Annotated in this window: 144 protein-coding genes, 2 tRNA genes, 4 pseudogenes and 1 riboswitch; of the genes and pseudogenes, 68 read left to right on the top strand and 82 right to left on the bottom strand. The window is 70.9% G+C overall.

Annotation, left to right across the window (positions count from 1 at the left end; translation table 11 throughout):
* Positions 1-313 (top strand): ATP-binding protein (locus ADL25_RS18765; RefSeq protein ID WP_199839175.1); only part of this gene is annotated, 313 nt, incomplete at its 5' end.
* A 344-nt stretch (positions 314-657) separates the two neighbouring features.
* Here the strand turns inward: ADL25_RS18765 and ADL25_RS18760 are convergent.
* The 5 genes from ADL25_RS18760 to ADL25_RS18745 form a co-directional block, all read right to left on the bottom strand.
* Entirely contained in the window at positions 658-1,377 is a 720-nt protein-coding gene (locus tag ADL25_RS18760; RefSeq protein ID WP_234380964.1) for a tyrosine-protein phosphatase, read from the bottom strand.
* Between the two features lie 213 nt (positions 1,378-1,590).
* Positions 1,591-1,749 (bottom strand): hypothetical protein, encoded by a 159-nt coding sequence (locus ADL25_RS50575; RefSeq protein WP_234380963.1) that lies wholly within the window; start codon positions 1,747-1,749, stop codon positions 1,591-1,593.
* Positions 1,750-1,929: 180 nt separating this feature from the next.
* On the bottom strand, positions 1,930-3,009 hold the full coding sequence (locus tag ADL25_RS18755; RefSeq protein WP_059128901.1) for a WxL protein peptidoglycan domain-containing protein: 1,080 nt from the start codon (positions 3,007-3,009) through the stop codon (positions 1,930-1,932).
* 75 nt (positions 3,010-3,084) lie between these two features.
* On the bottom strand, positions 3,085-5,058 hold the full coding sequence (locus ADL25_RS18750) for a purple acid phosphatase family protein (protein WP_059128900.1): 1,974 nt from the start codon (positions 5,056-5,058) through the stop codon (positions 3,085-3,087).
* Between the two features lie 127 nt (positions 5,059-5,185).
* Positions 5,186-6,391 (bottom strand): HupE/UreJ family protein, encoded by a 1,206-nt coding sequence (locus ADL25_RS18745; RefSeq protein ID WP_059128899.1) that lies wholly within the window; start codon positions 6,389-6,391, stop codon positions 5,186-5,188.
* 171 nt (positions 6,392-6,562) lie between these two features.
* On the opposite strand from ADL25_RS18745, the gene ADL25_RS18740 reads away from it, so the two are divergent.
* Positions 6,563-7,249 (top strand): hypothetical protein, encoded by a 687-nt coding sequence (locus ADL25_RS18740; protein WP_059128898.1) that lies wholly within the window; start codon positions 6,563-6,565, stop codon positions 7,247-7,249.
* A gap of 204 nt (positions 7,250-7,453) precedes the next feature.
* Here ADL25_RS18740 and ADL25_RS18735 read toward each other — a convergent pair whose 3' ends face one another.
* Positions 7,454-7,996: a L,D-transpeptidase gene (locus ADL25_RS18735; protein WP_059128897.1), complete on the bottom strand. Its 543-nt coding sequence runs from the start codon at positions 7,994-7,996 to the stop codon at positions 7,454-7,456.
* A gap of 179 nt (positions 7,997-8,175) precedes the next feature.
* Between ADL25_RS18735 and ADL25_RS18730 the strand changes: the two genes are divergently transcribed.
* Positions 8,176-8,412 carry a hypothetical protein gene (locus tag ADL25_RS18730; protein WP_059128896.1) on the top strand — a complete coding sequence of 79 codons (237 nt, stop codon included), beginning with the start codon at positions 8,176-8,178 and terminating at the stop codon, positions 8,410-8,412.
* Positions 8,409-8,630, top strand: coding sequence for a MarR family transcriptional regulator (locus ADL25_RS18725; RefSeq protein WP_234380962.1), 222 nt, complete (start codon positions 8,409-8,411; stop codon positions 8,628-8,630). Before ADL25_RS18730 ends, ADL25_RS18725 begins: the two co-directional genes overlap by 4 nt.
* A gap of 108 nt (positions 8,631-8,738) precedes the next feature.
* Here ADL25_RS18725 and ADL25_RS18720 read toward each other — a convergent pair whose 3' ends face one another.
* On the bottom strand, positions 8,739-9,440 hold the full coding sequence (locus ADL25_RS18720) for an MBL fold metallo-hydrolase (RefSeq protein WP_059128895.1): 702 nt from the start codon (positions 9,438-9,440) through the stop codon (positions 8,739-8,741).
* A 172-nt stretch (positions 9,441-9,612) separates the two neighbouring features.
* Between ADL25_RS18720 and ADL25_RS18715 the strand changes: the two genes are divergently transcribed.
* Entirely contained in the window at positions 9,613-10,122 is a 510-nt protein-coding gene (locus ADL25_RS18715) for a nuclear transport factor 2 family protein (protein WP_059128894.1), read from the top strand.
* A gap of 1 nt (position 10,123) precedes the next feature.
* Here the strand turns inward: ADL25_RS18715 and ADL25_RS18710 are convergent, their stop codons facing one another.
* Together ADL25_RS18710 and ADL25_RS18705 are read right to left on the bottom strand one after the other, a co-directional pair.
* Positions 10,124-10,504 carry a winged helix-turn-helix transcriptional regulator gene (locus ADL25_RS18710; RefSeq protein ID WP_234380961.1) on the bottom strand — a complete coding sequence of 127 codons (381 nt, stop codon included), beginning with the start codon at positions 10,502-10,504 and terminating at the stop codon, positions 10,124-10,126.
* Positions 10,501-11,127 (bottom strand): TetR/AcrR family transcriptional regulator, encoded by a 627-nt coding sequence (locus tag ADL25_RS18705; protein WP_059128893.1) that lies wholly within the window; start codon positions 11,125-11,127, stop codon positions 10,501-10,503. Before ADL25_RS18705 ends, ADL25_RS18710 begins: the two co-directional genes overlap by 4 nt.
* A 76-nt stretch (positions 11,128-11,203) precedes the next feature.
* Here ADL25_RS18705 and ADL25_RS18700 point away from each other — a divergent pair, with 76 nt between their 5' ends.
* Positions 11,204-11,524, top strand: a complete 321-nt coding sequence (locus tag ADL25_RS18700; protein ID WP_234380960.1) for an EthD domain-containing protein — start codon at positions 11,204-11,206, stop codon at positions 11,522-11,524.
* Positions 11,525-11,546: 22 nt separating this feature from the next.
* Here the strand turns inward: ADL25_RS18700 and ADL25_RS18695 are convergent, their stop codons facing one another.
* Both ADL25_RS18695 and ADL25_RS18690 read right to left on the bottom strand, forming a co-directional pair.
* The gene (locus ADL25_RS18695) at positions 11,547-12,476 is read right to left on the bottom strand and encodes an SDR family NAD(P)-dependent oxidoreductase (protein WP_059128891.1); all 930 of its coding nucleotides are present in this window, start codon (positions 12,474-12,476) and stop codon (positions 11,547-11,549) included.
* A gap of 47 nt (positions 12,477-12,523) precedes the next feature.
* The gene (locus tag ADL25_RS18690; protein WP_059128890.1) at positions 12,524-13,411 is read right to left on the bottom strand and encodes an SDR family NAD(P)-dependent oxidoreductase; all 888 of its coding nucleotides are present in this window, start codon (positions 13,409-13,411) and stop codon (positions 12,524-12,526) included.
* 72 nt (positions 13,412-13,483) lie between these two features.
* On the opposite strand from ADL25_RS18690, the gene ADL25_RS18685 reads away from it, so the two are divergent.
* Positions 13,484-14,416 carry a LysR family transcriptional regulator gene (locus tag ADL25_RS18685; RefSeq protein ID WP_059128889.1) on the top strand — a complete coding sequence of 311 codons (933 nt, stop codon included), beginning with the start codon at positions 13,484-13,486 and terminating at the stop codon, positions 14,414-14,416.
* 165 nt (positions 14,417-14,581) lie between these two features.
* Here the strand turns inward: ADL25_RS18685 and ADL25_RS18680 are convergent, their stop codons facing one another.
* The 3 genes from ADL25_RS18680 to ADL25_RS18670 form a co-directional block, all read right to left on the bottom strand.
* Positions 14,582-15,553, bottom strand: a complete 972-nt coding sequence (locus ADL25_RS18680) for an MBL fold metallo-hydrolase (RefSeq protein ID WP_059128888.1) — start codon at positions 15,551-15,553, stop codon at positions 14,582-14,584.
* On the bottom strand, positions 15,550-16,005 hold the full coding sequence (locus ADL25_RS18675; RefSeq protein ID WP_059128915.1) for a PaaI family thioesterase: 456 nt from the start codon (positions 16,003-16,005) through the stop codon (positions 15,550-15,552). The genes ADL25_RS18680 and ADL25_RS18675 overlap by 4 nt, the downstream gene beginning before the upstream one ends.
* A gap of 454 nt (positions 16,006-16,459) precedes the next feature.
* Entirely contained in the window at positions 16,460-17,425 is a 966-nt protein-coding gene (locus tag ADL25_RS18670) for a LysR family transcriptional regulator (protein WP_059128887.1), read from the bottom strand.
* Positions 17,426-17,558: 133 nt separating this feature from the next.
* Between ADL25_RS18670 and ADL25_RS18665 the strand changes: the two genes are divergently transcribed.
* Positions 17,559-18,803 (top strand): MFS transporter, encoded by a 1,245-nt coding sequence (locus ADL25_RS18665; protein ID WP_059128886.1) that lies wholly within the window; start codon positions 17,559-17,561, stop codon positions 18,801-18,803.
* Between the two features lie 105 nt (positions 18,804-18,908).
* On the opposite strand, the gene ADL25_RS18660 is transcribed toward ADL25_RS18665, so the two are convergent.
* The 4 genes from ADL25_RS18660 to budA all read right to left on the bottom strand — a co-directional run bounded on the left by ADL25_RS18660 (position 18,909) and on the right by budA (position 24,701).
* Positions 18,909-19,490, bottom strand: a complete 582-nt coding sequence (locus tag ADL25_RS18660; protein WP_059128885.1) for a hypothetical protein — start codon at positions 19,488-19,490, stop codon at positions 18,909-18,911.
* A 206-nt stretch (positions 19,491-19,696) separates the two neighbouring features.
* The gene (locus tag ADL25_RS18655) at positions 19,697-21,382 is read right to left on the bottom strand and encodes an alpha-keto acid decarboxylase family protein (RefSeq protein ID WP_059128884.1); all 1,686 of its coding nucleotides are present in this window, start codon (positions 21,380-21,382) and stop codon (positions 19,697-19,699) included.
* Positions 21,383-21,476: 94 nt separating this feature from the next.
* Positions 21,477-23,162 (bottom strand): acetolactate synthase AlsS, encoded by a 1,686-nt coding sequence (gene alsS / locus ADL25_RS18650; protein WP_059128883.1) that lies wholly within the window; start codon positions 23,160-23,162, stop codon positions 21,477-21,479.
* A gap of 141 nt (positions 23,163-23,303) precedes the next feature.
* Positions 23,304-24,701: an acetolactate decarboxylase gene (budA, locus tag ADL25_RS50570; protein WP_234380959.1), complete on the bottom strand. Its 1,398-nt coding sequence runs from the start codon at positions 24,699-24,701 to the stop codon at positions 23,304-23,306.
* 416 nt (positions 24,702-25,117) lie between these two features.
* Between budA and ADL25_RS18640 the strand changes: the two genes are divergently transcribed.
* On the top strand, positions 25,118-26,746 hold the full coding sequence (locus ADL25_RS18640) for an esterase-like activity of phytase family protein (protein ID WP_059128882.1): 1,629 nt from the start codon (positions 25,118-25,120) through the stop codon (positions 26,744-26,746).
* Between the two features lie 121 nt (positions 26,747-26,867).
* Here the strand turns inward: ADL25_RS18640 and ADL25_RS18635 are convergent, their stop codons facing one another.
* Positions 26,868-27,887, bottom strand: coding sequence for a Ku protein (locus tag ADL25_RS18635; protein ID WP_059128881.1), 1,020 nt, complete (start codon positions 27,885-27,887; stop codon positions 26,868-26,870).
* 51 nt (positions 27,888-27,938) lie between these two features.
* Here ADL25_RS18635 and ligD point away from each other — a divergent pair, with 51 nt between their 5' ends.
* Complete coding sequence (ligD, locus tag ADL25_RS18630; protein ID WP_059128880.1) at positions 27,939-28,820, top strand: non-homologous end-joining DNA ligase; 882 nt, start codon at positions 27,939-27,941, stop codon at positions 28,818-28,820.
* Between the two features lie 4 nt (positions 28,821-28,824).
* On the opposite strand, the gene ADL25_RS18625 is transcribed toward ligD, so the two are convergent.
* Positions 28,825-29,628, bottom strand: a complete 804-nt coding sequence (locus ADL25_RS18625; RefSeq protein ID WP_059128879.1) for a nuclease-related domain-containing protein — start codon at positions 29,626-29,628, stop codon at positions 28,825-28,827.
* A 97-nt stretch (positions 29,629-29,725) separates the two neighbouring features.
* Between ADL25_RS18625 and ADL25_RS18620 the strand changes: the two genes are divergently transcribed.
* From ADL25_RS18620 to ADL25_RS18595, 6 genes are read left to right on the top strand one after another with little or no spacing between them, the layout of a single operon-like run.
* Entirely contained in the window at positions 29,726-30,232 is a 507-nt protein-coding gene (locus tag ADL25_RS18620; RefSeq protein WP_079050447.1) for a protein-tyrosine phosphatase family protein, read from the top strand.
* Between the two features lie 60 nt (positions 30,233-30,292).
* Positions 30,293-31,006, top strand: coding sequence for a hypothetical protein (locus tag ADL25_RS18615; protein WP_059128877.1), 714 nt, complete (start codon positions 30,293-30,295; stop codon positions 31,004-31,006).
* Between the two features lie 8 nt (positions 31,007-31,014).
* Positions 31,015-32,295, top strand: a complete 1,281-nt coding sequence (locus ADL25_RS18610) for a sensor histidine kinase (protein WP_059128913.1) — start codon at positions 31,015-31,017, stop codon at positions 32,293-32,295.
* A gap of 46 nt (positions 32,296-32,341) precedes the next feature.
* Positions 32,342-33,721 (top strand): FtsW/RodA/SpoVE family cell cycle protein, encoded by a 1,380-nt coding sequence (locus ADL25_RS18605; RefSeq protein ID WP_059128876.1) that lies wholly within the window; start codon positions 32,342-32,344, stop codon positions 33,719-33,721.
* Positions 33,718-35,232, top strand: coding sequence for a peptidoglycan D,D-transpeptidase FtsI family protein (locus ADL25_RS18600; RefSeq protein WP_059128875.1), 1,515 nt, complete (start codon positions 33,718-33,720; stop codon positions 35,230-35,232). The genes ADL25_RS18605 and ADL25_RS18600 overlap by 4 nt, the downstream gene beginning before the upstream one ends.
* A 60-nt stretch (positions 35,233-35,292) precedes the next feature.
* On the top strand, positions 35,293-35,784 hold the full coding sequence (locus ADL25_RS18595; protein ID WP_059128874.1) for a DUF3291 domain-containing protein: 492 nt from the start codon (positions 35,293-35,295) through the stop codon (positions 35,782-35,784).
* A 26-nt stretch (positions 35,785-35,810) separates the two neighbouring features.
* On the opposite strand, the gene ADL25_RS18590 is transcribed toward ADL25_RS18595, so the two are convergent.
* Positions 35,811-36,923 carry a ferritin-like domain-containing protein gene (locus ADL25_RS18590; RefSeq protein WP_059128873.1) on the bottom strand — a complete coding sequence of 371 codons (1,113 nt, stop codon included), beginning with the start codon at positions 36,921-36,923 and terminating at the stop codon, positions 35,811-35,813.
* 136 nt (positions 36,924-37,059) lie between these two features.
* Here ADL25_RS18590 and ADL25_RS18585 point away from each other — a divergent pair, with 136 nt between their 5' ends.
* From ADL25_RS18585 to ADL25_RS18560, 7 genes and pseudogenes are all read left to right on the top strand, one after another.
* Entirely contained in the window at positions 37,060-37,989 is a 930-nt protein-coding gene (locus ADL25_RS18585; protein WP_059128872.1) for an AurF N-oxygenase family protein, read from the top strand.
* A gap of 103 nt (positions 37,990-38,092) precedes the next feature.
* Positions 38,093-38,239: pseudogene (locus ADL25_RS52200) on the top strand (TetR family transcriptional regulator); the annotation flags it as partial.
* Positions 38,219-38,777, top strand: a pseudogene (locus ADL25_RS18580) (TetR/AcrR family transcriptional regulator). The pseudogenes ADL25_RS52200 and ADL25_RS18580, both read left to right, overlap by 21 nt.
* Before the next feature lie 61 nt (positions 38,778-38,838).
* Positions 38,839-39,153, top strand: coding sequence for a hypothetical protein (locus ADL25_RS18575; RefSeq protein ID WP_059128871.1), 315 nt, complete (start codon positions 38,839-38,841; stop codon positions 39,151-39,153).
* 102 nt (positions 39,154-39,255) lie between these two features.
* Positions 39,256-40,107, top strand: a pseudogene (locus tag ADL25_RS18570) (hypothetical protein); the annotation flags it as partial.
* Positions 40,108-40,305: 198 nt separating this feature from the next.
* Positions 40,306-41,199 (top strand): hypothetical protein, encoded by an 894-nt coding sequence (locus ADL25_RS18565; protein ID WP_059128869.1) that lies wholly within the window; start codon positions 40,306-40,308, stop codon positions 41,197-41,199.
* Positions 41,200-41,220: 21 nt separating this feature from the next.
* Positions 41,221-41,670: a DUF4396 domain-containing protein gene (locus ADL25_RS18560; protein ID WP_267889259.1), complete on the top strand. Its 450-nt coding sequence runs from the start codon at positions 41,221-41,223 to the stop codon at positions 41,668-41,670.
* A gap of 278 nt (positions 41,671-41,948) precedes the next feature.
* Here ADL25_RS18560 and ADL25_RS18555 read toward each other — a convergent pair whose 3' ends face one another.
* The 5 genes from ADL25_RS18555 to ADL25_RS18535 are packed head-to-tail and all read right to left on the bottom strand — an operon-like array spanning position 41,949 to position 47,654.
* Entirely contained in the window at positions 41,949-43,184 is a 1,236-nt protein-coding gene (locus ADL25_RS18555; protein ID WP_059128867.1) for a styrene monooxygenase/indole monooxygenase family protein, read from the bottom strand.
* 13 nt (positions 43,185-43,197) lie between these two features.
* Positions 43,198-43,845, bottom strand: coding sequence for a GTP-binding protein (locus ADL25_RS18550; RefSeq protein WP_059128866.1), 648 nt, complete (start codon positions 43,843-43,845; stop codon positions 43,198-43,200).
* Positions 43,826-44,230, bottom strand: a complete 405-nt coding sequence (locus tag ADL25_RS18545; protein WP_059128865.1) for a DUF742 domain-containing protein — start codon at positions 44,228-44,230, stop codon at positions 43,826-43,828. The genes ADL25_RS18550 and ADL25_RS18545 overlap by 20 nt, the downstream gene beginning before the upstream one ends.
* Positions 44,227-44,730 carry a roadblock/LC7 domain-containing protein gene (locus ADL25_RS18540; protein WP_059128864.1) on the bottom strand — a complete coding sequence of 168 codons (504 nt, stop codon included), beginning with the start codon at positions 44,728-44,730 and terminating at the stop codon, positions 44,227-44,229. The genes ADL25_RS18545 and ADL25_RS18540 overlap by 4 nt, the downstream gene beginning before the upstream one ends.
* On the bottom strand, positions 44,727-47,654 hold the full coding sequence (locus ADL25_RS18535) for a nitrate- and nitrite sensing domain-containing protein (RefSeq protein ID WP_079050446.1): 2,928 nt from the start codon (positions 47,652-47,654) through the stop codon (positions 44,727-44,729). Before ADL25_RS18535 ends, ADL25_RS18540 begins: the two co-directional genes overlap by 4 nt.
* 359 nt (positions 47,655-48,013) lie before the next feature.
* On the opposite strand from ADL25_RS18535, the gene ADL25_RS18530 reads away from it, so the two are divergent.
* Positions 48,014-48,802: a protein phosphatase 2C domain-containing protein gene (locus tag ADL25_RS18530; RefSeq protein WP_059128863.1), complete on the top strand. Its 789-nt coding sequence runs from the start codon at positions 48,014-48,016 to the stop codon at positions 48,800-48,802.
* A gap of 18 nt (positions 48,803-48,820) precedes the next feature.
* Here ADL25_RS18530 and ADL25_RS18525 read toward each other — a convergent pair whose 3' ends face one another.
* Positions 48,821-49,327: a MarR family winged helix-turn-helix transcriptional regulator gene (locus ADL25_RS18525; protein WP_059128862.1), complete on the bottom strand. Its 507-nt coding sequence runs from the start codon at positions 49,325-49,327 to the stop codon at positions 48,821-48,823.
* Positions 49,328-49,605: 278 nt separating this feature from the next.
* On the opposite strand from ADL25_RS18525, the gene ADL25_RS18520 reads away from it, so the two are divergent.
* Positions 49,606-50,424: a lysozyme gene (locus ADL25_RS18520; protein WP_059128861.1), complete on the top strand. Its 819-nt coding sequence runs from the start codon at positions 49,606-49,608 to the stop codon at positions 50,422-50,424.
* 98 nt (positions 50,425-50,522) lie between these two features.
* Here ADL25_RS18520 and lon read toward each other — a convergent pair whose 3' ends face one another.
* Positions 50,523-52,940 (bottom strand): endopeptidase La, encoded by a 2,418-nt coding sequence (gene lon, locus ADL25_RS18515; protein ID WP_059128860.1) that lies wholly within the window; start codon positions 52,938-52,940, stop codon positions 50,523-50,525.
* A gap of 338 nt (positions 52,941-53,278) precedes the next feature.
* Here lon and ADL25_RS18510 point away from each other — a divergent pair, with 338 nt between their 5' ends.
* Positions 53,279-54,058, top strand: a complete 780-nt coding sequence (locus tag ADL25_RS18510) for a GNAT family N-acetyltransferase (RefSeq protein ID WP_416070677.1) — start codon at positions 53,279-53,281, stop codon at positions 54,056-54,058.
* On the opposite strand, the gene ADL25_RS18505 is transcribed toward ADL25_RS18510, so the two are convergent.
* Complete coding sequence (locus ADL25_RS18505; protein WP_079050445.1) at positions 54,031-54,867, bottom strand: rhomboid-like protein; 837 nt, start codon at positions 54,865-54,867, stop codon at positions 54,031-54,033. The genes ADL25_RS18510 and ADL25_RS18505 overlap by 28 nt on opposite strands.
* A gap of 261 nt (positions 54,868-55,128) precedes the next feature.
* Here ADL25_RS18505 and ADL25_RS18500 point away from each other — a divergent pair, with 261 nt between their 5' ends.
* The 4 genes from ADL25_RS18500 to ADL25_RS18485 all read left to right on the top strand — a co-directional run bounded on the left by ADL25_RS18500 (position 55,129) and on the right by ADL25_RS18485 (position 61,845).
* A complete protein-coding gene (locus ADL25_RS18500) occupies positions 55,129-55,812 on the top strand; it encodes a spermidine synthase (protein WP_059128911.1) in 684 nt (227 codons plus the stop codon).
* A 112-nt stretch (positions 55,813-55,924) separates the two neighbouring features.
* Positions 55,925-56,662 (top strand): response regulator transcription factor, encoded by a 738-nt coding sequence (locus ADL25_RS18495; RefSeq protein WP_059128858.1) that lies wholly within the window; start codon positions 55,925-55,927, stop codon positions 56,660-56,662.
* A complete protein-coding gene (locus ADL25_RS18490) occupies positions 56,659-57,765 on the top strand; it encodes a HAMP domain-containing sensor histidine kinase (protein WP_059128857.1) in 1,107 nt (368 codons plus the stop codon). The genes ADL25_RS18495 and ADL25_RS18490 overlap by 4 nt, the downstream gene beginning before the upstream one ends.
* Positions 57,766-58,047: 282 nt before the next feature.
* Positions 58,048-61,845: a multifunctional oxoglutarate decarboxylase/oxoglutarate dehydrogenase thiamine pyrophosphate-binding subunit/dihydrolipoyllysine-residue succinyltransferase subunit gene (locus tag ADL25_RS18485; RefSeq protein ID WP_059128856.1), complete on the top strand. Its 3,798-nt coding sequence runs from the start codon at positions 58,048-58,050 to the stop codon at positions 61,843-61,845.
* A gap of 185 nt (positions 61,846-62,030) precedes the next feature.
* Here the strand turns inward: ADL25_RS18485 and fxsT are convergent, their stop codons facing one another.
* From fxsT to ADL25_RS18445, 8 genes are all read right to left on the bottom strand, one after another.
* Entirely contained in the window at positions 62,031-65,003 is a 2,973-nt protein-coding gene (fxsT, locus tag ADL25_RS18480; RefSeq protein WP_059128855.1) for an FxSxx-COOH system tetratricopeptide repeat protein, read from the bottom strand.
* A gap of 153 nt (positions 65,004-65,156) precedes the next feature.
* Positions 65,157-66,671 carry an aKG-HExxH-type peptide beta-hydroxylase gene (locus ADL25_RS18475; protein WP_420711347.1) on the bottom strand — a complete coding sequence of 505 codons (1,515 nt, stop codon included), beginning with the start codon at positions 66,669-66,671 and terminating at the stop codon, positions 65,157-65,159.
* Positions 66,668-67,828 (bottom strand): FxsB family cyclophane-forming radical SAM/SPASM peptide maturase, encoded by a 1,161-nt coding sequence (locus tag ADL25_RS18470; RefSeq protein ID WP_059128854.1) that lies wholly within the window; start codon positions 67,826-67,828, stop codon positions 66,668-66,670. Before ADL25_RS18470 ends, ADL25_RS18475 begins: the two co-directional genes overlap by 4 nt.
* 218 nt (positions 67,829-68,046) lie before the next feature.
* Positions 68,047-68,256: an FxSxx-COOH cyclophane-containing RiPP peptide gene (gene fxsA, locus ADL25_RS18465; protein WP_059128853.1), complete on the bottom strand. Its 210-nt coding sequence runs from the start codon at positions 68,254-68,256 to the stop codon at positions 68,047-68,049.
* A gap of 26 nt (positions 68,257-68,282) precedes the next feature.
* Positions 68,283-71,663, bottom strand: a complete 3,381-nt coding sequence (locus ADL25_RS18460; RefSeq protein ID WP_059128852.1) for an SAV_2336 N-terminal domain-related protein — start codon at positions 71,661-71,663, stop codon at positions 68,283-68,285.
* Between the two features lie 5 nt (positions 71,664-71,668).
* Positions 71,669-72,697 carry an AAA family ATPase gene (locus tag ADL25_RS18455; protein ID WP_059128909.1) on the bottom strand — a complete coding sequence of 343 codons (1,029 nt, stop codon included), beginning with the start codon at positions 72,695-72,697 and terminating at the stop codon, positions 71,669-71,671.
* 108 nt (positions 72,698-72,805) lie between these two features.
* The gene (locus tag ADL25_RS18450) at positions 72,806-75,016 is read right to left on the bottom strand and encodes a trypsin-like peptidase domain-containing protein (RefSeq protein WP_059128851.1); all 2,211 of its coding nucleotides are present in this window, start codon (positions 75,014-75,016) and stop codon (positions 72,806-72,808) included.
* Positions 75,013-75,513 carry a CU044_2847 family protein gene (locus tag ADL25_RS18445; protein ID WP_059128850.1) on the bottom strand — a complete coding sequence of 167 codons (501 nt, stop codon included), beginning with the start codon at positions 75,511-75,513 and terminating at the stop codon, positions 75,013-75,015. The genes ADL25_RS18450 and ADL25_RS18445 overlap by 4 nt, the downstream gene beginning before the upstream one ends.
* A gap of 168 nt (positions 75,514-75,681) precedes the next feature.
* Here ADL25_RS18445 and ADL25_RS18440 point away from each other — a divergent pair, with 168 nt between their 5' ends.
* The 3 genes from ADL25_RS18440 (at position 75,682) to ADL25_RS18430 (ending at position 78,472) form a co-directional block, all read left to right on the top strand.
* A complete protein-coding gene (locus ADL25_RS18440) occupies positions 75,682-75,861 on the top strand; it encodes a DUF6104 family protein (RefSeq protein ID WP_059128849.1) in 180 nt (59 codons plus the stop codon).
* A gap of 651 nt (positions 75,862-76,512) precedes the next feature.
* Complete coding sequence (locus ADL25_RS18435) at positions 76,513-77,442, top strand: DUF4097 family beta strand repeat-containing protein (RefSeq protein ID WP_159044950.1); 930 nt, start codon at positions 76,513-76,515, stop codon at positions 77,440-77,442.
* A gap of 1 nt (position 77,443) precedes the next feature.
* A complete protein-coding gene (locus ADL25_RS18430) occupies positions 77,444-78,472 on the top strand; it encodes a PadR family transcriptional regulator (RefSeq protein WP_059128847.1) in 1,029 nt (342 codons plus the stop codon).
* Positions 78,473-78,562: 90 nt separating this feature from the next.
* On the opposite strand, the gene ADL25_RS18425 is transcribed toward ADL25_RS18430, so the two are convergent.
* The 4 genes from ADL25_RS18425 to ADL25_RS18410 all read right to left on the bottom strand — a co-directional run bounded on the left by ADL25_RS18425 (position 78,563) and on the right by ADL25_RS18410 (position 81,825).
* The gene (locus ADL25_RS18425; RefSeq protein ID WP_059128846.1) at positions 78,563-79,126 is read right to left on the bottom strand and encodes a Clp protease N-terminal domain-containing protein; all 564 of its coding nucleotides are present in this window, start codon (positions 79,124-79,126) and stop codon (positions 78,563-78,565) included.
* Positions 79,126-79,335, bottom strand: coding sequence for a helix-turn-helix domain-containing protein (locus tag ADL25_RS18420; RefSeq protein WP_010984411.1), 210 nt, complete (start codon positions 79,333-79,335; stop codon positions 79,126-79,128). Before ADL25_RS18420 ends, ADL25_RS18425 begins: the two co-directional genes overlap by 1 nt.
* Positions 79,336-79,477: 142 nt before the next feature.
* A complete protein-coding gene (locus tag ADL25_RS18415) occupies positions 79,478-80,443 on the bottom strand; it encodes a zinc-binding dehydrogenase (RefSeq protein WP_059128845.1) in 966 nt (321 codons plus the stop codon).
* A 158-nt stretch (positions 80,444-80,601) separates the two neighbouring features.
* Entirely contained in the window at positions 80,602-81,825 is a 1,224-nt protein-coding gene (locus tag ADL25_RS18410; RefSeq protein ID WP_059128844.1) for an NAD(P)-dependent malic enzyme, read from the bottom strand.
* A 538-nt stretch (positions 81,826-82,363) separates the two neighbouring features.
* Here ADL25_RS18410 and ADL25_RS18405 point away from each other — a divergent pair.
* Genes ADL25_RS18405 through ADL25_RS18395 form a run of 3 tightly spaced genes read left to right on the top strand, consistent with a single transcriptional unit; the run spans position 82,364 to position 85,082 of the window.
* Positions 82,364-83,326: an ABC transporter substrate-binding protein gene (locus ADL25_RS18405; protein ID WP_059128843.1), complete on the top strand. Its 963-nt coding sequence runs from the start codon at positions 82,364-82,366 to the stop codon at positions 83,324-83,326.
* 29 nt (positions 83,327-83,355) lie between these two features.
* Positions 83,356-84,285, top strand: a complete 930-nt coding sequence (locus tag ADL25_RS18400; RefSeq protein ID WP_059128842.1) for an amino acid ABC transporter permease — start codon at positions 83,356-83,358, stop codon at positions 84,283-84,285.
* Positions 84,282-85,082 (top strand): amino acid ABC transporter ATP-binding protein, encoded by an 801-nt coding sequence (locus tag ADL25_RS18395; RefSeq protein ID WP_059128841.1) that lies wholly within the window; start codon positions 84,282-84,284, stop codon positions 85,080-85,082. The genes ADL25_RS18400 and ADL25_RS18395 overlap by 4 nt, the downstream gene beginning before the upstream one ends.
* 159 nt (positions 85,083-85,241) lie before the next feature.
* Here the strand turns inward: ADL25_RS18395 and ADL25_RS18390 are convergent, their stop codons facing one another.
* The gene (locus ADL25_RS18390; RefSeq protein ID WP_059128840.1) at positions 85,242-86,006 is read right to left on the bottom strand and encodes a class I SAM-dependent methyltransferase; all 765 of its coding nucleotides are present in this window, start codon (positions 86,004-86,006) and stop codon (positions 85,242-85,244) included.
* 99 nt (positions 86,007-86,105) lie between these two features.
* On the opposite strand from ADL25_RS18390, the gene ADL25_RS18385 reads away from it, so the two are divergent.
* Positions 86,106-86,735, top strand: a complete 630-nt coding sequence (locus tag ADL25_RS18385; protein WP_059128839.1) for a CGNR zinc finger domain-containing protein — start codon at positions 86,106-86,108, stop codon at positions 86,733-86,735.
* Here ADL25_RS18385 and sodX read toward each other — a convergent pair.
* On the bottom strand, positions 86,639-87,073 hold the full coding sequence (gene sodX, locus ADL25_RS18380; protein WP_079050453.1) for a nickel-type superoxide dismutase maturation protease: 435 nt from the start codon (positions 87,071-87,073) through the stop codon (positions 86,639-86,641). The genes ADL25_RS18385 and sodX overlap by 97 nt on opposite strands.
* Positions 87,074-87,218: 145 nt before the next feature.
* Here sodX and sodN point away from each other — a divergent pair, with 145 nt between their 5' ends.
* The gene (sodN, locus tag ADL25_RS18375) at positions 87,219-87,614 is read left to right on the top strand and encodes a superoxide dismutase, Ni (protein WP_059128837.1); all 396 of its coding nucleotides are present in this window, start codon (positions 87,219-87,221) and stop codon (positions 87,612-87,614) included.
* A gap of 116 nt (positions 87,615-87,730) precedes the next feature.
* On the opposite strand, the gene ADL25_RS18370 is transcribed toward sodN, so the two are convergent.
* Positions 87,731-88,480: a nucleotidyltransferase domain-containing protein gene (locus ADL25_RS18370; protein WP_059128836.1), complete on the bottom strand. Its 750-nt coding sequence runs from the start codon at positions 88,478-88,480 to the stop codon at positions 87,731-87,733.
* Positions 88,481-88,602: 122 nt separating this feature from the next.
* Here ADL25_RS18370 and ADL25_RS18365 point away from each other — a divergent pair, with 122 nt between their 5' ends.
* Entirely contained in the window at positions 88,603-89,580 is a 978-nt protein-coding gene (locus tag ADL25_RS18365) for an ATP-binding cassette domain-containing protein (RefSeq protein ID WP_059128835.1), read from the top strand.
* On the top strand, positions 89,577-90,353 hold the full coding sequence (locus ADL25_RS18360; RefSeq protein ID WP_059128834.1) for an ABC transporter permease: 777 nt from the start codon (positions 89,577-89,579) through the stop codon (positions 90,351-90,353). Before ADL25_RS18365 ends, ADL25_RS18360 begins: the two co-directional genes overlap by 4 nt.
* Positions 90,354-90,371: 18 nt before the next feature.
* Here ADL25_RS18360 and ADL25_RS18355 read toward each other — a convergent pair whose 3' ends face one another.
* Positions 90,372-93,494 (bottom strand): ATP-binding protein, encoded by a 3,123-nt coding sequence (locus ADL25_RS18355; protein ID WP_059128833.1) that lies wholly within the window; start codon positions 93,492-93,494, stop codon positions 90,372-90,374.
* 109 nt (positions 93,495-93,603) lie between these two features.
* Here ADL25_RS18355 and ADL25_RS18350 point away from each other — a divergent pair, with 109 nt between their 5' ends.
* Positions 93,604-94,041: a helix-turn-helix transcriptional regulator gene (locus ADL25_RS18350; RefSeq protein ID WP_059128832.1), complete on the top strand. Its 438-nt coding sequence runs from the start codon at positions 93,604-93,606 to the stop codon at positions 94,039-94,041.
* 64 nt (positions 94,042-94,105) lie between these two features.
* Here ADL25_RS18350 and ADL25_RS18345 read toward each other — a convergent pair whose 3' ends face one another.
* From ADL25_RS18345 to ADL25_RS18325, 4 genes are all read right to left on the bottom strand, one after another.
* Positions 94,106-94,453 carry a DUF952 domain-containing protein gene (locus ADL25_RS18345; RefSeq protein WP_059128831.1) on the bottom strand — a complete coding sequence of 116 codons (348 nt, stop codon included), beginning with the start codon at positions 94,451-94,453 and terminating at the stop codon, positions 94,106-94,108.
* A 234-nt stretch (positions 94,454-94,687) separates the two neighbouring features.
* Positions 94,688-95,284: a GNAT family N-acetyltransferase gene (locus tag ADL25_RS18335; protein WP_059128829.1), complete on the bottom strand. Its 597-nt coding sequence runs from the start codon at positions 95,282-95,284 to the stop codon at positions 94,688-94,690.
* Between the two features lie 231 nt (positions 95,285-95,515).
* Positions 95,516-96,640, bottom strand: coding sequence for a family 2 encapsulin nanocompartment cargo protein polyprenyl transferase (locus ADL25_RS18330; RefSeq protein ID WP_059128828.1), 1,125 nt, complete (start codon positions 96,638-96,640; stop codon positions 95,516-95,518).
* A gap of 144 nt (positions 96,641-96,784) precedes the next feature.
* Positions 96,785-98,191 (bottom strand): family 2B encapsulin nanocompartment shell protein, encoded by a 1,407-nt coding sequence (locus tag ADL25_RS18325; RefSeq protein ID WP_059128827.1) that lies wholly within the window; start codon positions 98,189-98,191, stop codon positions 96,785-96,787.
* Positions 98,192-98,514: 323 nt separating this feature from the next.
* Between ADL25_RS18325 and ADL25_RS18320 the strand changes: the two genes are divergently transcribed.
* Positions 98,515-99,105, top strand: coding sequence for an N-acetylmuramoyl-L-alanine amidase (locus tag ADL25_RS18320; protein ID WP_402522495.1), 591 nt, complete (start codon positions 98,515-98,517; stop codon positions 99,103-99,105).
* A 57-nt stretch (positions 99,106-99,162) separates the two neighbouring features.
* Positions 99,163-100,086 carry a 1-aminocyclopropane-1-carboxylate deaminase/D-cysteine desulfhydrase gene (locus ADL25_RS18315; RefSeq protein WP_059128825.1) on the top strand — a complete coding sequence of 308 codons (924 nt, stop codon included), beginning with the start codon at positions 99,163-99,165 and terminating at the stop codon, positions 100,084-100,086.
* A gap of 98 nt (positions 100,087-100,184) precedes the next feature.
* Here the strand turns inward: ADL25_RS18315 and ADL25_RS18310 are convergent, their stop codons facing one another.
* Positions 100,185-101,780, bottom strand: coding sequence for a Na+/H+ antiporter (locus ADL25_RS18310; protein ID WP_059128824.1), 1,596 nt, complete (start codon positions 101,778-101,780; stop codon positions 100,185-100,187).
* 95 nt (positions 101,781-101,875) lie between these two features.
* Between ADL25_RS18310 and ADL25_RS18305 the strand changes: the two genes are divergently transcribed.
* The 3 genes from ADL25_RS18305 to ADL25_RS18295 all read left to right on the top strand — a co-directional run bounded on the left by ADL25_RS18305 (position 101,876) and on the right by ADL25_RS18295 (position 103,995).
* Positions 101,876-102,136 (top strand): UBP-type zinc finger domain-containing protein, encoded by a 261-nt coding sequence (locus ADL25_RS18305; protein WP_059128823.1) that lies wholly within the window; start codon positions 101,876-101,878, stop codon positions 102,134-102,136.
* Positions 102,137-102,409: 273 nt separating this feature from the next.
* Complete coding sequence (locus tag ADL25_RS18300; protein ID WP_059128822.1) at positions 102,410-102,823, top strand: anti-sigma regulatory factor; 414 nt, start codon at positions 102,410-102,412, stop codon at positions 102,821-102,823.
* Positions 102,820-103,995, top strand: a complete 1,176-nt coding sequence (locus ADL25_RS18295; protein WP_107116640.1) for an RNA polymerase sigma factor SigF — start codon at positions 102,820-102,822, stop codon at positions 103,993-103,995. The genes ADL25_RS18300 and ADL25_RS18295 overlap by 4 nt, the downstream gene beginning before the upstream one ends.
* 58 nt (positions 103,996-104,053) lie before the next feature.
* Here ADL25_RS18295 and ADL25_RS18290 read toward each other — a convergent pair whose 3' ends face one another.
* Positions 104,054-104,503: a hypothetical protein gene (locus ADL25_RS18290; protein ID WP_059128820.1), complete on the bottom strand. Its 450-nt coding sequence runs from the start codon at positions 104,501-104,503 to the stop codon at positions 104,054-104,056.
* A 137-nt stretch (positions 104,504-104,640) separates the two neighbouring features.
* On the opposite strand from ADL25_RS18290, the gene ADL25_RS18285 reads away from it, so the two are divergent.
* Both ADL25_RS18285 and ADL25_RS18280 read left to right on the top strand, forming a co-directional pair.
* A complete protein-coding gene (locus tag ADL25_RS18285) occupies positions 104,641-105,609 on the top strand; it encodes a diacylglycerol/lipid kinase family protein (protein WP_059128819.1) in 969 nt (322 codons plus the stop codon).
* A 318-nt stretch (positions 105,610-105,927) separates the two neighbouring features.
* A complete protein-coding gene (locus ADL25_RS18280; RefSeq protein ID WP_016639615.1) occupies positions 105,928-106,185 on the top strand; it encodes a WhiB family transcriptional regulator in 258 nt (85 codons plus the stop codon).
* A 181-nt stretch (positions 106,186-106,366) separates the two neighbouring features.
* Here the strand turns inward: ADL25_RS18280 and ADL25_RS18275 are convergent, their stop codons facing one another.
* The 3 genes from ADL25_RS18275 to ADL25_RS18265 all read right to left on the bottom strand — a co-directional run bounded on the left by ADL25_RS18275 (position 106,367) and on the right by ADL25_RS18265 (position 110,190).
* The gene (locus tag ADL25_RS18275) at positions 106,367-107,842 is read right to left on the bottom strand and encodes a sensor histidine kinase (RefSeq protein ID WP_181923156.1); all 1,476 of its coding nucleotides are present in this window, start codon (positions 107,840-107,842) and stop codon (positions 106,367-106,369) included.
* 399 nt (positions 107,843-108,241) lie between these two features.
* Positions 108,242-108,949, bottom strand: coding sequence for a TetR/AcrR family transcriptional regulator (locus ADL25_RS18270; RefSeq protein ID WP_079050443.1), 708 nt, complete (start codon positions 108,947-108,949; stop codon positions 108,242-108,244).
* A gap of 167 nt (positions 108,950-109,116) precedes the next feature.
* A complete protein-coding gene (locus tag ADL25_RS18265; protein ID WP_059128818.1) occupies positions 109,117-110,190 on the bottom strand; it encodes an SIS domain-containing protein in 1,074 nt (357 codons plus the stop codon).
* Between the two features lie 221 nt (positions 110,191-110,411).
* On the opposite strand from ADL25_RS18265, the gene nagB reads away from it, so the two are divergent.
* Positions 110,412-111,197, top strand: coding sequence for a glucosamine-6-phosphate deaminase (gene nagB / locus ADL25_RS18260; protein ID WP_059128906.1), 786 nt, complete (start codon positions 110,412-110,414; stop codon positions 111,195-111,197).
* Positions 111,198-111,265: 68 nt separating this feature from the next.
* On the opposite strand, the gene ADL25_RS18255 is transcribed toward nagB, so the two are convergent.
* From ADL25_RS18255 to ADL25_RS18240, 4 genes are all read right to left on the bottom strand, one after another.
* A complete protein-coding gene (locus ADL25_RS18255) occupies positions 111,266-112,759 on the bottom strand; it encodes a glycoside hydrolase family 3 protein (protein ID WP_059128817.1) in 1,494 nt (497 codons plus the stop codon).
* A gap of 10 nt (positions 112,760-112,769) precedes the next feature.
* The gene (locus ADL25_RS18250) at positions 112,770-113,618 is read right to left on the bottom strand and encodes a carbohydrate ABC transporter permease (protein ID WP_059128816.1); all 849 of its coding nucleotides are present in this window, start codon (positions 113,616-113,618) and stop codon (positions 112,770-112,772) included.
* Complete coding sequence (locus ADL25_RS18245; RefSeq protein ID WP_059128815.1) at positions 113,615-114,601, bottom strand: carbohydrate ABC transporter permease; 987 nt, start codon at positions 114,599-114,601, stop codon at positions 113,615-113,617. The genes ADL25_RS18250 and ADL25_RS18245 overlap by 4 nt, the downstream gene beginning before the upstream one ends.
* 158 nt (positions 114,602-114,759) lie before the next feature.
* Positions 114,760-116,046: an extracellular solute-binding protein gene (locus tag ADL25_RS18240; RefSeq protein ID WP_059128814.1), complete on the bottom strand. Its 1,287-nt coding sequence runs from the start codon at positions 116,044-116,046 to the stop codon at positions 114,760-114,762.
* A 446-nt stretch (positions 116,047-116,492) separates the two neighbouring features.
* Between ADL25_RS18240 and ADL25_RS18235 the strand changes: the two genes are divergently transcribed.
* The 6 genes from ADL25_RS18235 to ADL25_RS18210 all read left to right on the top strand — a co-directional run bounded on the left by ADL25_RS18235 (position 116,493) and on the right by ADL25_RS18210 (position 123,835).
* Positions 116,493-117,257: a GntR family transcriptional regulator gene (locus ADL25_RS18235; RefSeq protein WP_059128813.1), complete on the top strand. Its 765-nt coding sequence runs from the start codon at positions 116,493-116,495 to the stop codon at positions 117,255-117,257.
* Between the two features lie 317 nt (positions 117,258-117,574).
* Positions 117,575-117,841, top strand: coding sequence for a DUF3311 domain-containing protein (locus tag ADL25_RS18230; RefSeq protein WP_181923155.1), 267 nt, complete (start codon positions 117,575-117,577; stop codon positions 117,839-117,841).
* Entirely contained in the window at positions 117,838-119,466 is a 1,629-nt protein-coding gene (gene mctP, locus ADL25_RS18225) for a monocarboxylate uptake permease MctP (protein ID WP_059128811.1), read from the top strand. Before ADL25_RS18230 ends, mctP begins: the two co-directional genes overlap by 4 nt.
* Before the next feature lie 148 nt (positions 119,467-119,614).
* The gene (locus ADL25_RS18220; protein WP_059128810.1) at positions 119,615-120,121 is read left to right on the top strand and encodes a GNAT family N-acetyltransferase; all 507 of its coding nucleotides are present in this window, start codon (positions 119,615-119,617) and stop codon (positions 120,119-120,121) included.
* A gap of 77 nt (positions 120,122-120,198) precedes the next feature.
* Positions 120,199-120,292: riboswitch (cobalamin riboswitch) on the top strand.
* 145 nt (positions 120,293-120,437) lie between these two features.
* Positions 120,438-122,822 (top strand): ribonucleoside-diphosphate reductase subunit alpha, encoded by a 2,385-nt coding sequence (locus ADL25_RS18215; RefSeq protein ID WP_059128809.1) that lies wholly within the window; start codon positions 120,438-120,440, stop codon positions 122,820-122,822.
* On the top strand, positions 122,822-123,835 hold the full coding sequence (locus ADL25_RS18210; protein WP_059128808.1) for a ribonucleotide-diphosphate reductase subunit beta: 1,014 nt from the start codon (positions 122,822-122,824) through the stop codon (positions 123,833-123,835). Before ADL25_RS18215 ends, ADL25_RS18210 begins: the two co-directional genes overlap by 1 nt.
* Here the strand turns inward: ADL25_RS18210 and ADL25_RS46265 are convergent.
* Positions 123,748-123,999, bottom strand: coding sequence for a hypothetical protein (locus tag ADL25_RS46265; RefSeq protein WP_079050442.1), 252 nt, complete (start codon positions 123,997-123,999; stop codon positions 123,748-123,750). The two genes, ADL25_RS18210 and ADL25_RS46265, sit on opposite strands and share 88 nt — an antisense overlap.
* A gap of 93 nt (positions 124,000-124,092) precedes the next feature.
* Between ADL25_RS46265 and ADL25_RS18205 the strand changes: the two genes are divergently transcribed.
* Positions 124,093-125,058: a helix-turn-helix domain-containing protein gene (locus ADL25_RS18205; protein WP_059128807.1), complete on the top strand. Its 966-nt coding sequence runs from the start codon at positions 124,093-124,095 to the stop codon at positions 125,056-125,058.
* Positions 125,059-125,074: 16 nt separating this feature from the next.
* On the opposite strand, the gene ADL25_RS18200 is transcribed toward ADL25_RS18205, so the two are convergent.
* The 10 genes from ADL25_RS18200 to ADL25_RS18155 form a co-directional block, all read right to left on the bottom strand.
* Complete coding sequence (locus ADL25_RS18200) at positions 125,075-126,469, bottom strand: cytochrome P450 (RefSeq protein WP_059128806.1); 1,395 nt, start codon at positions 126,467-126,469, stop codon at positions 125,075-125,077.
* On the bottom strand, positions 126,466-127,551 hold the full coding sequence (gene cyc1 / locus ADL25_RS18195; protein WP_107116641.1) for an epi-isozizaene synthase: 1,086 nt from the start codon (positions 127,549-127,551) through the stop codon (positions 126,466-126,468). Before cyc1 ends, ADL25_RS18200 begins: the two co-directional genes overlap by 4 nt.
* A gap of 270 nt (positions 127,552-127,821) precedes the next feature.
* Positions 127,822-128,472 (bottom strand): peptide deformylase, encoded by a 651-nt coding sequence (gene def, locus ADL25_RS18190; protein ID WP_059128804.1) that lies wholly within the window; start codon positions 128,470-128,472, stop codon positions 127,822-127,824.
* 103 nt (positions 128,473-128,575) lie between these two features.
* Positions 128,576-129,556: a tetratricopeptide repeat protein gene (locus ADL25_RS18185; RefSeq protein ID WP_059128803.1), complete on the bottom strand. Its 981-nt coding sequence runs from the start codon at positions 129,554-129,556 to the stop codon at positions 128,576-128,578.
* A gap of 141 nt (positions 129,557-129,697) precedes the next feature.
* Entirely contained in the window at positions 129,698-130,942 is a 1,245-nt protein-coding gene (locus ADL25_RS18180) for an HD-GYP domain-containing protein (RefSeq protein WP_059128802.1), read from the bottom strand.
* Positions 130,939-132,324 (bottom strand): HD-GYP domain-containing protein, encoded by a 1,386-nt coding sequence (locus tag ADL25_RS18175; RefSeq protein ID WP_059128801.1) that lies wholly within the window; start codon positions 132,322-132,324, stop codon positions 130,939-130,941. The genes ADL25_RS18180 and ADL25_RS18175 overlap by 4 nt, the downstream gene beginning before the upstream one ends.
* Positions 132,325-132,515: 191 nt before the next feature.
* Positions 132,516-132,818, bottom strand: a complete 303-nt coding sequence (rsrA, locus tag ADL25_RS18170; protein ID WP_059128800.1) for a mycothiol system anti-sigma-R factor — start codon at positions 132,816-132,818, stop codon at positions 132,516-132,518.
* Positions 132,815-133,498, bottom strand: a complete 684-nt coding sequence (gene sigR, locus ADL25_RS18165; protein WP_059128799.1) for an RNA polymerase sigma factor SigR — start codon at positions 133,496-133,498, stop codon at positions 132,815-132,817. The genes rsrA and sigR overlap by 4 nt, the downstream gene beginning before the upstream one ends.
* Before the next feature lie 256 nt (positions 133,499-133,754).
* Positions 133,755-134,381 (bottom strand): alpha/beta family hydrolase, encoded by a 627-nt coding sequence (locus ADL25_RS18160; protein ID WP_059128905.1) that lies wholly within the window; start codon positions 134,379-134,381, stop codon positions 133,755-133,757.
* 10 nt (positions 134,382-134,391) lie between these two features.
* Positions 134,392-135,207, bottom strand: a complete 816-nt coding sequence (locus tag ADL25_RS18155) for an SOS response-associated peptidase (RefSeq protein WP_059128798.1) — start codon at positions 135,205-135,207, stop codon at positions 134,392-134,394.
* A 49-nt stretch (positions 135,208-135,256) separates the two neighbouring features.
* Here ADL25_RS18155 and ADL25_RS18150 point away from each other — a divergent pair, with 49 nt between their 5' ends.
* The 4 genes from ADL25_RS18150 (at position 135,257) to ADL25_RS18135 (ending at position 138,951) form a co-directional block, all read left to right on the top strand.
* On the top strand, positions 135,257-135,988 hold the full coding sequence (locus tag ADL25_RS18150; protein ID WP_059128797.1) for a M50 family metallopeptidase: 732 nt from the start codon (positions 135,257-135,259) through the stop codon (positions 135,986-135,988).
* Positions 135,989-136,140: 152 nt separating this feature from the next.
* Positions 136,141-137,457 carry a 3-phosphoshikimate 1-carboxyvinyltransferase gene (aroA, locus tag ADL25_RS18145; RefSeq protein WP_059128796.1) on the top strand — a complete coding sequence of 439 codons (1,317 nt, stop codon included), beginning with the start codon at positions 136,141-136,143 and terminating at the stop codon, positions 137,455-137,457.
* A gap of 17 nt (positions 137,458-137,474) precedes the next feature.
* Complete coding sequence (rsgA, locus tag ADL25_RS18140; RefSeq protein WP_059128795.1) at positions 137,475-138,521, top strand: ribosome small subunit-dependent GTPase A; 1,047 nt, start codon at positions 137,475-137,477, stop codon at positions 138,519-138,521.
* 106 nt (positions 138,522-138,627) lie between these two features.
* Positions 138,628-138,951 carry a DMT family transporter gene (locus ADL25_RS18135; RefSeq protein ID WP_059128794.1) on the top strand — a complete coding sequence of 108 codons (324 nt, stop codon included), beginning with the start codon at positions 138,628-138,630 and terminating at the stop codon, positions 138,949-138,951.
* A 112-nt stretch (positions 138,952-139,063) separates the two neighbouring features.
* Here the strand turns inward: ADL25_RS18135 and ADL25_RS18130 are convergent, their stop codons facing one another.
* Positions 139,064-139,669: a TetR/AcrR family transcriptional regulator gene (locus tag ADL25_RS18130; RefSeq protein WP_059128793.1), complete on the bottom strand. Its 606-nt coding sequence runs from the start codon at positions 139,667-139,669 to the stop codon at positions 139,064-139,066.
* A gap of 222 nt (positions 139,670-139,891) precedes the next feature.
* Here ADL25_RS18130 and hisN point away from each other — a divergent pair, with 222 nt between their 5' ends.
* Together hisN and ADL25_RS18120 are read left to right on the top strand one after the other, a co-directional pair.
* The gene (gene hisN, locus ADL25_RS18125; protein ID WP_059128904.1) at positions 139,892-140,692 is read left to right on the top strand and encodes a histidinol-phosphatase; all 801 of its coding nucleotides are present in this window, start codon (positions 139,892-139,894) and stop codon (positions 140,690-140,692) included.
* Between the two features lie 208 nt (positions 140,693-140,900).
* The gene (locus ADL25_RS18120; protein WP_059128792.1) at positions 140,901-141,302 is read left to right on the top strand and encodes a cyclic nucleotide-binding/CBS domain-containing protein; all 402 of its coding nucleotides are present in this window, start codon (positions 140,901-140,903) and stop codon (positions 141,300-141,302) included.
* Positions 141,303-141,377: 75 nt separating this feature from the next.
* Here ADL25_RS18120 and ADL25_RS18115 read toward each other — a convergent pair whose 3' ends face one another.
* Complete coding sequence (locus ADL25_RS18115) at positions 141,378-142,859, bottom strand: catalase (protein WP_059128903.1); 1,482 nt, start codon at positions 142,857-142,859, stop codon at positions 141,378-141,380.
* Between the two features lie 117 nt (positions 142,860-142,976).
* On the opposite strand from ADL25_RS18115, the gene ADL25_RS18110 reads away from it, so the two are divergent.
* A complete protein-coding gene (locus ADL25_RS18110) occupies positions 142,977-143,393 on the top strand; it encodes a Fur family transcriptional regulator (protein WP_059128791.1) in 417 nt (138 codons plus the stop codon).
* A gap of 155 nt (positions 143,394-143,548) precedes the next feature.
* Here the strand turns inward: ADL25_RS18110 and ADL25_RS18105 are convergent.
* From ADL25_RS18105 to ADL25_RS18090, 4 genes are all read right to left on the bottom strand, one after another.
* Positions 143,549-143,622 (bottom strand) — tRNA-Met (locus ADL25_RS18105).
* Positions 143,623-143,700: 78 nt separating this feature from the next.
* On the bottom strand, positions 143,701-145,506 hold the full coding sequence (locus ADL25_RS18100) for a TPR domain-containing protein (RefSeq protein ID WP_059128790.1): 1,806 nt from the start codon (positions 145,504-145,506) through the stop codon (positions 143,701-143,703).
* Between the two features lie 228 nt (positions 145,507-145,734).
* Positions 145,735-145,808, bottom strand: a tRNA-Met gene (locus tag ADL25_RS18095).
* A gap of 44 nt (positions 145,809-145,852) precedes the next feature.
* The gene (locus tag ADL25_RS18090) at positions 145,853-148,822 is read right to left on the bottom strand and encodes a UPF0182 family protein (RefSeq protein WP_079050439.1); all 2,970 of its coding nucleotides are present in this window, start codon (positions 148,820-148,822) and stop codon (positions 145,853-145,855) included.
* A 143-nt stretch (positions 148,823-148,965) separates the two neighbouring features.
* Here ADL25_RS18090 and ADL25_RS18085 point away from each other — a divergent pair, with 143 nt between their 5' ends.
* A complete protein-coding gene (locus tag ADL25_RS18085) occupies positions 148,966-149,508 on the top strand; it encodes a PPA1309 family protein (protein WP_059128789.1) in 543 nt (180 codons plus the stop codon).
* Between the two features lie 73 nt (positions 149,509-149,581).
* Here ADL25_RS18085 and ADL25_RS18080 read toward each other — a convergent pair whose 3' ends face one another.
* The 3 genes from ADL25_RS18080 to ADL25_RS18070 form a co-directional block, all read right to left on the bottom strand.
* Positions 149,582-150,679, bottom strand: a complete 1,098-nt coding sequence (locus ADL25_RS18080) for a PDZ domain-containing protein (RefSeq protein WP_059128788.1) — start codon at positions 150,677-150,679, stop codon at positions 149,582-149,584.
* A gap of 411 nt (positions 150,680-151,090) precedes the next feature.
* The gene (locus ADL25_RS18075) at positions 151,091-151,552 is read right to left on the bottom strand and encodes a molybdenum cofactor biosynthesis protein MoaE (RefSeq protein WP_059128787.1); all 462 of its coding nucleotides are present in this window, start codon (positions 151,550-151,552) and stop codon (positions 151,091-151,093) included.
* 195 nt (positions 151,553-151,747) lie between these two features.
* Complete coding sequence (locus ADL25_RS18070; protein WP_059128786.1) at positions 151,748-152,911, bottom strand: SDR family oxidoreductase; 1,164 nt, start codon at positions 152,909-152,911, stop codon at positions 151,748-151,750.
* A 191-nt stretch (positions 152,912-153,102) separates the two neighbouring features.
* On the opposite strand from ADL25_RS18070, the gene ADL25_RS18065 reads away from it, so the two are divergent.
* Together ADL25_RS18065 and ADL25_RS18060 are read left to right on the top strand one after the other, a co-directional pair.
* On the top strand, positions 153,103-154,545 hold the full coding sequence (locus ADL25_RS18065; RefSeq protein ID WP_059128785.1) for a zinc-dependent metalloprotease: 1,443 nt from the start codon (positions 153,103-153,105) through the stop codon (positions 154,543-154,545).
* Entirely contained in the window at positions 154,542-155,063 is a 522-nt protein-coding gene (locus ADL25_RS18060) for an NUDIX hydrolase (protein ID WP_059128784.1), read from the top strand. Before ADL25_RS18065 ends, ADL25_RS18060 begins: the two co-directional genes overlap by 4 nt.
* A 57-nt stretch (positions 155,064-155,120) precedes the next feature.
* On the opposite strand, the gene ADL25_RS18055 is transcribed toward ADL25_RS18060, so the two are convergent.
* From ADL25_RS18055 to ADL25_RS18040, 4 genes are all read right to left on the bottom strand, one after another.
* Positions 155,121-155,876 carry an AIM24 family protein gene (locus ADL25_RS18055; RefSeq protein ID WP_059128783.1) on the bottom strand — a complete coding sequence of 252 codons (756 nt, stop codon included), beginning with the start codon at positions 155,874-155,876 and terminating at the stop codon, positions 155,121-155,123.
* A 17-nt stretch (positions 155,877-155,893) separates the two neighbouring features.
* Positions 155,894-156,574 carry an AIM24 family protein gene (locus ADL25_RS18050; RefSeq protein WP_059128782.1) on the bottom strand — a complete coding sequence of 227 codons (681 nt, stop codon included), beginning with the start codon at positions 156,572-156,574 and terminating at the stop codon, positions 155,894-155,896.
* Between the two features lie 11 nt (positions 156,575-156,585).
* Positions 156,586-158,247, bottom strand: a complete 1,662-nt coding sequence (locus ADL25_RS18045; RefSeq protein WP_059128781.1) for a TerD family protein — start codon at positions 158,245-158,247, stop codon at positions 156,586-156,588.
* Between the two features lie 160 nt (positions 158,248-158,407).
* The gene (locus tag ADL25_RS18040; RefSeq protein WP_059128780.1) at positions 158,408-159,004 is read right to left on the bottom strand and encodes a M48 family metallopeptidase; all 597 of its coding nucleotides are present in this window, start codon (positions 159,002-159,004) and stop codon (positions 158,408-158,410) included.
* 212 nt (positions 159,005-159,216) lie between these two features.
* On the opposite strand from ADL25_RS18040, the pseudogene ADL25_RS18035 reads away from it, so the two are divergent.
* Both ADL25_RS18035 and ADL25_RS18030 read left to right on the top strand, forming a co-directional pair.
* Positions 159,217-160,441 (top strand): annotated as a pseudogene (locus ADL25_RS18035) (TOMM precursor leader peptide-binding protein).
* Positions 160,434-161,795, top strand: coding sequence for an ABC1 kinase family protein (locus ADL25_RS18030; RefSeq protein ID WP_059128779.1), 1,362 nt, complete (start codon positions 160,434-160,436; stop codon positions 161,793-161,795). The pseudogene ADL25_RS18035 and the gene ADL25_RS18030 overlap by 8 nt, the downstream one beginning before the upstream one ends.
* Positions 161,796-161,862 lie beyond the last annotated feature (67 nt).

Below are 161,862 nucleotides of genomic sequence, written 5' to 3'. Positions count from 1 at the left end.
CAACGCCATATGCCACGGCACCGGACCGATCGAACTCCGCCTCGTCCGCCACCGGGTCCTGACCTGCGAGGTGTCCGACACCGCCGCCTTCATCCCGCGTCAGCGTCGCGCACGCACCACGGACGAGAACGGCCGCGGCCTCTTCCTCGTCGCCAAGCTGTCGCGCAGGTGGGGCGCGCGATCGACATCGGGCGGCAAGGTCGTATGGGCCGAACAGGACCTCCCCCGTGCATCGGTCCCCGGTCGGCGCATGCCCGAGGCGAGCCCGCCGGCTTCCGCGGAGCGGAGGGCATGCCTTCGGCACGCCTCCTGACGGATGTCGCCCCCGCCGGCCGGCCCGTGGTCCCTGCCGGCATGGCGGCCCGTCCCATGGCATGTCGTCCGCGCGGCAGCGTCGTGTGCAGCCCGCACCCGTCGGTGGGGCACGTCCGGCGACGGCGGCCGAGAAGGCGCGCGTGCGCACCGCGACCGCCGTGTCGCAGATCCTCGGCCGGGGTCGGCCCCAAGTGGACCCGGGCGTGGCGCGGTTCGTCCGCGACGCCCGGATCCCGGGTGCGATGTCGGACGGACAAGGGCGGCCGTGCCCGGGACCGGCCGCCCCCTGGCGGAAAGCCGCGAAGGTCCGAGGTCCGCCCCTGTCCCGTGCCGGACGTGCGGTCAGACCAGCAGCTTCGCCCGCAGGGCGTCGATGGTGGCGTCGTCCGGCATCAGACCCTTGTGCAGATAGGTGTTGAAGTCGCCGTAGATGTAGTCGACCTCGGCGAAGGCAGCGCGCAGCCAGGACAGTTCCACGGCGTCCGGGTCGCCGGTGTAGGTGTTGCCGGCCAGGAAGTCCGCCTCCACGGTCGCCCGCGGCACACCTAGCAGGGTGAGAAGCACGGCGGTGGTCCAGCCGGTGCGGTCCTTGCCCGCGGTGCAGTGGTAGAGCGTCGCGCCCTGGTTCGCAACGACGGCGGTCAGGGTGTCGTGGAAGGCGTGGTCTGCGCCGACGAGGTTCACCATGAACGGGTGGCCGATGGACCGGCCCAGGTCGTCGGAGCCGCTGAACAGGCCCGCGGCGAGGGCGGCCGCGAGCGTCGCCGCGGCGTCCTTGTGGAACTTCAGGCCGTGGCTGAGGGAGACGACGTCGGCGACCTGGTAGGTGATGCCGGCGGGGATGCGGTCCGGCTCGTCGCCGCGCTCGACGCTGTTGCGCAGGTCGCTGTCGCGGGTGATGTGCTGGTCGAGCAGCACCTGCTGCTCCGCCGCGGTCAGTTGGCTGAGCTTGTTCGAGCGGTACACGACGCCCATGCGGACCCAGTGGCCGTCGGTGGTGCGGTAACCGCCCGCGTCACGGGCGTTGTCGGCGTCGGCGAGGCCGAGGGAGTGTTCGGCCACCGTCAGCGGGGCGCCGCCGTCGGGGGTGAGGCGGAAGTACCAGCGCGCTCCGGATGCCAGGGTCCCCGCGGGGACGGTGAGGCTTCCCGTGCCGGCGCCGCGACCGACCTCGACCCCGGAGGTGGCGTTCGGGTCGGTGGAGGCCGTGACGACGACCTGACCTGCGGGCGAGGACCAGGTCAGCGTGTAGGCGCCGGTCGCGGAACGGTGGGCCTACGCCGCGGTGAAGGGGACCGCCGAGGGTGCCAGGGCTCGGGCCGCCGACGGTGCCGTGGCGGGCGCCGCGAGGGCTGCGGGCGCCAGCGGCACCATGACGGTGCCGGCGAGCAGGGCCGTGACGAGGAGGGTGCCGGTACGCCGAGGAACGCGCATGGTGATGACTCCTGAGATACCGAGGGGCCAACGGGGCGTGTGCTGCGCTCATCCACCCATGCCCACTTGTCGTGAGCGAGACAACCGGGCCACTGCCGGGCGAAGTTCAGGACCTTGGGCACCGACGGCGGGTCGGCTCCGGGGGAACCCCGGCACGACGGGCCGCCGCCGGTGCGACGTTCAGCTCTTCTGTGCCGTCCGGCTGCCGAGGGCCTGTTCGACGGCGGTCCGTACGCGCTCGTCCTCCCGCAGCTTGCGGCGCTTGCGGTTGCGGCGGGTGAGGACGACGGCTGCGACGACCGCCGCGATCACCACGACGAGCAGCAGCAACAGCGTCCACGGCACGGCCCACCCGTGGGCAGCCGCCCGGACGGGCTCCAGTGAGGTGGTGGACCCCGAGGCGTCGGTGAGCCGGGGCGTGAGCGTGGCCGTGGCGGTCAGGCTGACTCCGGGTGTCACACCGTGGACGGGCACCGTCACCTTCCAGGTCTCGCCGGGCAGCAGCTCGGGGGACGGGGCGACACGGCCGGCCTCGGTCCGCAGCCCGCCGAAGGGGCCCTCGACGGACACCTGCTGGTGGGCGGACAGAATGGCGTTGCCGGTGTTGTGGATCGTGTAGGTGACGGTGGCGTCGCCCTTGGCGAACGGATCGAACGAGCCTTCGTACCCCACATGGAGGTTCTCGATCGCGAGGCGCGGGCTGAGCTTGCCGCTGACCCGCAGTTTGATGCGGATGCCGAGCCGCCGGTCCACGTTGACACCCTCGGCTTCGTCGGTCTGCCGCAGGGAGGTGAGAATGCCGCCCACGTAGTCGCCGGGCACGGCATGGTCCGGAACGGTGACCGTGAAGGGGATCTGGGCCGACTTGCCCGCCGGGATCACGACGCGGTCGCGGTCGGCGTGGACCCAGGCACCGATGCCGACGGACTTCTTGTCCTTGGTGAGCAGGTCGAGCCGGCCCGTGTCGGTGGTGAACCCGTCGGCGGCGTAGACCGCCAGACTGAGCGGGGTCTTGCTGTGATTGGCGACGACCATGGCGTCCTTGACGTCGCCACCGGGGTTGAGGTCGTAGGCGAAGCTGGACCGGTCGTCGCCGTACCCGTTCGCGGCCGTCCTGACCGTCCAGGTGACGTCGCCGTCCGCGGCGCGAGCGGGTCCGACGCTCAGGCCGGTGATCGCGCATGCGACGAGCAGGGCGAGGACGGCGGTGCGGACGAGGGAGACGACGGTGGTCTTCCGGCGTGGTGCGAGCGCGTACATCTGGGGGTTCTCCTGGCACGGGAGGCGGGGCAGGCCGACCCGAAGGGGCCTGCCCCGCCGGTGGAACGGGCTGGATCAGCTGCTCAGTGCGGTGATCGTCAGAGTGGCCCGGTAACCGCCCTTGGTGACGGTGTCCGGGATCTTCAGGTCCAGGTCGGCGCCGAGCTTGGCGGTGCCACGGGCGTGGCCCTGGTCCGCCGAACCGATGCCGCGCGAGATGGACAGACCCAGGCCGTGGTCGTCGTAGCCGGAGGCCACCGGGTCGCCGGCCTTGGCGCCCGCGCCACCGTCGAGGACGTACGGCGTCCAGCCGAGGTAGGAGCCCGAGAACGTCTTGTCGGCGTCACGGAAGTCGCTCACGTTGGCCGAGACCGACCACGGTGCGAGCGAACGGCGGGTGTCCGACACCAGGATCGGGTTGATCTTGCCGCCGGCCTCGAAGTGGTCGCCGTTCTTCTCCACCGCGGTGCCGAGGTCGACCAGGCCGTTGTAGCCGTCGATCGTCCAGCCGAACTCACCGGGAGCCGGGTTGGGGACGTTGACCTGGAGGTCCTGCTTGTCACCGTGGTACGGGTGCACCGTCACCTTGTCGACGACCGAGCCCACGGGCTGGTCGGCGGGGGTGTTGTTGCACCACGAGCCCTTCTCCACGGCCGCGTTCGGGGCCGCGCAGGTACCGCTGCGGAGGTTCTCGACGACGAGCTTGTCGTTCCGCACCTGGACCTTCACGTAGGAGCGGACGTGCTCCTGGTTCTGGACCGAGTTGTACCAGTAGTTCTTCGGGTTGAGCGGGTCGGCGCCGTTGCCGGCACCGCTCGTCCCGCTGTTGTCCGGCGTGGTGATGTCGTAGTACTTCGAGCCCGAGGACGAGTTGCCCGTCACGTAGAGGACACCGCCGGGACCGGGGTAGACATCGGCGGCGCCGGGCTGCTCGGCCGGGTTCGCCTTCTCGCCGTTCTTGATCAGGTAGCTGCGGGAGTAGCTGTGGTCGTGACCCTGGAGAACCAGGTCCACGCCGAGCTTGGAAAACGTTGTCGGGAAGTCGACACGACGCGTCTTGTTGTCGCTGTCCTTGGCGTGGTCGGCCGGCGAGTAGATCGCGTGGTGGTAGACGAGGACCTTCCACTTGGCCTCGTTGCCGTGCTTGTTGATGACGTCCGTGACGTAGTTGATGTGCGCCGCGTCGCCGCCGCCGTTGGCGGAGTTGTAGCTGTTGCTGTTCAGGTCGATGAACAGGACATCCTTGTAGATGTACCAGTAGTCACCGCCGGACTTGGTGCCCGCGGGGTTCCCGTTGTCGTAGTACGGGGCCGAGCGGTCGGTGTTCGGGGTGGTGAAGTGCTGCTCGTAGGCCTTGCCGCCGACGTCGTGGTTGCCGATGGTGGCGGCCCACGGGTACTGGCGCAGCTGGTCCGGAGCGAGGAAGGCGTTCCACTGGGACTCGGTGTTGGCCGTCTCGACCTGGTCACCACCCGACACCAGGAGCTCGGCGTTGGGGTTGGCCTTCAGCGAGACGTCGACCGTGTCCTGCCAGCCGGCCTGGTCCTTCGCCACGTCACCGGACGAGCCGATCTGCGGGTCGCCGTAGAACAGGAAGTCGTAGTCGCCTTCGAAGTCCTGCGTCTTGAAGGAGTACGCCGAGGACCAGTTGCCCTCGGTGCCGACACGGTAGGAGTAGGCCGTGTCCTCCTTCAGGCCGGTGATCGTCGCGTGGCGGTTGAAGCCGCCGCTGGTGGCGATGTTCGCTGCGCCGGAGGCGTCGAAGGTGGCGGCGGCGGCGGGGAACTCACCGTTGACCACCTGGGCGGTCGGCGCGACCTGGACGACCTGGGTGGTGTCCGCCGACGAGTACCAGGTCACGGTGCGCTGGGTCTCGTTGGCGCCCACCCCGAGGACGATGCCGCTGAGGGTGGCCGTGTCGGCGGCGCTGGCGGGAGCCGCCAGGGTGCCGCCCAGGGCTATGGCCAAGCCCAGGAATGCCGCTGCGGCCCCGGTGGCCGCGCGGTGCCGCGCAGGCCCGGAGGCCTGCGTGGAGGGTCTGGATCTCATCACTTTCGTTCCTTAAGAGGCACTGAAGTGCGTGATTGGAGGTCAAAAAGGTCTCTCGGGTCGGTAAACCAGATGTAAATGAGATCTTGGGGATTATTGAACTTCGAACGAGAGCTGCACTCTTGTCTCAGATCCCGAACACCCGTTGCGTGAACCACACGAGCCCCATCACCGCCACCCCCGCCGACAGCGCACCGGTCACCCAGAGGCCGGCCGTCGGCGCCCGGTGGCGCAGCACGGCCAGCAGCGGGAACACCAGGGCGATGATGGCCAGCTGCACGGCCTCGATGCCGACGTTGAACACCAGCAGCGACCACAGCAGGGTCCACGACCAGGCCGTCTCGATCCCCAACGCGCCCGCGAAGCCGAGGCCGTGGACCAGACCGAAGCAGAAGACGACACCGAGACGGGTCCAGCCCGCGCGGTCGAGGCTGAAGTGGCCGCCACCGGCCTCCAGGTCGGTGGCGTGACCCCCGCGCCGCCGGATCCGCCACAGGTGCCAGCCCGCGACCACGGCGATCGACAGCGCGATGACGGGCTCCACGACCCTGCCCGGCACATCGACCAGACCGAGGGCGGCGAGCAGGAACGTCACCGAGTGGGCGAGAGTGAAGCTCGTGGCCGCGAGCACGATCTCCCGCAGCCGGCGCGATCCCGCGATGAGCGCGAGCAGGAACAGGATGTGGTCGATGCCGGTCAGCAGATGCTCGGCGCCCAGACGGAAGAACTCCCAGAACCGCTCGTACCAGGGCTGTTCGAGGGAGAAGGCGGCATGGGCGGCGTCGAGCGCGGCGCTGCCCGAAAGGCCGTCCAGCTGATAGGTGGCGATCGTCTTGACGCCCTTGACGTAACCCTCGGAGTCCGGGAACAGCGCGCTGCGCACCTGACGTTCCCCGCCCCCCTGGGGACAGGCCCAGTCGAGTTGCAGAACGGCGTACGGCACCCCCTCTCGTCGGCCCATCGTGAAGCCGCCCACCTGCGTCGGTGTGCAGTTCTCGGCGCCCGAGACGACCGAGAAGCGCTCGGTCGCATACGCGACGGCCGACCGCGCACGTGAGTTGAGCGCCGCGGCCTGCCCCGCGGTGTCGCCGGACTCGAACGCGGCGTCGCCGGTCCGGAAGAGGGTGTCGTCCTTCTCGTAGTCGGCGGCGGAAACGACGAACAGGTCGTACTCGAGCTCCAGCTTCGTGCGTATGCGGTTGTCCTCGCCCTCGGTGACATGGACATACACCGTCGAGGTGAATCCGTGGGCGGACGCCGGCCCGGCCAGGCCCAGGAAGGTGATCACCGCGACGGCGATCCCGATGACGGCGCGACGGAAGTGTCGTGACATGTGGCTCCTTAGAGTTGCCAGGGCACCGTCCATGTCACGGGTGAACTCGGCTCGGCTCGTCGACGAACCGTACGAAAACAGGTTCGACGAAACGCCCTTTCGGGACGACTTGTGAGAGCGGGCATCGCAGGATGGGGACGCACCACTCACATCACTCGGAGGACGAACACCTTGCGCCCCCCGCTCAGGACTCTTGCCGCGCTCGTCGCGTCCGCCGCCCTGGTCACCGGATGCAGTTCCGCCGACGACTGGTCACGGCCGCACCCCGAGCCCACCGCCGTCGGCGCCCTCGGCGCCGGTTTCGTCGACGCCTCCTCCTCGCCCGTCCCGGAGTCGACGACCACACCCCGGCCGGGGTCGTGGACCGGCGTCCACCCGCCGAAGGGCTACCGGGTGGTCCTCCTCACGACGGGTGACGACCGGCCGACCAAGGCTCTGGTGAAAGCCGTCGAGGACTGGGCCGAAGCCGAGCACGTCGACCTCAGGACGGTGCGGGCCGAGCGCACCTCCGGCCTTCTTCCCGCCATCACCAAGGCCCTCGACATGGGCCCGGACCTCGTCGTCAGCGCGGGCAACGACCTCATCGACCCGCTCGCGACGGTCACCCCCAACCATCTGTCGCAACGGTTCCTCGTCGTCGGCGCGGAACTGGCCGAACCCACCTACAACGTCACGGCCGTCGACTGGTCGGGCGCCTCGTTCCGCGGTGAGGGCCTCGGCATGTCGTCCACCTACGACCCGGCCTCGTTCACCGCGGCGCGCTGTGCGGCCGCCATCAGGGCGGGTGTCGCGGCAGTCCTCCACGACCTGACCGGAATCGTGGTCTGGCTCGACGACGTGGGCACGCCCGGCGCCTGAGGGGACACCGCTGCCCATGGCGGGCGGATCGAACGGCCGGACCTCGACTCCGTTCGCCCGGGCGGGATCCCGGCCGATGCGGCCGGCCGCGGCCGCGAACCGGGGCCTGCGGCCGGGCCGGCACGCGTCGTGTACGCGGATCCCATGGCCGAGTGGATCAACGGCGGCACGGACCGGGGCGACCCGTCGCCTGTGGCCCGGGTGTCACGGACCGCTCGGGCCCTCGACGGCACCGCCCGTGTTCTTGACGATCACCGTGTCGCCGGCCCGGCTGAAATCGTAGAAGCGCCGGGCGTCCGGCGTGTTCAGGTGGATGCAGCCGTGGGAGATGTCGGCCCGTCCGACGGCGTGGTTCCAGGGTGCCGCGTGGACGTACACGCCGCCGCTGGTCAGTCGCACCGCCCAATGGACCGTGAGGTCGTAGTAGTTGGGGCTGGCCGGATCACATGTGATGTGCGCGCTGCACGAGGTCATCTCGACGACCGACTCCCTGCCCAGCACGTGGAACGTCCCGGACGGTGTGCGGAAGCCGGGCTTTCCGAAACTCACGGGGAAGGTCATCACCGTTCGGCCGCCCTCCCTGACGGTCATCCGGTGCGTCGCCGCGTCGATCGTCGTGACGCGGCCCGCGGAGGCCGCCCGGGCGGGACCGGCGACCAGCGTCAGGACGGCCACCAGTGCGCCGACCAGTGCGAGCAGTCCGGTGTCACGAAGGTGTGGGCGTGGGCTTTGGCGGTGGTGGGCCATTTCTGATCACCGTCGCTCTCCTGTGCGCAACAGAACACTCCGGCGCCCCTCGCATTCCGAGGCAACTTTGCCCTATATCTGATGGTTTCCGCCATCCGAGGAGCTCGACCACAGGTCAGCGCGAGAAGCCCGGAGCCGGCTCTCGCCCTAAAAATCGAACACGTGATTGAATTCAAGGCATGGCGCACAGGACGTTCCCACCCGAGTTGATGCAGACCCAGCGCGACTGGAACCGCACCTACGAAGCGCTCGCCCGGCGGCCTCGGCAGACCGCGGCCCTGCGCAGACGCCTGCGGGAACTCTCCGGCCGGCTCGCCGCCCATCCGTACTGGAACACCCGGGCCGGCCGATCACCGGCGGCCAAGGTGGAACTGCGCCTGCAGGTCCGGTCGCAGGAGGAAGCGGAATCCTCGTGAAGGACCACCTGACCGAGCGCCAGGAACGCATCCTGAAGTGCATCAGGGACTGGATCGCCGAGCATGGAGAGGCCCCCTCGGTGCGGGAGATCGGCCGGGCCGTGGGCCTGTCGAGCAAGTCCTCCGTGGCCTACCAGCTCGACAGGATGGAACAGCTCGGGGTCATCGACCGGAGTGTGCGCCGCGGCCGGGGGCGGGGGATCGCGTTGCCGCGCTAGCCGGCGCGGCGGGTGTCCGCGCGGTGGTCCGCGGGCGCGCCTCGGACCACCTGCGCGGACACCCGGACCGCGGCACCGACCGAACGCGGCAGGCCGTTCGGCCCTCGCTCAGGCGGCCGGCGGCCGCCACGGCGGGCTGTGGCTGTCGACGTACCAGTCGAAGCCCTCCGCCACCAGCGCGGTGATCTGCCCCATGTCGATCTCCTCGCCCGCGGGGCCGGGCTCACGCAGATGGAACGGCGGTGGATAGAAGCAGTCGCCGAGGAGCATCACCCCGGAGTCGGGGACGGCCACGACCGTGGAGTCCGGTGCGTGCCGGCCGCCCACGTGCCGGACCTCGATCCCGCCCGGGAGCACCAGCCGGTCGGCGAAGGTGCGGGTCGGAGGCCGCACGGCGAAGTCGGCCCAGCCGCTCATGGCCCGTGCGCGGGCCGTGAAGCTCGGCCCCAGCACGGGTTCGGCGGCCGTCTGCTCCTTCAGGTACGCATGACTCCACGGACGGCGCGCCTCGGCGGACAGCAGTGCCGCACCCGACTCATGACCGACGATCTCCTCCGCCTCCCAGGCGCAGGCGCCCCAGGTGTGGTCCCAGTGGTGGTGGGTGTACACCAGCCGGCGGGCGGCCGGCAGCCCCGCGTCCGCCATGGCCGCCTGCACCGATCGGGCGTGCGCCGGGCTCTGACCGGCATCGACCACCGTGCTGCCCGCGTCGTCGGCGATCACGGCCACACAGGGCTTGACCGCCTCGGGATCCGGATCGCCGGGGTGGATCCACACCCGGCCGGACAACCGGCTCAACGAAGTTGTCATCCCCGCAGTCTGTCAGCAGCCGTCGCCGCGGAACAGGCCGTCCACGGCGGCACGTCGGCCCCCTCCCGGGACACACGGACGAGCGGGACGCCGCTCCCCTGCAAACCCGCCAAGGGGCTTACTTTTTTGTAGGTACTTACTGACCCATGGGGCTGCGGCCTACGGTGACGTCATGACCGACAACACGGCCCACCCCCGCCCCGACCTGCCCTTCGATCAGCGTCTGCAGTACCTGGCCGACCGGGTCGAGATCCAGGACCTGATGGTGCGATACGCCCTCGGCCAGGATCTCCACCAGGCCGGGGACAACGGTGTCCTCGAGCAGTGGGACACCGTCTTCGCCCCCGAGGCCACCGTCGACTACTCGGCGGCCGGCGGTCCCCCCTTGAAGGACATCCACTACCGCGTGCTCGTGGACGTGATGCGCGGATCGGACGGGTCCATGAGCGGGCTGCTCAAGTGGCAGCACTTCCAGGGGGTTTCCGCGGTCGACGTGGACGGCGACACCGCCGTCGCACGCACCCAGCACCTGCACACCCACAAGGGCGGCCTCGACGGGCAGGGCTGGAACCTCATCGAGACGGGGTTCTTCGTCGACCGGCTCGTCCGGCGGCCGGAGGGATGGCGCATCGTCCACCGCACCCTGGAGATCATCTGGATGGACTCCTTCCCCACCGTCTGACTCAGCCGGACCGGTCGGGCCCGGGGACATCCCCCTCCGGCCGACCGTCCGCCCGGCACGTCTGCACCGTCCAGTCGTGCAGCGCCGCGAGCGCCGTGGCGAGAGCGTGTCCGGCCGCGGTCAGTTCGTACTCCACACGCGGCGGCACCTCGGGGTGGACGATGCGGCGCACGACGCCGTCGGCCTCCAGGGCGCGCAGTTGCTGGATGAGCATCTTCTGGGTCACCTGGGGGATGGCCCGTTCGAGGCCGGAGAAACGGCGTGGCTGGTGCACCGCGAGGTGGTGAATGATCAGTACTTTCCACCGGCCCCGGATGACGCCCATCGCATGCTCGACCCGGCCGATGGAGCAGTCCGGGCCAGGCGCGTCGGCGGAGTTCACGGCGCGGTCCCTCGCCGCCGAGGTGTGCCGTCGGTGTCGCGGGCGCCATCGGGACGTCCGGCCGTGAGCGCCGACATCAGCCGGCGGTTGGCCTCCTGCGCCGTCATGCCCCAGTCCCATTCGTCCTTGTGCAGACGCAGCGAGACGACGCCGTGCCAGACCGACCACAGCAGGAGGGCTGCGGGGAACGGGGCGTCCGGGTCGACCCTGCGGGCGAGTTCCACGATCCGCCGCTGCAGCCTGGGGCCGTGCTCCGCCCTGCCGGCCGGGAGTTCGTCGCCGCTCTCGAAGAGGAGCTGGTAGGCACCCGGGTGCCCGAGCGCCCACGCGATATAGGCGTCACCCGCGACCACCAGCGTGTCGGCACCTGCTCCTGCCGAGTCCAACGCCGTTTCGACGGCGTCGATCAGAGAGGTGTACTCGGCGTCGAGCACGGCGGACCGGAGGTCGGCTTCCGAGGGGAAGTGCCAGTAGACCGCCGACGGAGCGACCCCGCAGGCCTTCGCGATCGACCGCAGCGACGGTACGGCGACGGGCTGCGGCTGCGCGAGCACGGCCACCGCGGCGGCGACGAGCTCGGCCCGGAGGTCCCGATTGCCCTTGGTTTCGGCTGTAGTGCCCACCCGCCCATTGAACACCTGTTCATTGTAAAATCCAATGAACAGGTGTTCAGGAATGGGGACAGTGATGTTGACGCTCATGACCGTGATCCGTAAGCGGGCCGAGATCTCGACGGAGGACTTCCGGCACTTCATGGAACACGAGTACGGCCCGACCTATGCGGCCCTGCCCCAGGTGCGGGAGTACGTGCAGTACTACCTGTCGGACTCCGGTGGAGACGGAGCGGAGGAACCCATCGACGCCATCGTGCGGATCAGTTTCGATTCGGAGGCGGCGATGCGGGAGGCTCTCGCGACGGAGGAGTACCGCAGGGCCCACGGCCTGCGGCAGGCGTACCTGCGCGACACCTCGGCCGGCATCCACTCGACCGTGCTCGATCGGCAGGTGCGGCTGGTCTAGGAGAACGGCGCCGGGCGGGGCTTCAGTCGGCCTGGGCGAGCAGTTCCCGCGACAGAGCCCACAGGCGACGGCCGTTGTCCGGGTCGACGGCGTAGCGGGCGACGCCGTCGAGTGTGCCGGAGCGGCGGTCCACGACCTCGCTCTCGTTGCAGTCGGCGAAGTACCGGCCGCCGACTCCCTCGAGAAGGGGCGAGGTGGCGAGCAGGACGGAGGTGGCGGCGCCCTGTTCGACGGTCTTGATCAGATGGGCGGGGACCCGTCCGCTGCCGCGGCCGCCGGTGTGGCGCTGGAGGTTGGTGTGGACGGCCCCGGGCATCAGGGCGTTGGCGGTGATGTTGTCCGCGGCCCAGCGGCGGGTCGCCTCCACGGCGAAAAGGACGTTGGCGGTCTTGGACTGGCCGTAGGCGAGCCATGGATCGTAGCGGCGGAAGGCGAAGTCGACGTCGTCCCACACGATCGGTGACTGCTGGTGGCCGGTGGAACTGACGACGACGATGCGGGCGGAGCCGTCGGCGGCCAGCGCCTTGTGCAGGCCGGTGGCGAGGGCGAAGTGGCCCAGGTGGTTGGTGGCGAACTGCCACTCCCGGCCCTGTTCGGTGTACTGCTCGGGGCAGGCCATGACGCCGGCGTTGTTCACCAGGACGTGCAGTGGTCCCCGCCACGCGGCGGCGAAGGCCGCGACGGACGCCGGATCCGCCAGGTCCAGATGCGCGGCATGCACCTCCTGGTTGCCGGTCGTCGAGGTGATCTCCTTGGCGACCCGCTCGCCCGCCGTCGTGTCCCGCACGGCGAGGGTGACCTCCGCCCCCGTGCCGGCCAGGGCGCGAGCGGTCTCCGCCCCGATACCGGAGGAGGCGCCGGTCACCACGACCCGGCGTCCCGTGAGGTCGATCCCCTCCGCGACCTCGGCGGCCGTGCTGGAGAAACCGAACGGGGTGGTGATGGCACTCATACGTGAACTCCTTGCTGTGTGCGGAAACCTGCCTGACGACCCCGCGCTCAGGGTGTGACCAACCCGTCCTGCTCGACGAGGGGTGTGCCGTCGTGCCACGGCAGGGCCTTGCCGAAGCGGACCAACTCGCCGTACAGGGCGGGCTCGACGTGCTCGGCGAGGACGAGGTCCAGCACGGCGCGTGCGGCCTCGGAGGGGGACTGCGCCTGGCTGAAGTCGCTGAACCAGGGGCGCGAGGTGTCGGTGTCGACCATGCCCGGGCAGACCGAGGCGATCAGGATGCCGGCGGCCAGGTCGTGTTCGCGGCGAGCGGCGGCGACCGCGCGGACGGCGGCGACCTGGGCCACCTTGGAGGGCACGTTCAGCCAGACCGGCCAACCCGCCTCCACGGCGGTGCCGTTGTGGACGGCGCTGCGCCAGGACTCGACGGCGTACTCGACCTGGTCGAGATCGGCGCCGTCGAACAGCTGGTGCAACCGTGGATCGAGGTGCCCGAGGGTGCCGAGGCTGCTGGCCACGACGAGCAGTCGTCCGCCGGGGCGCAGGACGGGACCGAAGGAGCGCAGGATCGCGTGGGTGGCCGTGTTGGAGACGTCGATGAACTCGTCGGCCCGCTCAGCCTGTGATTCCCCGGGCAGCAGGCGGGCGACCGCGTTGGAGACGACGATGTCGACCCCGCCGTACCGCGCCCCCAGTTCGTCCGCGAGGCGGGCGACGGCATCGGCGTCGGTGACGTCGAGGATCCGGCCCTCCACGCGGGCGCGGGTGCCCGGGAGCCCGGTGACCTCGTCCGCGGCGTCCGCCACACGCCGTTCGTGGCGTCCGGTGAGCAGGACCAGGTCGTCCGGGTTCATCCGGGCGGCCAGCCCTTCGACGAGGGCGCGGCCGAGCCCCTGGTTGGCGCCGGTGACGAGGGCGATGCGTGAAGCGTTCATGCATGCCACGCTAGGAACGCCCGGGGCCATGAGTCCAACGAAAGTTACGCACGGTTGGTATGCGAGATCGTCATGGACTTCACCGATGTGTCGCTGACCGCGTTGCGGGTCTTCCGCGCGGTGGCCGAACAGGGGACCTTCACCGCGGCCGCGGCGACGCTCGGCTACACCCAGTCGGCGGTCTCCCGGCAGATGGCCGCGATCGAGCGGGCGGCGGGCTCGGAGCTGCTGGAGCGGCGGCGCGACGGGGTGCGGCTCACCGCGGCCGGCCGTGTGGTGCTGCGTCGTGCGACGATCGTGCTCGACGAGATCGAGGCCACCGCGCGGGAGTTGTCCGGCCTGCCCGGGCAGGCCGGGACGGTGCGGCTGGGCTGGTTCCCCAGCGCGGGTGCCGTCCTGCTGCCCCGGGCCTTGACCTCGCTCCGCGCGTCGGACCCCGGCCTGTGCGTCGCCGGACGGGAGGGCAGTACGCCCGCGCTGGTACGCGCCCTGCGGGCAGGCAGTCTGGACCTGGCCCTCCTCGCGTCGGCGCCGCCCTTCAGGCCGCCGGACACCGAGTCTCCCCCGCTCGCGCTGCAGACGCTCACCGAACGGGCGCTGTGCCTCGCCGTTCCCGCCGTCCACCCCCTTGCCCGCGGTGACTTCGTCGATGTGGCCGACCTGCGCGGACAGCGCTGGATCGCGGGCTCCTCCTCCGGCGAGGACCGGCTGATGGGTGTGTGGCCGGGTCTGGACGAGCGTCCCGAGATCGCCCACACCGCGCGCGACTGGCTGGCCAAGCTCCATCTGGTCGCCGCCGGCTTCGGGTTGACCACCGTGCCCGCGACCCTCGCCGCGGCCGCGCCACCCGGCGTCCGCATCCTCCCGGTCCGCGGCGGCCCCCAGGAACAGCGGCGACTGCTCCTGGCCCGACTCCCCCAGCCACCGACCGAGGCGGTCGTCCGGGTGGCGGCGGCCCTCCGCGCCGCGGCCCTCGACACCGGCACCGCCGCCGGTACCCGCTGACCGCACCGGGTACCGGCGCGCCCGCGGACGGCCCAGCGGTACGCGCCTGCCGGCGGATCGGTCCGGCTGGGCCCGGACCGGCGAGTGCTCGACGGTCGTCCCTTCGAACCACGGCACCACCGCCTCCGTCACCCCGGCGGCAAACGACTCAAAAAACCCCGCGGCTCAGTGCCGCGTCGGCGGCCAGTCGCGAGGGTGGGGTACGCGCAGCGACTCCGCCCGGACCGGCATGTGCTCGGCCGCGGCGTGCAGGCGGCCGTCCCGCAGCACGATGGCGCCACTGCGCAGCATCGCGTCGATCAGTTCGGCGGCCAGCGTCTGCGGCGTACGGCCCAGAAGCCGTGCGGCGTCGCGCAGCCAGGCCCGTGCGTGCAGATAGGTCTCGGCCCGGTCGGCCGGGATCCCGTCACGGATCATCAGGGCGAACGCGAAGATCCGCCTGGCGCCGTACCAGACCCCTCCCTCCGGGTCGTCCACGAACCGTTGGGCACTGCGCAGCGCGTTGGCGAACGCCGCATCGGGATCCGCCGGGACGGGTCCGTGCGAGGGAAGCACGACGCGAGGATCGAGGGCGGCGAGCCGCTTCAGGGAGTCGAGCGCGGTGGCCGCCGCTTCGGGGCCGTCGAGGGCGCGGCTCACCCAGCCGACGTCGTAGTCGGACAGCGCGTCCCCGACCACCAGCAGTCGCTCGTCCGGCTGCCACAGCGACAGATGCCCGGGGGTGTGTCCGGGGGTGCGGACGATCTCCCAGTCGGCGTCGCCGAGCCGGAGGATCCGTCCGTCGTCGAGCGGCATGTCGACCGTGTACGGGGCGACCGGCTGGTCGAGGTACTCGGCCGCACAGCAGCCCGGGTCCCTGCGGGCGACGGCCTCGGCCTCCGGGGCTCCGGCCGCGATCGCGGCGCCCATGTTCTGGAGGAGGGCGTTGCCGCCGACGTGGTCGGAGTGCCAATGGGTGTTCACGACCAGGTCGACGGAGCCGGTCCGTGCCTGCGCCCAGGCGGCCGTGTCCTCGGCGTGGCCGACGAACCCGCTGTCGACCAGGGCCGGTTGCCGCCCCTTCAGCAGAAGCAGATTGGCGTCGGGGAACGGGCGCTGCCACCGGATCACCCAGGACGGCAGTGGCTGCGGGGTCACTGCTCGACCCCGTTCACCCGGATCGGCGTCTGCTGCCCGTTGGCGACCGGTTTCCGGCCGCCGTCCCGCACGCCGAACACCTCGAGCCCGCACACCGTCAGGGTGCGTCCGGCCTTCAGGACGGTTCCGACCGCCTCGAGGTGGTCGCCCACGGCGGGCGCAAGGAGGTTGATCTTGTACTCGACGGTGAGCACCTCGGTGTTCTCGGGGAAGAGCGTGTAGGCCGCGTAACCGCCCGCGCTGTCCGCGATGGAACTGGTGGCGCCTGCATGGAAGTAGCCGTGCTGCTGGGTCACTTCGGGCCGGCTCGGGAGCACGATGTGCACGCGGCCCCGCGCGATGTGTGCAATCCGCGCACCGAGGTGGCTCATCAGCCCCTGCCGCTCGAAGCTGCCGCGGATCCGCGCCTCGGTCTCGGGGATCGCCTGCTCCTGCTGCGTCCGGTCTTCCACGCGACCTCCTTCGGCGTACTTCACGGCGTTCGTACGGCGGTGGACGGTTCCTCGGCCGGCCGGTCCTTCCACCGGCGGGAAACCGCCGACGGCGATCATCATGACACCGCGGACGCCGGGACCACCCGCCCTTGGAGAAGCGGGACTTCGGCACGGTGGATCGCAACACCGTGGGCTGCGGCGCGGGACGATCGGCGCGCATCGGGGCCGTACGGAGAGCCGCCCGGCCCGTCCCGAAGACGGCCGGGGACGCGAGAACCCCGAGGGCAGCGACTGCCGGCCGAGCCCGTGGAACACGGCACGGCGCAGGCATTTGGCCCCCGCGCGGCCCGCCGTCCCGGTAGCGGCGGGCCGGCGCCTCGGAAAGCGCGTCGCGGGGTATGCGGAACGTACGCCTCCGCGGACCGGAACGGAAGACCCCTGCGGTATCGGCCCGTCCCTTGAGACGGAGCACTCAGCCGGTGGCCGTCACCGCGCGGTCCGCATCCGGCCGCCTCGCCCAGGCCGGTGTCCAGGTCCCGGTGCCGGAATGGTCGAACCGCCCGGAGCCGAGGTGGGCGCGGAGCGCGGCGAGCGCCGGGTGCGGATTGTCCCGGTGCCACACCAGCGAATGCGGGTAGACCGGTGTCGGACCGTGCACGGCGATCCGCCGCAGGCCGTGGTCGGCGGGCCAGACGAGCCGTGTCCGCTCGCCGACGAAGGTCGCCAGCGACCGGGAGTCGGCGATGGTGTCCAGCAGGGGTTCGGTGCCGAAGTCCGGTCCGGTGATCTCGATGGTCAGCTCGAACTCGGCGGCGAGGGCGTCGTAGTAGGCCGCCCACTCGGTTCCGGGAACGATGCCGGGCATCCAGATCCGGTGTCCGGCGAGCTCGGCCGGGCCGACGGTACGGGCGGCGGCGAGTTCGTGGGCGGGGCCGGTGAGGAGCTGGACGGGCTCGTCGAAGGCCGGGACGGCCGCGATGTCGTCGGGGAGCCGCCGGCCGGGCATGGTCACGGCGCGGAACGACGCGTCGATCGTGCCGGACCGGATGGCGTCGACGGCCGCGTCGGCGTCGAAGAGGGTCACGACGTCGAGCTCGACCTCGGGGTGCGCGCGATGGAAGTCGCCCAGCACGGCGGCCGGGGCGAGCCGCCGGCCGATCACGTCGACGCGCAGCGCGCGGCGTCCGGGACGCACCGAGGCGACCGCCCGCTCCTCGGCCCGCAGGAGATCACGGGCATGGGGCAGGAACGCCTGTCCGTCGATGGTGAGCTGCGCTCCTCGCGCCGTACGGGTGAACAGCCGCACGCCGAGGATCTTCTCCAGCGTGGCGATGCGTTTGGAGACGGCCTGCTGGGTGATCGAAAGCTCGGCGGCGGCGTCCTGGAACCGCCCTGCGTCCGCGGCGGCCACAAAGGTGCGTACGGCGTCGAGATCCACGCGGCCACGGTATCGGCACAACGCATGGTTGTGCTTCCCTGGCTCTCCGGTTGTTTGATCAGGCGGCCTGCCGCTCGCTTTGATGCCGGTGGTCAGCGTGTGGTTGTCGGGATCGGCGAGAGGTGCGGTGGGAATGCCGGGTAGGCGGGCGCTGGGACGGCGGTTCGGTTGGCTGTGGGCGGCCTTCGCCGTCAGCTCCTACGGCACATGGCTCGGGTTCGGTGCGTTCCCCCTGATCGCGATCGTCGTACTGCACTCCGGGCCGACCCAGGTGGCGGTGCTCGCCGCCGCGGGTCGGGCGGTGGGGGCGGCGGTCGCGGTGCCGCTCGGACCGTGGGTGGAGTTCCGCCGCAAGCGGCCGGTCATGATCGCGATGGACCTGACCCGGTGTGCCGCGATGGTGAGCGTCCCCGTCGCGTTCGCGTTCGGTGTGCTCGGCTTCGCCCAACTGCTCGTCGTCTCCGTCGTCGTGGCCGCCGCCAACATCGCCTTCAACGCGGCAAGCGGCGCCTTTGTGAAAACGCTCGTGCCGCGGGAGGACCTGCTCGTCGCCAACGGCCGGTTCGAGTCCACGATGTGGACGGCGTCCATGGTCGGACCGCCGCTCGGCGGTGCGGCGATCGGGATCTTCGGCCCGATGACGACCGTGGTGGCCGATGCGGTCAGCTATCTGCTCTCGGCGCTGGGCATCCGCGCCATCGGCGGGACGGAACCACGCCCGGAGCGGACCGGTACACCCCGGTTGCGGGCCGGCGATCTGCTCGAAGGCTGGCGTCACATCCTGGCCCACCCCACACTCCGTCCGCTGCTCCTCAACGCGATCGCGGTCAACGGCCTGATCATGGCCTCCGAGCCGCTGCTCGCCGTACTGCTGCTGAGCCGTCTCGGGTTCGCGCCCTGGCAGTACGGTCTCGTGTTCGCGGCCCCGTGCGTCGGCGGCCTCATCGGCTCACGTCTGGCGCACCGGTTCGTGACGCGGTTCGGGCAGCACCAGGTGATCCGCACCGTCGGGGCGTTGCGGGCGTGCTGGCCCATCGGGTTGGTCTTCGTGCGGCCCGGTGTCCCCGGGATCGTGCTCATCATCGCCGTCCAGTTCGGACTGGTGACCTGCTGCGCCTTGTACAACACGGTGCTCGCCACCCACCGGCTCGAACACACCGCCCCCGACCGGGTCGCCCGCACCCTGTCCGCGTGGTCGGTCAGCACCAGCGCCTCCATCGCGGCCATGACCGCGATGTGGGGTCTGCTGGCCGCAGTCACCGGCCCCCGCACCGCGATCGCGATCGCGGGTGTCCTCCTCCTGGCCACTCCGCTGTTGCTCCCGCACCGCGAGAAGACCCCCGGGAACAGCAGGGAACAGGCCGCGAGCCTCACATGACGAGCCGGCACCTTCCCCGGCCGCGGTACTTCTCCCGGTCCGCCGGGATGTTCTGACGGTCCGCCCGTCACGCCCCTTGTGCCCCTGAATGTTCGCGGCGACCCGTCAGGACGGCGGATCCGGTGGACCGGCGGGCCGGATCGCCGCCGGGTCCCAGCGATACATCCGCTTGAACGCGACCCACGCCCCCCACTCGGGCTCGTACAACGAGGTCGTCACCAGGGCGACCGCCCGGTTGTGCGGCCCCCGGTAGATGCAGCGCAGCCGGCCGGGACGCCACAGCCCGCCGACGCGCACCTCGACCTCGCGGTGCGGCCAGTACGTCGTGTGATCACCCGTGAAGCAGTCGAGCATCTCCCCCGTGCCGATCGCATGCGCGTCGCCCTCGCGCGGCTGCGCCTCCGCCGTCGCGAGCACCTCCCTCGAGGTGTATTCGAGGCTCATCCGGTCCGGGTCCCACGCGACCCACACCATGGGGATCGACGGCGACGGCCAGTCGACGATCGTGAGGATCGCCCGGGTTCCGTCCGGCAGATCGCGGTACTGGATGACCTGGGTCCGCTGTCGCCGCCCCTCGCGGCCGAGCGTGAGCCAGAGGCCGGTGCGGTTGAACTCCACCTCCTCCCTCGCCGGCACACGGTCCGGTATCGGCAGCGGGACCTCTTCCGCATCACGCCATTCGCTCATGTGTTCGAAAATAGCGCCGAGTTGCGGTTCTGACGAGGCGGCTGCGCGAGATTCACCCGAAGGTGGCACCGTGCGGTCGCAGAGCCCTCCAGGTCCGGCGGCGGGCGGGCCCACGCCGAAGCGGCGGCGCCGCGCGGCGGCCGGACCGCCGTGTCCGTGAGCCTCTCACCAGGCGGAACGCGGTACAGCCGGCCGCCGGTCCACGGTCAGGAGACGGGCGCGTGGTGGTAGTCGGAGGTGGAGAACGCCTTGCCCAGCTGGACAAGGGACTCGGGGGCGTCCAGGCGCTCCATGAACGCCTCGACGAACACGAGCCGGTCGCGGTTGCCGCCCGCCGTTTCGAACGCGGCCGCGAGTTCCTCCTCGGTGGTCGCCTTGACGGTGACGGCCAGGCCCAGCGGGTCGAAGGCCTCGACCAGCCGGTCGTAGTGCCAGGTGGCGATGTTGTTGTAACCCGCGTTCGCGCCCAGGATGTGGCGCTCGACCGTGTAGCCGTCGTTGTTGATCAGGATGACGACGGGGTTGAGGCCATGGCGCAGCACCGTGGACAGTTCCTGCGCGGTCAGCTGGAAGGAGCCGTCGCCGATCAGCAGGATGTGACGGCGCTCGGGTGCGGCGAGCATGCACCCCAGCAGGGCCGGGAGCGTGTAGCCGATCGAGCCCCACAGGGGCTGCCCCACAAAGGTGCAGCCGTGCGGGAACGGCAGTTCCGCGCATCCGAAGTACGAGGTGCCCTGGTCGGCGATCACCACGTCACCCGGTTCGAGGAACTCCTGGAACTGCTCCCAGAAGCGCTCCTGGACGAGCCGGGATGAGCGTACGGGCTCGTGGGGGGCCGCTGCGCCGACGCACCGCCGGAACTGCGAGGTGATGTCGGAGGGTTTGCGGATGCCGGCGCCGGCGAGAGCCTGGATCGCGTCCTTCATGGACACATGGTCGTGCCGGACGGAGCCCACGGCCGCGGCCGTCGGATGGAGTGCGATCAGCCGGGAGGGGTCGATGTTCTGGGAGAACCCCCCGGTGACCGAGTCGGTGAACTGAGTGCCGACGGCCAGGAGGCAGGCCGCGTTCTCGATGGTCTCCCTGACGTAGGAGTCGCTGAGCTTCCCCGCGTACCCGCCGATGAACTGGTCGTGGTCCTCGGGGAAGACGCCCTTCGCGGAGCTGAGGCAGGCGACGGGGCAGCCGATGCCCTCGACCAGTCGGACCAGCTGCGGGGCGAGACGGTACCGGTCGGCCTCGGGGCCGAGCAGCACGGCCATCGAGTCCGCCGAGCGCAGCAGGTCCCGCGCCTGGTCGGTGAACCTCGCGAGCGTGCGGGGGTCGCTGGACGGCTCGGGGAGGACCAGCGGCTCGCCCGGTGCCTCGATCGTCTCGCACGCCACGTCCGAGGGCAGCATGATGTACACGGGACGTTTGAGCAGCCAGCACAGGCACAGCACCCGGTCGATCTCCGAAGCGGCGTTGTCGCGGGTCAGCGTCGCCTGGGCGACCGTGTACTCCTCGGCGCACCTCGCCGCGCGCCGGAAGTCGCCGTCGCCGGCCGTGTGATGGACCTTCTGCTTGTCCTCCACGACGAAGGTCGCCGGCGTCCCCACTATGGACACGACCGGCACGGACTCGGCGTACGCGCCGGCGACGCCGTTCAGGGCGCTCAGCTCCCCCACGCTGAACGTGGTGACCAGCGCCGCGATCCCGTTCAGCCGGCCGTAACCGTCCGCGGCGTAGGCGGCGTTGAGCTCGTTGCAGTTCCCGATCCATTCGATGCCGTCCATCGCCTCGAGCTGGTCGAGGAATTCCAGCTGATAGTCGCCGGGCACTCCGAAGACGTGCCCGACCCCGATCTCCCGCAGACGGCGCAGCAGGTGGTCGCCAACGGTGCAGGTGCCCATGTCATGGCCTTTCTCGTGCCGGGATCCGGGTCCGGGAGCCGCCGGTTCGCGGGACTCGCCTGCGGGGAGATCCGGTGGTGCGCGGCGCAGGCGCCTATTCGAGGACTCCCTCGTGGAGTTGGGCGAAGAGTTCGGTGTTCCGCGTGTAGTCCACGGGGACGTCGATGATCGTGATGCCCGGCTGGACCCGGGCTTCGCGCGACAGGGCCTCGCCGAGGACCTTGGCGAACTGCTCCTCGGTCTCGACGCGGTAGCCGTGGGCGCCGAAGGCTCCGGCGTACTGGGCGATGTCGTAGTCGCCGAGCTGTACTCCCGAGGTGCGCCCGTACTTCAGCTCCTCCTGGAAGCGGACCATGTCGTAGGTGTTGTCGCGCAGGATCACATGGGTGAAGTGCAGGCCGAGGCGGGTGGCCGTCTCCAGTTCCTGGGCACTGAACAGGAATCCCCCGTCGCCGGACACGGACACGACCTGCTTGCCTGGCCGTACCAGGCAGGCCGCCATGGCCCAGGGCAGGGCCACTCCGAGCGTCTGCTGGCCGTCCGAGAACAGCAGGTGCCGGGGCTCGTAGGCGCGAAAGTGCCGGGCCGTGTAGATGTAGTGCGAGCCGACGTCGCAGGTGACGGTGGCGTCGTCGTCGATCATGTCGCGAAGCGTGAGCAGGACCGACACCGGATTGAGGCCGGCACGCGTGTGGTTCGCCGTACGCGCGGTGTCGTCGGCATCCTTCAGGGCCCGCCGCTGCTCGGCGAGTTCACCGAGGACCTCGGGGTCGAGACGGAGCCCGGACAGCTGTCCGGCCAGGGCCCGGACGGTGGAGGCGACGTCACCCTGCAGCTCGATCGCCGGCTGGTAGTGGTTGTCGATGTTCGCGGGCACCACGTCGATGTGGACGACGGTGCGGGACGGGTCGGTGTTCCACAGCTTCGGGTCGTACTCGACGGCGTCGAAGCCGACGGTCACCAGGACGTCCGCGTGCGAGATGACGATGTCGCCCGGCTGGTTGCGGAACAGGCCGACCCGGCCGAGATAGTGCTCGTCCAGCGTCCGGGAGACGACGCCCGCGGCCTGGAACGTCTCCACCACCGGCAGGTCGGTGTCCTCGAGGAGGGTGCGCAGGGCGGCGCAGGCCTCCGGATCGGCGCCCCGTACGCCGGCGAGGATCACCGGCCGCCTGGCGTCACGGATGAGGCGGGCCGCCTGCTCGATGCCCTCCGCCGGTGCGGGCCCCAGGCGGGGTACGGGGCACGCCCTGGTGATGCCGGCCGAGATGGGCGTGGCCAGTACGTCGGAGGGCAGGATCACGGCCGCCGCCCCCCGGGGCTGGGTGAGGGCGGCACGCAGGGCGTTGGCCACCGCTTCCGGGACGTTGCCGGCGTCGTTCACCTCGCCGGTGTACTTGGTGAAGGCCTTGAGGGCGGCGGTGGCGTCCATGGACTGGTGGCTGCGCTTGAGGCGGTCCGCGCGGGGCACGGCCCCGCACAGCGCGACGACGGGGTCCTGCTCGGTGTTGGCGGTGAGAAGGCCGGTCGCGGTGTTGGACGTGCCCGGTCCTGAGGTGACGACGACGGCCCCCGGTGTTCCGGTGAGCCGTCCGACCGCCGCGGCCATGAAGACCGCGTTCTGTTCGTGGCGGCACACCACCAGTTGAGGGCCGCTGTCCACCAAGGCGTCGTAGATCGAGTCGATCTTCGCGCCGGGCACTCCGAAAACATGGCTGACGCCGTACGCCGACAGCACCTCGACCGCGCGCTGGGCGGCACGCGCTTCAGACTCGGACATGGAATGCAGCCTCTCGTTGTGGTGGCAGAGAGCTCCTCGGCCGTCGAAGTCCGGAGCCGGCCGCGCCCGTTGCCGAGCAACGGGGCCGGTGACGGACCCACCCGCTCGCCGGCCGCGGACAGCGGTTCCGCAGGCCGCCCCTCAGCCGCCCTCGGCCTGGCGGATCTGATCCGTCAGGTTGCCGGGGGTTAGATCGGAGCCGAGGAACTGCTGTGTCGTCGGCAGACTGAGGTGGAGTTCGGAGCGCTCGCCGAGCGCGACCGTGCCGTGCTCGACGCGGAAGTCCAGGCAGTGACCGCCGTGTTCATGGGATGCGTCGATGAAGTGCATGTGGTAGCCGGCCACCGAGATGCCCTGTTCGTAGTCGGGCGTGCGGTAGCCCGCCAAGGTCCCTTCCAGATCGGTGAAGTCGGTCTCCGCCTGCCCCTCGGCGGCCTCGGTCAGCGAGGGATACGGCGGCTCCTGCTTCCGCACCGTCCGGGCGCGGATCTCGCCGAAACGCCCGGTGATCCGGATCGCGTAGATCAGGTTGGGGCTGCGGACCAGGTCGTCGACAAGCGCGATCACCTCGGCACGGGTCATGGGCGCCGTGATCTCCTCGGTGATCTCCGGCGTGAACCACGTCATGGCCGCGAAGGGCGACAGATCACCCCTGTCGGCGGTCTCCACGGAACCGTCGGCGCGGAGGTGGTAGCAGACGCCGTCCAGGACGAGCATCTCGCCGTCGAGGTGGTTGAACGTGCCGAGCCCGAAGTCCCCGTGCTCGAGCAGTTGCCCCACGGAGACATCGCCGTCGTAGACGCCGTCCATCAACGCGCCCATGGTCGAACTCTGGTACACCTCACGCGCTCGCCCGGCGTCATGCCGTGCGCCGCTCCCGCCGCCCCGGTGCGCCAGGACCGTGCGGGCGAACTTCCGGAGGCGGTCCACGGGGGTCGCCTCGCTACCCATCGCTCGTGCCTCCCATCGCCCTGGGAAAAAGCCCTGGCCGCCCGGGGCGGACAAAGCCCGCTCCAGGGTGTCGACCCGCCGCTGCCGGTGCACTGGGCGTCGCACAACGTCACCACCGCCGCCCGGGGGTACAGGGCGCGGCGAACGTATCTCCCACAACATGCTGCCTGCATCCGGGCCGCACGCAACCGGAGGACCGCGCCCGGCCCGGCACTCGTCGGCGGCCTTGAACGACAGCTCGACGACGTACTCGGTGCCGGTCCCGCTCGCGCCGACCACCGGGACGACCTCGATCGCGGCGTCGTCGGAGGACTCCCACGCACCCGACCACACCTGCGAGGTGACGGGGCCGTGGGCTCGGGCGGCCCCGAGGGTGTCCGACCCCCATGTGCCGGGGAGCCAGTCGTCGAGCTTGCCGGGGATCTCGTCGAGCAGCCAGGTGCGTCCGGTATCGCCCTCGAAGGCCGAGCCCGACTTGTGGCGCAGGCGGACGTCCCGGCCCTGGGCGTCGAGGTCGGGCGCGTCGGTGTCGAAGTACTCGTAGGACCGCGCCTTGGACGAACCGCCGATACCGACGGCCGACTTCACGGCCGAGGTCGGGTTGCGGGACGAGTCGGGTGCCGCGGTGGTCAGCGACAGTGGCGGTGAGGGACGCGACCAGGGCGGTCGCCGGCGCGGTGAGCAGGCGGCGAGCCCGCAAGAAAGCGATGCTCATGTCAGGAACGTTCCTCGGACGGGTGAGCAACAGGTGGGTGGCCCGTGGGGAATCGTGTGAACCGGGAGCGTCGGCCAGGGGATTGCGATTCGCCTCCGGCACCACAGGCCCCCCGTTCCGTTCGAGGCCGCGTTCAGGGGCGCTTGACAAGCGCTGTGCCTGTTCGCCAACTTCCCGTCACTCGATCACCGGCTTTCGTCAAGTCCCGCTTGTCACAACGGACATGTAGCGGAAAGAGGCTCGCCAGTCGTGCGCCCGCAAGGAGACGCACGGACTAGGAGGGGAACTCATGTCTCGTCTGAGGATCGCGACCGCCGCAGCCACCGCTGTGGTGCTGTCGCTGGCCGGCAGCAGCCTGGCCACTGCCGCACCTACGGCTCACGGCGGTCGGGGTCCGGTACTCAAGGCACACTCCGACCGTTTCACCGCCCACGCAGGCCGGACGTTGACCGTCCGCGGCAAGGGCTTCCTGTCCAACGACAGCGGCAGGCCGGCCACGCTCGTCTCGCACACCAAGACCGCGCACGGTTCTCTGACGGTCCACCAGGACGGTTCGTTCGACTACACGCCGAACCCCGGCTTCAAGGGCACCGACGGCTTCGACTACACGGTCAGCGACGCCGTCAAGCTCTACCGGACGCATCTGCCGGCGCTCACCACGATCGACGGGGTGAAGATCTCGGGAGGGGCGTACGGTTCGTCGCTCTACCCCGTGCCCGGCTCGAAGGACGAGTTCTACGGGATCACCGACCGCGGCCCCAACGTCGACACCCCGGACGGCCACAAGGCGCTGCCCCTGCCGGACTTCCACCCGGCGATCGCCAGGATCCGCCTCGTCGGCGCCAAGGCGGAGGTCCTCAAGACGATCCCGCTGCGCGCCGCCGACGGCACCCTGTACAACGGGCATGTCAACACCCAGGCGAACACGGGTGAGTCGCTGATCGACCTGGCCGGGAACGCGCTGCCGGCCTCGCCGAACGGCTACGACCCCGAGGGCCTGGTCGCCCTGCCGGACGGCTCCTTCTGGGTGTCGGACGAGTACGGCCCGTTCATCACCCACTTCTCCCGCGACGGCCGGGCGCTCCAGCGTCTGTCCCCCTTCAACGGCTCGCTCCCGGCCGAACTGGCCAACCGGGTGCCGAACAAGGGCATGGAGGGGCTGGCGCTCACGCCGGACGGCAGCACGCTCGTCGGCATGATGCAGTCCGCGCTCCAGCAGCCCGACCTGCCGGCCGGCGTGAAGACCAAGAACGTCACCGTGCTGCGCATCGCGACGTACAACCTGCGCACCCACGCGACGCACGAGTACGTCTACCTGCTCGACGACCCCAAGGCGACCGGCGGCGCGGTCAGCGAGATCACCGCGCTCAGCAACACCACGTTCGTCGTGGACGAGCGGGACGGCAACATGGAGCCCGGCGCGTTCAAGAAGCTCTTCAAGATCGACATCAGCCGGGCGACCGACGTCGGCCCCTCCGCCAAGGTGCAGGGCGCCACGTACGACGGGGCCGAGGGCGGGCTGCTCATCGGCCCGAAGCACCAGACCATCGACGCCTACGTGGGCGAGGGCGACACCGCCACGGCCCAGGCCGCGCTGAAGACGGCGGGGGTCATCCCGGTCGCCAAGAGCCCGTACCTGGACCTGGGTGACCTGGTCACCCGCCTCGACCCGACCGGCGCGTTCTTCGGCCATGACAAGGTCGAGGGTGTCGCCACCACCGACCACGGCCGCACGCTGCTCATCAGCAACGACAGCGACTTCGGCATCGACGGCGTCACCACCGAGACGGCGCCCTACACCCTGCACTCCAAGATCCTCCCGAGCGGACAGCAGGACGACGGCGAGTACCTGGCCGTCGACACCACCAAGCTGCCCGCCGCGACCAGCACCGCGCGCGTCACCTTCACGGTGCGCTGACGGCGCCTCGCACCGACCCGCACCGAGTGCACGCCGGCGGGCTGTTGCCGCGGACCCATCCAGCGGTCCGCGGCGGCGGTCCGCCGGCACACGCGCGGGCTTTCGCCGACGAGCCACCTCCTCACGCGGTCCGCTTGCGCGCCGCGGTCTTCTTGGCCGCCGTCTTCCCGGCCCCGGCCTTCTTCGCCGCCGTCTCCCTCGCAGGCGTCTTTTTCGCGGCCGTCTTCTTGGCCGCGGTCTTCTTCGCCGCCGTAGTCTTCTTCGCCGCCGTCTTCTTCGCCGCCATCTTCTTCGCCGCCGTCTTCTTCGCCGTCTCCTCGGGCGACCCACCGCCCGGCAGACGTGTCACCTCCGCCGCTTCGCCCGTGCCCCGCGACTCCCTCGCCGCCCGCACGCTCTTCTCCAGGGCCGCCATCAGGTCCAGAACCTTGCCGCCCTCGGGCTCGGGTGCCTGCGGAAGCTCCTTGCCCTCCGCCTTCGCCGCGATCAGTTCCTCCAGCGCCTCGCGGTACTCGTCGTGCAGATCGTCCAGGTCCACGTCCCCCAGGGTGTCCATCAACGCGTCCGCCAGGTCCAGTTCCTTGTCCCGGACGGTCACGCTCGCGTCGGGCGCCACGCCGTCCGCCGCCCTGATCTCGTCCGGCCACAGCAGCGCGTGCATGCCGATCACATCGCCGACCACGCGCAGCATCCCGAGCCGCTCCCGCCCCCGCAGCGCGTATTTCGCGACGGCCACCTTCCCGCTGCGTCTCAGCGCCTCCCGCAGCAGCGCGTACGGCTTGGCGGCCGGGGCCCCGTTCACGGAGAGGTAGTACGCCGTGTCCAGCTGGAGCGGGTCGATGCGGTCCTCCGGCAGGAAGGCCAGGATCTCGATCGTCTTGCTGGTCGGCAGCGGAAGCTTCGCCAGGTCCTCGTCCGTGATCGGGATGACCGTGCCGTCCACGTCCTCGTAGCCCTTGCCGATCTCCGACGAGTCGACCTCGCGGTCCTCCAGCTCGCAGAACTTGCGGTAGCGGATCCGGCCGGCGTCCTCCAGATGGATCTGGCGGAAGGAGATCGAATGGCTCTCGGTGGCGTTCATCAGCTTGACGGGGATGCTGACCAGGCCGAAGGAGATGGTTCCGTTCCAGATCGATCGCACGCTCCGCCCCTTTTCTTCATGGATCAGGCGATTTCATGGGATTCTCATCGTATGACGCCGATCACTGAGGTGGAGGGGCGGCGGCTCGCGCTCAGCAACCTGGAGAAGGTGGTTCATCCGGCGACCGGATTCACCAAGGGCGAGCTGCTGCACTACTACGCGACCACCGCGGAGGCGCTGCTGCCGCACCTGCGCGATCGCCCCGTGTCGTTCCTGCGCTATCCGGACGGACCGGACGGTCAGGTCTTCTTCACCAAGAACGTGCCGCCCGGTACGCCCGACTGGGTCGTCACGGCCCAGGTGCCGCGCTCGGAGGGCCCGGCCCGCATGGTGCTGGTCCAGGACCTGCCCAGCCTGATGTGGGCGGCCAACCTGGTCACCGAGTTCCACACCCCCCAGTGGCGGATCGAGGCCCCCGACGAGGCGGACCGGCTGGTCTTCGACCTCGACCCCGGCCCACCCGCCACCGTCGTCGAGTGCTGTGAGGTCGCGCTGTGGCTGCGGGACAGGCTCTCGGCGGACGGGGTGGAGACCTGTGCGAAGACGTCCGGGTCGAAGGGGCTGCATCTGCTGGCGGCGGTGGCACCGACGCCGTCGCGGGCCACGACGGACTACGCCAAACAGCTCGCCGTGGCGGCGGAGAAGGCGATGCCCCGACTGGTCGTCCACCGCATGACCCGCAGCCTGCGGCCGGGGAAGGTGTTCGTGGACTGGAGCCAGAACGCGGCCCGCAAGACGACGGCGGCCCCCTACACCCTGCGCGCCCGGGCGGAGCCGACCGTGTCGGCGCCGGTGACCTGGCAGGAGGTCGCGGACTGCGCGTCCCCGGACAGCCTGGTCTTCCGGGCGCCGGACATCGCCCCCCGCCTCCAGGCGCACGGCGACCTGCTGGCCCCGCTCCTCGACTCCGCCGGCGCCGCCCGGCTGCCCTGACCGCTCACACCCTGGACCAGATGTGCCGGTCTCGCGCCATCGCGTGCAGCGCCTCCACATCCGCGGGCTTGAGCAGACCGCCGAGCCGGGCGATGCCGGGAAGGTCGGTGTCCGCGAGGATCCGGATCTCCCGCGGCGGAACGGTCGTCTCCAGACGGGCCGGCTCCACCAGGACCAGGACCGGACGGACCTCGGCGGTCAGCGCGTACGACGCCCGGGCCGCGTCGGCGCGCACCCGGCGCAGCAGCGGCCGCGCGTCCTGGCGGCCCACCGTCACCATCGGATCGGCGACGAGGACCCGCTGCCTGCGTGCGTCGAGCGAGCGCACCGCGAAGAGGCCGCCCGGGCCGATCACCAGATGGTGGATGCGGTCCCCGCCGGGCAGCGGTACCGAGTGCAGCGTGCGCCAGCCCCCGCCTTCCAGCAGGTCGAGGGCCTCACCGGTCCGCTGTTCGACCGCCAGCGCCCTGTGCCGTGGATCGGTGCGCAGCCGGTGCGCGGCCTTCGGGTCCCGGTCCAGGGCGATGAGCAGCGCCTCGCCGGGCCGGTTCGGCGCCAGGTCGTCGTCCGGGTGCAGGGTGAGCCGGGCCAGCTCCGCGGGGGTGGGGACGGGTGGTGGCCCCACCGCCACCGGACCGGTCAGGAACGGGCCGAGCGCGGTGAGCACGTCCTGCCGCAGATCCTCGCTGAGCAGGTTGACCCGGCCCGCCTCCCGGTCGTACCAGGCGACGCTCCTGCCGTCGGTGGCGCACACGTACAGGCGTTGCTGCCCCTGCCGCCAGGTCGGTATGACGCGCAGTCCACTCATGCACCATCACCCCTCGACCATGGGACCAGGCGGGGTGCTCCAGGGGCAAGAACCCGGTTACCTTTGTGAGCAGTTGGGGAGTCGTTGGGAGGCGCCGTTGCGGACCCTCGGAGAGCAGCCCGATGTTCCCGCTCCGGACAGCCCGTGGAGCGAGATCGTGCCCGGCCTGTGGATGGGCGGCCACGAGTTCACGGGGCGCTCCGGAGGGCTGGAACTCGCCGTCGTGCGCGACGAGTTCGACCTCGTGCTGACCCTCTTGCGGCTGCCGGGGCACGGCCCGGACGCGGGGGTCGAGCACCATGTGTGGCCGATACCGGACGGTCCGCTCGACGGGACCCAGATCGCCGGCGTGATGCGGCTCGCCCGGGCGGCCGACGACGCGCTGGAGGACGGCCGCCGGGTCCTCGTCCGCTGTTACCACGGGTACAACCGCTCGGGCCTGGTCGTCGCGCACACGCTGATCCGGGCCGGGCACCCCGCCGACGAGGCGATCCGCATGATCCGCGCCCGCCGCGGCCCTTGGGCCCTGCACAACCGGCTGTTCGTGGAGTATCTGCGGGCGGGACTGGACACGGTCCGCCTGCTGGAGGAACTCGCCGAGTGACCCGCCGTCCGGTCATAGAGTGAGCAACCGGCCAGCAGGTGACCAAAAGGACGTGCCCCCGTGTTCCCCAGCCGCCGTGTCCGCGCAGCCCTCGGTCTCGCCGCGACCGCCCTGCTCCTGGCAGGGTGCGGCGACGCCGGCACCCTGCGCTCGGCGGGACCGACCGCCACCGCCGTCGGACCGGTCGAGCTGTGGCCGCAGCTGCCGCCCGCCTCCACGCCGGCCCTCGACTACGGCGTGGCGGACACCGAGACCATGGACGGCGTCACCGTTCCGGGTGACGACGTCCACCGGGTGCCGCCACTGGACGTCTTCCGCGCCGAGGTCGCCGCCCACGCGGACGCGTACTCCGGACCGAGCGCGCTGTACGCACCGACCCGCAAGCAGCTCGCCGACTGCGGCAAGAAGGGTTCCAAGGGCCGCAGATGCCCGCTCCTCAACGCCTACTACCGCGATCTCACCGGGGACGGGCGGGACGACATGGTGCTCGGCGTCCGCTTCCCCGGCGATCAGCTGGCGGTACGCGTCTACACCGTCGCGCACCACCGGCTGGTCCAGGTCATGGGCACCTCGGACAGTGTGATCAGCGTGGAGCTCGCGGGCCGCGACGTGCTCATCCGCTCCCCCTCGACGCTGCCCGGGTACGAGTTCCGCACCGTGTGGACCTGGGACCCGCACCAGCACGCGATGCTGGCGAGCCGGGACGAGATCCTGCGGACGGGCGCCGCGCCGCCGCACCGGCGGGTGCCGCCGGTTCCGTCGAAGAGCGCGTGATGACCGCCATGTCCAGAGCCCTGGGCCGACTGCCCGACTGGACCGCCACCCTCACCTGGAAGGCGGCCGCGTTCATCGCCGTGATGTGCTGCGCTCTCGCCGCCCTGCTCGGCGTGCTCGTCCATGTCCAGGTCACCGACCGGACCGTCGGCGAGGCCCGGGGCCGGGCGCTCGACCGGCTGACCGAGGCGGCGCGGGCGTACGAGGCGGGCGACCGGCTGCCGCTCGGCGCGGGCGTCGGCCTTCCGGGGCTGCCGCCCCGGCTGCGGCACCTGGCGGCGGGCGGGCGCCGCGGCACCATGGTCGGCACCGGCGACACCCAGCCCACGATGTGGGCGGCGGGCCCGGCCGACGGCGGACGGGTGCTCGCCGTACAGGTCGACTACCGGCAGGGAGCGCGCATCATCGCCGCCCTCGACCGGGCGATCCTGTGGTCCTCGGCCCTGGCGATCAGCGTGACGCTGCTGGTCGGGGCCTTCGCGGTGACCCGGGTGACCCGGCGACTGCAGACCACCGCCCAGGTGGCCCGGCGGATCAGCGCGGGCGACCTGGACGCACGCGTGGACGACCCGCGCACGAAGGACCCGACGCGCCTGCAGGACGAGGTGGCCGCGGTGGCCGGCGCGCTGGACACGATGGCGGCCACACTGCACGGCAAGCTGCTGAGCGAGCAGCGGTTCACGGCGGACGTGGCGCACGAGCTGCGCACCCCGCTGACGGGGCTGCACGCGGCGGCCGAACTGCTGCCGCCGGGACGGCCGACCGAACTGGTGCGCGACCGGGTGGCCACACTGCGCACGCTCACCGAGGACCTGCTGGAGATCTCCCGCCTCGACACGAAGAGCGAGCGTCTCGACCTGGACACCGAGCATCTCGCGCCCCTGGCCGAACGGGTGGTGCGGGCCTCGGGGACCGGCACTCGGGTGCGGGTGGTGCGGGATGCGCGGGTCGAGACCGACCGGCGCCGCCTGGAGCGTGTGCTCGGCAATCTGGTGGCGAACGCGCACCGGCACGGGCGGGGCCCGGTGGTACTGACCGTCGACGGCCGGCGGGTCACCGTACGGGACCACGGGGACGGCTACCCCGAGTACCTCCTGGCCCACGGACCGCAGCGCTTCCGGACCGAGAGCGGCGGGAAGGGCCACGGTCTCGGGCTGACCATCGCGCTCGGGCAGGCGCGGGTGCTCGGCGCGGCACTGGAGTTCGCCAACGCGCCGGACGGCGGGGCGGTGGCCACGCTGAGACTTCCCGGGCCAAGGCCCCCAGGTGTACCGGAAAGGGCTGATTGAGACGACATAACAGGACATCACCGTTGCCGCTTGCTACGTTCCGCACATGATCGAGCCCGGAACGCCAGGACTGCCGGGGACGAGGACGGAGACGGACGACGCCCCCGCTCCCGCCCTGCGGCTGCCCCGGCGCCGCGGCGTCGAGTTCGCCCTGATCGTCCTCGCCGTTCTGATCTCCATGTACGGCTACTGCGCCGTCGGGCTCGCCACCCAGGGCACTGTCCCGCCCGGAGCCACACGCTACGGCGCCGGGCTCGGCGTGCTCGCCCTGCTCGCGCACTGCGCGGTGCGCCTGCGCGCCCCGTACGCCGACCCCCTGCTCCTGCCGATCGCCGTCCTGCTCAACGGCGTGGGTCTGGTCCTGATCTACCGCCTCGACCTGGAGACGCCGGGCGACCGGGCCGCCCCCACCCAGCTGTACTGGTCCACGGTCGGTGTGGCGCTCTTCATCGCGGTGGTGCTGCTGCTGCGGCACCACCGGGTGCTCCAGCGCTACACGTACGTCTGCGTGGTGGCCGCGCTGGCCCTGCTCACCCTGCCGATCTTCTTCCCCGCGGTGAACGGCGCCCGGATCTGGCTCAGGATCGCCGGGTTCTCCATCCAGCCGGGCGAGTTCGCGAAGGTGCTGCTCGCGGTCTTCTTCGCCGGGTACCTGGCCGCCAACCGGCATGCGCTCGCCTACACCGGCCGGCGGGTGTGGCGGCTGCAACTGCCGACCGGGCGGGTCCTGGGGCCGGTCGTGGCGATCTGGCTGCTGAGCGTCGGGGTGCTGGTACTGGAGCGCGACCTCGGCACCTCGCTGCTGTTCTTCGGACTGTTCGTGGTGCTGCTGTACGTCGCCACGGGCCGCACGGGCTGGATCGCCGTGGGCCTGCTGCTCGCGGTCGCCGGTGCGCTGGCCGTGGGCCGGCTGGAACCGCACGTGCATGCGCGGGTCGCGGACTGGCTGCACCCCTTCGCCTCGATCGACGCGGGCATCGGACCCAACCAGCTGGCCCAGTCCCTGTTCGCCTTCGCCGCCGGGGGCGCGCTCGGCACCGGTCTCGGCCTCGGCCATTCGATCCTCATCGGCTTCGCCGCCAAGTCGGACTTCATCCTGGCGACGGCGGGCGAGGAACTCGGCCTCGCGGGCCTGTCCGCCCTCTTCCTGCTCTACGCCCTGCTGGTGGAGCGCGGTTACCGGGCGGGCCTGGCGCTGCGCGACCCCTTCGGGCGGCTGCTCGCCATCGGGCTCGCGTCGATCGTCGCGCTCCAGGTGTTCGTGATCGCGGGCGGGGTGACGGGGCTGATCCCGCTCACCGGCATGGCGATGCCCTTCCTCGCCCAGGGCGGCTCGTCCGTCGTCACCAACTGGATCATCGTGGCGCTGCTCATCCGGATCAGCGACTCCGCTCGCAGCCAATACGACGGGACGGCCGTGCCATGAACCTGCCCCGGGGCCTCGACTCCGCACGGCCCGGCGGAACCCCCACCATCCAGCGGGCGGCCGCCCTGTGCGCGCTGCTCCTGGTCGCCCTGCTGGTGAACGCCACCCGGGTACAGATCTTCGAGGCCTCGCGCTACGACGACAACCCGGCCAACCGCCGGCAGATGATCGCCCGGTACGGCGCGCCGCGCGGCGACATCCTGGTCGACGGGCGCGCGGTGACCGGCTCCCGCGACGCGGGCGGGATGTTCCGCTACGAACGCACCTACACGGACGGTCCCCTGTTCGCACCCGTCACCGGCTTCGCCTCGCAGGTCTACGGGACGACCATGCTGGAGGACACCCAGGACGCGACTCTCGCGGGCACCGATCCCGATCTGGCGCCGTTCCCCCTGTGGAACGACGTCACCCGGACCCGCAGCTCCGGCGGCAATGTCGTCACCACCCTCAACGGGGCGGCGCAACGCGCGGCGTACCAGGCCCTCGGCGGGCGCAGCGGCGCCGTGGCCGCCATCGAGCCGTCGACCGGGCGGATCCTGGCACTGGTCTCGGCGCCGTCGTACGACCCCGGTGAGCTGTCCGGTTCGAGGGACTCCGTCGCACGGGCCTGGGAACGGCTGAACGCGGACGCGGGGAAGCCGATGCTCAACCGGGCGATCCGGCAGACGTATCCGCCCGGTTCGACGTTCAAGGTGGTGACGGCCGCGGCGGCACTGGACGCCGGGGTGGTGCGGGACCTCGACGAGTCGACGGACTCCCCGGACCCCTACCTCCTGCCCGGCACGACGACCCGGTTGACGAACGAGGCGCGGGGCTGCGAGGACGCGTCCCTGCGCTACGCCTTCGAGTGGTCGTGCAACACGGTGTTCGCCAAGCTGGGCTTCGAGGTCGGGCTGCGGAACATGACGCAGGCGGCGGAACGGTTCGGCTTCAACGACCAGAGGCTGAGGATCCCGTTCTCGGTGGCGCAGAGCACTTTCGAGCGGAAGCTGGACGGGCCGCAGCTGGCGCTGTCCTCGATCGGGCAGTTCGACACGCGGGCGACTCCGCTGCAGATGGCCATGATCGCGGGTGCGGTGGCGGGTGACGGTTCGGTGAGCGCGCCGTATCTGGTGGACAGGACGACGACGAAGTCGGGCGACACGGTCTCCGCCACCGAACCGCGCACCCTGCGCCGGGCGATGAGCCCGGCGACCGCGGCGGCGCTGCGCGAGATGATGGTGAACGCCGTGCAGGAGGGCACGGGCCAGAACGCGATGATCCCCGGCGCCACGGTGGGCGGCAAGACGGGCACGGCCCAGCACGGAGTCGGCAACTCGGGCACACCGTATGCCTGGTTCATCTCCTGGGCGCAGGCGGACGACGCGATGGAGCCGGGGGTGGCGGTCGCCGTGGTGGTGGAGGACGCCGCGGGTGAACGGGGGGAGATCAGCGGCGGCGGGGACGCGGCGCCGATCGCCCGGTCGGTGATGCAGGCGGTGCTGGAGTCGCAGCGGGGCATGGGACGTTGACCGGTCCGTCTGTCGAGACGGGGCTGTCGCACCCCTCGGGACCGACCTACCGTTCGGTCCATGACGGACACCGAGCAGCCCGCACCCGTGCACGAACTCGCCCAGGTGAACATCGCCCGTCTCAAGGCCCCCCTGGACTCACCGCAGTTGAAGGACTTCGTCGACGCCCTGGACCCCGTCAACGCGATGGCCGACGCCTCGGACGGCTTCGTCTGGCGCCTGCAGGAGGCGTCCGGGAACGCGACGGACGTGCCCGTCCTCGGCGACGAGTGGCTGATCGTCAACCTGTCGACCTGGCGCGACGCCGACGCACTGACCTCCTTCATGTACCGGGGTCGGCACCGGGAGTTGCTGTCCCGGCGCCGAGATTTCTTCGAACGCCTGCGGGAGGCGGTCACGACCCTGTGGTGGGTGCCGGCGGGCCACCGCCCGACGGTGGCGGAGGCGGAGGAACGCCTGCTGCACCTCCGCTCCCACGGGCCGACGGAGCATGCGTTCACTCTGCAGAGGCCGTTCCCGCCGGGGAAGGTGCGACCGGAGGCCGGCGGCTGACGGCGGCAGCGGGGCGTTCCCGGTGATCAGCCCGTGAGGCGCCGGCCCTCCTCGACAGCCTCCCGCACCTCCGTGACCCGTTCCCGCTCCTCCACCGCGAAACGCTCCGCGTCGAGCTTCTCGGCGATCTCCTCGTCCTGGGCCATCAGCAGGTCGAGATTGGAGTCGCCCATCTCGAAGACGCCCATGTCCACGTAGGCCTGCTGAAGGCGCTTGCCCCACAGACCGATGTCCTTGACGCAGGGCACGATGCGGCTGAAGAGCAACTGGCGGAACAGGCGCAGGAATTCGGAGTTCTCGCTGAACTCCTCCGCCTCCGCCTTCGGGATGCCGAAGTTCTCCAGCACCTCCACACCGCGCAACCGGTCGCGCATCAGGTAGCAGCCCTCGATGACGAACTCCTCGCGTTCGCGCAGTTCGGCGTCGGTGAGCTGCTTGTAGTAGTCGCGCAGGGCCATGCGGCCGAATGCCACGTGCCGGGCCTCGTCCTGCATGATGTACGCCAGGATCTGCTTCGGCAGCGGCTTGTCCGTGGTGTCGCGGATCATGCCGAAGGCCGCCAGCGCCAGGCCCTCGATGAGCACCTGCATACCCAGGTACGGCATGTCCCAGCGGCTGTCCCTGAGGGTGTCGCCGAGCAGGGACTGGAGGTTGTCGTTGATCGGGTAGACCATCCCGATCTTCTCGTGCAGGAAGCGGCCGTAGATCTCCGCGTGCCGCGCCTCGTCCATCGTCTGGGTCGCGGAGTAGAACTTCGCGTCCAGATCAGGGACGGACTCCACGATCCGCGCCGCGCAGACCATCGCGCCCTGCTCGCCGTGCAGGAACTGGCTGAACTGCCAGGAGGCGTAGTGCTTGCGCAGCTCGCCCTTGTCGCTGTCGGTCATCCTCGCCCAGTACGGCGTGCCGTAGAGGGTCACCGCCTCGTCAGGGGTGCCGAGCGGGTCGTACGGGTCGACCTCCAGATCCCAGTCGATCCGCTTCTGCCCGTCCCACTGCTTGTCCTTGCCCTTCTGGTACAGGGCGAGCAGCCGATCACGCCCCTCGTCGTACTCCCAGCTGAACCGCGCCGCACCGCTCGCGGGCACCTGCCAGAGGGTTTCTCCCGGTTCCTTGGCGTACAGCTCATGCGTCGACATACAGTTCACGCTCACACGTGGTAGACGCTCCGTCAACAAGTGGCGCACAGGGGATTGACGTCCTTGCTGACAAGCAGTCTCATAAGACGTGACCGCCGGTAACAGCGGCCCGTGCGACGAGGTGGTGGGGACAGCGATGACGACCGTGACCGAGGCCGAGGTGCTGCGCGACGCGCTCGGACTGCTCAAGGACCGGGAGCAGGTGGCCGAGCGATTGCTCGCCTCCTCCGCCAAGCACTCCTTCGATCCGGACAAGGAACTGGACTGGGACGCGCCCTTCGAGGCGGGCAAGTGGTTCTGGCCGCCGGAGCTGGTGTCGCTGTACGACACGCCGCTGTGGAAGCGGATGAGCGAGGAGCAGCGGATCCTGCTCTCCCAGCACGAGGCGGCCTCGCTCGCCTCGCTCGGCATCTGGTTCGAGCTCATCCTGATGCAGCTGCTGGTCCGGCACATCTACGACAAGGCGGCGACCAGTTCGCATGTGCGCTACGCGCTGACCGAGATCGAGGACGAGTGCCGGCACTCGAAGATGTTCGCCCGGCTGATCGCGCACGGCGGGACACCCTGGTACCCGGTGAGCCGGGTGCACCAGAACCTCGGCCGCCTCTTCAAGACGATCTCGACGACACCCGGTTCCTTCACGGCGACCCTCCTGGGCGAGGAGGTCCTCGACTGGATGCAGCGGCTGACCTTCCCCGACGAGCGGGTGCAGTCGTTGATCCGCGGGGTCACCCGCATCCACGTGGTCGAGGAGGCCCGGCACGTCCGGTACGCGCGCGAGGAACTGCGCCGCCAGATGCTGACCGCCCCGCGGTGGTCGCAGGAGTTCACCCGGATCACCTCCGGTGAGTTCGCACGCGTCTTCTCGGTGGCGTTCGTGAACCCCGAGGTCTACACGAACGTCGGCCTGGACAAGCAGGAGGCGGCCGCCCAGGTCAGGGCGAGCGGCCACCGGCGGGAGGTCATGCAGACGGGTGCGAAGAGGCTGACGGACTTCCTCGACGACATCGGCGTGCTGCGGGGCGTCGGGCGGCGGCTGTGGCGGTCCTCGGGGCTGCTGGCCTGAGGACGGACCCGTGGGGTTCCGGGGGCCGGCCGTGCAGGCCGCCCCGGCCGCGGGACGGGCTCGCCCCGCCGTTTTGTACGACAACGCGGTTACGCTGCCCCACATGACCTCCGAGGCCCCCACCCGCGCGTACCGTCGGCTCAGCGTCGAGGAGCGGCGAAGCCAGCTGCTCGGCGCCGCGCTGTCCCTGTTCGCGCAGCGCGCGCCCGAAGAGGTCTCACTGGACGACGTGGCCGAGGCGGCCGGGGTCTCGCGCCCGCTCGTGTACCGCTACTTCCCCGGCGGCAAGCAGCAGCTGTACGAGGCCGCGCTCCGCTCCGCGGCCGAGGAGCTCGAGCAGTGCTTCGCCGAGCCCCCGGAGGGACCGCTGACCCGGCGCCTCGGCCGCGCCCTCGACCGTTACCTCGCCTTCGTCGACCAGCACGACGCCGGGTTCAGCGCGCTGCTCCAGGGCGGCAGCGTGGTCGAGACGTCCCGCACCACCGCCATCGTCGACGGGGTACGGCGGGCCGCCGCCGAGCACATCCTCAGCCGTGCGGACGTGGATCACCGCAGTGGAGGCCGCCTCCCTGATCTGGCTCGACGAGGACAAGCAGCCACCGGTGGACGAACTGCGGGACTGGCTCGTGGAGCAGTTCGTGGCATGCCTGGTGGCCGGCGCCGGACGCGATCCGCAGACCGCCGCCGTGGTGCGCGGCGCACTGGCCCTGGAGAGTGCCGACGGACCGATCGGCGCCCTGCTCAGACGCGTTCTGTCCGTGGTCGGCGACGCTGGCCACCTGCTGTGACACGGCCTCCCGCGCCGGGACCCGCACCTGCGCCGGCCCGCCCGAAGAGGACACTGGTGTCGTGAAGAGCCAAGACACCCCGTTCGTGGGCGGCCCCCTGGACGGGCGCGTGCTGCCGGTCCTCCTCGGCCCGACGGGCCACCCGCCGAAGTGGTATCGCGTCCCGGTCCCGGACGCGGCCGGCGGCCCGCCGACCGTGCTCGTCTACCGGCGCGTGGAAGCGGGCCGGAGCAGCAGACTCGGCCTCCACCAGGGCTGGAAGTACGAGTACCGGCCCGAGGGCCGAAGCCGGGATGGCCTTCGGTGGCCGTGGTCCAAGCCGCGTCGGACGCCAGACGCCACGCCGGACGGTGGCCCGGACACCGCCGACGAGTGACCTCCCTGCGCCGAACCGACCACCCGGCGGGCGCCCGGGCTGCGGGCGCCCGATGCTGCCGGTGCGAGGTGGAAGGACCATCTCCGCAGCGGAGGTGATGAAATGTCAGGAAGGTTGCTGCGCCTGGCGTGTACGGCGGCGGTGACCGTCTCGGCCGTGCTCGCGCCCGCGCCCTCGGTGGCCGCTCCCGACCCCGGCACCACTCCGGCGGCGCAGCCGGGCCCCCGCCCGCTCTCCGAGCTGCTGACGGAACTTCAGAAGCACTACCGGGAGACCGAGCAGGCCACCGAGGTCTACAACGCCACGACCGAGAAGCTGAAAAAGCAGCAGGACGAGGTCGAGCGGCTGGACGGGGAACTCGCCAGGACCAGACTCGCCCTGCAGGCCAGTCGCGGCGAAGTCGGCCGTCTCGCCCGGCAGCAGTACCAGAGCAGCACGCACATCTCCGCGTACGTACGCCTGCTGCTCGCCCGCGATCCGCAGCACGCACTGGACGAGGGCCATGTGATCGGGCAGTTGGCGCGTGAGCGGGCCGAGAGCGTGCAGAGGCTGGTCGGCACCGAGCAGCAGGCCGACGCGCAGGCCCGTCGGGCACGCAAGGCCCTCGACGACCAGCTCACCCTCGCCGACCGGCAGAAGGAGGCGCGGGACGACGTCGAGCGGCAGCTGAGGGACGTCGAGAAACTGCTGTCCGCCCTCACCCCCGAAGAACTGGCCGCGCTGTCCGCGTTCGAGAAGAGCCAGACCGCCGCCGCGCAGGACACGTTCGTGTCCTCCGGGTCCCTCGGCGCGCCCGGAGTCGCCGCGATGCCGTAGGCGGCCGGTGGGGCCAACTGCCCCAGGTGCCGCTGAACCGGCTGCGGCCGGGGGATCCTGATGGTCTACTTCCCCGAAGCCACGCGTGTGGCCATGTACCTCGGCAACGGCAGGGTGGTGCGGGCACCGCGACCCGGCGCCGCGGACGGCTCCGACGCCGGCTGTTTCGCCGTGCCGGCGGCCGCCGCCGGGTAGCCCTCCTGGCCGCCGGGGCGCGGCGGCAGCGCCGGAGTGCGGCGCCTACGCACCCCGAACGACACGGCGGATCGGGGCGGCTGGCAGTATGCGGCGGCAGCGGCGCATCCAGTAAACGCCCTGCCGGCAGGGGGAGAAGACATGACGACGCACGCCACGGAGCGTCAGCACGACCAACGGCCCGGCTCCGGACAGACTCGGGGGCGCGGCATCGCATCGCGGGTGCTGCTGTTCTCGGTGACCGCGCTCGTCGCCTGTGCCACGGGGGTGGCCGGCACGCTGCTCTTCCAGAGGACCACCGCCCCGGACACCTCCGCCGTCGACGCCCAGGCCGCCGGACTCGCCGAGGACCTGCGCGGGGACCTGAACGCCGGCTTCTACTCGGGGGGCGGTACCTACGGGGGGCAGTTCACCGAGGGCACGCTCGTCGCCCAGGTCGAGACGCACGGCGGAGCGCTGCTGAGCGCCGGCACGGCGCAGGGCGGGCCCGGCGGCGCCGTCCACACGGCAGAGGTGATGTTGGGACTGTTCCCCCCGAGCTCGGGGACCGTCGCCGCGAACGCCTATCCGGTCCGCTGCTACCGCTACACCTTCGGTGTCGGCACGTACAGCGTGAAGCAGTCCGTCACGTCCTGCCCGGCCACGCGGACCGACGGCAGGCCCGGCAGCCTCGCGGCGCAGATGGGCGTGCTCCTCACCCGGCAGCCCACCGGCCCCAACGCGTACCGGCAGACGGCGACCTCGGGATATGCACACACCCCGCAGGGCGCCCTGGACTTCCTGAAGGACAAGCACCTGGTCGCGGCCGGGGACGCCGTCAACGTGGTGTCCGGCACGGCCGCCGGCGACGGCGTCCACGTCCTCGCCCTGCGGATCAACGGTGCCTGCCAGTACCTGCGCATGGACTCCTCACCCACGTCGGCCCGGCTGATACCCCTGTGGACGGCCCCGGCCGATGAACAGGAACCATGCACGGTGAAGCGGGCCGTCGCCGCCACGGGACTGTACGGAATCGATCCGGCGAAGGAGGGGTGACCTTCGGGCAAGGTTCCGTGGCTGACACACGACATGGCCGCCACGCACCCGACCGGCCCAAGGTTCTGGTTCGTGATGTCCATCGCCCTGTGCACGGGGTTCCTCGTCGCGCTGCCGATGAACTGGTGGCTGGTCGACCACGGTCTCAAACACGGCATGATGACGGTCCGGAGCGACACCGGCCCGGTCCCCCAGGTCGCGGCACTCGCCCTCGCCGGCGCCACGCTCGGCGGCCACCGGCAAGACCCGCCCGCGCTCGCTCGGCGAACTCCCATGCCCGGCCGCGGTGCGAACGGTTCCGCAGAACGAGCCCCCTACGACGGGGCCACGGCGCCGCCCACCGGCCGTGCGCACCACATGGAACCGCGGGTCGGCCGTGCCCGGCTCGCCGTGATGACCGTGGTCAGTTTTGCGATCTTCGGAGCGGGCTTCCTCATCGCGGGTCTGCTCGGAAACCTGACAATGCAGTAGTGACCGTCGGCGCTCCGGGTGCGACGGATCCAGACCCCGCCCGTCGGGGCGCCTCGCGGGCTGAGCGCGACCGCAGAGACCGCAGCCGACGGGAAGCACGCCAAGGCCACGGTGACAAGCCGAGCAGACCTCGGCGGCCTCCCCGCCCGTTCGCATCGAGGAACCGGCTCCGGTGGAACGCCGACGGCCCCGGCGACAGAGCCGGGGCCGTCTCCGGGCCGTCCGAGGGCGACCGGCGTGAACAACGACCGGCGGTCGAACCGCCGGTCACAAGCCCGTCAGGCTCCCGCGACCGAGGCCAGGTACGCCCCCGTCTTCTCCGGGTCGTAGAAGAAGTTCTCGAAGTCGGCCGGGTTGTTGAAGCCGTTCGCGAAGCGGTCGGCGACCGGCGGCAGGGTGCCCGCGGCGCCGATCAGGTTGAGGACGTGCTCCGGCGGCACGCCGAGCATCGCGTTGGTCCACTTGGTCACGTGCTGGGCCGTGTCCCAGTAGCGGTCGAAGGTCTGCTGCATCCAGGACTCGTCGAACTCCTTGTCCCCGTGCTCGAGGATGGAGGCGAGGTAGGCGGCGGCGCACTTGGACGCCGAGTTGGAGCCCTGGCCCGTGATGGGGTCGTTCGCCACGACGACGTCGGCCACGCCCAGGACCAGTCCGCCGCCGGGCAGCCGGCCGATCGGGTTGCGCACGGTGGGCGCGTAACGGCCCGAGAGCGTGCCGTTCGCGTCGGTCAGCTCCACCTTGGTGGCCCGCGCGTACTCCCACGGTGTGAAGCGTTCCATCAGCTCCAGGGTCAGGGACAGGTGCTCCGACGGGTCCTTGACGCCGTTGAAGACGTCCAGCGGGCCACCGGGAATGCCCTCCCAGAACAGGATGTCCGCACGGCCGGAGTTCGTCAGGGTCGGCATCACGAAGAGCTCGCCGACGCCCGGCACGAGGTTGCAGCGGACCGCGTCGTAGTCCGGGTGCTCCGGACGGGGGCCGAGACCGTGCACATACGCGACCGCGAGGGCCCGCTGCGGCTCGCTGTACGGCGAACGGGAGGCGTCACGGCCGAACATCGACACCAGCTCGCCCTTGCCGGCCGACACCAGCACCAGGTCGTAGGTGCGCGAGAAGTAGTCGAGGTCGGAGACCGCTGCGCCGTGGATGACCAGCTGACCGCCGCGCTGCGCGAAAATCTCCATCCAGCCGGCCATCTTCACACGCTGGTCGACGGACTGGGCGTACCCGTCGAGCCTGCCGACCCAGTCGATCACGCGCTGCGACTCCGGCCCGGCCACGGACACGCCGAGCCCCTCGATCTTCGGGGCCTGGTTCTCCCAGAAGTTCAGCTGGAGATCGCGCTCGTGCTGCAGAGCCGTGTGGAACATGCACTGCGTCGACATGACCCGGCCGGAGCGGATCTCGTCCGCGGTCCGGTTGGACATCAGGGTGACCTCGTACCCGTGCGACTGGAGGCCGAGGGCGAGCTGGAGTCCGGACTGGCCGGCTCCGACGACGAGTATCTTCCGCATGCGGGTGGTGCTCCTATCGGGGCTGCTCGGGGGTGACGTCGAGCGCGTGGCCGACGAGGGCCAGGAGGGTCTCGATCACCGAGATCCGGCGGCGCGCGTCCATGATCATGACAGGTATGCGTGCGGGGATCGTCAGCGCCTCACGGACGTCCTCCGGCTCGAACCGCTCGCTGCCGTCGAAATGGTTGACCGCCACCATGTAGGGCAGGCCGCTGCTCTCGAAGTAGTCCAGAGCCGGGAAGCAGTCGGCGAGCCGCCGGGTGTCCGCCAGGACCACCGCACCGATCGCACCGCGCACCAGGTCGTCCCACATGAACCAGAACCGCTGCTGGCCCGGCGTGCCGAAGAGGTAGAGCACCAGGTCGTCGTCGAGCGTGATGCGGCCGAAGTCCATCGCCACCGTGGTGGTGAGCTTCTCGGGCGTGTCGGTGAGGTCGTCGGTCTCCTCACTCGCCTCGGTCATCAGCGCCTCCGTCTGCAGAGGTGTGATCTCCGAGACGGTGCTCACCAGGGTGGTCTTGCCGACGCCGAAGCCGCCGGCCACCACGATCTTCGTGGCGATCGGAGCGCGGGTGCGGTCCGTCTGCCAGGCCTGCAGTTGCTCCTCGTCGTCGAGGAGCGGGGAGACGCCCGGGGAGGCGTCAGAGACGACGGAGTCCACTCAGCACCCTTTCCAGCAGAGCGCGGTCAGGCTGTCCGGGGCCGTGACCGGTTCCGTACACACGGATCTTTCCCTGGTCCGCGAGATCGCTGAGGAGCACGCGGACCACCCCCAGCGGCATCTTCAGCAGCGCCGCGATCTCCGCCACCGTACGCATGCGGCGGCAGAGTTCGACGATGGCCCGCATCTCGGGCATCACCCGGCTGGTCAGTGAACCATTGGTCAGTTCACGCCGTTCCTCCGGGGCGTCCAACGCGGCGACGAAGGTCTCGACGAGCAGGACGTGCCCGAAACGGGTGCGTCCGCCGGTCAGCGAATAGGGCCGCACCCGGGCCGGTTTGCGGTCGCCGCCGCGCACGGGAAGCTTCTTCGGTGTGCTGCTCATCGTGCGCTCCCTGCCGACTCGGCCTCGAAGGACTTGCGCAGCTCGCTGCGGAGTTCGGGGGTCAGGACGTGTCCGGCACGGCCCACGAAGAGCGCCATGTGGTAGGCCACCACGCTCATGTCGCAGTCCGCGGAGCCGTGCACGCCGAGCAGCGAACCGTCGCTGATCGACATGACGAACAGGCTGCCCTCGTCCATCGCGACCATCGTGTGCTTGACGCCGCCGAAGTCCATCAGCTTCGCGGCGCCGATGGTGAGGCTGCCGACGCCGGACACGACGGTGGCGAGGTCGGCCGAGGACCCCTTGGGGCCGCTGGGCCTGCCCTCCCGCGCCGTGCGGGCCTGCTCGTTCCGGCCGGGGTCGGAGGAGAGCAGGAGCAGTCCGTCGGAGGAGACCACCGCGACCGACAGCAGCCCCGGCACCTCCTCGACGAGGTTCGTCAGCAGCCAGTGCAGGTTGCGTGCCTCACTGCTCAGTCCGAAGGTACTGGGCGCGGTCAACTGCTTGCCTCCTCGACGGTGCCCCCCGATGCTTCTACGTCCTGTGCCGTGCCGGGTTCAGCCGTGTGCGTGGGCCGTTGCACCGGTTCCCTCGTCTCGCCGGTCCTCTCGGAGGCCTCCGCCTCGCTGTGGCGGTAGCCCTCCTTGGCGCCGCGGTGGAAACCGCCGAGCCTGCGGCGCAGCGCCTCGGCGTCCACACCGCCGGCCCGCTGCCGCGCGGCCGGTGCGGGGGCGGAGATCTTCGGGGTGCGCTTGGGAAGGCCCTTGGCCGTGACCCGCGTCGCCTCGGGATCGTCCTGCGGCTCCTGGGACTCCTGCGGTGCCGGAGCGTGCCGAGGCTCGCCCTCGTCGCCGGCGCGGGCATGGGCGTCGGGCCCTATGGCGTACGGGTCGGCCGAAGCCTGGGCCGGGATGCCTGCGGTGGGGCCGGACACCGGTTCGTCCCCCCTGGGCGAGGGGAGCAGCAGCTCCATCGTGGTCTCCGGGCCGGTCTCCGCGAACGGCTCGGGCGCGCTCGAGGCGGGCTTCCACGCGGGCTCGGCCTCCGGTACGGATCCGGCCTCCTGCGCGGGCTCCTCCGCCGCGCCGGCGCCGCGCCGCGGCAGCGCCTGCCGGTCCCGTGCGGGCTCCTGGGCGAGGGGGCTCTCCTCGCGCTCGCGCACGGCCTGTTCCGCCGCGGCGATCAGCGGGTCCTCGTCCCCTTCGGGATCCCGGACCGTCATCCGCGCACGGCTGCTGAGGACGTTCGAGTTGGCTTCGGCGTCGGCGCCGGGCAGGGACGTGTTGTGCGCGCCCGCCGTCGCGGGGCCCGCGACGGGCACCGCGGCCGCCGGGGCCGCGGCCAGCAGGGGCTTGGGCAGGACGACGACCGCCGCGACACCGCCCTGCTTCTGCTCGCGCAGCCGGACGCGGACGCCGTGCCGGTGGGCGAGGCGGGCCACCACGTACAGGCCGAGCCCGAGGCCGCCCTCCCCGCCCTCCTGGTCGTAGGCGTCGTCCGGCTCGAATTCGGCGAGCCGCTCGTTGAGCCGGCTCATCCGCTCGCCGCTCATGCCGATGCCCTCGTCCTGGACGGAGAGCATCACCTCGCCGCTCTCCAGGAGCCAGCCGGAGACCTCGACAGGGACGTCGGGCGGCGAGAACGAGGTGGCGTTCTCCAGGAGCTCGGCGACCAGGTGCGAGAGGTCGTCGGCGGCGAACCCCGCGATGTGCGCGTGCGGCGGGAGCGCGGCGATCCGGACCCGCTCGTAGCGCTCGATCTCGCTGACGGCGGCGCGCACGACGTCCACGAGCGGCACGGGCCCGGCGTGCTGCTGGACGTGCTCGGTGCCGGCCAGGACGAGGAGGTTCTCGCTGTGGCGCCGCATCACCGTGGCGAAGTGGTCGAGCTTGAAGAGCGTGGAGAGCCGCTCGGGGTCCTGCTCGCGCTCCTCCAGCCCCTCGATGACCGTGAGCTGCCGCTCGACCAGGCCGAGGGTGCGCAGGGCGAGATTGACGAAGGTGCCGTGGATGCTGTGCCGGACCTGCTCGAGGTGGGCGGAGGCCTCGGTGAGCTCGGTGCGCAGCTTGGAGCGTTCGTCGGCCATGCTCTGCCGCTGGCCGACCAGGTGCTTGCGGTCGGACTCCAGGGTGGTCAGACGCTCCTGGAGGGCGACGGCGTGCGCGTGCAGGGCGTTGACCGAGCGGACGACCTGGGCGAACTCGTCGTTGCGCCCGGTGAACTTCACCGGCTCCTCGGCGGCCGGGTCCGCGGCCACCCTGGCCGAGCCGATGCGCAGGACCGCCAGGGGCCGGGTGAGGCTGCGGGCCATGGCCGTGGCGATACCGACGGCTACGAGCATGAGCGCGCCGAGCAGCGCGATACGGATCTCCAGCACGGTGACGGCGTCGTCGCGCAGCTGGGCGAGGTCCTTGCTGCGGTTCTCGTACAGCGAGGACTCGACGCCGCGCATCAGGTCGACGCGGGCGGACAGGGCCGCCTCGACCTTCTTTGCGCTGAAACCGAGGTCGCCGTCGGAGAGGGTGGGCTGGTCGGTGAGCGCCTTGAGGTACTTCTCGGCGGAGGTGACCTCGGGGCCGGTGACCGTGGAGTCGTAGGAGTTCCGGGCCTTCTCGGTCCCGTTGTCGTGGAAGTCGGCGACGCCGGCGTCGGAGCGGACGGCGGCCTGCTGGGCGGCGGCCGTGAGGGCGTCCCGCTGCTTGGTGTCGGCGTCCGAGGAACTCGTCGTGGTGGTCGGCAGACCCGTGATCGGGTCGATGACCGTCTGGGTGGTGCGCGGGATGTTCAGGGCCGCGACCAGCAGGCCCCGGGCCGCGGCGGACTGCTGCACGGCGCTGTCGAGCCGGGCGAGTGCGTAGGCGCCGGAGCCCCCGTGGGACGACATCTTCTCGGCCAGCTGCTCGGCGAGGGCGTGCAGCTCCGTGATGGCCGCGGAGTACGCCTGGTGCGCGTCGAGCGCGCTGCTCTTCCCGACGAGCGCCGACCGCCGCACGGCGCCCACGTCGTCGAGGTCCTTGCGGAGCGCCACCGGAATGTCCGGGTCGGCCCGCAGATCCTCGATCTCCCGGTCGACCCGGGTGCTCTGCTGTTCCTCGGGCGCCCCGGACTTGGGCCGTCCGGCGGCCACCCACGTGGTGACCCCGTCGCGCTCGTCGGCCAGCGAATGGGCCAGCGTGAGGGCGTCCTGCGTCTGCTCGGCGAGCGTCACCAGATTCTGGGCGTCGTTGAGCCGGCCGGACGCGCCGATGACGCTGGGCGCCCCGGCCGCCGCGATCGCGGCGGCCACCACGGCCACCGCGACGATAAGCCGATTGCGCACATGGGCGGGACGGCCGCTGCCCGTGGAGTCGGACGAGGTGTCCCGTTCGGGGGTCGTCTGCCTGCCTGTGCGCCGAGGCCGCTTCTTCTGCACCGGTGCTCGCATTCCTGACTCGTTTACCCATGGGCTCGGGTGACGGCCCGTCAGCTGGGGCGTCGACCCGGTACGACGGCTTCCGACCCTCCCAGTGCCGGTGGACAGAGGTCCTGCTTCGCCTGACCCGCCACCCGAAGGAGTGAACATCGGCGACGAGTTGGCGGGCAAGTTCCTCGCGCCCCCGCAGAGGATCTCCCCGGCGGGCCGGTTGGACGTCGGCGGCTCACTTTGGCAATATTCGCCACCACGCTTCACCGGAGCCGATCATTCCATGCCAAACCAGGCGCCTGACCTGGTCGGTCGCACCGATTCGGCAACCGTTGCCAGCCCCCTGTGGACCTTGTGAAGGGCTCGTGCAGACTGGCCGAATGCGTACCGACCTCATTTCCGAGCCCGGCGATCCGGCCCGCTCCAACGAGGACTTCGCCGCACTCGCGCTACCGGCGTCCGGTCAGGGCGGTGCACTGGTCGTTCTCGACGGGGTCACCCCTCCACAGGGCGACGACGGCTGTCTCCATTCCGTCCCCTGGTTCTGCTCACGACTCGGCGGCGCACTGACCGAACTGTCCGTTTCCCGCCGGGATCTGACGCTGACCGAGATCCTTTCCCACGCGATCCGGCGCACCGCCGACTCCCACGCGGCCACCTGTGACCTTTCTCACCCGCGCACCCCTCAGGCAACCGTGGTCCTCGCCCGCTGGTCCGCGTCCGCGGTGGAGTATCTGGTCCTCTCCGACTCGGCACTTCTGGCCGAGACGACCGACGGCACGGTCACCGGCCTGCTGGACGACCGGCTGGCCCGGGTCCCGCGCGGCAGTCTGGCGACGGAGGCGATCGCGGACGCCACGGTCCGCAACAAGGAGGGGGGCTTCTTCACCGCGGCGGCGGACCCGTCGGTGGCGGCCCGCGCGGTCACCGGCGAACTGCCGCGCACGGCGGTGCGCGCCCTCACGGCCCTCACCGACGGCGCGACCCGCTGGACGGAGAAGTTCCGCCGGGGCGACTGGACCGATCTGCTGGCGCTGGTGCGCAGGGAGGGGGCGGCGGGACTCGTGGAGCGCGTACGGGCGCTGGAGGCCGGCGATCGCGAGGAGCGGGCGTATCTGGGCCGCAGCAAGACGCACGACGACGCGACGGTGGTGCACGTGGAGCTGTGAGGGACGCCGCCCCGCGGGCTACTTCTCCATGCTCCGGTTCAACTGGTTGAGCAGACGGGCCAGTTCCGCCACCTCGCGCCGGTCCCAGTGGGACAGCTCCCGCACGTACCGCGCACGGCGGGCGTCGCGCACGTTGCCGACACGGCTGCGTCCCTCCTCGGTGAGGTGGACCAGCCACGCCCGGCCGTCCGCCGGGTCCGGCTCACGGGCGACCAGGCCCAGTTCCTCCAGGGCCCGCAGCTGACGGGACATGGTGGCCTTGCCCACGCCGATATAGGCCGCGAGCTCCGTCGCGCGCTGCCGGCCGTACTCGTCCAGACGGACCAGGAGGCCGTACGCCGCGGGCTCGAGGTCCGGGTGCACCTCGCGGGCCATCTCGCCCTGGTTGGCCCGGGCCCGCCGCAGGAACACCGTGAGTTCGCGCTCCAGGGAGAGGAACTCCCGGTCCGCACCGGTGTGGTCCACACCGCTTCCCGACGCACCGGGTTCGACCGGACGTCCCTCACCGTTTCCGCGCTCGTGCACGTCAGCTCCCCTGCCCCGGTTTCCCGTTCCTGAAAGTTTCTGCCAAACGTCGCCATTGCCGCAGCTCCGTCAGTATTTCGCAGGCGTAGACCAACGGCGTCCTCCGCCCCCCTTCCCAGCCCGGCGCCCGCATGCGTAGCTTCCATACCAGATCCTTCCTGGCATGCCCACGCCACCGCCGACGGGCCGACGACGCCCCGCGGCCCCGCACTCCCCGGCACAGGGCATGCCCGAGCGCATCCCCCACCGAGCTCCACCGAGCCTTTCGGAGGCACGTCATGCTCGTGCACAGATCCGGATCGGTCCGACGCCCGCGCCGCCTGTTCGCGGCCGGACTCCTGCTCGCCGCGTTCTCCCTGATGTTCACCCAGCCGGCCGAGGCCGGCACACCCGCCCGTGGCACCGCGCACATGGGTATGGGCGTCCTGGCGCACGACGGCGGGGGCAGCGCCTCCCGCAGCGCCGCCGCCGCCCAGACCGAAGGCGTGGACGTCTCGGGCTACCAGGGCAATGTCGCCTGGTCGACGCTGTGGAGCAGCGGCGTCCGCTGGGCCTACACGAAGGCGACGGAAGGGACGTACTACACGAACCCCTACTTCGCCCAGCAGTACAACGGTTCGTACGGCGTCGGCATGATCCGCGGCGCCTACCACTTCGCCACCCCGGACACCACGAGCGGCGCCACCCAGGCCAACTACTTCGTCGACCACGGCGGCGGCTGGTCACGGGACGGCAGGACGCTGCCGGGCACGCTCGACATCGAGTGGAACCCGTACGGCGACGCCTGCTACGGCAAGTCGGCGAGCGCGATGGTCAGCTGGATCGCCGACTTCCTGAACACCTACAAGGCGCGCACCGGCCGGGACGCCGTCATCTACACGGCCACCAGCTGGTGGACGCAGTGCACCGGCAACTACGGCGGCTTCGCCGCCGCCAACCCGCTGTGGATCGCGCGGTACGCCTCCGCCCCGGGCACGCTCCCGGCCGGCTGGGGCTACTACACGATGTGGCAGTACACCTCGTCCGGCCCGACGGTCGGGGACCACGACAAGTTCAACGGGGCCCTGGACCGGGTGCAGGCGCTCGCCAACGGCTGAGTCCCCCACGGCACGGCGAAGGCCCGGACTCCCGCACGGGACCCGGGCCTTCGCGTCGTCCGATGGCGTCCGTCACGCCGCCACCGGAGTCCGCGGCGTCACGCCGCCACCGGCACCTCCGGCGCAGCGCCGTTGGTGGCCGGCGCGAGCGCCAGCTCCAGCACCTGGCGGACGTCGGTGACGGCATGGACGTCCAGCTTCTCCAGCACCTCGGCCGGGACGTCGTCCAGGTCGGGCTCGTTGCGCTTGGGGATGACGACGGTGCTCACCCCGGCCCGGTGCGCGGCGAGCAGCTTCTGCTTCACCCCGCCGATGGGCAGCACACGGCCGGTCAGCGAGACCTCGCCGGTCATCGCCACGTCCGTACGCACCAGGCGGCCGGACAGCAGCGAGGCCAGTGCGGTCGTCATCGTGACGCCCGCGCTCGGGCCGTCCTTGGGGACCGCGCCCGCCGGGAAGTGGATGTGCACACCCCGGTCCTTCAGATCGCCGACCGGCAGTTCCAGTTCGGCGCCGTGGGAGCGCAGGAAGCTCAGCGCGATCTGCGCCGACTCCTTCATCACGTCGCCGAGCTGACCGGTCAGGGTCAGGCCCGCCGCGCCCGTCTCCGGGTCGGCGAGCGACGCCTCCACGTACAGGACGTCTCCGCCGGCGCCGGTGACCGCGAGTCCGGTCGCCACACCGGGGACGGCCGTCCGCCGCTCGGCCGGGTCCTGGGCGGACTCGGGCACGTGGTGCGGACGCCCGATCAGGGCACGCAGGTCCTCGTCCCGGACGGTGAGCGGGAGTTCCGTCTCGTCCAGTTCGTGCCGGGCCGCGACCTTGCGCAGCAGTCGGGCGATCGAGCGCTCCAGGTTACGGACGCCCGCCTCCCTGGTGTACTCGCCGGCGAGCTTGCGCAGGGCGCCCTCGTCGAGCGTGACCTCGTCCTTGTGCAGACCCGCCCGCTCCAGCTGGCGCGGGAGCAGGTGGTCGCGGGCGATCACGACCTTCTCGTCCTCGGTGTAGCCGTCCAGGCGGACCAGCTCCATACGGTCGAGCAGGGCCTCCGGGATGGCTTCGAGGACATTCGCCGTCGCGAGGAACACCACGTCGGACAGGTCGAGTTCGACCTCGAGGTAGTGGTCGCGGAAGGTGTGGTTCTGCGCGGGGTCCAGGACCTCGAGCAGAGCGGCGGCCGGGTCGCCCCGGAAGTCCGAGCCCACCTTGTCGATCTCGTCGAGCAGGACGACCGGGTTCATCGAACCGGCCTCCTTGATGGCGCGCACGATGCGGCCCGGCAGGGCGCCCACATAGGTGCGCCGGTGACCGCGGATCTCCGCCTCGTCGCGCACGCCGCCGAGCGCGACCCGCACGAACTTGCGCCCCATGGCGTGCGCGACCGACTCGCCGAGGCTCGTCTTGCCCACACCGGGCGGACCGACGAGGGCGAGAACGGCGCCTCCGCGCCGTCCGCCGACGACTCCCAGACCCCGGTCGGCGCGCCGCTTGCGCACCGCCAGGTACTCGGTGATGCGCTCCTTCACGTCCTCCAGGCCCGCGTGCTCGGCGTCCAGGACGGTCTTTGCGCCGCGGATGTCGTACTCGTCCTCGGTGCGCTCGTTCCACGGCAGTTCGAGCACGGTGTCCAGCCAGGTCCGGATCCACGACCCCTCGGGCGACTGGTCGCTCGACCGCTCCAGCTTGTCGACCTCCTTCAGAGCGGCCTCACGGACCTTCTCCGGCAGGTCGGCGGCCTCGACACGGGCCCGGTAGTCGTCGGTCTCCTCGCCTTCCCCGGCCTCGCCGTTGAGTTCGCGCAGCTCCTTGCGCACGGCCTCCAGCTGGCGGCGCAGCAGGAACTCGCGCTGCTGCTTGTCGACGCCCTCCTGGACGTCCTTGGCGATGGACTCCGCGACATCCTGTTCGGCGAGGTGGTCGCGAAGTTGCTGTACGGCGAGCTTCAGCCGGGCGACCGGGTCGACGGTCTCCAGCAGCTCCACCTTCTGTTCGACGGTCAGGAAGGGCGAGTAGCCCGAGTTGTCGGCGAGCGCTGAGACGTCGTCGATCGCCTCGACACGGTCCACGACCTGCCAGGCGCCACGCTTCTTCAGCCAGGTCGTGGCAAGGGCCTTGTATTCCTTGATCAGTTCGGTCGCATGTCCCGGCAGCGGGTCGGGCGCGTTCTCGTCGATCCGCGTCCCCTCGACCCACAGCGCCCCGCCCGGGCCGGTGGTTCCGGCGCCGATCCTCACACGGCCGCGGCCGCGGATCAGTGCGCCCGGGTCACCGTCGGCCAGCCGGCCGACCTGCTCGACGGTGCCGAGCACACCGGTGTTCGCGTACGTCCCGTCGATGCGCGGCACCAGCAGGACCCTGGGCTTCCCGGGCTCGGACCGGGCAGCGGCCTGCGCGGCCTCCACGGCCGCGCGTACCTCGGAATCGCTCAGGTCCAGCGGAACCACCATCCCGGGCAGCACGACCTCACCGTCGAGCGGCAACACGGGCAGGGTGAGCGGTGTGGACGTCGAAGCCATGATCTCCCCTTCGGCAGTCAAGTTGAGCTATGCGGACTCAATGCTCGAGAGGATCCGATTGTTCCCCCGAAGGCGTTCGCTGTGAGCGATCGCGTCTGCCGACTCCGTGAACGGCACGTCGACGGGGGTGCGGCACACCGGCCACGGCCCCGGGCGTTCGCTGTCCGCGGCGGCGTCCCTCCGCTGCAACGCCCGGGGGGCGACAGGGCTTCCCGGCCCTCGGGGCCTCACACGACCGCCGCCGGGCCGCCCGGTCACCCGCGGACGTTCCCGAGACGGCAAGCAGTTGCCCCGGCACCCTCGGCCCGCCTTACGGCCTCCCCGTGACAGACACGGAGATGCTGCTCGCCGCGTACGACGACCAGATGCGCGGCGCCCCGCCCACCCCTGTGGTGGGTGTCGTCCACGAGCACGACGGACCGCTGCTGCGGATCGTCGGTCAGCATCGGGGCCTGGTCAGCGGGCCGCGCGACCTCGAGGTGCGCGGGGCGGAGCTGGACCGGCTGATCGCCCGGCAACGCGACTACTTCGCCGGGCGCGGCGAGGCGCTGGAGTGGAAGACGCGCGGGCACGACATCCCGGCCGACCTCGTCGACCGGCTGTGCGCCGCGGGGTTCGTGCCCGAGGACCGGGAGACGGTGCTCATCGGACGCACCGAGGAGATGGCCGCGCGGCAGCCCGCCCTCCCACGGGGCGTCGCAGTGCGGCGGGTCACAGCCGACACGGACATGCGGCGCATCGCCGCGATGAAGTCGGCCGTCTGGGGCGAGGACTGGAGCCGGCTCGCGGACGATCTGATCGGGCGGGTCGCGGCCGCCCCCGACGAGATCGCGATCCATGTGGCGGAGGCGGACGGGGAGGTCGTCTCGGCGGCCTGGCTCGTCTTCCGCCGCGGAACGGAGTTCGCCGGTCTGTGGGGCGGCTCGACGCTGGCCGACTGGCGGGGCAAGGGCATCTACCGTGCCCTCGTCGCGGTCCGCGCCCGCCTCGCCGCCGACCGGGGCGTGCGCTACCTCCATGTCGACGCTTCCGACGACAGCGCCCCCGTCCTGCTCCGTCTGGGCTTCCGTGCGGTGACCACCACGACGCCCTATGTGTGGACGCCGCCCGGATCCTGACCGCGCACGGCGGGGGCGGTGACCGTGCCCACCCGGCCGCCGCCTCGGAGGGACCGGCCCCGGGCCCTTCGGCGTACGGCCGGCCAGATCGCGATGCCGACGGCCAGCGCCAGCAGATGGCCCCAGTCGCTCAGCGGGTCCGCGAACGCGGCCAGATCGTGGAGCACCACCGCGCCGGACACGACGAGCACCGTCCACCGCGGCCACGGCCCGAGCAGTCCCGTCAGTGCGCCGAGGCTCGCGGCGACACCGAAGCTGATGCCGTAGTCGAGCCGGTGCAGGGAGCTGTCGGGCAGGCCACCCGCGAGCACCGTCAGACCGACCGGGATCTCGGTCGCGAGCGTGGCGAGCACATGGCCGATCAGAAAGACGGCCGCCGTGCACATTCCGCCGGTGCGCCGCTCCAGCGCCGTCAGCACCAGGAGGAAGACGAGCGCGTACGACGAGGTCAGCCCGCCCGCGATCCACAGCGCGCTCGCCACCAGCACCGGCACCGGCGCCCGCACCAGATGGGCGACGTCGGTGCTGGAGTGCTGATAAAGGGAGTGGACCAGCGACGGGTCGGCGTACTCGGCGAACAGCGACGTCCCCAGCAGGACGGCGGCGTATCCGAAGGTGAAGGGCGTGCCCGTCGGCGTCGGCAGGAGCAGCAGGGGGCGCGGGCCCGCCGTGGGATCGGCACTCGGCGCGGGCCAGGTCACGGCGCCGCGCGGCCGCGCCGTACGCTGGCGCGGCATGCCCTCCAGAAGCGGCGCACCCGTCCCCGGGGCCGTGGCCGGGACGTCAGCCGGCGAGACCGTGGGTTCCAAGGTGCGGGCTCCTTCCGTCGCACACCACCCTTGGCGCCCCACGGGCCGCTGTCCATGACCGACGCCGCACGCGACGCGATTCTCAGCGACTTCCCACGCGATTCGCACATCCGGGGCGAGCGCACAAACGGGCGTTCGACCGCTGCGGACGTGTCCGGCGCCCCCGCGGCGTCGCGGCGACCGGCCCGTCCGCCCTCTTCCGGCGTGCCGCTCCCCGAAAACCCGTCGTCCGCGCCGCCGCGGGTCACCAGAATGTGGCTCATGCATTCGTACGACACCCACGACACCCCGGAAGTCCTGGACCGGCGCGAGGGTCCGCACGGCGAGGTCGTGCTGCGGCGCCACGGCGAACTGCTGCAGATCATCGCCAACGGCTGCTTCCTCATGGACACCTCCGACGGGCGCTCGGAACGGCTGCTCGTCGACGCCGCGTACGGCGCGCTGGACGGCCGCCCCGGACCGCGTGTGCTGATCGGCGGACTCGGCGTCGGCTTCTCGCTCGCACACGCCGCGGCGGACCCGCGCTGGGGAGCGATCACCGTCGTCGAACGGGAGCGCGCCGTCATCGACTGGCATCTCGACGGCCCGCTGTCCGCGCTGACCGAGAAGGCGCTCGCCGATCCGCGCACCCGCATCGTCGAGGCCGACCTGCTTGCTTACGTCGATGAGACATCGGACACGTACGACGCCCTGTGCCTCGACATCGACAACGGCCCCGACTGGACGGTCACCGAGGACAATCACGGCCTGTACTCGGCCGCCGGACTGGCAGGCTGCGCACGGCTGTTGAGGCCCGGCGGGGTGCTCGCGGTATGGTCGGCGCAACCCTCTCCGGAATTTGAAGGATCCCTCTGGAATGCCGGGTTCCAGCGGGTGCGTACCGAAGAGGTCCGGGTTGCCCGGGGCGTTCCCGACGTCGTGCATATCGCTGTCAGACCTGGATAGCCGACCGGCGGTAACTCCCCGTACGCTGCATCCCTGACGCGGATCATTCAAGCGTCAAACGCAGTCATGGGATCACCCCACGGATTCCGGAAAGCAACCCCAGGGGCGGGCGATGGAGCAGACACACACCTCGCACAACGGCACGACGGCGAACCCGGGCGCTCAGCGCCGGGTTCTGGTGGTCGAGGACGACCCTACGATCGTCGACGCCATCGCCGCCCGCTTGCGCGCCGAGGGATTCCTCGTGCAAACCGCCGGCGACGGCCCGGCGGCGGTCGACACGGCCGAGGCATGGCAGCCCGACCTGCTGATCCTCGACATCATGCTGCCGGGCTTCGACGGCCTGGAGGTGTGCCGTCGAGTGCAGGCGCAGCGCCCGGTGCCGGTCCTGATGCTCACCGCGCGCGACGACGAGACGGACATGCTGGTCGGGCTCGGCGTCGGCGCCGACGACTACATGACCAAGCCGTTCTCGATGCGTGAGCTGGCGGCGCGCGTGCACGTCCTGCTGCGCAGGGTCGAGCGGGCCGCGCTGGCGGCCACCACACCGCGCAGCGGCATCCTGCGCCTCGGCGAACTGGAGATCGACCACGCTCAGCGGCGGGTCCGGGTGCGCAGCGAGGACGTCCACCTCACGCCGACCGAGTTCGACCTGCTCGTGTGCCTGGCGAACACGCCGCGCGCCGTGCTCTCGCGCGAGCAGCTGCTCGCCGAGGTGTGGGACTGGGCCGACGCGTCCGGCACCCGCACCGTGGACAGCCACATCAAGGCCCTGCGCCGGAAGATCGGCGCGGAGCGCATCCGTACCGTCCACGGTGTCGGCTACGCGCTGGAGACCCCCACGCCATGAGCGGCGGGCCGGCGTCACGAAGAGGCCCCGGGGAGCCCTGGGGCGGCGTACGTCCGTTCTCGATCAAGACCAAGCTGGGCGCGCTGGTCGTGATCTCGGTACTGATCACCACGGGTCTGTTGATGATCGCGGTGCGCACCGAGACCGAGCTGCGTTTCATCACGGTGTTCTCGATGATCGCCACACTTCTGATCACCCAGTTCGTGGCCCATTCGCTCACCGCTCCGCTGGACGAGATGAACACCGTGGCCCGGTCCATCTCGAACGGGGACTACACCCGCCGGGTGCGCGACACCCGCCGGGACGAGCTGGGCGACCTGGCCCACACGATCAACCTGATGGCCGACGAGCTGGAGGCCCAGGACCGTCAGCGCAAGGAACTCGTGGCGAATGTCTCGCACGAGCTGCGCACGCCCATCGCGGGTCTGCGCGCGGTCCTGGAGAACATCGTGGACGGCATATCGGCCGCCGATCCGGAGACGATGCGCACGGCGCTGAGGCAGACGGAGCGGCTCGGGCGCCTGGTGGAGACGCTGCTGGACCTCTCCCGTCTGGACAACGGCGTGGTCCCGCTGAAGAAGCGCCGCTTCGAGGTCTGGCCGTATCTGTCCGGCGTCCTCAAGGAGGCCCAGATGGTGTCCTCCGCGCGCGCGGGCATCGGCTCGGGCTCCGGCAGCCACACGAGGACGGACGTCCATCTGCACCTCGACGTCTCCCCGCCGGAGCTGACCGCGCACGCCGACCCGGAGCGCATCCACCAGGTCGTCGCCAACCTGATCGACAACGCGGTCAAGCACAGCCCGCCGCACGGCCGGGTCACGGTGAAGGCCCGGCGCGGACCGCAGCCCGAGTCGCTCGAGCTCGAGGTACTGGACGAAGGGCCCGGCATACCGCGGTCGGAGTGGCACCGGGTCTTCGAGCGCTTCAACCGCGGTGCGGTGAGCCGGCCGCACGGGCCGGGCAGCGACGGCGGCACGGGTTTGGGCCTCGCCATCGCGCGCTGGGCGGTGGATCTGCACGGCGGCCGGATCGGCGTGGCCGAATCCTCTCGGGGCTGCCGGATCCAGATCACCCTTCCGGGAGAGACCTCTTCCCCAAGTTGACGTAAAGTTCGACGCGGAGCGCCAAGATCCATGTCCGTCTCCGTTGATGGACACGTGTGATCAGGCACAGGCCCGCGCATGCCCCGCGCCGGGCCGGGGTCGTCGCACCCGCGTCTAACCGGAACCCCGCTTGTTTCCCGCCAATTGCAGCGCCGAAACACGCTTTCCGATGTGACTTACGCGACGATGAACCGGCTCGACCTGACCTTCACGGCCGGGGAGGCGTAGCCTTTATTCCCGCTGTCCAATCACCATGTGAAGCGGAAGAGGGCGGTTGCCGCCGTGTCGCCACAGTCCCCCAGTAACTCGAGCATCTCGACCGACGACCAAGCCGGGAAGAACCCCGCTGCTGCGTTCGGTCCCAACGAGTGGCTCGTCGACGAGATCTATCAGCAGTACCTCCAGGACCCGAATTCGGTAGACCGTGCCTGGTGGGACTTCTTCGCCGACTACAAGCCGGGGGCGGCCGCCTCCACGGCTACGGCGGGTACCGCGGCCGCGGGGGCCGCGGGCACCACCACGGCCACCCAGGCCGCGCCTGCCGCGCCGGCTGCCGCGCCGGCTGCGCCGCAGGCCCCGGCCGCTCCGGCCGCCGCGCCCGCGCAGCCGGCCGTCGCGCCCGCCCCGGCGAAGCCGGCGGCTCCCGCCGCCGCGAAGCCCGCCGCGGCGGCCGTCAAGCCGAAGAAGGACGAGCCTGTGGCGCAGGCGCCCGAGGGTCCCGAGCTGGTGACCCTGCGCGGCCCCTCCGCCGCCGTCGCGAAGAACATGAGCGCGTCGCTGGAGATGCCCACGGCCACGTCCGTGCGCGCGGTCCCGGTGAAGCTGCTCTTCGACAACCGCATCGTCATCAACAACCACCTCAAGCGCGCCCGGGGCGGGAAGATCTCCTTCACGCACCTGATCGGCTACGCGATGGTCCAGGCCATCAAGGCCATGCCGTCGATGAACTGGTCCTTCGCGGAGAAGGACGGCAAGCCGACCCTCGTCAAGCCGGAGCACGTCAACCTCGGCCTCGCCATCGACCTGGTCAAGCCGAACGGCGACCGCCAGCTCGTCGTCGCGGCGATCAAGAAGGCCGAGACCCTGAACTTCTTCGAGTTCTGGCAGGCCTACGAGGACATCGTCCGCCGCGCCCGCGACGGCAAGCTGACGATGGAGGACTTCTCCGGCGTCACGGTCTCGCTCACCAACCCCGGCGGCCTCGGCACGGTCCACTCCGTGCCGCGCCTGATGCCCGGCCAGTCGGTGATCATGGGTGTCGGCTCCATGGACTACCCGGCGGAATTCCAGGGCACCTCCCAGGACACCCTGAACAAGCTCGGCGTCTCCAAGGTCATGACGCTCACGTCGACCTACGACCACCGGGTGATCCAGGGCGCCGCCTCCGGCGAGTTCCTGCGCGTCGTCGCCAACCTGCTGCTCGGCGAGAACGGCTTCTTCGACGAGATCTTCGAGGCCCTGCGCATCCCCTACGAGCCGGTCCGCTGGCTCAAGGACATCGACGCCTCGCACGACGACGACGTCACCAAGGCCGCCCGCGTCTTCGAGCTGATCCACTCCTACCGGGTCCGCGGCCACGTCATGGCCGACACCGACCCGCTGGAGTACCGCCAGCGCAAGCACCCCGACCTGGACATCGTCGAGCACGGCCTCACCCTGTGGGACCTGGAGCGCGAGTTCGCCGTCGGCGGCTTCGCCGGCAAGTCGATGATGAAGCTGCGCGACATCCTCGGCGTGCTGCGCGACTCGTACTGCCGCACCACCGGCATCGAGTACATGCACATCCAGGACCCCAAGCAGCGCAAGTGGATCCAGGACCGTGTGGAGCGCCCGCACACCAAGCCGGAGCGCGAGGAGCAGCTGCGCATCCTGCGCCGCCTGAACGCGGCGGAGGCCTTCGAGACCTTCCTGCAGACCAAGTACGTCGGCCAGAAGCGCTTCTCCCTGGAGGGCGGCGAATCGGTCATCCCGCTGCTCGACGCGGTGATCGACAGCGCGGCCGAGTCCCGTCTGGACGAGGTCGTCATCGGCATGGCCCACCGCGGCCGCCTGAACGTCCTCGCGAACATCGTCGGCAAGTCCTACGCCCAGATCTTCCGCGAGTTCGAGGGCAACCTCGACCCGAAGTCGATGCACGGCTCCGGCGACGTGAAGTACCACCTGGGCGCCCAGGGCACCTTCACCGGCCTGGACGGCGAGCAGATCAAGGTCTCCCTCGCCGCCAACCCGTCCCACCTGGAGACGGTCGACCCGGTCATCGAGGGCATCACCCGGGCCAAGCAGGACATCATCAACAAGGGCGGCACGGACTTCACGGTCCTGCCGGTGGCCATCCACGGCGACGCGGCCTTCGCGGGCCAGGGCGTGGTGGCCGAGACCCTGAACATGTCGCAGCTGCGCGGCTACCGCACGGGCGGCACGGTCCACATCGTCATCAACAACCAGGTCGGCTTCACCGCGGCCCCCGAGTCCTCCCGCTCGTCCATGTACGCGACGGACGTGGCCCGCATGATCGAGGCCCCGATCTTCCACGTGAACGGCGACGACCCGGAGGCGGTCGTGCGCGTCGCGCGTCTGGCCTTCGAGTTCCGCCAGGCGTTCAACAAGGACGTGGTGATCGACCTCATCTGCTACCGCCGCCGCGGGCACAACGAGTCGGACAACCCGGCGTTCACCCAGCCGCTGATGTACGACCTGATCGACAAGAAGCGCTCGGTGCGCAAGCTGTACACCGAGTCGCTGATCGGCCGGGGCGACATCACGCTGGAAGAGGCCGAACAGGCGCTGCAGGACTACCAGGGGCAGCTCGAGAAGGTCTTCACCGAGGTCCGCGAGGCCACCTCGCAGCCGGCCGCGGCCCCGTCGCAGGAGCCGCAGGACGGCTTCCCGGTGCAGGTCGACACGGCCGTGTCCGCCGAGGTCGTCAAGCGCATCGCCGAGTCCCAGGTCAACATCCCCGATCACTTCACCGTCCACCCTCGTCTGCTGCCGCAGCTGCAGCGCCGGGCGGCCATGGTCGAGGACGGCACGATCGACTGGGGCATGGGCGAGACCCTGGCCATCGGCTCGCTGCTCCTCGAGGGCACGCCGGTCCGCCTCTCCGGCCAGGACTCCCGCCGCGGCACCTTCGGCCAGCGCCACGCGGTACTGATCGACCGCGCGACGGGCGAGGACTACACCCCGCTGCAGTACCTGTCGGAGGACCAGGCGCGCTACAACGTCTACGACTCCCTCCTGTCCGAGTACGCGGTCATGGGCTTCGAGTACGGCTACTCGCTCGCCCGCCCGAACGCGCTCGTGATGTGGGAGGCGCAGTTCGGCGACTTCGTCAACGGCGCCCAGAGCGTCGTCGACGAGTACATCTCGGCCGCGGAGCAGAAGTGGGGCCAGACGTCGGGCGTCACGCTCCTGCTCCCCCACGGCTACGAGGGCCAGGGCCCGGACCACTCCTCGGCCCGCCCGGAGCGGTTCCTGCAGCTCTGCGCTCAGAACAACATGACGGTCGCGATGCCGACCCTGCCCTCGAACTACTTCCACCTCCTGCGGTGGCAGGTGCACAACCCGCACCACAAGCCGCTGGTGGTCTTCACCCCGAAGTCGATGCTGCGCCTCAAGGCCGCCGCGTCGAAGGCGGAGGAGTTCACGTCGGGCCACTTCCGCCCGGTCATCGGCGACAGCTCGGTCGACCCGGCCGCGGTCCGCAAGGTCGTTTTCACCTCGGGCAAGGTCTACTACGACCTCGAGGCGGAGCGTCAGAAGCGCGGTGTGACGGACACGGCGATCATCCGCCTCGAGCGCCTGTACCCCCTGCCGGGTGCCGAGCTCCAGGCCGAGATCAAGAAGTACCCGAACACCGAGAAGTACCTGTGGGTCCAGGAGGAGCCGGCGAACCAGGGCGCCTGGCCGTTCATCGCCCTGAACCTCATCGACCACCTCGACCTGGCGGTCGGCGCGGACATCCCCGCCGGCGAGCGCCTGCGCCGCATCTCGCGCCCGCACAGCTCGTCCCCCGCCGTGGGCTCGGCCAAGCGCCACCAGGCCGAGCAGGAGCAGCTGGTACGCGAGGTCTTCGAGGCGTGAGCCACTGAGCACGCCTCGGACTGACGACAGGGCCCGGCCCCGGGATCACTCCCCGGGACCGGGCCCTTCGTCATACCGGACCGGTCGCGGGGTTCAGGTTGTCCGGGGCTCGAAGTCTCTGCGGGCCGAGAGGACCGGGCTCTTCCCCCGCACGCGGGATGCGCGCCGGGGAAGGCTCCGACCGGTCACACTGTCTGGGGTTCGAAATCCCAGAACGGGCGGTTGCGCCTACGGGCCGAGACCGTGTGGACGTGCTGCGGACCGAGCGTCGCCACAAAGTCCGACAACGCCTCCTGCTCCAGTTTCTCGGCCTGCTGACGGTCCCGCAGCGAACGGAGATCGGCGGCCTGGGCGATGCGGGCGGACAGTGTCAGCGGGTGTGTCCGGCCGAGCACCTCGGTGGCCAGGGCGGCGGTCGACTTGCTCAGTTCGGCGGCCGACTCCGGGTCCCCGACAAGACTGCGCAGGGCCGAGGCGTTGATGGCGCAACCAAGGGTCCAGGGGTGGCGCTCCCCCACGGCCGCGGTCATGTCCGTCAACGCCTGCTCGCCCAGGGCGTAGGCATGGTCCCGCTCGCCCACACTGCGCAGGATGAGAGCGTGGTTGACACGGGCTCCCGCGACAAAAGGATGGCCCTCGGCGAGCATCACCTCGTAGCGGGCGACCGTGGTCTCGCTGAGTTCGCGGGCCTGGTCGATGTCGCCGTGTTCGCGGATGAAGCAGCTCTGACTCGTGGCGTAGCGGAGCGTGTCCGGGTTCGTCTCGCCCAGCACCCGCTCCGACCGCTCCAGCACATCGGCGAAGAGCCTCCCCGCCGACTCGTGGTCCCCGCTGCGGTAGTGGCAGAAGGCGAGGTTGTGCCGGCCCTTCAACGTGTAGGGGTTGTTCGCGCCCAGCACCAGGACCAGCTCACGCACGTTTTTTGTCTGGACCGACTCGGCGTCCGCATAGCGACCCAGAAGACGCAGGTCGAGGGCGTAGGACGTCTCCGAATAGAGAGTCCACGGATGCCGGGCCCTCAGCAGCGCCCGCCGCGCCTCCATCGTCCGGCGGTCCACCTCCAGGGCCTCTTCGAAGCGGCCGAGCAGGACGAGCGTCGCAGCGACGTTGTTCTGAGCGTTGAGGGTGCGGGAGTCCTGCTCGCCCAGGAGCTCGCGATAGGCGGCCAGCAGCGATTGGGACAGTTCGAGTGCCTCGTCGTAGCGACCCAGGCCACGCAGGTCGGCGGCCAGGCCTCCGGCCGCCCGGAGGTGTTCCAGGTCCTGCGGCCCTCGTTCCTCCCTCAAATGCTCGACAGCGGCGCGCTCGATCGCCTCCGTACGCCCGTATTCACCGACGCTGCGCAGCAGGTTGGCGTAGTGGTAGGTCAGTTCCCAGATCCGCGGGTGCGTCTCTCCCAGCAGGGACCGCCAGGTCTCCAGGGCCCGCTCCCCGAGTTTGATGCCCGCCGCGTACTCGCCCGAGAAGAACATGTAGCGAAGGCAGTTGAACACCAGACGCTGAATGTTGGGATCGGTGCTGTTGAGCACGTCCGCGTACTTCAGATGCGGGACGATCTCCGCGTACACGGGCCACAGATCCGGGTCCGTCGGCCTGCGGGGATCCGCTGAAGCCAGTGCCTGGCGTACCACCTCGATGAACTCCTTGTGGTCCTCTGCTGGCATGTCCTTGCCGACGATCTGGTGCACCATGCGGTGCAGATACAACGACTCGCCGGAGGCCGCCGCGTCGTCGGAGGTCGTGTCGTGGGACTCCAGGCGGACCACAGAGTACTGGCGCAGTTGGTTGATCGCCTTGTTCCACAGGAGCGGGTCGTTGAGCAACCCGGCGACCTGCTCGGGCAGTTCGTCGTGCGGCATCTCCTTGAGGAGACGTACGGGGATGAAGCCGGGCGCGAAGAACGTGCACAGGCGGAGCAGGTCCACGGACTCCGGGACCGTCTCCCTCAGTTTGTTCAGCAGTATCGACCACGCCGTCTGGAAGGCGAGCGGGAAGTCGGCGGACACCTTGACCACGTCCTGGTCGATGCCGCCCTCCAGAAGGGCGATGTAGTCGTCGACCGACAGATCCGAGTCGTTGAGCCAGCCGGCCGTCTGGTCCAGCAGCAGCGGAAGGTCCTCCAGTGCCTCGGCGAGCTGGTCGGCCTCGGCATCACTGAGCCGCGGCGCGCGGCGGCGGATGAACGCCACGGACTCGTAGCGCTCGTACACGGGCACTTCCAGCAGCTTGCTGTTGTGCTCGGTCCACTCCGGGTTCCGTGAGGTGATCAGCACATGTCCCGGGCCGGTCGGCACGAGGTCCCAGATCTGGTCCGGTTCGTCCGCTCCGTCCAGGACCAGCAACCAGCGGGCGTACGGATCGCCTCGCCGCAACGAGTCGCGGACGGCCCGCAGACGCTCGCCGTACTCCTGGCCCGTGGCAAGGCCCAACTTCGGGGCCAGCTCGGCGAGATAGCGGCGGTAGCTGACCCTCTTCTCCGCGTTGACCCACCACACCACGTCGTACTCGGAGCCGAACCGGTACACGTACTCGGCGGCGAGCTGTGTCTTCCCCACGCCCGACATGCCGTGCAGGGCCACCACGCCCGCGCCGGCGTCGGCGCTCTGCAGGAGGTGGTAGGCGTCGTTGAGCAGCGACTCCCGGCCGGTGAAGCGCGTGTTGCGACGAGGGACACCGCCCCACACCTCGGGCATGGCCGCGGGGAAGCGCGGCCCGCGCCGGGTGCTGTTCGCGGATTCGGGCAGCGGATCGACAGGCAGGTCCAGACGCTCCAGCAGGCGGCGCTCAGCCTCGTCTGCACCTGTGTTGGTCAGGTCGGCGGCGGAGAGAACTGCGGTGGCCGTGGGCACCGGACTCGTGGTGACCGAGACAGCCGCGAAGCGGGAGGGATCAGGGGCCACGACGTTACGGAGGGCCGCGTTCCACTCTTCGTAGGTGCGTGGGCCCAGCTGGAAGTACCACTCGCTGACGACCATGAGGATGCGGCCCTCGGCGAGCTTCAGGTCGCGCAGGCAGTCCTCGAGGGGGACCTCGGCCGGGGAGTCCCAGCGCAGGTAGACGACCCGGAGACCGCGACGCTCGAGTCGGTCACCGATCCAGGCCGCCCAGGCCCGGTTGAACCCGGCGAAGCTGATCGTGACCGTACGAGCTCCAGACATGCAGCGGCCTCCCTGCGCGTCATCCCGAAAAATCCTAGAACCTAGGCGCCGTACTCCGATAGGCCGCTGGCTGCAACCGACAACGATCGCTTCGGTTCGTAGTGTGTCGCGCTGATCTTCGCGCAAGAGACCCTCGGACGGTCGGACCTTCACTCATTCAGTCGAGGAAAGCCCGGGACCGTGCCGCTGCACCCAGAGGTCGCGTGCGGCGCGGATGTACGCCTCCGCCCGGGCGACGAGGCGGTGCGGCGCCGGCTGATCGGTCATCCGTTCGTACGTCGCGACCATCCCGTCGACGAACCGCCGTCCCACGGAGGTGAGCTCGGACGTCGCCACGAGTGCCGGCAGAGCCGCTCCGACCTGCGCGTGATAGCGAGCGTGCAGAGTCCACGCCGCTTCGCCGTCGGCCGCGTTCGTGGCGGCCAGTGCGACGCGCTGATGGAAGTCGGCGAGGGCGAGATGCGAATAGGCGCCCTGCAACAGGCCGTCGAACGGCCGGGGGTCCGGCCGCCAAGGGGCGAAGTACCTCTCCTGCGGACCGGCCCGATGGAGTGTCGCCATGTCGCTCAAGGCCGCCAGCTTCGCGTGGTTCAACTCGTGCACCAGCGTGGCCGCGAACAACGCCGGCGTGTGCGGGGTGCTGCTGAGGAGGGCACCGAACGCCTCTCGCCTGGTGGCGCTGCAACTGCCGCTGCTCCGGTTGCCGGGGGCACCGCCGGGCGGGACGGCCAGCGGGACCAGGCACCGCAGCAGGGCGACCGCCTCGGCGAGGCGGCCCTCTCCTGCCGGCCGCAAGGCCTCGGCCGTCCCCGCCCAGGCCTGCACCCATCGCTTGCGCTCGGCCTCGTCCAGCGTCACCGGACCGCTCATCGTCTCGTGGCGCGGGCCGTCCCGTACGGTGCGGTACGGGTCGAGATCGTCCATGGGCATGGGCTCGGCGCCCTCCACCAGCCCCGGCAACGCATACGCGGGGGTCCACGCGGGTGACCCCGACCATGCGCCGACCCCCCTCTCGGGATACACCACGATGTCCGTGGCGTCGGGCTGACGCATGGTCAGGCGACCGTGTCCGCAGACGACGTCCACGACCGCCTCGCCGCTGGCCACCGTGTGCAGCTCCCCGAGCGAAGGCAGTGTGAGGACCCCGTCCTGGGCCGTCAGCCGGGCGGTGAAGGAGAGACCGGCGCGCGCCGCGGCCACGGCGGCGACGGCGCTGAAGTGGGCAAGGTCCTGCGCCAGTTCCCGGGCACGCTCCTGAGCCGAGGCTCCGTTCTCCGCGTTCAGGCCGCTCAGGCAGCGTTTGGCCCAGGGGCCCAGGAGCGGATACAGAAGCCGGTCCCGGGCCGGAGAGCGGCGGGGGCCGACCGGGTCGTGCGGACGGGTCGCCGGGCCCTGCGTGTGTTCCGCCCCGCTTGCGGCGGCCGTCCGCCCTCCCGCCGGACCCACCCGGTCCGACTCCACCAGCAGCGCCCAGTCCTCACGCACCCGCGCCCGCATAGCGGCCGGGCAGACCGCCTCGTCGGCGCCGTCCACGGCGTCGAGCACCGCACGCAGCACCAGCAGTCGCCGGGTGTCCTGGTCGCGTACCAGGTGTGCGAGCGTGTCGGGGCCGCCCTCGGTACGGCCTAGTTCCGCAAGGGCCTGGTCGGAGACCTCCGGAAGGATCACGGGGTGCTCCCTTCGCATGGGACGGCGGGGACGGGAGCCCGGGGTGCCGCTGCCGTGTCGAGGAGCCGCCCGGCCACATGGCGAATGAATCGCTGCAGGTCGGCGCAGTACACGGACGGGTTGACGAAGCCGTTGCCGGCTCGGTAGCGGTGGGCGTAGTGGCCGCCGCCGCAGACGGTGAGCAGGGGGCAGGCCCGGCACTGCGCCGCGAGTGCGGCCGCGCCCGCCTGCCGGGCCGCCACGCCGGGATGGCACAGGGCCTTCTCGAAATCGTGGCGGAAGACGTCCAGACCGGTTCGCGCTGCACCCTCGTACGCCGACTTCAGCGAGTCCACCTGCTCGATGGAGCCGTCCGTCTCCACCACCACCGCGTCGAACGGTGCGAGGCCGAGCGACTCCGTGGCGGCCGGCATCCCCAGCAGCAGTGCCAGGCACTCCTCGAAGAGCCGCACCCGCATCTCCCGCCGCCCGGCGCCCCACCAGCGGTCGAAGACGGTGCACAGCCAGTCCCCGTAGGGCGCGCCCGAGCCGTCCAGATGCGGCGGCGGGGTGGACCAGTTGCCGTGCGGCAGCAGCAGGTCCAGGGCCGGCGGGTGCAGGGTGAGCAGGGACTCGTACGTCTCCAGCGGGTCCAGTGCCGGGTCCACCACCGTGAGGATGCCGGCGTACGCCTGCGGGAACCGGTCCGCGACCAGACGCGCTCCGCGCGAGGCGGCGGGCCACGAGGGGTGCCCCGAGTGGTCGACGCGCGAAGCGTTGTGGGCCGCGAGGCCCCCGTCGAGGCTGATACCGATGCGGATGCCGCTCCGGGCCAGTGCGGCCGCCCGTCGCTCCGTCAGGAGGGTGGCGTTGGTCTGCACGACGGGGTGGACGGTGCAGCCGGCCGGGACGCGGCTTCGTACGAGGTCGGTGAAGCGGACCAGGGTCTCGGCACCCGCGAGCAGCGGTTCACCGCCGTGCAGGACCAGTGAGACCGCCGTCAGACCGTGGGCGCAGGCGTGCTCGGCGATGCGGTGCGCGGTGCGGTCCAGGACCTCGGGAGCCGCGGCGGCCGGGCGGTCGCGCCAGGTGCGGTCGGGTCCCTCGTACAGGTAGCAGTAGCGGCAGGCGAGATTGCAGCGGCCGTTGACCTTCACGATGAACTGCCGGAAGGGCACACGTGCCCGAAAAGTTCCGGCATCCGGCGACACACCAGCACCCCCATGCCGTACGGCTCTCACTCCGGGGGCACTTCCATGGCACGACCCCCTACCCGTGTGGGAGCACATGCCTGTACACGGGTTGGGACAAACGCCTTGCGATGGAATTCGACTGAAACTGGTGGGTCATGGCCGTATTCGACAAACGCTTCTGATGGCCGCCACGTCTCCGCCCCTTAGAACGCGCTGTTGAACCCCCACAGCATCTCGCTGGGCTGCGCCGCCCGCTCCCGCAGTTCGTCCAGCACCTCGGTCAGCACCGGATGGCGAAGCGTCCTCAGCTCGTCCAGGTCCAGCTCCAGCAGATCCGGCAGCGGCTCCGGCGTCTGCGCCGTCGGCTCTCCCGCCTCCGGCACCTCGGCTGCCGCCTCGTCCCTTGCCTCCATGGTCCGTCCCTCTCCGCTCGCCCCGCTCACTCCAACTCCGCCAAACGCTGGGCGGTCTGCCGTGCCGTCGGTTCGCCCGAACCCACGTGGTCCTCCGGCAGCCTCGACCACTCCGCCCGCGCGGCCCGGTACGCCTCACGGGCCGCGCGCGGACGAGCGGCCGCCTCGTAGGACATACCCCGCCAGTGGCGCGCCTGCGCCCCCAGTTCGACGGCCTCATGACGCCGGCGGTCCGTTTCCGCGTCCTCCTCCGCCGCCCTGGCCGCGTCCGAGGCAGCCCGGAACGCGTCGACGGCCTCGTCCAGACGCGAGGGACGCCCGAGGCTCTGGTACGCCTCGAACTGCACCTGCCCCGCCTCCAGCCAGCAGCGGGCGGCCAGCAGCGGATCGTCCGCCTCCGCCGCCGCGAGCCCGAAGAGGTGCTCGGCCTCCCGCAGATCGACCCGATCGCCTCGTGCCCGGTAGCGGAGCATCAGCGCCCGGCCCAGGAGCAGCAGGCGGTGCCCGAGGTGCGGACTGCCCGCCGGGGTCTCCGCGCGGCAGTCCCGCAGCACCCGGATCGCCCGGGACAACGGCTCCAGGGACCGGGAACCGGTCTCCAGCGCCGCTCGGCGCAGCAGGACCTCGCCCCACTCGGCGAGCACGTCGGCGTGCGTGGGCGCGTCCCGCGGCATGCGCTGGGCCGCCTGCGCGAAGTGGTCCGCGGCCCGGAGGAGTTCGCGCGGGTCTCCGGTCTCGGCGTAGCGGGCGTCCCTGATGCGTCCGCCGCGCACCAGGAGGGAGGCGCGCAGGCCCTGCTCCCGGGTGAGGCCCAGCGCCTCGTCGACGCGGGCCTGGGCGTCGTCCAGGTCGCCACCGGACCTGAGCAGTGCGTCCACCAGGTCGAGCAGGACGCGGACCCGGTCACGCGGGCTCCGCGCGGGCCCGCCGTCGGCCTCGGGGACGTTCTCCAGTGCGCTGCGCAGCGACTGCGCGCCCTGTTCGGCGTAGAGGCGGCCCTGCTCGGGATCGGCGGTTGCACCCGACAGGTGCAGCAGGATCCGGCCGTGGGCGAGCGGCAGTTCGGGCGGCCGTCGGCGGCGGTCGGGCCATGCGTCCGCGAACGCCTCGAGCATGCCCACCGCACCCTGCAGCAGTGCGCTGTCGCCACCGAGCCGCCACTGCGACTCCAGTCCCCCGACGCGCTCCAGGGTGAGCCTGAGGGCCTGCTTCTCGTCCAGCTCGGGCGCCGCGCAGGCCACGGCGTACTCCCGGTCCGCGCGGCGCAGGAGTTCGAGTGCGCCGTGCGGGTCCCCGCGGCGCCGGCGGTCGGTGGCGGCGGCCCGCAGCACCCGGGCGAGCACGGCCCGTTCACGCAGGGCACGGGGATGACTCACCGCTCGCTCCGCGGCCGTCTCCGCCTCGCGCAGCAGTTCGGCCCCGCCCAGCACTTCCCACAGCCGCAGCGTGCAGTGCGCGTACTCGGCCCACAGTTCGGGGTCGGTGCCGATGCTCGGCTCGTGCTCCGTGGCCCCTCTCAGCAGCTGCACGGCGTCGATGAGGTCCTGCACCATGCCCTCCCGGTCGAACTGCCCGACCAGTGCCCGGGCGCGGACGACGGCCGAGTGCGTCGGACGCTCCGCGGCCCGGCCCGGGCCGCCCCGCCTGCCGTAGAGGGCCAGATCGTTCGGCAGCGGCATGAAGCGCTCGAGGACACGGGCGGCCACCTCGGCGAAGGGCTGGGGCACGAGGGTCGCGCCGCCGTTGTCCCCGTTCTCCTCCGGGTAGGCGGTGTCGGCCGCGTAGGGGCGGCCCGTGCCGCCGTCGCCCAGTTGCGCGAGGGCGAGGGCCGGGAAGTTGGGGCCGCCCTTGCCGAAGCGCTGTTCGATGTACTCGGAGCAGTGCTTGAGCACCAGCATTGCCTCGTCCCGGCCGAGCGGCGACAGCAGCGACTCCTGCACTCCGGGCGCGAACTCGTACCACTGCACACCGTCGCCGCCGTAGTCCTCCTTGGCACGTGAGAGCAGCCCGCTGAGCAGGACCTCGGCCAGTTCGGACGGCCCGGAGTCGGGCAGCATGGTCCGCTGCACCAGCTGCATCACCGGCAGGCACAGCGGTGCCGCGGCGAGGTAGACGGCGAGCCGGCCCGCGGCCGGGGAGGCGGTGGAGCGGAAGCGGCTGACCAGTTCCAGAGCGGAGGGACGGCGGCCGGGGCGCGCCGCGGGTGCCGCCGGCTGATCGGCACGCACCCAGCCCACGGCCCCGGCGACCGGACCCGCGCCAGCCCCGGACAGCAGCCTCGCCCAGGCGCCGAGTGCCACCGGCTCGGGCGGCAGCACCGGCACCGGGAGGGCGCCCCGCCGGGCCTCGGGCGACAGGCCCCCGGGGGTGCGCACGCGCAGCGCGGTGGCGCCGCCCAGTGTCTCGCCGCGGGTCAACTCGCCGTAGGTGACGGGCAGCCGGGTGCGGTTCCACATGCGTTGCGGCAGCGGCTGGAGCACCGCGACCGGGGCCTGCCGGGACAGCTGGTGCAGCAGCCGGTGGGCGTGGCCGCTGCGCCACAGCGGACCCGCGCAGTCGCTGACCAGCAGCGTGATGCGGCGGCCCGTCGGATCGCTCAGCCGGTCGGCCGAGTGCAGCGGCGCGGCGTGCGGATCGGGACTGCGGCTCACCGCGGGCTCGCCGTCCGGACCCTCGTGCAGATGGCTGACCTGGATGTCCCAGAAGGCCCCCAGCCGGCTGAAGACCTGCTCCAGTTCGGCGAACATCCGGTCCCACACCCGCATCGACGACGAGGCGTCCATCACCAGCTGGAGTCGTGCGTCGGCCCGGGTCACCGCACGGAAGACCGGGAGCACCAGACCGCCGGCCCGGGCGCTCCGTTCCGCCGTGGCCGTCTCGTCGAGCACGGACCGCCGGGGCGGAGCGGCACTGCGGTAGCCCTGCAACGGGCGTAATGCGCGCTGGAGTTCGAGCGGGGCGGGAAACACGGGCGCCACGGGAACGCCCACGGGCAGCGCCGTGGCCCGCCCCCGCCCCCGTAAGCGCTCCCCGCCGTGCTGGGGAACCGTGTACAGCGCGACACGCCGGTCGCCCTCCGGCTCGTGCGGCAACGGCCCGGGAGGTGCCGGGTCCGCGGCGGGCGCGTCCGCGACCGGTGCCGCGCCCGGCTGCGGCTCGCTGCGCCCGGCCTCCTGCGGGCCGGAGCGGTCGGGCAGCGGGGACACCGCCTCATCGGACCCCGCCGGGCGCGTCCAGCGCGCCAGCCACAGGACGTCGCACAGTTGCTCGCCGTCGGGATCGAGACCCGCCTCCCTCAGTCCGGCCACGAGTTCGGCGATCGGATCGCGGGCGGGCGGGACGGGGTCCCCGGCGCCGGGGCCTTCGCCGGGGCGGACGGGACCGTGGCGCGCCGTCGCGTCGGGCATCGGCGTCACCTCGGCCGGTCGAGTCGCTGGATGAGCAGGTCGGCCAGGCGGTCACGGCTGGGCGGGGCGGCCGCGTCGGTGAGGTAGATCGCGTTCAGCAACTGGTCGGCCGCGACGAGTTCGCTGCGCGACCGCTCCAGGAAGTGGGTGATCAGATCGTCTCCCGCACGGGCCGCCTCGTCGCCGAGATGGGCCCGTACGAACGTCGCGAGCCTCTTGTGGTCGGGACGGCCGAGCTGCAGATGGATGCACCGGCGCATCAGCGGAGCCGGGAAGTCGCGCTCCCCGTTGCTGGTCAGGACCACGAAGGGGAACGCACGGCAGCGGACCCTTCCGTCACGCACCCGCACCTTGGTGCCGTCGGCGGTGAGCACCTCCGCCTCACCGCCGGGCAACCGGTCCGCGATGCGCTCCAGTTCGGGGATGGCGAACTCCCCCTCCTCCAGCACGTTCAGCAGGTCGTTGGGCAGATCGATGTCGCTCTTGTCCAGCTCGTCGATCAGCAGCACACGCGGCACGTCGGAGGGCAGCAGCGCGGTGCCGAGCGGTCCGAGACGGACATAGCTGCCGATACTCTCCACCGCCCCGGGCGAACCCGCCGCAGAACCGAAGCCTCCCTGCGCCGCGATCTGCACGTCCTGGAGCCGGGCGATGGCGTCGTAGTGGTAGAGGCCGTCCTGGAGCGTGGAGCGGCTGACGATGGACCAGCGCAGGACGTTGCCGAGGCCCAGTTCGTAGGCGACGGAGTGCGCCAGGGTGCTCTTGCCCGCCCCGGGGCTGCCGGTGACGAGCAGGGGGCGGCGCAGATACAGCGCCGCATTGATCATCTCCAGTTCCTCGGCTCCGGGCCGGTGCAGCTCGGCCAGGTGCCGGTACGCCCCGAGCCTGCGGTCCTCGGACCCGTCGCCGCCGTTCTCCGAAGCCGAATCGCGGCCCGTGAAGTCCCGCCACGGCGGAGGGGCGGGCAGCCTCTCGATCCCGTCGTGCGGTTCTCCGGCGCCCCGGTAGATGAGCCACTCACTGGATTCGGTCATGATCCGGTCCTCGTCGTCACTCGTCCACGGCAGCCGTCGAACCTGATTCACCGTATCGATCCGCAGGAGCCCTGGTAAGGGCGCGGTACGGCCTTCGGCGCGGTCGCTTCACGGTGCCTCCAGCAGGTCGTCGCTTCCCGGCAGCGGGCGGTGCGGATCGTCGTAGAGCAGCGCGATGCCGTCGGCCCAGTACGTCTCCGCACGGCCCGCACGGAGCCCCGCCCGCAACTCGTGCACCAGCTCCGGAAGCCGTTCCGCGCTGCCGGCGCCGGCCACCGTGTCACCCGCCCCTCGGTGGAACTCGCCGCACACGGCGTCCCGTTGGCCCCGCCAGCGTCGCCACAGCGCCACGCCGAAGCCGCCGTGCACGATGCGTGCGAGCGCCACCCCGTCGTCCTCGAAACGCTGGTCGCCGTAGCGGCACAAGATCGGCACCGCGCCGTGCGGCAGGCCCCGGAGCCGGCTCAGCGCCGGTACGGGTATCCGCAATCCGTCGTCGCAGTCCAGCAGTTCGGGCTGGGCGTCGTGCGCGTGGATCCACCGCCAGCGGGCCTCCCGCTCCCGGCGCTCCTCCTCGGCGTCGGCCGGATCCTTCTCGGGCGGCCCGTAGTCGTCGAGCAGCCGGTCGCGGTCGGCGCAGCGCACCACGACGGGTCGTTCGGCGCCGAGCGGCGCGTCCGCCGCCCTCAACTGCCAGGTGTCCACGGCCAGTCCGAGCAGCGTGCGGGGCAGCGCCACCTGGAGCACGGCGGGCCGACCGGGCTGGTCGCACTGGCGGAAGGCCTCCGCGAGCGGGGGCGCCAGGGGGCCCGGCAACGCGTCCAGCGACACCCGCTCCGCCTCGTCGAGGCGTACGACCTCGCCGTCGGGCCGGGCCACCGAGATCCGCCAGTCGCAGCGGTCCGGTTCCCAGCCCCGCTGGACGAGTTCGAGCAGAGCGCACGGGCGGGGCAGACGGCCGAAGGCGTGCGCCTCCTCCAGTCCTCCGCGCGACGGGTCGTGGTGCGAGGACAGGTCGGGCCCGTTCGGCGGGCCGCCCTGGGCCCCGGGCACGAGGTCCGGCGGATCGTGCCGGGGCCGGGGCTGGGGCAGCGGCGCGGGCCCGGAGGGGTGCCGCGGACGGAGGAGTTCGATGCGCCGCTGCGCCAGGCTGCGGCGGTATCGCAGGCCGAGCCCCTCGGAGCTCTGCCGCACCCACTCCCACAGGGCCTGCTCCGCCTCCCCCGTGCCGGGCGACTCGAAGGGACGGTCCGCGGCCATGACCTGCATCGCGTAGTCGAGAACGAGTTCCAGCCCGCCGTCCTGGCGAGCCCCCTCGTAAAGGGCGCCGAGGCCGTCGCGCCAGCCGCGCGGAGCCGGCTGGGGAATCGCGCCCGGCAGGTCGGGCAGGGACTCCAGGATGTCGAGCAGACTGCGGGTGCTGCTCGGGGGCGGCAGGTCCGCGAGCCGGCCCAGCAACTGGATCCGCTCGTCGGGGCTGAGCGCGCGCCCGGGCCGCGCCTGGAGCTCGCTCTGCACATCGGCCCAGGTGAGGTGGTCGGAGTCGGGGTGCCGCTGCCGGTCCCTGTGGTAGCGGTCGTGGGCGTGGAAGACGGCCTGGTAGAGATCGCCGTGCTCGCTCCGTATCCCGTCCCTGGGGACGGACAGCGCCCGTAACTGCTCGATGCCGGTGGACGTGCCGCCGCTTCCGCGGTCCGACCGCGACTTCAGGACGCCGATGACCTCGCCGCGTACCGGGTCGATGACCGGCCCGCCGGAGACACCCGGCGGAAGGTCGTTCTGGCCGAGCCGCATCTGCACGCCGGAGGACCACCCGCCCAAGGTGCCCTGCACCGACAGCGGGCCGTCCAGGACCTGGAGTCGACCGTCCATCACGGTCCATCCCGCGTAGAACACCCGGCCCTCGCCGTAGTACGCGGCGGGCCGCTCGGAGACATAGACGCAGTCGTGGTCGACCGGCTCGCGCAGCTGGACGAGCGCGAGGTCCGGGGCGGGCCAGTTGCCGCGCCGGGCGCCCTCCGCGTGCTCCGGGACCGTGGCCGCGACGGTCCCGGCGACCGCGGCGCCACCGCGTCCCGGACCCGTCTCATAGACCACGGTCACCTCCTCCCCCTCCCCGGCCCGTGCCACGTGCGCGCAGGTCAGCACCCAGTTCGGCGCGACGAAGAAGCCGCTGCCGAGGAACGTGCCCGGCTCCTCGATGGCATACCCGACCCCCGCGCGATGGATGCGCACAGTCGCGGCCATGACGAGTTCACGCAGCGCACGACGGGCCGCGTCGAGGCCGCTCGATGCGCCCCGGGCGTGCTCGTCCGTCATGCCCCGCCCCCCGCACCGGCGGCTGCGGAGCCGCCGTGCGCCCGGGCGCCGCCGGCCGCATCCGTGCGCGGGGCGGCGGCCGGGGAGGACAGTGCGTCACCCGGCGTGCCGGTCCCCGGACCGGAGGCGTCACCGGACGGATCGGCGGCCGGCGGCCCGCCCTGCCAGGTGAGGGTGACCGTGATGCCCGCCTTGGCCTCGCCGTCGGCCAGCAGTCCGACCACCTTGCCCGCCTTCGCGGTCAGCTCGATCCCGAACTCGACACTGACCTCGTCGGGCCGCACCGCGCGCAGGGGTCCTGCCAGCGAACGCGCCACGCTGGTCACGACGGAGTGCAGGCTCTCGACCTGCGCCTCCACGCGGTCGGCGAATCCCGTGTCCGTGTACGACAGCTCACCGGGCGGCACCGCGAGCTCCCCGGCCCCCGATATCCGGGCCCACACCGGCGTTCCGTCCGGCATCTCGATGCGCGCTATCCGCGTCGACTCGTCCGCCATGGCATCCCCCGTTCCCCCGGGCCCCCGTGATCCCGCCTGCCGGTGCGCAGGCTAGCGACACGGCGGTCGTCGCGCGAGAGCCCCGCTCGCCCCGCAGGGCCGCCGCACTCCCGCCTATCATTTTCTTGTCCTCTCCTACCCCTCTACCGAACCGACGGAGCACCACCGATGTACTTCACCGACCGCGGCATCGAAGAACTCGAGAAACGGCGCGGCGACGAAGAGATCACCTTCGAGTGGCTCGCCGAGCAGCTTCGTACGTTCGTCGATCTCAACCCCGACTTCGAGGTGCCGGTGGAACGACTGGCGACCTGGCTCGCACGCCTGGACGACGAGGACGACGAGTAGCGTCCGCCGAGCGGGACAGGGACCGATCTGTAACAGCGGTACCGCGGCCCGTTCAGAGGCCGACCCGGCCCGAGGCCGGCCCGTTCGGGGTTCGGCGGTCCCGGTTTCCGAGCCCGCCGTCCACCTGGATCCGGCGGGGCGTCACACGCGCCTTTCCTGCGCGACGACCTCGCCGATCGCCGACGTCACGCGGGTCTCCGGCTCGCTGCCGCTCGCGGTCGCGGGACCCACCGCCCCCGGACGCGCCGTCGCGGGCTTCGGAGACCCGAGGCCCCGCTGCCACGGGCCTGCTCATCGGCTTCCCGCCCGTCCTCGCCTCGTTCCCGCTCGGGTGGATCCCGCTGGATCCCGGACCTGTCCCGGTGGATGGGAGTGTCCGCCTTCGGAGGAGGGCCAGCCCCCCGGTGTGTGCCGCCCTCGGAGGTGCGCTCCCTCGGAGGAGGCCCGCCCACGGAGGAGGCCCGCCCCGGGAGGGGCGCACCACCCGAACACACGCCCGGTTCGGACCGTTTCGCCGGTTTCCCCCATGGATTCCCCAGAACGGGTGTCTTGACTTTCCCGGTCCGCGATATATCGTGAATGACACAAGACGCGATATGGCGTGTCGTTCGCCGCGTGCGCAGTGTCCGCACGGCCGAGGAGGTCAGCACCATGTCCGAGTGGTCCGTCGCCGAGCCGAGGAAGCTCACCTTCGACGCCCCCGTGACGGCACTCCATGTGCGCATCGTCAACGGAACGGTGAACGTGGTGGGCACCGACGAAGGTTCCGCGCGCCTGGAGGTCTCCGAGATCGAGGGCCCCCCGCTGACGGTGACACACAAGGACGGCGTCCTCACCGTGGCGTACGACGACCTTCCCTGGAAGGGCTTCCTCAAGTGGCTGGACTCCAAGGGCTGGCGCCGCAGTGCGGTGGTCTCCCTGACCGTTCCGGCGTCAACCCGCGTCGAAGTGGGCGTGGTCGGGGCCAACGCCATGGTCTCGGGAGTCGACGGCGGCACGGACGTCAAGGGGGTCACGGGCGACACGACACTCGTGGGTATGTCCGGACCGGTCCGCGCCTCGACGGTGTCGGGAAGCGTGGAGGCCCAGGGGGTCACCGGGGAGCTGCGACTGAACTCCGTCTCCGGCGACCTGACCGTCATCGAGGGCGCCTGCCCGCTCGTCAAGGCCGACTCCGTGAGCGGCTCGATCATCCTGGACCTCGACCCCACGAGCGGCCCCACCGACGCCCGCCTGACCAATGTCTCGGGAGAGATCGCCGTCCGGCTCCCCCATCCGGCGGACGCCGAGGTCGAGGCGAACACCGCGAGCGGCACGGTCTCCAACGCCTTCGAGGACCTGCGCGTGACCGGCCAGTGGGGCGCCAAGAAGATCACGGGCCGGCTCGGCGGGGGAAGCGGCCGCCTGAAGGCGACGACGGTCTCCGGCTCCATCGCCCTGCTCCGCCGCCCGCCCTCGACGGACGAGCCATGGAACGCCCCCGGCCCACGGGGCGCGGCCGCCGGCCGCGACACCGCCGCCCCGTCCGATCGTTCCCCCCAGGGCACGACCGGCGCACCGACCGAGCAGAAGGGGCTCTGACATGCCTCCCGTCTTCGCCCATGGACGACTGCGCCTCTATCTGCTGAAGCTCCTCGACGAGGCCCCGCGCCACGGATACGAGGTGATAAGGCTGCTGGAGGAGCGTTTCCAGGGGCTCTACGCACCCTCCGCCGGCACCGTCTATCCGCGGCTGGCCAAGCTGGAGGCCGAGGGGCTGGTCACACACACCACCGAGGGCGGCCGAAAGGTGTACGCCATCACGGACGCGGGCCGCGCCGAACTGGCCGACCGCAGCGATGAACTGGCCGACCTTGAGCTGGAGATCCGCGAGTCGGTCGCGGAGCTGGCCGCCGAGATCCGCGCCGACGTGCGGGGGGCCGCGGGCGATCTGCGCCGTGAGATGCGGGCCGCGGTCTCCGAAGCCCGGCGGGGCACCGGGGAGCACACAGGGGCGTACGGGGACGGCAGTCCCTCCGAGAAGGAGGCATGGCGCGCCGCCAAGGAGGAGATGCGCCGCGTCAAGCAGGAGTGGAAGGAACAGGCCCGGCGCGCCAAGGACGAGAGCCGGCGGGCCCGCGAGGACGCCCAGCAGGCCCGCCGTCAGGCCAGGGAGGCACAGGAGCGGGCGCGCGCCCAGGCACAGGAGGAAGTGCAGCGCATCGCCCGCCGGGTTCAGGAGCAGGTGCAGGACCACTTCACGCGCGGCGACTGGCCGACCGGCGTCCGGGAGGGGCTGACCGAACTGGCCAAGGAGTTCGGCGAGTTCGGCAAGGAGTACGGATTCGGACGACCGGGTGGGACATCGGACGCGCCGAAGACGGCGAGCCGGCCGGAGTACTCGAAGACCCCCGAGGACTTCCCCGGCACCTACGAACCCTCCTGGGCGCACGAGGACTTCACGGGCGATCCGGCCCGCGCCCTCGACCGTCTGCTGGACCGCTTCCGCGACGACATCCGTGACGCGGCCCGCGACAACGGAGTGACGGAGGAGCAGCTCCGCGACGCGCGCCGCCATCTGTCGACGGCGGCGGCCCACATAGGGGCGACGCTGCGGTCGCGGAAGAGCTGACGGCAGTAGGCGCGGCCGTCCGGCCGCGCCGACCGGCCGGGTCACCCGCCACGCGACACCTCCACGGGGCGGGTGCTGACGTCAAGGGGCTCACCCGGCCTTGGTCTCCCCCTTCCCCCACAGCACGCGCTCGACAGACTCATGCGTCACCCCGTGGTCGGCGAGGACCTCGGCGGGGACGCCGGGGCGAGCGGTGAGGGCGAGAAGCAGGTGCTCGTCACCGATGTGCCGGTCGTCGTGGGCGAGGGCGGTGCGCAGGGACATGGCCAGCAGGTCCTTGGCACCACGGGTGAACGGGCGCCGCCCGGACCGCCGTGCGCCACCCTGGCGACCCGCCGCCAGCACGCCCTCACCGTGCGCCTCCTCGATCCGGGAGACGATCTCCGCCACGTCGACACCCAGCCCGGCGAGGGCGTCCGTGTCGGCGCGGGACAGTCCGCCGCGGCGGCGCGCCTCGGCAAGGTCCCGTACCACTGCTTCACGCTGTCCGGTGAGTCCGAGGGCGGCCAGGGCGAACGCGGCCCGGCTGCCCTCACGATCGAGAAGGGCGAGCAGCACATGCGGCTCGTCGACCCGTTCCTCGCCCGCCCGTTCGGCGTGCTCGATCGCCCCGATCACCACCGCACGAGCGTCCTTGGTGAACCGCTCGAACATCACTGCCTCCCGTACTTCTTGTGCACGGCCTGCCTGCTGACTCCGAGTTCTGCGGCGATCTCCTGCCACGACCACCCCTGATTGCGCGCGCTGCGCACCTGCACCGCCTCCAACTGCTCGAGCAGCCTCCGCAGCGCGGACACGGCCCGCAGTCCGATCCGCGGATCGCGGTCACCCGCGCGCTCGGCGAGATCCGTTGCTTCGGTCATGGTGTCAACTTAGATTGACATCACCCTGCATGTCAACCCCGGTTGACATGCAGGGTGATGTGGCCTCGCCGCGGGGACCACACACGAACGGCGGGCCCGGAAGGATTCCGGACCCGCCGCGGACGGCAAAGGTGGGCGTCGGTCAGTTCGCGGCCAGCACGATCTTTCCGAACTGGTTGCCGGACTCCAGTCGTTCGAAGCCCTCGCGGGCCCGGTCCAGCGGAAGCACCTCGTCGATGACGGGACGCACCCCGGTGGCGGCACAGAAGGAGAGCAGGTCCTCCAGTTCGTCCTTGGAGCCCATGGTGGAGCCGACGACCTTCAACTCCAGGAAGAAGATGCGGGTGAGTTCCGCATGGGAGGGGCGGTCACCGCTGGTGGCACCCGAGATGACGACGGTGCCCCCGGGACGCAGGGACTTGATGGAGTGGGACCAGGTGGCGGCACCGACGGTCTCGATGACCGCGTCCACCCGCTGCGGCAGCCGCGCCCCGGACTCCAGCGCCTCCACGGCGCCCAGTTCCAGGGCCCGCTTGCGCTTGGCCTCGTCACGGCTGGTGGCGAACATCCGCAGACCGGCCGCCTTGCCCAGCACGATCGCGGCGGTGGCGACTCCTCCGCCGGCGCCCTGGACGAGGACGGAGTCGCCGGGGCGGACCCCCGCGTTGGTGAACAGCATGCGATAGGCCGTCAGCCACGCGGTGGGGAGGCAGGCGGCCTCCTCGAAGGAGAGCTCCTTGGGCTTCGGCAGCAGGTTCCAGGTGGGGACGGAGACCTGCTCGGCGAAGGTGCCCTGGTAGCGCTCGGTGAGGATCGAGCGGGGCTCGTCCGGGCCGACACCATGGCCCGTCTGGCCGATGACGGAGTGCAGGACGACCTCGTTTCCGTCCTCGTCCACACCGGCCGCGTCGCAGCCGAGGATCATCGGGAGCTTGTCCTCGGAGAGACCGACGCCCCGAAGAGACCAGAGGTCGTGGTGGTTGAGGGAGGCGGCCTTGACGTTCACGGTCGTCCAGCCGGGCGTGCGCCCGGGAGCCGGGCGCTCCCCCAACTCGAGGCCCGTGAGGGGGTGGTCGCGGTCGATGCGGGCGGCGTAGGCAGCGAACATGACCTTGACGATAGGCTCCGGGATGGGCCTACGGAACCGGGGCTCGCTGTGACGCGTGTCCCGCTCGGCAGGTGCCGGAAGCGGCCCGCAGAGAGGCCGGACCGGATGACCGTGCCCGCGGGTGGGCGGATCCTGGTGCACCCGCCCACCCCGTGGAGCTATCGGCGCGCGACTCCCTCGGCCCGCGCGGCGGCCGCGACCGCCGCCGTCACCGCCGGGGCCACGCGCTCGTCGAAGGGCGACGGGATCACGTAGTCGGCCGCCACGTCGTCACCGACGACCGCCGCCAGCGCCTCGGCCGCGGCGATCTTCATCCCCTCCGTGATGCGGGACGCCCGCACCTGGAGGGCCCCGGCGAAGATGCCGGGGAACGCCAGCACGTTGTTGATCTGGTTCGGGAAGTCGGACCGCCCCGTCGCCACGACGGACGCGTACTTGTGCGCCACGTCCGGATGCACCTCGGGGTTCGGGTTGGCCATCGCGAACACGAAGGCGCCCTCGGCCATCGAGGCCACGGCCTCCTCAGCCACCGTGCCGCCGGAGACGCCGATGAAGACGTCGGCGCCCTCGAGGGCCCGCTCCAGCGAACCGGTCAGTCCGGCCTTGTTCGTGAATCCGGCGAGCTCCCGCTTGACCGGGGTCAGATCGTCCCGGTCCGGGGACACCACGCCCTTGCGGTCGGCGACCGCCACATCCCCGATCCCCGCCTCGACCAGCATCTTCGCGATGGCCACACCGGCCGCGCCCGCGCCCGAGATGACGGCGCGCAGCTCGCCGACGGAGCGCCCGGTCAGTTTCGCCGCGTTCCGCAGGGCCGCGAGCGTCACCACGGCCGTGCCGTGCTGGTCGTCATGGAAGACCGGGATGTCCAGCCGCTCCTGGAGCTTGCGCTCGATCTCGAAGCAGCGCGGCGCCGAGATGTCCTCCAGGTTCACGCCCCCGAAGGAGGGCGCCAGCCGCGCGACGGTCTCGACGATCTCGTCCACGCCCGTGCAGTCGAGGGCGATCGGGACCGCGTCCACCCCGCCGAACTGCTTGAACAGGATCGCCTTGCCCTCCATCACGGGGAGGGAGGCCTCGGGGCCGATGTCGCCGAGACCGAGGACCGCCGTGCCGTCGGTCACCACGGCGACGACGGACGACTTCCATGTGTAGTCGTGGACCAGCTCCGGCTGCTCCGCGATGGCGGTGCACACCCGGGCCACGCCGGGCGTGTACGCGAGGGACAGGTCGTCCTTGTCGCGGACCGGGACGGTGGCCCGCACGGCCATCTTGCCCCCGCGGTGCAGCGCGAATGCCGGATCGAAGGACTCGTGGGGCTCGGCCCCGCCGTCCTGGTCCGTATTGCCGTCGCTGCGCGAATTGACGATCTCCGCTGCCACTGTGTCGTACCCCTTAGATGTTCATGGTGTGAGGGTGACCACTCCTGATTGAGGGGTGGGCGGGACCGCGTGCGACCCAGGTGAGCTGATGCGTACGGGTGCACACGCGACGAGCGCGCCGCACACGCGCCCTGAGCCCCGGATGAGGGGTGTAGTGAACCTTCTTACCGGACGCACGGTGTCCCGGACGAGTCCGTACCACCAAGGTCACACGCCGGTGAGATGACTCATGCCGGAATATGTGGACAAGTTCGTAAAACGCCTCCTCAAGATCGCACACGCAGAGGTGCGATCAACCTCAACCCGGGTCGCGCCGAAGATCTTCCGGTCGGAAGGAGGGATTCCCGGACGAGGTCCGGCCGTGATCGGCCGTTCGCGACGGTCTGGGGTTCACCCGTTATCCGATTTTGACATGGCGAGTCCCCTGAATACGCGAGACCGAATGGCAAGATGCCTCAATCACGCGAGGTCGCGACACCCAAAGGTGTGTGTTCTCGTCGACCCATCGGCACAACCCATCTCGCCGGAGGAAGCCACCATGACCGCAAGCTCGACCCGTCGTACGACCGCCACGCGCTCGCGGATAGCCGCGGTCGGCGCCCTCGCGGTCGCGGGCACCCTGCTGGTCGCCGGCTGCGGTGACCAGACGGACAAGAAGAGCGACAGCAGCTCCAGCGCAGGCACGTCCTCGGCGCCGCTCGCCGCCAAGCTCCCGAAGGACATCAAGGACGCGGGCGTCATCAAGGTGGGCTCCGACATCGCGTATCCGCCGGTCGAGTACATGGAGGGCGGCAAGGCCGTCGGCATCGACCCCGACATCGCGGACGCGCTCGGCAAGCAGCTGGGTGTGAAGTTCGAGTTCCAGAACGGCAAGTTCGCCCAGCTCATCGTGGGCCTGCAGGCCAAGCGGTTCAACGTGGTGATGTCCGCGATGAACGACACCAAGGACCGCCAGAACGGAATCGACTCGGACACCGGCAAGAAGGTCGGCAACGGCATCGACTTCGTCGACTACTTCACCGCGGGCACCTCGATCCTGGTCCAGAAGGGCAACCCGAAGGGCATCAAGTCCCTGGACGACCTCTGCGGCAAGGTCGTGGCCCTCCAGCAGGGCACCACGTCGGAGGGCATCGCCAAGGCGCAGAGCACGAAGTGTACGAAGGACGGCAAGCCGGCCATCAAGCTGCAGACCTTCGACACCGACCCCGAGGCGCTGCTCCGTCTCAAGCAGGGTGCGTCCGTCGCCGACCTGAACGACTTCCCCGTCGCGGCGTACAACGCGAAGACCTCCGGCGGCGGCAACGACTTCGAGGTCGTCGGCGAGCAGATCGAGGCCGGCCCCTACGGCATCGGCGTCAGCAAGGAGAGCACTCAGCTGCGCGACGCGCTCCAGGCGGCCATGGCCGCGATCATCAAGGACGGCGAGTACCAGAAGATCCTCGAGAAGTGGAACGTCACGGACGGTGCGGTGACCGAGGCAAAGATCAACGGCGGCTCCTGAGCGTCACGCAACACTGAAGGGCAGTCACCGTGACTGACACTGTCGACAAGACTCCGGCGCCGACGGTGCCGCCGGAGCAGATCAAGGCCATCCCGGTGCGCCACTACGGGCGCTGGGTGGCGGGTGCGGCGGTCATCGCCATCCTGGTGCTGATCGGGATCGCCTTCTCCAACGCCAAGATCAACTATGGCGTGATCCCGGACTACCTCACCGACGGGACGATCCTGTCCGGCGTGTGGCACACGCTGTACATCTCCGTGCTCGCCATGGTGCTGGGTCTCGTCCTGGGCGTGATCCTCGCGGTGATGCGGATGTCGTCGAACCCGGTCACCAGCACCGTGGCCTGGTTCTACGTGTGGTTCTTCCGCGGCACTCCGGTCCTGGTCCAGCTGCTGCTCTGGTACAACATCTCGCTCGTGTTCCCCATCCTCAACCTGGGGTTCTACAAGGACGAGATGAACCAGGTGATGACCCCGTTCCTGGCGGCCCTGCTGGGCCTCGGCCTGAACGAGGCCGCCTACATGTCCGAGATCGTGCGGGCCGGCATCCAGTCGGTCGACGAGGGGCAGACGGAGGCGTCGCACGCTCTGGGCATGACCCAGGGCAAGACGCTGCGGCGTGTGGTCCTCCCGCAGGCCATGCGGGTGATCGTGCCGCCGACGGGCAACGAGTTCATCAACATGCTGAAGACCTCGTCGCTGGCCTACGCGGTCCAGTTCAACGAGCTCATCAAACGGGCCCAGGACATCTCCAGTACCTCGCTCGCGGTCGTGGAGATGTTCTTCGTGGCCTCGATCTGGTACCTGATCCTCACCACGGTCTTCAGCATCGCCCAGTACTACATCGAACGCCGGTACGCCCGCGGTTCGTCGCGCAACCTGCCGCCGACACCGCTGCAGCGCCTGAGGAAGAACCTCCGCCTGTTCGGTTCGTTCCGCCGCCCGGAGGTGGCCCGATGAGCAGTCTCGGCAAGGACATCGCCCCGAGCACGACCGGCCACCCGATGGTCAGGGCCGAGGGGGTGCACAAGTCCTTCGGTCTTGCGCACATCCTCAAGGGCATCGACCTGGAGGTGAACCCGCGTGAGGTGTTCTGCCTGATCGGCCCGTCCGGCTCCGGCAAGTCCACTTTCCTGCGGTGCATCAACCACCTGGAGAAGATCAGCGCGGGCCGGCTGTACGTCGACAATGAACTGGTCGGCTACCGGCAGCGGGGCGACAAGCTCTACGAGCTCAAGGAGAGCGAGGTCGCCGCCCAGCGGCGGAACATCGGCATGGTGTTCCAGCGCTTCAACCTGTTCCCGCACATGACGGCGCTGGAGAACGTCATGGAAGCGCCGGTCCAGGTCAGGCGCGAGTCCAAGGCCGTGGCGCGGGAGCGCGCGGAGCGGCTGCTGGACCGGGTGGGCCTCGGGGACCGCAAGGGGCACTACCCCGCCCAGCTCTCCGGCGGCCAGCAGCAGCGCGTCGCCATCGCCCGCGCGCTGGCGATGGAGCCGAAGCTGATGCTCTTCGACGAGCCGACCTCGGCCCTCGACCCGGAGCTCGTCGGCGAGGTGCTCGACGTGATGCGGGACCTCGCCGAGGACGGCATGACGATGATCGTCGTCACGCACGAGATGGGCTTCGCCCGCGAGGTGGGCGACTCGCTGGTCTTCATGGACGACGGTGTGGTGGTCGAGGCGGGCCATCCCCGCGACGTGCTGACGAACCCGCAGCACGACCGGACCAAGTCCTTCCTGTCGAAGGTCCTGTAGAGCAACGGGAGTGGGCCCCCACGTCCTTGACGGACGTGGGGGCCCACCTCTGTTGCGCGGCGGTGACCGACGGGATCGGGCCAGTCGGCGGTCGGGGAACCGCCCGACCTCGCCGCCCGGTTGCGCGCTCGGCCCACCTCGGCGCGAGCCACGCCGGACCTACTTCAGCGCGAGCAGCAGGGTGTCCGACGGCGAGCGCCACACCGGGCGCGCCTCGGCGAAGCCCTTCTCCCGCAGCACGCGCGCGTGCCAGGCGGCGGAGGGCATCTCTCCGTCGGCGTGGGCGCCGTAGATCTCGAAGCGGCGCGCGGTCGGCGCGGCCAGGGCGGGGTCCTTCGCGGCCAGTTGCCACCACTCCGCCCAGTCGAGGGCTCCCTCCCGCATGGCCCGGTCCATGCGGGCGTGCCGCTGGGTCCGCTCGGCCGCGTTGATACGGGGGGTGGTGTCGTCGATCATGTGGTCGGCGTTCATGAAGACGCCGCCGTAGCGGACGAGTTCCGCCACCTGACCGTAGAGGGCCTCGAGGGGGCCGGTGCGCAGCCAGTGGAGGGCCGTGGCGGTGAGGACCGCGTCGTACGCACCGTGCGGCAGCAGCGTAGGCCAGGCGGGGTCCTTGAGGTCGGCCTCGACGAAGGTGACGCGGTCGTCCCCCTCGAAGGTGCCGCGGGCGATGGCGAGCAGCGCGGGGTCGAGGTCCACCCCGGTACTGGTGGCCCCGGGGAACCGGGCGAGCAGCCGGGCGGTGATGGTGCCCGTGCCGCACGCGAGGTCGAGCACACGGGGCTCGGTGCCGACGAACGCCTCCACCATGTCGAGCATGATCCGGAAGCGTTCCTCACGGTCGGGCATGTACCACTCCTGCTGGCGGTCCCAGCTCTGCTGCCAGGCCCGCCAGTCGGTCGCCGTCGTCCCCGTGTCCGCCATCGTCGCCCTCCACCACGTCCGCCACGTAATACCCTGGAAGCACGATCAGCTGTTACCCGACCGCCCCACGACCATAGAGCGCCTCCGTAAGGACTACAAGTGGAACTGGCCTATTACTCGGACTACGCCGTACGTCTCGTGAACAGCGAGGAGCCGGCCCGGGGCAAGGACTCGCTCACCTCGGTGGATGCCGTTCGCGACCTCTTCGGGGTCAACCAGTCGGCGGCCCGCCGCGCCACCGACGCGGACGTGACCCGGTTCCGCTCGGTCAGGGCCCGGCTCCGCGCGGTCTTCGAGGCGGCGGACTCCGGCGACGAGACACTCGCCGTGGACCTGCTGAACTCGCTGCTCCTGGAGTTCCCGGTGAGCCCGCAGATCTCCGGGCACGACTACCGGGACGACGACGGCCGCCCGCTGTGGCACATGCACCTCGCGGACCACCCGTCGAACGCCACCGCGGGCTATGCGGCGATCGCCGCGATGGGGCTCGCCTTCCACCTCACCGCGTACGGCGTGGACCGCCTGGGCCTGTGCGAGGCGGCCCCCTGCCGCAACGCGTACCTCGACACCTCGACGAACCGCTCCCGGCGATACTGCTCGGACCGCTGTGCCACGCGCGCGAACGTGGCCGCCTACCGCGCCCGGAAGCGCCTGGAGGCCGACCGGTCCGAGAGCACCGGGCGGGCCGCGGAGAGCGCCCAGCGCGCCAGCGCGAAGAGCGAGCGCTGACCCGCCTTGAGCGGCCGGTACCGCAGTCGCACCTTCCCGAGGACGAGTTCCTCGGGAACGGCGCCGTAGTCGGTGCTGTCCCCGCCCGCGTACGGATTGTCCCCGAGCACCCACCAGCCGCCCTCGCGAAGCTGTGCCGCGCGCTTGACGACCAGCAGGTCCTGCTGGAAGGGATGCCGCAGGACGATCACGTCACCCGGCCGGACGCGTGCTCCGTACTGGACGAGGAGCCGGTCCCCGTGATGCAGCGTGGGCACCATGGACGGTCCCGTCACCTCGGCCACCCCGAACGGCAGCAAGGTCCTCGTGCGCTCGATCTCCTGCGACAGCTCCGGCATCACCGGCACCTCCCCGGTCCGATCCTCCACCAGTCCCAGTCTGACCCCGGACTTTTGACGTAAGCCCACGGGGGCACTCGCGAAAAGCCGTCCCCTACGGAGTAATGTCCCACCTGAGAAGACGATCACGAGGAAGGACAGCTTCATGCTCTCCCGCCTGTTTGCCCCCACGGTCAAGGTCAGCGCCCACTGCGACCTGCCCTGTGGCGTCTACGACCCGGCCCAGGCTCGCATCGAGGCGGAGTCGGTGAAGGCCGTACAGGAAAAGATGGCCGCCAACGACGACCCGCACTTCCAGGCTCGCGCCACCGTCATCAAGGAGCAGCGCGCCGAGCTCGCCAAGCACCACGTTTCGGTGCTGTGGAGCGACTACTTCAAAGCCCCGCACTTCGAGAAGTACCCGGAGCTGCACCAGCTGGTCAACGACACCCTGAAGGCCCTCTCGGCCGCCAAGGCGTCGAAGGACCCGGCGACCGGCCAGAAGGCGCTGGACTACATCGCCCAGATCGACAAGATCTTCTGGGAGACCAAGAAGGCCTGATGACCGGTCCTTCTGACCGAAGACCGGCGGGCGGTGCACCCTCGCAGGTCCGCGGTGCGTTCGAGGGGCCCGGCCGATTCGTCGGCCGGGCCTTTCGCGTTCCCGTCGGGCCCGCCTCAGCCCCGCTTCTCCCCGCCGTGCCACGTCCGGTGGTACCCCTCCCGCAAGGGCCCGCCCACCAGAGCGAGGACCTCGTACGCCGCCGCCGTCAGGGGGGCCGGATCCGCGTGTTCGGCGACGGTGAGCCGGGCTTCGAGCAGGGCACCGCCCAGCACGGGATCGGCGGCCGTCAGACGGCGCGGGAGCCACTTCCCGCCACCGCTCCAGGCGCGGCGATGGCCCGCAAGCAGTCCGGCCGCAGTGCTCAGCACCTGCTCGGCGACGGCCAGTTGCTCATGGCGGTTGTCGAGATCCGCCAGATCGTCCAGCAGATCGGTGAGCCGGTAGCGCGCGTCGTCGCGTTCCTCTGCGGTCAGCGGATCGGGACCCGCCTCCAGCTGGGCGCACGCCTCGGCCCGCAGTGCGGCGGCGTGCCCGTGCGGATCGTGCAGCAGGACCGACTCCGCGTAGACGAACTGCATCGTCCCCCGACGGCTTGCCCGGTCCGCCGCGAAGATCTCCGCGAGGCCCGCACGGGTGTGGGCGAACACCTCCGCGAGACGCCCCTCGTGGCGGAGCGTCTCGCGGTGTGAGACGTCTCCGTCCGCGAGCAGCACGGCGATGTCGAGGTCGCTCGTCGCGCTCGCCCGGCCGCCGGCCGTCGAGCCACCGAGCACGGCGGCGACGGCCTGCGGCCGGCGCTCCAGGACCAGGCGGCGCGCCCCGTCGACGGCCGCCGTGAGCATGTGCGCAGGGTCGGGATCCATGGCCGCATCGTCCCAGGGTCCGGATCGCGTAGGCCCCCCGGATTCCTCACGGAACGGCCGTTCCCGGCCGGTGAAACCGCCGTGAAACCGCGCCGAAGGCGGCCGCCCGCACGCTCTGCTCCATGACCACGACACCACACGCGATCACCGCGACCGGACTACGGAAGGCCTACGGCGACCACGTCGTCCTCGACGGGCTCGAGCTGGCCGTCGCCGAGGGCACCGTCTACGCGCTGCTCGGCCCCAACGGCGCCGGCAAGACCACCACCGTGCAGATCCTGTCGACGCTCGTCGCCGCCGACGGCGGGCACATCACGGTCGGCGGCCACGACCCCGCCCGCGACCCCCGCGCGGTCCGGGCGCAGATCGGGGTCACGGGGCAGTTCGCGGCCGTCGACGCGAAGCTCACCGGCGAGGAGAACCTGATCCTCATGGCCGACCTGCACCACCTCGGCAGGCAGGAGGGGCGTCGCCGCACCGCCGGACTCCTCGAACAGTTCGGACTGACCGACGCGGCGAAAAAGCTGCCCGAGGCCTACTCCGGCGGAATGCGGCGGCGGCTCGATCTCGCCATGACCCTGGTCGGCGATCCCCGCATCATCTTTCTGGACGAGCCGACCACCGGCCTCGACCCGCGCAGCCGTCACGCCATGTGGCAGATCGTGCGGGAGTTGGTCGCCGACGGGGTCACCGTCTTCCTGACCACCCAGTACCTGGAGGAGGCCGACCAGCTCGCCGACCGCATCGGCGTCCTGGACGGCGGCCGGCTCGTCGCCGAGGGCACCGCCGAGGAGCTCAAGCGGCTCGTACCCGGCGGCCATGTGCGTCTGCGCTTCGCGGACCCGGCCGCGTACGAACGTGCCGCCCGCGCCCTGCACGGCACGGCCCTCGACGACGAAGGGCTCACCCTCCAGATCCCCGGCGACGGCAGCGCCCGGGAGCTGAAGTCCCTGCTCGACCGGCTTGAGGCCGAGGCGATCGAGGCGGAGAGCCTGAGCGTGCACACCCCCGACCTCGACGACGTCTTCTTCGCCCTCACGACCGAACGCTCGCACAACCCCGCGGCCGACGCCGCCGTCCGCAAGGAGGCCCTCCGGTGAGCACCCTCTCCTACGCCGTCGCCGACTCGGCGACCATGCTGCGCCGCAACCTCAGGCACGCCCTGCGCTACCCGTCCATGACGATCCCTGTCGTCGCGATCCCCGTCGTCATGCTGCTGCTGTTCGTCTACGTCTTCGGCAACGCGCTCGGCTCCGGCGTCGGCCCCGGTGCCGAGGGCCACTACGTCGACTACGTGGCGCCCGGCATCATCCTCATGGCCACCACCTACGGCTCGGTCTCGGTCGCGGTGTCCGTCTGCTCGGACATGACCGAGGGCATCGTCAACCGGTTCCGCACCCTGTCGATCTCCCGCGCGGCCGTACTGAACGGCCACGTGCTCGGAGGTGTCGTCCAGACCCTGTTCAGCGTCGTCCTGGTCGTCGGCGCCGCCCTGCTCACCGGGTTCCGGCCGAACGCCACGCCCCTGGAGTGGCTGGCCACCGCCGGTCTGCTGACCCTGGTCGTCCTGGCCCTGACCTGGCTGGCGGCCGACATGGGGCTGCGTGCCAGGACCGTGGAGGCGGCGAGCAACGCACCCACACCGCTCACCTTCCTGCCCTTCCTCGGCAGCGCGATCGTCCCGACGGACTCGATGCCGACGGCGGTGCGCTGGTTCGCCGAGTACCAGCCGTTCACCCCGGTCACCGAGACCCTGCGCGGCCTGCTGATGGGCACGGAGATCGGCAACAGCGCGCTGATCGCGGTCGCGTGGTGCCTCGGGCTCACCGTCCTCGGCTACATCCGGGCCCGGTCGGCCTACGACAAGGGGTGAGCAGGCTCGGCGGCGCGGTCACCCGGCGGTCTCGACGGCGTCGAGCAGTCTCAGCGCCTCGGTCCTCAACTCCTCGCGCCCGAGGGCGGCGTACGCGGACACGGCGTCCTCGTAGGCCGCCCCGTCGGCGTGTGCCAGGGCCTGCTTCACCCGCACCGAGGACATCGTCGGCTGGAAGGTGCGCAGCAGCCGGCAGCGTTCGGCGAGAGCGATCGACCGGGCGGCCTGCGCCGGGGCTCCGCGGTCGAGCTGCACATGGGCGAACGCGAGGAGCAGCACCCCGCAGATGGCGAGATGGGCGGCGTACGCGGGCCGGTCGACGGCCGGACCGGACAGCAGTCTGCGGAGTTTGGGCCGCAGTTCGCCGACGAGATGGGCCACGCGGTCGAGACGGCCGTGCTGGGCGTGGGCGACGACCGCGACGCCCAGGGCTTCCAGGGTCCATGCCTCGAGACCCGGCGGCTCGGTGTCCGGGAACGGCCGCTGGGCCACCGGGGACGGTTCGGCGGCCCGGCGCCACATGCGCAGCCCCGCCTCGGTCTCGCCGCGGGCGAGCAGGATCTCGGCCCGCACACCGCTTTGGAAGGTGGCCAGGCCATAGGTGTCGTCGGTGTCCGGGGACATCGACAACTGCAGCCAGTACTCGGCCTCGTCGACCTCGCCGAGCAGCAGCGACGCCATGACGAGCCCCCAGCGGATCCCGATCTCCTCGGGTCCGGGGCCGAGCAGCCGCTCCTGGAGGTGGAGCGCGACCCGCAGATGGTGCCGTGCCCGCTCGCCCTGCTCGAGCTTCAGGCTGAGCTCGCTGACCCGGGAGTGGGCGAGAAGCCGGACGACGAGCCGGCTCCCGTCCCCGACGGCTTCGAGCATCCGGTCGGCGGCGGCGAGAGCACCCTCGATGTCGCCCCGCGCCTCGAGTACGTAGCCGGTGACGGTCTCGGCGACCGCGGCCGCCTGCGGCGCGGTGTGCGAGCTCGTGCCGCGGTCCGGCACGAGCACGGCGGGCACGTCGGCGAGGACGGCGGCGACGGCGCGGGGGACGGTGTCCGGCGGAGCGGGCGGCAGACGGCGCAGTACGGTCACGAAGCGCAGCGCAGGGGTGCTCTCGCCCTGGAGCAGGAACAGGTCGGCGGCGAACAGCGCGGCGGCGGTCCGGGTGGCCTCCACCAGCGCGGGCCCGGGCCGGAAGTGGCTCAGCAGGTGGCCGGTCTCCTGGATGAGCGCGGCCACGCGGGTGTAGCGGGGCTCTATGTTCCACAGTCCGGCGAGCACCGCGGCGCACGCCACCACCGTGGGCGCGTCGGCCCGGGCGAGGGCGAGGCGCAGCGCGTGCAGCAGGTTGTCCTGTTCGGCGCGGACCGGGTCGAGGTCGAGGAAGGAGTCCGCATCGGACACGGACGTGTGACGCGCGAGGCCGAACTCCCTTGCCCAGGAAAGGAACTGCCGGGTCACCTGCTCCGCCTCGCCGGCCTCGGCGCGGCGGTCGGTGCTGAACTGCCGCACGGTCTCCAGCATGCGGAACCGAGCGCCTATCGGCGTGTCCACGACCTTGAGCAGCGACTGGTCGACGAGGTCCTCGAGCACCTCGGCCCCGCCCACGAGATGCTCCGCCGCCTCCGCCGTGAATCCGTCGGGGAAGACGGACAGGGCGCGCAGGGCCCGCTGCCCGGTCCCGTCGAGGAGGTGCCAGCTCCAGTCGACGACGGCGAGCAGCGTCCGGTGCCGTTCGGGCGCGTCCCGGGCGCCGCCGCGCAACAGGGCGAACCGGTCGTCGAGGCGGCGGACGATCTCGGGGACGGACAGGACGCGGACACGGGCCGCGGCCAGTTCGGCGGCGAGGGGCAGCCCGTCGAGGCGGCGGCACAGCTCCTCGACGGGGCCGGACGGGAGCTCGACGCCCGGCCGGGCCGCCCGCGCCCGCTGCCCGAACAGCTCGACCGTGGTCGCGAGGCTCAACTCGGGAAGCAGGTGGACCGCTTCGGAACTCAGGCCGAGCGGGGCGCGGCTGGTGGTGAGCACACGCAGGTCACGAGTGAGGGCGACGAGGCCGCGGACGAGTTCGGCGGCGCCGCGCACCACCTGTTCGCAGTTGTCGAGCACGAGCAGCGCGGGGCCGGCGCCGAGGGCGCCGGCGATGCCGCCGAGCAGGTCCGGATGCAGGACCTCCCCGACGCCCAGGGCCGCGGCGACCTCGGCGAGCACGTCCTCGTCCCGTGTGACGCCCGCGAGGGGCACGAAGTGCACCGCCTTCTGCTCGGCCTCACGCCCGACCGCCTGCGCGAGGCGGGTCTTGCCCAGACCGCCCGCACCGACGATCGAGACGACCCGCGAGGTGCGCAGCAGCCCGGACATGGCGGCGATGTCGTCGGCGCGGCCGAGCAACGGGTTCGGCTCGTGCGGGATGCCGCGGCGCACGCTCGGCGCCTCGTCGCGCAGCAACTCCTGGTGGACCGAGCGCAGAGCGGGGCCGGGATCGGTGCCGAGGTCGTCCCGCAGCGCCCGGCGGTAGCTGTCGTAGCGGGTCAGCGCGGCGGCCGGTCCTGCGCCGGCCGCCTCGCTGCGCAGCAGTTCGGCGAGGATCTCCTCGTCGCGCGGATGAGCGGATGCGAACGCGGTGAGGGGTTCGACCGCGTCGGCGTGCCGGCCGAGGCGGGCGAGGGCCAGAGCCCGCGTGCGGACCAGGGCGGTGTACGTCGTCGCACGCGCCGCCCGCAGAGCCGAGACCGGGTCGTCGGGTCCGTCGTCGCCGGGCGGGCCGTCCCAGTGGAGGAGCCCCGCCTCGGCGTGCGCGAGGGCGGCACCATGGTCGCCGTCGCGGGCGGCGCGGGCCGCCCGGGTGGCGGCGAGCAGCACGGCGGAGGTGTCGACGGCCTCGGCGTCCAGGGTGAGCCGGTAGCCCGTGGCGGTGGCGGCGATGACGTCGGCGCCGAGCTGCGAACGGGCCCGGGAGACGAGCACCTGCAGGGCCTTGGTCGGGTTCGCCGGCTGCTCGTCCGGCCACAGCCCGTCGACCAGCCGGGTCGAGCTGCATCCGGCGCGCGGCTCGTCGGCGAGCAGTGCGAGCAGCCCGCGCAACCGGGGCCCGCTGATCTCCCGGCCACGATGGGACACCCGCGCGAGGAAGGTCAGCTCGGTGGTCACCCGAGTAGGTTAGAACGTGCCCGGTGGATCTTGCCGGGCTCTTGACGCCGCCGGGTGCCGACGCGCGCGGAGCCCGGCCGGTGTCAGTGCCGCGTGCCATGCTGAGGCCGTGGACATCGACGACCTGGTCCGGCTACGACGGGCGCGCGATCGGATGGACCGTGAGTACGCGCAACCGCTGGACGTGGCCGCGCTCGCGCGCACCGCGCTGATGTCACCGGGGCACTTCCAGCGCAGCTTCCGCGCGGCCTACGGGGAGACCCCGTACGGCTACCTCATGACCCGGCGCATCGAGCGCGCCAAAGCGCTGCTGCGACGCGGCGATCTGACCGTCACGGAGGTCTGCCTCGCCGTGGGATGCACCTCGCTGGGATCGTTCAGCACGCGGTTCACGGAGCTGGTGGGCGAGTCGCCGAGCGCGTACCGGTCGCGGTCGCACGAGCAGCTCGCGGCGATACCGCCCTGTGTGGCCAAGGGGCTGACGCGTCCCCGCCGTAGCCGTCCGAGTGCGGCGCGGGACGTCGCCGCGGGCGCCGCTCCGGCATGACATCCCGGGCCTCTGCGCGACCCGATCGCCCGACGGCCGCACCACGCGCCGTCCACCGCCGCGCTCAGGCCTCCGTCGTCTCCCCGTTGCCCCAGGCCTCCACGTCCACCACTGCGGACACCGGAATCGGCCCGTACACATGCGGGAACTCCTCACCACCGGGTCGCATCGACTCGTAGCGCACGGGGGCGGTCAGACGCTGCGGATCGATGACGAGGAGGACCAGTTCGCCGGACGCGCCGTGCTCCCCGTAGAGCCGGTGCGCCACCTCCGGGACCTGGTGGCGCAGTGAGCAGTGGATGAAGCCCTCCTCCTGGAGGGTGCGGCCGCGGGTCGACATCTCATAGCTGCCGCTCGCGCGGGCGGCCTCCCACAAGGAGCGCTCGGTGAGGTGCAGAAGTGGTTCGTGCATGGCGCCGACCCTAGGCGACGCCCGGTACGACGCGTCGGCCGTCGGCGCCACGTACGCCGCGCACTGCGGGTTCCGGCAGGGGCCGGGGCGCCATACGGGGACAAACGCGCCGAGCGTCTTGTGCCGCCGTACCACCGTGGCGACGTGCTGCCCGCACGCGGGGCAGACCCTGTCCTCGCTGCCCATGTCCTCAGGGTAGGGCGGGCACCGCACATGCGCTCCCCGCGCTCCGGATCAGCGCGGATCGCGCCACATCGGCCACATCCGCAGGCCGTCCGGAAGGTCCAGGGTGGGCCCCTCGAAGGCGAACCCGAGCCGTTCGTACAGCCTGGTGCTGCGGACGCTGCTCGCCTCCAGATACGCCGGCAGCCCGTCGCGGTCGCAGCGGTCGAGGACGTGCTGGATGAGCGCGGTGCCCAGGCCCTCGCCCTGGCTTCCCGGTGCCACGCCGATCATCCACAGGTACTCGTGGCCGCGGTCCGCGGGATGCGACTCGGCCATGAGCCGCGCTATGAGTTCGACCCGCTCGTTCTCCGGGTCGACCGCCTCGCGCAACCGCACGGCGTCGTCCCCGTCCTCCTCACCGGAGTGGTCGCCGGCCGGGACGGACAGCCACAGCGCGCACGCCGTGCCGTCCTCCGTCACGTCGATGTGCCCCTCGGCGAGCACGATGTCGGTGAACGCGGCCATCAGCCTGTGGTGCGTCGTGCGCCGGTGCTCCTCGTCCGGAAAGACCCAGCTGCTGACCGGATCGTCCCGGAACGCCTCGTCCAGCAGCCGGACGACCAGTTCCCTGTCGTCCTGGCCCGCCGCCCGGATCGCCACGCCCATCTATCTGCCCCTCGCATCAACCGACGGTGAGCTTACGGGAGTTGAGGATATCGAGCGTCGTGGGGGCAATGCCGCCGAGGGCACGCCGACGGCGGGGAAGGGCACCGGGAAAGGGGATCGGGCCCCGCACGACATGGGGATGTGCGGGGCCCGCCCCGTCCGGAGCCACGGGTGCCGCGCGGGGTCAGGATCCGCGCGGCACCAGGGCTCCGGGGCCCTGCGGCCCGGCGGTCAGGCGCTGCGCCTGGTCACGAACTCGGCCAGCGCCAGCAGACCGCCCGCAGCCTCGGGATCGGGAATCGCACGGGACAGCTCGTGCATCGCCCGGCCCATCCGGTCGGCCGCCTGCTGTTGCGCCCAGTCACGGCCGCCCGCCTGCTCGACGGCGAGGACCGTGCGCTCCAATTCCCCCTCCCGGTAGGGCCCCCGGTACAGCTCGGCCAGGTCGGCCGCCGCCGGGGTGCCGGAGGCGAGCGCGGCGACCACGGGCAGCGACTTCTTGCGGGCCATGAGGTCCGCCCCGGCCGGCTTGCCGGTGCGGCCGGGGTCGCCCCAGATCCCGATCACGTCGTCGATGAGCTGGAAGGCGAGCCCCGCCTCCCGGCCGAAGGCGTCCAGCGCCTCGACGTCCTCGTCGTCCGCGCCGGCGTACAGTGCGCCGACCGCGCAGGCGCAGCCGAGCAGGGCGCCCGTCTTCGCCTCGGCCATGTCGAGCACCTCGCCGAGGGTGACCTCGTCGGGGTCGCTGCGCTCCATGGCCGTGTCGTCGTGCTGACCGGCGCAGAGCTCGACCACGCAGGCCGCGAGCCGGGCCGCCGCGGCCGCCGCCGCGGGATGCCGGTCCTCGGCCAGCATCCCCAGGGCCAGCGCCTGCAGTGCGTCCCCGGCGAGGATGGCGTCGGCGTCGCCGAACACCGTCCAGACGGTGGGGCGGTGTCTGCGGGTGGCGTCCCTGTCCATCACGTCGTCGTGCAGCAGCGTGAAGTTGTGGACGAGTTCGACGGCCGCGGCGGCCCCCACCGCCACGGCCTCGCGACCGCCGAGGGCGCGGACCGCGGTGAGCACGAGCGCGGGCCGTATCGCCTTGCCCGCATTGCCGTTGGCAGGTGTGCCGTCCGCGTGCTCCCAGCCGAAGTGGTAGCGCGCGATGCGCCGCATCGCACCGGGCAGCGAGTCGACGGCCCGGCGCAGCTCCGGGTCGACCACGTCGCGTGCGCGGTCCAGGATCGCCGTGGCCTCGTGCCCGTCGGACGGTGTCGCCCGGCGCGGGACCGGGCGGGACCGGCCCGGCGGGCCTGCCGGGCCGCGCCGTCCGAGGGTCGGGGTCTGCTTCGGTTCCGTCAGGAACTCACCCATGGAACCTCCCCGTGCGGACCTCAGCCATGGAACCGCCTCGTAGTGTCTGCGGACGTGACGCCTCCGCTGCCGCCCGGCCGGTGGTACCCCGAGGGTGTACCCGCCCTGACGGGCGGGGACACGGACTGCCGGGTGTGGGTGGCGTCACCTCCAACGGCCGATCTCGACGTTCTCCAGGACGCCCAGGGCGTCGGGAACGAGAACGGCGGCCGAGTAGTAGCCCGTCACCAGATAGCTGATGATCGCCTGCTCGTTGATGCCCATGAAACGCACCGACAGGCTCGGCTCGATCTCGTCGGGGATTCCCGACTGCCTGAGGCCGACCACACCTTGGTCCTCCTCACCGGTACGCATGGCGATGATCGAGGTCGTACGGGCGTCGCTCACCGGGATCTTGTTGCACGGGAAGATCGGCACCCCCCGCCAGGTGGGGATGCGGTTGCCCCCGAGGTCGACGGTCTCGGGCACGAGCCCGCGCTTGTTGAGCTCCCTGCCGAACGCGGAGATCGCGCGCGGGTGGGCGAGGAGCAGCTTGGTGCCGCGCCGCCTGCTGAGCAGCTCGTCCAGGTCGTCGGGGCCCGGCACGCCGTCGTGCGGCTGCAGCCGCTGGTCGTACTCGCAGTTGTGGAGCAGACCGAAGTCGCGGTTGTTGATCAGCTCGTGCTCCTGGCGCTCCTTGAGCGCCTCGACCGTGAGCCGCAACTGGTGCTCGGTCTGGTTCATGGGCTGGTTGTAGAGGTCGGCCACGCGGGTGTGGATACGCAGGACGGTCTGGGCGATGCTCAGTTCGTACTCGCGGGGCGCGGCCTCGTAGTCGACGAAGGTGTGCGGGATGTCCGGTTCGCCGCTGTGGCCCGCGGCGAGGTCGATCTCCTTCTCGCCGTATTTGTTGGTGCGCTGCTCGGGGATCGAACGCTGCTCCCGGAGGTGTTCGCGGAGCGATCCGGTGCGCTCGGCGATCTGCTCGACGTCCCGGCGCGGCAGCGCGAGCACCGTGCAGGCGGTGACCGCTCGAGCCGTGTACTCCCAGATGGCGTCAGGGTCGAGCAGTGCCTGCTCGCCGAAGTACGCGCCGTCGGCGAGCACCCCGAGCACCGCGTCGTCCCCGTAGGGTCCCGTACCGAGTTTCTCGACCCTGCCGTGCGCGAGGAGGAACACCTCGTCCGCCTGGCTGCCGAACTCGGCGAGCACGTCGCCCGGCGCGAACCTCCGCTGCTGGCACCGCCGGGCGAGTTCGCCGAGCACCTCCAGGTCCTCGTACTCGCGCAGCGCGGGCAGTTCGCCCAGCTCGGCCGGGATGACCGTGACCTGGTCGCCGGTCTTCACGAACGTCACGCGGCCGTCGCCCACCGAGTAGGCCAGACGGCGGTTCACACGGTACGCACCACCCTGTACGTCCACCCACGGCAGCATGCGCAGCAGCCACCGTGAGCTGATCTCCTGCATCTGTGGTGCGGACTTGGTGGTGGTGGCCAGGTTCCGCGCGGCCGTGGTGCCGAGACTCTGCTGCGGCTTGTTGCCCTCAGCGCGGACCTCTTCGCCTACCGACATAGAGAATGCCCCTCCCGATCATGCTGTGATCTGCGGGAACAAGCCTTCAGTACGGAGCGTGTCCGTGCCATTACCCAAAAGAGCGGGAATGGATCATCATCGGCCTGGGCACACGGGCGAGCCGCTGCCCGGCAGGGCCGCGCCGGTGCGGGACCGGGCGTGAACTCCCTGGTCGGGCGGCCCAGTCCCCGTCATTCCGGGTGCTGACCGGATCGGCTCGCACACCGTGCGAACGGCTGGCGCGAGCAGGGCCGCCGCCGGTACAAGCGGCTCCACGAGGCGGACGCGACCGGCGCCCGTCACGCAGCGCGAAGGAGGCGGCCGTGGCCCCACCCATGACCGCGGGCACGCTCCTCGACCGGCTCAGGGCGGCGGGCCTCACCGTCGTCGAGGTCGGCGACTGGGAGCACCACAACCGCAATCACCAAGGCCCTTGGGGCCCGGTCCACGGTGTCGTGATCCACCACACCGCGATCCCGGGCGCCGAACGGGCCGTGTCGGTCTGCCGCGACGGAAGGGCGGGGCTGCCGGGACCGCTGTGCCACGGTGTGATCACCAAGGACGGTGCGGTGCACCTGGTGGGCCACGGCCGCGCCAACCACGCCGGGCTCGGCGACGACGACGTGCTGCGCGCGGTCGTCGCCGAGAAGGTGCTGCCCCGGGTGAACGAGGCGAACACCGACGGCAACCGTCACTTCTACGGCTTCGAGTGCGAGAACCTCGGCGACGGCAAGGACCCCTGGCCCACGGCGCAGCTCGACGCGATCGAGAAGGCGGCCGCGGCGATCTGCCGCCACCACGGCTGGTCGGAGCGCTCGGTGATCGGCCATCTGGAGTGGCAGCCGGGCAAGGTCGATCCGAGGGGCTTTTCGATGACATGGCTCAGGGACCGGATCCGCGACCGCCTGAAATGACCCGGGCCGGCGCACACCGGGCGGCGCCGTCTGCTTCCGGTGTCCGACAATGGCCGGGTGACCAGCCCCGATGTGCCGCATCCCGAAGCGCTCGAGGCGGCGGGGCTGCGCCCGTCGCTGCCGTCGCCCCTGCAGGAGGTCGAGGACGAGCGCTTCGCGCGGCACGGTGTCCGCCTGCTGCTCAAGCGGGACGACCTGATCCACCCGGACCTCGTGGGCAACAAGTGGCGCAAACTCGCTCCGAACCTCAGGGCGGCGACCGGCCGGAACCTGCTCACCTTCGGCGGCGCCTACTCCAACCATCTGCGGGCGACGGCCGCCGCGGGCCGACTGCTGGGGACGGGCACCATCGGGGTGGTCCGCGGCCAGGAACTGGCCGACCGTCCATTGAATCCCTCCCTCGCCCGGTGCGCCGCCGACGGCATGCGGCTGCACTTCGTCGACAGATCGACGTACCGGCGCAAGGCGGAGCCGGAGGTCCTGGCGCACATCCTGCGGGAGACGGGTGCGCAGGACGCCTACGTGGTGCCGGAGGGCGGCAGCAATTCCCTCGCCGTCCACGGCTGCGCGGTCCTCGGCGAGGAACTGCGTGGCCGGGCCGACGTGGTCGCGGTCGCCTGCGGCACCGGCGGCACACTGGCCGGTCTGGCCGCGGGTCTCGCCCCCGGCCAGCGGGCCCTGGGGATACCGGTGCTCAAGGGCGACTTCCTGGCCACGGACGTGGAGGCTCTGCAGAGGAGCGCCTTCGGCGCCCGCCGCGGCACCTGGACCCTGGACACCCGCTTCCATTTCGGCGGGTACGCCCGCGTGCCCGGTGAACTCGAGGCCTTCGCCGACGACTTCGGGGCCCGCCACGGCCTGCCGGTGGAACGTCTCTATGTCGCCAAGCTGCTGTACGGACTTGCCGCCCTGACCGAGCGGGGCGCGTTCGCGCGCGGGACGACGCTGGCCGCCGTGATCACGGGCAGGCCCCTCCCGTAGGGCCCGTCGTTTGGATCATGCCGACCCGAGCGGCGCGGTCTCCCCCGGCCGACCTGATCCGAACGACAGCCCCTGGACGCGGTGGCCGGCGCACCGGCTCACGTGGTCTCCCGGTAGGCCGCCGCCTCCTCCAGGTCAAGCCGTCGCAGCAGCGTGCGGAGCATCTCGTCGTCGATGTAGCGGTGGTTGCGGAGCCGCACGAAGACCTCCCGCTCCGCCCCGATCATCTGACGGGACAGCCGGCGATAGGTGTCGTCGTGTGTCTCGCCGGTGACCGGGTTCACCGAACCGAGCCGCTCCCAGACCGCGTTGCGCCGGCGTTCCAGGACCATGCGCAGCCGGTCCGCGAGCGGCGGCGGCAGGGCGTTGCGCTCGTCGTCGAGAAGCGCCTCGAGGTGGGTCTCCGCCGCCCGGGAAGCCTGCGCCTGGGCATTGGCCTCCGCGAGGGTCTCCGCCTGCGCGTCACGCCCCGGCAGCCGCAGCAACCGGATCAGCGGGGGCAGGCTCAGCCCTTGCGCCACCAGCGTGCCGATCACCGTGGTGAAGGTCAGGAAGAGGATCAGATTGCGGAAGGGGAAGGCGCTGCCGTCGTGCATCGTCCGGGGGATCGAGAAGGCGATGGCGAGCGAGACCACGCCCCGCATCCCGGCCCAGCCGATGACGAACGACCCCTTCCACGTCTGGCCCTCCTCGCGCTCCCGGATACGTCTGAACAGTGCGCGCGGCACATGGGTCACCGGGTACACCCACACGAACCGCGACAGGACGACCACCAGGAACACGGCCAACGCGTACCAGGCCGCGCGCAGGCCCTCGTACGCGCCGAGTCCTCTCAGGACGACCGGCAGTTGCAGTCCGATGAGCGCGAACACCGCCGACTCCAGGACGAACGCGACCATCTTCCACACCGCCTCCTCCTGGAGCCGGGTCGCGAAGTCGACCTGCCAGTTGTGGTAGCCGAGGTAGAGGGCGACGACGACCACGGCGAGCACCCCGGACGCATGGACCCACTCCGCGGCGCCGTAGGCGACGAACGGGATCAGCAGGGAGAGGGTGTTCTGCAGCAGCGCCTCCTTCAGGTGGGTGCGCAGCCAGTGGATCGGCATCATCAGCAGGAGACCGACCGCCACACCGCCGAACGCCGCCACCAGGAACTCCCGCGTCCCGTCCGCCCAGGTCGCGCCCTCGCCGACCGCGGCAGCGAGGGCCACCTTGTACGCGGTGATCGCGGTGGCGTCGTTCACCAGCGACTCGCCCTGCAGGATCGTGGTGATCCGCGACGGCAGCCCCACCCGCCGCGCGACCGCCGTCGCCGCGACCGCGTCCGGCGGCGCGATCACGGCGCCCAGCACCAGTGCGGCGGTCAGCGGCATGCCCGGCACGATCAGGTACACCGCCCAGCCCACCGCGAGCGTCGCGAACAGCACGTAGCCGACGGACAGCAGCGCCACGGGCCGCATCTGCGCCCTCAGGTCCAGGTACGAGCTGTCGGTGGCCGCCGTGTACAGCAGCGGGGGAAGCACCAGAGGCAGCACGACCTCGGGGTCGAGGGTGTAACCGGGCACGCCCGGCAGGTACGAGACCGCGAGACCCGCCGCGACGAGCAACAGCGGCGCGGGCACCGGGGTGCGCCGCGCCAGTCCGGCCACGGTGGCGCTCCCCGCCACCAGCAACAGCAACGGCAACACGTTCATCGTCCTCGCCCGCCCTCGTCGTCCCCACGGTTTCCCGGCCCTGCCTGCCCGGATCTCCGCGCGGCTTCGCGCGGACCCGTCGTAACCTGGCCATCATGAAACAGTGCACGCACGCCAACGCGCTGCCGCACCCCGAGCCCGAGCCCCGGAGCGCGACATGCCTGGAGTGCCTCGCCGCCGGTACTCACCCGGTGCAGCTGCGGCTGTGCCTCGAGTGCGGGCACGTCGGCTGCTGCGACTCCTCGCCCCTGCGACATGCGACGTCGCACCACAACGAGAGCGGCCACCCCGTGATGCGCACCTTCGAGCCGGGCGAGGAGTGGCGCTGGTGCTTCGTCGACCATGTACTCGTCTGACCGGAGGATCCCTGCTCGTGTGACTCTGGATCAGGACGGTTCGGCGGTCTGACGTCTGGGTACGTCAAACCGGCGCACGCTCATCCCAATTGGGCCCGCAGACCTCTAGCCACTGTGCGTATTCATGTGTTTACTATGAGTGACAGCAGGGGTCGGGGTCCCGGGGACAGGAAAGCCGCCGGCGCGATAGCGTCACCGCTGAACCACATAGGGCGTTACCCCGAGGGGCGACCCTCGGCCCCCGAAAATGCTTGTACCACCTTGGAGGTGAGGGTGTCCCAGATCGCAGGCGACCCCGCGACCCAGGACTTCGTGGAAGTCCGGCTTCCGGCAGCGGGTGCCTACCTGTCGGTGCTGCGCACGGCCACGGCCGGTCTCGCGGCCCGTTTGGACTTCACCCTCGACGAGATCGAGGACCTGCGCATCGCCGTCGACGAGGCCTGCGCGATCCTGCTGCAGCAGGCCGTGCCGGGCTCGGTGCTCAGCTGCGTCTTCCGGCTCATCGACGACTCGCTCGAGGTGACCGTCTCGGCTCCCACGACGGACGGTCACGCCCCCTCGCGGGACACCTTCGCCTGGACCGTTCTGTCGGCCCTGGCCGGCAAGGTCTCCTCCGCGGTCGCCGAGGACAAGACCGTGTCCATCAGCCTCTACAAACAGCGCGGCGCGGGACCCGGGCCGGCGTGACGAACGGGGACGGGCCGGTGCGGGACGAAGAGCGCGGCACACAAGAGCTCTCCGCCGGGAACGACGGCGGCCCGAGCGGGTCGCGGCGTATGGCGGAAGGCGTGGACGGCATCCCCGAGCAGGCCCGTCCGCACCCGGAGGACGAGGCTTCGGCGCTCGCGGCGCCCCCGGCGGGTTCGGCCGCGGCGGACGAGGCCTTCCCCGTCCGGGGCGGCGGCCGACGGGGGAGCGGCGGTGCCACGCGGAGCACGTCGTCCGGAGTGAGCGGGGCCTCCCCTGCTCATGAAGGCCCCTCCGCTCGAGCCGAGTCGGGACCGGGGGAGGAGCCGACGGCCTGGGGAAGGGTGACGGGCGGGACGATGAGCGAGCACGAGCGAAACGCCGAGCAGAGTGTGCCGGGTGGCGCCCAGCACGACCCACAGGACCGCACCGGAGCGCGGGCCATGTTCGTCGAGCTGCGCAAGCTGAAGGAGGGCAGCGCCGAGTACGCGGAGCTGCGCAACCAGCTCGTCCGGATGCATCTGCCGCTCGTCGAGCACCTCGCACGCCGCTTCCGCAACCGGGGCGAGCCCCTGGACGACCTCACGCAGGTCGCGACGATCGGGCTGATCAAGTCGGTCGACCGCTTCGACCCGGACCGCGGAGTCGAGTTCTCCACCTACGCCACCCCGACGGTCGTCGGCGAGATCAAGCGCCACTTCCGTGACAAGGGATGGGCGGTGCGGGTCCCGAGGCGCCTGCAGGAACTGCGCCTGGCCCTGACGACGGCCACGGCCGAGCTCTCCCAGCAGCACGGCCGCTCCCCCACCGTGCACGAACTGGCCCAGAAGCTGGCCATCTCGGAGGAGGAGGTCCTGGAGGGCCTCGAGTCCGCCAACGCGTACTCGACGCTGTCTCTGGACGTCCCGGACACGGACGACGAGTCCCCCGCAGTCGCGGACACACTCGGCGCGGAGGACGAGGCACTGGAGGGTGTCGAGTACCGGGAGTCGCTGAAGCCGCTGCTCGAGGATCTTCCGCCGCGGGAGAAGCGCATCCTGCTGCTCCGCTTCTTCGGGAACATGACGCAGTCGCAGATCGCGCAGGAGGTCGGCATCTCGCAGATGCATGTCTCACGTCTGCTGGCCCGGACGCTGGCGCAGCTGCGGGAGAAGTTGCTGGTCGAGGAGTGACGTGGGGCGACCGGATTCCGGTCGCCCCACGTGCCCGAACCGGCCGGAGCCCGGCCGGCTACTTCGGGTTCTCCGCGTTCCCGGGTCCCCGGATGCCCAGCGCCCGCGTCGTCGCCGGGTTCACGAGGAGTACCAGTGCCGCGACAGCGACGACCGCGAGCGCGATGCCGCCCGGGATCGCCATGCTGTCGGCCTGGAGCAGGTTGTAGGCCACGGGCAGCGCCATGATCTGCGTGATGACGGCGGGTCCCCGGCTCCAGCTGCGCCGCAACAGCAGACCGCGCGCGGCCAGCAGGGGCAGCAGCGCGAGCACGATCAGGGTGACGCCGCCGGTGACGGCCTGCTCACGGTCGTCCGGCGAGCCCGTCAGGCCCAGCACGAGAATCCAGGCCCCGGCGACGACCAGGGCGAGCCCCTCCAGTCCCGCCAGCGCCGCCGCGGCGATCAGCCGCCCGGCCCGGGGCTCGGCTTCGGGGGTCTCACGGGTGGGGTTCTGCTCAGCGCTCACCCCTGAAGGGTATCGGCCGGGCGGACGCCCGCCGCCGGCCCCTTCGCCCCGACTGTGCCCAAGGCCACGGCCCTCCCTCTTACCGGATCCCTACCTCGGTCTGGGCCGAGTACCGCCCAGTAGGTACCCTGCAATCCATGCGTGCACTTCTCGTGGTCAATCCGGCAGCTACCACCACAAGTGCGCGCACTCGTGACGTTCTGATCCACGCGCTGGCGAGTGAGATGAAGCTCGAGGCGGTCACCACGGAGTACCGCGGACACGGGCGCGACCTCGGCCGCCTGGCCGCGGAGAGCGAGGACATCGAGCTCGTGGTCGCGCTCGGCGGCGACGGCACGGTCAACGAGGTCGTGAACGGGCTGCTGCACCACGGGCCCGACCCCGACCGGCTTCCGCTCCTCGCCGTGGTCCCCGGCGGCTCGACCAATGTCTTCGCCCGCGCCCTGGGTCTGCCCAACGACGCGGTGGAGGCCACCGGCGCCATCCTCGACGCCCTGCGCGAGAAGCGTGAGCGCACGGTCGGCCTCGGCCTCGCCGCCGGCACGCCGGGCACTGCGGACGAGGCGGTGCCCTCCCGCTGGTTCACCTTCAACGCCGGCCTCGGCTTCGACGCGGGCGTGGTCGGCCGGGTCGAGCAGCAGCGGGAGCGGGGCAAGCGTTCGACCCATGCGCTGTATCTACGCCAGATGGTGCGTCAGTTTCTGGACGAACCGAACCGCAGGCACGGAACGATCACTCTGGAGCGGGACGGGGAGGAGCCGGTCACCGATCTCGTCCTGTCCATAATCTGCAACACGGCGCCCTGGACGTTTCTCGGCAATCGTCCGGTGTACGCGTCGCCTAAGGCCTCGTTCGATACCGGGCTCGACGTGCTCGGCCTCAGCCGTGTGTCCACGGTGTCGGTTGCCCGATATGCGACCCAGTTGCTCACTTCGTCCCCCGAACAGGGGCCCCGCGGCAAGCATGTGGTCTCACTCCACGACCTGAGTGACTTCACCTTGCATTCGAAGGTCCCCCTGCCCCTTCAGATGGACGGCGACCACCTAGGACTGCGTACGAGCGTGACGTTCACAGGCGTACGCCGTGCACTGCGTGTGATTGTGTGAGCAGAAGGGGCTAAAGTCCTTTCACTCGAACGTTTAGGCCAGGATCCACCCCTTGGAAGTACGGCTGTGACCGAGTCGACACCAAGGAATCAAAAAAAACTTTCCGGAAGGGGTTGTATCCGCCGCTGAGGTTTGCGAGTCTCTACGTGGCGCTCGGGACGGCCCGCTTCATCGGCCCCACAGAGAGCCCGAACCCCTCCTCAATCCACAGGACCACGTCAGTGAGTCTGACGGTCGGCCCTTCACTTGTTGAGGGATTCGTGAAAGCGTTCACATTCACAAGCAATCTGCACGTAATACCACGGAGAGGTAGCAGCCATGGACTGGCGTCACAACGCCGTTTGCCGCGAGGAAGACCCCGAGCTCTTCTTCCCCATCGGCAACACCGGTCCTGCGCTGCTGCAGATCGAGGAAGCCAAGGCCGTCTGCCGTCGCTGCCCGGTTATGGAGCAGTGCCTGCAGTGGGCGCTCGAGTCCGGTCAGGACTCCGGCGTCTGGGGTGGTCTCAGCGAGGACGAGCGCCGCGCCATGAAGCGCCGCGCCGCCCGCAACCGGGCCCGTCAGGCCTCCGCCTGACGCACCCGCCCCGTACGAGCCTGGGCTTGGCGGCGCGTACAGCGAGTACGTATCTCCCGCCCCCGAGCCGCAGCGCGCAGTACCCACGATGCGCAGCAAATAGCTGACAACTGAGCTTTAGCCCCGGGCCACTTGTGGTCCGGGGCTCATTGCTGTCCGGTGCGGTTCAGCCGCGCCGCCCTCACTTCTGCGAGCGGACCGGGATGTCCAGGATCACCCGGGTCCCGCGCTCCGGGGCCGGGACCATGTCGAAGGTGCCGCCCAACTCGCCTTCCACCAGCGTCCGTACGATCTGCAGGCCGAGGTTGCCCGCCGTGTGCGGGTCGAAGCCCTCGGGCAGGCCGACCCCGTCGTCCTGGACGGTGACCAGCAGACGGGCCTCCTTCGTCGTGCCACCGCGGACCGCCGAGACCTCGACGGTGCCGGTGTCGCCCTGCCGGAAGCCGTGTTCGAGGGCGTTCTGCAAGACCTCGGTCAGCACCATGGAGAGCGGGGTCGCGACCTCCGCGTCCAGGATCCCGAAACGTCCGCTGCGCCGGCCGGTCACCGAGCCGGGCGAGATCTCGGCGACCATCGCGAGCACCCGGTCGGCGATCTCGTCGAACTCCACCCGCTCGTCCAGGTTCTGGGACAGCGTCTCATGCACGATCGCGATGGAGCCCACACGCCTGACGGCCTCCTCGAGCGCCTCGCGCCCCCGCGCGGACTCGATGCGGCGGGCCTGGAGACGGAGCAGGGCGGCAACCGTCTGGAGGTTGTTCTTCACCCGGTGGTGAATCTCCCGGATGGTCGCGTCCTTGGTCATCAACTCGCGTTCACGGCGCCGCAGTTCGGTGACGTCCCGGAGCAGGACCAGCGAACCTATACGCGTGCCCTTGGGCTTGAGCGGGATCGCGCGGAACTGGATCACCCCGTCGTGCGCCTCGATCTCGAACTCACGCGGCGCCCAGCCGCTGGCCACCTTGACGAGCGCCTCGTCCACGGGACCCCGGGTCGGGGCGAGTTCCGCGGTGGTCTTCCCGAGGTGATGGCCGACGAGGTCCGACGCGAGGCCCATGCGGTGGTAGGCCGACAGCGCGTTCGGGGATGCGTACTGGACGATTCCGTCGGCGTCCAGCCGGATCAGCCCGTCGCCGACACGGGGTGAGGCGTCCATGTCGACCTGCTGGTCCGGGAAGGGGAAGGAGCCCGCCGCGATCATCTGGGCGAGGTCGGAGGCGCTCTGGAGGTAGGTCAGCTCCAGGCGGCTCGGGGTCCGCACGGTCAGCAGATTGGTGTTGCGCGCGATGACGCCGAGGACCCGGCCCTCGCGCCGCACGGGGATGGACTCGACCCGGACCGGGACCTCCTCGCGCCACTCGGGATCCCCCTCGCGCACGATCCGGCCCTCGTCCAGGGCCGCGTCCAGCATGGGGCGGCGGCCGCGCGGGACGAGATGGCCGACCATGTCGTCCTGGTACGAGGTGGGGCCGGTGTTGGGACGCATCTGGGCGACCGAGACGTACCGCGTGCCGTCGCGGGTGGGCACCCACAGGACCAGATCGGCGAAGGAGAGATCGGAAAGCAGCTGCCACTCCGACACCAGCAGGTGCAGCCACTCCAGGTCGGAGGCGCTGAGGGCGGTGTGCTGGCGGACCAGCTCGTTCATGGAGGGCACGTGAGCGAGGGTACCTGGGGCGCCGGGCGGCGATCGAAACCGGCCGAACGGACGGTCGGTGGGCAGAGGCCCGAGAACGCCCCGGAAACACCCGCGGGCCGCGGCGCCTGGGAGGGACCCTCAACCCTCCCGGCACCGCAGCCCGGAGCAGCAACGGCCGTGGGGTGTGCGGTCCCGGTCGGCCGAAGGTCGAGGACCCGGAGCAGTCAGGGCAGAGAGCCCGGATCCTCGGTCCGCCTTCCTGTGCGGGGAAGACGGAGGTCTGTGTGTCTCGTCCGCTCGCCCGCGCGACGAGGGACTCACCGTGTCTGGACCTGGTGGACTAGACCACGTCCAGGACCATGGTGCTGTCTCGGAGGGCGTGTGTCCATGAGTTGGCGGATGTTTGTTGTTGTCTCTTTATCGGACATCCCCCGACGACTCACCGGCAGAGTAGCCGTCTTCGGCCCGCACCCGGGGCCAGTTCGCCATGGCCATGTCGGCGAGTGCTTCCAGTTCCCCCCGGCTCGCGCCGTCGCGCGCCTGCTGGGACATGCCCTGGATGATCGCGTGGGCGTACCGGGCGAGCGCGCGGGCATCGGCGCCGGAGTCCAGTTCACCGGCGGCGACACCGGCCCTCACCCGGCTCTCGAAGGCGGCGACGTCCTCGTTCCGCCGCACCCGGAGCAGTTCCTCGACCTCGCGGGTCGTGCAGTTGGTGGCGGCGTGGATGACGAGGCAGCCGTGCGGGTGCCCGGCGGCCGTGTAGAGATCGGCCGCCTCGCCGAGGATGCGCCGGAAAGCCCCGCGGACCGTCGGCTCCTCGGCGAGGGCGCGCTCCACGAAGGAGCCGTACCGGTCGCAGTAGACGCCGACCGCCTCCTCGAACAGCGAACGCTTGTCGCCGAACGCGGCGTACAGACTCGGTGCGCCGATCCCCATGACCTGCGTGAGGTCGGCCACGGAGGTGGCCTCGTAACCGCGCTCCCAGAACGCGAGCACGGCCTTCTCGAGCGCGGCTTCCCGGTCGAAGGAGCGGGGGCGGCCGCGCGGCCGCCCGACGGAGCGTCCCTGACCGGCGGCGGGAGCGGGCCCGGACCGCAGTTCCTTCTCCCGGCTGTTCCCCATGAACGCGGATTTTATAGCGGGTGCTAGAGAAAAGAACCCTCGCTACGGGGACCAAGGCACGGCATCGTGCCGCCCACCACGGCCGGGCCGCGGCCCCCGGAGACCGCGGCCCGGTGAATCCTCGAGGCCGGGGGCCGCGACGGCGTCCGCCGGCCCCTCGCGTCGCCTCAGTGTGTCTCCGTCACCTTGGCCAGGGCGCGCGGGGCGTCCGGGTCCTGGCCGCGCGCGATGGTGACCTCGTACGCCAGGAGCTGGAGCGGAATGATCTCCAGGATCGGCTGGACCTCCTCGGCCACTCCGCCGGTCGGCAGGACGAAGCCCGCCGAGGCCCGCTCGACCGCACCGGCGGGCCCGATGACGACGAGGTCGGCACCGCGGCCGCGCAGCCGGTCGAGCACCGGCCGGAGTGCGGCGCCGCCCTTGCCGTCCGTCACCACGGCGATGACCGGCGAGACGTTGTCGACCATGGCGAGCGGACCGTGCAGCAGGTCGGCGCCGGAGTAGGACAGGGCGGGGATGTAGCTGGTCTCCATCAGCTTCAGAGCGGCTTCCTTGGCGGTCGGATAGCCGTAGCCGCGCGAGGTGATGACCATGCGCTCGGCGAAGCGGTAACGGGAGGCGAGGGCGCGGACCTCGTCCTGGCGCGCGAGCAGTTGCTCGGCGAGGTCGGGCAGGGCCTTCGAGGCGGCCCCGTCACCGCCGCGCAGCCCCTCGACGAAGAGGTACAGGGCGAGCAGGGAGGCGGTGTAGGTCTTGGTCGCCGGGAGGGCCTTCTCCGGTCCGGCCATGATGTCGATGTGGTACTCGGACACGGCGGCCAGCGGTGAGCCGGGGTTGTTGGTCACGGCGAGCGTGAGGGCGCCGGCCTCACGGGCGGCCTTCGTCGAGGCGACCAGGTCCGGGGAGCCACCGGACTGGCTGACGGTGACGACGAGGACATCGGTGAGATCGGGGCGGGCGCCGTACGCGGTGGTCGTCGACATCGAGGTGAGACCACAGGGCAGGCCGAGGCGGATCTCCAGCAGGTACTTGGCGTAGAGCGCGGCGTTGTCGGAGGTGCCGCGGGCGGTGAGCAACACGAACCGGGGCCTGCGCGCGGCGATCTCCCGTGCCACCTCCTGGATGCGCGGTGCGCCCGTGTCCAGGATCCGGCGCAGCACGGCGGGCTGCTCGGCCATCTCCCGGGCCATGATCCGCCCGGGCGGATCGTCGCTGCGCGGGTTCACGGCGGGAGCGGTCATGGGGCCTCCTCTGGTGGTTCACCGGTACGGCGTGGCGCCGGCCGACTCCATTCCACTCCCCCGCCCCGCGTCCCGCGCATCCGGGGAGCGAACCGGACATGACGGGCACGGGAACCCCGCCGGCGCGGGCCGCTCCCCGGAGCGGGCGTCTGCTAGATTGGTCTATACCACATTTGCTCCTTCGGTTCCCGGCGAGCCCTCTGAAGATCGGCAGGCCCAGCGTGGAAGTTGTCATCGTCCCGGACGCCAAGGCGGGTGGCGAGCTCATCGCCGAGGCCATGGCGCAGCTGCTCCGGCGCAAGCCCGACGCCCTGCTCGGGGTGGCGACCGGCTCCACCCCGCTGCCCGTCTACGAGGCGCTGGCCGCCAAGGTGGCCACCGGCGGGGTGGACACGTCGCGGGCCCGGATCGCCCAGCTCGACGAATATGTGGGACTGCCGGCCGAGCACCCCGAGTCGTACCGCTCGGTGCTGCGACGCGAGGTGCTGGAGCCGCTCGGGATCGGCATGGACGCGTTCATGGGGCCGGACGGCACCGCCGAGGACGTGCAGGCGGCCTGCGAGGCGTACGACCGCGCGCTGGCCACGGCCGGCGGTGTGGACGTGCAGCTGCTCGGCATCGGGACCGACGGTCACATCGGGTTCAACGAACCGTGCTCCTCGCTCGCGTCGCGCACGCGGATCAAGACGCTGACCGAGCAGACCCGGATCGACAACGCACGCTTCTTCGACGGCGACATCGACCAGGTGCCGCACCACGTCATCACCCAGGGCATCGGCACCATCCTGGAGGCCCGGCACCTCGTGCTCCTCGCCACCGGAGAGGGCAAGGCCGACGCGGTCGCCGCCACGGTCGAGGGCCCGGTCGCGGCGATCTGCCCGGCCTCCGCGCTCCAGCTCCACCGCCACGCCACGGTCGTCGTGGACGAGGCAGCCGCCTCCAAGCTGAAGCTCGCCGGCTACTTCCGGCACACCTACGCCAACAAGCCCCAGTGGCAGGGCATCTAGGGCCGCACAGGGATTGCACGCAGGCGCCGGCCGCCCCTCGGGGACGGCCGGCGCCTGCGTCGTTCCGGCTAGACCCCCGCGATGACCTCCGCCGCCGCCCGGCCGCACACCCGCGCCGCGCCGTACGTGGCGATGTGCAGGGCGCCGCGTGGCGCGGCCTGGGGAACACCCATCTCGACCACGATCGTCCCGGGGCGCTGCGAGAGCAGCGTGTCGAGGGCACCGGCCATCCACGGGTGCCGGTGCTCGTCCCGGACCACGGCCACGATCCGCCGCGCCCCTGCGGCCTCCAGCGCGGCCCGCCCGGCTTCCTCCCCCGCGAAGCTGCCGGTCTCCGTGCCCGGGAGCAGCCGGGACAGTTCCGCCGCCACCCCCCACGGTGTCTCCGTGCCCACCGCGATGTTCGCAACCGGGGTGAGGGCGGCGACGAAGGGCGGCTCACCGAGCGGGGTGAAGGCCTCCGCGCCGGTGACCCTGAGTGCGCGCCGGGCCGCGACCAGGCCGATGCCGTCGTCGCCGGCCGCCCCCGCCGAGGCGTCCGCGGCCGCCGCCGACGCCGTCCACCGCGCCAGGTCCCGGACCCGTTCGGCCGCCTCGGCGAGCCGTTCCTCGGCCAGCTCGCCCTCGCGCACGGCCGTGACCAGCGCGTCCCGCAGACGGCGTACCGTCTCGTCGTCCGCGAGGCCACCGCCGACGCAGATGGCGTCCGCCCCGGCAGCGATGGCGAGGACGCTGCCGCGCTCGATGCCGTAGGTCGCGGCGATGGCCTGCATCTCCATACCGTCGGTGACGATCAGGCCGTCGTAGCCGAGTTCGCCGCGCAGCAGTTCGGTCAGGACACGCCGGGACAGCGTGGCCGGGCGGTCCGGGTCCAGGGCCGGGACCAGGATGTGCGCGCTCATCACTGCCCGCGTGCCGGCGGCGATGGCCGCGCGGAACGGCGCGAGTTCGCGCTCCTGGAGCACGGAGGGACCCGCGTCGATACGCGGCAGCGCGTGATGGGAGTCGACCGCGGTGTCGCCGTGACCGGGGAAGTGCTTGGTGCAGGCCGCCACACCGGCCGCCTGCAGGCCGGTGACGTAGGCGGCGGTGTGCCTGGCCACCAGCTCCGTGTCCGCGCCGAAGGAGCGCACCCCGATGACCGGGTTCGCCGGGTTGGAGTTCACGTCGGCCGACGGGGCCCAGTCGAGGTTGACCCCGCACTCGGCGAGCCGGCGCCCGAGTTCGTGTGCCACCCGGCGGGTCAGGTCCACGTCGTCCACCGCGCCCAGGGCGTGGTTGCCGGGGAAGGAGGATCCCGCTCTCACCTCCAGGCGGGTGACGTCGCCACCCTCCTCGTCGACGGCGACGAGCACGTCGTCGCGTTCGGTGCGCAACTGGGCGGTCAGAGCGGCGAGCTGCTCCCGCGAGGCGATGTTGCGGCCGAACAGCCCCACCGACGCCAGGCCCTCACCGAGGCGCCGCAGCAGCCACTCGGGGGCGGTGGTGCCGGTGAAGCCGGGCTGGAGGACCGTCAGCGCGTCGCGCGTGAGGGTGTCGGTGCCGCTGGCGAATGTCGTCATCGGGTCGGGGTTATCCCTTCACGGCGCCCGCGGTGAGGCCCGCGGCCATCTTGCGCTGGACGAGGAGGAAGAGAACGACGATCGGCACCGCCATCATCGTGGAGCCCGCCATCATCGGGGCGTACTCGGTGCCGTGCTTGGTGGTGAAGTTGCCGAGCCAGACGGTCGCTGTCTGGTTCTCCTGGCTCATCAGCATCAGGGCGTACAGATACTCGTTCCACGCCTGGATGAAGCCGTAGACCGAGGTGGCCACCAGCCCCGGGGCGAGCAGGGGGAAGACGACCCTCAGGAACGCGCCGGTGCGCGAGCAGCCGTCGACCATCGCGGCCTCCTCCAGTTCGCGCGGGATGTTGACCACGAACCCGCGCAGCGTCCACACCGTGAACGGGAGGATGAAGGTGAGGTAGGTGATGATCAGGCCGGTCAACTTGTCGTACTGGCCGAGGTCGTTGAGGAGCAGGAAGACCGGGATGATCATGGAGACCGCGGGGACCATCTGGACCGCCAGAATGCCCACGATCACGATCTTCCGGCCGCGGAAGGCGAAGCGGGAGATGGCGAGCGCGGCCAGCAGGCCGACGACGATGCCGATGGCGACGACCGACAGCGACACGATCAGGCTGCGCCCGACCGGTCCCCAGAAGTCGGCGATGTCCAGCGCGCGGTGGAAGTTGTCCAGGGTGAGGCCCGTCGGCAGCAGGCTCGGGTCGGGATCGATGGCGTCCTTGGCCGGCTTGAAGGCCGTGTCGACCATCCAGTAGACGGGGAAGCCCGCGGTGACGAAGACGAGCAGGCCGAGAAGGTTCCAGCCGAGCCGGGACGTTCCGCGGCGGCGCCCCCCGGTGGCGATGGCGCTCATTCGACCTCTCCGATCTTCAGCATCTGACGCATGTACACGGCGACCACACCGAGCAGCAACAGCACGGTCAGCAGGGCGATCGCCGAACCCTGCGCGTAGTCGTTGACGACGAACGCGCGGTCGTAGGAATAGGTCTGGAGCAACTGGAACTCCTGCTCCGGATGGCCGTTGCGCATCACGAAGACCTGCGGGAAGACGCCCATGTCCCAGATCACCGAGAGGGTCGTGAGCATCACGATGATCGGCTTGAGGATCGGCAGGGTGACGTGCCGGAAGACGCCCCACCCGTTCGCACCGTCCAGGCGGGCCGCTTCCTCCAGCTCCTGGGGCACCTGGGTCAGCCCGGCGGAGAGCGTGATGACGACGAACGGCACCGCGCCCCACACCACGAGAAGCATGATCACGGCGAGGCCCTGGGGTCCGCTCGCGAACCAGTTGTGCCCGATCAGCTCCACTCCGGGCAGCTTGCTGAGCAGCGCGTTGAGGATGCCGTAGTCCGAGTCGAAGAGCCACTTGAAGACGGTGGTGGCCACGATGACCGGCATGCCCCAGCTGGCCACCAACACGATGTTGATCAGTGTTTTCAGCCAGCCGGAGACCCGCTGGAGCAGCAGCGCGATCAGCATGCCGACGACCATGGTGAAGATCACGCAGCCGGCGGCGAAGACGATCGTACGCAGCACGACGGCCCAGAACTCACCGTCGCCCAGCACCGTCGAGAAGTTGTCGAACCCGACCGACTCGGCCGGCTGGAACCCCCAGAGCTGCGACTGCCCGAACTTCTGGAAGGACAGGGTGACCAGGCGGACCAGCGGATAGCCCATGACCAGGACGAGGATCAGCAGGCAGGGCGCGAGCAGCAGCCATGGGACCGGGGCCCCGTTCGCCGTGCGGCCTCTGCGTGGCCCGTCCGGGAGGGCCCGTTGTGGCGCCGGCCGCGGAGGCGGCACCTTGGCGGGGGTGGTCGTGTCTGCGGCACTCATCGCGCGCTCCTCAGGAGTCCCTCAGGTCGTACAAGGGCGAAGCCCCGCACGGTCGTACGAAGGCGGAACCCCGTACGGCGCACGGGATCCCCGCGCGGCCGTACGGGAGGCAGGGCCCCGCCCCGGATCCCCCGGGGTCACGGGGCCCTGCGCTCAGGTCACTTGGTGTTGATGACCTTGTCGATCGCGGCGTCCGCGTCCTTCGCGGCGGCTTCGACCGACTTCTTGCCGGTGCCGATGTTCTGCAGCATGGTCTGCAGGATCTGCGCCTTCTCGACCTGGCCCCAGCCCGGTGCCATCGGGACGAACCAGTTGGACTCGGCCGCCGTGGCCGGAACCACCGTCGCCGGGTCGTTCTTCAGCGTGGCGAGGTCGGTCTTGTTGTTGGGCAGGTTGCCCTTGGCCATCAGGCCCTTCTGGCCCTCGGAACCGGTGAACGCGTTGATCCATTCGGCGGCCAGCCCCTGCGCCTTGGACTTCACCGGGATCGCGAGGTCCGAACCACCGAGGAACACCGGGATGTTCTTGCCGGACGGGCCGGGCATCACGAAGTTCTCGAGGTTGTCCTTGAGCTTGCCGGTCTTGTCGTTCTTCGGGTCGGCCGAGGTCGCGCCCTCCCACGCGGCGCCGAAGATCATGGCGGACTTGCCCTGGCCGTAGACGATGTACCGGTCCGACTCGTCCTTGGTCTTGTCCCCGTGCATGTATTTGTCAAGGATCGACTTGAAGTCGTTCAGCCCCTTGAGGGACTCCGGCGAGGAGAGGTTGGCCTTCCACTGGCCGCCCTCCTCCTTGGCGATCGAGCCGCCCGCGTCGTAGACGAAGGACATCGCCGCGTACCAGTCACGCGTCGGCTGGTACCAGGCGTTGAACTTGGCACCCTCCTTCTTCTGGATCTTGTCCAGGTCGGCGGTCAGCTCCTGGTACGTCTTCGGCGGTGTCTTGATACCGACGGAAGCAGCGACGTCCTTACGCCAGTTGGCGACGCGGCCGCCGGCGTAGTAGGGGACGCCGTACGTCTTGTCCTCGTACGTCACCGAGGCCTTGAGGCCGTCCAGCCACTGCCCGGAGTTGTCGAACGTGGACGGGTCGACGGGGGCGAAGGCGCCCTTGACCATGTAGCCGAGCATCTCGGTGTTGCCCATCTCGACCACGTCGGGCGCCTTGTCGGTGGCGAGGACCGCGTCGAGCTTCGTGTTCTTGTCCGGCCAGCCGTAGTACTCGTGCTTGATCTTGAGTCCGGGGTGCTTCTTCGCCACGGCGTCGTCGGCGGCCTTCACCAGCGCGGGCCAGTTGTTCTGCGCGTCGACCGTCAGCCAGACGGTGAGTTGCTTGGCGTCCGTTCCCTTGTCCGACCCCCCGGACTTGCTGTCACTGTCCCCGCACGCCGCGATGGAGACCATCATGCCCGCGATTCCGATCGCCGCTATCAGCTTGCGCTTCACGCCATCCTCCTCAGGGATGCCACCAACCCCCCTTGTCCCCGCGGCGACTGACGACGAGTACCGCCCGTGGGGCCGGGAACTGGACCAATGGTGTAGACCAGTGCGGGAAGCTTGGCCCAGACCAATAGGAGTGTCAAGGGTGTTTACCGCGCTCAGGGCCTCCGTTATGCGACCTACATATGCAAGAACCTTTAAGTAGGGTCCCAGCGAAAATAAGTAGCAACCCTGCGAAATCGGGTGGACCACTTCCGGCGTGCCCGACTGGACCACTTCAGGCCTGGTGGACTAGACCAGCGGGAGCGCCGAAGGTATACAGAGGGGATCCCCGGCCGCTTGACGGGGATCACGGAGCATGCGGGACGTCCCCCCATGGCACCGTGCCACGATGTGAGCCGAGGCCGACGGCGTGTCGGTCGCTTCGGCATCCGGAGCCGGGAAGGCAGAGCATGAGCACCGACGTCAGCAGTGCGGAGAGCGAGGGCGGTCCGACCGTCCGCACCGCGCGCGTGCCCAAGTACTACCGTCTGAAGAAGCATTTGCTCGACATGACGGAGACACTGCCGCCGGGCACTCCGGTGCCGCCGGAGCGCACGCTGGCCGCGGAGTTCGACACCTCACGGACGACGGTGCGTCAGGCCCTGCAAGAACTGGTCGTCGAGGGGCGGCTCGAGCGCATCCAGGGCAAGGGCACGTTCGTCGCCAAGCCCAAGGTCTCCCAGGCGCTCCAACTCACCTCGTACACCGAGGACATGCGCGCCCAGGGTCTGGAACCGACCTCCCAGCTGCTGGACATCGGGTACATCACCGCCGACGACACGCTCGCCGGACTGCTCGACATCTCCGCCGGCGGCCGGGTGCTGCGCATCGAGCGGCTGCGACTGGCGAGCGGTGAGCCGATGGCGATCGAGACGACGCATCTGTCCGCCAAGCGCTTCCCGGCGCTGCGGCGGTCGCTGGTGAAGTACACCTCTCTCTACACGGCGCTCGCGGAGGTGTACGACGTCCATCTCGCCGAGGCCGAGGAGACCATCGAGACGTCGCTGGCCACCCCTCGCGAGGCCGGCCTGCTCGGCACGGACGTGGGCCTTCCGATGCTGATGCTCTCCCGGCACTCGCTGGACCGGGAGGGCAAGCCGGTGGAGTGGGTGCGGTCCGTGTACCGGGGGGACCGGTACAAGTTCGTGGCCAGGCTCAAGCGACCGCAGGAATGAGCCACCCTCGGCCCGTTACGGAGAGTGACAGATCCGCTCCTCGGCCGCTCGAAGCCGCACCGGGCCGCGATCGGTCGCCGCACCGGGCCACTCCCGGGTCCGTCCCCCGGGCGCGCTCCGGCGTGCCCGGACGCCCGTGCACGCGCGCCCCGACCCTGACCTGCTGCTCCCTTTTCACGAAGATCGGCACGCCCTCGCCGCGGAGTTTCCATTGCTGTTGGAAACCGATATACGGACGGGGGCTTCCGCTTTCCTTACACGTCACCTACATTGCCTGCGCGTTACATCGGTGATCAGTGAGGGGACGGAACCGCTCGATGTCGAATCAGCCAAATACGAGCAGAGCACCGGTGGTGACGCCCATGCGCGTCGTCATCGCCCTCTGCCTCGTCGCACCCTTCGTGGCCATGCTCTGGGTCGGCTCCTACGCGAAGATCGACCCCACCTTCATCGGTATCCCGTTCTTCTACTGGTACCAGATGCTCTGGGTGCTGATCTCCACGGCGCTCACGATGATCGCCTACAAGCTGTGGCAGCGTGACCAGCGCGCCCGTGCCGACCACAAGGGAGGTGCGGCGGAATGAAGGACGGCGTGAACGGCGTCGCGCTCGGCGTCTGCATCTTCTTCTTCCTGGCGGTCACCGTCATGGGCTTCCTGGCGGCGCGGTGGCGCAGGGCCGAGAACGAGCACAGCCTCGACGAGTGGGGCCTCGGCGGCCGCTCGTTCGGCACCTGGATCACCTGGTTCCTGCTCGGCGGCGACCTGTACACCGCGTACACCTTCGTGGCGGTGCCGGCGGCGATCTACGCGGCGGGCGCGGCGGGCTTCTTCGCGGTGCCCTACACGATCATCGTCTACCCGCTGATCTTCACGTTCCTGCCCCGGCTGTGGTCGGTGTCACACCGGCACGGATACGTGACGACCTCGGACTTCGTACGCGGCCGCTTCGGGTCCAAGGGCCTGTCGCTGGCGGTGGCGGTCACCGGCATCCTGGCGACGATGCCCTACATCGCGCTCCAGCTGGTCGGCATACAGGCCGTGCTGGACGTGATGGGCGTCGGCGGCGGCGAGAACACGAACTGGTTCGTGAAGGACCTGCCGCTGCTCATCGCCTTCGGCGTCCTGGCGGCGTACACGTACTCGTCGGGTCTGCGGGCGCCCGCGCTGATCGCGTTCGTGAAGGACACGCTGATCTACATCGTCATCGCGGTGGCGATCATCTACATCCCGATCAAGCTGGGCGGCTTCGACGACATCTTCGCGAAGGCGGGCCAGGCGTTCAGCCAGGTCAACCCGGCGACCGGCAAGCCGCGCGGCGCCCTCGCACCGCCCGAGGCGGGCCAGTGGACCTACGCGACGCTCGCCCTGGGCTCGGCGCTCGCCCTGTTCATGTACCCGCACTCGATCACGGCGACGCTTTCCTCGCGCAACCGCGAGGTGATCCGGCGCAACACGGCGATCCTGCCGCTGTACTCGCTGATGCTGGGCCTGCTGGCGCTGCTCGGCTTCATGGCGATCGCGGCCGGCGTGAAGGTCCAGAACGGGCAACTGGCGATTCCGCAGCTCTTCGAGAACATGTTCCCCGACTGGTTCGCCGGCGTGGCCTTCGCGGCGATCGCCATCGGCGCGCTGGTCCCGGCGGCCATCATGTCCATTGCGGCCGCGAACCTGTTCACGCGCAACATCTACAAGGACTTCATCAAGCCCGACGCCACGCCGGCCGAGGAGACCCGGGTCTCCAAGATCGTGTCGCTGCTGGTGAAGGTCGGCGCCCTGGTCTTCGTCCTCACCATGGACAAGACGGTGGCGATCAACTTCCAGCTGCTCGGCGGAATCTGGATCCTGCAGACCTTCCCGGCCCTGGTCGGCGGTCTGTTCACCCGCTGGTTCCACCGCTGGGCGCTGATCGCGGGCTGGGCCGTCGGCATGATCTACGGCACGGTCGCGGCCTACGGCGTCGCCTCGCCCACCCAGAAGCACTTCGGCGGCTCGGCCAAGGAGATCCCCGGCATCGGCGAGATCGGCTACATCGGCATGACGGCGTTCGTGCTGAACGTCGTCGTCACGGTGGTGCTGACCTTCGTCCTGAAGGCGGTCAAGGCCCCCGAGGGCACCGACGAGACCGTGCCGGGGGACTACACGGCGGACGCGGGCGACGCGGGCGTCGAGGCGGAGCTGCCGCCCGCGACGGCGGGGACGAGCCACTGACCGACACACGGGAGACCTCCCGGGGGCGGGGCCATGGCCCCGTGCGGTTCCGCCCCTGAGGCACCTCCGGACACGTACGACCCGCGACGGGCCGCCGACAGCGCAATTGCGGCGGCCCGTCGTCGTACCCGTCGGGCACACTCGGCCCATGGACATCCTGATCCGGCAGGCCACCCCCGACGAGTACGACCTCCTCGGCGAGATCACCGCCGATGCCTATCTCCAGGACGGCCCCCTCGACTTCGGCGAGAGCGACGCCTACCTCGGGGAGCTCAGGGACGTCGCCAAGCGGGCGGCCGCCGCCGAGGTGCTGGTGGCCGTGGCGGACGGGAAGGTGCTGGGCGGGGTCACCTTCGTGCCGGCCGGCGGCGCCATGGCCGACATCTCCCGGCCCGGGGAGGCCGAGATACGGATGCTCGCGGTCGCCCACGCGGCGCGCGGGCTCGGCGCCGGCGAGTCCCTGGTCCGCGCGTGCGTCGACCGTGCCCGCGCCGCGGAGGGCTGCGCCCGGATCGTGCTGTCCACCCAGCACGTGATGCACGCCGCCCACCGCATCTACGAACGCCTGGGCTTCGTTCGCACGCCCATGCGGGACTGGAATCCCTTCCCCCACCTCGACGACATCACTCTCCTCACCTACGAGTTGACGCTCTGAAACGAGCGCGACACAACATCTGGGGGTGACGCCCCCGTCCGGCACAAGATGTATGCTCATGCTCGCTGTCGCCGCAGGGGAATCCGGTGCGAATCCGGAACTGTCCCGCAACGGTGTACTTGTGCGTGTCCGTCCTCCCGACGGGTGCGTACAAGCGTCAGTCCGAGGACCTGCCGACAGTGCGCCCGACCGATCCGGCCCGGGCGCCTGACGTCCGGGCCTCGTGGAATGGGCCGGTGGACGCGACGCCGCGTGCGCTCGTGAGCTGCCCCCTGCCCTCCTCCAGGCCCCTGTGCCGAGCGAGGGAGAGCCCCACGTGACCATCGCGCCAGCCGATCCGGCTTCAGCGACACCGTCCACACCCCCGGTGGTGACCGACGGTCCCGGTGCCGCGCTGCTGCGGACCCTGACCGAGCTGACCGCCGACCTCCCCGACGCCGACCCCGGACGGGTGGCCGCCGCCGCGCTGCGCGGCCGGTCCGCCCGCAAGGACGCCGAGATCGTCGCGGAGCTGCGCGAGTTGGCCACGGAGGCGGCCGCCGGCCTGATCTCCGAGGATCCCGCATACTCCAGGCTGGCCGCCCGGCTGCTGACGATCGGCATCCGTGCCGAGGCCGCGTCCCAGGGCGTCACGTCCTTCACCGAGTCCATCGCGGTGGGGCACCGGGAGGGGCTCGTCGCCGACCGCACCGCCGAGTTCGTGCTGCTGCACGCCGAACGCCTCGACGCCCTCGTCGACCAGGGCGCCGACGACCGCTTCGGCTACTTCGGCCTGCGCACCCTGCACAGCCGCTACCTCCTGCGGCACCCGATCACCCGCAAGGTCGTCGAGACCCCCCAGCACTTCATGCTCCGTGTCGCCTCCGGTCTCGCCGAGGACGCCACGACCCGCTCGGTGGACGAGGTCGCCGCGCTCTACGGGCTCATGAGCCGCCTCGACTACCTGCCCTCCTCCCCCACGCTCTTCAACTCCGGTACGCGGCACCCGCAGATGTCGTCCTGCTACCTCCTCGACTCGCCGAAGGACGAGCTGGACTCCCTCTACGACCGCTACCACCAGGTCGCCCGTCTGTCGAAGCACGCCGGCGGCATCGGTCTGTCGTACTCGCGCATCCGCTCCCGCGGCTCCCTCATCCGGGGCACCAACGGGCACTCCAACGGCATCGTCCCGTTCCTGAAGACCCTCGACGCCTCCGTCGCCGCCGTGAACCAGGGTGGCCGTCGCAAGGGCGCAGCCGCCGTCTACCTGGAGACCTGGCACTCCGACATCGAGGAGTTCCTGGAGCTGCGCGACAACACCGGCGAGGACGCCCGTCGCACGCACAACCTCAACCTCGCGCACTGGGTCCCGGACGAGTTCATGCGCCGGGTCGACGCCGACGGGCAGTGGTCGCTGTTCTCCCCGTCGGACGTGCCGGAGCTGGTGGACCTGTGGGGCACGGAGTTCGACGCCGCCTACCGCAGGGCCGAGGCCGCCGGCCTGGCGAAGAAGACCATGCCCGCGCGGGACCTGTACGGCCGCATGATGCGCACCCTCGCGCAGACCGGCAACGGCTGGATGACCTTCAAGGACGCCGCCAACCGCACCGCCAACCAGACGGCCGAGCCGGGCCACGTCATCCACTCCTCCAACCTCTGCACGGAGATCCTGGAGGTCACGGACGACGGGGAGACGGCGGTCTGCAACCTGGGCTCCGTCAACCTCGGCGCCTTCGTCGACCGGGCGAACGGCGATCTGGACTGGGAGCGGCTGGACGCCACCGTCCGCACCGCCGTCACCTTCCTCGACCGGGTCGTCGACATCAACTTCTACCCGACCGAGCAGGCCGGCCGCTCCAACGCCAAGTGGCGCCCCGTCGGCCTCGGTGTCATGGGTCTGCAGGACGTCTTCTTCCAGCTGCGCCTGCCCTTCGACTCCCCGGAGGCCAAGACCCTCTCCACCCGGATCGCCGAGCGCATCATGCTCGCCGCCTACGAGGCCTCCGCCGATCTCGCCGAGCGCAACGGCCCGCTGCCCGCGTGGGAGAAGACCCGCACCGCCCGTGGCGTGCTGCACCCCGACCACTTCGGCGTCGAGCCGACCTGGCCGGAGCGCTGGGCGGCCCTGCGGGAGCGCATCGCCGCCGTCGGCATGCGCAACTCCCTGCTTCTGGCGGTCGCGCCGACCGCCACCATCGCCTCCATCGCGGGCGTGTACGAGTGCATCGAGCCGCAGGTCTCCAACCTCTTCAAGCGCGAGACGCTGTCCGGCGAGTTCCTTCAGGTCAACTCGTACCTGGTGAGGGACCTCAAGGAGCTGGGCGTCTGGGACGCCCGCACCCGTGAGGCCCTGCGCGACTCCAACGGCTCGGTACAGGACTTCGCCTGGATCCCCGAGGACGTGCGCGGGCTGTACCGCACGGCGTGGGAGATCCCGCAGCGCGGCCTGATCGACATGGCCGCCGCCCGGACCCCGTTCCTCGACCAGGCCCAGTCCCTGAACCTCTTCATGGAGACGCCGACCATCGGCAAGCTCTCCTCGATGTACGCGTACGCGTGGAAGCAGGGCCTGAAGACGACGTACTACCTGCGCTCGCGTCCCGCGACCCGTATCGCCCGCGCCGCCCAGGCGCGCCCGACCATCCCCGTCCAGCAGGTCGCCGACCTCGACGCCGTCGCCTGCTCCCTCGAAAACCCCGAGTCCTGCGAGGCCTGCCAGTAATGCCGACCCGATCCCAGAACCTGCTCGATCCCGGCTTCGAGCTGACTCTGCGCCCGATGCGCTACCCCGACTTCTACGAGCGGTACCGCGACGCCATCAAGAACACCTGGACCGTGGAGGAGGTCGACCTCCACTCGGACGTCGCCGACCTCGCCAAGCTCACGCCGGGCGAGCAGCACCTGATCGGCCGTCTGGTCGCCTTCTTCGCCACGGGCGACTCGATCGTGGCGAACAACCTGGTGCTGACGCTCTACAAGCACATCAACTCCCCCGAGGCACGCCTGTATCTGAGCAGGCAGCTCTTCGAGGAGGCGGTGCACGTCCAGTTCTATCTGACGCTGCTGGACACCTACCTGCCCGATCCGGAGGACCGGACTGCGGCGTTCGCGGCGGTGGAGAACATCCCCTCCATCCGCGAGAAGGCCGGGTTCTGCTTCAAGTGGATGGACTCGGTCGAGCAGATCGACCGGCTGGAGACCAAGGCGGACCGCCGGCGCTTCCTGCTCAACCTGATCTGCTTCGCCGCGTGCATCGAGGGGCTGTTCTTCTACGGCGCCTTCGCCTACGTCTACTGGTTCCGCAGCCGCGGCCTGCTGCACGGCCTGGCCACGGGCACCAACTGGGTGTTCCGGGACGAGACGATGCACATGTCCTTCGCCTTCGACGTCGTGGACACCGTCCGCAAGGAGGAGCCGGACCTTTTCGACGGCGAGCTCGAGCAGCAGGTCACCGACATGCTGAGGGAGGCCGTCGAGGCCGAGCTGCAGTTCGCGCGCGACCTGTGCGGTGACGGCCTCCCCGGCATGAACACCGACTCGATGCGGCAGTACCTGGAGTGTGTCGCCGATCAGCGCCTCACACGCCTCGGCTTCGCCCCCGTGTACGGCTCCGAGAACCCCTTCTCCTTCATGGAGCTCCAGGGGATTCAGGAGCTGACCAACTTCTTCGAGCGGCGTCCCTCTGCGTACCAGGTGGCGGTCGAGGGCACCGTCGACCTCGACGAGGACTTCTGAGTCCGCTCCCTCTCCTGTCGCTCCCCGGCCTCCTGGGCCTCCCTGATCTGCCGGTCGACGCGCCGGTCGTGCGCGGCGCCGATCAGTGAGGGGAGGACCAGGAGGACCAGCGCTGCGAGGACGACGACCATGCCGATCAGTTCTTCCGTCTGGTTCGTGTTCATGTACAACACTGTCCCGCCGAACGGTGCTTACCGTCAGTGGCAGGCCTGCCGTACACCCTCGAATTGCTGCCACTTACGAGGCACACTGGTCGCATGCTGAAGAACGTGGCCGCCGTCCTGCTCGACGGCGTGCACCCCTTCGAACTGGGCGTCGTGTGCGAGGTGTTCGGCATCGACCGCAGCGACGAGGGGCTCCCGGTGTACGACTTCGCCGTGGTCTCGGCGGAGGGCCCGTCGCTCGGCACCCACGTGGGCGGTCTCACGGTCTCGACGCCGTACGGACTCGACCGGCTGGAGGAGGCCGATCTGATCGCGGTGCCGGCCGGCAGCGAGTACGTCACGCGCGACTATCCGCCCCGGTTGCTCGACTCCCTCGTCCGGGCGGTCGAGCGGGGCGCACGCGTGCTGAGCGTGTGCTCGGGGGTTTTCGCGCTGGGCGCCGCGGGGCTGCTGGACGGGCGGCGGTGCAGCGTGCACTGGCGGCAGGCCCGGGAGTTGGCCGTGCGTTTTCCGCGGGCGATCATCGAACCGGACGTCCTCTATGTCGACGAGGACCCGGTGATCACCTCCGCCGGTACGGCCGCCGGGATCGACGCCTGTCTGCACATCGTGCGCAAGGAGCAGGGTCCCGAGGTCGCCAACAAGATCGCCCGGCGCATGGTGGTCCCGCCGCACCGCGACGGCGGCCAGGCCCAGTACATCGAGAGGCCGCTGCCCCGGTCGCAGTGCGACACGGTCGGCGGGGTGCTGGCGTGGATGGGACGCAACCTCGACAAGGAGGTGACCGTGGAGCAGTTGGCCGTTCGCGCCCATATGTCACCGCGGACCTTCGCCCGCCGCTTCCACCAGGAGACCGGAACCACCCCGTACCGCTGGATTCTGCGCCAACGAGTGCTGCTGGCACAGGAGTTGCTGGAGGGGACCGACGAGACGATGGACACGATCGCCGACCGCGCCGGCTTCGGCACCGCGGCGGCACTGCGCCATCAGTTCGTCCGCGCCCTCGGCACCACGCCGAACGCCTACCGGCGCACGTTCAGGGGCCCGCAGGCCGCCTGAACGTGCGTCGGCGGGGTCACCTCGGCAGGGCCTTCAGCAACAGCCTGCGCGGGCGCAGCGTGATGCCGATGCGAGGCCTGTCGTCGGACCCGGGTGCCTGCTCGAAGCGGTAGGCGAACGCGATGGCCGCCGTGATCAGCGTGAGCTCGGCCATCGAGAAGTGATCGCCCGGGCACTTCCGGTTGCCCACCCCGAACGGGGTCATCGCGTACTTGGGAACGTCCTTGGCCCGTTCCGGAAGCCAGCGATCGGGGTCGAACTCGTTGTGCTCCGCGTACGACCGGGGGTCGCGCTGTATGGCGTACGGGCTGTAGACGACGTCGGCCCCGGCCGGAATGCGATACTCGCCGAGCACGGTGTCGGTCACCGCCCGCCGCGTCAATATCCATACGGCGGGACGCAAACGCATTGTCTCGACGATGACATTCGCGGTGTGCGGCAGCTTTCGGACATCACCGAAAGAGACCGGCCGCTCACCCACGACCGTTTTCACCTCTTCGTGGATCTTGTCCGTCTGCTCCGGATGATCCGCGAGGACCTGGAGCAGCGACATGACCATGGAGCCGACCGTTTCGCTGCCGGCCGTGACTATGGCGACGACCTGATCATGGATCTCCTGCTCCCCAATGGGCTCGCCATTCTCGTCCTTCGCCTTCAGCAAAGCCGACAGCAAATCGTCCGGCTTTTGACTGGATGCGCGGCGGGCGGCGATGATCTCGTCGACCAGGAGATGCAAATCGGCCAATGCACGGTTGAATTCGCGGTTGGCCGGGATCGGCAGTCGATACAGCGGTCCGAGCGGTATCACCATGCGCTGGTACATGCCGCTGAACAGCGTGGCGAGCGCCGCGCATATCCGCTCGGACCGCTCGTCCATGTAGCTGCCGCGCATGAGGCAGCGGGCGGCGACCCGGACGGCCACCCGGAACGACTCCTCCATCACGTCGACGGTCGCGCCGGACCGCCAGCGCTCCACGAGGTCGTGCGCCTCCTGCGCCATGATCGGCCCGTAGGCGGGGATGGCGTCGAGCCGGAAGGCGGGCTGGATCGCCCGCCGCTGACGCTGGTGCAGCGGCCCGTTGGTGGTGGCCACCCCCTGCTTGCCGAGCAGGCTCTCGAGCGACTCCCACAGCGGACCGCCGATCTTGAAGTCGGTGCTGAGGGCGAGGGCGCCGGTGAGGGCCGGGCTGGTGATGGCGTACACCGTCTTCGGCCCGAGCTTCAGCCGAACGACCTCCCCGTCGTCCCGCAGCCCGGACAGGAAGCCCAGCGGGTCGCGGGCCAGCTTCCACCCATGACCGAGGCCGGGCACACCGCCCGCCGCGACCGGCGGGACGCGAGGCTCAGCCGACCTCGAAGGTGCCCCCTTCTCGGGCGCGGCCGAGAGGTCGGGGGACGATTCCAGGGTCATTTCTCACCTACCGCTTCGTTGTTGACGTACGGGGGTGTCGAGCGGTCGTCCCAGCTGTCGACCATGTACCGGCCGGACTCGTGATGGAACCAGTACACGGTGCTGAACCAGTTCCGCATATTCGCGACGATCGCCTTCACAGCGACGCTCAATTCCCGGCCGCGCACGGTACCGTCCGTAAGGGAATCGGCGAATCGCAACGCCTCCTTCTCGGCGACAAGGAATTCCGAAACGCATTCCTCGACCCGCCGGCGTACTTCCTTTATGGCCTCTTCGAGCGTCAACCCCTCATGATGGATGAGACTGATTCCGAGATTGTGGACCTCATCTCCCGCAATTTCCTTGGGGAGTGAGCACAGGTCGTTGTACCAGGCCGCGAATTCCTGGCTCAGCAGCGCCGCCCGCCGGTATCCGAGGTGTTTCCGTACGGCGTCCGGCAGTTCCGTGCGCGCGCTCGGCTCCAGCAGATCGGTCCAGATCCAGTGCGCGAAGGTGAGCCGGCGGAGTTCGAGATACGCGTCGACCGTCGGGACGATTCCGGAGGTGCGGTTGTGGAACTCCCGGTCGTACGCCTCGATCACCGTGTGGAAGTGCCGGGCGAAGCGCGCGTTCCACTTCTCGCTCAGGAACGAGTACAGCCGCACCATGCTGTCGGCGAACCCCGCGACCAGCGGGTCCGGGTGGTGCAGATGGTCCCCGGGAGAGTCCAGGGCCTCGTGCAGTTGGAGCCTCAGGCGCCGCCAGGCGGCGGGCCGTCGGTGGACGATGTCGCGGTCGTGGCGGTCGTCCCAGACGAAGAACCACGCGCTGTAGTCGGCGATCGCCTGCAGGACCTCGTCGGGGGCGCCGATGTAGTAGCCCGCCATGAGGTCGGTGTAGCACAGCCCGTCGGCGTACTCTTCGACCTTGTCCGCCGGCATCAGCCGCTTTTCCAGCAGCCAGGAACGCGTCTTCTCCTGCAGGCTGGGCCAATACGGGTGGAGTCGACGTGGAAACTCGGCCTCGACCACCGGTAAGGAGAGCGCCGGTGGAACCGCGGCCACGATCACCGTCGATGAAGTGCTGTGTGGGAAAGCTGGCACGAACAAACCCCTCTCAGCCGCCGGTTGGCAGCACGCCCCTCCCGCCGTGCCGGGCGCGCGCCGTTGCGTATCCCCGCGCTTTCCATTGAGCACTACAACTGACCGTTCTGGGAACGGATTTGCTCCACTCACCACCCCACAGTGCCGAGAATCTCCCCCTCGTGACTGAATATGGATCGGTTCAGGTGTGCAAGGGATCGAATGTGCGACGCACACATGAACGGCGCCCGGTCGGGAGGGGTCCCCGACCGGGCGCCGTCGCACGAGTCGTCAGTCGTTGGCCACCACGGGGTAGCGGGGCTCGTTCTCGGCCATCTGCCGCAGGGCGTCCTTGCGCTCGCGCTTGGAGAGCCGGTCGATGTAGAGGTACCCGTACAGATGGTCCGTCTCGTGCTGCAAACAGCGAGCGAAGTAGCCGGTGCCGCGGACCTTGATCGGGTTGCCCTTCTCGTCCTGACCGGTGACTTCCGCGTAGTCGGGGCGGGCGAGCGGAGCGTACGCGGTCGGCACGGACAGGCAGCCCTCGTTGCTGTCGTCCAGACGGCGCCTGTCCGCCGGCAGGTCCACCAGCTTCGGGTTGCAGACCACCCCGACGTGCCGCACTCCGTCGTCGTCCGGGCAGTCGTAGACGAAGACCTTCAGGTCGACGCCGATCTGGTTGGCGGCCAGACCCACTCCCTCTGCGGTGCGCTGGCTGGCGAACATGTCCGCGACCAGTTGCTGGAGTTCCTCGCCGAACTCGGTGACGTCCTTGCACTCCTTGTGCAGCACCGGGTTCCCGACGACGGTGATGGGCTGTGAGGTGCCCCGCTCGCGCCAGGCGGTCTCGCGCTCCTCCACGTCCTCTGTGTCGATGACGAAGCCCTCGTCGTCCACGGGGAGCACGCCCGCGTGCTGCTGATCGGTGTCCTGCTGCGCCATGACCGACGTACGCCTTCCTGCAACCTGTGAAAAATCCTGCGCCTACAAGCCTACGGGGCGCTCACTGCCGCTCTCCCCGTGATCCGCGGGCCCGGAGTCCGCCTCAGCAGACCTCTTCGAGGTCCCGCCAGTCCCGGGAGTCCGGACTGTCCGCGACCCAGCCGTCGAGCAGCCCGCGCACCAGCGAGGCGGGCGCCGCGATGCCGCACTCGCGCTCGGGCACCCACAGCTGCCCGTCCGTACGGTGCCCGAGCGGCCCCGGGTGCCCCGGCTCGCTGTGGTCGTGCGGGTCGAGATGCTCGCCGTCGCCCTCGTCGGCCGGCATCCGTGACTCGGAGCACATCCGGCACAGCAGCCGCACGGACGACGACCAGTCCTCGGCGGCGAAACCGGCGTCGGCGGCGAGCTGTTCCAGCGCGTCCCGGTCGTCCTCGGTCGCGGCCTCCAGCAGGACGACCCAGGTGGGCACCGGCGAGGGCGCCCACAGCTCGATCTCGTCGAAGACCGGATAGGTGTGCCCGGCGGCCGTCGTGCGCTCACCGTGCGGTACGCCGTCGTGCAGGACGACCTCGCCCCAGCGGCGCCCCGAGGACGGCAGCGGGATGGACAGCACCTCGATGCGCGCGGGATCCAGCCTGCGCCCCCAGACGACCTCGGCCTCGCCCTCCGGGGACAGCCGCACGGCGGCGCTGCCCAGGTCCATCTCGGCGGGCTCGTCGGGGACGGCGGCACCTCCCGGCACCTTCAGGCCGTACGCCTGCCAGGCGCGACGGGCCAGCGGCCAGTCCTGCAGGGCGGTGGCCGCGATGCCCACGTTCCACCAGTCGGGCGCCCCGCTCTCCTTCTCGAGCAGGGCCACGGCGCGCAGCCCCGCGGTGCGGGCCTGCTCCCAGTCGTGACGGAACTTGTGCAGGAGGGCGAGATTGAACCAGGACTCCGACAGCCAGGGCTCCAGGTCGGCGGCTCGGGTCAGCAACGCTCCCGCGTCCTCGTACCGGCCGTCGCCGATCAGCGTGAACGCGCGGTCGGTGGCCTGCCGCCAGGAGGCGGAGGGCCGGTGCCGTCCCTTCCCGAAGATCCTCACGATTCCCGCCTGCCAGTCCCTTGCGATTCCCGCCTGCCGGTTCCTTGACGTCTGCGGGGGCCACCGGCCGAGCTGTGCCCCCGAACACCCTCTCCTCGCATCCAACCACGTACCGCCGGACGGGCGCTCATTACCCATGGGTTACCCCGTCACGGCCAAGGTCAGACCGTCCCTCTGCAACACCCTGGCGAGTGACTCCACGATCTCCGGCTGGTAGTCGCGGGCGCAGGCGAGCCGCAGTCGCTCCAGCGCGCTGAGCGGTCCTCCGGGACCGGTCCCCTCCCGCGCCATCTCCTCGTAGGCGTTCACCGTCCGGACGATTCTCGCGCTGACCGGTTGCTCCCGATAGGGGTCCGCCTGCCGTTCCACCACGACCGCGACCTCCGCGTGCACTCCGGTCTGGCGGACAACGGCCCCGCCCAGGAGCGCGATGCGCCGCTGCTCCTCGGCGGGCAGCGAGGCGGTGGCTCCGGCGGGCACGGGATCGACCAGGCTGAGCTGCCCGATGTCGTGCATGAGGGCCGCGTACTCCAGGACGGTCAGCTCCGGCCCGGACAGCCCGAGCTCGCGGCCGACGGCCCTGCTGAGGGCGGCGACGCGGCGGGCGTGCCCGGCGGGCGTGTACCCGGCGATCTCGGTGGCGCGCGCGAGCGAGGTGATCGTCTGCCGGTAGGTGGTCCGCACGGCCGCGTACCGCCGGTAGGAGAGCTGGGTCAGCAGCAGGGGCAGGGAGAACACGGGCAGCGCCCACAGACCCACGACCGCGACCGCCAGCGACATGACGGCGCCGGTGGCGCAGACGGCCGAGCCGATGCCGAGCGTGGCCCGCAGTTCGTCGCGCAGCAGCGGCCCGAAGGGCCAGCGGGTCCGGGAGTGCGCCAGGGCGGCGGCGAGTACGGCGTCGCACAGCGTGGTGAGCACGAGCAGCGCGACGACGAGCAGGGCATATGTGGAGCCGCCCCAGCCGTGCAACCTTCCGTGTTCGTAGATGGGTTGGAAGCAGACGGCGGCGAAGGCGACGGTGAGCAGCCTCCGGGTGAGATGGTCGGCGGTCGATCCGCGGCCACGGGCGGCATGCGGGACGCAGCCCGCCAGGGTGGCCGCGAGCACGACGGTGACGACCTCCTGCACCCCGTGGTGGTCGGGCTGCCCGGCGTTCTGCCCGAGCAGCGCGTAGGAGAGCGCACCGGCCGCGCCGAGGGGAGCGGGCTCCCGCTCACCGCCGTCGCTCCACCGGGCGAGCTCCCCCACGGTGACGAGCATCCCGAAGGCCAGGGCGACGGCGGGGTGGTCGAGGCCGCGCCAGAGGATGAGGACGAGGGAACCGGCGGCCAGGATCGCGGCCGCCGTACGGGCGAGGACGAGAGTGATACGGCCCGCGCTCACGCGCCGCCCCCGCCGCGGCGCTGCACCGCCGGTTCACCGGCGACGGGCGGGGCCGGTGCCGGCACGGTGCCGTGCTCCTCGTCCGCCGTCACCGCCGGATGCCATCCGTGCCGGTCCAGCGCGTGGACCAGCGCCCGCACCATCGCCGGGTCGAACTGCGCCCCCGCGCACCGCTGGAGTTCCTCCAGCGCGGCCGGGACGGGGCGGGCACGCCGGTAGGAGCGGGTCGAGGTCATCGCGTCGAAGGCGTCGGCGACCGCCACGACCCGGGCGAACTCCGGGATCTGGGTGCCCACGAGCCCGTAGGGGTAGCCGCTGCCGTCGAGCCGCTCGTGGTGGTGCAGGATCGCGGACCGCGCCTCGCCGAGGAACCCGATCCCGCGCACCATCTCGTGGCCGTACTCGGGGTGCAGCTCGATGATCCGCCGCTCCTCGGGGGTCAACGGCCCGTCCTTGCGCAACAGCCGGGTGGGGACGCCGAGTTTGCCCACGTCGTGCAGGATGCCGGCGAACCGGAGCACCTCGGCGCGCTCGTCGTCCATGCCGAGTTCACGCGCGATCATCATCGAGGCCTGCCCGACCCGCTCGCTGTGCCCGCGGGTGTACCCGTCCTTGATGTCGACCGCCTGCACGAGCGCACGGATCGTCGCCTGGTGGGCCGCCCGCTCCCGGTGGTACTGGGCGAAGACCCAGCAGGACACGTACATGGGCAGCAGCACGAGCAGGGCGGCGACCGGTCCGTACGGGCTGAGCCACAGCACCGCCATCATCAGCCCGGCGAGCCCGTGCACGGCGACCGGTGCGAGGGAGCGCAGGAAGAGTCCGCTCCAGGAGGTGCGCGCCGGCACCCCCTCGGCCAGTGCCAGGATTCCGGCGTCGAGCGCGGTCAGCGTCAGACAGAACGCCAGTACGGCGCCCCCGGCGGTGAGGAGCGCGTACGGGAAGTGGGGGCCGGCCACCGCTTCCCGGCCGCCGAGCGCCGCATGCACATGGGAGGCCGCCCACACGGCGAGGGCCAGCTGGGCCGCCCGCCAGCTGCGGCGCAGCCACGGCGGCCGTCCGGCGCCCGGGACGAGCAGTGCCCCGGGCAGCGGTACGAGCACGGCGGCCTCGGGAGGCAGCAGAAAGGCGCCGGCCAGAAGTACGGGGAAGAAGGTGCCGCTGCCCTCGCCGGCCCCGGGGCCGGCAAGGCGCTCCCCCGCCCGGGCGCGGCCGAGCACCCGGGGCAACGGAATCCCCTCGCTCCCGGCGTAGAGCGCGGCGAGCAGGACGACCGCCCACAGGGGGGGTGCCGCGAGGTCGAGAGCGGGAGCCGCACACAGCAGGGCGGTGAGGACGGCACATCCAACGTACACACGTGCCCACGGCCGAACCGGCCCCATGACGCACCTCCCCCGTAGCCCGCACCCGTCCGCACCGGGCGGGCCCGGTCGTGCCCCTTTCAGGCTCCGGAGCCTAGAGGCGAGGCAGTCCGAGTGGGCCACATTGAGGGAATCCGCGGGTCGAAGACCCGCGGATTAGCACATTCGGGTGACGGTTCACCGAGGGTTGACGCGCATCCTCGAACCGGCGTTCAGGATTCCTGTGGCGTCGCGGCCGCGTCGTGCTCGGGCACCGTCTGCCCCGAACGGATCAGGTCGAGACGGCCCATGACCTTCGCCCGGAGATCGCTCGGTACGTCGTCGTGCCCGCAGCAGCGCTTGACCAGCTTCTTCACGGCCTCCTCGAGCCCGTACTTCTCCAGGCACGGCGAGCACTCCTCGAAGTGCTGCTGGAACTTGGAGCGGTCGACGTCCGGCATCTCACTGTCGAGGAACTCGTAGAGATGGTCGAGGACCTCACTGCAGTCCGTCTCGTGCGGCTCTCCGCAGCTCATGAGCCCGAGCCTTTCGCTTGGTCCGACTCTCCGGCGCCGGCCGGGACGAGCCCGCGCTCTCGGGCGTAGTCCTCGAGCATGCCGCGCAGTTGACGGCGGCCCCGGTGCAGCCGGGACATCACCGTGCCGATGGGTGTCCCCATGATGTCCGCGATCTCCTTGTACGCAAAGCCCTCTACGTCCGCGAGATACACGGCGATACGGAATTCCTCGGGAATCGCCTGCAGCGCTTCCTTCACGTCCGAGTCGGGCAGGTGGTCGAGCGCCTGCGACTCCGCGGAGCGCAGACCGGTCGACATGTGCGACTCGGCACGGGCGAGCTGCCAGTCCTCGATCTCCTCGGCCGCGCTGCGCTGGGGCTCGCGCTGCTTCTTGCGGTACGAGTTGATGAAGGTGTTCGTGAGGATCCGGTACAGCCAGGCCTTGAGGTTTGTTCCCTCACGGAACTGGTGGAAGGACGCGTACGCCTTCGCGTACGTCTCCTGGACCAGGTCCTCGGCGTCGGCCGGGTTGCGCGTCATCCGCAGCGCGGCCGAGTACATCTGATCGAGGAATTCGAGCGCGTCCCGCTCGAAGCGCGCGCTGCGCTCGCCGGACGACTCCGCGCCCGCGCCCCGGCCCTCGGGCTGCTCCGCCTGGCCGTGTTCGGTCCCTGCGTCGGTCCCAGGTACCGGACCCACCTCCTCCAGCAGTGTGGCAGGACCGAAACCGGTCCCACTGGAATCGGAGGATAGACGAACATCCTTACCCGCCGCCGCCCGAACAGGCGTGGCCTTCGCCGAGTGCAGCACCGTCCAGTCCAGGTCAGCGCTGCTGCGGCGGCTCGGGCAGATGGTCGAACCCATGCGGCGGACTCCCTCTCGTACCTACGGTGCAGCACCTTCGTGTGCCGTCTGATCCGCACAACAGTGGTCCGCTTCCCGGCATTCCCGGGCGTCACACGAGTGACGCGGCCCACTTCACCACGGCGTCGGCGACGGTCTCCAGCGCCTCTTCCCGGGTGACGCCGGCGCGCTTGGGGACCGCGAAGCCGTGATCGCCGTACGGCACCTCGACGAGGTCGTACGCACCCTTCGGAAACTCCTCCGGCTTTCCGAACGGATCGTTGCCGCCCTGGACGACAAGGGTGGGCACGCCCGCGCCGAGCAGTTCGCCGGCCCGGGACTTCTCCGGCCTGCCGGGCGGGTGCAGGGGGAAGCTCAGTACGAGCACGGCCGCGGCGCCGAGCTCGCCCGCCGTGCGGCAGGCGACCCGGGCCCCCGCGCTGCGGCCACCCGCGACCACGGGCAGCCCGGTTCCCTCCAGGACGGGCCACACCCCGCGCCAGCCCACGTCCAGCGTCTTCGGTGCCGGTGCCACCTTCTTCCCGGCGACGCGCCAGGGCTGCTCCACCAGGGCGACGCTCACGGCGTGTGCGGGCAGCGCCCGGGCCAGGACCTGCAGGTCGGGCGCCTCGATGCCGCCGCCGGCACCGTGGCTCAGCGCGAGCACGAGCCGCGGCCGCGTCGCCCGGTACCAGGTGATGCGGGCCGTACCGGCGTCGGTCGCGACGCTCTCTGTCACATCCGTCACGTCAGAAGAGTGTGCCCTCTTCCGGACCGGCGAGCTCCTTCATCAGCTCCGGGCCGTTGTTGCGCACGTTGCTGACCGCGGTGGAGACCGGGTAGGCGCGCATCAGTCCGGGCGGCGGCGCATCCAGCAGGGGCCGCAGGTCGTCGGGGTCGGTGCGGGAGGGGTCGAGCCAGGCGTCCCAGCGGTCCGGGGTGAGCATCACCGGCATGCGCGGGTGGATCTCGGACAGGGCGTAGGGACCCTCGGCCGGGGCCACGGCCAGCGGCGTCGTCTCCGCCTCCGTGGTGATCACCGAACAGGTCGTCCACCAGGCCTGGGGATGGTCGTCGGGCAGGGTCCGGTCCCGCCAGAACTCGTACAGGCCGGCCATGGCGAAGACCGACCCGTCGGCGGGCAGCACGAAGTAGGGCTGCTTGCGCGGCCTCTTCTTCCTGCCCTCCACCTCCAGGTCGCGCTCGTCCTTGCCGGTGACCCATTCGTAGTAGCCGTCGGCGGGCAGGATGCACCGTCGGGTCGCGAAGGCACGGCGGTACGAGGGCTTCTCGTGCACCGTCTCGGCGCGCGCGTTGATCATCCGTGCGCCGCCCTCGGGCGACTTCGCCCAGGACGGGACGAGACCCCACTTGAGCCTGCGCAGCTGGCGAACCGGCCGCTGGTCGTCGGCGTCCTTCACAGGACGGTCCAGGACCGCGTAGACCTCCTTGGTCGGGGCCACGTTGAAGTCGGGGGCCAGGGTCTCCTCCGGCTCCCACTTCTCGATCTCGAAGATTCCTGCGAGATCCTCGGGCCTGCGACTCGCTGAATACCGTCCGCACATACGTGCAACACTGCCAGATCCGACGAGAGCCCAGGAGCCACCACCCCCCATGGACACCCTCGCCTCGACAACGCTGAGTGCGCTGCCCGACCTCTGGGACCGGATCTTCGGAAGCCAGCCCGATCCCGATCTGTGGGTGGTGATCGCCACCCTCGTCGCCGCGCTCACCGTGGTCGTCCCCCACGGCGTATGGCGGATATCGCGCAACACCATCACCATCGCGCACGAGGGCGGCCACGGGCTGGTCGCGCTGCTCACCGGGCGGACGCTGACCGGAATCCGGCTCCACTCCGACACCAGTGGCCTCACCGTCAGCCGCGGCAAGCCGTACGGCCTCGGCATGATCCTCACGGCGGCGGCCGGCTACACCGCTCCCCCGCTCCTCGGACTGGGCGGGGCGGCGCTGCTCGCCGCCGGCCACATCACGCTGCTGCTGTGGCTGGCCACGGCACTGCTCCTGGTGATGCTGGTGATGATCCGCAACGCCTACGGCGTGCTGACCGTGTTCCTCACCGGAGGCACGTTCCTGCTGGTGTCGTGGCTGGCCGGTCCGCAGGTGCAGGCGGCCTTCGCGTACGCGGTGGTGTGGTTCCTGCTGGTCGGCGGCGTGCGGCCGGCCTTCGAACTCCAGGCGAAGCGGTCACGTGGAGGGGCCGGGGACTCCGACGCGGACCAGCTCTCCCGGCTCACCCACGTCCCGGCGGGGCTGTGGCTCTTCTTCTTCCATGTGGTGTCGCTGTGCTCGCTGATGGGCGGAGGCCGTTGGCTGCTGCGGCTCTGACCGGGCCCGGCGCGCCGGCGGTCACAGAGCCGTGACCGCCGGCGCATATATGCACAGCAGATCCGGCCCGACATATCAGACAACGGTTTCGCTCAGATTTCGCCGCTTTTGATCAAGATCTACGGACTGAACCAGCCACTACAGTGGGGCCCATGACCGTGAATCCCGCGCAGACCGCCCCTTGGACCGCCCCGCACGCGAGCGGAGCCGTCGACGCGACGGTCCATGTGCCCGGGTCCAAGTCGGTCACCAACCGCGCCCTGGTCCTCGCAGCCCTCGCCTCCGAGCCGGGCTGGCTGCGCCGGCCCCTGCGCTCCCGCGACACCCTGCTGATGGCGTCGGCGCTGCGCGCGATGGGTGTGGGCATCGAGGAAGGGGTCGGCCCCGACGGCTCGGGCGAGACCTGGCGGGTGATCCCCGCCGCGCTGCACGGCCCGGCCACGGTCGACGTCGGCAACGCCGGCACCGTGATGCGCTTCCTGCCCCCGGTGGCCGCCCTCGCCGACGGCCCCATCCGCTTCGACGGGGATCCGCGTTCCTACGAGCGCCCGCTGAACGGCGTGATCGACGCGCTGCGGATCCTCGGCGCCCGGATCGACGACGACGGCCGCGGGGCGCTGCCGCTGACCGTGCACGGCGGCGGCGCGCTGGACGGCGGCCCGGTGTCGATCGACGCCTCCTCGTCCTCCCAGTTCGTCAGCGCCCTGCTGCTGTCCGCGCCGCGCTTCAACCAGGGCGTCGAGGTCCGCCACACCGGCTCGGCCCTGCCCTCCATGCCGCACATCCGTATGACCGTCGACATGCTGCGCGCGGTCGGTGCCCAGGTGGACACCCCGGAGTCCGGTGGCGAACCCGACGTCTGGCGGGTCACGCCGGGCGCCCTGCTCGGCCGGGACCTGACCGTCGAGCCGGACCTGTCCAACGCCCAGCCGTTCCTCGCGGCCGCGCTGGTGACCGGCGGCAAGGTGGTCGTCCCGGACTGGCCGGCCCGCACGACCCAGCCCGGGGACCGGCTGCGCCAGATCTTCACCGAGATGGGCGGCGCCTGCACCCTGACCGAGCGCGGCCTGGAGTTCACCGGATCGGGTGCCGTCCACGGCATCGACGTGGACCTCGGTGAGGTAGGCGAGCTGACACCCGGCATCGCGGCGGTCGCGGCCCTCGCGGACTCGCCGTCGACCCTGCGCGGCGTGGCCCATCTGCGTCTGCACGAGACGGACCGGCTGGCCGCGCTCACCAAGGAGATCAACGAGCTCGGCGGCGACGTCACCGAGACCGCCGACGGTCTGCACATTCGCCCGCGCCCCCTGCACGGCGGGGTCTTCCACACCTACGACGACCACCGCATGGCCACGGCGGGCGCGATCATCGGACTCGCCGTCGAAGGGGTGCGGATCGAGAACGTGGCGACGACGGCCAAGACGCTGCCGGACTTCCCCGACCTGTGGACCGGGATGCTCGGTGACTGACGGGCGGACCTGAGATCATGCGGCGCTACGGCAAGCACACCGACGAGGACGACATCCGCACCCGTCCGAACCGCAAGGGCAACCGGCCACGCACCAACATCCGGCCCAAGCACGAGGACGCGGCCGAGGGCATGGTGCTCACCGTCGACCGGGGCCGGCTCACCTGCCTCGTCGACGGCCGTGCGATCATGGCGATGAAGGCCCGTGAGCTGGGCCGCAAGGCCGCGGTGGTGGGTGACCGCGTCGCCCTCGTCGGCGATCTGTCCGGCACCAAGGACACCCTCGCCCGTGTCGTCCGGATCGAGGAGCGCGTATCCGTCCTGCGCCGGACCGCCGACGACGACGATCCCTACGAGCGCGTGGTCGTCGCCAACGCCGACCAGCTGGCCATCGTCACCGCGCTCGCCGATCCCGAGCCGCGCCCACGTCTGATCGACCGCTGCCTGGTGGCCGCGTACGACGGTGGCCTGGAACCCCTGCTCGTGATGACGAAGTCGGACCTCGCCCCGCCCGACAAGCTGCTGGAGCTCTACGGGGCGCTGGACATCCCCTATGTCGTCACCAGCCGCGAGGAACTGGAGAACGGCGACGCCGCGGACCGGGTGCGCGCACACCTGGCCGGCAAGACCACGGCCTTCGTCGGCCATTCCGGGGTGGGCAAGACGACGCTGGTCAACGCCCTGGTGCCGGAGGATCGGCGGCGCACGACCGGTCATGTCAACGCGGTGACCGGGCGCGGTCGGCACACCACGACGTCGGCCCTCGCGCTGCCGCTGGAGGTGACCGCGGACTCCTCGCTGCCCGAGCCGGACGGGGGCGGGGAGGGCTGGGTCGTCGACACCCCGGGCGTACGGTCCTTCGGCCTCGCGCACATCGACCCCTCCCGCGTGATCCACGCCTTCCCGGACCTCGAGCCGGGGACCGAGGGCTGCCCCCGGGCGTGCAGCCACGACGAACCGGACTGCGCGCTCGACGCCTGGGTGGCGGAGGGGCACGCGGACCCGGCGCGGCTGTACTCGCTGCGCAGACTGCTCGCCACGCGTGAGCGGAAGGAAGGGGACTGACCTCCGCGGTGTTTGGGTGCGTCGCGGGCAGGTAAATGCTTACCTCGCGCCGGGCCTGCTGCGACCGGACGGGGCAGTCGACGTGGGGATGCGGGAGGACAGGACAATGGCGTGGCTGCTGGTCATCGTGGCGGGGCTTCTCGAGACCGGTTTCGCCGTCTGTCTCAAGCTCTCGCACGGCTTCACCCGGCTCTGGCCGACCGTCGCCTTCTGCGCCTTCGCGCTCGGCAGCTTCGGCCTGCTCACCATGTCCCTGAAGAAGCTGGACGTGGGCCCGGCATACGCGGTGTGGACCGGCATCGGCGCGGCAGGCACGGCGATCTACGGCATGATCTTTCTGGGTGACCTCGTCTCGACCCTGAAGATCGTCTCGATCACCCTGGTGATCGTCGGAGTGATCGGCCTGCAGCTGTCCGGGTCGGCGCACTGAGGGGCGCTTCGCCGGCTGCGCCTCGGCGGGCGCCCGTGCACGCCGTCGTACCGCCCCTGTGCGCTCGGGCGCAATCGGTCAGCGCCGGCCCCGCACCCCCTCGGGCACGCTCCTACCGCACCTGCCGCGGCCAGGTGAACCGCATCAGCTCCGCCACCCCGCCCTCCGCGGGCGGAGCGGTCACGCACGACATTGAGAGCCGGACGGCCAGCTCACAGGACCGGGTGAGCTCCCCGACGTCCCCCTTGACCGCCCCGGGACCGGCGATCACCGCGACGGCCCGGTCGCGGACCAGCGCCACGAAGTCCGACGGCGACGGCAGCGGACCGTCGGCCCGCCGCTGTGCGGGCACCGCGGAAGTCGACGGCACCGCGGACAGCGTCGGCGAGGGCAGCCGCTCGCTCCAGCAGCCGGTGAGCATGGCGCGCACGAGAGGATTGCCACGGGCGGCCGACGCGGTCCACTCGGCGAGCGCGAGCAGCCGTTCACGGGGATCGGCCGGGGCTGCGAGCACACGCTCGACACCGGCCAGGTAACCGTCGGCCTCCCGGCGCACCAGCGCCCGGGCGAGCCCGTCCTTGCTGCCGAATTCGTTGTACAGCGTCTGGCGGGAGACACCGGCCACGGCGGCGACGTCCACCATGCGCACGGCCGACCAGGAGCGGCGCCGGAGCGCCAGATAGGCGGCGTCCAACAGGGATTCCCGCGCTGCAGGCATCTTCGCCTCCCTCGGGGCCGGCGCGGCGGCTCTGACGGACAGGTTTGACGCGCACTCACGCACTGTCAAGGGTTCGCGTGGGCGACGGGGGGCGTGCACCGGCCCTCGCGCTCCCTGATCACCCGGTCGCCGTGCGCACCGCCGTGACGGAACGCCGGACACACCGGAAGATCCGCTCGGGGCGTGTGGCCGCCCGGCGCACTGGGCAGATACCGTTCGGTCATGCCCGACTATCTCGATGACCTGCGGCTCGCCCATGTCCTCGCGGACGCCGCGGACGCGGCGACCATGGACCGGTTCAAGGCCCTCGACCTCAAGGTCGAGACCAAGCCGGACATGACGCCGGTGAGCGAGGCCGACAAGGCCGCCGAGGAGCTGATCCGGGGGCAGCTCCAGCGCGCCCGGCCGCGTGACGCGGTCCTCGGCGAGGAGTACGGCATCGAGGGCACCGGCCCGCGCCGCTGGGTCGTCGATCCGATCGACGGCACCAAGAACTACGTGCGCGGCGTGCCCGTGTGGGCCACGTTGATCTCTCTCATGGAGGCGGGCGAGGGCGGCTTCCAGCCCGTCGTCGGCCTTGTCTCCGCGCCCGCGCTGGGCCGCCGCTGGTGGGCCGCGAAGGGGTACGGCGCGTTCACCGGCCGCAGCCTGTCCTCGGCGTCCCGGCTGCGCGTCTCCCAGGTCTCCCGGCTGTCGGACGCCTCCTTCGCCTATTCCTCGCTGTCCGGGTGGGAGGAGCAGGGCCGGCTGAACGGCTTCCTGGACCTGACGCGCGCAGTGTGGCGCACTCGCGGATACGGGGACTTCTGGCCGTACATGATGGTCGCCGAGGGCTCGATCGACATCTGCGCCGAGCCCGAGCTGTCCCTGTGGGACATGGCGGCGAACGCGATCGTCGTCACGGAGGCGGGCGGCTCCTTCACGGGTCTGGACGGCCGCCCCGGACCGCACAGCGGCAACGCGGCGGCGTCCAACGGCATCCTCCACGACAATCTGCTCGACTATCTGAGCGGCCGGTACTGATGGTCTGCGGTGCCCCGTGCACCGCAGGCGCCCCTGAACTCACGTCGCGCGCCCTCTTGTTGACCCGCCCTTTGCCTGCGACTCTGAGAGTCCCCCCACTTGTGAATTTGTGAAACTTTGCACAGGTTCCCCGGCGGACCGAACCCGACGGCTCCGGAACCGTGCGCCCGAGTGTTTCCCCCGCGTTCCAAGGAGGTGGCTCCGCCCCATGCTCGTCCGCGACGCCATGAGCACGGTGGTCCTCACCGTCGGCCCCGCACACACCCTCCGCCAGGCAGCGTCCCTGATGTCCGCCCGCCGCGTCGGCGCTGCCGTGGTCCTCGACCCGGACGCCGGCGGCATCGGCATCATCACCGAGCGTGACATCCTCAACTCCGTCGGCACGGGCCAGAGCCCGGACGCCGAGCGGGTGCACGCCCACACCACGACGGACGTCGTGTTCGCAACGCCGTCCTGGACCCTCGAGGACGCCGCGAGCGCGATGACTCACGGCGGCTTCCGGCATCTGGTCGTCCTCGAGAGCGGCGAACCGGTCGGTGTCGTCTCCGTCCGCGACATCATCCGCTGCTGGGCACCGACGCGGGAGCGGGTCGGCGCCGCCGCCTCGTAGCCCCGCACACGCGAGCGGGCCGGAATCCCCACAGGGATTCCGGCCCGCCCCCTACGACAAGCGATCCAACCCGGGTCAGCCGCGCAGGGCCTGGACAGCGGCCTCCAGGCGCTTGCCGAAGTCTCCGTCGGCCCGACGGAAGTTCTCGATCGCGCGCTCGGCGATGTCGTCGCGCGAGACCTTGGCGATGAAGCCCGCCAGGTTGCCGATCAGGCGGTCCTTCTCGTCCTGCGACATCAGGCGGTAGAGATTGCCCGCCTGCACGAAGTCGTTGTCCTCGGCGTGCACCGGGGCCTCGTGGTCGCCGGTGCCGGCCGTGAAGCCGTCGAACGACTGCCACAGCGGACGGTCCGTCTGGAAGGGGCCGCCGAAGCTGTTCGGCTCGTAGTTCTTCGCGCCCTTGTGGCGGCCGTCGTACAGGTGACCGTCACGGGAGTGGGTGCGCGCCTCGGTGGCGTGCGGGCGGTTCACCGGCAGGTGGTCGGCGTTGATGCCGACGCGGTAGCGGTGGGCGTCGCCGTAGGCGAAGAGGCGGCCCTGGAGCATCTTGTCCGGCGACGGCCCGATGCCGGGCACGAAGTGGGCGGGGCTGAAGATCGACTGCTCGACCTCGGCGAAGATGTTCTCCGGGTTGCGGTTGAGCTCCAGCTTGCCGATCTCGATCGGCGGGTAGTCCTCGTGCGGCCACACCTTGGTGAGGTCGAACGGGTTGAAGCGGTAGGTCGCCGCGTCGGCCGCGGGCATGATCTGGACCTGCACGGTCCAGCTCGGGTACTCGCCGCGCTCGATGGCCTCGCGCAGGTCGCGCTGGTGGGAGTCGGGGTCCTCACCGGCGATCCTGTTGGCCTCGTCCTGGGTGAGGTTCTTGATCCCCTGGTCGGTCTTGAAGTGGTACTTGACCCAGAAGACCTCGCCGGCCTCGTTGTTCCACTGGTAGGTGTGCGAGCCGTAGCCGTTCATGTGGCGGTACGAGGCGGGGATGCCGCGATCGCCGAACAGCCAGGTCACCTGGTGCGTGGACTCGGGCGACAGACCCCAGAAGTCCCAGACGTTGTCCGCCTCCTGCGAGCCGGTGTACGGGTCGCGCTTCTGGGTGTGGATGAAGTCGGGGAACTTGATGGCGTCCTTGATGAAGAACACCGGGGTGTTGTTGCCGACGAGGTCGTAGTTGCCCTCGTCGGTGTAGAACTTCAGCGCCCAGCCGCGGGGGTCGCGGACGGCGTCCGCGGCACCGAGGTTGCCGGCCACGGTGGAGAAGCGCAGGAACGTCTCGGTCTGCTTGCCGACCTCGGAGAGGAACTTGGCGCGCGTGTACCGGGTGACGTCGGCGGTGACGGTGAAGGTGCCGTAGGCGCCCGCGCCCCGGGCGTGCACCACACGCTCCGGAATGCGCTCGCGGTTGAAGTGCGCGAGCTTCTCCAGGAGGAGCTGGTCCTGAACGAGAACCGGGCCGCCTACGCCCGCGGTCTCGCTGTTCTGGTTGTCGGCGACCGGGGCACCGGCCTCCGTCGTGAGCGGTCCCTGCGTCACGTACGCCTCCTGCGTCTTTCCGTGCAAGTTCTGTCCCTTGGCCAAAGCCGTTCTCGATCCTACAATGGACAATGTCTAAGTCAAGCGGCCCTCCAAAGTCACACCTGTTCGGAATCTGGGCCTCTAGCTGTTAGGCTGGTTGTCATGAGTGACCTGTTGGAACGGCTGCGTGGCCGCGGATGGCGGATGACCGCGCAGCGTCGTGTCGTGGCCGAGGTCCTCGACGGCGAGCACGTCCATCTGACGGCCGACGAGGTGCACGCCCGGGCGGTTGCCAGGCTGCCCGAGATCTCCCGCGCGACCGTGTACAACACGCTGGGTGAGCTGGTCACGCTCGGCGAGGTGCTCGAGGTCGCCACGGACCAGCGTGCGAAGCGGTACGACCCGAACGCGCACCGGCCGCACCACCACCTGGTGTGCGCCCGCTGCGGCTCGATCCGCGACGTCCATCCGACCGGCAACCCGCTCGCCGACCTCCCCGAGTCGGAGCGCTTCGGCTTCATGGTCTCGAACGTCGAGGTGACGTACCGCGGCCTGTGCCCGGACTGCGCGGCGGCGTAGGCAAGGCTCTTCGAAGGGCCCCGGCACCGATCGAGGTGCCGGGGCCCTTCGTCGTACCGGGGCTTTCCGGGGATCACGCGGCGACCTGCTCCGCGGACCGTCCACAAACGATCCAGGGCCGGAACCCTTGATGGGTTCCGGCCCTGGATCTTCAGTAGCGGGGACAGGATTTGAACCTGCGACCTCTGGGTTATGAGCCCAGCGAGCTACCGAGCTGCTCCACCCCGCGTCGGTGAATGGAACATTACGTCAAGGACGCGCACAGAGGCAAATCACTTACTCGGGTGCGCCGGGCGCGCGGCGCTGATCACGCCGTGAGCTCCTGGCGCAGCGCATCCCGCAACCGTGCCGCACGCTCGGACACCTCGTCCGGCCCGAGGGACACCGCGCGGTCCGCCCAGCGCTGCCCCTCGGCCAGCTCGCCCTGACGCGCGTAGACGAGGGCGAGCCGCAGAGCCGCCCGGCCGTGCCCCGCGTTCGCCGCCCGGGTCCACCACAGCGCGGCCTCCGGCTCGCTTCCCTCGCGCGCCAGCAGCAGCCCCAGATTGAACGCGCCGTTGCGGGAGCCGCCCTCCGCCGCCTCCCGGTACCAGCGGGCCGCCTCCACGACGTCGCCACGCGCGGCCGCCAGCATCCCGACCCGCACCTGGGCCCGCCGGTGCCCCTGCGTCGCCGCCCGCTCGTACCACTCCTCGCACTCGGTCTTGCCGTGCGACGGCTCGCCCAGCTCGTGGGCGGGCGCGGGCGGCCGGCGGGCGTCCAGCACGGTCGCCAGCCGGTAGGCCGCCTCCGCGCTGCCGCCGCCCGCGGCGCACCGCAGGTGCCGCTCGGCCGCCTGCTCGTCCCCCTCACGCAGCCGGGCCATGCCGACCTGGAGTGCGGCCTCGGTGTGACCGGCGGCCGCCGCCCGCTCGTACCATCCGAGCGCGGTCTCCTCGTCGCCGCGCCCCGCGAACAGGATCCCGAGGTTGAAGGCGGCGTCGACGCTGCCCGCCTCCGCGGCCTTGGAGAACCACGGTTCGGCGCCCGCCGCGTCCCCGCCCTGGAGCAGCAGGATCGCGAGCGCGTTGGCGGCCTCGCGGTGGCCCGCGTACGCCGCTCGCCGGTACCACTGGTCGGCCTGCGCGGTACGACCCTGCTCGGCGCAGAGCAGTCCGAGGTTGTAGGCGCCGTTGACGTCACCGGCGTCCAGCGCCGCCCGGTACCACCGCTCGGCCGTCTGCGTCTCGCCGCGCTCGGCGTGCAGCGCGCCCAGGGCGTTCGCCGCGTTGCCGTCGCCCTCCTGCGCGGCGCGCAGCCACCACACGGCGGCGCTCTCGGTGTCGCCCGCGTCCCGCAGCAGGAAGCCGAGCGCGCAGGCCGCCCTGGCCTCCCCGTCCTTGGCGCTCGTCAGGTACCAGCGCCCGGCCTCCTTCAGCTCGCCCCGCTTCTCCAGGATCGCGCCCAGGTGCAGCGCGGCGCGCCGGTGCCCGCGCGCCGCGGCCTGCCGGTACCACTGCTCGGCCTCCTCGGGTGCGGACGGCTCGACACCGTTGTCGGCGCCGGCTTCCTGCTCCTGCAGGGCCGTGCGGTCCAGTGCGCGCGCCAGCCGGTAGGCGGCCTCGCGGTGCCCGCGCTCGGCGGCGGCGCGCATCCAGTGCCCGGCACCGTCGTCACCGCGGTGCTCGAGGAGGTCGGCGAGCGCGTAGGCACCGAGGGTGTGGCCCTGTTCGGCGGACTGGCGCAGCCAGTACTCGGCGGCCGGCTCGTCACCGCGCTCGCGGTGGTGGCGGCCGAGCGCGTGTGCGGCCGCGGAGGACCCGGCGACGGCGGCGATCCGCCACCAGCCGGCCGCCTCGTCGGCGTAGCCGCGCTGGTGCAGAAGAACACCCAGGTTGTTGGCGGCGGCACGGTCACCCGCGGCGGTGGCGGCACGCAGATGGGGCTCGGCTCCGTCGAGATCGCCGCGCCGCAGCAGCATTGCCCCGAGAACGCTCATCGCCTCGACGTCGCCGGCCTCGGCGGCGAGCCGTTGGCGCGCCTCCTCGGCGGCCTCGCCGGTCTCGTCCTGACCGGCGGACTGCGCATTTCGCCCCGTCCCGAACAGAGCCGCCTTCTCCCCCATAACGTCCATCGTCGCACCACCTGCAACCCGGGTACACCTGGTATACCGCAGCCAGTGAGGTCACTTCAGCGTTTTGTCGACATGCCCACAGAGAGACAAGTCAAACACAGAATGGCCAACTCCCCCCGTAAGCGGTCGCACTTCACGAGAGTCGGCAGGTCACGCCGTACTCCACGTCGTGTCGCGCGCACGTGGAGGGCCCGGATCCTTGATCAGGATCCGGGCCCTCGACTTCAGTAGCGGGGACAGGATTTGAACCTGCGACCTCTGGGTTATGAGCCCAGCGAGCTACCGAGCTGCTCCACCCCGCGTCGTTGTCTGGCAACCGTATCACGACGCGGGAGGGGCTCCTGGTTCACCCTCCGCCGGAAGCGCTCGGACTGCCGCTCGGCGAACTGCTCGGCGAGGCGCTCGAACCGGCGGGCGGTTTGCCGCCGCCGGTCCCGCCGGCCTTGGACTGCGCCTCCTCGGCCCGCTTCAGCGCGTCCTGGAGGTCCTTCTGGGCATCGCCGTACGCCTTCCAGTCACCCTTCTTCAGGGCCTCCTGCCCCGCGTCGAATGCCTTCTGGGCGTCGCCCAGCGCCTGTTGGACGGTCGGATTACCGGACGGCGGTGGTTTGGTGGTGCCGGTCTCGGGCGGTGTGGGAGTCGAACTCTCCGGGCCGAAGACCTTGTTGAGGGCCTGGTCGAGCGTGTCCTCGAAGGCGGTGCTGCCGCCGTAGGTCACCAACACCTTGCGCAGGAGCGGGTACTTCAGTTCGCCACCGCGTACGTAGACCGGCTCCACGTAGAGCAGGCCTCCGTCGAGCGGAACGGTGAGCAGGTTTCCGTACTCGATCTCGGAGTCGCCGCCTCTGATGAGCCGGACGAACTCGGCGATGTTCTGCTGCGAGTTGGAGTTGAACTGGCTCTGCACCTGTTTCGGGCCGCCGACGGTCTTGCTCGTCGGCAGTTTGAGGACTCTGATCTTGCCGTAGTCGCTCGTGCCCGCCTCGGAGTCGACCGCCATGAAGGCGCTCAGGTTGTCCCGGCCGTTGGGGGTGAAGGTCGTCGTCAGGGAGAACGCCTGCGACTGCTGGTCGGGCATCTTCATGCTCAGGTAGTACGGCGGCACGGCGTTGCCCGACTTGTTGGTCGGGTCGTCGGGCACCTGCCAGACCTCGCTGCCGCTGAGGAAGGTCTGGGCGTCCTTGACGTGGTAGCGGGTCAGCAGCTCGCGCTGGACCTTGAACAGGTCCTGCGGGTACCGCAGATGGGACATGAGCGACGACGAGATGTCGGCCCTCGGCTTCACGGTGCCCGGGAACGCCTTCATCCAGGTCTTCAGGACCGGGTCCTCGGTGTCCCACTGGTAGAGCTTGACCTCGCCGGTGTACGCGTCGACGGTCGCCTTCACCGAGTTGCGGATGTAGTTGACCTGGTTCTGCTGGGCCACCACCGCGCGCTGGGTGTTGCCCGCGGTCAGCGAGTCCGCCGTCGTGTCGCCGAGGGTGGTACGGGAGGCGTACGGATAGCCGTTCGTCGTGGTGTACGCGTCGACGATCCACTGGATGCGGCCGTCGACGACCGCCGGGTAGGCATCGCCGTCGATGGTCAACCAGGGCGCGACCGCCTCGACGCGCTCCTTGGGCGTGCGGTTGTACAGGATGCGCGAGCCGTCGCCGATGGCGCCCGAGTACAGGATCTGCGGCTCGCTGAACGCGACGGCGTAGGCGGCCCGGTTGATCGGGCTGGAGAGGCTGACCCCGCTCTTGGCCCGGTAACTGGTGGTCTTCTCGCCGCTGTCGTCGGAGTAGTCGATCTCCTTCTGGGGACCGCCGACGATCGAGTACGTGGAGGTCTTCTCGCCGTAGTAGATCCGCTGCTCGTAGGAGGGCAGGTCGCCGCTGGACGGCAGATCGGACTCGGTGAAGACGGGCTGGCCGTTGGAGTCGGCGGTGGTGCCCTTGGCGGCGACGACGCCGAAGCCGTGGGTGTAGCGGAAGTGGTCGTTGATCCAGTTCTGCTTCGGGATGCCCCGGAGGTTCAGCTCGCGCAGACCGATGACCGTGTCCTGGTCCTTGCCGTCCTTGTTGTAACGGTCGACGTCGAGGTTGGTCGGGAACGCGTAGTAGTTCTTCATCTGCTGAAGCTGCTGGAACGTCGGGGAGACGATGTTCGGGTCCAGCAGGCGGATGCTCGCCGCCGTGTCCACGTCGTCGCGCAGCGTGCTCTTGTCCTTGGTGTCGCTCTCGCCCGCGTACTCGGTGACCTGGGTGCTGTCGATGCCGTAGGCGTCGCGCGTCGCCTTGATGTTCTTGTCGACGTACGGGGCTTCCTTGGCCTGCTCGTTCGGCTGGACCTGGAACTTCTGGACTATCGCCGGGTACAGACCGCCGATCAGGATCGCGGAGAGCACCATCAGGCCGAAGCCGATGACGGGCAGCTGCCAGGTGCGCCGCCACAGGGTGGCGAAGAAGAGCAGCGCGCAGATGACCGCGATGCAGAACAGGATGGTCTTCGCCGGCAGATAGGCGTTGGCGTCGACGTACCTCAGGCCCGTCCAGTTGCCGGTCGCCTTGAAGTCGCTGGACTTCACGGCGAGGCCGTAGCGGTCGAGCCAGTAGGCGACCGCCTTCAAAGCGACGAAGACGCCCAGCAGCACCGAGAGATGACCGGTCGCGGCGGCCGTGGCACGCGCTCCGGGTGACGTGATCCGCAGACCGCCGTACAGGTAGTGCGTGAGCGCGGCGGCGATCAGCGACAGCACGGTGGCGGCGAAGCCGAATCCGAGCAGGAAGCGGTACCAGGGCAGGTCGAAGGCGTAGAAGGCCACGTCCAGGTGGAACTGGGGGTCCTTCTGGTGGAAGGGCACGCCGTTGACCCACATCAGCCAGGTCCGCCACTGGCTGGAGGCGGACGCGCCCGCGATCAGACCCACCAGGGCGGTGATCCCGAGCAGCAGCCACTTCTTGTAGGGCGCGATCCCCATGCGGTAGCGGTCGAGGCTCTGCTGCTCCATGGACATGGCGCTCAGCGGCGGACGAAGCCGGTGCGCGAGCCAGATGTTGAAGCCGACCGCGGCCGCCATCAGCAGACCGAAGACGAAGAAGAGCCCGATCTTGGTCCACAGCGTGGTCGTGAACACGGACGAGTAGTTCACCGACCGGTACCAGAGCCACTGCGTCCAGAAGCCGGCGAACATGACGAACGCCATGCCGAGGACGGCGAGGACCCCCAGTGTCATGAGCAGGGTCCGGGCTCGCCGGGACGGGCGGCCCACTCTGATCCGCGGCCCCGTGGGGCCTCCGCCGCGGTCCGGCATCTGGAAAGCCAAGGTGCGCACCTCGAAGTTAGCTGTTGATTCCTCAGGCCCCCGTGAACGCGGACCATGATCGGGGCTCCACGACGGCGGAGCCCCACCTATGCAACTTACTGGCGCTTTACTCGGTTCCCGGATCCGGGTGAGAACGAGGCAGGATTGTGACCATGTCCAACACTCCCATGGCAGCGAACCCCCTCACCCGGGCCGTGCTCGAGATCGACGAGTACGCCGCCGGCCTCGGCTGGGACCAGCCCGCTCGCCTCTTCGCCCTCGTCGACACCACGCGGCTGCGGGCCCAGGAACCCCTGCTCGCGGCCCAGCTCGGTCTGGAGGAGGAGTCCGGGAACACCGGTCTCACTCCGGTCGAGCAGGACGAGATCCCCGCCGACCGTCCCCTGGACGAGTTCCTCGGCACCATCGCCTGGCCCGACGCGGTGGCCGGCTGCGCGCTCACCGTGGAGCGGCTGATGCTTCCGCCGTCCGCCGAGAACGCGGTCCCCGACGGCCTGGGCGAGAGGGAACTGGCGAAGTGGGTGGCCGGGCACCCGGACCGCCAGGAGGTGCGGATGACGGTGGCCGTCCTGCGGGACGGCACGCGGGAGTCGGCGCTGCGGCTGCGCGAGAAGGACTCCCCGACGGAGGTGCTGACGGGTCCTGACCTGGTTCCGGGTCTGGCGGATGCGTTGTCGGCGACGTTCGAGGAGTGAGCGCTGCCCGGACGTGACGAGGGGCGCCCCGATGCCCCGGGGCGCCCCCTCGTCACGTCGTCGGCGGAAGGTGTCAGCCCTTGGCCGAGCACTTCGGCAGGGCGGCGGTGTCGCCGGTGCGGATGTCCTTGAGGGCGTTCAGCGCGTCATCGATGGTGTCGACCTTGACGAGCGTGAGCCCACCGGGGGTGTCCTTGGCCGCGGCCGCGCAGTTGTCCTTGGGTGTCAGGAAGTACTGGGCGCCCATGCTGCGCGCGCCGACCGTCTTCATCTCGATGCCGCCGATCGGACCGACCTTGCCGGCGTCGTCGATGGTTCCGGTGCCGGCCACGAACTTGCCGCCGGTGAGGCTGCCCGGGGTGAGCTTGTCGTAGATGCCGAGCGCGAACATCAGACCGGCGCTCGGTCCGCCGACGTCGGCGAGCTTGATGTCGATGGTGAACGGGAACGTGTGATCGGTCCCGGCGGAGATCCCCACGATGGCCCGCTGCTGGCCGCTGTCGTGGGACTTCGCCGTGGTGATCGTCACATCCTGGGTCTTGGTGGCCGTGGTGTGCGCCTTCTCGGCGGCGGCCTGTTCCTTCGCGGGGACGATCGTGAAGACCACGTTCTCGCCGGGCTTGTGCTTGGTGACCAGCTTGGCCACGTCGTCGGGCGCCTTCACGGCCGACCCGTCGACGGCCTTGATCACGTCCCCTGCGTGCAGCCTGCCCTCGGCGGGCGATCCCTTGAGCACCGTGGCGACGATCACCCAGGACTTCACGGGGACGTCGAGCTCCTTCAGAGCGGCGACCTTCGCGCTCTCCTGGGACTGGCTGAACTCCTCGGCGTTCTCCTGGGTGGACTGCTCCTCGGTCTTGCCGTCCGGGTAGAGCGTGTCGTGCGGAACGACCTTGCTGTCGTGCGCGAGCCATCCGTAGACGGCCTCGACCAGGTTCATGTTGTAGTCGGCGCTGGTGACCCGGACCGTGGTCATGTTCAGGTGCCCGGTCGTCGGATAGGTCTTGCGCCCGGAGATCTGCAGCACCGGCTCGCCGTCGTGCTCGTCGAGGGTGTTCACCGTCGGACCCGGGGACATCTCCGAGTACGGCACTCTGATGAACACCCCCGCGCACAGGAGCGCGATCAGCATCAGGGTCGACGCGAGCATCGTCGCGGTGCGGCGTGGCATGGAACGACAGTACGGGACGGTGCGGTAAGCGCACCGTCGGGGCCGTCCGTCCGGGCGGCCCGGGAGCCGTCAGCCGCCCGAGTGGGACTTCTCCATGGCCTCGCGGAATCGTGCGTATCCGGCGAGTTCGGATCCGTCGCCCGACACTTTCCCGTTGCGACTGGCCCAGGTACCCCACACTCCGGCACCGACAGCGGCCAAAAGCGGAATCAGCAACCAGGCGAGCGCCGCCATGCCGACCTCCCATCCCCATGAGCGACCGCAACTGACTGATCAGCAGATTAATCGTCTGCCATGTCAACGCTCACGCCAGGGGTACGGTTACGCAACCGGAATCCGGGTGCGGGGTCCACGACCCGATGGGTGGTACCGCCGTGGTCCGACTGGAGCCATGGGAGTCGGCCGCCGGGGTCAGCAGGCGCCGACCCACTCCTCGGTGCCGTCGGAGAACGTCTGGTGCTTCCAAATGGGCACCTCGTGCTTGAGGTCGTCGATCAGCTTGCGGCAGGCGTCGAATGCTTCGCCGCGGTGCGGGCAGGCCACGGCCACGACGACGGCCAGGTCTCCGACGCTCAGAGCCCCCACGCGGTGCACGGCCGCGAGCGCCCGTACGGGAAACTCGGCGACGACCTTCTCGGCGACCCGCCGCAGCTCGGCCTCGGCGCCGGGATGGGACGAATACGCCAGCTTGTCCACATCGGCCCCGCCGTCGTGGTTGCGCACGGTCCCGACGAACAGCGCGGTCCCTCCGGCCGCGTCGTCCCCGACCGCATTGAAGACCTCGTCGAGGGAGAGCGGGGTGTCGCGGACGGCGAGCAGCTTGATGGGGTCGTGCGCCGCCTGCTCACCGGGGTGATCGCTGTGGGAAGCCATGTCCCCATCGTGCCGTACACCGGGGACGGTGAGGAACGGTCGGTTCGGTTCACCCGGCACACGCGCGTGGCCTTCGAAGCCTCCCGCGGGCGTCCGGAGGAGGGAGCCCGGCGTCCGCGGGGCCCGGCCACCAGGGGGCGGCGAAGGGCCCACCGGGTCGCACCACCGGAGCCCGCCCCGGCGTACCCGCGGGCCTCAGGCGCGCCGCCGCGCCTTCCGTGCCCGCCGCACCACCGCGGCCGCGCCGAGCAGCGCGACCGTCGCACCCGCGGCCCCCGCCGCCGTCACGTCCTTGCGTCCGAGCCGCCGGCCCGCCACGGTGTGCCGCCCGGACACCTCCTCCAGCAGCTCCGCGAGGACCTCCTCGTTCGTCCACTGCGGACGCCACCCGGCGTCGTGCAGCCGGCTCCCGCTCACCACCCAGGGGTACATCGTGTACGCCAGGTCCCCCGCGGGTGAGGGCGTGAGGCCGATCCGGTGAAGCCGGGCCGCCGCACCCAGGGCGACCGCGGACGGCAGCTCCATCCGCCGGATCCCGCTGAGCTCCTCGACCTCCTCCTGCTCCAGCCATCCGTCGCACCCGACGGCCAGTTCCCCCTCCACCTTCTCCAGGACGGCGTACTCGAGGGCGCTGCACAGGTCCTCGACGTGGCAGAACTGCCAGGCGGGCCTCGATCCCGCCACCACCAGCAGCCGGGGTGACTCGAAATACCTGGTCAACGCGGTGTCGGTGCCCCCGACCAGGACGGCGGGCCGGACGACGGTGACGTTGAGCCCGGGATGGGCCCGCGGCGCCCGGCGGGCGAGCCGCTCGATCTCCAGCAGGTCCCCGACGCCGGTCGCCTCCGCGGTCGCCCGCAGCTCGGCGTCCTCGGCGAGCGGCAGCTCGTTCTCCGGCAGCGCCCCGTACACCATCGCGGACGTGCACAGCACCACCCGGTGCACCCCGGCCGCAGCGGCGGCCGTCAGCACGGTCTGCGTCCCCCGGACGTTGTACGCCGTGCGCGCCGCGGTGTCCGTCTCCAGATCGAGGTCGAGGGCCAGGTGCACCACCACGTCGGCGCCCCGCAGCTTCTCCGCGATCGCCGGGTCCCTCACGTCCAGGATGTGCCACTGGGCAGCCGCGCACTCTCCGCGCCGCTCGTCGATGGCCACGACCTGCTTGATCTCGTCGGAGGCGGCGAGCTGCTCCGTGAGCAGCGCGCCCACGCCGGACGCCGCGCCGGTGACGGCGACGACGGGGCCGCGGACTCCGGAGGACTCGCCGGTACGCTGCGGTGCCGCATGCGGACGGTCGCCGGGCGAAGTGCGGGTCGAATGGTTTCGCGCTGCGCGAACCTGCGGATCTGGGGAACTCACCGGGCGTCTCCAGCGGTTGTCTTCAGTACGAACGCGAAGCACGCGTGCAAACCAGTTGGCATCCATCCTGCCGCAGGCCAGGTGTCGGCGAAGCACCCAGGCCCGATCGGGCCCGGGTGTCTACGCTGGGTGGTGTTGTCGGGCAGCCAGCCGCCGGAAGGAACCGGTGGCCTTACCAGCCGAGGAATCCCGTGAGTGACACCCCATTCGGATTCGGCCTTCCGCCGGAGGAGCCGGAGAACGGCGACGAGGGCAAGAAGAAGGACCAGGAGAGCGGTGGTGGTCAGGGTCCGGCCAACCCGTTCGGATTCGGGTCGCCCGGAGCCGGTGGTGCCGGCGCCGACAACCCGCTCGCCGCGATGTTCGGATCCCTGAACCCCACCGACCTGGGCGCGGCCTTCCAGCAGCTCGGGCAGATGCTCTCCTACGAGGGCGGCCCGGTGAACTGGGACATGGCCAAGCAGATCGCCCGCCAGACGGTCTCCCAGGGCACCCAGGACGGCACGAAGGACGCGAGTGTGAGCCCCGGCGAGCGCTCCTCCGTGGAGGATGCCGTCCGCCTGGCCGACCTGTGGCTCGACGACGCGACGTCGCTGCCTTCCGGCGCCGCCTCCGCCGTGGCCTGGAGCCGCGCGGAGTGGGTGGAGGCGACCCTTCCCGTCTGGAAGGACCTCGTCGACCCGGTCGCCGAGCGCGTCGGCGCGGCCATGGGCGACGTCCTGCCGGAGGAGATGCAGGCCATGGCGGGCCCGCTGATCGGCATGATGCGCTCCATGGGCGGCGCCATGTTCGGTACGCAGATCGGGCAGGCCGTCGGCGTGCTCGCGGGCGAGGTCGTCGGCTCGACCGACATCGGCCTGCCGCTCGGGCCGGCCGGCAAGGCCGCGCTGCTGCCGCTGAACATCGAGGCGTTCGGCAAGGACCTGGGCATCCCCAAGGACGAGGTGCGGCTGTATCTGGCCCTGCGCGAGGCCGCCCACCAGCGCCTGTTCGCGCACGTGCCGTGGCTGCGCTCCCATCTGTTCGGGGCGGTCGAAGGCTACGCGCGCGGCATCAAGGTGGACACGGCGAAGCTGGAGGACGTGGTCGGCCAGTTCGACCCGCAGAACCCCGAAGAGCTGCAGCAGGCACTCCAGCAGGGCATGTTCCAGCCGGAGGACACCCCGGAGCAGAAAGTGGCCCTGGCCCGTCTGGAGACGGCGCTCGCGCTCGTCGAGGGCTGGGTGGACGCGGTGGTGCACGCGGCGGCGAAGCCCCGCCTGTCGTCCGCGGACGCGCTGCGCGAGACCCTGCGCCGCCGCCGCGCCACGGGCGGCCCGGCCGAGCAGACGTTCGCGACGCTGATCGGTCTGGAGCTGCGCCCGCGCCGGCTGCGGGACGCCTCGCGGCTGTGGGCGTCGCTCACGGACGCGCGCGGCGTCGACGGCCGGGACGGCCTGTGGGCCCACCCGGACATGCTGCCGACCGCCTCCGACCTGGACGACCCCGACGGCTTCGTGCACCGGGAGCAGCTGGACTTCTCCGAGCTGGACAAGATGCTCGGTGAGGCCGCGGGCGGCTCTGCCGGGAAGCCCGACCTGACGAAGAAGGACGACGCCGAGGACGGCGGGGCCAAGGGCGACGACGCCGAGTGAGCCTCCACGACGACGCGGTCCTCGTCCTGAAGGGGTACGAGGACCAGGAGGATCTGCGCGGCGTCTACCTGGAGCATCTTCGGACGCACCCGGACGGCATGTGGAAGGCCTGCGAGGACGGGCACATCACGGCGAGCGCCATGGTGATCGACCCCGAAGGCGGCCGCGTGCTGCTGACCCTCCACGGGAAGCTGCGGATGTGGCTGCAGATGGGCGGTCACTGCGAGCCGGAGGACCCGGACCTCGCCTCCGCGGCGCTGCGGGAGGCGACCGAGGAGTCCGGCATCGAGGGGCTGACCCTGCTGCCCGGCGGCCCGGTGCGCCTGGATCGCCATCACACGCCGTGTGCCTGGCATCTTGATGTGCAGTACGCGGCGCTCGCACCGGCCGGGGCCCTCGAGGCGATCAGCGACGAATCGCTGGACCTGCGCTGGTTCCCCTACGGTCAGGTGGCGGACGTGGCGGACAAATCGGTTGTACTGCTCATGGAGGCGACCAGGCGGAGGCTCGGCGTGTGAGCCCGAGGACGGACGGGGCGACCACGCCTGCGGTCGCCCTCGCCCCGTCCTCGACGGTCAGCTCCAGACGTTGCCCTGGTTCTGGCCGCGCGCCCCCTGCTGGCCCATGCCGTACTGGGCGCGCAGCCCCTGCCCGATCACCGCGTTCTGCGGCGGCAGCAGTTCGCTGGGCTGGACGAGCGCGAAGCCGCTGCCCATGAAGCTGAGCTCCCAGCCCTCACCGGTGTTGCCGCGCCGGCGCCACACTCCCGAGGAGTGCGTCTGGGCCTGCATCTGCACCCGCAGGCCGGTCGACCAGGCAACGATCGCGTCGGCGTCGCAGTTGACGTACTTGTCCGGCGTGACCTGCATCAGCAGGGGAGCGCCCGACGTCATCAGCGCGACCTTGCCACGGCCGGTGATGTTGAGCTGGTACTTGCCCGAGCCGGAGATGCCGTACTGGCTGTCCACGGCGATGACCTCGTGGTGCAGCGAGGAGTCCATCGCCAGGACGTAACTGCTGTCGACGGTCAGCCCGTCCTGCTCGACGTCCATGATGTGCACATGCTGGGCGAGATTGGCGAGGTAGACCGTGCCCTGCCCGTGACAGCGCATCAGGTCCAGGCCCTCCCCCGTGTACGCCCGGGCACGGTGCTGGCCGCCGCTCTGGTACTCGGCGTCGAACTCGACGAGCCCCTGGTAGGCGACCATCGTGCCCTTGCGGGCCAGGACGTCGTCGTGGCCCTCCAGCAGGACGCGCAGCATCTGCGAGTTCTGCAGGCTGTAGCGCTCCTGGGTCTGCTGCTCGTTGTAGCCGAAAAGCGTGCTCTGCATGATGTGCGACTTCCCCCTCAGCCCCGGAACCGGAGGCGGTCGGTGCTGTCCTCGCTGGGCTGGACGACGACGATGCCCTGCCCGGAGAACGCCATCTGGTACGCCTCTCCGCTGCCGCGCCCGATGAGCGACTGCGCCTTGAAGCTGCGCTTGCCCTTCACCTTCAGGTTCGGCGACCAGGCCACGAGGGCGTCCGGGTCGACATAGGTCTCGTCCTCGCCGCCGCCGCAGTCGACGACGATCGGTTCGCCCCGGGAGGTCAGCGCGACCCAGCCCTGACCGGAGATCTTGGTGTTCCACAGGCCCTGCCCGGCGAACTTGGCGAGCCCCTTGACGCGTTCGACACCCCACTGCAGGTTCGCGTCGAAGGCGAGCAGATTGGTGGCGTTGACGGAGATCGCCTCTCCGGCCAGGTTGATGACGACGACGTTCGCCCCGTAGTCGGCGAGGTAGAGCAGTCCGTCGCCGGAGCACTTCATCAGGGGCGCGCCCTCGCCGGTGATCCAGTCCCGGGCGATCTGACGTACCGCGGGCGGGTTGGGCTCGTACTGGATGAACCCTTCGTAGGCGATCACCGACCCCACGCGCGCGAGGAGGTCGTGTCCGGTCTGCATGGCGACCTTCAGCATGTGGCTGCCGTGGTTCTCCATGCGGGCGCTGACGGGTGCGGGAGCGAAGCCCGCGAGCGGCTGGTTCATGACGGGCTCCCTCAGACCTCGTAGGGCTGGACGACGACGAAGCTGCCGGGCGCCGCCCGGAACTGGAGGTTGACGCTCTCCCCGGTGTCGCCGGGGTAGGCGTTGCGGCGCATCCGCACCTGGCTGGAGACGACCACCTGGGCGGCGGCCGACCAGGCGACGACGGCGTTGCAGTCGGCGAACGTCGTCGGGGTGACGGGCAGCACCACGGGCGCCCCGTGCGTCTTCACCACGATCGTGCCCGTGCCCTGGAACTGCATCGTGAACAGGGCTCCACCGGGGATGCCGTGCCCTTCGATACGCCGGACCTCGTACTGGAGGGACTCGTCGAAGGCGAGGACGTTCTCCGCGGAGACGCAGATCGCGTCACCCTGGAGCTCGATCGGGTGCAGATGGGTGGCGTTCTCCGCGAGGAACACCTGGCCGTGTCCCGTGCAGCGCATGAGCTGCATCTCCTGGCCGGTCGCGTTGCCCACGATCCGCCCGGCGAAGCCCGCGCCCTTGTAGCTGAAGCCGACCTTGCCCTGGTACAGCACCATGCTGCCCTGCCGCGCCAGCACGGGCTGAGCGCCGATACCGAGGTCGACGCGGACCAGCTTCTTGTTCTGCTGGGTCCACCGCTGCCCGGTCGGCGTCTCCTTGAAGGCCTGCAACGCGCCGGCCACCCCGGCGGCCTGCGGGGCCTGCTGGGGAACTCCGTACGCGGAGGGTGCCGCCGGCACACCGGGGTGCTGTCCCGGAACCTGTCCGTACGGCGCCTGCTGACCGTAGCCGGGCGGCGCGGACGGGGCCTGCTGGCCGTAGCCGGGCGGCAGCGGCGCGGACGGCTGACCGCCGTAACCGGGCGGCGGGCCGGGCTGCCCCGGCGGCTGGGCGTAGGGTGCGGGCCCCGGCGGCGGCACCGCCCCGCCGGGGGGTGTGGTCAGGGGCGCGATGATGGTCGGCGCGGCATGCACGGAGGGCGCCGGAGCGGGGGCCGGCGGCGGCACAAAGCCCTGCGGTGCGGGCTGCTGCGGGGCCGGCGCGGGGGGCGGGACGGGCGCGGACGGGGCGGCGAACGCAGGAGGCGCGGCGGCCTGGGCGGGCGGGGCGAACCCCGGGGCGGCACCGGACTGCGGCTGCTGCGGCGGCGCGGGGGTCTCCTCCTCGAGGGCCTCGCCGCCGAAGTTCTTCAGCAGCGCGTCGAGGCCGCCGTCGAAGCCCTGGCCGACCGCGGCGAACCGCCAGACGTCCTTGAGATAGAAGTCGCCCAGCATGACGGCGCGTTCGGTTGAGAACTCCGAGCCGTTGAAGGAGTACCGGGCGACCTCCTCGCCACCGGCGACGATCCGCAGGTATCCGGGAGCGACCTGCGACATCTGCCCGGCGCCGTCGATCGTCGCCGTGAACGACAACTTCTGGATCTGCGACGGGATCCTGTCGAGCGTCACCCGGAAGGACTCCGTGTCGCCCGCCTGGGCACCGAGGAGCTGAATGGACTCCTCCGGCGTCTTCGGCTGGTTGAAGAAGACGAAGTACCGGTCGTCCGAGAGCCGTTCGTCTGCGTCCAGACCGAAGCAGCTGATGTCGAAGCTCAGTCCGGGTCCGGTGATCTGCACACCTACATACAGATCCGTGCCCGCGGTGAGGTCACTGATCCTGGCCTTGTGGCCGCGTTGGAATTCCCTGGCCATGCGTAACGACCGTCCCCCATCCCGAATGTGAGTGCGTCGCGTCAGGCTAACCGGAAACGCCCGGAACGGACGCGGCCGGTACAGACCCGGTACACAACCGCTTCCCCGGCGGCACCGGGGCGGCACTGGCACCTCCGAACGGCGTCCGCCGGGTTGCCGACTACTCCTCGTCGGGGGCGGGCTGGTGCGGCAGCCGGTCGGCGGCGACCACTCCCTCGAGGTAACCGCGGGCACGCTCCGTGCGCGGATACGCCTCCAGCAGCCTCCAGAAGCGCGGCCCGTGACCCGGCACGAGCAGATGTGCGAGCTCGTGCAGCAGCACATAGTCGACGACGTACTCGGGCATGCCCTGCAGCCGGTGCGACAGACGGATGCTGCCCTCGGCCGGCGTGCACGAGCCCCAGCGTGTGTTCTGGTTGGTGACCCAGCGCACCGAGGCCGGTCGCGCCCGCCCGCCGAAGTACTGCTCGGAAAGCCGCTCGGCGCGTGACGCCAGCTCGGTGTCGCCGATCACCCGCTTGCTCTCCTGGGCGGCCAGCTTGGCGAGCATGACCGTCACCCAGCGCTGCTCCTCCGCCTCGGACATACGGGCAGGGATGAGCACGACGGTGCGATCTCCCTCGCGGTACGCGGACACCGTCCGGCGGCGTCGCGCGCTCCTGCGTACCTCGATCGCGCTCGCCCCCGAGCCGCTCGGCGGCAGGCTGGTCGTGCTGCGCTGTGGCGTTCCGGCGCGGTGCAGTGGGTCGGCGGACACGCCCCGACGTTACCTGCTCGGCCCCGGGGAAGTCCCGCCCCCGGTACGGATCCCTGCCGATCCGCGACCTGCGCGCTTGACTTGTACGACCAATCCACCCGCCTGTGGACAACTTTCCGCACGCCCCCGCCCTCCCCAGGCATGCTGTCCCACATCGGCAGACCGCAACATCCACCACTCAATGCTGACACATCACTACAAAGGGGCCGCCCATGCATCCGATGGTGAAGCCCGCGCTGCGGCGCGGCTGGCGCGATCTGAACACCCGTGCAGTTCGGGATGGCACCCGCGCACGCCATGGTCCTCGGCCCCATGGACACCCAGACAGGCAGCTTTCTCGACCTGCTCGACGGCACCCGCGGACTGCCGCTGCTGCGCGAGGAGGCCCAGCGCGCGGGCCTGCCCGAGGGCCATGTCGACGCCCTCGTCGACAACCTCAGCACCGCGGGACTGCTCGACGACGCCACCGGCGGCGGCCCCCAGGCGCAGGACCTGCGTGCCAGGACCGGAGTCCTCGACCGCCTCCGTCCCGATCTGGCCTCCCTGTCACTGACCACCCGCACACCGGGTGAAGCCGCCCGGCGCCTGGCCGCGCGTCGCTGTCTGCGGATCCAGGTGCGAGGCGCGGGCCGCGTCGGAGCCGTCCTCGCCGCACTGCTCGCAGCCGCGGGCGTCGGCGAGGTCGACGTCCGCGACACCGGCCACGTCGAACCGTGGGACGTGGGACCGGGCGGACTGCCGGCCGACTCCGTCGGCGAGCGACGGGAGGACGCGGCCCGCCGCGCGGTACGCGGCGCCGCCCCCGGCCGGCCACCGCGCCGGCAGAAACCCTCCCGGCGCTCCCGCCACGACGAACAGGCCCCGGCCCACTCCCTCGTGATCATCACCCCGCGCGACGGCGTCGACATCCACGCGCCCGACCCGTTCACCGCCGAACCGCTCATCACCTCGGGGACGCCTCATCTGTACGCCGGCGTCGTCGAGGGCACAGGAGTCGTCGGCCCGTTCGTCCTCCCGGGCGAGACGAGCTGCGCGGGCTGCCTCCACCAAGGCCGCGCCGACCGGGACGAGACCTGGCCGCGCCTGGTCGCGCAATGGCGCTCCGGACGCGCGCCGCAGGTCCAGCCATGCGATCTCGCGCTGGCCACCGCCGTCGCAGGCATCGCCGCCTGCCATGCGCTCGCCTTCCTGGACGGCCACATGCCCTCCAGCGCGAGTGCCCGCTGGGAAGCCTCCGTGCCCAAGCTCGACTGGCATGCGCGACCCGTCTGGCCCCACCCCGCATGCCCGTGCGGCGCGGCGGAGAGAGGTAAAGGGGAACGCACCTCAAAGGACGCGGAGCCGCACGAGACAATGGCGGAGCAACGGCCGCCGAGAAATCTGTCCCGCAAGGCACACGCGGCACGGCTGTCTGGGACTTGGAGGGCGCATGTCTGATCTTCCCCGGAAGGCGGTCACCCGGACCGCCAAGCTCGCCGCGCTCCCGCTCGGCTTCGCCGGCCGGGCGACCTGGGGACTCGGCAAACGGATCGTGGGCGAATCCGCGGAGCTCGTCGGCCGGGAACTCCAACAGCGCACCGCCGAGCAGCTGTTCAAGGTGCTCGGCGAGCTGAAGGGCGGCGCGATGAAGTTCGGGCAGGCCCTGTCCGTCTTCGAGTCGGCGCTCCCCGAGGAGGTCGCCGGACCCTACCGCGCCGCCCTGACCAAACTTCAGGAAGCGGCCCCGCCGATGCCCACGCGCACCGTGCACGGCGTGCTGAAGGAGCGCCTCGGCGACGACTGGCACGAGCTGTTCCTGGAGTTCGAGGACAAGCCCGCGGCGGCGGCCTCGATCGGCCAGGTGCACCGCGCGGTGTGGCACGACGGGCGCGAGGTCGCGGTCAAGGTGCAGTACCCGGGGGCGGGCGACGCCCTGCTCTCCGACCTGAGCCAGCTCAGCCGCTTCGCCCGTCTCCTCGGCCCCCTGATCCCCGGCATGGACATCAAGCCGCTGATCGCGGAGCTGCGCGACCGGGTCTCCGAGGAACTGGACTACGGCCTGGAGGCCCAGGCCCAGCAGGCGCACGCGGAAGAGTTCGCGGGCGACCCGGACGTGATGGTCCCGGCCGTGGTCCACCAGTGCGACCAGGTCCTGGTGACGGAGTGGGTCGAGGGAATACCGCTGTCCGAGGTGATCTCCGACGGCACCCAGGAGCAGCGGGACCGCGCGGGTCAGCTGCTGGCCCGCTTTCTCTTCTCGGGCCCGGCCCGCACGGGCCTGCTGCACGCCGATCCGCACCCGGGCAACTTCCGCCTGCTGCCGGGGTCCGGCGACAGCACCCAAAAGGAGCAGTGGCGGCTCGGTGTCCTGGACTTCGGCACCGTCGACCGGCTGCCGGGCGGCCTTCCCGCCCCCATCGGCGACTCCCTGCGCATGACCCTGGAGGGCGACGCCCGATCGGTCTATGAACTCCTGTGCGAAGAGGGCTTTGTGAAGGAGTCCATCGAACTCGATCCCGACGCGGTGCTCGACTATCTCCTCCCGATCATCGAGCCGGCCCAGGTCGACGAGTTCACCTTCACCCGAAGCTGGATGCGCAGCCAGGCGGCCCGGATCGCCGACCCGCGCTCCCCCGCCTATCAGCTGGGCAAACGGCTGAACCTGCCCCCGGCGTACCTGCTCATACACCGGGTGACGCTGAGCACGATCGGCGTGCTGTGCCAGCTCGGTGCGACGGTCCGCCTGCGGGACGAGCTGGAGGAGTGGCTGCCGGGCTTCCTGCCCGAGGAGGAGCACGCCGCGGAGGCGTGACTTGGGCTGCTCGGGTTTGTGGGGAGGGAGGGGTGGGGGCGGGGCGGGGGGAGGCCCCCACAAGAAG

The organism is Streptomyces sp. NRRL F-5122 (assembly GCF_001507435.1).
Classification (GTDB): domain Bacteria; phylum Actinomycetota; class Actinomycetes; order Streptomycetales; family Streptomycetaceae; genus Streptomyces; species Streptomyces lannensis.
The sequence above is the reverse complement of the archived record's forward strand: the minus strand, read 5'-3'. Positions and strand labels throughout refer to the sequence as shown.

Coding starts and splice junctions, on each gene's coding strand:
- ADL25_RS50575 (WP_234380963.1), bottom strand. CDS start 1,749: ATGCGCGTTCCTCGGCGTACCGGCACCCTCCTCGTCACGGCCCTGCTC.
- ADL25_RS18755 (WP_059128901.1), bottom strand. CDS start 3,009: ATGTACGCGCTCGCACCACGCCGGAAGACCACCGTCGTCTCCCTCGTC.
- ADL25_RS18750 (WP_059128900.1), bottom strand. CDS start 5,058: ATGAGATCCAGACCCTCCACGCAGGCCTCCGGGCCTGCGCGGCACCGC.
- ADL25_RS18745 (WP_059128899.1), bottom strand. CDS start 6,391: ATGTCACGACACTTCCGTCGCGCCGTCATCGGGATCGCCGTCGCGGTG.
- ADL25_RS18735 (WP_059128897.1), bottom strand. CDS start 7,996: ATGGCCCACCACCGCCAAAGCCCACGCCCACACCTTCGTGACACCGGA.
- ADL25_RS18730 (WP_059128896.1), top strand. CDS start 8,176: ATGGCGCACAGGACGTTCCCACCCGAGTTGATGCAGACCCAGCGCGAC.
- ADL25_RS18720 (WP_059128895.1), bottom strand. CDS start 9,440: ATGACAACTTCGTTGAGCCGGTTGTCCGGCCGGGTGTGGATCCACCCC.
- ADL25_RS18715 (WP_059128894.1), top strand. CDS start 9,613: ATGACCGACAACACGGCCCACCCCCGCCCCGACCTGCCCTTCGATCAG.
- ADL25_RS18700 (WP_234380960.1), top strand. CDS start 11,204: ATGACCGTGATCCGTAAGCGGGCCGAGATCTCGACGGAGGACTTCCGG.
- ADL25_RS18695 (WP_059128891.1), bottom strand. CDS start 12,476: ATGAGTGCCATCACCACCCCGTTCGGTTTCTCCAGCACGGCCGCCGAG.
- ADL25_RS18690 (WP_059128890.1), bottom strand. CDS start 13,411: ATGAACGCTTCACGCATCGCCCTCGTCACCGGCGCCAACCAGGGGCTC.
- ADL25_RS18685 (WP_059128889.1), top strand. CDS start 13,484: ATGGACTTCACCGATGTGTCGCTGACCGCGTTGCGGGTCTTCCGCGCG.
- ADL25_RS18665 (WP_059128886.1), top strand. CDS start 17,559: ATGCCGGGTAGGCGGGCGCTGGGACGGCGGTTCGGTTGGCTGTGGGCG.
- ADL25_RS18660 (WP_059128885.1), bottom strand. CDS start 19,490: ATGAGCGAATGGCGTGATGCGGAAGAGGTCCCGCTGCCGATACCGGAC.
- ADL25_RS18655 (WP_059128884.1), bottom strand. CDS start 21,382: ATGGGCACCTGCACCGTTGGCGACCACCTGCTGCGCCGTCTGCGGGAG.
- alsS (WP_059128883.1), bottom strand. CDS start 23,162: ATGTCCGAGTCTGAAGCGCGTGCCGCCCAGCGCGCGGTCGAGGTGCTG.
- ADL25_RS18640 (WP_059128882.1), top strand. CDS start 25,118: ATGTCTCGTCTGAGGATCGCGACCGCCGCAGCCACCGCTGTGGTGCTG.
- ligD (WP_059128880.1), top strand. CDS start 27,939: ATGACGCCGATCACTGAGGTGGAGGGGCGGCGGCTCGCGCTCAGCAAC.
- ADL25_RS18625 (WP_059128879.1), bottom strand. CDS start 29,628: ATGAGTGGACTGCGCGTCATACCGACCTGGCGGCAGGGGCAGCAACGC.
- ADL25_RS18610 (WP_059128913.1), top strand. CDS start 31,015: ATGTCCAGAGCCCTGGGCCGACTGCCCGACTGGACCGCCACCCTCACC.
- ADL25_RS18605 (WP_059128876.1), top strand. CDS start 32,342: ATGATCGAGCCCGGAACGCCAGGACTGCCGGGGACGAGGACGGAGACG.
- ADL25_RS18600 (WP_059128875.1), top strand. CDS start 33,718: ATGAACCTGCCCCGGGGCCTCGACTCCGCACGGCCCGGCGGAACCCCC.
- ADL25_RS18595 (WP_059128874.1), top strand. CDS start 35,293: ATGACGGACACCGAGCAGCCCGCACCCGTGCACGAACTCGCCCAGGTG.
- ADL25_RS18590 (WP_059128873.1), bottom strand. CDS start 36,923: ATGTCGACGCATGAGCTGTACGCCAAGGAACCGGGAGAAACCCTCTGG.
- ADL25_RS18585 (WP_059128872.1), top strand. CDS start 37,060: ATGACGACCGTGACCGAGGCCGAGGTGCTGCGCGACGCGCTCGGACTG.
- ADL25_RS18565 (WP_059128869.1), top strand. CDS start 40,306: ATGACGACGCACGCCACGGAGCGTCAGCACGACCAACGGCCCGGCTCC.
- ADL25_RS18555 (WP_059128867.1), bottom strand. CDS start 43,184: ATGCGGAAGATACTCGTCGTCGGAGCCGGCCAGTCCGGACTCCAGCTC.
- ADL25_RS18545 (WP_059128865.1), bottom strand. CDS start 44,230: ATGAGCAGCACACCGAAGAAGCTTCCCGTGCGCGGCGGCGACCGCAAA.
- ADL25_RS18535 (WP_079050446.1), bottom strand. CDS start 47,654: ATGCGAGCACCGGTGCAGAAGAAGCGGCCTCGGCGCACAGGCAGGCAG.
- ADL25_RS18530 (WP_059128863.1), top strand. CDS start 48,014: ATGCGTACCGACCTCATTTCCGAGCCCGGCGATCCGGCCCGCTCCAAC.
- ADL25_RS18520 (WP_059128861.1), top strand. CDS start 49,606: ATGCTCGTGCACAGATCCGGATCGGTCCGACGCCCGCGCCGCCTGTTC.
- lon (WP_059128860.1), bottom strand. CDS start 52,940: ATGGCTTCGACGTCCACACCGCTCACCCTGCCCGTGTTGCCGCTCGAC.
- ADL25_RS18510 (WP_416070677.1), top strand. CDS start 53,279: ATGCTGCTCGCCGCGTACGACGACCAGATGCGCGGCGCCCCGCCCACC.
- ADL25_RS18500 (WP_059128911.1), top strand. CDS start 55,129: ATGCATTCGTACGACACCCACGACACCCCGGAAGTCCTGGACCGGCGC.
- ADL25_RS18495 (WP_059128858.1), top strand. CDS start 55,925: ATGGAGCAGACACACACCTCGCACAACGGCACGACGGCGAACCCGGGC.
- ADL25_RS18490 (WP_059128857.1), top strand. CDS start 56,659: ATGAGCGGCGGGCCGGCGTCACGAAGAGGCCCCGGGGAGCCCTGGGGC.
- fxsT (WP_059128855.1), bottom strand. CDS start 65,003: ATGTCTGGAGCTCGTACGGTCACGATCAGCTTCGCCGGGTTCAACCGG.
- fxsA (WP_059128853.1), bottom strand. CDS start 68,256: ATGGAGGCAAGGGACGAGGCGGCAGCCGAGGTGCCGGAGGCGGGAGAG.
- ADL25_RS18460 (WP_059128852.1), bottom strand. CDS start 71,663: ATGCCCGACGCGACGGCGCGCCACGGTCCCGTCCGCCCCGGCGAAGGC.
- ADL25_RS18455 (WP_059128909.1), bottom strand. CDS start 72,697: ATGACCGAATCCAGTGAGTGGCTCATCTACCGGGGCGCCGGAGAACCG.
- ADL25_RS18450 (WP_059128851.1), bottom strand. CDS start 75,016: ATGACGGACGAGCACGCCCGGGGCGCATCGAGCGGCCTCGACGCGGCC.
- ADL25_RS18445 (WP_059128850.1), bottom strand. CDS start 75,513: ATGGCGGACGAGTCGACGCGGATAGCGCGCATCGAGATGCCGGACGGA.
- ADL25_RS18440 (WP_059128849.1), top strand. CDS start 75,682: ATGTACTTCACCGACCGCGGCATCGAAGAACTCGAGAAACGGCGCGGC.
- ADL25_RS18435 (WP_159044950.1), top strand. CDS start 76,513: ATGTCCGAGTGGTCCGTCGCCGAGCCGAGGAAGCTCACCTTCGACGCC.
- ADL25_RS18430 (WP_059128847.1), top strand. CDS start 77,444: ATGCCTCCCGTCTTCGCCCATGGACGACTGCGCCTCTATCTGCTGAAG.
- ADL25_RS18425 (WP_059128846.1), bottom strand. CDS start 79,126: ATGTTCGAGCGGTTCACCAAGGACGCTCGTGCGGTGGTGATCGGGGCG.
- ADL25_RS18420 (WP_010984411.1), bottom strand. CDS start 79,335: ATGACCGAAGCAACGGATCTCGCCGAGCGCGCGGGTGACCGCGATCCG.
- ADL25_RS18415 (WP_059128845.1), bottom strand. CDS start 80,443: ATGTTCGCTGCCTACGCCGCCCGCATCGACCGCGACCACCCCCTCACG.
- ADL25_RS18405 (WP_059128843.1), top strand. CDS start 82,364: ATGACCGCAAGCTCGACCCGTCGTACGACCGCCACGCGCTCGCGGATA.
- ADL25_RS18395 (WP_059128841.1), top strand. CDS start 84,282: ATGAGCAGTCTCGGCAAGGACATCGCCCCGAGCACGACCGGCCACCCG.
- ADL25_RS18390 (WP_059128840.1), bottom strand. CDS start 86,006: ATGGCGGACACGGGGACGACGGCGACCGACTGGCGGGCCTGGCAGCAG.
- sodX (WP_079050453.1), bottom strand. CDS start 87,073: ATGCCGGAGCTGTCGCAGGAGATCGAGCGCACGAGGACCTTGCTGCCG.
- sodN (WP_059128837.1), top strand. CDS start 87,219: ATGCTCTCCCGCCTGTTTGCCCCCACGGTCAAGGTCAGCGCCCACTGC.
- ADL25_RS18370 (WP_059128836.1), bottom strand. CDS start 88,480: ATGGATCCCGACCCTGCGCACATGCTCACGGCGGCCGTCGACGGGGCG.
- ADL25_RS18365 (WP_059128835.1), top strand. CDS start 88,603: ATGACCACGACACCACACGCGATCACCGCGACCGGACTACGGAAGGCC.
- ADL25_RS18345 (WP_059128831.1), bottom strand. CDS start 94,453: ATGCACGAACCACTTCTGCACCTCACCGAGCGCTCCTTGTGGGAGGCC.
- ADL25_RS18335 (WP_059128829.1), bottom strand. CDS start 95,284: ATGGGCGTGGCGATCCGGGCGGCGGGCCAGGACGACAGGGAACTGGTC.
- ADL25_RS18330 (WP_059128828.1), bottom strand. CDS start 96,640: ATGGGTGAGTTCCTGACGGAACCGAAGCAGACCCCGACCCTCGGACGG.
- ADL25_RS18325 (WP_059128827.1), bottom strand. CDS start 98,191: ATGTCGGTAGGCGAAGAGGTCCGCGCTGAGGGCAACAAGCCGCAGCAG.
- ADL25_RS18310 (WP_059128824.1), bottom strand. CDS start 101,780: ATGAACGTGTTGCCGTTGCTGTTGCTGGTGGCGGGGAGCGCCACCGTG.
- ADL25_RS18305 (WP_059128823.1), top strand. CDS start 101,876: ATGAAACAGTGCACGCACGCCAACGCGCTGCCGCACCCCGAGCCCGAG.
- ADL25_RS18285 (WP_059128819.1), top strand. CDS start 104,641: ATGCGTGCACTTCTCGTGGTCAATCCGGCAGCTACCACCACAAGTGCG.
- ADL25_RS18280 (WP_016639615.1), top strand. CDS start 105,928: ATGGACTGGCGTCACAACGCCGTTTGCCGCGAGGAAGACCCCGAGCTC.
- ADL25_RS18270 (WP_079050443.1), bottom strand. CDS start 108,949: ATGGGGAACAGCCGGGAGAAGGAACTGCGGTCCGGGCCCGCTCCCGCC.
- ADL25_RS18265 (WP_059128818.1), bottom strand. CDS start 110,190: ATGACCGCTCCCGCCGTGAACCCGCGCAGCGACGATCCGCCCGGGCGG.
- ADL25_RS18255 (WP_059128817.1), bottom strand. CDS start 112,759: ATGACGACATTCGCCAGCGGCACCGACACCCTCACGCGCGACGCGCTG.
- ADL25_RS18250 (WP_059128816.1), bottom strand. CDS start 113,618: ATGAGCGCCATCGCCACCGGGGGGCGCCGCCGCGGAACGTCCCGGCTC.
- ADL25_RS18245 (WP_059128815.1), bottom strand. CDS start 114,601: ATGAGTGCCGCAGACACGACCACCCCCGCCAAGGTGCCGCCTCCGCGG.
- ADL25_RS18235 (WP_059128813.1), top strand. CDS start 116,493: ATGAGCACCGACGTCAGCAGTGCGGAGAGCGAGGGCGGTCCGACCGTC.
- ADL25_RS18230 (WP_181923155.1), top strand. CDS start 117,575: ATGTCGAATCAGCCAAATACGAGCAGAGCACCGGTGGTGACGCCCATG.
- mctP (WP_059128811.1), top strand. CDS start 117,838: ATGAAGGACGGCGTGAACGGCGTCGCGCTCGGCGTCTGCATCTTCTTC.
- ADL25_RS18220 (WP_059128810.1), top strand. CDS start 119,615: ATGGACATCCTGATCCGGCAGGCCACCCCCGACGAGTACGACCTCCTC.
- ADL25_RS18210 (WP_059128808.1), top strand. CDS start 122,822: ATGCCGACCCGATCCCAGAACCTGCTCGATCCCGGCTTCGAGCTGACT.
- ADL25_RS46265 (WP_079050442.1), bottom strand. CDS start 123,999: ATGAACACGAACCAGACGGAAGAACTGATCGGCATGGTCGTCGTCCTC.
- ADL25_RS18205 (WP_059128807.1), top strand. CDS start 124,093: ATGCTGAAGAACGTGGCCGCCGTCCTGCTCGACGGCGTGCACCCCTTC.
- ADL25_RS18200 (WP_059128806.1), bottom strand. CDS start 126,469: ATGACCCTGGAATCGTCCCCCGACCTCTCGGCCGCGCCCGAGAAGGGG.
- def (WP_059128804.1), bottom strand. CDS start 128,472: ATGGCGCAGCAGGACACCGATCAGCAGCACGCGGGCGTGCTCCCCGTG.
- ADL25_RS18175 (WP_059128801.1), bottom strand. CDS start 132,324: ATGGGGCCGGTTCGGCCGTGGGCACGTGTGTACGTTGGATGTGCCGTC.
- rsrA (WP_059128800.1), bottom strand. CDS start 132,818: ATGAGCTGCGGAGAGCCGCACGAGACGGACTGCAGTGAGGTCCTCGAC.
- ADL25_RS18155 (WP_059128798.1), bottom strand. CDS start 135,207: ATGTGCGGACGGTATTCAGCGAGTCGCAGGCCCGAGGATCTCGCAGGA.
- ADL25_RS18150 (WP_059128797.1), top strand. CDS start 135,257: ATGGACACCCTCGCCTCGACAACGCTGAGTGCGCTGCCCGACCTCTGG.
- aroA (WP_059128796.1), top strand. CDS start 136,141: ATGACCGTGAATCCCGCGCAGACCGCCCCTTGGACCGCCCCGCACGCG.
- rsgA (WP_059128795.1), top strand. CDS start 137,475: ATGCGGCGCTACGGCAAGCACACCGACGAGGACGACATCCGCACCCGT.
- ADL25_RS18135 (WP_059128794.1), top strand. CDS start 138,628: ATGGCGTGGCTGCTGGTCATCGTGGCGGGGCTTCTCGAGACCGGTTTC.
- ADL25_RS18130 (WP_059128793.1), bottom strand. CDS start 139,669: ATGCCTGCAGCGCGGGAATCCCTGTTGGACGCCGCCTATCTGGCGCTC.
- hisN (WP_059128904.1), top strand. CDS start 139,892: ATGCCCGACTATCTCGATGACCTGCGGCTCGCCCATGTCCTCGCGGAC.
- ADL25_RS18120 (WP_059128792.1), top strand. CDS start 140,901: ATGCTCGTCCGCGACGCCATGAGCACGGTGGTCCTCACCGTCGGCCCC.
- ADL25_RS18110 (WP_059128791.1), top strand. CDS start 142,977: ATGAGTGACCTGTTGGAACGGCTGCGTGGCCGCGGATGGCGGATGACC.
- ADL25_RS18100 (WP_059128790.1), bottom strand. CDS start 145,506: ATGGACGTTATGGGGGAGAAGGCGGCTCTGTTCGGGACGGGGCGAAAT.
- ADL25_RS18085 (WP_059128789.1), top strand. CDS start 148,966: ATGTCCAACACTCCCATGGCAGCGAACCCCCTCACCCGGGCCGTGCTC.
- ADL25_RS18080 (WP_059128788.1), bottom strand. CDS start 150,679: ATGCCACGCCGCACCGCGACGATGCTCGCGTCGACCCTGATGCTGATC.
- ADL25_RS18075 (WP_059128787.1), bottom strand. CDS start 151,552: ATGGCTTCCCACAGCGATCACCCCGGTGAGCAGGCGGCGCACGACCCC.
- ADL25_RS18055 (WP_059128783.1), bottom strand. CDS start 155,876: ATGCAGAGCACGCTTTTCGGCTACAACGAGCAGCAGACCCAGGAGCGC.
- ADL25_RS18050 (WP_059128782.1), bottom strand. CDS start 156,574: ATGAACCAGCCGCTCGCGGGCTTCGCTCCCGCACCCGTCAGCGCCCGC.
- ADL25_RS18045 (WP_059128781.1), bottom strand. CDS start 158,247: ATGGCCAGGGAATTCCAACGCGGCCACAAGGCCAGGATCAGTGACCTC.
- ADL25_RS18030 (WP_059128779.1), top strand. CDS start 160,434: ATGTCTGATCTTCCCCGGAAGGCGGTCACCCGGACCGCCAAGCTCGCC.